This is a genomic window from Sphaerisporangium sp. TRM90804, assembly GCF_029846175.1.
Lineage (GTDB): Bacteria > Actinomycetota > Actinomycetes > Streptosporangiales > Streptosporangiaceae > Sphaerisporangium.
Genome location: NZ_JARWAC010000030.1, coordinates 1 through 197360, shown reverse-complemented (window position 1 = coordinate 197360; position 197360 = coordinate 1). Strand labels below are relative to the sequence as shown.

Below are 197360 nucleotides of genomic sequence, written 5' to 3'. Positions count from 1 at the left end.
TCGCGCCGTTACCAGCGCTTGACCTCCGACCCGCCCGATCCGCTACGATGCGGACCACCCCGTCTCCAGGGCAACCCCTCTAACTTACTCACCGACACTCACTTGCGCAAGTCGAAGTGCGTAGATCTTCGGGGTTCGTCGGCTTCGGCGTCCGCCCGCGCGTCATCCACAAGGAGTGGTGTGCGGGGAAGATCGCCGGGCTGTGCCGACGACAGAAGATTAGCAGGACTTCTGGAGCGCTTGGTCCATCGTGGCCCACGACCAGGTGCGACGTTTCGGCGCGCTGGGCATCGGCAGTACAACAGCGGTACGTCTTACCTGTTCTCAACCGATAGAGGCTGACGTGAGCGAACGAGCGGCACCCCGGGCACTGACCCTCCTGCTCGGCATCGCGGCGGCGGTGGTCGTCCTGGCGGGGATCCGAGCCGTGGGCACGATCGTGGGCACCATCGTGCTCGCGCTCGTGCTGACCATCGCGGTCTCCCCGATCAGGAGCTACCTCACGCGCAGGGGGGCGCCCGGCTGGCTGGTCGTGCTCGTGCCGTTCTCCGTGGTCATCGTGGTGCTTGTCGGGATGGTGGCCATCCTCATCACCGCGGTGGTGCAGCTGGCGGTGATCCTGCCGACCTACTCCGACCGGTTCAACCGGCTCCTCGCCGACGCGCAGAGCTGGGCGGCGGCGCGCGGCATCGCGCCACAGGTGAACAAGGCGCTGCAGTCGCTGGATCCGGGCAAGGCGCTGGAGTTCGCCCAAGGGCTGCTGAGCGGCGTGCTCGGCATCCTGTCCGGCCTGCTGCTGGTCGTCGTGCTTCTGCTGGCGATGAGTCTGGACGCGCCGATCATCACACGCGTCATGTCCCGAGCGTCCGCGGAGCGGCCCGCCATGGTGGAGGCGCTGGGGACGTTCGCCCGCAAGACCCGGCGCTACCTGCTGGTCTCCACTTTCTTCGGGCTGATCTGCGCGGTTTTGGACGTGGTGGCGCTGTACGTGCTGAGCGTTCCGCTTCCGCTGCTGTGGGGGGTGCTCGCGCTGATCACCAACTACATTCCGAACATCGGCTTCGTGGTCGGCCTCGTGCCGCCCGCCCTGCTGGGCCTGCTGACCGGCGGGCTGCGCACGATGGTGCTGGTGATCATCGCCTACATGGTCATCAACGTCGTCGTCCAGTCGTTCATCCAGCCCAAGTTCCTCGGTGACGCCGTGGGGCTGACGACGACGGCCACGTTCGTGTCGCTGATCGTCTGGGCGACCGTGCTCGGCCCGCTGGGCGCCCTCCTAGCGATTCCGCTCACCTTGCTGACCCGCGCCCTGTTCATCGACAGCGACCCGAGCGCCAAGTGGTCGGGGGCGCTGATCTCCGGGGACGTCCCCAAAGAGCGGCCACCCGCGTGAGCCGCGCGGGCCCGTCCCCCGATGCCGGGACGGGCCTGCGCACGGTTGCCTACTGGGCGGTGGCCGCGACCGTCGTCCGAGGTCTCCCGGTCTCGGGGTCCAGCGCGGAGGAGTCGCCGCGCCGGGTCGCCCACGGCAGGGCGGCGACCAGGACGGGCAGCAGGATGATCGAGCTCATGGCCCAGGGTCTGTGCAGCATGGCCCAGTCTTGGGCGGTGTACTGGGTCAGGTAGAGGTACCCGACGGCCGCCCAGGTGCTGGTGCCGATGATCGCCGGCCACGCGAAGCGGGTCGGCCGGGCCACGAGGAAGGGCATGAACCACAGGAGGTACTGCGCGCCCAGACGCGGGGTCACCACCATGAACGCCAGCAGGATCGCGATCGTGAAGTCGATCGGGTCGGCCCGTCGCCAGAAGAACCCCACCAGCAGCAGCGTGCCGTAGATCATCCATTGGCCGTAGCGGGCGAGCTCGGCGTTCAGCGTCCAGTCGCCGCCGACCGCGATCGCCGTCCAGCCCCACTCGCCGATGATCGGACGCACGTCGCCGATGGTCCTGATCACCTCGGGCAGTTCGGCGAGCGACGTTCCCGCGCCGATCGGCAGCGTGACCAGGAAGAAGATGGGCGCGACCCCGGTGGCGAAGAAGCCGTACAGGCGCGAGCGCAGGTCGGGCAGGAACAGGAGCATGCCGGGGACCAGCCAGATCGGCCAGCTCTTGGCGCACAGCGCGAGCCCCATCAGCAGGCCGGCGACGATGGCGTTGCGCACCGGGCGCGACGTCCTGGCGTTCCGCGCCACGACGAAGGCGGCCACGCCGAAGACCAGCGACACCGGCTCGACCTGGCCGTGCACCGACGCGACGAGCAGCGCGAGCGGGTTGCAGGCGTACTGGAAGGCCCGCAGGGAGGCGTCCTTGCCGCCGGCCAGCTTGCCGACCAGCGGGATCAGGATGAGGTCGGAGACCACGGTGACCAGACGGCCGGCGATCTCCCACGGGATGCCCACCCACAGCAGCAGCCCGTAGACGTACGGGATCGTCGGGAGGAAGTGCCAGCCGCCGTTGCTCTCCAGCACCGGATCCTGGCGGGCGATGATGGCCTCGCCCGCCGGTTTGAAGCTGTTCACGAAGTCGACCGGCTGCCAGGTGTCGGCCGCGGACGTCGCCATGATGAGCACCCGGAAACCGATGCCCACCGCGAGCGCGACGGCGAGTGACGGCTTCCAGCCCTTCCACTGCGCGAGGACGGCGAGCACGACACCTGTTACGAGGACGCACCCCGTGAGAATTGCGTAGTCCATGGCGTCCCCTAGCCTGCCGGAAGCCAGGCCAAAGCGACCACTCGGGTACGAAAATTGCCGCTAACTATCCGGAGCCGTTCACATAAAGAAACTCTCCGGCCACGTGAGGTGACGATCGGACGGCGGGCGGGCGTCACGGCAGGGCGTTGAGGTACGCGCGGTGGTTGGCGGAGAACTCCGACCCGTTGTACCGGTCCCAGTTGATCGACCAGGTCATGAGGCCGCGCAAGGCCGGGTAGACCCCGCGCGGCCGGTAGGGACCGCAGTCGGTCCCCTTCGCCAGGCAGTCGAAGGCCTTCTGGACCTCGGCCACCGTGGTGAAACCGTTCCCCGCGTACGGCGCGGCGGGCAGGCCGATGGCGACCTGCTCGGGGCGCAGCGCCGGGAAGACGTCGGCGGTGTTTCCCCGCACGGGGAAGCCGGCGAGCAGCATGTCGGTCATCGCGACGTGGAAGTCCGCGACACCCATGGTGTGGTACTGGCCGTCCAGGCCCATGATCGGCCCGGAGTTGTAGTCCTGCACGTGGAGCAGGGTGAGATCGCCGCGCATGGCGTGGATCACCGGCAGGTACGCCCCCGAGCGCGGGTCGGCGCCGCCGCTGCCCGGGCCGTAGAACTGGAGGCCGAGCTGGACGAAGAACGTCTCCGGCGCCATGGTCAGCACGAACCGCGCGCCGTACCTCGCCTTGAGCGTCTTGAGCGCGGAGACGAGGTTCACGATCACCGGGGTGGTGGGGTTCCTGAAGTCGGTGTCCCCGGCGTTGAGCGCGAGCGAGTGGCCCTCGAAGTCGATGTCCAGGCCGTCGAGACCGTACCGGTCGATGATGGCGGCGACCGAGCTGACGAACCTGTCGCGCGCGGCCGTCGTGGTGAGCTGGACCTGGCCGTTCTGGCCGCCGATGGAGATGAGCACCTTCTTGCCCGCCGCCTGCTTGGCGCGGACGGCGGCGGTGAAGTCGGCCTCGCTCTCGACGTTGGGGCACTCGGCGGCCGGGCAGCGGTTGAACCGGATGTCGCCGGAGGTCACCGAGGTCGGCTCGCCGAAGGCGAGGTTGACGACGTCCCAGGAGTCCGGGACGTCGCTCATGCGCACGTACCCCGACCCGTTGGCGAACGAGGCGTGCAGGTAGCCGACGAGCACGCGCTTCGGCAGGCCGCCCGTGGGCGGCGGCCCGCTCGCCGGGATGCCGGTGACCTCGGCCGACCTCGCCGACTCGCCGGCCGTGTTGGACGCGCTCACCGCGAACCGGTAGGCGGTGCCCGAGGTCAGCCCGGTGGCCGTGTAGCTCGTGCCGGTGGGCGAGCCGATCCTCGTCCCGTCCCGGTAGACGGCGTAGCCGGTCGCGCCCGGGGAGGCAGACCAGCTCAGCGAGACGCTCGACGACGTGGTGCCGGTGACGGCCAGGCCCGACGGCACGGAGGGGATCTGCGTGCCGTCGCCGTCGCCGGCGGGGCCGTCCAGCACGACGTCGTCGGCGTGGTAGGCGCCGGTGCCGTACCAGCCGTTGAGGTAGACCGTGACGGACGTGGTGGCGGCGCCGGTGGTGAAGGACGTGCGCAGCTGCGCCCACGCGGCCCCGGGCGAGCCCCAGGTGCTGACGTCGGTGGTGCCCGTGCCCAGCGCGCCCAGGAAGACGTAGCCGCCGCGCACCCAGGCCGACAGCGTGTACGAGGAGGACGGCCGCACCCGCACCGTCTGGGAGCAGCGCGCGAAGTCGCTGCCCGCGGGGGTGGCCTCCAGCGCGGCGGAGCCCGCGTGGACGGGACTGGTCACCGTCCTCGCGGCGGCGGGGCACGACCAGCCGGTCAGCCCGCTCTCGAACCCGGGGTTGGCGGCGATGTTGGCGGCCAGGGCGGGCGCGGCGGGCAGCACCGCCGCCAGGACGGCCAGGACGGTCGCCGCCGTGACGGCCCTCGCCCAGGACCACAGGGCGGCGGCGCTGGACCGGGGCCGGGGGAAGGGCTGTCTCATGGCATGACTCCAGGCTGCTGGGACGGTGCGTGCGCACCGAGGCGCGCGGTGGTGCGTACGGCCCGCACACCCCGTGGGGGGTCGGCGGTGCGCGGGCCGTACGGCTGGTGGGCCCGGCCCCTGGCGGGGCCGTGGGCCGGGGATCAGCCGGTGTAGGCCTTGAGGATCGAGCTGAACTCGTAGGCCGACTGGGCGATCCCGCTGCAGGTGGGCGACAGCGTGCCGTTCGGGCAGCCGCCGTTGTCGCGTCCGATCGACCAGAAGCCGATGCGCCCGACGTGGTTGGCCTGGGCGTACGCGAGCAGCTTGCGGGCGTGCGCCTGCGTGGTGGTCATGCCGGTGTCGTTCCTGCCGATCATGGGTGTCAGGCCGAGCAGGCGCTTGATCTGCGCGTCGGTCTTGGCCGGCCAGATGGCCTTCATCTGGGCCGCCGTCGCGTTGGCGGCCGCGATCATGGCGTCGCCCCAGTCGCCGGTGTAGCCGAAGTTCATCAGCATCGGGTTGACCAGGACGTTCAGCCCCTTGGCCGCCGCGTCCCGCAGGATCTGCACCGAGTACGGGTCCATGCCGTAGTCCTGGCCCTGCACGCGCATCGTGTAGCTGACGACCGTGCCGCGCTGGTCCTGGAGCTGCTTGAGCGCGGAGTTCACCTTGTTCTGGTCGATGGTGGCCTCGATGTCGACGTCCAGGTGGTTGGTGCCGACGACGTCGAGGATCCTCTTGTATGCGGCCAGCAGCTGAGCCGTGCTGCCGCAGGTGTGCTCCAGGTACGGCCCGGCGGCGCCGCCCGTCGCGACGATCACCTGGCCGCCGCGCGCCTGCAGCGCCCGGATGTCGTTGACGATGCGCGCGTCGTCGATCGGGATCGTCCCGCCCCACGCGGGGTTGCAGCCGGTGCTGTCGCCGAGCGCGAAGGCGAGGGTGTAGTTCCGCACCCCGGTCGCGGTGGCGGCGCCGACCAGCGAGGGCGTGGGCATCGTGATGTCGATGTAGGGGGCGACCAGGATGCCGCCCGGCGGCGGCGGGCTCGTGGTCGGCGTGGGAGTCGGCGTGGGCGTGGGAGTCGGGCTGGGGGTGGTGCCGCCGCAGGGGCCGCCGTTGACGCGGCAGTTCAGCGGGGAGCCGGCGCCGCTGACGACGAAGCCGAAGGACGCCGACGCGCCGGGGGCGAGCGAGCCGTTGTACTCGCGGTTCCTGAAGTCGTAGTGGGCGCCGGACCGGGTGAGCAGGGCGTCCCAGTAGGTGCCCGCAGTGGTGCCCGACGGCAGGTCGAACTCGACGTTCCAGCCGTTCAGCGGGCTGGAGGTGCCGTTGGTGACCGTGTACCTGCCCTCGAAGCCGGACCCCCAGTCGGAGGTCTTGACGAACGTGGCGGTCACCGACGCCGCCTGGGCGCTCATGGGGACCAGGACGGCGGTGAGCAGGCTGGCCAGGGCGGTGAGGACGAGCAGGGGGATGGTGCGTCGCACGGTGGCTCCCATGCCGGGGGGAAGCGGGGAACTGCCGCGTCGGGGAGGAAGACGCGGAGACGGGGCGAGCGGGGCGGCTCGCGCACGAGGATGTCGCGCGGCTCGTAGCGGTTCAGGCGGCTTGGGACGGTTCAGAAACGCGGCGAGCGCGGAGGGGGACGCGCCACTGACGGCTCCGGTGGTCATTTCTTTTAGGAAAGTTTCCTAAGAGTTGTCGCGATCGTAGTCCGGCCCGCGCTCCCCCACAAGACCCAAACTCCGGACTTTTCCCCGAGCCAGGGCCGCCCTGACACGCCGTCCCCCGACCCGGCGGGGAAACCCCCCCTCGCCTTGACGGCGGCCTCGACTCCGCCCGAGCCGGACGGCGCCGCCGGCCCGGACGGCCGCCGCCCGTCCGGGCCGGACGCGGTGGCACGCCCTCGGGCGCAGGCAGGCGGGCGGCGGTGTCCGAGACCGGTGAACGGCGGAAATCGGCGCGCCGAAACCCCATGTATAGGGATATAACGTGATGTGTCGTCAGCTAGATGGAGTTCGGCACCATGTTCTTCGGCATCACCAACATCTGGGCCTATGTCATAGGCGCGTTCCTGATCATCCTTCTGCCCGGCCCCAACTCGCTGTACGTGCTGGCCACCGGAGCCCGGCGGGGCGTGCGCGCGGGCTACCGCGCGGCGGCGGGGGTGTTCCTCGGCGACTCGGTGCTCATGGTGCTCTCCGCGGCGGGCGCGGCGTCGCTGCTGCAGTCGACGCCGCTGCTGTTCACCGTGGTCAAGTACGCGGGCGCGGGCTACCTGGCGTGGATCGGCTTCGGCATGATCCTCGGCGCCTGGAGGTCGTGGCGGGCCGACGGCTCGCGTGAGCCCGTCCCCGAGACGGTGGAGGCGGTGGCCGGGGCCACCTCGGGCGCGAGCGCCGATCCGTTCAGGAAGGCCCTGGTGGTCAGCCTGCTCAACCCGAAGGCCATCCTGTTCTTCATCTCGTTCTTCGTGCAGTTCGTGGACCCCGGCTACGGAACGCCGGCGATCTCGTTCCTGATCCTGGGCGCGATCTGCCAGTTCTTCAGCGTGCTGTACCTGTCGATGCTGATCTTCGCGGGGGTCTCGCTGTCGACCCGGTTCCGGCGCCGGCGCGGGCTGTCGGCCGGGCTCACCTCGGGCGTCGGGGTCGTCTTCCTCGGCTTCGGCGCGAAGCTGGCGACCTCCAGCCTGGGCTGAGGGGCGTCCTACCGGGAACGCCTAGTCCTGGTTGACCTTCAGGGCCACGCTGACCAGCGACAGGAACATCTCGGCGCCGGCGCGGTCGTCGATCTCCACCGTGATCCAGCCCACGTTGTGCCCGGCCGTGACGCGGTGGGAGTCGGCGAGGACCCTGGCCCAGCGGTGGATGACCGGTGCGGTGAGCCGCAGCTCGGCGGTGTGGTCGCCGGGCATACGAATGATCTCCCGGCCCGCGGTGCGGAAACGGATGGCCTTGCGGGTATGACTCACCACGAGGTCGGGCCATCGGGCGAGCTCGACGGCGACATCGGCCACACACCCTGCCGACCGGCCATGGGCGCGCGAGTGCACTGCCATGCCCTCATGCTCGCGGGCCGGCCGCCGTCCGGAAACCCTCTGTTCCCGAACCGTTATCGGATGTTCAACCAGCCGGAAAGCCGGCCGACGCCATGGGGGGCGACACGACCATCGACGGGTGACCATTTAGAACATGTCCCTTAGGTAACGCGTTGGGCACTGTGAGCGGTAATGACGGCACTCGGGTATTACGGGCAAGTTTTGGCGATCCGATCCTGGGGTAGTCGCGAGGGCTCTAGCGTCGGTATTCCGCCGTCACGGGGAGAAGCATGAGCCACCCTTCCTTCACCCTTCCCAAGATCACGGCGCTACTGAGGCAGGCCGTCCCCCGGCTGCTGGAAGGCGTCGTCGCGCCGCTCGCCGTCTTCTACGCCGCGTTCGCCGTCCTCGGCCTGAACGGCGCCCTGATCGCGGTGATGACCTGGGTGTACGGCGGCGTGCTGTGGCGGCTGGTCCTGCGCAGGCCGGTGCCGGGGACGATGGTGCTGGCCGCCATCGCCATCACCGCCCGCGCGGCGCTCGGGTGGTGGACGGGCAGCGCCGTCGTCTACTTCCTGCAGCCGGAGCTCGGCACGATCTGCATCAGCGTGGCCTTCCTCGCCTCGGTGCGGCTGAACCGGCCGCTGGTGCAGCGGCTCACGCTGGACTACATCCACCTGCCCTCCGCCGTACTACGGCACGCCCGGGTACGGCGGTTCTTCGCGCGCATCACGCTGCTGTGGGCGTTCGTGCTGCTGATGAACTCGGCGGTCAGCATCTGGCTGCTGCTGCACCAGTCGATCGGCACCTACCTGCTGGTGCGCACGTCGGTGGTCGCGGCGATCAGCGGGGCGGCGGTCGCCGTCTCGATCTACGCCTTCCGCCGCGTGCTGCGCCGCCTGCACACCGACCCCGCCGTCCCGGCCCCGGCCGCCGGCTGACCGAGCCGGCTCACCCGAGCCGGCCGGGGCCTCACCCGGCGTCCGGATCGACCAGCCCCGCCTCGTAGGCGACGATCGCGGCCAGCACCCGGTTGGGCACGCCCAGGCGGCCGAGCGCCGCGCTCACGTGCGACTTCACCGTCCCTTCCACCAGGTGGAGGCGGCGGGCGATCTGGGCGTTGGACAGCCCCGCCCCGACCAGCCCGAGCACCTCACGCTCGCGGGCGGTGAGCGCGGCGACGCGGGTGCGCGCGGCGGACGCGCGGGCCAGCCGGCCGCCCTCCAGCTCGTTGATCACCCGCCTTGCGACCTGCGGCGACAGGTACGCGCCGCCCTCGGCGGCGGCCCGCACCCCGGCCATCAGCTCGCGCGGGTCGCCCGCCTTGAGCAGGAACCCCTGGGCGCCGCCGGACAGGGCCCGCGCGACGTACTCGTCCTCGCCGAAGGTCGTCAGCATCACCACCGCCGTGTCCGGCAACGCCCGGCGGATCTCGGCCCCGGCCGCGAGCCCGTCGAGCCGGGGCATGCGGATGTCCAGCAGTGCCACGTCGGGCCGGTGCAGCAGGGAGAGCTCCACCGCCTCCCGACCGTCGCCCGCCTCGGCCACCACCTCGATGCCGCCGTCCGCGGACAGGATCGCCCGCACGCCCGCGCGGACCATCGCCTCGTCGTCGGCGAGCAGAACACGGATCCGGGTCATGGCCCCTCCCCCGGGACGGGCGGCACGGGGCCGGTAACGCCGTGGGCCGGCACGCGCGCGGTCGTCACGCGTCCTCGCCGTGGGGCAGCCGGGCGGTGACCGTGAAGCCGCCGCCCACGGGCCCGGCGGAGAGCGTCCCGCCGGCCAGCCGTACCCGTTCGGCCAGCCCCACCAGGCCGTGACCCGCGCGGGAGCGGCCCGCCTGCGGGACGCGGGCCTGCGGCGCGGCGTTCGCGACGGCGACCACGGTGTCCCGCGCCGAGTGCGCGAGCCGTACGTCGACCGGGGCGCCCGGCGCGTGCTTGGCGGCGTTGGTCAGCGACTCCTGGACCACCCGGTAGACCGCGCGGGCGACGACGTCGGGCACCCGCGGCCCGGCGCCCCGCACCTCCAGCCGGACCGTCATGCCCGAGTCGCGCGTGCGCCGCACCAGCTCGTCGACGCTCTCGGTCGAGGACGGCCCGGGCGGCCCCGAGTCGTCACGCAGCACGTCCACGATGCGCCTCAGCCGCTCGGTCGTGACGCCCGCCGCCGCCCGCAGCTCCCCGGCGGCGCCGCGGTGCTCCTCCCCCAAGGTGGGCGCCACCTCCAGCGCGCCCGCGCGAAGCGCGATGAGCGCCAGCTCGTGGCCGAGGGAGTCGTGCATGTCCTGGGCGATGCTCGCCCGCTCCCGCAGCCGCGCCTGCTCGGCGATCATGCGGTGCTCGCGGGCGAGCTGCTCGGCCCGCTGGAAGCGGTAGCGGCCGGCCGTCCAGGGGGCGACGGCCGTGAGGAGGAATCCGCTGAGCAGCGGGATCCAGACGGTGTGCTCGAGGCCGGGGCCGCTCCCCAGCGGCCCGCACGTCGACACGGCGGCCAGGACCACGCCGCCGACCAGGGTGAGGGCGATCAGGCCCGACGCGGGCCCGCCCCTGACCGTCCTGCGGCCGGCCAGGTAGAACAGGACGACGATGGCGAGCGAGTAGGCGTTCAGCGGGCCGACCTTGACCGGCGTCGCCGCGTCCAGCGGCCCCATCACCGTGGTGGCGATGGCGTCCGTCGAGTTCCACGGCCCGACGGGCAGCACAATGAGCGTGGCCGCCAGGGGGTGGGCCCGGGCGAGCAGCACGGCGACGCCGACCAGGGCCATCCCGGCGAGCGTGACCACCGGCGCCAGGCCGGCCGGGACGGGCCCCCACGGCCCGGGGTCGCCGGCGAGGACCACCACGGGCACGCAGAGCGCCGCCCAGAGCAGGAGGTCCACGATCGCCTCGCGCCGGGAGCGTCGCAGAACACCCGTCCATCGGTCCACGTCGGCGACGGTACCGTGCCGCGCGCGTCCCGCGACTCCGCCACAAGTACGGGACGAACCCTGACGAAAGTCAGGGATGGGCGAGCACTTGCGGAGGAGGCGCCGGAAACGACCGGCTTCCTACCGTTGATCACATGTCCGATGCCCTGCTCGACCTGTTGAAAGACGTCATGTCCTCGCCGTGGGTCTACGTGGCCCTGTTCGCGCTGGCCGTGATCGACGGCTTCTTCCCCGTCGTGCCCAGCGAGACGGCGGTCATCACCGCCGGCGTGTTCGCTGCCACCGGAGAGCCTGGCCTGGTGCCGGTCATCCTGGTCGCGGCCCTGGGAGCCTTCGTCGGCGACCACGTGTCCTACTTCATCGGCAAGTCGTCGGTGGGCCGGTTCAGGCGCGGGCGCGGCCGGGGCGCGTTCGACTGGGCGGCCAAGGCACTCGCCGAGCGCGGCGGGCTCGTGCTGGTCATCGCCCGGTACATCCCCGGCGGCCGGACCGCCGTCACGCTGACCATGGGCGGGGTCGGCTACCCGCGGCGCCTGTTCGCCCTCTTCGACGCCCTGGCGGCCGGCACGTGGGCGCTGTACTCGGCGCTCGTCGGTTACCTAGGCGGCCTGGCCTTCGAGCACGACCCCATCAAGGGACTCCTGCTCGGCCTCGGCATCGCCGTGACGATCGCGATCGTCACCGAGGTCGTACGCCACGTCCGCCACCGCCGATCCGCGAAGCCCCCGGCCCCGGCCCCCGACGAGGACGCCCCGGCCCCCCTGCCCATCCCCTGACACCCGCCCGCCGCAGCCGCTCCCGGGAGACCGGCGGGCCAGCCGCCGGAGTACGCTGCGGCCCGCCGGCTCATCCCGCACGGCCCGCACCCCGGGTGCGCGCTCGGCGGCCCGTCGGGAAGGATGGGGGGTCCGCACTGAGGAGAGGACCGAACATGGGCTGCGCACTGGTCACCGGGGCGTCGCGAGGGCTGGGCGCGATCATCGCCGAGCGGCTGGCCACCGACGGCTGGAAGGTCGTCGTCAACTACGCCAACGACACCGCGGGCGCCACGGCCGTCGCCGACCGCATCGGCCAGGGCGCGTACGTGGCGCGCTTCGACGTGACCGACGAGGAAGCCGTGCGCCGGGGCGTCGCCGAGATCCACGAGCACGCCGGCCCGATCGGCGTCGTGGTGAACAACGCCACCGGCCCGCAGCCCCTGATGCCCGTCGAGAAGCAGACCTGGAACGACCACCTCGACCAGCTCCGCTTCTTCGTGAAGGCCCCCCTGCTCCTGCTCCAGGCGGCCCTGCCCGACTTCCGCGCGGCGGGCGGCGGCCGCATCGTGAACGTGGGCAGCGAGGTCGTCGACCTCGGCAACGCCGACTACGGCCACTACGTCTCGGCCAAGGCCGCCATGCACGGCCTCACCCGCTCCTGGGCGCGCGAACTGGGCCCCCTCGGCATCACGGTGAACACCGTCGAGCCCGGCTGGATCCCCGTCGAACGCCACGCGGGCGAGGACGTCTCCGAGTACCGACAGCAAGTCCCCCTCGGCCACATGGGCGTCCCCGCCGACGTCGCCGAGGCCGTAGCCTTCCTCTCCTCCCCGGCCGCCCGCTTCATCACCGGCCAGCGCCTCGCCGTCAACGGCGGCAGGACGATGAGCTAGCCGTACCCGCTGATCGGCGCCGATCCGGCGGACGGGCGATCCGACGGTGTGATCGGTAAAGTGCCAGGGTGCGACGTGTCGGGGTTTGGGTGCTCGTGGTCGTCGGGGGGCTGGCCGGGTGTGGGGCGGAGCCGGCGTTCCGGGACGTGGCGGGGGTGCTGAACGAGGACGGGGCCGCGCTGAGCCGGCTGACGCTGGCGGGCAAGCGGGTGAGCGCCGTCGAGGACCGGGCCGGGTGCCCTGGTGGGAGCAGGCGCGGGCTGTACACGATCACCGGGGACGTGCCCGCGGGGAACGCGTCCTCGGCGGTGGTGTCGGCGCTGGCCACCGAGCTGCACACGATGGGGTACCAGGAGGCCGAGGGGCCCGGTGCGCGGTTCGGGGTGAAGGTGAGCGTGATGAGGAAGGACTCGCTGGACATCACCTTCACCGTCGCGCTGCGGGCCGACCGGCCGAACGTGGAGATCACCGGTCAGACGGGCTGCATGCCCGCGACCTGACCCGCCGCCTTCCCGGCGGCGCGACTTGATCCGCCTTCCCAGGGGCGCGGGGACGCCGATTTGCTTACCGGCGTGGGACCGGTAAGGTTGTGTTCATCGCCGCGGGGTGGAGCAGCTCGGTAGCTCGCTGGGCTCATAACCCAGAGGTCGCAGGTTCAAATCCTGCCCCCGCTACCATGCGGAACGATCAAGAGGCCCGGTGTCCGGAGACGGACACCGGGCCTCTTGCCGTCTCCATGCGCGAACCGGTCGCCTCCTGTGAGGGTGCGGCCGGTCGGTGCGCACGGGGGCCGGGCTAGCCGTGGCGGGGGACGGGGACGCGCATCAGGTCCTCGGCGACGGTGATGCGGCCGGGGAAGTGGCGGCGGGCCTGCTCCTCGAAGGGGGCGGGGTCGCGGTAGCGCTGGGAGAAGTGGGTCAGCACGAGGTGGCGGACGCCGCATCGGGCGGCCACGTGGCCGGCCTCGGCGGCGGTGAGGTGGCCGTGTTCGCGGGCGAGGCCGGCGTCCTCGTCCAGGAAGGTGGATTCGATGACCAGCAGGTCGGCGCCGTCGGCCAGGGTGTACACGGCGTCGCACAGGCGGGTGTCCATGACGAACGCGAACCGCTGGCCCGGGCGCGGGCGGCTGACCTCCTCCACTGTGATCGCGCGGCCGCCGACGCGGACGGCGCCGTCGCGCTGGAGCTCGCCGACGCGCGGGCCGGAGATGCCGAGGGCGCGCAGGCGGTCGGGCAGCATGCGGCGTCCGTCCGCCTCCACCAGCCGGTACCCGTACGCCGGAACGGGGTGGTCGAGCGGGTACGCCTCGATGCGCCCGAAACCGCCCTCGGCGATCACTCCGGCCTCGCGCACCGGCTCGGGCACCAGCGTCGCGGTCTCGTAGAAGGAGCTGGCGTGCCGGAGCCGGGCGAAGTACTCGGCGCCGGCGGCAGGGAAGTGGGCGTGCACCGGGTGCGCCACGCGGTCGAGCGACAGCCGCTGGATCACGCCGGGCAGCCCGAGGCAGTGGTCGCCGTGGAAGTGGGTGACCAGGATGCGGGTGACGTCGCTCGCGGCCACCCCGGCCAGGATCATCTGCCGCTGGGTGCCCTCACCCGGGTCGAACAACAGGCCGGCGCCGTCCCACCGCAGGAGGTACCCGTTGTGGTTGCGGGCGCGTGTCGGCGCCTGGCTGCCCGTGCCCAGGACGACGAGCTCGCGGACGGACACCGGTCACAGGTGGTCGGCGAGGAACCGGGTGGTCTCCTCGACGGCCTGGGTGACGTGCGGCTCGGTGTCGTAGAGGTCGATGTGCCGCCGGGCGTCGAGCCAGGCGATCCTCTTGGGGCCGTCCATGCGCTTGTACGCCTCCTCGGCGCCCTCCGGGGAGCAGAAGCGGTCGGCGAGGCCGTGCACGATCAGGCCGGGCTTGGGCGACAGGAAGTCGGCGCCCATCATGTTGTCCATGGTGACCAGCTCGCGCACCGACGCCCGGGTGACCTCGTTGACCCAGGTCGGCGCGGCCGACCGTTCGGTGCCGTAGTAGGCGAACGGCTCGTCCCCCGGCATCGCGGCCTCGCCGGTCTCGGCCACCGCAGGAAGGTACTCGACGTCGCCGCCGCGGTCCTGCCGCTCCAGCACGTCGGTGAAGGACGAGAGCGCCCCCTCGTACCCGACCGGCGTCATGGCCGACCGCATGGCGTACGGGTTGTTGTAGGCGCCGGCGATGCCCACGAAGACCTTGACCCGGGGGTCGAAGGCGGCGAAGCGCAACGCGTACCCGCCGCCCAGGCAGATGCCGACGGCGCCGACGCGCTCGCGGTCGACCGCGGGCAGGCCGCGCAGGAACGACACGGCGGCCCGCAGGTCGGCCAGCTTGCCCTGGGGATCCTCGTGCCGCCGCGGCTCGCCGCCGGAGGCGCCGAAGTTGCGGTGGTCGAAGGCGAGCGTCACGTACCCGGCGGCGGCCAGCCGCTCGGCGTACAGGCCGGTCACCTGCTCCTTGACCCCGGTGAAGGGCCCGGTGAACACCAGGGCCGGGTGCGGCCCCGGCCCCTGCGGCACTCTGAGGTCACCGGCCAGGGCGATGCCGTCGGCGGTGAACCGGACGTGTTCGATCATGCCGACAGTCAACCCCCTTCCCGTGCCCTCGCGAAACCGGATCGCGGCGTCAGTCCTCGAACCAGCGGGTGAGCCAGTCGGTCACCGCCTGCATGAAGGCGATCTTGTTGGCCTTGCGCACCGTCTCGTGGCCCTCGTCGTCGAACAGCAGGTAGCGGCAGGGGATGCCGCGCCTGGTCGCCGCGGTCACCACCTGCTCGGCCTCGAACACCGGCACGTTGGTGTCCTGGGCGCCGTGCACGACCAGCAGCGGCGCGGTGAGCCGGTCGAAGGAGTGGATGGGCGACAGCGCGCGCAGCAGGTCGCGGTCGGCCACCGGGTCGCCGTACTCGGTGACGGCCGCGGCGGCGATCCACGGCTCGGTGTTGGCGTAGAAGGTGGCGAAGTCGGCCATGCCGCAGACGTCGACCCCGGCCCGGAACAGCTCGGGGTAGGTCACCAGGGCCGCCAGCGTGAGGTAGCCGCCGTACGAGCGCCCCATGCAGGCGACCTTGGCGGGGTCGGCGACCCCGGCGCCCACGGCGTAGGCGACGGAGTCGGCGACGTCGTCGATCGCGTGGAAGCGCAGCGCGTGGTCGTCGGCGTCCAGGAAGGCGCGCCCGAAGCCGGACGAGCCGCGCACGTTGGCCGCCAGGACGCTGATGCCGGCCGCCACGAGCCGCTGGAAGAGCGGGTTGAACGTGGGCCGCTCCTGGCTCTCGGGGCCGCCGTGCAGGTAGATCACGCAAGGGGACGGCGACGGCGCCGCCCGGTACAGCCAGGCGGTGAGCTCCAGGCCGTCCCTGGCCTGGTAGCGCACCAGTTCGGCCACGATCTCGTCGGGCAGCGGATCGTCGCCCGCCACCCGCTGGTACCGCCCGGTGCGCAGGTCGCACAGGAGCACGTACGAGGGCGTGTCGGGCGACTCGGCCGCCATCACGGCCAGCGCGCCGTCCGGCGACAGGCGCACGGAGCTGATCACGGCGGCGGGCGGCGGGGGAAGCTCGCGGGTCTGGCCGCCGGGCAGGTCGATCAGCTGCAGCTCCGAGCGCCCCGCCACGTTCCAGGCCAGCAGGGCCACCCGGCCGTCCAGGCTGACGGTGAACCGGTCGAGCTCGGCGTCCGGCCGCTCGGCGAGCACCGTCGGCGCCCCGCCGACCGGCATGGCGATCAGCGCGCTGCGGTCGCGCCCGGCGTTGGAGCGGACGTAGGCGATCTCGCCGTCCGGAGACAGCGACCCGATGTCGGTGGTGGGCGGCAGCAGCGGCCGTTCCCTGCCGAAGGGGAGGTCGGCCACCGCCATCTCACGCTTGCCGCGCGAGCCGTGGCGCAGCAGCACGCGCCCGTGGTCGCGGCTCACCGCGCTCGGCCACATCAGCGGGCCGGTGGCGATGGTGTCGCGGTTGCCCAGCTCGGCGTCGATCAGCACGGCCTCGGTGGTGCCCGAGGGTGCCAGCTCGGCGACCAGGAGGATGGAGCCCCGGCCGGTCCACCTGACGAACACCGCCGAGCCCTTGGCGGGCAGGTCTTCCGGCCCGGCGAGCAGGCGGCGGTCGGTGCCGTCGGGACGCACCGCCCAGACCTGGGTGTGCTCGCCCCCGCCGGGCGAGATCTGAACGGCCAGCCAGGCGCCGTCCGGCGACCACAGCACGTCGTCGACCGGCTCGGGGCCGGTGTCGATCACCCGGGCGTGGCCGGGCCGGGCCGGTGGCGCGCCGGGAGCGCGCGCGGCCGCGGCCCGCGGTGAGGCGTGCGGGGGCCCGGGCGTCGCCGGCGCCCCGCCCGGCTCGGGCAGGTCCTGGACCCAGACGCGGGGCACGCCGTCGCGGTCGCTGACGAACGCGACGGCACGGCCGTCGGGCGAGAGTGCGGGGAACCGGCAGGTCCACGAGAGGTCGACGGTCAGACTCCTTGCGCTTGCAGCCACAACTCGAGGAGTCCAAGTTGCCACAGCGCGTTGGCCCCGAGGGTGGTCCGGTGGTCGTCGGGCGCGGCGAGCAGCTTCTCCACCATGGCGGGGCGGAACAGGCCACGCGAGCGCGCGGTGGGACCGGTGAGGGCGTCCCGGACCAATTCTAGGAACGGTCCGTGGATGTGCCGGATCGCCGGGACCGGAAAGTACCCCTTCGGACGGTCGATCACCTCGTCGGGGACCAGCCCGCGGGCCGCGTCCTTGAGCACGCCCTTGCCGCCGGAGGCGAGCTTCAGCTCCGGCGGGCACCGGGCGGCCAGCTCGACCAGCTCGTGGTCCAGGAACGGCGTGCGGGCCTCCAGCCCGAAGGCCATCGTCATGTTGTCGACCCGCTTGACCGGGTCGTCGACGAGCATGACGCCGGTGTCCAGGCGCAGCGCGGCGTCCAGCGCGGTGTCCGCTCCGAGCATGCCCATGTGCGCCCGGACGAACGCGCCGCTGACGTCCTCGCCGACCAGGAACTCCGGCTCCAGGAACTCCGACAGATCCTCGTGCGGCCGGTCGAAGAACACCTTCGCGTACGCCTCGGCGGCGTCGTCGCGCGGCACCCCCGCCAGCGGCGGGTACCAGTCGTATCCCGCGAACACCTCGTCGGCGCCCTGGCCCGACTGGACGACCTTGACGTGCTTGGAGACCTCCTGCGACAGCAGGTGGAAGGCCACGCAGTCGTGGCTCACCATGGGTTCGCTCATCGCCGCCACCGCGTCGACCAGGGACGGCAGCAGCCGCTGGTCGTCGACCATGATGCGGTGGTGGTCGGTGCCGAACCGGGCGGCGACCATGTCGGAGTAGGCGAACTCGTCGCCCGACTCCCCGCCGGCCGCGTGGAACCCGACGCTGAACGTCGCCAGATCCCGCTGGCCCTCCTCGGCGAGCAGCGCGACGATCATGGTGGAGTCGAGCCCGCCCGACAGCAGCACGCCGACGGGCACGTCGGCGACCATGCGCCGCCGTACGGCGACACGCAGCGTCTCCCGGACGGCGTCGCGCCATTCGGCGGCGTCCATGCCCACGGCCTCCTGGGCGCGGGAGAAGGCGGGCGTCCAGTAGTGGTCGTCGCTGATCGTGCCGTCGGGTTCGATGGTGCGCACGGTCGCCGGCGGCAGCTTCCGCACCCCGGTCAGGATCGTCCGCGGCGAGGGCACCACCGAGTGGAAGGTCATGTAGTGGTGCAGCGCGACGCGGTCGACGTCGGTCGGCACGCCTCCGCCCGCGAGCAGCGCCGGCAGGGTGGAGGCGAACCGCAGCCGGTGGGCGTCCTGGGTGACGTACAGCGGCTTGATGCCGAGCCGGTCGCGGCCGAGCACGAGCCGGCCGGTGTCCCGCTCGGCGACCGCGAACGCGAACATGCCCTTGAAGCGGTCGACGCACCGCCCGCCCCAGTGGCGGTAGGCCTTCAGCAGCACCTCGGTGTCGGAGGTGGAGAAGAAGCGGTACCCCTCCGCGGCCAGCTCCTCGCGCAGCTCGCGGTAGTTGTACAGGCAGCCGTTGAAGACCCCGGCCAGGCCCGCCTCGGCGTCCACCATCGGCTGGGAGCCACGCTCCGACAGGTCGATGATGCTCAGGCGCCGGTGGCCCAGGGCGACGGGGCCGATCGACCACGTTCCCGTGCCGTCGGGCCCGCGGTCGGTCATGGTCGCCGTCATGCGCACCACGGCCGGGACGTCGGCCGCCTGCCCGTCGAAGCGGATCTCGCCGCTCAGGCCGCACATCAGGCCGTCTCCTTCATCAGCCAGGTGTCCTTGGCGCCGCCGCCCTTGGAGGAGTTCACGATCATGCTGTCGGGCGGCGCGACCCGGGTCAGCGCGGCCCGCGGCACGACGCCCTCTCGTCCCAGGAGGACGAAGGCCCGCAGGTCGATCACGTGCGGCCGCATGCGGTCGCCGTCGAAGGTGGGGTGGGTGGACAGCGCCACGGTCTCCTGCGCCACCCACCGCTCGGGGGCGGCGAGGATCTCCTTGCGCAGCTCCTCCAGCTCCATCGCGGAGGCGTCCTGGCCGATCACCACCCCGTGCCCGCCGAACCCGTCCACGGGCTTGACGACCAGCTCGGTCAGGCGGTCGAGCACGTTCTCGCGGTCGTGCTCGTCACGGCACAGATAGGTGGGCACGTTGGCCAGCAACGGGCGTTCCCCCAGGTAGTAGTCGATGAGCTGGGGCACGTACCGGTACAGGCTCTTGTCGTCGGCGACGCCGTTGCCGGGGGCGTTGGCCAGCGTGAGCGTCCCGCGCTCCATCGCGGCCAGCAGGGCATTCCCGATCGGGGCGGCCAGCAGGTCGTCCTCGTTGATCCTGCGGTACAGCACGTCGACGCGGCGGCCGGCGGCGCGCACGACGCCGTCGTCGACGGTGAGGTCGGCCGGGAGGACGAGCGGCACGCCCATCTCCTCGGCCAGCAGGCTGTGCTCGAAGTAGGCGGGGTCGCCGCGCCCGGAGGTCACCACGGCGAGCGCCGGGTCGTCCACGGGCGAGGCGGCGAGCAGGGTCTCGCGCAGCAGGGCGGCCGTGCCCTCCGGGTCGTGGACGTGCGACCGGTCGAGCTCGGGCACGATGTGGGCGGCGAGCCGCCGGTTGGCGACCGCGTAGCCGATGCCGGAGGGGACGCGAAGGTTGTCCTCCAGCACCATCCAGCGGCCGGCGCCGTCGCGGGCCAGGTCGAGCCCGGCGACCGAGCACCTGACCGACCCCTCGTGCACGCGCAGGCCGGTCGGCCGGAATCCGGTGGACTCCTCCACGACCCAGCCGGGCACCACGCCGTCCCTGATGGCCTCGCGCCTGCCGTAGACGTCGCGCACGAACGCTTCGAGGGCGCGGACGCGCTGCGGCATCCCCTCCTCGATCATCGCCCAGTCGTCGGCCGCGACGAGCCGGGGCACCAGGTCGACGGGCATCCGGCCGTCCTGACCGGTGCCGTGCTCGGGGGTGGCCTCCTGGTCCTCGCCGTCGCCGACGCGGAACGCCATGCCGTTGTCGTCCATGTAGGCGTTCCGCGTGGTCTCGCGCTCACGCAGCTCCACCGCGCCGAGCCGGTCGAGCACCGTGAAGACCGGCTGGTAGGGCTCGCGCACGATGCCCTCGATGACCGCCTCGTCCTTCACGACCTCGTACCCCTTGAGCAGGGTGGTCTCCAGGCCGGGCAGCGGGCCGCCGTACAGCTCGTGCCAGCCGTCCGCGCGGGTCTCGGCCACCAGCATGTCGACGACGTCGACGCACGTGCCGCCGCTCTGCATCAGCTTGCGCTGACGGGCGGCGGAGCTGCCGCGGGCCAGCGCGGCCTCGGTGAGCAGGGTGACCAGCTCCCAGTCGCCGGTCGCCTCCAGCTGGGGGCGCAGGCCCGTCAGCATCCGCCGGATCACCTCGCCCGCCGGCATGGCCGTGCCCTCCACCGGGTCGACGAGCATGCCTTCGAGCCCGGAACGTGCCGAGCGCCAGGTCGCCGCCCGCACCATCTCGGTGCGGGTCTCCTGCATCGGCACACCGGCTTCGAGGTCGTGCAGCTCGCGCAGGACCAGGGCGCGGAAGATGCCGGCCAGCAGCACGACGTCCTCCACCCGCGGGCAGGCGTCGCACATGCGCAGCTCCACCGTCGGCAGGTGCCGGGACGGGCGCACGTCGAAGTAGATCATCCCCGGGTCGCTGATCACCCCGGACCGCACCAGGTCGGCGACCATCTGGTCGTACTCGGCGGCCGAGGAGAACCGGCGCACCGGGCCGGTGGTGGGCCAGCGCTGCCACACCAGCGTGCGGTAGCTGGCGTAGCCGCTGTCGGCGCCGAACCAGTACGGGGAGCTGGCGCTGAGCGCCAGCAGGGGCGGCAGCCAGGGCGCCACGCGGTGGGCGGCCTCGACGGCGAGATCGCGGTCGGACACGTCCACGTGCACCTGGGCGCCGCAGATGAGCTGCTCGCGGGTGAGTAGCTGGTAGTCCTCCAGCATCTGCTCGTAGCGCGCGTCCGGCGAGATCTCCAGCGCCGCCGGGTCGACCAGCGGCACGGTTCCCGCCGCCACGATGCCCAGGCCGAGACCGTCGGCGGCCTCGGTCACCGTGCGGCGCAGCGCCGTCAGGTCGTGACCGAGATCCTCCAGCCTCACGTAGGGGCGGCTGTTGGACTCCACCACCGACCGCTGGAGCTCTTCGGTGAAGCGCTCGTTCGGCAGCCGATTCAGCAGGTTGCCCGCGCGTGGGACGAGATGGCGGGTTTCGAGATCCACGACGTGGAACTCCTCCTCGACGCCGACGGCGACCGACTCCCCGAGACTGGTCATGCCCTCATCCTTAAGCTGGTTCACCGTAAGTGTTGCAAGGGCTTCTGCCCAGGAAACAGGCGGTATGCACGTCACTATGGGGCTCTTCGCGTTGTGAAATGCCGCCCTGGGCAGCGGCGGAGGGCGGACGCCCCGGGCGCGGGGCGCCCGCCTCGCCGTCGGTCAGGAGTCGAAACCGAGCCCCAGGCGGTCCAGCGTGCGCAGCCAGAGGTTGCGACGTCCCTGCTGGGCGTCGGCGCGGGCGATCGACCAGCGGGTGAGCTGGATGACCCCCGAACGCAGCGGCTCGGGCGGGAACGGCACCGGTTTCTCCCGCACCATCCGCAGCTCGGTGCGCTCGGTCGGCTCGCCCGAGAGCAGGTCGAGCATGACGTTGGCCCCGAACCGGGTGGGGCCGACGCCCAGCCCGGTGTAGCCCACCGCGTAGGCGAGCCGGCCGTGGTGCGCCGTGCCGAAGAACGCGCTGAACCTGCTGCACGTGTCGATCACGCCGCCCCACCTGTGCGTGAAGCGCACGTCGGCGAGCTGCGGGAAGGTGGTGAAGAAGTGCTCGGCGAGCTTGGCGAACGTGGCGTCGTTCTGGTCGTACTCCTCCCGCACGATGCCGCCGTTGTAGTAGACGGCGTCGTAGCCGCCCCACAGGATGCGGTTGTCCTCGGTCAGCCGGTAGTAGTGGAACTGGTTGGCGCCGTCGCCGATGCCCTGCCGGTTGCGCCAGCCGACCGCGCCGAGCTGGGCCGCGCTCAGCGGCTCGGTCATCAGCGCGTAGTCGTAGACCGGCACCAGGAAGCTCCTGAGCCGTCCGAGCAGCGGCGGGAACACGCCCGTGCCGAGGGCGACCTTGGCCGCGCGCACGTCGGCGTGCGGGGTGGACAGGTGCAGGGCCGTCCCGTCGTCGCGGATCGAGCGCACCGGGGTGCGCTCGTACACCCGGACGCCCGCCGACAGGCAGGCGTCGCGCAGGCCCCAGGCGAGCCGGGCGGGGTCGATCATCGCGCAGCCGTCGCGGTCCCACACGCCGCCGGCGTAGGTGGGCGAGCCGACCTCGGCGCGCACCTGCCCGGCGTCCAGCAGCCGGACGTCCATGTCCAGCTCGCGTGCGATGTCGGCCTCCCCGGCCATGGCGCCGAGCTGCCAGGGCTCGGTGGCCACGTGCAGCTCGCCGGTGCGCTCGAACCCGCAGTCGATGCCGTGGCGGGCCACGGTCCGCTCGATCTCGTCGAGGTTCTCCCTGCCCATCCGCACCAGGGCGGCGATCTCCCGCGGCCAGCGCGCCAGGCCGTTGCCGAGCCCGTGGGTCAGGCTGGCCCCGCAGAACCCGCCGTTGCGCCCGGACGCGGCCCAGCCGACGCGCCTGCCCTCCAGCAGGACGACGTCGAGCGAGGGGTCGCGTTCCTTGGCGATCAGGGCCGTCCACAGCCCCGAGAAGCCGCCGCCGACCACGACCAGGTCGGCGGTGGTGTGTTCGAAGAGCCGGCGTAACGGCTCGGGATTGTCCGGACTGTCCAACCAGTACGGCTTACGCTCCGCGTCAGCCAGCGCTATCAGCGGATCCACGATTTCCACGTCCTCACGAAACGCGTTGTTGTGCTTTCCGGACGGGGCGCCGCGTCCCCGCCCGGTCATGTCCCCGGGCTCAGGTGCGGCGCCGGGAGGTCACCGTGTTGATCACGGCGATCGCCACGCCGACCGCGAAGATCAGCGTGCCGAGGATGTTGACCTGTGGCGGCACGCCGATGCGGACGGCGCCGTAGATCCACAGGGGGAAGGTGATGGTGGGGCCGCTGGTGAACTGCGTGATGACGAAGTCGTCGATCGACAGCGCGAACGCCAGCAGCGCGCCGGACACGACGCCCGGGAGGATCATCGGGAACGTCACCCGCCAGAAGGTCACCCAGGTCGAGGCGCCGAGGTCGCGCGCGGCCTCCTCGATCGAGGGGTCCAGGCCGACGACGCGCGCCCGCACGGTGACCGCGACGAACGAGACCGCGAACAGCACGTGCGCGATCACGATCGTGTAGTACCCGGTCTGCACCCCCAGGCTGACGAACAGCGACAGCAGCGAGGCGCCCATGACCAGCTCGGGCGAGGAGATGGCGGCGAACATGACCAGGTTGGTGGCGCCCTGGCCGCGGAAACGGTACCGGCCGAGCGCGACGCCCATCAGCGTGCCGAGCACGGTGGTGATCAGCGTGGCGAGCAGGGCGATCGTCACGGAGTTGACCACGGCGAGGGTCAGGTCGGGGTAGTCGCCGAGCCTGCCCCACCACTTGAACGTGAAGCCCTGCCAGCTCACGTTCGACTTGCTCCGGGTGTCGTTGAAGCCGAACGCGATCATCACGGCTATCGGCGCGAAGAGCCAGATCAGCACGAGCCAGGTGTAGCCGTACAGCAGGCGGTCGCCCCAGCGCTTGCGGGGACGGCGCGCCGGGCCGGTGCGCGGTCCGCCGGCCGCCACGGCGGGCAGCGCGGGGCTGAGCGGGCCGCTCATCGCGCCGCCGCCTCAAGCACGTTCTCGGTGCCCAGGGCCCTGGCGTAGACGAAGATGCCGATCAGCATGGCGGCCATGAGCGTGAACGACAGCGCCGCTCCGGCGGGGTAGTCGTTGTTCACCAGGTACTCCGTCTGGATGATGTTGCCGATCATCGTGTTGGCGGGGCCGCCGAGGATGGCCGCGTTGACGTAGTCGGCCGTCATCGGGACGAACGTCATCAGCACGCCCGCGAACACGCCGGGCAGCGACAGCGGAAGCACGACCTTGGTGAACGACGTCAGGCGCGAGGCGTAGAGGTCCTGGGACGCCTCCACGACGCGCGGGTCCACCCGCTCCAGCGCCACGTAGATCGGCAGCACCATGAACGGCAGGTAGTTGTAGGTGAGGCCGCCGACCACCGCGGCCGTCGTCTGCAGCACGTGGAAGTCCTGCGCCAGCAGGCCGGCGCTCTTCAGCGGCTGCAGCAGGATGCCGTCGTCGGCCAGCAGGAACTTCCAGGAGACGGTGCGCAGCACGAACGACACGAAGAACGGCAGCAGCACGAGCAGGAGGTACGTCGACTTGCGCCTGCCGGCCTTGAACGCGATCCAGTACGCCACCGGGTAGGCCAGCGCGATGGTCAGCACCGTGCCCGCCAGCCCGTAGCCCGCCGAGCGCAGGAACTGCGTCCGGTACTCGGTCAGGGCGTCGGCGAAGTTGGCGAACCGGAAGGTCTGGGCGAACCCGTTGACGATGTCGCCCTCCTGGGTGGAGACCGACGCCATGAAGACGAGCGGCACCACCAGGAAGGCGATGAGCCACAGGCCTCCGGGCAGGACCAGGAGGTAGGGCGCGATCCGGCGTCTCATGCCTAACCTTGCGTGATCGGCTGGAAGATGCCCTCGAAGACCTTCTCCTCGGCGGAGGTCAGCGTCTTGTACGACCGCAGCCTGGCCATGTCGGCGTCCGAGGGGTAGATCAGCGGGCTGGCCGCCAGCAGGTCGAGCGCTTCCTTGTCGTCGCCGGAGGCCTTGGCGGCGCGGTCCTTGAGCAGGGCCTGCGTTCCGGGCACCGGGGTGATGTAGTTGATGTACTCGGCGAGGTTGGCCGCGATCTCGGGCTTGTATGAGTAGTCCATCATCGCCAGCGCGTCGACCGGGTTCCGCGCGGTCTTCGGGATGCACATGTTGTCGGTCCAGATCGTGGCCCCCTCCTGGGGGACGACGAACTTCAGGTCCTGGCCCTCGGCGATCTGCTGGTAGACGTCGCCCGACCAGGCCATGCACATCCAGATGTCGCCGCGGACGAGCGCGTCCACGTAGTCGTTCTCGTAGTACTTGCGGACGATTCCGGCGTCACGCTGCTCCTGAAGCTTCTGACCCGCCTTACGCCAGTCCGCCTCGACCGACTTGTCCGGGTCGATGCCGAGCGCGAACAGGCCGAAGTTCGCGATCTCCTGGTTGTCCAGCAGCATGCCGACCTTGCCCTTGTACTTCGGGTTCCACAGCTCCTGGATGCTCGTGACCTCGCCGTCCACGTACTTGGGGTTGTACGCGATGCCGGTCACGCCCGACTGCCAGGGGATCGTGTACACGTTCCCCTTGTCGTAGGAGCGGTTCTTGAACGTGTCCCCCGCGTTGGCGGCGAAGTTCGGCAGCCTGGCGTGGTCCAGCGGCACCAGGTAGCCCAGCGCGACCGCCCGGCCGAGCTGGATGCCGTTGGTCATGACCATCAGGTCGTAGCCGATGTCCTGCCCGGCGGCGAGCTGCGGCTGGATCTTGCCGAACCAGGTGGACATGTCCTGGATGGCCTCCTGGTACTCGACCTGGATGCCGGTCTCCTTGGTGAAGCTCTCCAGGGTGACGTACCGCTTGCCGTCCTTGTCCATGTACAGCGGCCAGTTGGCGAAGCGCAGGGTGCCGTTCTGCTTCTTGTCCGCCCAGTAGCCGGCGACGGCGTCCTTCTGGGGCGGGGCCGCGGCGCCCCGGCCCTGCACGCCGCAGGCGGCCAGGCCCAGGGCCGCGGCTGACAGGCCCGCGACGCGCAGGGCGTCGCGGCGGGTGAGCGGGGTCGCGGCGGAGCCGGAGCGGGTGCGGGCCTGGGTGAGGCCGCGAAGGAACGCGAGATCGCGAGGGGCGGTGGTCATGAAAAGGGTCAACTTCCTATCGCGTACGAGTGCTGCGGCTGCCACGACAGCCAGACGGAGGCACCCCGCTCCGCCGTGATGTCACTGTTGCTGGCGTTCTGCTCGAACACCGTGAACTCCGCGCCGCCGGCCAGGTTCACGGCATAACTGTTGTAGGTGCCGAGGTAGACGACCTCGGCGACCGTCCCGGGCACGGCGCTGACGTCCGCGGCGGGCTCCTCGACGGAGATCCGGATCTTCTCCGGGCGCACGGTCACCTCCACCGCGCCGCCCTGCCGGACGTCGTCCCCGACCGGCACCAGCACCCTTCCCCGCTCGCCGACGCGCAGCAGGGCCGTGCCGCCGTCCACCCGCTCCGCCGTCCCGCTCAGCAGGTTGGAGGTGCCGATGAAGCCCGCGACGAACGTCGTCGCGGGGCGCTCGTAGATCTCCCGGGGACCGGCGAGCTGCTCGACCAGGCCGTCGTTCATGACGGCGATGCGGTCGCTCATGGTGAGCGCCTCGTTCTGGTCGTGGGTCACGTACACGAAGGTGATGCCGACCTCGCGCTGGATGCGCTTGAGCTCCATCTGCATCGCCTGGCGCAGCTTGAGATCCAGCGCGCCGAGGGGCTCGTCCAGCAGCAGGGCGCGCGGGTTGTTGACCAGCGCGCGGGCGAGCGCCACCCGCTGCTGCTGGCCGCCGGACATCTCGCGCGGGCGCCGCTTCTCGCGGCCGGTGAGATCGACGATCTCCAGTATCGCGCCGACCCGGTTCTTGATCTCCTGCGCGGGCACGCGGCGCCGCCGCAGGCCGAAGGCGACGTTCTCCCAGACGCTCATGTGCGGGAACAGCGCGTAGGACTGGAAGACCATGTTGACGTCACGCTTGTTGGGCGGCACGTCCGTGACGTCCTGCCCGTGCAGCCGGACGGTGCCGCGCGACGGATCCTCGAACCCGGCGATCATCCGCATGGTGGTGGTCTTGCCGCACCCGGAGGGCCCCAGCATGGAGAAGAACTCGCCCTCGGCGATCGAGAGGCTGACGCCCTTGACCGCCTGTACGACCTCACCCTGCGCTTGGTACTCCTTGACGACGCCGTCGAGCTCGATGGCGGGCACCTGGGAATCCCCGGAGGCGGCCGCGACGGCCGCCCCCCTGCCCGCCTGGATTTCCGTCATTCCAGGCTATCCCTCTTCTAAGCCGACCGGCATGCGAGGCGACAGCGCCCGTGAGCCGGTCCGGTCATTCGCCGATGTAATGCATGACGTGCTTGACCCTCGTGTAGTCGTGCAGGCCGAACACCGAGAGGTCCTTGCCGTACCCCGAGTGCTTGAAGCCGCCGTGCGGCATCTCCGAGACGAACGGGATGTGGGTGTTGACCCACACGACGCCGAAGTCCAGCCGCCGGGACATGCGCATCGCGCGCCCGTGGTCGGAGGTCCACACCGACGCGGACAGGCCGTACTTCACGTCGTTGGCCTTGGTGAGCGCCTCCGCCTCGTCGGCGAACGTCTGCACCGTGATGACCGGGCCGAACACCTCGGTCTGGATCATCTCGTCTTCCTGCTGGAGCCCGTCGACGACGGTCGGCTCGAACAGGAAGCCGGCGTCGCCGACGCGCCTGCCGCCGGTGACGACCTTCGCGTGGCCGGGGATCCGCTCCAGGAAGCCCTCGACCCGGGCGAGCTGCGTGGCGTTGTTGAGCGGGCCGTAGAAGGCGTCCTCGTCGTCCAGCGCGCCGGTCTTCGTGGCCGCGGCGGCCTCGGCGAGCGCGGCCAGGAACGGCTCGTGGATGCTCTCGTGCACCAGCACCCGGCAGGCCGCGGTGCAGTCCTGCCCGGCGTTGTACAGACCGGCGCCGGCGATCGCCTCGGCGACCCCGGCGATGTCCCTGACGTCGTCGAACACGACGACCGGCGCCTTGCCGCCCAGCTCCAGGTGGACGCGCTTGAGGTCGTCGGCGGCCGACTTGGCCACCTGGACGCCCGCGCCGACCGAACCGGTGATCGCGACCATGGAGGCGGCGGGGTGGCCGACGACCAGCGCGCCGGTCTCCCGGTCGCCCACGACGACGTTGAAGACGCCCGCCGGGAGGATCTCGCCCATGATCTCGGCGAGCTTCACCGTGGAGACCGGGGTGGTGTCGGAGGGCTTGAGCACGACCGTGTTCCCCGCGGCGAGCGCCGGGGCGATCTTCCACACCGCCATCATCAGCGGGTAGTTCCACGGCGTCACCTGGCCCACCACGCCGATGGGCTCGTGCCGGACCACCGAGGTGTGGTCGGCCAGGAACTCCCCGGAGGTGGGGCCCTCCAGCGTGCGTGCGGCGCCGGCGAAGAAGCGGAAGTGGTCGGCCGCCGGGGGGATCTCGTCCTCGGCCATGCGGGCGCGGGGCTTGCCCGTGTTGCGGCACTCGGCCTCGACCAGCTCGCCGGCCCGCGCCTCGATCGCGTCGGCGACCTTCAGCAGGAGGTTCGCGCGCTCGCCCGGCGTCGCGGTCCCCCACGCCTCGAAGGCCGCGCCGGCCGCCGCGTAGGCGGCGTCGACGTCGTCCTGGCCGGAGACCGGCGCCTGGAGGTAGGCCTCACCCGTGCACGGGTCGACCACGTCGGAGAACCGGCCGCTCTTGGCGTCCGCGAGCTCACCGTTGATGAAGTTCTGCAGACGGGTGGTCAACGTTTGCCTCCTTGGGAGGTGGCTGAGTTGTCGCGACTCTGACAGAGTGCGAACGTGACGACAAGGGATTTCGTCGCGAATATATCAAATTGCTACGAAATCGCTTGACAGTACAGGCCTAACTGACAACATGTCGCACCAGGACGGCAACATCGCGGAGACGGCGCCGTAATCAGTCTGCGCTAGCCGACCGGGTGCAAGGGAGGACGCACGGAGATGACGACGCCGCCGAAGGCGCGACGGGAGCCCGCCCGCCCCAAACCCGGCCCGGTGGTGCTGGACGAGATCTCCAAGCAGATCATCGAGGAGCTGCAGGCCGACGGGCGTAAGCCGTACGCCTCCATCGGCAAGGCGGTGGGGTTGTCGGAGGCGGCCGTACGCCAGCGGGTGCAGCGGCTGCTGGACGCCGGGGTCATGCAGATCGTCGCGGTCACCGACCCGCTCACGCTGGGTTTCCCCCGCCAGGCGATGATCGGCATCAAGTGCGAGGGCGACCTGGAGACGGTGGCCGACAAACTGTCGTCCATCGACGAGATCGACTACGTCGTGCTCACGGCCGGCTCGCTGGACATCATGGTCGAGGTGGTCTGCGAGGGCGACCGCCACCTGCTGGAGATCCTCGGCAAGATCCGGGCGATCCCCACCGTCCGGGCGACCGAGACCTTCGTCTACCTGAAGCTGCACAAGCAGACCTACTCCTGGGGCACCCGCTGACGGTCCGGTGTTAGAGGGCCCCCGGGCGCCGCGGCGTCCGTACGAGCGCACCTACTCCCGCGCCACCCGCTGAGCCGCGTCCCGGGCCGCCCCCGCCCCGTTCTGGGACGGGGGTTCCTCGGGGGAGCCGCGGCGTTCGAGCACGTCGGCGATCTCGGCGAGGAACGCGTCCACCTGGGCGACGGCGTAGCCGGTCTTGAAGACCACCGTCGAGAAGGCCGCCCTCCTGACCTGCTCGGCCGTGAGCGGACGGTCGGTGGTGCCGCGCAGCGTGGCCACCACGCGGTCGAGGAAGACGTCCACCTCGTCCTCGTTGTAGCCGGCGCCCAGCCTGCCCGGCCGGAACAGCACGCGCTCCACCCGCGCCGCCTGCGTCTCCAGCCACGCCGCCGTCAGCGCCTCGGCGACCGGCCTCTGGCCGGGCCCGGGCTTCTCCCCCAGCCCCGGCAGGGTGGGGGCGTCGTCGTCCTCCTCGGAACGTTCCGCCTCGCCACCATGCCCGGCCTCCCGCGCCAGCCCGCCCGGCAGGCTCCCGGCAGGCGCGCCCTCGGCCACCGGCGCGGCGTGCAACGCGCCGGCACGCCCCTTCGCCGGAGCCGGATCACCCGCCTCGCCCCGGGCCAGCGTCTCGACGGCCACGACGAAGGCGTCCAGCGCGAAGTCGACCGCCACCTCGTTGTAGCCGCCCAGCTTGACGTTGAAGCGCGCCATGCGGATGTCGTCGGCGGTCACGGGCGCCCCCTCGACGACGCCGCGCCCGAGCGTGGCCTCGATGCGCTGAATCAGCGCGTCCACCTGGCCGGGGTCGTAACCGTTCCGCAACCCGAACACACGTGGAAAGCGGTTCACGCCCTGTCCTCCCGAATCGACACCCCCGCATCGGCTTTCTCTTCTTTCCCATTCTTAGGGCATTACTTTGCGAAATCCAGACGGTTGGGAAGACGGGGGTAAGCTTCTGGATCTATGCGGCTCGCGAACCTCTCCTTCCGCTACGCCAGGAAAGCCCCGTGGGTTCTCCACGAAGTGGGCCTTGAGCTGCCGTCCGGCACGATCGCCGAGGTCAAGGGGCGCAACGGGGCGGGCAAGTCGACGCTGTTGCGGCTGCTCGCCGGCACCGCGCGCCCGACCCGCGGGTCGATCTCCGGCCGGCCCCCGGTCGTCGGCTTCGCGCCCGAGATCTTTCCCGCGCAGCAGCCCTTCACCGTGTCGGCCTACCTGGCGCACGTGACCGCGGTCCGCGGGCTGCCGTCGTCCGTCATCGGAACGTGGGCCGAGCGGCTGGGCATGGAGAACCTGCTTGGAACGCCGCTCGCCGACCTGTCCAAGGGAAGCGCCCACAAGGTCGGCCTCGCCCAGGCGTTGCTCGCCTCCCCCGGCCTGCTGGTCCTGGACGAGCCGTTCTCCGGCCTCGACGAACGCACCCGCGCCGAACTCCCCCTGGCCATGGCGGAACTGGCCGGCGCCGGAGGCATCGTCGTGCTCAGCGACCACCAGAACGGCCTGGCCGGCCACCCCGGCGTCACCCACCTGACCGTGGAGGACGCCGCCGTCCACCACCCCGCGTCCGGCACGACCGGCCACGGGACCACCGCCAAGGCGGTCATCGAGGTGACGGTAGACGCCGGCGAGGCGGAAGCCGTCACACGCAAGCTCCGCGCCGACGGTTACGCGGCGAGGATCCGCCCGGGAACCGCCCCCGCGGATCCCGGCCCCACCCCGACCGGCCCCGCCGCCGACGAACACCACGCGGAGGGCCCCCGATGAGGCCGGCACCCGCCCGCCTCGGAACCGCCGGGCACGCCGCGGAGGCACCCCACGCGGAGGGCGCCCGATGAGGCCGGTACTCGCCCTCGCCCGCTTCAAGACCGCCGGGTACGCCAGGGCGCACCGCATCGTGCAGCCGTTCATCGGGCTGCTGGCCGTCGTGATCGTGCTGTACTCGACCCGGGTGGGCGTGGGCCAGGAGCTGTCGTCGTACGCCGACTCGGCCGTGCTGCTCGTCCCGGTGTTCGCCTGGGCAGCGCGCGGGCTGCTGGACACCGATCCCGACGTGCAGCGGCTCATCGCCATCACCGCCGCCGGGCGCCCCGGCCGCGAGGTGGGCGCGGGTCTGCTCGCAGCCGTCGCCGTCAACGCCGGGCTGGCCGTGCTCGCGCTCGCCGTGCCCCTGGCCATCGGGTTCAGCTCCATGCCCGGCTGGCCCGTCCTGCTGGGCGGCCTGGCCCTCCATCTCCTGTCCCTGCTCACCGGCACCGTGCTCGGCGCGCTGTCCAGCCGGCCGATCCTGCCCGACTCGGCGACCTCCGCCCTCGTCCTGCTGGGCGGCTACGTGACGATGCTGCTGATCAGCCTGGCGCCGATCCCGTGGCTCACCGTCCCGCTGATCGGCTGGATCCGCGCGGCCAACGAGCCGTCCTTCCTCACCGCCGCGCTGCCGTCCCTGACCGCCCCCACCCTCTTCTGGTGCGCCGCGGCCCTCCTGGCCTACACCCGCCTCCGCCGCACCCGCCCCTGACCTCGCGGCCCGGCACCGCGGACCGCCCCAAGCGCGGCCGTCCCCAGCGTCAGCCCGTCTACGGGCACCTCACCACAGGAGCGCCTGTCCGCCGCAGCGCCCACGTCGTCATATTCGATGCCGTCTCGATAATCAAGACCATACTTCTCATAAAATGGACAGGCGACTACGCTCCACCCATGGGACCCACCGGGGAGCTGAGGAAGATGCCCGAGAAGCCGCGCGCCGTCTACACCCACGGCCACCACGAATCGGTACTCCGCTCGCACACCTGGCGCACGGCGGCCAACTCGGCGGCGTACCTGCTCCCGCACCTGCGCCCAGGCATGTCGCTGCTCGACATCGGCTGCGGCCCCGGCACCATCACCGCCGACCTGGCGGAACTGGTCGCCCCCGGGCACGTCACCGCGATCGACACGGCCGAGGGCGTCGTGCTCCAGGCGGGCGAGACGGTGGCCGTCCGAGGGCTCACGAACGTCACCTGCGAGGTCGGCGACGTCTACGAGCCCGACCCCGGGAAGACCTTCGACGTCGTCCACGCGCACCAGGTGCTGCAGCACCTCGGCGACCCCGTCGCCGCGCTGGCCGCGATGCGCCGGGCGTGCGCGCCGGGAGGCCTCGTCGCCGCCCGCGACTCCGACTTCAGCGGCTTCACCTGGTACCCGGAGGTCCCCGCCCTGCGCGACTGGCTCTCGCTGAGCCTGCGCGTGACCCGCGCCAACGGCGGCGAGCCCGACGCCGGCCGCCACCTGCTCTCCTGGGCCCACCAGGCGGGATTCACCGACGTCACCGCCACCGCCTCGGTGTGGTGCTTCGCCACCCCCGCCGACCGCACCTGGTGGAGCGACCTGTGGGCCGACCGCGTCACCTCCTCCTCCCTGGCCACCCAGGCCATCACCTACGGCTACGCCACCCGGTCCGACCTCCACCGCCTCGCCGAAGGCTGGCGCGAATGGGGCGCCTCCCCCGACGGCTGGTTCACCGTCCTGCACGGCGAAATCCTCTGCCGCCCCTGAGCCGAGACAACGCGGCGACCGCTTGAGGCCTGTCCGAGTATTGATCCGGCCCGCTGGGCGTGAGGAAAGTGCTTGCCGTCCGTCGTCCCCCGTTACGATGCAATGGCTTCTGCTCGGGCACCTCTACCCGCGAGGAGACCAGGCACGATGGGGGAATTCGTCGGCATAAACCCGCATGCCGCCCAGCTTCTGCTCTCCGCCATGGACGACACCATGCGGGGCGCGGCGGCATTCAAGCCTCATCTCTCCGCGTCCATAACGGAGGCGGCCGACGACTGGCCGGCGGGCCCGGGAGCCGAGGTGCTCGACCGCGTGCACGCTTTTCTCGCCGGCGCACAACGCGACCTCGACTGGCGCGTTCAGACCATCCAGCGGATGGAGGACACCGCGTCGCGTGATGGCGTGAAAGGGGCGGAGTTCTTCTTTCCCAGCGCCGAGTCGGCGCACGCGGCGGGAGTCGTCGCGGGCGACGCGGTGAAAGCGGCATGGGCCGCCTACCAGGCCGACCCGAGCCCGCCCTCCTGGCAACGGCTGCGATCCGTCCTCGCGGAACGGCGCGGCAAGACCGCCGACACCGAGTACGCGGCCGGGTTACTCGCCCAGCTGGGCGCCGCCGCCTTCACCGGAATCCTCCGCGCCGAAAGCGCTCGCCACCGGAGCGGCCCTTCGGGCCACAGCCCCGACGACGTCGCCAGGATCAGCGACGATCTGGGCCCGCTGGCGGACGCCCTCGCCGCCGCGTCCACCATCGGCAAGGCCCCGCCCGATCTCCGTCCCCGCCTGCTCGCCGGCAGCCCCGTGGAAGACCTGGCCCTGCTGCTGGCCCTGGCCCCACAACCCACCGCGTTCGTGGCGCAGGCCGGGGCCAAGATAGCGAGGGCGAGCAGCCACAAGGGCCCGGACCCCGGCTGGAACACCCACTGGCTCGTCACGGCACTGACCAAGAACCTCGAAGCCACGCAGCTCCTCCTCGCCGACGGCAAGAGCGCCGAACTCCTGCTCCGCCCCGAGGTCGTCAAGGGAAACGGCACCCCCGCCTTCGAGACCCTCCTGGCGAAAGCCCTGGACAACGCCCTGGCAGCGGACGCCGGCGACCCCACGCTTCGCCGCGACGCCTGGATCAACACCATCAAGATCTTCGGCACCCAGTCCACCTGGTCATCCCTGAACCCCTCCATCCCCGACGGCGAAGTCCTCCAGGTCCCCTCCCCCCTGGCCCAGACCCTCGCCAAGCACATCCCCCAGCACTTCACCGACCTCGCCGCCGTGTGGGCCGCGAACAAGTTCGACGTATCCACCTCCCCCGACCGGGCTTGGATGCGACTCGGTTCGGATGAAGCCGTCAATTTCTTTGGAGGCCTTCTTCGGGACCCAGCGACCCTTCCCATCCTGGAGAAGCAGTACAAGGCGTTCGTCAAAGCTCTGCAACTGGGCGAGAGCCACCCATTCGGAAATGCCGTCACCGAAGCCGCGCGAGAACAGGAACGTGGTGTCTTCCTGAAGAAGGCCATGACCACCGGAGGGCTCGCCTCATTGCTCATCGGTGGTATCCATGAGGCCGATCTCACCGCCGAGGAGACTCGAGAGTTCTACTCTCAGCTCGCCATGTTCCCACTGGACATCGCGGCCGGAGCGGTGATCTCCCAGCTGGGCAAGGAACTCGTGGTGGACACCGCGATGGGAAAGGTGTCCGACTTCGTGGCGAAGAACCCCGGCGAGGACTTCCTGGGGAAGCTGTGGGACGGCGCACCGCCGGAGGAAGCCTCCGAGGAGGTGCGAAAGCTCGTCAATGTGCAGTTGGACGCGTTCGAGGCGTCACGGCGGGAGCACGGCCTGCCCGCCTTCAGTGACGGGGACCGGCAGTTCCTGGAGATCACGCTGCAAGGGCTGATGCTGCCGGTGGTGCTGGACGCGCTGGGAAGCCGGGGGGGTTGACGATGCCGGATCCCGCCGAGCTGCGACGCGAGGCCGACGCCAAGGACCGTCTCGCCGCACGGTTCGATCGCCATGCGGAGGCTCTCTCCGCCTTCTTCGAACGGATCCGGCTCGGGTCCCTCGATGAGGGTCCCGCATGGACGGGCCCGGCGGCTCAGCGCTTCGGCCACGAGTGCGCGCAGAGGAAGGCGGAGCTGGGAAGGTTGGCCGACCAATGCCATGAGGCCTCACGAAACCTGCGACTCGCCGCGCATCGACTGCGACAGCAGGCCCAACAGGTGACGACCGGAGCCTAGTCGTCACCTCACGGCAGGCAGTCGGTCTGGCCGAACACCTCGATACCCGGCTCCACCGCCTGGGTGACGACCCTGAACGTGATACCGGGATCCTTTTTCCTCAAGACGTGCACGGTGTGATCCGGCGCGTCGTCGGCGGACAAGGGGGCATCGTTCTCGTACCCGAGGACGCGGAGCTGAGAAGCCAGCGCGAACGCCACGCTTTCCGGTTTCTCTCGCGGGGTGAGAACGTCGCTTTCATTGAAGCGGCCGGTGATTCTGAAGCTACGGCGCGCCGACCCTTCGGAGCAGCCGGTCGGGTCGTTGTCCTTGCCCGCGCTCTTGTCCGCGACGACCGGAGCCCCGATGAACGCAAGCCGGCTCAGCACGGCACCATCTTCGGCCATGACCCGCGCGGCCTCGTCAAGGGTCGGACCGCTGCTGCAAGCGGACGCCGCGAGCAGCAGGAGGGCGCACACAGCGGCACATCGCACCTGGACGACTCTACTGAGAGTAGCCCTGCTCGGCCAGGTAGCGGAGCAGGCGGGCATAGGAGGATCGCTTTGCTGTCGAATTTGTGGATATATGGAGATATGTGCAGTCGGCCGCCATAATTCGAATGGCATTCAAAATGACATTCCACTTTCGCGCCCGCGAGAGGTCGAATAAGTTCTCCAGCGCCGGGGTTCGCTTTCTCAGGCGGGAGAGAGCCATGGATGGTGCCGACGGGCGTGTGGTGATCGTTGTGGTGGTCGCCACGGTTCTGTTTCTTGTGGGGCGGCGGTTTCAGCGGGTGGTGGACACGTGGGCGGGGTGGGGGAAGGCGGTGAAGGCCGCGGCGGATGCTCAGGGGAAGGTTCCCGGGGCCAAGGCGGCCGCGTGGGGGGCGTTCTGGCGCATGCTGGGGGTCGGGGCGGGGGCGTTGCTGCTGCTGGCGTTGATGGCCAACGCCGTTCGCCATATGTGACCCCGCCCGGTCGTGGACTCGTCGGTGCGGGTGGCCTCGGCTTGGTGACCCGGCGCCTGATGTGGCGGTGGCCGGCCTCGCGTCGGCCTGGGTGGGCTGAGTGGGCTGGCGAGGTCAGGAGTCCGGGGTGGCGGCGGCGAGTTGGCCGCAGGCGCCGTCGATCTCTCGGCCGCGGGTGTCGCGGACGGTCACGGGGACGCCGTGGTGCTCCAGGCGGCGGACGAACGCTCGCTCGTCCTCGGGGCGGGAGGCGGTCCACTTCGAGCCGGGGGTGGGGTTGAGCGGGATGAGGTTCACGTGGACGAGGTTGCCCTTGAGCAGGCGGCCGAGGAGATCGGCCCGCCACTCCTGGTCGTTGATGTCCTTGATCAGCGCGTACTCGATGGAGACGCGGCGCTTGGTGCGGGCGACGTAGCTCCACGCGGCGTCCAGCACCTCGGCGACCTTCCAGCGCGTGTTGACCGGCACGAGGGTGTCGCGTAGTTCGTCGTCGGGGGCGTGCAGGGACACCGCCAGCGTCACCGGCAGCCCCTCGTTCGACAGCTTCTCGATCGCCGGGACGAGGCCGACCGTGGAGACGGTGACGCCGCGCGCCGAGATGCCGAGCCCTTCCGGGGCCGGGTCGACGATGCGGCGCACCGCGCCGATCACGGCCTTGTAGTTGGCCAGCGGCTCGCCCATGCCCATGAAGACGATGTTGCTCACCCGCCCGGTGCCGCCGGGGATCTCGTCGCGGGCCAGGGCCCGAGCGCCGGCCACGACCTGCTCGACGATCTCGGCGGTCGACATGTTGCGGGTCAGCCCCGCCTGGCCGGTGGCGCAGAACGGGCAGTTCATGCCGCACCCGGCCTGGGACGACACGCACAGGGTCACCCGGTCGGGGTAGCGCATGAGGACCGACTCGACCAGCGCGCCGTCGAACAGCTTCCACAGCGTCTTGCGGGTGGTGCCGTCGTCACAGGTGATCTCGCGGACCGAGGTCAGCAGGCCGGGCATGAGCCCTTCGACCAGCCGGTCGCGGGAGGCGGCGGGCAGGTCGGTCATGTGCGCCGGGTCGGTGGTCAGCCGCTCGAAGTAGTGCCGGGACAGCTGCTCGGCACGGAACGGCTTCTCTCCCAGCTCGACGACGGCGGCGCGGCGCTCGGCCATCGACAGGTCGGCCAGGTGCCGGGACGGCTTGGCGCGCCGGGGGGCGACGAAAGTGAGCTCGGCGGACATGTCCTTCTCTCAACGTTTTGCCGGAAGCTGCAGTGGACAGCCATTCGGTGTGCTCTGTTAGTGATCCTCGGCCGATCGGGGAGACGTCCACCGGAAAGGCGGGTATGCGTTGGGCAGCACCGACGTCGTCCTCACCGACACCAGCCCCTACGGCAGCCGGGCGGTGACCGTCGAGCAGGACGGGGCGTCGTCGGTAGCTTACCTGCGCGACGGGGGAGGCGGGATCCACGGGGCCGTCTGGCTCGCCAACCACGGACCCGCCCCCTCCTACGCCACCGCCGGGCCGGAGGGCCCGTGGCGGTCTCCCGTGATGCCCGTGGCCCACACCCGCGTCCCGGAGGGCACGGCGCCGATCACGGCCGGCGAGCTGGAGGTGCTGTGGTTCGAGGAGGGCGACGGCGCCGCCCTGTACCGCAACGGTGAGCTGCTGGCGGTGATTCCCGGCTGGTCGGACCTGGAACACGGCATGCCCGGCTACGCCAGGGACGCCGTCGGCGAGTCGCCGCTCGCCTGGTCGCTGCAGGAGGCCCTGGAAGGCCTCGCTCCGAGGATCGCCAAGGCGCGCTCGTACTGGGAGTGGCGCGGCGGCGACAGCGCCTGGCCGTCCTTCCAGCAGTTCGTGATGAGCCACTTGGACGTCAGGGTCGGCGGGGCGGGCAGGTACTGGGACCTCGGCGCCGACCACCTGCCCACGGTGGGCGTCACCGAGCGGCCGAAGGACGGGTACACGGTGCTGTCCACCGTCGGGATGAGCTGTCAGCGGATGCCCACCGTGGAGCAGTACATCGAGCGGCCCGACACCTACGCGCGGGTGGAGCTGGCCGTGGCGACGCGGGGAGAGCCCACCGACGCGGCGCGGCTGTTCCTCTGGCTGGCGCGGTACCCGTGGCGGTCGGTGACCTGGCTGGGCCACGGGCACACGGCCCGCTGGTACGACGAGCCGGCGTCGTTCCCGCTGGGGGCCGGCTACGACGGCGTGCTCATGCTGGACACCGTGCCCGGCTTACCCGACTTATCGGGCTTCGCGTTCAGCGGTGACGAGGTGCGATGGCTGTGGCTCGTGCCGGTCACCGAGCAGGAGCTTCAGCACGTCGCCGAGCACGGGCACCAGCGCCTCACCCTCGCCGGGCGTATCCCCTGACGACGGTCATCGGGCGCGGGGCGCCCTGCCCTGTCAGGTGGGTATGAAGATCGCCAGAAGCAGCCAGACCGGGACGAGCGTGACGAGCAGCGAGTCGAGGCGGTCCATCACCCCGCCGTGGCCCGGCAGCACCGAGCCCATGTCCTTGATGCCGAGGTCGCGCTTGATCACCGACTCGATCAGGTCGCCGACGGTCGCGAACGCGGCCACCACGGCGCCCACGATCGCGCCCTGCCAGTACTGGCCGTCCATCAGCACCCGCACCAGCACCGCGCCGCAGATCACGCACGCCAGCACCGACCCGCTGAAGCCCTCCCAGGTCTTGTTCGGGCTGATGGCCGACATGCGGTGCTTGCCGAACAGGATGCCCGCGAAGTATCCGCCGATGTCGCTGGAGACGGTGACGGCCACGAAGATCAGCACACGGTCGGCGCCGTCGGTCTCGGCCAGCATGAGCGGGACGAACGACGCGAGCACCCCGGTGTACACCACCGTCAGGACGCCGCCGGAGGCGTCCCGCACATACCCGTCGGTGCCGCGGGGCATCCGCCAGATCAGCAGCGTGAGCACGGTCAGCGTGAACGCGCCGAGCAGCCATTCGGGCCCGCCCCAGTAGGCTCCTACGACCATGCCGACGAGGCCGGCCAGCGCCGGGGCCAGCGGCACCCAGATGTCTCGCACGGCGAACGCGCGGACCAGCTCGACGACGCCGACGGCCACGGTGACGAGCAGGACGGCCAGGAAGGCTTCCTTGACCGTGTAGAGCGAGACGATGACCGCCGCGCCCAGGCCGGCGCCGACGGCGATGGCCGCCGGCAGGTTGCGCCCGGTGCGCACGCGCCCCGAACGTGCCCTCTCGGCGCCCCGGGGGATGTCCGTGTCGTCGTGCGACCCGTCGGGGACAACGCCGCCGGCGCCCGCGGGCGGGCCTCCGTCGACTCCCCGGCCTCCGGCCGAGCCCGGACCGTCCGCCGCCGTACCTTCCACTGTGATCCCACTCTCGTACACGCCCACCACGCTCGGCGGCCGCCGTGCCAGTACCGCCGGGCGGCGGGGAGGGAGCACGATGGCCCCGAAACGTGGAGAGGGCGCTCCCCCTCGGCCGACACCGGAGTGGAAGCGCCCGAACCTGACCTGCGACCGCGCTCAGATGTCGAGCAGCTCGGACTCCTTGTGCTTCAGCAGGTCGTCGATCTTGGCGACGTGCTTCTGCGTGAGGTCGTCCAGTTCCTTCTCCGCGCGGCGCACCTCGTCCTCGCCGGCCTCGCCGTCCTTGACGAGCTTGTCCAGCGTCTCCTTGGCGTGCCGGCGGATGTTGCGCACCGAGACCTTGCTGCTCTCGGCCTTGGTCCTGGCGATCTTGATGTACTCCTTGCGGCGCTCCTCCGACAGCTCGGGGAACACCACGCGGATCACGGCGCCGTCGTTGCCGGGGTTGACGCCGAGGTCGCTGTCGCGGATCGCCTTCTCGATGGCGGTCATCGAGCCCTTGTCGTAGGGCTGGATGATGACCATGCGAGCTTCGGGGACGTGGAACGACGCGAGCTGCTGCACGGGCGTCGGGGACCCGTAGTAGTCAACAAGGATCTTGTTGAACATCGAGGGGCCGACCCTGCCGGTGCGGATCGCCGCGAAGTCCTCCTTCGCGACCGCGACCGCCTTGTCCATCTTTTCCTCGGCTTCGAGGAGGGTTTCGTCGATCACAGCGGCTCCCTATTTCCCTGCCGGACTCACCAGCGTGCCGATCTTTTCACCGCGGACCGCCCGCAGAATGTTCCCCTCACCCATCAGGTCGAAGACCACGATGGGCAGGCCGTTGTCCATGCAGAGGCTGATCGCCGTGGAATCCATGACCCTGAGGCCGCGCCGGAGCACCTCGCTGTAGTCGAGCTGGTCGAAGCGGACGGCGTCGGGGTTCTTCCTCGGGTCGGAGTCGTAGACCCCGTCGACCTGGGTGCCCTTCAGCAGCGCCTCCGCCCCGATCTCCAGGGCGCGCTGCGCGGCGCAGGTGTCGGTGGAGAAGAACGGCGAGCCGAGCCCCGCCCCGAAGATGACCACGCGGCCCTTCTCGAGGTGGCGCATGGCGCGCCGGGGGAGGAAGGGCTCGGCGACCTGCTGCATGGTGATGGCGGTCTGGACCCGCGTCTCGATGCCCCGCTTCTCCAGGAAGTCCTGAAGGGCGAGGCAGTTGATGACCGTGCCGAGCATGCCCATGTAGTCGGCACGCGCGCGATCCATGCCGCGCTCGGAAAGCGCGGCCCCCCGGAACATGTTGCCGCCGCCCACGACCACCGCGACCTGCACGCCCTCGCGCACGGCCTCGGCGACGGAGTCGGCCAGCTTGGCGACGACCACGGGGTCGATGCCCAGCGGGTCGGCGCCCGCGAACGCCTCGCCGGACAGCTTCAACATGACGCGCTTCCAGCGGAGCGGCCCGTTGAACGGCCTGTCCGGCCAGGCCGCCGACGTGGCGGATCGTAGGTTCTCCTGCACGGCGGCGGCCTCCCCGGTGTCGGTTGTGAAGCTGGTCAGATCCCTCTTGGGGCCAAGCCTATGCCTGACCGACCTTGTAGCGGACGAAGGCCAGAACCTTCACGCCCGCCTCGGAGGCGAACTTGGCGACGGTCTTCTTGCCGTCCTTGACGAACGTCTGCTCCAGGAGGGTGAAGTCCTTGTACCAGCCGTTGACGCGACCGTCGACGATCTTGGCGATCGCGGCCTCGGGCTTGCCCTCTTCACGGGTCATCTGCTCGAAGACCGTGCGCTCCTTCTCGACCACGTCGGCCGGGACGGCGTTGGGGCTGAGGTACTTGGGGGCCATCGCGGCGGCGTGCTGGGCGATGTCCTTGGCGACCTCGGCGTTGGGGGTGTCGAGCTGCACCAGGACGCCGACCGCCGGGGGAAGCTGCGGGTCGGTCTTGTGCATGTAGGAGGCGACGAAGCCGCCCTCCAGCACCTGGAACCGGCGGACCTCGATCTTCTCGCCGAGCGCGGCGTTGGCCTCGTCGAGGTGCTCCTTGACGGTCTTGCCGTCGAGCTCGGACTCCAGCAGGCTGGGCACGTCGGCCGGGCGCGACGCCAGGACGTGCGCCACGACGCGGGAGGCCAGCTCCTGGAAGATCTCGCCCTTGGCGACGAAGTCGGTCTCGCAGTTGAGCTCCAGCAGGGCGGCCAGCGACTCGCCGTCGTGCTTCACGGCGATCAGGCCGTTGGAGGCGGTGCGCGCTTCCCGCTTGCCGACGTCCTTGGCACCCTTCACGCGCAGGATGTCGACGGCCTTGTCCAGGTCGCCTCCGGCCTCCTCCAGCGCCTTCTTGCAGTCCATCATGCCCGCGGCCGTCAGCTCGCGAAGCCGCTTGACGTCGGCCATGTTCACGGAAGCCATTGTCTTTTCCTCGTTGAGTCGTCGTGGATCGGGTGGGTGCGCCCCCTTTGGCGCACCCACCCGGTAAAAGCCTTGCTAGCCGTACGGACCGGCGCCTGACTCAGGCCTGCCGCTCCTCGGTGGTCTCCGGGGTGGCGTCCTCGGCGGGGGCCTCGGCGGACGCCTGCTCGGCGGCGGGAGCCTCCTCGACGGAAGCCTGCTCGGCCGCGGGGGCCTCCTCGGCGGGGGCCTCGGCCACGGCGGTCTCCTCGGCGGAGGCCTCGGCAGGGGCCTCGTCCGCCTGCGGCGCGGACTCGGCGGCGGCCTCCGGAGCGGTGCCGGCGGCGGTCTCCTCGTCGTTGCGCGCGAGCAGCTCGCGCTCCCACTCGGCCAGCGGCTCGGCCACGGCGCCGGACGGCTTGTCGTCGCCGCGCGCGGCGCCGGCGCGGGTCATCAGACCGTCGGCGACGGCGTCGGCGATGACGCGGGTGAGCAGGCTGACGGCGCGGATGGCGTCGTCGTTGCCCGGGATCGGGTAGTCGACCTCGTCGGGGTCGCAGTTGGTGTCCAGGATGGCGACGACCGGGATGTGAAGCTTGCGAGCCTCGCTGATCCCGATGTGCTCCTTCTTGGTGTCAACGATCCACACCGCGCTGGGCACGCGCGCCATGTCGCGGATGCCGCCGAGGGTGCGCTCCAGCTTGTCCTTCTCACGGCGGCGCATCAGGAGCTCCTTCTTGGTGAGCCCGGAGCCTGCCACGTTGTCGAAGTCGAGCTCCTCGAGCTCCTTCAGACGCTGAAGCCTCTTGTGCACGGTGGAGAAGTTGGTGAGCATGCCGCCCAGCCAGCGCTGGTTGACGTAGGGCATGCCGACGCGCGCGGCCTGCTCGGCGATGGCCTCCTGCGCCTGCTTCTTGGTGCCGATGAACAGGATGGTGCCGCCGTGGGCGACCGTCTCCTTGACGAAGTCGTAGGCGCGGTCGATGAAGGACAGCGACTTCTGCAGGTCGATGATGTAGATGCCGTTGCGCTCGGTGAGGATGAAGCGCTTCATCTTCGGGTTCCAGCGCCGGGTCTGGTGCCCGAAGTGGACACCGCTTTCGAGCATCTGCCGCATGGTGACGACGGGGGCCATGAGTATGGTCCTCCTGGGTAGAGCGCCGCGAGGGCGCGCGTCTCGGTTGTATGCGGAAGCCTGGGGCTCCCGCCCTGACGCCCTGAACCGCCCCATCCGAGTCAACGACCCGGACCGAGAGGGCGGTTCGCCTGTGGGCGTGCGAAGTCGGCCCGCTTGACGAGCCACCAGAAGTGTACCCGGAACCCGGCCACGCCCAGCCCACGCATACAGGGTTCCTTACTTGTCAACCCAAGACGAAGTCAGTTTTCCGCCTCGGGCGGGTTATCCGGGCCGGTTCCGGACCGGCCGACGCCGGGTCCCGCGGGCGGCCGCGGGTAGAGGTAGACGACCCCCTGGACCAAACGGGCGTCCGGGGGCGCCTCCTCGGCGGTGCGGGTCTTGGCCAGGTACGGCACCAGGATCTCCGTCACCCGGCGGCCGAGCTCCTCCAGCTCCTCGGCGTTGGCGCGCAGGAGCATCTGGTTGAGCGTGCTGGCCTGCCGCCACTGCCTGGACTCGCGCACGCTGGCGTCGAAGTACCGCAGCAGCTCCTCGGCGATGCCGTTGACCACGGTTTTGGCCAGGACGTTCTTCGCCTCGGCCACCTCGGGGGTTAGTTCGTCCGGCTCGGCCACGGTGAAGCCGCGGTGGTGCGCCCGCCACAGGCGCTCGCGGCCGTCGCCGCGCGGCGGGGCGTCCTCGACGAACCCGTACTTGGCCAGCATGCGCAGGTGGTAGCTGCAGGCGCTCGGCGAGATGCCGGCGATCTCGGCGCATTCGGTCGCCGTCGCCGGACCCTCGGTCTGCAGGCGCTTGAGGATGGCCAGGCGCGACGGGTGCGCCAGCGCCCGCATGACACGCGGGTCCTCGACCATCTGGTTCCGCTGACTCATAGCAGGAACGGTAACGCCCTCCGTCTGCATTGGCGGCGATGTAGGCGGAATCGCGAAGGGTTGCTTTCACAACTGTGAAGGCTTACTTTCATAATCATGGTTGAGACCATCCCTCTCCGGCGGCAGCCCGACTACCGGCTGCTGTGGTCCGCGCGCGCGGTGTCCGAGACCGGCACCCACGTCACCCGTCTTGCCGTGCCCCTCACGGCGGCGACGCTGCTGGGCGCGACGCCGACCGAGATGGGCCTGCTCACCGGGGCCGCGACCCTGCCGTACCTGCTCTTCGGGCTGCACGCCGGCGCGTACGTCGACCGTCTGGCCCGTCGCCGGCCGATCATGATCGGGTGTGAGCTGGTCGCGGCCGCCGCGGTGGCCGCGGTGCCGCTCGCCTGGTTCGCGGGCCTGCTGTCCACGCCGCTGCTGATCGCCGTCGCGCTGGTCACGGGCACCTGCGCCGTCGTCTACCAGACGGCCTGGTTCCCGCACATCCCCAGCGTCGTCCCCGAGCACCAGCGGACGGCGGCCATCGCCGGCTTCCAGGCGGTGTACTCCACGGCGAGCGTCACCGGACCCGGGCTGGCCGGCATCCTGGTCCAGCTCCTGACCGCTCCGGTGGCCCTGGTGGCGGACGCGGCCTCCTTCCTGGTCTCGGCCCTGTGCCTGCGGTCCATCCGTTCCCCGGAGCCCGCCTCCCGTTCGGGGACGGCCGCCGGATCGCCGCGCCGTAGCCTTCTGCGCGACATCCGCGACGGCGTGCGCGCCGTGACGGGCAACCGGGTGCTGTGGACGCTGATCGGCGCGGGCGTCCTGGTCAACTTCGCCTCGGCCGGACACATGGCGCTGTACGTCCTGTTCGCCGTGCACACGCTGGGGCTGCCCGCGTGGGTGATCGGCCTGCTGACGGCGGCGTACGGCGCCGGGGGGCTCGTCGGCGCGGCCGTCACGCCCCGGCTGGCCCGCCGGTTCTCCGAGAACCGGGTGATCCTCGCCGGGGTGCTGTTCTTCCCGCTCGAGACGGCCGCGCTGGCAGCAGCGCACGGATCCCCCGTGGTGCTGGTGCCGCTGCTGGTGGCCGCGTACCTGGTCAGCGGCATCGCGGTGGTGGCGTTCAGCGTCTGCTACGGGACGGTGCAACTCCGCGAGTCCCCGCCTGAGGCGGTCGGGCGGGTGAACGCCGTCATGACGGTCTCCACCATGGGGGTGATGACGCTCGGTGGCGTCACGGGCGGCGTGCTCGGCGACCTGATCGGCCTGCGCCCCGCCCTGTGGGCCTGTGCCGCCGTCCTCGTCCTCGCCATCGCGCTCGTCTGGCTCTCCCCGCTCCGCCACGCCCCCTCGCACGCCCCCTCAGCAGAGCCGGCCCCGGCACCGCCGGCGAAGCGACCGGCGGAGCCCGGCCCTTCGAGAAGCACCGGCCACCAGGCGGGCGAGCCTTCCTCGACGCGACACCGGTGACCGGCACGCCCCTGTCCCAGGCGCCGCCCATCACCACCAGGCGGGCGGGTGCTCCCCCCGGCGGGGCGGCGGCGACGACCAGAATGGCCGTGCCCCGCCGATCGCGCCGGGAGCCGGGACGTACGCAAGGGTCCCGAACGAGCTGTCCATCCGCTCAAGCGGAACCGGCGCCTCCGGCCCGGCGTCGCGGCCCCGCGGGGAAGGGGTGATGCGGCCGAGGCCGTCGAGCCAGAGGGCGGTGCGGGCCAGGATCGTCTCGGCCTGCCACGCCCCCCCTTCGGCCCGCCGGCGCAGCAGACCGGCGACCGCGCCCAGCGCGGCCAGCCAGCCGGTGGCGTGGTCGAGCGCCTGGACGGGCAGCGGGACGGGCTTGCCGCCATCGCCACCATCGCCGCCCTCGTGCGCGATGCCACAGACCATCTGCACGAGGCTGTCGAAGCCGCGCCGCCCCGCCCACGGGCCCAGCGTGCCGTAGGCGGAGATGTCCACGCGGACGAGGCCCGGTCGCATGGACGCGAGCTGATCGGCGCCGAAGCCCAGCGCCGCCAGCGCGCCGGGCCGGTATGACTGGACGAGCACGTCCGCCCCCGCCACCAGCCGGCGCAGCGCGTCCGCGCCTTCCTGCGTACGAAGGTCCAGCTCGCAGTAGCGCTTGCCGAACGCCGTGCTGATCACCACCCCGGGCACCTCCGGCAGGTGGGCCGCCCCGACCTTGAGGACCTTCGCACCGTGAGCGGCGAGGACACGCGTCGCCACCGGCCCGGCCAGCACCCGGGTGAGATCAAGCACCCGTACCCCGTCCAACGGCCGCGTCCCGGTCACCGGCGCGTGCTCCGGTGGGCCGGGCGCGGCGTGTGCGGCGGGGCCGAGGCGCCTGAGCCCGATGAGGGGCAAGCGTGCGACGGCGCGGCTCTGCGGGTGGTCGTGCCACCGCTCGCGACTCCGCGTCGCGGCCGCGCATCCCCCGGCGTCGGTGACCGCCTGCTCGACGTCGACGGCCGTCCGGCCGGCGCAGGCGGCGGCGACCTGGGCTTCGCCGGAGTCCGGCGGGAGGTTCAGGGCACGCAGTGCGGCGTCGCGGTGGTGGTCGAAGTTGCAGTGCAGCCGTACCCACCCGTCGGATGTCGGGTAATCGCGGGACAGCGGCGCCCACAGGTCGAGGGCCTCGCCGTCGATCGTGAAGTACCGCTCGTCCTTGAAGGCGGCGACGGCCTCGCCGACGTCCACGGTCACCTCCGCGTGACCCTGTTCCCGCCGGTACAGGGAGACGGCCCCGGTCACCGCACCGACGACGGCGGCGGCCGCCGTTCCGATCCTGAACGCGGACGGCAGGGCCCTCTCATCCCCCGTCACGCGGACGGCGGGGAGATCAAGCCCGACCTCCCTGCCCAGCGCCCTGACGACCTCGTCAACCGTCTGAGGTCTCCCGTCGGGCCCCATGAGATCTCCCTCCACGCCGATTCCAGCCGGTCGGACCCGCGGACCTCACTTGTACACAGAACGCCGCTCGGCCCCCCGCTCCCGTGCCGCCGTCCACCAGTCTTCTCCCATGAGCCCTCCGGTGAAGCGCCTGCTGGCCGTGCTGTTCCTCACCCTCGCCACCGCCCCATCCCCCACCCTTACCGCGACCGCGGCCACCTCCCCCGACTCCAGGACGACCAGCAGCCCCCGCCCAGCGGCGAGCGCCCCCGATCAAGAAGGCGGATCCACCCCACCGGCCACAGGCCCGCCCGAAACCCAAGACCACCGACCCAGCACCCCCCAACCGGCCACAAGCCCACCCGGAGCCCAAGGTCACGGACGTGGCTCCCCCCGACCGGCAACGAGCCGGCACGACGGGCGGCGAGACGTGTCCGGTCCCGACCGACCGGCGGCGGGACCGCCCGGTGATCAGGAGGCCGGTGATCAGGAGGCCGGTGATCAGGAGGGTGGGGTCGCGAATCCATCGTGGGAGGGCGGCGAGACCGCTCCTGGCGTCGCCCGGTGGAGCTCGCCGCTTGCCGGCCCCTTGGTGGTCATGCGCCCGTTCGCCCCTCCCCCGCTGCCGTGGCTGGCGGGGCATCGCGGGGTTGATCTCGACGCGCGTCCCCGGCGGCCCGTGCATGCGGCCGGCGCGGGCGTCGTCGTCTACGCCGGCCCGTTCGCCGCCCGGGGCGTCGTCTCGATCGCGCACGCCGACGGTCTGCGAACGACGTACCTGCCGGTGCGCACGACGGTGCGGCGCGGCCAGACCGTGCGGCGCGGCGACATCATCGGCGTCGTCGAGAAGCCCCGCCATACCGACGCCGCCGCGCACTGCCCGGCGACCTGCCTCCACTGGGGCCTCATCGGCCCCGACGGCTACCTGGACCCCCTCCTGCTGCTGGCCCGAGGCCAGGTGCGCCTGCTCCCTCGTTGGCCGCCGACCTGACCGACAGAAGGCACCCCGAAGGACGGTGAGGCGATAGCACCCATGAGGAGACGACGCACGAAAAGCCGCAGGAAGGCCGCGGCACCCCCGCCCTGCGAGGAGGCGATGGATGGGGAACTGTACAGGGCCGGGGGACCCTCACCTGCGAGAACCCGACGCGGGGAGCGGTGTCAAGGCCACCGCACCCCCCACTCGCAAGAAGACGGCGCTTGGGAGGGGTGTCGAGGCCACGGCACCCCACCCGCGAGAACGCAACCTACCTATGGAGAGCCATGTCAAGGCCGTGGCACCCCACCCGCGAGAAGGCGACTCGTGAGGAGCGGTGTCGAGGCCGTCGTACCCCCCACTCGCGAGGAGGGGATGGGTGGGAAGCGTCAGGTGCTTCTTCGCAGGCGCCAGCCGTTGTCGGTGCGTTCGACGTAGCCTGCCGCGGCCAGGGCGCCCAGGTGGCTGAGGGCGGCCATGAGGTCGACGCCCGCCGCCACGGCGATGGTGGCGGGGCCCGCGCCCCGCTTGGCGGGGACGGCTTCCAGGACGCTGCGGGTGTCGGCGGCAAGGGCGTCGCGGGGCAGTACGGGGCCGCGCTGCTCGGGGGCGAGATCGTCGCCCATGGCTCCGACGAGCTCGATCACGTCGCGGGCCGACGTGACGCAGACGGCTTCGGCCCGCCGGATCAGCCGATGGCAGCCGGCGGAGTTCTCCGATGTCACCGGGCCCGGGACGGCGGCCAGGTGGCGGCGCAGCGCGACGGCGTGCGCCGCGGTGTTCAACGCTCCGCTCCGGATGGCCGCCTCGACGACCACGGTTCCCCGGGACAGCGCGGCGATCACCCGGTTGCGGATCAGGAACCGGGGCCGGGTGGGCCGTGCACCGGGCGGGCACTCGCTGACCAGCAGCCCGCGGCTGCGGACGGCCTCGAACAGCATCTGGTTGGCGGCGGGGTACGGGACGTCGGTGCCGCAGGCCAGCACGGCGATGGTCTCCGCATGACCGGCCAGCGTGCCCCGGTGCGCCGCCGCGTCGACGCCGTACGCGCCCCCGGAGATCACGCCCCACCCGGCTTCGCTCAGGCCCGCGCTCAGCTCGGCCGCCACGTGGACGCCGTACGCCGTCGCCGCCCGTGAACCGACGACGGCCACCGAGCGAAGGCAGGAGAACCGCAGATCGGCCCGGCCGTGCAGCCAGAGCGCCAGGGGACGCTCCGGCCCGAGATCGTCGAGCTGCGTCGGCCATTCGAGATCACCCGGCATGACGAGCCGGGCCCCCAGCCGCCGCCCTTCCGAGAGATCCCCCGCCGGGTCTACGGCCGGCAACCGCGCGCGCCAGGTGCCCATGCGCCGATCGAGATCGGCCACTCGCCCCTTTCCTGCCCTCCACCGCTCCACGAACCCGGCGTCGAGCCGTCCATGACGAACCTGATCGAGAACGGAGCGGGCCCCACACGCCGCGACCAGCTCGCCCATGACGCGATCCCCCGCATCGGCCACCCGCATCAACCCGACCCGCGCCAGCCGCTCCTCGTCCTCCTCCCGCCCAACACCGGACGGCTCGCCGACCGGGCCGTCAGGCCGCCTATCGGATACGTCAGCGAAGTGATCATCACCCGGATGTCGACCACCCATCGCCCCCACGGGCGGCTCCGCCGCCGAGCACTCCATGCCGACGGCATCGCCAGACCGCGGCGCACCCGGACGCCCATCACCGGAACAAACCACCGGCCGCCCCTGGGACGAATTCGTGGTGGTGGGGCGGACGTCACCCGGGAGCTGCTCGGCGCAGGGAACCACGGAGGCGTGAAGAGGCGCCTCCGCGGTGACATCAGGCGGTTGCGGGCCCCCCGAGGGGCGATCATCGGACGAGAAGGCCCGTGGCTCGGCGGGAGAATCCGGCGCCGGGACAGGGCGAGCGGGCATCCCATCCCGTTCAGCACAGGAAACCGCCGAGCGGTGGACAGGGTCGCGCGAGGAACGTTCACCGGACGGCAGGGCCGGTGGACCGGCGGGGGGATCTGGGACCGGGACAGGGCGAGCGGGCATCCCGTCCCGTTCGGCGGGGAGAACCGTCGCGGGGTGGAGGGGGGTGTGCGAGGGGCGGTCGTCGGGTGGGAGGGGCGGTGGGCTGGTGGGGGGATTTCGGGGGGCGGGGGTCATTCGGTTCCGGTCCATAGGGCTAGGGCGGCGGTGGTTTCGGGGACCTCGGGGGCGGGCTTGCCGGTCAGGTCGGCCAGGGTCCAGGAGAGTCGAAGAACGCGGTCGAGGCCTCGGGCGCTGAGCTCGCCGGTGTCGAGGCACCGGTAGAGGGGGGACATGGCCGCGGAGGCCGGCCTGAAGGCTCCGTGCAGGGCCGCCGAGGGGACCTCGGCGTTGCAGCGCCAGGGAGTTCCCCGCAGGCGGGCCAGGGTGCGTTCTCGGGCGAGGAGCACGCGCTCGGCCACGACCTCGCTCGGCTCGATGAACTGGCGATCGGCCAGCAGCTCGCGGCGGGTCGAGCGCGTGAGGCCGACCTTGACGTCGACGCGGTCGAGCAGGGGGCCGGAGAGGCGGGCGAGGTAGCGGCGCCGCTGGGTGGGGGTGCACCGGCACGGGCTCTCGGGCGTGGACGCCTGGGCGCACGGGCACGGGTTGGCCGCCAGCACCAGCATGAACCGGGCCGGGAACGTGACGGTGACCGCGGCCCGCGCCACGGTGACCTGGCCTGACTCCAGCGGCTGGCGCAGCGAGTCGAGCACTCGGGCGGGGAACTCGGGCGCCTCGTCGAGGAAGAGCACCCCCCGGTGAGCCAGGGAGACCGCACCCGGGCGGATGACGCTGCTGCCGCCGCCGACGATGGCCGCGACCGTCGCGGTGTGATGGGGGGCCATGAACGGCGGATGGGCGAGCATGGGGCGGTCGGGCGGCAGGGTGCCCGCGACGGAGTGGATGGCCGTGACCTCCAGCGCCTGGTCGCGATCGAGGCGCGGGAGCAGGGTCGGCAGCCGCTCGGCGAGCATGGTCTTGCCGGTGCCCGGCTGCCCCATCATCCAGAGGTTGTGCCCCCCGGCGGCGCAGACCTCCAGGGCACGGCGCGCCACGGCCTGCCCGGCGATGTCGGAGAGATCGGGCGCGGGGCACCCCGGCGGCCCGGCGGGCGGGGCGGGGGGCGGGCTGGTGTCGGCGAGCACGGGCATGCTCGCCTGCCCGCCGCCGCGCAGGGACTCGACCAGCTCCGCCAATGTGAGCACAGGAGTGACCGCGACGCCGGGCACGAGGGCGGCCTCCGCCGCGTTCGCCATCGGGACCACGACGGAACTCGCGCCCGCCTCGGCAGCGGCGACCACCGCGGGCAGGACGCCGCGCACCGGCCGGACCGTGCCGTCGAGCCCCAGCTCACCGAGGTAGATAGGGCTGGAGATCTCCTTACGCGGCACCAGGCCCGCCGCGCCGAGCAGGGCCACGGCGATGGCGAGATCGAAGAGGCTTCCCCGCTTGGGAAGGCTCGCGGGAAAGAGGCTGACGGTGACGCGGGCGTCGGGCCAGGCGTAGCGGCTGTTGACGATCGCGGAGCGGACGCGGTCGCGGGCCTCGCTGAGCGCCGTGTCGAGCATGCCGATCAGGCTGACCCCGGCGATGCCGTGCCCGACATCGGCCTCGACCTCCACGACGTGCCCGCTCACCCCCACCAGCGCCACCGAACGGGTGCGCGCCACCGGCATCTAGGACACCCCCCGGGCGTAGCGGAGGACGAACTCGCCCGCGAAGCGTTCGAGGGCTATGACGTCGATGCGGACCGAGGCGAACCACTCGGGCTGGGTCTTCAGCCAGCGGCTCGCCAGGGCTCGGAGGCGGGTGAACTTGGCGGGGGTCACCGCTTCGAAGGCGGTGCCGTGGGTGCGGCCTGAACGGGTCTTCACCTCGACGATCACCAGGACGGGGCCGTCGCGGGCCAGGATGTCTATCTCGCCCTCGGAGCAGCGCCAGTTGCGCTCCAGGATCTGCAACCCCTCGGCCAGCAGGAAGTCGACGGCGATCTCCTCGCCGTATCTGCCCAGCTCGTGTGCCGTGGCCATGGAACCACCTCCGGCCCACACCTTCGCTCACGAAGCGGGTGCGCCACGGGGCCGAACGACACTCTGGGGATAACTCCGGACCGCGCCTGACCCGCACCCGCCGTGGGCCGGCCCCGTCCCGGTACATCCATCCTGGTCGGTCCCGGTACGGCACCGTGCTGGCCGGTCCCGGTACGGCACCGTGACAGTACGACCATCCCGGTCGCTCCCGGCACGACCGTGCTAGTCGATCCCAGCACGGCACCGTGACAGTACGACCATCCCGGTCGCTCCCGGCACGACGGTGCTAGTCGGTCCCGGCGCGGCGCCGTGCCGGCCGGTCCCGGTACGGCACACCTGCGTGTCGGGCGCGGAACGGCCCGTGACAGTACGACCATCACGGTCGGGCCCGGTACGACCGTGCTGGTAGTCCTGGTACGGCACCGTGCGGTCGGGCCCGGGACGACCGTGCTGGTCAGGCCTGGTACGGCACGGTGCTGGCAGGACCAGTCGGGCCGGGGAATCGGCTTCGTGTCAGCGATGCCGTGCCCGTCCGCGGAAGTGACGTATGGGCACCGGGGTGTGGTGTCCGAATGCCGTGCGTGGCCGCGGGATACGGGTGGCCGGGGACCGCCGAGTCGCCGGGGCGTCCGGGGGGAATCCGGGGTGCGGGCAGATGCCGGGGCCCGGTTTGCGCGCCGGGCATCCGGGGCGTCGCCTGGCGGCGCTTCGGGGGCGTCGTCAGGTCAGCCGGAGAAGCCTTCCTTGGGCATTTCCAGGTCGGGCTTGGCCAGCTCTTCGACGTTGACGTCCTTGAAGGTGACGACGCGGACGTTCTTGACGAACCTCGCCGGGCGGTACATGTCCCACACCCAGGCGTCCTGCATCTTGACGTCGAAGAACACGTCGCCGTTCTCGGCGGTGCGCACGTCGAGGTCGACGGAGTTGGTCAGGTAGAAGCGCCGCTCGGTCTCCACGACGTAGGTGAACAGGCCGACCACATCGCGGTACTCCCGGTAGAGCTGCAACTCCATCTCGGTCTCGTATTTTTCGAGATCCTCCGCGCTCATCCCGGCCCTCCACTTCCCTTCCTCCCCCGGGTGCCGCCCGATCAGGCGACACCGGCCCCCACACCATTCTCGCCTATCGCGGCGCCCGCTTCCGACCGCATCACCGAGTTCACTGTCACAAAGGAGAACCGATGATGCGGGCTGGGGCCGTGGGCGGCGAGTGCCCTCCGGTGCCTCGCCGTGACGTACCCCTTGTGGTCGGCGAAGCCGTACTGGGGGTACCTCTCGTCCAGCGAGGTCATCATGCGGTCGCGGGTGACCTTGGCGACGATCGAGGCCGCGGCGACGCACGCCGAGACCTGGTCGCCCTTCCAGACCGCCAGCGACGGCGCGGGCAGGCCGGGGACGGGGAAGCCGTCGACCAGGACGTAGCCGAGATCGCATTCGAGGCCCGCGACGGCCCGGCGCATCCCGGCGACGTTGCACTTGTGCAGTCCGCGCGTGTCGATGTCCTGAGGTGGGATGACGACCACGTTCACCGCCGCCGCCGTGGCCAGGATGCGGTCGTGCAGGGTCTCCCGCCGGGCGGGGGTGAGCACCTTGGAGTCGGCGATGCCGTCGATCTCGGTGCGCAGGACCACCGCGGCCACCACGAGGGGCCCGGCGCAGGCGCCCCGGCCGGCCTCGTCGACGCCGGCGATCGGTGACAGGCCTCGGCGCGCGAGCGCTCGTTCGTAGCCGTAGAGCCCCGAGTCGCGCCGGACGATGCTGGGACGCGGGCGGTAGAGAACGGTCATGGGGTGAGCGCCGCGGCGACCCGCCGCCGGGAGAGACACCGCGGGGAAGGTCGGGCTTCGGGGCCGGTGTACGGCGGTGCGAGCGCGACCATGGCCACCAGCCTACGCCCCAATCGCGGGGAGGGGTACGTTATCGCACCTTTGAGAACGTCTCTGGGACGGGCAGCGTGGCCATGCGGGACAGCGGCCAGTAGAGCGCGAACGCCCTCCCCACGACGTCGTCGGTGGAGATCGTGCCGAGTGAGCCGTCGTCCCGGTAGGCGCGGGAGTCCTCGGAGGAGGCGCGGTGGTCGCCCATCAGCCACAGCCGCCCCTTCGGCACGGTGACGTCGAACCTCTCCTGCGAGGGGAAGTCCTGCGGATGGAGGTAGGACTCCTCGTCCAGCGGCACCCCGTTGACGGTGACGCGCTTCTGGGCGTCGCAGCACTTCACGCGGTCGCCGCCGACGCCGATGACACGCTTGATCGTGGTGGTGCCGTCCCAGCCCTTGAAGACCACGACCTCGCCGCGGCCGACGTCGCCGGAGAGCTTGTCCACCACCACCCTGTCGTTGATCAGCAGGGTCTGCTCCATGGACTCCGACGGGATGTACACGGAGTCGACCACGAAGAAGTGCACGAGCAGGGCTGCCACGACGCCCACGGAGACCAGCAGCACGGACTCCCGCCAGCCGGACTTCTTCGACGCGCCCGGCTCGCGCGGGCCACCGGGCGCGGCGGCGGTCTGCTCCGGCTCGCCCGGGGCCGCCTCACCCTGGCCGGGCGGGGTCGCGGTGACGTCGCTCCCGGCCTTGTCGCCGGATCCGGTGACGGTCATCGGGGACGGATGCTCGCCTTGAGCACCCGGCGGCGCACGGCCATCAGGGGAAACGCGGCCGCGAAGCCGAGCAGCAGCGGAGCCGCGCCGCCCACCGCGCCCGCGGCCCTCAGCGCGCTCTGCCCGAAGGTGTCGGGGATGGGCAGCGTCGACGCCCGTGAGAACGGCCAGACGATCACGAAGGCCCGCCCGACCACCATCTCGCGCGCGATCGTGCCGCCGCCGGGATCGCCCTGGTGGGAGCGTGAGTCGAGGGACACCGAGCGGTGGTCGCCCATCACCCAGAGGCGGTCCTTCGGGACCTTGATCTCGAAGAACTTCTGCGAGGGCTGGTCGTCGGGGTAGAGGTAGGCGGTCTCGTCGAGCGCCACGCCGTTGACGGTGACGCGGCCCTTGGGGTCGCAGCACTTCACGGTGTCGCCCGGCACGCCGATCACCCGTTTGATGTAGTCCTTCTCGCCGGGGACCACGCCGAAGGCGGTGCCGACCCAGCGGAAGAAGGCGGCGACCGGGTTGGTGGGCTCGGGCACCTCGACCTCGCTGGCCCAGGAGTCGACGCCGGAGAAGACCACGATGTCGCCACGCTCGATGTCACGGGTGTGGTAGACGAGCTTGTTGACCAGCACCCTGTCGTTGACGAGCAGGGTGTCCTCCATCGACTCGGAGGGGATGTAGAACGCCTGAACCACGAAGCTCTTGATGATGAGCGCCAGGACGAGGGCGACCACCACCAGAACAGGTAGCTCGCGCCAGAAGGATCCCTTTTTCTCCTTGCCGTCCTTGGCTGTTGGCTTCGTGTCTTCCGCGACCACGTCTACCTCGTCCTCGACGGGGCGGCGCGGACCGCCGGCCCCCTGGCCATCGCTAGTCATCGCTGTCGAGCCTAGATGATGCCCGCTCCACGGCGGGTCGCCGACTCGTCATCGCATCGAATAAACGGTCGCCGAAGTAGCCCTCCCGGCGGTATTCGGCCAGGCCGGAGCCGCTTTGCGGATCAGCAAAATGGCCCGCATCCCTTTCGGGTGCGGGCCGGGCGCGAGCGCCTACTTGCCGGTGGGAAGCGCGTCGCGCTTCTCGCGGATGCGGGCGGCCTTGCCGCGCAGGTCGCGCATGTAGTAGAGCTTGGCGCGGCGGACGTCGCCGCGGGTCACGAGCTCGATCTTCTCGATGACCGGGCTGTGCACCGGGAAGGTGCGCTCGACGCCGACGCCGTAGCTCACCTTGCGCACGGTGAAGGTCTCGCGGATGCCACCGCCCTGGCGGCGGAGCACGAAGCCCTTGAAGACCTGGATACGGGACCGGTTGCCTTCGACGACGCGGACGTGGACCTCAAGGGTGTCACCCGGGCGGAAGCTCGGGATGTCACTGCGGAGCGAGGTCTTCTCAAGCTCCTGGATCAGCGTGTGCATGACAGCGGTTCCTCATTCGAAGCGAGCGCCCGGAGGTCCGCCCGGCCGCGCCTGAGGCACGGCGACGAGGAAGACACGAGCGCTGGGCTGAATACGTCTCGGAGGCCGGGCCTACCACCCGGGCCAGCCGCGCCGACCATGAAACGTAGTCGGCGGCAGCGACTCAGTTTGCCATATCTTCCGGCCGGAAGCGAAACGAAGCGTCCTGGAGGACCTCGCGGTCGCGCTTGTCAAGGGCCTCCCGGTCGAGTCGCGCGGCGAGTTCTGGCCGGTTGGCGGCCGTACGGCGCAGCGCCTCGTCGCGGCGCCAGCGCGCGATCGCCCCGTGGTTGCCCGAGAGCAGGATCGGCGGCACCTCGTGCCCGCGCCACACCGGGGGCTTGGTGAACACGGGCCCTTCGAGCAGCCCCGCCATGGACCCGGGGGCGAAGGAGTCGTCGGCGACGGACTCGGCGTTGCCGAGCACGCCGGGCAGCAGGCGGGCCACGGCCTCGACGATCACCAGCACCGCCGCCTCTCCCCCGGCCAGCACGTAGTCGCCGATGCCGACCTCGTCGACCCGCAGGCGGGAGCCGTACTCGGCCATGACCCGCGAGTCGATGCCCTCGTAGCGAGCGGGGGCGAACAGCAGCCAGGGCTCCTTGGCGTACTCGATGGCCACCTGCTGGGTGAACGGCCGCCCGCTGGGCGTGGGGACGACCAGCCGGGGCGGGATCTCCGCGCCCACGACGACGGCGTCGATGGCCTCGCCCCACGGCTCGGGTTTCATCACCATGCCGGGACCGCCGCCGTAGGGGGTGTCGTCCACGGTGCGGTGCACGTCGTGGGTCCACTCGCGCAGCTGGTGCACCCGGATGTCGAGCAGCCCGCGCTGCCGCGCCTTGCCAAGCAGCGAGACGTCGAGCGGGGCGAAGTACTCGGGGAAGATCGAGATGATGTCGACGCGCATGCTCACCGCCCTCCCGGGTTCGCGGCCGTGGCGTGCGGCCGGACCCGTGCCGTGGCCTCCGACAGGTCCGTCAGGTTCGTCAGGTCCATCGGGTCCATCAGAGCGTCTCGTCCGGGTCGAGCAGGCCCGGCGGGGGGTCGACGACCAGGCGCTTGGCGTCGAGGTCGACCTCCGGCACCAGGGCCTTCACGAACGGCACCAGCACCTCGCCGGTGGGGCGCCGGACGACCAGCAGGTCCTGGCCGTGGTGCAGGATCTCCACCACCTCGCCGACGGCCTCGCCGCCGACGGTGACCACCGACAGGCCGATGAGCTGGTGGTCGTGGAACTCGTCGGGGTCGTCGGGCGGCGGGATGTCGGCGGAGTCGACGACGAGCAGGGTGCCGCGCAGCTCCTCGGCCTGCTCCCGGCCCGCCACGCCGGCGAAGCGCAGCAGCAGCGCGCTCTTGTGCCAGCGCAGGCTCTCGACGACGAGGGGACCCGTGGCCGGCGGGTCGGTCGCGAGCGACGCCCCGAGGGTGAAACGCGACTCGGGGGCGTCGGTGCGCACCTCGACCGTCACCTCGCCCCGGATGCCGTGCGGGCGGCCGATCCGGCCGACGACAAGCTGCACCTCGCCGTTCCTCCAAGAGTCCGGGGCTCCCGTGGAGCCCGTGAGTTCGATTCGTGCGCCGCCCAGGCGCCGGCCGCGTGGCGGCCGGCCCCGGACGTGGGTCCGCGCCCGCCGGGGCGCGGCGCCTGAGCGCCGGACGTCCCGGGGCCGAGGCGGGGGAAAACCGCGACAGGGGACCGCCCGGCTCGCGGGGGTCCCCTGTGAAGAGGCTTGCGCCTCGCGGTCTTACCGGGCCTCGTTCAGGTCGAGCAGGTCGACCCGCACGTACTTGCCGTCGGCCAGGGCGTTGACGACGGTGCGCAACGCCTTGGCCGTACGGCCGCCACGGCCGATGACCTTGCCGAGGTCTTCGGGATGGACCCGGACCTCCAGGACGCGCCCGGTGCGGATGCGCCGGGGGCGGACCAGAACCTCGTCGGGGTGTTCGACGATGCCCTTGACCAGATGCTCGAGGGCTTCCTCAAGCACCTCAGGCCTCGCCTTCCGGCTTCTCCTCCGCGGCCGGCTCGGCCGGGGTCGCGGCGGTGTCGTCGGTCTTGGCGGGCCTTCTGGCCTTGCGCGGCGTGGTGGCGCCGCCACCGGTGTCGCTGGAGAGCGTCTCCTTGGCGGCGGCCTCGTAGGCGGCGTGGCGGTCGGGCTTGGGCTCGGCCACCAGCATCGCCGGCGGGGCGGGCTCGCCCTTGAACTTTTGCCAGTCGCCGGTCAGCTTGAACAGCTTGAGCACCGGCTCGGTCGGCTGCGCGCCGACACCCAGCCAGTACTGCGCCCGCTCGGAGTTCACCTGGATGAACGACGGGTTCTCCTTGGGGTGGTAAAGACCGATCTCCTCGATCGCACGGCCGTCACGCTTGGTGCGGCTGTCCGCCACCACGATGCGGTACTGCGGGTTGCGGATCATGCCGAGCCGCTTGAGCTTGATCTTGACTGCCACGGGTGTGGTCTCTCCTGGGCTTTCGAAGCTTGGGTGGGCGGGTGTCTCGCCGAGTGGGGCACGACGAAATGACCGCCCCGGGGACAGGCGTAACGCGCGGGGGTTAGAGGGCGCCCGCGGTCACGATGTACCAACATGACATTCTGCCAGATGATCCGGCCTCAGGCCGAATCGACGCGCACGCGCGGCCGCCGACGCGCCCCGGGAGGCGCGCCGCCGCCGCGGCACGAGGTGCCGGGGCGGCGATGCGAGGCGTGCCGCCCCTGGTGAGGCTACTTCTGGCCGGGCAGGCGCAGCTTGGAGGGGTCGAAGCCGGGGGGCAGCTCCAGACCGGGCGGGAGCTTGCCGCCGCCGAGGCCGGCGAGCCCGCCCAGGCCGGGCGGCAGCGCGGGCGCCTCGTCGGAACCGGCCGCGGGGGCGGCCTTGCCGAGCGCGGCCTTGCGCGGGTCGCCGCTGACCCTGCGGCCCTTCTTGGCCTTCTTCTGGGCGGCCTTGCCGCCCTTGCGCCCGCCGGGCATGCCCGGCAGCCCCATGCCTCCGGCCATCTGGCGCATCATCTTCTGCGCGTCGAAGAAGCGGACGACGAGGTTGTTGACCTCGGTGACGGTGACGCCGGAGCCGCGGGCGATGCGGGCGCGCCGCGAGCCGTTGATCATCTTGGGCTCGGCGCGCTCGGCCGGGGTCATCGAGCGGATGATGGCGGCGACGCGGTCGAGATCGCGCTCGTCGACCTGGTTGAGCTGATCGCGCATCTGCCCCATGCCGGGCATCATGCCCAGGAGGTTCTTCAGCGGGCCCATCTTGCGGACCATCATCATCTGCTCGAGGAAGTCGTCGAGCGTGAAGCCGTCGCCCGAGACGAGCTTGCCCGCCATCTTGGCGGCCTCGCCCTCGTCGAACGTGCGCTGCGCCTGCTCGATCAGGGTGAGGATGTCACCCATGTCGAGGATGCGGGACGCCATGCGGTCGGGGTGGAACGCGTCGAAGTCCTCGAGCTTCTCGCCGGTGGACGCGAACATGATCGGGCGGCCGGTGATGTGCCGCACCGACAGGGCCGCGCCGCCTCGGGCGTCGCCGTCGAGCTTGGTGAGCACGACGCCGTCGAAGCCCACGCCGTCCATGAACGCCTGGGCGGTGGTGACGGCGTCCTGGCCGATCATCGCGTCGACCACGAACAGGACCTCGTCGGGGCTGACGGCGTCGCGGATGTCCGCGGCCTGCTTCATCAGCTCCTGGTCGATGCCGAGGCGGCCGGCGGTGTCGATGATGACGATGTCGTGCTGGCGGCGCTTGGCGTGGTCGATCGACCCGCGGGCCACCGCGACGGGGTCGCCGACGCCGTTGCCGGGCTCGGGGGCGTGCACCGCGACCTGCGCGCGCTCGCCGACCACCTGGAGCTGCTGCACGGCGTTGGGCCGCTGGAGGTCGGCGGCGACCAGGAGCGGGGCGTGGCCCTGCTCGCGCAGCCAGCGGGCCAGCTTGCCGGCCAGCGTGGTCTTGCCGGCGCCCTGGAGGCCCGCGAGCATGATGACCGTGGGCGGGGTCTTGGCGAACCGCAGCCGCCGGGTCTCGCCGCCCAGGATCTGCACCAGCTCGTCGTTGACGATCTTGACGACCTGCTGGGCGGGGTTGAGTGCCTGGGAGACCTCCGATCCGCGGGCGCGCTCCCTGACATGGGACACGAAGTCCTTGACGACGGGCAGCGCCACGTCGGCCTCGAGAAGGGCGATGCGGATCTCTCGGCAGGTCGCGTCGATGTCCGCGTCGGAGAGCCTCCCCTTGGACCTGAGGGAGGAGAAGACCGATGTCAGCCGGTCGGAAAGCGTCTCGAACACGTGATTGGCCAGCCTCTGCGCTACGGGTCGTCCGGGGTCTTGCGTGTGCGACTCGACCTCCCAGCCTATCCGCTCCGCGCGCCGCCCACGCGCTTCGAGCGACGGCCCGGCCGATCCGTGCCGCGGGTCTACCGGCCCGGCACGGACACCCGCATCGTCAGCGCGTGCTCCACCAGGGAGATCAGCGTGCCCTTCACCAGGTCACGCTTGCGGGCGTCGGTGCGGACGATCGGGATGTGCGGGGAGATGCTGAGGGCCTCGCGCACCTCCTCCTCGCCGTAGGCGTGCTCGCCCTCCCACCCGTTCAGCCCGATGACGAACGGCAGCTTGGCCTCTTCGAAGTAGTCGATGGCGGGGAAGCAGTCGGCCAGCCGCCGGGTGTCGACCAGCACGACGGCTCCGATGGCGCCGCGCACCAGGTCGTCCCACATGAACCAGAACCTGTGCTGGCCGGGCGTGCCGAACAGGTAGAGGATCAGATCCTGGTCCAGCGACACCCGGCCGAAGTCCATGGCGACCGTCGTCGTCGTCTTTCGCGGTGTCAGACCGAGGTCGTCGATGCCGGCGCTGGCGTCGGTCATGACCGCCTCGGTGGTCAGCGGCACGATCTCCGAGACCGCTCCCACGAACGTCGTCTTCCCGACGCCGAAACCCCCCGCCACGACGATCTTCGTCGACGTGAGCGGGCCACTAGAGCCTGCGAAGTCCACTGAGAACCCTTTCGAGCAAGTTCGAATCCGGCTTACCCGCTTCGAGCTGCGGCTGGTGGAGCTGCACGTACCCCTCGGCCGCCATATCGGATATCAGCACGCGCGCCACTCCCAGCGGAACGTGAAGGAGCGCGGAGATCTCGGCGACGGAGCGCACCTGACGGCAGAGAGTGTTAATCGCCTGATATTCCGGAATCAGCCCGGATACATCTTGATAAGGCGGAATGGTGGAATGCACCAACGTCTCCATGGCCAAGTGCGTCCGCGGCGCCGAGCGGCCGCCGGTGACGGTGAACGGCCGCACCGGCGAGGCGGGCTCCTGTTGGTAGGGCCGTAAGCCGTCCTCCCAGCCCGAGCCGGGGCCGCCCATGGAGGTCACCGCGGCGACGACGCCTGAAGCTCGGCGCGCACGGCCGGGGTCAGCACCTGACCGGCACGCTCGACCATCAGCGTCATCTGGTAGGCCACCAGACCCATGTCGCAGTCGGGCGCGGCCAGCACCGCCAGACACGAACCATCACTGATCGACATGATCAGCAACAGCCCGCGCTGCATCTCCACGACCGTCTGCGTGACGGCGCCGCCCTCGAACACCCGCGAGGCCCCCTGCGTCAGGCTGATCAACCCCGCGGCCACCGCCGCGAGCTGATCGGCCCGGTCCTTGGGGAAACCGTCCGAGTAGGCCAGCGGCAGCCCGTCGGAGGACACCACCACCGTGTGGGCCACGCCGGGCACTCCCCGGACGAAGTCGGTGATGAGCCAGTTGATCCCTCGGGCCGCCTGGCTAAGCTCCCTCACTTGTCCTCCTTGTCACCATGCACGCGCCGCGGGTCGGGGTTGAACGCCACGTCGTCCTCACTGAGCTCGCCGCGCGCGACCGCGCGGCCCTGCCGGATGCCCTGCTGGAAGCTCGACAGCCGGCTGCGCGCCCGGTCGGGCGAGAGCGGGGGCATCGAAGGGACCGGGCTCTGCGCGGCCTGGGAGGCGCCCGCCGATCCGGGCACCAGGTTGGCCTTGGGGACGCGTTTGGGCAGGCCGGCCTGGGTGGTTCCGTCACGCACCGGTTCCTTGACGACCGCCGCGGCCTGCCAGCCGGCGTCCGCGGCGCCCTCCTGCCAGCCGGGTTGCGCCGCCTGCTCGGCCTCCTGCTGGGGGTCGGCGCGCCGGAACCATGCCGACTCGACGGACGCGAAGATCGGCAAATACTCCTCCTCCTGTTCCATGGGAGAGGTGCGCACGGCGGGCAGCGGGCCGGTGGCCGCGTCGCCCTCGGGCGACTCGTACCGCCGGGGCCGCAGCCGCACCGGCAGGTCGTTGCCGGCGCCCGGCCCCACGGGGCCGGACGACGGGCCGCCGAACCTGTGCGGACCGGTCGGCGGGCCCGCGGGCCCGCCGGGGTCGCGAGGGCCGGTGGGCGGGCCGCCGAAGTTGCCCGTGGACGGGCCGCCCGGGCCGGTCGGAGGGCCGCCGTAACCGCCGCCCCCGCCGGGCGGGCCGCCGTAACCGCCGGGAGGACCGCCGTAACCGCCGGGAGGGCCGCCGTAACCGCCAGGACCGGTCGCGGACCCGCCGAAACCTCCCGAGCCCGTAGCCGGACCGCCGAAGGCATCGGTCCCCATCGTGGGGCCGTCGAAGCCGCCGTGGCGACCGCCGCCGGTCGCCGGGCCGCCGTACCCTCCCGGGCCCGTGGCGGGACCGCCGAAACCGCCGCCGGGCGGGCCGCCGAAGCCGCCTCCGGTCGTCGGGCCCATCGGGCCCATGCCGTTCGGCCCCGCGCCGTTGGAGCCGAAGACGCCCGCCTGGCCCGCCGCCGCGAACGCGCCCTGCGCCGCGGGCCGTCCCGACGTCGCCGCCCAGGCGGGGGTGGCCGATCCTTCGAAGGAGGGCTGCCCGGCCGGAGCGGCGCCCGCCCCGGGGTGGGCGGGCATGCCCATGAGCGCCTCGGGCAGCAGCACCATCGCGGTCAGCCCGCCGCCGTCGTGCCGCCGGAGCTGCACGCGGATGCCGTTGCGCAGCGCGAGGCGGCCGACCACGAACAGGCCCATGCGCCGCGAGACCGCGACGTCTACGACCGGCGGGTTGGCCAGGCGCCAGTTGGTCTGGGCGAGCTCCTCGTCGGTCATGCCGATGCCGGCGTCGGTGATGGAGATCATCACCCCGCCGCCGTCGATGCGGTTGGCCGACATCGTGACGCGGGTCTCCCGCGGCGAGAAGGAGATGGCGTTCTCGACCAGCTCGGCCAGCAGGTGGATGACGTCGTTCACCGCCTGGCCCGCGATGGAGACGCCGGCGGGGACGTGCATCGCCACCCGCTCGTAGTTCTCCACCTCCGACAGCGACGCCCGGGTGACGTCCAGCAGCGGCACCGGCTGGCTCCACCGCCGCGCGGGCTCCTGCCCGGCGAGGACCAGCAGGTTCTCACTGTTGCGGCGCATGCGGGTGGCCAGGTGGTCCAGGCGGAACAGGTCGCCGAGCCGGTTGTCGTCCTGCTCGCCCTGCTCCAGGCCGTCGATGAGCGTGATCTGCCGCTCGACGAGCGTCTGCGTCCTGCGCGAGAGGTTGACGAACATGGCGCTGACGTTGCTGCGCAGCTGTGCCTCGTCGCTCGCCAGGCGGATCGCCTCGCGGTGGACCTCGTCGAAGGCCCGGGCGACCTCGCCCACCTCGTCGGTCGAGGTCACGCCGATGGGCCGCACCTCGGGCGGTCCCGCGGCACTCTCGGACTCGCGCAGTTTCTGCACCAGCTCGGGCAGGCGGCGACCGGCGATCTCCAGGGCCTCGCGGCGCAGGCGGCGCAGCGGGGTGACCAGGGACCGCGCCATGACGGTGGTGATGACCAGCACCAGGATGAGCAGCAGGGCCACGACGCCGATGTTGACGGCGGCCTGCCGCTGCTCGTCGCGGGCCAGCTCGGCGGCCCGGTCGACGACGCTGCGCCCGATCTCCCGCTGGACGACCTGCATGCGGTCGAGCCCGTCGCCGGCGGCCTCGAACCAGTAGTCGACGTCGCTGCCGGCCCCTCCGCTGAGGTTGGCGAGCTCGGCGCGCTCCCTGGTCAGGACCAGCACGCGCTCGACGAGCCCGGCCGCGCGGTCGATCAGCGGGCCGGTGACGGTGTCGGAGTAGCGCTGGCGCTCGGCGGGCCCGGCGCGGAACTGGAACACGCCGAGCTCGCTGGCCTGCTGGGCGCGGGCCGTGTTGAACGCGACCAGCTCGGCGTCGCCGAACTGGCGGGAGGTGAGCGCGACCGTCATGAGGCCGCGCTGACGCGACGCCTGCTCGGCCGCCCTGGCGAGGGAGGCCAGCGCCGCGGCGCGGGCGTTGAGCGTCTCGTCCGACCCGCCGCGGGCCGCCTCGTCGGAGAGGATCATGATGTCGTCGATGACGAGGTTGTACTTCTGGAACGACGGCAGCGGCGGGAGCTGTGAGTCGCCGACGGTCTGGCGCAGCCCGCGCAGGGCGGCGAGCCGGTCGAGCACGCGCACCAGCGCCTGGCGGCCGATGTCGCCGAGCGCCGGTTCGACCGTCTCCCTGCGGTCGGCGACGATCTGGGCGGCGGCGTCGACGGCGTTCTGCTGGTCGGTGATGAGGAGCCGGGCCTGGGTGCCGCGGCGGCCGTTGGCGACGTAACGGGCCGCGAGGTCACGCTCCAGGTCGAGCTCGTGGACCAGGTCGGCGAGGTTGATGCCGAACTCCGCCACCGTACGCACGCGTTCGTAGTCCGCGGCGCTCTGGATGGAGGTCGCCACCCGCAGCCCGCCGAGCAGGACGGCGACCAGCGTGGGAACCAGGATGAGCGCGATGAGGCGGGTGCGCACGCGCCAGTTGCGCAGGGCCGTGGACTTCTTCCTCGGTCCGCCCGGGGGAGGCGCCTGCGCGTCCGGCTCGGCGGAAGGTGGGGCTGCGTCCGGCATGGCGCGGCGACCGCTCTCGACTGTTGCTGTCCTCACTGGTCGCAACCTCTCGCGGCTGTTCTGCGTGGGGGGAAGGCGATGTGCTGGTGTGACACATGGGAAGTCAGGGGAGCAATTGGAGCACAAGCCTAGGAGATCGACCAACCACTATCGCTATTTGGAGCGGTCCAGTTCATTATTCGGGTAAACGAACCAGTTCATGGGCCGGGGCTGATGTTCGTCGCCATGGGACCACGCGGAGACTGGCGAAACCCGAAATCGATATTTACAGTGCGTCAATACACACCAAGTCACACCGTTTAACATACCGCACAAACAGGACATATCACGAGTTTTCCTACCATAGACGACTTCGTCATGTATTCGCCGATCTTCCTCCGCTAGGCTTCATGACCGCCTGTCAACTCGTCCCATCAGTCACGGTAGTCACACCTTCCCCCCTGCTACCCAATAAGGACACCTTCCAATGAGACGACTTAGGGGTCGTACCCTCATCGTCGGCACGGCGGCCGTTCTGGCGCTGGCGCTCGCGGCGTGCGGCGGCTCGAACACCGACTCGGCCTCCCCCACCGGCCAGGCGAACGCCGGAGGCCTGGAGAAGACCACGATCACGATCGGTGCCCTCCCCATCCCGGACTCCGCCGGCATCCACATCGCCAAGGCCAAGGGATACTTCGCGCAGGAAGGTCTGGACGTCAAGATCCAGCCGCTGCAGAGCAGCGCCCTCGCCGTCCCCGGCCTGCTGGGCGGCAGCCTGGACATGATCCTCGGCAACTACTTCGCCATCTTGAACGTCCAGGCCAAGAAGGGCGGCGAGTTCCGCTTCCTCGCCGACGCCTTCGAGGCCAAGCCCGACATCTTCCTCCTGGTCGTGCCCAAGGACTCCCCCATCAAGGAGGTCAAGCAGCTCAAGGGCGCCACCATCGCGGTCCCCGCCGTCAACAGCATCGGCGAGCTGGCCACCGGCTACGTGCTGCGCACGGCCGGACTCGACAGGCAGAAGGACGTGACGTTCAAGCCCATGGCCTTCCCCGACATGCCCGCCAACCTGGCCTCGGGCAACGTCGACGCGGCCTGGATCACCGAGCCGTTCGCGACCGCCGTGCAGAAGGCCAACGGCGCCAGGAAGATCGCCGACACCATGACCGGCGCGATGGCCGACTTCCCCATCGCCGGCTGGACCGTCACCAAGAAGTGGGCCGAAGCCAACCCCAAGACCGCCGCCGCGTTCCAGCGCGCGTACATCAAGGGCCAGCAGATCGCCGCCTCCGACCGCAAGGAGGTGGAGAAGGCCCTGCTGTCCTACACCGAGATCAGCGCGGCCGACGCCTCGGTCATCGGCATGGGCGCGTTCCCGACCACCCTCAACGGGACGCGGATCCAGCGCGTCGCCGACCTCATGCAGGAGTTCGGGTACCTGCAGGAGTCGCTGGACGTCACCCCGCTGCTGGTCCCGCTGCCTCAATGAGTGTTCGCCGAGCAGCCCGCGGCGCCGCCGGCGCCGCGGGTCTCATGATCATGGCAGAGCTCGCCGGGAGAACGGGGCTGATCGACCCCGCCCTGCTCCCCCGCATGTCGACGATCCTGGCGGAGGCGGTCCAGCTCCCCTGGGACCCGGAGTTCACCGCCGACCTGCTCGTGACGCTGCGGGTGTGGGCGATGGGCCTGCTCATCGCCGTCCTGCTCGCCGTCCCGCTCGGCCTGATGCTCGGCAACCTTCCCCGGGCGGAGCTGTCGGCCCGCCCCCTGGTGGAGTTCCTCCGCCCGATCCCCTCGATCGCACTGCTTCCCCTCGTCACCCTGTTGGTCCCCTCCGGCGAGGCCGCGAAGATCATCGCGGTCGTCTACGCGGCGTCCTGGCCGCTGCTCATCAACACCATGTACGGCCTGCGCGACGTCGACCCCCTGGCCAAGGAGACGCTGCGCAGCTTCGGCTTCGGCACGCTCGCCATCCTCGGCCGGGTGTCGCTGCCGAGCGCGGCGCCTTTCGTCATGACGGGGATCCGCCTGGCGTCCTCGGTCGCCTTCATCGTCACGGTCAGCGCCGAGCTGCTGGCCGGCGGCGAGGGCGGGCTCGGCGTCTTCATGATCCGCGCGGGCTCGGGCCTGCGCACCGACCTGATCCTGGCCGCGGTGCTGTGGACCGGAGTCCTCGGCCTGGTGGCCAACCTCCTGCTGGTCAACCTGCAGCGCAGGGCCTTCCGGTGGCACGCGGTGCGGGCGGTGGGCGAGCTGTGAGCGCCACGACCGCCCCCGTCAGGCCACGGCGCGAGACCCCCTCGCGGCCCGCGCCGCGCCTGCGCGCGTCCCTGTGGTCGGTGCTGGCCCGGGTGTGGCTCGTTCCACCCGCCATCGCCGCCTGGGAGCTGGCCACCCGCAACGCCGAGTCGGTCTACTTCCCGCCGCCGTCCCAGATCGCGGCGCGCATGTACGAGCTGTGGCTGACCGGGCCCGCGTCCAGCCTGTTCCTGACCGAGCAGGCGCTGGACACCTTCCCGCCGAGCCTGGGGCGGCTGTTCGGCGGGTGGCTGCTGGCCTGCGTCGCCGGCATCGCGCTCGGGGTGGCGGTCGGACGCTCCCGCAGGCTCGCCGACTACGTCGACCCGGTGATCGAGTTCGGCCGGGCCGTGCCGCCGACCGCGCTGATCCCGCTGTTCATCGTGCTTCTGGACCTGGGCAACAAGATGCAGGTGGCCACCATCGCCTACGGCGTGGTCTGGCCCATCCTGATCAACAGCATCGACGGCGCGCGTTACGTCGACCGGATCCACACCGACACCGCGCAGGTGTTCAGGCTGAGCAGGACGCAGCGGCTGTTGCGCATCGTGCTGCCCTCGTCCGCGCCGAAGATCTTCGCCGGGCTGCGCCTCAGCCTCTCGCTCGCCGTCGTCCTGATGGTGGTGTCGGAGCTGGTCGGCAGCAGCGCCGGCATCGGCTACCAGATCATGTACAACCAGCAGACGTTCGACATGTCCGCGATGTGGGGCGCCATCGTCGTCCTCAGCATCCTGGGCTACGTGCTGAACACGTCGTTCCTCGTCGCCGAGAGACACCTGCTTTCTTGGCACCGGGGCGCCCGGCAGACATCCTGAGGCGTCGGCCGAACTGAGGAGAACAGAGGAACACCGTGCTCGATGTCGTCAACCTGCACCACACCTACGGCACCGGCCCGAAGGCCCACCGGGCCCTCGGCGGCATCGACCTGAAGGTCGCCGAAGGGGAGCTGGTGTGCGTCGTGGGCCCCTCCGGCTGCGGCAAGTCCACCCTGCTGCGTTCGATCGCCGGGCTCATCAGGCCCACCGAGGGCCACATCCACGTCGGGGACGTGGCGGTGGCCGACACGCCGGGCGATCTGGCCGTCGTCTTCCAGGACTACAGCCGCTCGCTGTTCCCGTGGATGTCCGTCGTGGACAACGTGGCCCTGCCGCTGCGCCGCCGCGGCATGGACCGCGCGGCGCGGCGGCGAGCGGCGGCGGAGGCGCTGGAGGAGGTCGGCCTGACCGGCGCCGCGGCCAAGTACCCGTGGGAGCTGTCCGGCGGGATGCAGCAGCGGGTGGCCATCGCCCGCGCGCTGGCCTACCGCCCCGCCCTGCTGCTCATGGACGAGCCCTTCGGCTCGGTCGACGCCCAGACCCGTGAGGACCTGGAGGACCTGGTCCTCAAGGTGCGCGAGCACCACCGCATGACCGTCCTGCTGATCACGCACGACATCGACGAGAGCGTCTACGTCGGCGACCGGGTCGTCGTGCTCACCGGGGCGCCGGCCAGGGTCGCGGCCGAGCTTCCGGTCGGGCTGCCCTTCCCCCGCGACCAGATCGCGACGCGGGAGCTGCCGGCCTTCGTCCACCTGCGCGCCGAGGTCGGGCGCCTGGTGCGCGCCAAGGGCCACCCGTCCGACGGCGAGTCCGCCGCCTGACCCGCCTCACTTCCCGGCCCGCGCACGGACCCCGGTTCGTGCGCGGTGCCGCGGTATGCCGATGAATCTGATGACTGGAGGACACATGACCGACCCCGCGAGCGTCATCTGGGACGTGCTCCGCGGCTCCTGGCGGACGGCTGCGATGCGGAGCATGGTGGAGCTGGACTGCGCCGAGCACCTGGCGGACGGCCCGCTCAGCGTCGCCGAGCTGGCCGCTCGGTGCGACGCGCACGCCCCCTCGCTGAGCAGGCTGATGCGCACGCTGGCGTCCGTCGGGCTGGTGGAGACGGTGGGCGAGGACTCCTACGCGCTCACCGAGGCCGGTGCGATGCTGCGCGCCGACGCTCCGCTGTCCCTGCGCAGCGGCGTGCTGTTCAACACCGACCCGCTGCTGGCCCCCGCGCTGGCCCAGCTGACGAAGACGGTGCGGACCGGGCGCTCGGCCTGGGTGGAGGACAACGGCCACCTGTACGACTACATGCCGCACCACCCCGAGCTGGCCCAGCTCTTCAACAACTACATGACCAACCGGGCCGTGCCGATGGCCGAGGGGGTGGCGAGCCGGTACGACTTCGGCTCGATGCGCGAGGTGGTGGACGTGGGCGGCGGTCGCGGCCACATCCTCGCGGCCGTGCTGCGCGCCAACCCGGAGCTGCGCGGCGTGCTGCTGGAGCTGCCGCACGTGCTGGCCGACGCGCGGGAGGCCTTCGCCTCGTGGGGGCTGAGCGACCGCTGCGAGTTCGTGGAGGGCGACTTCTTCGCCTCGGTGCCCGAGGGCGCCGACGCCTACCTGCTGGGCAGCGTCGTGCACAACTGGGACGAGGCCAGCGCGCTGACCATCCTCAGCGTGGTGCGGGCCGCCGTGCCGCGGGAGGGCCGGGTGCTGCTGGTGGAGATGGTGCTGCCCGACGACGACCGGCCGCACTTCGGCAAGGACCTCGACATGCGCATGCTCAGCCTGTTCGGGCAGGGGCGGGAGCGCAGCAGGTCGGAGTACACGGTGCTGCTGGAGAAGGCCGGGCTGACGGTGACGGGCGTGACCCCGCTGCCCTTCAACGCCAGCCTGGTCGAGGCACGACCGGCCTGACCGGTCTCCCGGCGCGTCGCCGCGCCGGCGGCGGTTCCCGGCCGGAGGCTCAGCGGCCTCCCCAGCCGGGGACCGCCACCCGCATCGTCAGGGCGTGCTCCACCAGGGCGATCAGGGTGTTCTTCACCGAGTCGCGCGAGCGGGCGTCGGTGCGCACCAGGGGGATGTGCGGGGCCAGCGTCAGCGCCTCGCGCACCTCCTCGTCGGCGTGGGCGTAGTTGCCGTCCCAGCCGTTGATGCCGACCACGAACGGAAGCTGCGCCTCTTCGAAGTAGTCGATGGCGGGGAAGCAGTCGGCCAGCCGCCGGGTGTCGACCAGCACGACGGCTCCGATGGCGCCGCGCACCAGGTCGTCCCACATGAACCAGAACCTGTGCTGACCCGGCGTGCCGAACAGGTACAGGATCAGATCCTGGTCCAGCGACACCCGGCCGAAGTCCATCGCCACGGTGGTCGTGGTCTTGTGCGGAGTCAGACCCAGGTCGTCGATGCCGGCGCTGGCGTCGGTCATGACCGCTTCGGTGGTCAGCGGCACGATCTCCGAGACCGCTCCCACGAACGTGGTCTTGCCGACGCCGAAGCCTCCAGCGACGACGATCTTCGTCGACGTCAGCGCCGCGCCGCGGCTAGAGCCTGCGAAGTCCACTGAGAACCCTTTCGAGCAGGTTGAGATCCGGCTTCCCGGTATCGAGTTGCGGCTGGTGCACCTGGATCAGCCCCTCGCCGGCCATGTCCGCGATGACGACACGAGCCACGCCCAGAGGCATGCGCAGCAGCGCGGCGATCTCGGCGACCGACCGCACCTGGCGGCACAGCGTGCTGATCGCCTGCTTCTCGGGGGGGAGGGAGGACAGGTCGTGGTGTACCGAGGTGGAGGAGGACACCAGCGCCTCCAGGGCGAGCGAGGTCCGCGGTGCGGTGCGGCCGCCGGTCATGGCGTAGGGGCGCACCAGCGAACTCTGCTCGACCGGCTCCGGCAGCGGCACGGGGGCCGAGCCGGGGAACCGGCGGGGGTCCTCCATCGACGGGTAGGCGGTGCCCCCGCTCAACGGGTCACCGTCGTCTGTCCAGCCACGGCGTGCCACGGCGTCCTCCTCTCATCGGCGTCTCATCGCGGTTGAGACGCCTGGAGTTCGGCGCGTACGGCCGGGGTCAGCACCTGACCGGCACGCTCGACCAACAGGGTCATCTGGTAGGCCACCAGACCCATGTCGCAGTCGGGCGCGGCCAGAACGGCCAGACACGAACCATCACTGATCGACATGATCAACAGCAACCCGCGCTGCATCTCCACGACCGTCTGCGTGACGGCGCCGCCCTCGAACACCCGCGAGGCCCCCTGCGTCAGGCTGATCAACCCCGCGGCCACCGCCGCGAGCTGATCGGCCCGGTCCTTGGGGAAACCCTCTGAGTAGGCCAGCGGCAGCCCGTCGGCGGAGACCACGACGGTGTGAGCGACGCCAGGGACGTTGTTCACGAAGTCGGTGATCAGCCAGTTGACGCCACGAGCGGCCTGGCTCAGCTCCCTCACGAGTCCTCCTTGTTGCTTTCAACGTTCCTGTTGGGGGGTGAAGGGTCGTCGCCCGCCTCGCCGCGGGCCACGGCCCGTCCCTTGCGCACGCCCTGCTGGAAGCTGGCCATGCGACTGCGCACGCGGTCGGGGGAGATGGACGGCTGCGGGGTGAAGGCCGACGGGCCGGGGTCGGCCGACCCGGGGACGAGGTTGGCCTTCGGCACCCGCTTGGGCAGCCCGGAGGAGGTGATGCCGCCGAGGCTGGGGTCGCTGGCGGCGCGCGCCGCCTGCCAGCCGGCGTCGCCCGGCGAGGACCACGACCTGCCCTCGGCGGACCGCTCGTCCACGTCGTCCTGGACGGCCTCGGCCACCGGGGCGGCGACCGCCTGCACGGGCTCGGCCTCGCGGGTGGCGCGGCCGGGGCCGGGCCGGGTGTCCGGGCCGCCGTCAGAGCGGCGGAACCAGTCGGACTCGACGGCCGCGAAGATCGGCAGGAACTCCTCGGACCCGTCGAGCGGTGAGCTGTGGACGGTGGGCAGCGGCCCGGTGTGGTCCATGTCGGCGAGGCCGCCGAACGGGTGCCCGGACCTGGCGGCCGGGCCGGTGGCCGGCCCCGCCGTCCCGGGGCCCGTCATGGGGCCGGCCATGCCGCCCACCGGGCCGGTCATCGGGCCGCCGGACGGGCCCGTCCTCGGACCGGCCTGCGGGCCCGTCATGGGGCCGCCCAGCCCGGCGCCCGCGGCCTGGTTGCCGGTGACGGGGCCTGCGGGACCGCCGTGGGAGGGGACGGCCGGCCATGAGGCGGTGTCCTGGTCGGCGAGCCCGGGCCAGGGGCCCGAGGCGGGCCCGGCGGGGCCGCTCCCGGGCGCGGGGACGTCCGCGGGCCACGGGGTGTCCAGCGGCGGGTTGGGGTTGAAGTAGCGGTCGAACGGATCCTGCTCGGGCTCGTCGCGGTCGAAGGCCCCGCGGCCGGGGCCGCCGCGCTCGGCGGGCGGGCTGTCGAACATGCCCCGGCCGCCGGGGGCGCGCTCGAAGGGATCGCGCGCGCCCGGGCGCTGGTCGAAGGGGTCGTTGCCGGTGGCGGGCCGTTCGAACGGCCCGCGCTCGAAGGGCCCGCGGTTGGACGGGCCCGAGGGCGCCCCGACGCCGGGGGCGTCGGCTCCGAAGACCGGGGCCCGCATGCCGGGCTGCTCGAAGCCTCCGGGCCCGCCGGGGCCGCCGCCGAACATCGCGGAGGTGGCCGCGGCCTGGGACGGCGCGCCGAACTGACCCGCTCCGGCGGCCTCCATGGGCATGCCGGGGTACTGCGGGGCGCCGGAGGTGGCGAGCAGCCCCTCGGGCAGCAGCACCATCGCGGTGAGCCCCCCGGCGTCCTGCTGGCGGAGCTGCACGCGGATGTTGTGGCGCAGCGCGAGGCGGCCGACCACGAACAGGCCCATGCGGCGCGACACCGAGACGTCCACGACGGGCGGGTTGGCCAGGCGCCAGTTGGCCTCGGCCAGTTCGTCGGCGGTCATGCCGATGCCGCTGTCGCTCACCGAGATCATGACGCCGCCGCCGTCGATGCGGTTGCTGGACACCACGACCTTGGTCTCGCGGGGCGAGAAGGAGATGGCGTTCTCCACCAGCTCGGCGACCAGGTGGACGGCGTCGTTCACGGCCTGGCCGATCACCGAGGTGCCGGACTGGACGCGCACGTCGACGCGCTCGTAGCTCTCGACCTCCGACAGGGAGGCGCGGACGATGTCGACGAGCGGCACCGGCTGGCTCCACCGGCGCGAGGGCTCCTGCCCGGCGAGGACCAGCAGGTTCTCGCTGTTGCGGCGCATGCGGGTGGCCAGGTGGTCGAGCTTGAACAGGTTGCCCAGCCGGGACTCGTCCTGCTCGCCCTGCTCCAGGCCGTCGATGAGGCTGAGCTGGCGTTCCACCAGGGTCTGGCTGCGGCGCGAGAGGTTGACGAACATGGCGTTGACGTTGCTCCGCAGGCGGGCCTCGTCGCCCGCCAGCCGGATCGCCTCGCGGTGGACCTCGTCGAACGCCCGGGCGACCTCTCCCATCTCGTCTCGGGAGTTGACGCCGATGGGCACGACCTCGGCCGTCGGGGCGCTGTCGCTGCTCTCACGCAGCCGCTGGACGGTCTCCGGGAGCCGGGAGCCGGCGATCTCCAGCGCCTCGGCTCTCAGGCGGCGCAGCGGGCGGGTCAGCGAGCTGGCGACCACCGCGGTGATGACGAGGACCAGCAGCAGCAGGACCAGGATGAGCGCGCCGGAGATCAGCGCCTGGCGCTGCGCCTCCTCCTGGAGGGTGCGGCTCTGCTGGACGACCGAGGAGACCAGCCGTTCCTCCACCCTGCGCATGCGGTCGGCGACCGCGGTGGTGGAGGAGTACCACAGGCTGGTGTCGTCGCGGCGGAGCGGGTCGAGGTCCTGGATCTCCTTGAACTGGCGGAGCTGGGCCAGGGCGAGCGCGCGCATCCAGTCGGCCTTGTCGACCTGCTGGCCGCGGACGGTCTCGTTGTAGAACTTGACGTCGGCGGGCGTGGCCTCGGCGAGGAAGGTGCTGGTCTCGCTCTCCTGCCGGCTCCAGGAGCCGGGGAAGTCGACGAAGTCGTCGTAGTCGAAGCCGCCGCCCGAGGAGTTGAGCGTGGTGAGGCCGACCGTCATCAGGCCTCGCTGGCGGGAGACCTCCTCCTTGGCGCGGCTGAGCGCGCCCAGGGCGATGCTGTCGCCGAGCAGGCGCTGGTCGTCGCCGGCGGTGCCGAGCTCGGCCTGCATCGACTGCAGGACGGTGATGAGCGCGGAGTACATGCCGAGCGCGGCCCGGGACGGGACGGTGGGGTCGGCGATCCTGGTGCGCAGGCCGGGGAGGCCTTCGAGCCAGCGACGGATCTGCTCGGCCTCCGAGCGCACACGCGCGGTGTGGGAGTCGTCGAGGCTGGAGACGTCGGCGAGGACGGGCTCCCTGGCCTGGTCGACGGCGTCCTGCTGGGCACGGACCCTTTTGAACCGGGCCTGGCGCCGGCCTTCGGCGATGTACCAGGCGGTGAGGTCGCGTTCCTTGTCCACCTCGTGGATGAGGACGTCGATCTTCTCCACCAGCTGCGCCACCTCGGTCAGGCGCCGGTAGGCGTTGGAGGTGGCGACGGCGTCGGTGAGCTGGACGGCACCGAGGATCACGCCCACGATCGTCGGGATGATGATCAGGGCGATGAGGCGGGACCGCACGCGCCAGTTGCGGAGCCTCAGCCAGCTCCCGCTCTTCGGCGTGCGCGGCGTGGAGGGCCCGGACCGCTCCACGCGGCTACCCCGACCTGGATTGCTCCGGGGGTCTTCTGTGCTCACTGATTTTCGCAACCTCTCACCGAGCCTGGCGTACAGGAGGGTACGTCACGCGCGTGGCGCATGAGACGTCAGAGACATCCATCAGGCGAGGGTAATTGGAGCACACCCTCACCGCATCGGCCAACAGCACATTTATCGCAAACAGCCCTACAAGCGGCTTCTGGGGATAAAACACCCCGTATGGGCTGACTTTTATGCGGGACGGAAGCCCTCATGGGGCGCGGGCGCCGCGTGTTTGATCATCAAGTGCCTGGTCACGGAGTACTCCTGCACCGACTCCTGGCTCATGTCCTTGCCGAAGCCGCTGCCCTTCACCCCGCCGTGCGGCGCCTCCGACGCGATCGGCAGGTGATCGTTGACCCAGGTGACGCCCACGTCCAGCCGGTGGGCCACGCGCAGCGCCCTGGCGACGTCACGCGACCACACCGAGGAGGCCAGCCCGTACGGGGTGTCGTTGGCCAGCCGGACGGCCTCGTCCTCGTCCTCGAACGGCAGCACCACCAGCACCGGCCCGAACAGCTCCGAGCGCACCACCTCGCTGTTCTGCGAGGCCCCGGCGACCAGCGTGGGCGGGCAGTAGAAGCCCGGCCCCTCCGGCAGCGCGCCGCCGCACACCACCCGGGCCCCGCGCGCCGCCGCGCGCTCGACGTAGCCGTGCACGCGCGCCCGGTGGCCGGCCGAGATCAGCGGGCCGATGTCGGTCGCCGGGTCGAGCGGGTCGCCCACCCGGACGCCCTCCAGCGCCGCGCGCAACGCCTCCACCGCCTCGTCGTACCGCTCGCGCTGGACGTAGACGCGGGTCGCGGCCGTGCAGTCCTGGCCGGTGTTGTACGTGGCGCCCATGGCGACGCCGGACGCCATCTCGGCCAGGTCGGCGTCGGCGAACACCAGCGCGGGAGCCTTGCCGCCCAGTTCGAGGTGGACGCGCTTGAGCCCGTGCCCGCCGCCGGCCGGGTCGCCGGCGGCGCGCCGCATGACGGCCCGCCCGGTCGCGGTCGACCCGGTCACGCTGATCATGTCGACGCCGGGGTCGCCGACGAGGGCCTCACCCACCTCCGCGTCGCCGGTGACCACGTGGACGAGCCCCCGGGGGAAGCCCGCCTTCTCGATCAGCTCGGCCAGGCGCAGCGTGCTGCCCGGCGTCTGCGGCGCGGGCTTGATGACGACGCCGTTGCCGGCGGCGAGCGCCGGGCCGAGCTTCCATACCCCCATCACCAGCGGGAAGTTCCACGGCGCGATGGACGCCACGACGCCGATCGGCCGGCGCACCAGCACCGAGGTGTACCCGTCGCTGAGCACGCCGGCGCCCGTGCCCTCCAGCGAGCGGGCCGCGCCCGCGAAGAAGCGCAGGTTGTCCACGGCGAACGGCAGCTCGCCGTCGCGCACCACGGCGACGGGCTTGCCGGTCTCGGCGACCTCCCGGCGGGTCAGCTCCTCGGCGTCGTCCTCCACGAGGTCGGCCAGGCGCAGCAGCGCGTTCGCGCGGTCCTTGGGGGTGGCCGACGACCAGTGCCCGAAGGCCTCCCTGGCGTCGAGGACGGCCGCGGCGACGTCGCCCGGCGAGGTGTCGGGCACGGGCTCCAGCGGCTCGCCGGTGGCGGGGTTGACGGGTGTCCGGGTCATCACGCTCTTCTTTCTTCCGCGGCGACGGGATCGTGAGGGTCGCCGCCGCGGTCGTGCGGCCGGTCCTCGCGCCGCCGTGCGGCGGGCGGGGCCCGGGTGGTGAACCGGCGCGAGCCGGCGTGGGCCGGGCTCTAGGCGGAGGCGTCCGCCCCGGGGACGAGGCCCTCGATCAGGTCGGCGGCCTTGCGCAGGCCGTCGCGGCGGCGGATCTCCTCGCCGGCCTCGGCGAGCCGCGCCCGCAGCTCGTGGTCGCCGAGCACCTTGTCGAGCGCCTGGACCAGCTCCTCGTCGGCGAAGGCGTAGGTGGAGAGCCGCACGCCGTAGCCCAGCTCGTGGACGCGCTGGGCGTTGTCGTACTGGTCCCAGAACAGCGGCAGAAGGATCATCGGCTTGCCGAAGTGCAGCGCCTCGGTCGTGGTGTTGTTGCCGCCGTGGGTGATCACCGCGTCCACCAGCGGAATGATCTTCGTCTGCGGCACGAACTCGGCGCCCCACATGTTGTCGGCGAGCTTGATCTCCTCGTGCAGCGGGCCCTTGGAGACGATGTAGCGGTGCGGCGTGGTGGCCAGCACGTCGACCACCCGCTGCATCAGCTCCACGTCGGCCGAGCCGAGCGAGCCGAGGGAGAAGTAGACCAGCGCGCCGTCGCGACCGGCGAGCGAGGCCGGCATCTCGAAGTCCTCGTCGGTCTCGCGGACCGAGGAGTCCAGCCGGTGCCAGGACGGGCCGAGCGGGCGGGCGTCGGTGTAGTCGGCGATCTCGGGGAACACGTAGAGGTTCAGGTCGCCCTCGTGGATGAAGTCCAGGTCGGGCAGCGGCGGCGCGCCCTGCTCGACGACCCACTCGTTGAACGCCGCCCAGACGTCCCGGTGGGTGCGGTCGTACTCGGCGCGGAACGCCTCCCACTCGCCGTCGTCGCCGGCGGGCAGGCCGCCGAACACCGGCGGCACGCCCGGGCCGCGCACCTCCAGCGGGTTGCACGAGACGATGCGCACGAACGGCTTGCCCGCGGTGAGCAGCGCGGGGAAGGTGATGACGTTGTCCTCGACGATGACGTCGGGGTTCACCCGCGCGATGATCTCCTTGAGCTGCGGCTCGCAGTACTTGGTGCCGTCGATCAGCGCGTCCCAGATCGGCTTGGTGACGGTCTCCAGCTGGGCGAAGGTCGACTTGCGGTACTCCGGCGCGGTGTCGCGGATGAAGTCCTTCCAGAACTGGCCGGCGTCCTGCTCCTCCTCGGCCGGCGGCGCGAGGTCGACCAGGTCCTCCTCGAAGCCCATGGCGGTGAGCTTGCCCTTCCACGACGCCTCGGCCGCGAACACGACGCGGTGCCCGCGACGGCGCAGGATGTCGCCCACGCCGACGCAGTTGTTGGTCGGCCCGTAGGCGCTCTCCGGCATGAACAGAATGGTGGCCATCAGCACTCCATCGAATTGAAGAAAGATTCAAATACTGGTGGGTCGGGTAGGTGAGAGACCTGGGATCATATGGCATCCAGCCGACGGGACGCTTTACACTCCGTCTTCAACAACGGGGCACAGGGGAGGCTGGCATGAGCTCGCGCAAGAGCCGGGCGGACCGTCGGGTGGACCTCATCGAGGCCGCCCGGCGGGCGATCCTGCGCCACGGCACCCAGGGGGTCCACCTCAACCACGTCGCCGAGGAGGCGGGGCTGACGTCGGGCGCGGTGCTCTACCACTATCCCGACCTCGGCGAGCTGCTGGTGGAGGCCCACCACGCGGGCATGGAGCAGTTCTACGAGCTGCGGGTCAAGCGTCTGGCGGGGCTGAGCGACCCCGCCGAGAAGCTGGTGGTCACCATCCACTCCGGCCTGCCCGTGGGTCCGGACGACCCGGGGGTGCGGCTGCTGAACGAGCTCGGCGGGGCCGCGGCGCGCAACCGGGTGTACGCGGTGCTGCTGACCACGCTGTTCGACCGGCAGGTGGCGATGTACCAGTCGATCCTGGACACCGGCTCGGCGCTCGGGGTGTTCACCCTGGCCGGCGACTCGCTGCTGATCTCGCGCAACCTCGTCGCGCTGGAGGACGCCTACGGCTACCGCATCACGGCCAGGCACCCGGTGATCGGGCCCGACCAGGCCGCGGAGCTCATCCTCAGCTACGCGAGGACGGTAACCGGCAACACGCTCGGAGCCGCGGGCTGAGCTCATCGGGCGATCAGCACCGCGTCCGCGGCCGACCAGCCCAGCCCGACCCGCGCGCCCGCGTGCACCCTGCTGGGCCCCTGCTCGGCCACCAGCACCGGACGGTCGTGCCCGGCCACGCGCACGGCGATGTGCGACAGGCCCCCGTAGAAGCTGACGTCGGCCACGACGCCGCGCAGGTCTCCGGTGTCGCCCAGGCGCACCGACTCCGGGCGGACGCCGAGCAGCGCCGGGGTGCCCGCCGCGAGCCCGCCCGCGGCGGGCAGCGTCCCCAGGCCGGGCACCGACAGGCCACCGCCCGCCGCGGTGCCCTCGAACAGGTTGTTGGCGCCGATGAAGCCCGCCACGAACGGCGTCGACGGCCGCTCGTACAGGCGCACCGGCGCGTCGACCTGCTGGACCCGGCCCGAGTCGAGCACGGCGATGCGGTCGGCGAGGGACATCGCCTCCTCCTGGTCGTGGGTGACCACGACGAAGGTGATGCCGACCTCGTGCTGCAGGCGCTTGAGCTCCAGCTGCATCTCGGCGCGCACCTTCTTGTCCAGCGCGGACAGCGGCTCGTCGAGCAGCAGCAGGCGCGGCCGCTTGACGATCGCCCTGGCCAGCGCGACCCGCTGGCGCTGCCCCCCGGAGAGCTGGTCGGGACGGCGCCCCGCCTGCGTGGTGAGGCCGACCGTCCCCAGCACCTCCGCCACCCGCGACCGCACCTCGGCGCGGGGCAGGCCCTCGCGCTCCAGCCCGTAGGCGACGTTCCTGGCCACGGTCATGTGCGGGAACAGCGCGTACGACTGGAACATGAGGTTGACCGGCCGCCGGTGCGCCGGGCGGGCGAGCAGGTCGGCCCCGTCGAGCGTGACGGTGCCGGAGTCGGGGGTCTCGAAGCCGGCCAGGATGCGCAGCAGCGTGGTCTTGCCGCAGCCGCTCGGGCCCAGCAGGGCGAAGAACTCCCCCTGGCGGATGTCCAGGGTGACGTCGTCCAGGGCGGTGACGTCACCGAACCTGCGGGACACTCCCTGGATGCCCACCAGCGTCTGGGTGGCGGCGGGGGCCTCGGGTACAGCGGTCATCGGAACGACTCCGTCAGTCGGGTCATGCGCTGGGCGACGATGACCACGGTGAAGCTGACCGCGAGCAGGATCGTGGCCAGCGCGTTGATCTCGGGGGTGACCCCGAAGCGCACCATCGAGTAGATGACGATGGGCAGGGTCGGCTCGGTCGGGGCCGCGGTGAAGAAGGCGATCACGAACTCGTCGATGGACAGCGTGAACGCCAGCAGCGCGCCCGCCACGATGCCGGGCGCCAGCGTCGGCAGCGTGATGCGGGTGAACGTGGCCAGCGGGGTGGCGCCGAGGTCGCGGGAGGCCTCCTCCAGCGAGGTGTCGGCGTGGCTGAGCCGGGTGCGCACGACGGCGGCGACGAACGCCATGCCGAACACCACGTGCGCCATGATCACCGAGTGCAGTCCCAGGGTCATCTGGACGGCCGCGTAGAACACCAGCAGCGCGATCGCCAGCACCAGGTCGGGCAGGACGGCGGGCAGCAGCCCGAAGGCGTCCAGCAGGCGCGACCTGCTGTAGCGGGCCATGCCGACCGCGAGCAGGGTGCCGAGCACGGTGGACAGCACCGTCGAGCCGGCCGCCACGATGAGCGTGTTCACCAGGCCCTGCCTGACCGTGGCGTCACCGGCCAGCTCGCCGTACCACTTCAGGCTCGCGCCCTCGAAGGTGTACGGGGAGTCGCCGGCGTTGAACGACATCACGACCAGCACGACGATCGGCGTGTACAGGAAGACGTAGGTGGCCCAGAAGGGCACGTACAGGAGGCCGGGCCTACGCACGCCGCTCCCCCGTCCCGCCGTAGACCCGCGACGCCCACGCCTGCAGGAAGAGCAGCACGACGAGGGCCGCGATCACCGCCAGCGCCAGGGTGGCGCCGAACGGCCAGTCGCGGGCCTTGAGGAACTGGTCCCTGATCAGGTTGCCCACCATGATCGACCGCCCGCCGCCGAGGATCTCGGGGATGACGAAGTTACCGAGGCAGGGGACGAAGACGAACATGCATCCGGTGAGGACGCCCGGCATGCTGAGCGGCAGCGTCACCGACCAGAACGTCCGCGCGGGGCGCGCGCCCAGGTTGGCCGACGCCTCGCGGAGCTGGGGGTCGAGCCGCTCGATCGCGGCGTACAGCGGCAGCACCATGAGCGGCAGGTAGGAGTAGAGCAGGCCGGTGACGATCGTCCCCTGGTTGTAGAGCAGCTCCAGGGGCTCGTCGATCAGGCCGATGCCGGTGAGCGCCTCGTTGACCAGGCCGGGCCCGCTGAGCAGGATGACCCAGGCGTAGACGCGGATGAGGAAGTTGGTCCAGAAGGGCAGCACGACCGCGACGAGCGCGATCGTCTTCCACCTGCGCGGCAGCCGGGCGATCGCGTACGCGGTCGGGTAGCCGAGCAGGAGGGCGGCCAGCGTGGTGATCGCGGCGGTCTGGATCGATCCCAGGAAGACGTCAAGGTACAGGGGGTCGACCAGGCGGGAGAAGTTCTCGCCGGTCGTCTCGTACACCACGCCGCCGAACCGGCCCCTGCGGAAGATCGTGTAGCTGAGCAGCAGGGCGAGCGGGACGATCAGCAGGACGATCAGGTAGCCGACCCCGGGGCCGAGGAACGCCAGGCGTGCGGCAGCGCGTCCGAGGACGCGCGCCCGGCGCGGCGACCGGCCCGAGAGGGGGCCGGTCGCCGCGCCGGGTCGTGCGATGTCGTGCTCAGTAGTCAACGCCGGCCGTCACTGGGACGCCGAGACTTCGGTCGACAGGCGCGTGTACTTGGTGGAGGCCTCGCCGAGGTCGATGATGGACTCGCCCTTGAGCAGGTCGGCGGGGGTCATCTTCAGCGGCGCGTTCGCTTCGAGCAGGTCGGGCTTGTTCTTGGCGAGCATGTCCATGGCGGCCTTGTTCGGCACCTTGTACAGGATGTTCTCCGACACCCAGCTGTGGATCGCCGGGTCCAGGATGTAGTTGATGAACTCGTGGGCCGCCTCTTTGTTCTTGGACGACTTCATGACGACCATGGTGTCGGCCCAGAGGTCGCTGCCCTCCTGCGGGATGGCGAACTTGATCTTCGGGTTGGTGGTCGGGCACCAGCCGTCCCACGCCTCGACCATTGCGGCCTCGCCCTTGTCGAGCTTCTCGCCGAACGTGGTGTCGTCGTAGGCGAGCAGCGACGTCTTGGCCTTCAGCAGCAGGTCCTTGGCCTCGGCGAGCTGCTTGTCGTCGCTGGTGTTGATGGAGTAGCCGAGGGACTTGAGCGCGGGCAGGGCCAGCCAGCGCTCGGTGGTCATCATCGTGACCTTGCCCTTGAGGTCCGCCGGCGGGTTGAGGATGTCGTTCCAGCTCTTCGGCTCCGACTTCACCATGTCGGTGCGGTAGCAGATGCCGGTGGTCCCCCAGGTGTAGGGCACCGAGAACTTGTTGCCCTTGTCGTAGGAGAGCTGCGACGCCTCGGGGAACAGGTTCGCCAGGTTGGGGATCAGCTCGGGGTGCAGGGGCTCAAGCAGCCCCTGCTCGTTGAGGGCCTGCGCGTACTGGCCGGAGACGAAGGCCACGTCGACGCCGCTGTCGGGCCCGGCCGTGAGCTTGGCCATCGCCATCTCGTTGGTGTCGTGGATCGCCACCTTGACGGGGAAGCCGAACTTCTTCTCCACCTGCTGGGGAAGGTCCTTGGGGCTGTAGCCGTCCCAGATCGTGATCGTGAGACTCTGCTTGCGCAGGTCGGCGTTGGGGTTGAGCTGATCGGCGGCCGCGCTGGGCGCCGCGTCGTCCGCGCTCGTCGTGGCGCCGCCACCACCGCACGCCGCAAGCGCGAGCGCGAGACCGGCGGCCACCGCGGCGGCCGGAAGACGACGGGTGCACCGGGTTCGGGACACTACCGCTACTCCTTAGATTTTGAAGGTTCTGAGGTACGGATGACCGCAGTGCCTGACCTTCGCGTGGCAGACCAAAGCAGGAGTGTTGCAGTACAAATCAACATGAGCAAGACTTTTCCGGACATTGTTAGCTCGCAGTTTGGGTTCCGAGTTGAATTCGAGTTCAACAGCTTCCGACGGCCACGCGTCGTCCGGATCAACGCCGCAGGCAGGCGACGGACGGACGGCGCGCCTGCTCGCGGACCTGTCGCGGGGTTTCGGTCCGTCCGGCGGCTACAGGGTGCTTCAGTTCAACCCGCTGCCGCCCATGGACGCCGCCGCGTCCGAGCGCGCCGTCGAGGCCGACCAGACGAACCGCTCGGTCGTGGTCGGCGAGCGGGTGGTGGTCAAGTGGCTGACCCCGCCCCTCCCGCTCCCGCACCCCGCGCCCGAGATCTTCGCGCACCTCACGGCCGTCGGCTTCACCGCGACCGCCCTGCCCTACGCGGCGCTGTACGCCCCCGGCCCCGGCGGGAGCGAGACGCTGGCCGCCCTGGTGAACGCCTACCTGCCCGGCGCCCAGGACGGCTGGGCCTGGTGCGTGGACGACGCGGCGGCCGGGAGCACGACGTCCGCCGGCGACCTCGGGCGGCTCGCCGCCGGCCTGCACGCGGCGATGGCCACGGCCTCCGACGCCATCCCGCACCCGGTGCGGCGCGAGCGGCGGGCCGCCGAGTGGACCGCGCGCGCCGCACAGGGGCTGGAGGAGGCGCTGGAGGTGACCGGCGGCGAGGACGGCGCCTGGCTGGCCGCGCGCGCCGGCGCGTTGCGGAGGGGCACCGCGACCCTGGCCACCGCAGCGGAGACCCCGCTGATCCGCGCGCACGGAGACCTGCACGTGGGCCAGGTGCTGCGCTGGAGCGGCGGCTACGCCGTCATCGACTTCGACGGCAACCCGACCGTCCCCGACGCCGCGCTCTACCAGCCCGCCGCCCGCGACGTCGCCCAGCTCGCCACCAGCGTGGAGCACGTGGCGCAGGTGGCGATCCGGCGCAGGGGCGCCGCTCCCCCGCTCGCGCTGTCGTGGGCCGGGCGGGCGCGCGAGGCGCTGTTGTCGGCCTACCGCGCGGAGCTGGCCCGGCGCGGCGTGCCCTGGCTGCTCGACGAGTCGCTGCTCGCGGCCTTCGAGGTCGAGCAGCTGTGCCGCGAGCTGATCTACGCAGGCCGGCACCTGCCCCGCTGGCGTTACGCCCCCATGGGCGTCCTGCGCGCCCGCTACGACCCCCCGTCCCCGGGCGGGCCGCCCGCCGGGACCGCACCCGCACCACCCGCTGAGGAGAACACGTGAACCCCGACCTGTTCCTGGCCGACATCGAGGCCAAGCCGGCCGCCCTCTCGGCGCTGGCGGACTCCCTGTCGGCCGGTGACCCGTTCGACGGCCTCCCCGAGGGGATCCGGCGCGTGGTCTTCCTCGGCATGGGCAGCTCCCGTTACGCAGCCGGCGTGGCGGCGCTTCGGCTGCGCGCCGCGGGGGTCGACGCGGTCGCCGAGTACGCCTCCGCCTCGCTCGGCCACCCGCCCGCCGAGGACACGCTCGTCGTGGCCGTCTCGGCGACCGGAGGCAGCCGCGAGACCCTGGACGCGCTGGAGCGGTACGCGGACGGCAAGGCCCGCACGCTGGCGCTGACCAACGTCCCGGGGTCGCCGGTGACGCGGGGCGCCGGCCTGGTCGTGGACATGGCGGCGGGCGAGGAGCGCGGCGGGGTGGCCTGCCGCACGTTCCAGCACACCCTGGCGCTGCTGCTGGCCCTGTCGTCCCGGCTCACCGGGGTGAGCGCGGACGTGCCCGGCCTGCTGCGCCGCGCGGCCGACGCGACGGCCGACCTGCTCGACCGGCGCGACGCCTGGCTGCCCGAGGCGCTGGAGCTGCTCGACGGCCCGCACGGCGTCTACGCCATCGCCCCGGCCGAACGGCTTTCGTCGGCCGAGCAGTCGGCGCTGATGGTCCGCGAGGGCCCGCGCCGCCCGGCCACGGCGTGCGAGACGGGCGACTGGGCGCACGTGGACGTCTACCTGACCAAGACGCTGGACTACCGCGCGATCCTGTTCCCCGGCTCCCGCTACGACGAGCAGGCCATGGACTGGGCGCGCCGGCGGGGGTCGGCGGTGCTCGCGGTGGGCGGCGAGGTCGACGGCGCGAGCGTCCTGCGGTACGCGGGCGACACCGACCCCGACGTGGCCCTGCTCACCGAGCCCCTGGTGGCGGAGCTGCTGGCCGCCGCCTGGTGGGCCGGGGTCAGCCCGAGCGGCGGTAGGACGTCCTGACGCTGAGCACGTACTCCACCAGCGTGATGAGCGTGCCCTTGACGGCGTCCCTGGTGCGCGCGTCGGTGCGGACGATCGGGATGTGGGGCGCCAGCGTCAGCGCCTCACGGACCTCCTGCTCGACGTGCGGGAAGTGCCCGTCCCAGCCGTTGACCGCGACGACGAACGGCAGGCCCGCCTCTTCGAAGTAGTCGATCGCCGGGAAGCAGTCGGCCAGCCGCCGGGTGTCGACCAGCACGACCGCTCCGATGGCGCCGCGCACCAGGTCGTCCCACATGAACCAGAACCTGTGCTGGCCGGGCGTGCCGAACAGGTACAGGATCAGGTCCTGGTCGAGGGAGAGCCGGCCGAAGTCCATGGCGACGGTCGTGGTGGTCTTGTGCGGGGTCAGGCCCAAATCGTCTATGCCGGCGCTGGCGTCGGTCATGACCGCTTCGGTGGTCAGCGGGAGGATCTCCGACACCGCCCCGACGAAGGTGGTCTTGCCGACGCCGAACCCGCCCGCGACGACGATCTTCGTCGACGTGAGCGGGCCACGGCTAGAGCCTGCGAAGTCCACTGAGAACCCTTTCAAGCAGGTTGAGGTCTGGCTGTCCCTGGTCGAGCCGCGGCAGGTGCAGGCGGACCAGACCTTCGTCGGCCATGTCGGCGACCAGCACGCGGGCCACGCCGAGAGGCACGCGCAGGAGCGCGGATATCTCGGCGACCGAATGGACGGAGTGGCAGAGCATCATGATCGCTTCTTGCTCGGGTGTGAGCAAGGTCAAATCATCGCTCATTATCGGGGCCGACGAGACCAGCGTCTCCATGGCGAGGTGGTAGCTCGGCGCGGCGCGGCCCCCGGTGACGGCGTACGGACGGAAGAGGGGCTCGTCCTCGTTCCCGTCACCTCCGAGCATCACCGGATCCTGGAGGTCTGCAACTCGGCGCGCAGGGCGGGCGTGAGCACCTGCCCGGCGCGCTCGACCAGCAAGGTCATCTGGTAGGCCACCAGGCCCATGTCGCAGTCGGGAGAGGCCAGCACCGCCAGGCACGAGCCATCGCTGATGGCCATGACCAGCATGATGCCGTGCTGCATCTCCACGACGGTCTGGGTCACCCCGCCGCCCTCGAAGACGCGGGAGGCGCCCGCCGTGAGGCTCAGCAGCCCGGCCGCGACCGCGGCGAGCTGGTCGGCCCGGTCGGCGGGGAAGCCGTCGGAGTTGGCCAGCCGCAGACCGTCGGCCGAGACCACGACCGCGTGGGCCACGCCGGGCGTCCCACCGACGAACTCGGTGATCAGCCAGTCGAATCTGCGTGCCTCGTGACTCAGGTCGATCACGAGCCCTCCCTCATTGGTGCTGTCAGTCGGTGCGGGGACGGTCGGAATCGGGATCGGGCGCGGACTGCGAGAGGTCGGCCCGGCCGCGCCTGATGCCCTGCTGGAAGCGCGACATGCGGTCGCGGACCAGGTCGGCGGAGACCTGCGGTGGCGGGACGGGCGTCCCCTGCGAGAGCGTGCCGGAGACCGATCCCGGGACAAGATTGGCCTTCGGCGTCCGCTTGGGCAAACCGGCCGAGGTGATCCCCCCCATGGAGGGGTCCTTGACCGCGTCGGCCGCCTGCCAGCCGCTGTCCGCGGTGGAGCCCCAGGATCCCCCGGAACCGTCGGCGGCCTGGGCTTCGGTGTCCGGCGCGGAGCGCGCCGGCGCGGCCTCCCGCGGGGCGGACGCCGGGCCCCCCGGCCCGGCCTGCTCCCGCGCGGAGGGGATCTCCTTGGAGTCGGGACGGCGGAACCACGCCGACTCGACCGAAGCGAAGATCGGCAAGTACTCGTCCCCTCGTTCCAGCGGTGGCTCGGCGGCGCGTGGGCGCCGCTCCGCGGGCCCGGCCGGCGTCCCCGCGCCGGCCCCCGTGGGCCGCGTCGGCGCGCCCGGCGCCGTTCGCCCGGCCTGCCCGGGCGGGCTGCCGAACCGCACCGAGGTCCCGTCCGCCGGCCCGCCCGCGCCCCCGGGCGTCGCGGGCCCGGCCGGACCGGCGGGGCCGTTCGGACCGTTCGGACCGTTCGGGCGGTTCAGCTCGTCCTGGCGGTTCAGCTCGTTGGGGCGGTTCAGCTCGTTCTGCCGGGACGGCTCGTCCTGACGGTTCCGGGCGCCGGGCGTCGCGGGGCCCGACCTGCCGGCGCGCCACGTGTCCGTGTCCTCCTGCGGTCCGGTGCGCGGACCGCCTGACGGTTCTGGTCGCGCGGCGGGCCCGGTGGGCGGGCCGGACGGCCACGGCGCCGGACCGGTCGACGAGCCCGCGGTACGTCCCGGGGACTCACCGGCGGGCGGCCACGGCGTCGGACCCGTGGACGAGCCCGCGGTCCGTCCCCCGGGCTCGGCCGCGGAGGGCCACGGCGTCGGGCCGGTGGACGGGCCGACGGGGCCGAACGCGGAGGCCACCGGCCCGGTCGCGGGCCCGCCCGGGGCCCCGGCCTGCGCGGTGTACGACGGCACGACGGGCTCCTCGCCCGAGCCCCTGGGCCGCGGCAGCGCGGTGGCGGGGCCGGTGCGCGAGGGGTCGGGGTCGCCGAAGGCGGACCTGGGCACGGACGGCCCCGCGCCGGCGGCGGTGAACGGCGCGAAGGACCCGGCCGCGCCGAGCACGGGCCCGGTGCCGTTGGTCGTGGGCCCGCCCGGGCCGGTGGCCGGCTCCGCGCGCAGGTCGCGCTGCGGCAGCGACGGCCCGCGCCCGGCGACGGTCATGAGCTGCGGCGGGAACAGGACCATGGCGATCAGGCCGGCGGCGTCGCCGTGCCGCAGCTGCACCCGGATGTCGTGGCGCAGCGCGAGGCGGCCGACCACGAACAGGCCCATGCGGCGCGACACCGACACGTCCACGACCGGCGGGTCGGCCAGGCGCCGGTTGACGTCGGCGATCTCCTCGGCGGACATGCCGATGCCGGAGTCGCTGACCGCCAGCAGGGCGCCGCCGCCCTCGATCATGCTGCTGGACACCACCACCCGGGCGGTGCTCGGCGAGAAGGTGAGGGCGTTCTCGACCAGCTCGGCGATGAGGTGGACCACGTCGTTGGCGGCGTGCCCGGCGACCGCCGAGCCGCGGTGGACCTTGACGGTCACCCGCTGGTAGTCCTCGACCTCCGACAGCGAGGCCCGGACGACGTCGACCAGCTTGGCGGGCTGGGTGCGCTTGCGCGCGGCCTCGTGCCCGGCCAGGACCAGCAGGTTCTCGCTGTTGCGGCGCATGCGGGTGGCCAGGTGGTCCAGCTTGAACAGGTCGGCGAGGCGGGCGCCGTCCTGCTCGCCGCGCTCCAGGCCGTCGATGAGCGAGATCTGCCGCTCCACCAGCGTCTGGATGCGCCGCGACAGGTTGACGAACATCGCGTTGACGTTGCCGCGGAGCTGCGACTCCTCGGCCGCCAGCCGCAGGGCCTGGCGGTGCACCTCGTCGAAGGCGCTCGCGACCTCGCCGATCTCGTCGTTGCTGCCGACCAGGATCGGCTGGACGTCGGGCGCGGTGACGGCGTTGCCCGACTCGCGCATCCGCCCGACGACCGAGGGCAGGCGGTAGCCGGCGATGTCCAGGGCCTCCGACCGCAGCCTGCGCAGCGGGCGTACCAGGGAGCGGGCGATGAGCACCGTGGTGGCCAGCACCAGCAGGATGAGCGCGAGGATGAGCGCGCCGGCGGTGATGGCGTTGCGCCGTTCCGCCGACTCAAGCGCCGCTCCGCGCGCCAGGACCGACGCGGCCACCCGCTTCTCCACCTGCTGGAACAGCCCGATGGTCGTGGTGCTGTCGTCGAACCACTGCCGGACGGCCGAGCCGCGCCCGCCGCCGTCGCGCACCGGAAGGTTGCGCCCGGCCAGGGCGATGGCCCACGACTTGGTCAGCTCCCCGCGGACGACCCGCTCGCCGCGGACGATCTGCGAGAGGAAGCGCGTGTTGTCGGCCCCGGCCTCGGCGTTGAAGACGTTGGTCTGCGAGCGCTGCCGCGAGCGCGAGGCGATGAAGCTCTCCAGCGTCTCGGGCGTGAAGCGCTCGCCGCGCAGCAGGATGGCGATGAGCATGCCCCGCTGCTGCGACGCCTCCTCCTTGGCGTGGGCGAGGGCGCTGACGGCGCGGGCGTCGCCGAGGAGCTGCGCGTCCTCGATGCCCAGGCCGATCTCGTCGTGCAGCCGCAGCAGCGCGGCGATGACGTCGGTGAACTTGGCGGCCTGACCGCCGTCGCGTACCACGTCCAGGGCGTCCAGCTGGTTGCGCACCTGCTGGGTGTCCTCAAGGGCGCGGACGCCGTACCCCTCGTCGATGCGCCCGAGGTCGGCGCGCACGGCGGCGACGGACGCGTCGACGGTGCGGCGCTGGTCGGCCAGGGCGTTGCGCTGCTGGCGGCTGACCTGGAACCAGATGGTCCTGTCCCGTTCCATGCCGAGCTGCTCGGCCAGGCCGCGCAGGCGGCCGGCGATCTCGTTGGCGGAGGCGTTGCGCTGGTAGGCGTCGAGGCTGTCGATCGAGGACACGACGCGCAGGCCGGCCAGGATCACGCCGACGACCGTGGGCACGAGGATGAGCGCGGTCAGGCGGGCGGGTACCCGCCAGTTGCGCACCGCCAGGCGGGAGACCCCGGCGCGGCCGTGCTGCCCGCTCTGCCCGCCGGGACGCTTGCGCCGGCCCGGGCCGGGTTTCGGCGCGCCGTCCTGAGCGGTGGCCCTGCCTGCGGTTTCGGCCGTCTTCACCGTGCCACCCCCCATGATCCTCCATGCATGGATGACGGCATGGCTGATAACTACTTAAGCGGGGACAATTCGACCACAAGGTCATCGATGTCGCTGCCGGATCGGCGGCGTTCGACGCAATTGTTATGAATCAGCCGGAGCTCCAGGCGCGTCGGCGCAGGTCAGAGGGCCGACAGCCGTAAACGGCGTTCGCGGGACGCCGGGTCAGCGCAGGGCCGCGAGCACGTGCTCGCGCACCTGCGTGCGCTGCTCGGAGTCCGTCAGCGGCCGGCCCGACCGGTCGACCACGTAGAAGACGTCGACCGCCTCGGCGCCGAGAGTCTCCACGCGGGCCGCGCGGACGTCGAGGTTGCACTCGCCGAACGCCCTGCCGATGCGCCACAGCAACCCCGGGCGGTCGTGCGCGCGCACCTCGACGACGGTGGCCGTCTGCGAGGCGTCGTCCACCAGGCTGACCCTCGGCGGGGCCACCGGCACCCTGGCCGGCCGGAGCGATCTGGTGCGCCTGGCCAGCCGCTGCTCGATGTCGAGCCGGCCGGCCAGCACCAGCCGCAGATCGGCCTCCAGCGTGGCCGGGTCGGGCGGCGTGCCGTACTCGGGGACGACGGAGAACTCGATGACCGCGGTCGAGGACGCGGAGGCCGCCGACGCCGAGCGCACCACCATGCGGTGCGCCGCCAGCACGCCCGCGGCCCGCCACAGCAGCCCGGGGCGGTCGGGCGCGACGACGGTCACCGCGCCCCCGTTGACACGCACCGCGCCGCCGCCGTGCCTGGCCAGCGACGCCTGCTGCGGCGACAGGGACGGCGCCGGCGCGGGCGGGGCGCCCGACAGGACCGAACGTGTCCTTCTGACCAGCTCCGAGACCAGCCCGGCCTTCCAGGTGTTCCACGCGGCGGGGCCGGTGGCGTGGCCGTCGGCGACGGCCAGGGCGGCCAGCAGCTCCAGCGCCTCGCGGCTGCCGACGGCCTCGGCCACCCGGGAGATCGTCACGGGGTCGTCCAGGTCGCGCCGGGTGGCGGTCTCGGGCAGCAGCAGGTGGTGGCGGACCACGGTCGCGACGGTCGCCACGTCGGCGGGCGCCAGCCCCATGCGCGCCCCGATGTCGCGGGCGACGACCTCGCCGGTCGTCGAGTGGTCGCCCGGCCAGCCCTTGCCCATGTCGTGCAGCAGGGCGGAGATCAGCAGCAGGTCGGGGCGCGAGACCTCGCGGGTGAACGACGCCGCACCCGCCGCCGTCTCGATGAGGTGGCGGTCGACGGTGAAGCGGTGGACCGGGTTGCGCTGCGGGCGGTGCCGCACCCGCTCCCAGTCGGGGATGAGCCTGACGATGATCCCGGCCTGGTCGAGCTCCTCCCACACCGGGACGGCCGCGCGGCCCGCGCCGAGCAGGCCCACCAGCGCGTCGCGCGCCTCGTCGGGCCAGGGGACGGGCAGCGGAGGGGCCTGCGCCGCGAGCAGCGACACCGTCGCGGGAGCCATCGGCAGCCCGGCCTCGGCCGCGGCGGCCGCCGCCCTCAGCACCAGGACGGGGTCCTGCTTGGGGTTCACGCCGCGCGCGAGCACGACCTCGCCGCCGTGCTCCACCACGCCGTCGGCCAGCGGGCGCCGCCCGCGCGGCGCCGGGCCGGACAGCAGGCGGTCGACGGTGCGCCAGGTGGCGTCGAAGGAGTGGGAGATCGTGCGGCCGGCCTCGGCCAGGCGGCGCATCAGCGCCTCGGCGTCCAGCAGGCCGAGCGCGCCCGCCACGGCGTCCTGCTCCTGCAGGACCAGGCGGTCGGCACCGCGCGCGGTGACCAGGTGCAGCCCGTGCCGCGCGTCGAGCAGGAACTCGTACGCCTCGCGGACGCGCGGGCCGGGCGCGGAGGCGACCCACGCGGCGGCGACCGCCTGCATGGCCTGCACGTCGCGCAGCCCGCCGCGGGAGTCGCGCAGGTCGGGTTCGAGAAGGAAGGCCAGCTCGCCGGAGGTCTCGGCGCGCTTGTCGGCCGCCTCGCGCAGCTCGGCCAGCCTGCGGCGGGAGTCGGCGCGCCAGTCGGCCAGCACCGCCTCGCGGGCTGCCCTGGTGAGCTCGGGGTCGCCGGTGACGTGCCGGGCCTGGATCAGCCCGAGCACCGCCTTCAAATCCTCGCGGGCCACTTTGGCGACCTCGTCTACGGTGCGCACGGAGTGGTCGAGCCCGAGGCCGGAGTCCCAGATGGGGTACCAGATGCGGTCGGCGATGCGGGCCACGTCGTCCTGGCCGTTGTGGATGAGCACGAGGTCGAGGTCGCTGCCGGGGGCGAGCTCGCCCCTGCCCAGGCTGCCGACCGCCACGAGCGACACCCCGGTGCCCGCGTAGGGAGCCCCTCCTCCGGCGGCGAAGGCGGCGCCGGGCCCTCCGTTGGGAGCGCCGGCGCCGCGTTCGTCACCGTTCGCGATGCCGCTCTTGGTCCCCCCGGGCCAGTTCCGGCCTTCCCGTCCGTACGGCTGCGGAACAGCCGTGCGGAAGAGGTCGGCCAGCCAGCGATCGATGTCCGCGGCCCGCTCCTTGCGGGCCGCGGCATATGAGCGAGCGTCGCCTCTCATCATCCGGTTAGAGGGCCTCCGGTCCGCGTTCTCCCGTGCGGACCCTCACGACGGTGTCCACGGGAACCGACCAGACCTTGCCGTCACCGATCTTGCCGGTCTGGGCCGCCTTGACGATGACGTCGATGACGTCCTCGGCGTCCTCCTCCTCGGTGAGCACCTCGACGCGGACCTTGGGCACCAGGTCGACCTGGTACTCGGCGCCGCGGTAGACCTCGGTGTGGCCGCGCTGCCGGCCGTACCCGCTGGTCTCGCTTACGGTCATGCCCTTGACGCCGAACTGCTCCAGCGCCGCCTTGACGTCGTCGAGCTTGAAGGGCTTGATCACCGCTGTGATGAGCCTCATGCGTCTACCTTCTTCACCGCTGTGGGCACGGGGCCGTTGACCGAGGACACGCCCGAGGCGTGGACGGAGCCGAGGTCGTAGCCGGTCTCGGCGTGGGTCGTGATGTCGATGCCGGTGACCTCGTCCTCTTCGGTGACCCTGAAGCCCATGGTCTTGTCGATGATCTTGCCGATGATCCAGGCCATGATGAAGGAGTATGCACCGACCACCACCGGGCCGAGGATCTGGCGGCCGAGCTGGGTGAAGCCGCCGCCGTAGAACAGGCCCTCGGCCTGCGGCTCCAGGAAGGGGTAGGCCGCGAGGAAACCGAGGGAGATGGCGCCGATCGCGCCGCCGACCAGGTGGACGCCGACCACGTCGAGGGAGTCGTCGTAGCCGAGCTTGTACTTCAGGCCCACCGCGTAGGCGCAGACCGCACCGGCGATGAGGCCGATGACCATCGCGGCCCAGGGGTCGACGAAACCACAGGCGGGCGTGATGGCGACCAGACCGGCGACCGCGCCGGAGGCGACGCCGAGGGTGGTGCAGTGCCCGTCGCGGAGCTTCTCGACGAGGATCCACGCGCCGGCCGCGACCGCCGTGGCGATCTGGGTGTTCATGAAGGCGAGGCCGGCGGTGCCGTCGACCGCGAGCTCGGAGCCGGCGTTGAAGCCGAACCAGCCGAACCACAGCAGGCCGACGCCGAGCAGCACCAGCGTGAGGTTGTGCGGCCGCATCGGGTCCTTGCGCCAGCCGGTGCGCCTGCCGAGCACGAAGGCGAGCGCCAGGCCCGCCGCGCCGGCGTTGACGTGCACCACCGTGCCGCCCGCGAAGTCCTCGATGCCGAGCTGGGTCAGCCAGCCGCCGCCCCACACCCAGTGCGCGACCGGGAAGTAGACCAGCGTCGCCCAGACGATCGAGAAGACGACCCAGGCGCCGAACTTGGCCCGGTCGGCGATCGCGCCGCTGATCAGTGCGACGGTGATGATGGCGAAGGTCAGCTGGAAGGCCGAGAAGACGAGGCTGGGCATGCCCGTGCCGTCGTCCTTGGTGGCGGTGTCGACGAGGCTCTGGAGGCCGAGCTGGTCGAGTCCGCCGATGAACTTGTTCAGAAACTCGTTGCCGTTTGTGCCGAACGCGAAGGAATGGCCGTAGAGCGTCCACGCGATCGTCACGGTGATGATGCTGACGAACGACATCATCATCATGTTCAGGACACTCTTGGCCCTGGTCATTCCCCCATAAAAGAATGCGAGGCCTGGCGTCATGAGCAGCACCAGTGCGGTGGCCGCGAGCATCCAGGCTGTAGTGCCGCTATCGATCTTCATTCGATGCGACCCTCCTTACAAATGGCGTGTGGCCGATTTCTCCCGCAGTGGTCGCTCCAGGGCTTCGTTGACCGGCTGCGCACTGACGTTGGGCGAAAGCGTGTTCTTCTGCCGTTTCAGGTCCACACCCGGTGTGTTTCACGTGCGTGAAACTCACGGACGGGATGTTTCGGCCACGTTTCGGAACGCTTGGTAACCCCTATCGGGATGTCCTCATCAGCGGCCCGTCAGGCGTGCGGGAGGGCACGACGACGGCGACCGCCCCGCCACCTGCGATGAGGTGAGGCGGGACGGTCGCCGGGGTGTCGAATCGGTGAAACACGCCGCGCCGGCCGCCGGGGCGGCCCGCGGTGGCGCGGTCAGGCGGCGGCCTGCGCGAGCTTGCGCAGGCGGGCCAGGGCGTCGCGCTCGATGCGCCGGGCGCGGTCGCGGCCGATGCCGTACCGCTCGCCGACCTCGGTCAGCGTGTGCTCGCGCCCGTCGGCCAGGCCGTAACGCCAGCGCAACATCTCGCGCGTCTGGCCCTCCAGCCCGAGCAGCCAGTCCTCCAGGCGCTCGCGGTCGAGGGTGTCCATGGCCTGCTGCTCGGGGTCGGCCCACGTGTCGTCGGCGATCATGTCGCCGAGCTCGGTCTCGTCCTCGTCGCCCACGCCGAGCTGCAGCGACACCGGGTCGGAGGCCCAGCGGCGCAGCTCACGCACCCGCTCGATGGGCAGGTCGAGCACCTTGGCGAGGTCGTCGTCGGTCGGCTCGGTGTCGAACTCGGCCATCATGTCGCGGCGCACCCGCATGAGGCGGGTCATCTGCTCCCCGGCGTGGGTGGGCAGGCGCACCGGCCTGGCCTGCTCGTGGATGGCCCGGCCCACCGACTGGCGGATCCACCAGGTGGCGTAGGTCGAGAACTTGTAGCCCCGCCGGTAGTCGAACTTCTCCACGGCCCTGACCAGGCCCAGGTTCCCCTCCTGGACCAGGTCGATCAGCGGCATCCCCCTGCCGGAGTACTTCCTGGCCACCGCCACGACCAGCCGGAGGTTCGCCTGGATGAACTCGTCCTTCGCCCGCCTGCCGGACACCGCGAGCCGTTCCAGCTCCTCGTCGGCCGCGTCGGCCACCTTCGGTTCCGGCATCCCGGTGTCGAGGAGTTGCTCGGCGAAGAGCCCGCCCTCGATGCGCTTGGCGAGCTCCACCTCCTCCTCTGCGCTGAGAAGCGGCACCCGCCCGATCTCCGCCAGGTAAGTGCCCAGCAGATCCCTGTCGGCGACCTGCTGCTCCTGCGTCCGGATCCCCGTCGGCCTCGCCATGCTTATGGCACCTCGTCTCGCCGCGCCCGCCCTCACGTGCGGGTGGAGCCCGCCATTCCGGGCCCTCTCGGGACCGGTCAGCGTTCTCTCCCCCTCTTTCCCTCACCAACGTTCAGTCCAGGGCAAAGATTCCCTAAAGGGATAGGACCAGAGAATGGTTTCAGCCATCCTCCTCAAGGAGGAGAACCCCGTCCGACGTGCGGAGATGAGCCGGAAATAGGCGGGTAACGACTGAGGCGCATAAGCGGACGCGGGGGGCCGATCAGTTGACGGGACCCTCGGCCGGCCGCACCGTGATCTCGGTGATGTGGGCGTCCGGGCTCGCGGTGACGGCGGCCAGAACGGTGCCCGCCACCGAGGCCGGGACGAGGTACTTCTCGGGCTCGTAGGGGCCGCCCTCGCTCGCGCGCACCTCCCTCTGCATGTCGGTGTCGACGCGGCCGGTGTAGATCGTGGTGACGCGCAGGCCGTTGCCCTGCTCCTCCAGGCGCAGGGCGTCGGCGAGGGCGCGCAGCGCGAACTTGCTCGCCGCGTAGGCGCCCCAGGTGGGGTTGGCGCGCAGCCCCGCACCAGAGTTGATCATGACGACGTGGCCGCGCGCGGCCCTGAGCGCGGGCAGGAGCAGGCGGGTCAGGCCGGCCACCGCGGTGACGTTGACCTCCAGCACCTCGCGCCACACCTGCGGCGTGAGGTCGGCGACCGAGCCGAGCCGCGTCACGCCGGCGCTGTGCACGAGCACGTCGAGCCGCTCGACGCCGGCGACGGCCTCGGCGACGGCGCGTTCGTCGGTGAGCTCGACGGGCCACGGGCGGGCGCCGAGCTCATCGCAGATGTGCAGCAACGTGGTGCTCTCGCGACCGCCGAGCAGGAGGTCGTGTGTCGGCGCGAGGGCCCGGGCGATCGCCGCCCCCACACCCCGAGAGCCTCCGGTGATCAGCGCGATGGGTCGTTCAGCCATGTGATCACCCTAGCGGCGACCCCGTCACCCGCCCGCCACGGCGGCCGCACGGGTCGGGCCCCGCCCTTCGCGACGCCGGACCGCGCCGCCTCGTCCGGTCAGGACGGGAGGAACACGCCCGTCTCGTCGGCCATGCGCTCGTGCTCCTGGATGCGGGCCTTGGTGCGCAGCGGCGTCGCCGCGGCCATGGCCTCCAGCAGGGCCATGGCCAGGGCCAGCGGGGCGGCGTGGGAGTCGAACACCGGGCCGCGCCGCACCGGCGCCGGCAGCACCACGTCACAGGGGAAGGGGACGTCCGCACGGTCGGCGATGGCCGCCGTGCGGAAGCCCAGCTTGGCGGCGTACTGCAGGGCGTGGACCGCCTCCGCCGGGTAGCGCGGCAGGACGACGGCGAGCAGCCACTCCGCGCCGGCCCTGCGGGCGGCGTGCAGGCCGTCGGCCAGCTCCGAGCCGCCGTGGACCAGCGGGCGCACGTCCGGGTGGATGCGCCGGGCGTAGTAGGCGAAGGTCGTCACCGGGCCCGACGCCTCGCGCAGGCCCAGCACGGGTAACGGCTCGCATCCCGCCAGCGCGGTGCCCAGCCCGGCGATCCGCGCGGCCAGCCCGCCGTCGTCCGGCGCGTCCTGCCCCGCGCCGTCCTGCCCCCGCGAGCCGCTGCCGTCGGGGTGCGCGTCGCGGGCGAGGTGGTCGCGGATGACGGTGAGGGAGCGGATCTCGTGGTCGATCGCCGCGCACAGCGGCCCCCCGGACGCCTCCGCCGCGTCGCCGGGCGGGCCGTACGCCGTCCCCCGATCGCGCTCTCCGTCGAGCCGCCCCTGAGGGTGCGCGACCGGGTCGTGCCGCCCCTCGGCCCCGTCCGCGCCCTGCCCCGACGGGGAGCCGTCACGGCCGACCACGAGCGGGCGGAGCGCCTGGCGCAGCTCCGGGTAGCCGGCGAAGCCCAGCGCCATCGCGAACCGGGTGACCGACGGCTGGCTCACCCCGGCGCGCACGGCCAGCTCGACGCTGGACAGGAAGATCGCCTCCGGGAGGTGCTCGTCCACGTACTGCGCGATGCGTTGCTGGACCGGTGACAACCGCTTCCCCTGGAGCAGCCGTTCGAGCCCTTCCGCCACTTCCGCCTCCCGCCCCCGGGTCCGATCCCCCGCGTGCACAACGTCGCGACCGCCGCGCTTCATCCCGCCCGGCAGGGGAATCCGCCCCAGCGAATGATGTCATTCAGGGATAGAGTCCGGTACGTGATGGAATGGCGGGAACGCGACACTACGCGTCTCGCGTTGCTCCGTTCGTGACGGCCCCCACCTCTTCACGCGCCGCGTCCTGGCGTCTGCTGCTGTCCCACGTCCGCCCCCACCGGTGGACCCTGGTCCTCGGAGGAGCGCTCGGGCTGGCGGGCAGCCTCGCCGGCCTGGCCACGCCCCTCCTCGCCAAGAGCGTGATCGACGCGTTCGGCGGCGAGGTGTCGCTGACCGGCCCCGTGCTCACCCTGAGCGTGCTCATCCTGCTCGGCGCCGTCGTCTCCGCCCTGGGCGGGTACGTGCTGGAGCGCACCGCCGAGAGCATCGTGCTGAACGCCCGCCTGCGCCTGGTCAGGCGGATGCTGCGCCTGCGGGTGCCCGACGTCGACCGGCTGCAGCCCGGCGACCTGCAGTCCCGGGTCACCGCAGACACGACGCTGCTGAGCGCCGTGTGCAGCTCCGGCCTCACCGGGGGCGTCACCGGCGTGTTCACGCTCATCGGATGCCTGGCGCTGATGGCGTTCGTGGACGCGGTCCTGCTCGCCACCACCATGGGCGTGCTCGTGACGGTCGCCGTGATCAACTTCGTCATCCTGCCGCGCATCCGCGCCGCGACCAACCAGGCGCAGGTCGCCCTGGGTGAGATGGGCGCGACCCTCGACCGCTCGCTCCAGGCGTTCCGCACGGTGAAGGCGTCCGGCGCCGAGAGGCGCGAGACCGAGGCGGTGGAGCGGGCGGCGGTCACCGCCTGGCGGCGCGGGCTCACCGCGGCCGGATGGAGCGCGGCCGCCGGGACGTCGACGTGGCTGGCCGTGCAGCTCGCGTTCCTCGCGGTGCTGGGCGTGGGCGGCGTGCGGGTGGCGGCCGGCGACCTGCCGGTGTCCTCGCTGATCGCGTTCCTGCTGTACCTCTTCTACCTGATGGGGCCGATCTCCCAGCTCGTCCAGGCGGCCATCCAGCTGCAGGCGGGCCTCGCCGTCATCCCCCGCCTGCGCGAGGTCGAGGACCTGCCCGCGGAACCGTCCGACCCCGCCGACCCGGCGGCCCCGGCCCCGGACGGGACCGCGCCGGTGCCCGCGCCCACCCTGGCCGGCGCCGCGGCGGAGCCGAGCCCCGACGGGACGGCGGCCACCGTCACGCCCGCCTCGGCCGACGCTACGGCACCTGGCACGGCCCCGGCCGTCGCTACCTCGCTCCGCGTGAGCGCCGGGACGTCCCCGGCGTCGATCGGGGACGGGCCGGCGTCGGTGACGCTCACGGACATCGCCTTCCGGTACGGGGACGACCGGCCGCGCGCGCTCGACGGCGTGTCGTTCGAGCTCCGGGCCGGCGGCATGACGGCGCTCGTCGGGCCGTCCGGTGCGGGCAAGTCGACCGTCTTCGCGCTGCTGGAGCGGTTCTACGAGCCCGACGCGGGGGTCATCACCGCCGACGGCCACGACGTGCGCGACCTGCCCCTGGCGGCGTGGCGCTCCTCCCTCGGCTACGTGGAGCAGGACGCGCCCGTGCTGTCGGGCACCCTGCGGGAGAACCTCGTGTTCGGCGCGCCCGACGCCACCGACGCCGAGGTGGCCGAGGTGCTGGGCCGCACTCGGCTGGAGGAGCTGGTGTCGCGGCTGCCCGACGGCCTGGAGACGCCGGTGGGCCACCGCGGGCAGATGCTGTCGGGCGGCGAGCGGCAGCGGGTCGCCATCGCCCGGGCCCTGCTGCGCAGGCCGCGCCTGCTCCTGCTGGACGAGGCGACCTCCCAGCTCGACGCGGTCAACGAGATGCGGCTGCGCGACGTGGTCGCCGAGGTCGCCGGCGTCACGACGGTGCTGGTCATCGCGCACCGCCTGTCCACCGTCACCACCGCCGACCAGATCGTCGTCCTGGACGCCGGCCGCGTGCGCGCCGCCGGGACCCACGCCGAGCTGGTCTCCCAAGACGGCCTGTATCGCGAGCTGGCCGCCACCCAGCTCCTAGCCGCCGGCCGGCAGGGCTAGCCCCGCCGAGCCGGCGGGCCGGCTCCGCCGTCCGCTCGGCCGCTCCGGGAAACCTTCGCCGTCCCTGGAAACGCGGCCAATCCGCTCGTCTCACGGCTCCGTATGGATGGTGAGGATCCCGGCCGGACCTCTCCCACCAGACGACGACCGGTCGCGCATGGCGACCGGGGGCCGAGAGGACCGAACGACATGGAGCTCCGGATCAACCGGCGAGCTTTGACCGCACTGGCGGTCGCGGGGGCGCTGTCCGTCTCATCACTCGCCTTGCTCCGCCCCGACACGGGCACAGCCTCCTCGCACCGGGAGGCGCCGATGATCGCGGGCGACCCGCGTAACGACAACACCGACGTCTACGCGTTCGTCAGCCCCGACAAGCCGGACACCGTCACGCTCATGGCCAACTGGATCCCGTTCGAGGAGCCGGTCGGCGGGCCGAACTTCTACACGTTCGACACCAGGTCGCGGTACAACATCAAGATCGACAACGACGGCAACGCCAAGCCCGACGTCGTCTACCAGTGGACCTTCCGCGACCAGGACAAGCGCGGCACCTCCACCTTCCTGTACAACAACGGCCCCGTCACCTCCCTCGGCGACGAGAACCTGCTGTTCCGCCAGCGCTACACGCTCAAGAAGTACGACGAGAAGAACGGCTGGACCACCCTGGTCAAGAACGGCGTCGTCGCGCCGAGCAACGTCGGCGCCGCCTCGATGCCCGACTACGCCACGCTCCGCGCCCAGTCGCTGGAGAAGCTCCCGCGCGGCGGCCAGGCCTTCGCCGGCCAGGCCGACGAGGCCTTCTTCCTGGACCTGCGGGTGTTCGACCTGCTGTACGGCGGCGACCTGTCGCAGGTCGGCCAGGACACCACCAAGGGCTACAACGTGCACAGCCTCGCGGTGCAGGTGCCCAAGGCGGACCTCGCGCTCAAATCGGACCCCGGGCGGAACCCGGTCGTCGGCGTCTGGGCCACCACCGACAAGTGGAGCCCGAGCGGCTACCGCCAGGTGTCGCGCCTGGGCAACCCGCTGGTCAACGAGGTTGTCGTGCCCGCCGCGCTCAAGGACACCTTCAACTCCCTCAGCCCCGACAAGGACGCCGGAATCCCGGCCGTCGTCAAGCGTGTGACCAACCCCGAGCTGCCCAGGCTGCTCGAGGGCATCTACAAGATCCCCGCGCCCAAGACGCCCCGCGCCGACCTGGTCGAGATCTTCCTCACCGGCATCGCCAAGGCCAACGGCCCCATCAAGGCCGACCTGAACTCGCAGATCCTCAACAAGGACGTCGACGCCAAGTCGTTCCGGCCCTCGGAGATGCTGCGGCTCAACATGGCGATCCCGCCCGCGGCGAGCCCCGACCGGCTCGGCGTGCTCGGGGGCGACCCGCAGGGCTTCCCGAACGGCCGCCGCCTCACCGACGACGTGGTCGACATCTCGCTGCAGGCCGTGGCGGGCGCCGCCCAGACCGGCAAGCTCGTCCAGGCGCTCGCCGCCGGTGACAAGGTCGACGCGAACGACAAGCCGTTCCAGACACGGTTCCCGTACATCCCGCTGCCCAGCGCCGCCGCCGTCAACCAGAACTGACGGCCCCCGGCCCGGCTCCCGCCCCCCCAAGGGCGGGGGCCGCGCCCCGCACCACGGCCGCCAGCCGGACCTGGCGGGCCCCCCACCGGTGCCCGACCTCCCAGGGGCGGGCACCAAGCGCACCACCGCCGTCGACCAGAACCGGCGGGCCCCCACCGCCTCCCGCCCTCCCAAGGGCAGGCACCACGCCCCACGCCACCGCCATGGACCAGAACCGGCGGGCCCCGCCTCGCCAGGGGCGGCAGCCGGCGCCCGCGCCGCTCCGGCGCCACCCCTCGATGTCCGGGAAACCACCAGGAGACGCACCATGTCCGACCCCGCACGCCTTCGCGGCAGCGCACGCAAAGCGGCCGTCATCGCCTCGGGCGCCCTGGGCGTCGCGCTGGCGGTGACGGCGGGCGCCACCCTGCTGACGCCGCCCGCGCCGCGCCCCGCCGCCTCCCTCTCCGGCCCCGCCTCCGCCGTCTCGCACGGGGAGGGGCGCCTCTCGTCGGACCCGTCTCGCTCGGCCAAGGCCCTGCAGGCGCGGCTGAGGCGGCTGCCGAAAGACCATCTGGCCTGGGCATCCCTCGGGACGGCGTACGTCGAACAGGCCAGGATCACCGCCGACCCCTCCTACTACGCCAAGGCCGGCGAGGCCCTCGAACGGGCCGCGAGGCTGGCCCCGGCCGATCCCGCGGTCCTCACCGGCCGGGCCGCGCTCGCCGCCGGGCGTCACGAGTTCGCCGAGGCGGTGCGGCTGGCACGGCTGGCGGTGTCCGCCAACCCGCACGGGGCCGCCGCGTACGGCGTGCTCGCCGACGCGCACACCCAGCTCGGCGACCTGCGCCGGGCGGGGAACGCCGTCCGGCGCATGGTGGAGCTGCGGCCCGGCGTCGCGTCCTTCACCCGCGCCTCCTACGACGCCGAGCTGCGCGGCGACCATGCCGAGGCCGTCAGGATGCTGGAGGCGGCGCTCGGCGACGCCTTCACCGCCGACGACGTCGCCCACTGCCGGTACCGCCTCGGCGAGCTGGCGCTGCGCTCGGGCGACCTCCAAGGCGCGGGCCGCCGGTACGCCGAGGCGCTGGCCTCCTCGCCCGGGTACCTCCCCGCCCTCGCGGGGCAGGCCCGCGTCGCCGCCTTCGACGGCCGCCTCGGCCAGGCCGTCGACGGCTACGCCGCCGTCGTGGCCCGGCTGCCGCTCGCCCAGTACGTCGTGGAGTACGGCGAGGTGCTGGTGAAGCTGGGCCGCGACCCGGGCCCGCAGTGGTCGCTGCTGGCGGCGCAGAAGTCGCTCATGGCCGCCGCCGGCGTCCGCGACGATCTCACGTGGGCGGAGTTCGAGGCCGACCACGGTTCACCGGCCGAGGCCGTACGGCACGCCGAGGCCGAGTACGCGCGCAACCCGAACGCGGTGGCGGCGGACGCCCTGGCCTGGGCCCTGCACAAGGCGGGCGAGTCGCGCCGGGCTCTCGGCCACGCGCGGGAGGCCACCGCGAGCGGATGGCGCAACGCCCTGTTCCTGCACCACCGCGCGGCGATCGAGAAGGCGCTGGGAAGAGACCCCGCCCGCTCGTCGGCCCTCGCCGAACGGTACAACCCGCGCTTCGACCCGTCGCTGCCCGCCCTCGCGAGGATGTCATGATCGCCCTAGCACTGGCCGCCCTGATGGCGGCCCACCCCCTGACCGGCCTCGCCGCCAACCACGCCCCCGCCGTCCCGGCCCACCCGCTGAGCGGCCTGACCGTCAACCACGCCCCCGCCGTCCCGGCCCAGCCACTGAGCAGCCTGACCGTCAACCACGCCCCCGCCGTCCCGGCCCACCCGCTGAGCGGCCTGACCGTCAACCACGGCCCCGCCGTCGTGGCCCATCCGCTGGGCAACTTCACCGTCAACCACTACAACGGCCTGCGGGTGCTGCCGGGCGAGATCCGCAACACGGCGGTCGTCGACTACGCCGAGCTGCCGACCCTCCAGGGAGAGGCCGGCGTCGACACCGACCGGTCCGGCGACGCCTCGCCCGGGGAACGGGCCGCGTACGCCGCCGCCACGTGCGGCGCGCTGGCGCGGGTGCAGCGGCTCGCCGTGGACGGCAGGCCCGTCCCCTGGCGGGTGGACGCCGCCTCCTTCGACCGCGTCCCCGGGCAGGGCGGGCTCAGCACCGGCCGCCTGACGTGCGCGCTGTCGGCTCCGGCGACGGTCTCCTCCACCATCGTGTTCTCTGACGGCTTCCTGCCCGACCGCATCGGCTGGCGCGAGATCACGGCGATCGGCGAGGGGGTGCGGCTGGCGCCGTCCGGCATAGCGGAGCGGAGCGTGAGCCGCGAGCTGCGCTCCTACCCCGACGACCTGCTCGCCGACCCGCTCGACCAGCGCTCGGCGACGTTGCGCGTGGCCGGGGCCGGAGCGGGCGCCACCGCCGAGCGTGCCCCATCCCTGCCCGCCCTGGGCATCGGCGGGCCGATCGGCGAGGCGCTCGGCGCGGTCGACCGCACCTTCACCGGCCTGATCGGAGGCTCCTCGCTCACCGTGCCGCTCGGCCTGCTGGCGGTGCTGCTCGCCGTTGTGCTCGGCGCCGGGCACGCGCTCATCCCCGGGCACGGCAAGACCGTCATGGCCGCCTACCTGGCCGGCCGCCGGGGCCGCCCGCGTGACGCGGTGGTGGTGGGCGCCACCGTCACGGCGACCCACACCGCCGGGGTCCTGGCGGTGGGCCTGCTGATCAGCGCGTTCTCGACGGTGGCGGGAGAGTCGGTCCTCGCCTGGCTGGGCCTGGCCAGCGGCCTGCTCATCGTCCTACTGGGAACCCGCCTCCTGTGGACGGCCATACGCACCCGCCACCGACCCCCCGGCGAAGCCGCCCACGGCCACGGACACGGACACCTGACCGGGAGTCATGAGCCCGGCCACGCGACCTGGGTCCACGGGCACGGCCACGGGATCGGGCGGGGAGATGGACGCGGGAACGGACACGGCCACCTGACCGCGGGCCATGGGCACGGACACGGACACGGGGCTCCGGGCCGGGCGGGGCTGGTCGGGCTCGGGGTGGCCGGTGGCCTGGTGCCGAGCCCGTCGGCGCTGATCGTGCTGCTCGGCGCGGCGGCCCTCGGCCGTACGTGGTTCGGCGTGGCCCTGGTCGCGGCCTACGGGGTCGGCATGGCCGCCACCCTGACCGCGACCGGCCTGCTGCTGGTGAAGCTCGCGGCCCGCCTGGACCGACTCGCCCTCACTCGACGGGGCCTGGCCGCCCGCGTCTCCGGGCTCGCCCCGGTGGGAACCGCCACCATGGTCGTCGTACTCGGCACCGGCCTGGCCGTACGCAGCCTCGCCGGCGCCCTGTGACCGCGGGGTACGCCCTCGGCGGCCACGGCGGCGGGGGTCGTACGACGGCGGCTCCCCGTCATCGGGGAGCCGAGCCGCCGCGACGTGGCTGCCGCCCGAGGGGTGCGCGACGCGGCCGCCGCCCTAGGAGCGCGCGACCGGGCCACCGCTCCAGAAGTGGGCTCAGCGGCGGACCTTGTAGTCGCGGCGGATCTCGTCGGCGGTCTCCATGATCTTGTCCTTGGTCGCCAGCAGCCGGGCCTCGGCCTCCTCGGTGCGCGCCTCGGCGGCCATGGTGCGGTTGCCGGTGGTCGCGCCCAGGCGCTGCTTGGCGCGGGCCTTGAGCATCCGGAACTTCAGTTTGTCGACCAGGCTCATCTCGATCGTTCCTTCCAGGAGCTGATCAGGTTCGCTCCCGCACACTCCCCCGCAGAACGCGAAACATGCTTCATTAGGGATCAACGCAGGTCAGCGCGGCCGTCCGGGCGGGGCCTCGGTGGCGTCCGGGGCAGGGGGGAGCGCCGGCTCATGGCGGGCCTCCTGGGGCGGCTGGAGCGCCGGCTCGTGGCGGGCGTCCGTGGCGCGGCTCCTGCGGCCGGTGTCCGGCTCCGCGTGGACGTCGGCGCGGCGGTTCCTGCGGGTCCGGCGGCCCCTGTCGGGCTCGGCGCGGGCGACGCGCTTGGCGCGCTGGGCGAGGCGCTCGCCGGTGTTCCAGACGGACGGCAGGTCGTGGCGGCCGGAGACGAACTCCTGGACGGCGATCTTGACCCGGATCACCGGGCGGCGCCAGCGGATCTCCCGGTGCAGGGCCCTGGCCATCTTGTCGGGTCGCGGGCGCCGCGCGCCGGGCGCGAAGAGCCAGTGCGCCCACGGCGACCCGGGGCGGGCCAGCCGCACGGCGCCGACGATGAGCAGGAAGGGCGCGAACAGGCCCGCCAGGCCGGTCCAGATCTTGCCCTTCAGCAGGGTGATCACCGCGAGCAGCAGGTTCGCGATCAGCAGGAGCGGCGCCCACCACCCGCTGTCTTGCACGCCGGGGATCTCCCAGCTGAACGGGCGCAGCCCGATGAGCAGCAGCATCGTGACCGCGATGGCCACGAACACGGCGTCGACCGAGGTGCGTCCCTCCTCGGACCAGTAGACGTCCCGTAGGTGCAGCAGCAGCGCGAACTCGTCGAGCACCAGGGCGGCGCCGACGCCGAACACGGCCGCGCTCAGCGCGTACCCGTCGGCGGAGATCCCGTTGACCACCAGCCCGGCGACCCCGCTCATGAGCATGAGCACCACGCCGAAGACCACGTGGTGAATGTGCACGTCGCCGACGTTGACGTTCCTGAACCAGCCGACCTTGGCCCGGATCAGGCGCACGTTCAGGCGCGTGAACAGGAACGTCACGATCAGCGCGACCAGGAAACAGAACAGCGGCAGGCGTCCGCTGTCGATGATCCGCTCTTGGACCCATATACCCACAGGCATCCCCCGCTTCCGATGCTACGGCGCGCCGGGCGTGCACGGCTCAGGCGAGGAACGCGCGCAGCAGCGCGGCGGTGCCCTCCAGGTGCTCGACGACGGCCCGCCTTGCGGCCTCCGGGTCGCCCGAGAGGATCGCCTCGGCCATCGCCTCGTGCTGGGCGGCGGAGTGGTCGATGTTGGGGCCCAGCACCGGGATGGCGTTGAGCAGGTCGGTGACCCGCAGCCGCGCGTCGGCGCTCGCGGTGGCGAGCAGGCTCGACCCGGTCAGCTCGGCGATCGACAGGTGGAAGGCGGTGTCCAGGCGCCGGTAGTCGGCCGGCTCGGCCTGGTTGACGTCGGTGAGGCGGCGTCGCAGGAGGGCGCTCTGCTCGTCGGTCAGCGGTGTGGAGGCCAGCACCTGGGCGGCGCCGCACTCGATCGCCATGCGGAAGGTGAGGGCGTCGGCCAGCTCGCCCGGCCCCATCTCGGCGACGGCCCTGCGCAGGTCGCCGTGGCGCGGCAGCGGCGGTTCGTAGACCACGAACGCCCCGCCGTAACGGCCGCGCCGCACGTCGAGGTACCCGGCGTCCCGCAGGGAGCCGATGGCCTCGCGCAGGGTGACCCGGCTGATGCCGAGCTGGGCGGCCAGTTCGCGCTCGGGCGGGAGCTTGGCGCCGGGGGCGACCACGCCCAGCTTGATGGCCTGCAGGAGCCGCTCCACCGTCTCCTCGAAGGCGTTGCCCGCCCGCACGGGGCGCAGGAGCGCGACGAGCTGCGGCGCGCCCATCGTGTCCTCCCTCTGCCCGCCTCAATGGTGCAAGATTAGTCCTTTCGCCGCCGGAGGGCCCACGGCCGTTGACGGCGGACCGGCGCTGGTGCTTGCATGCCTCCAATGGTCTGTTTCCAGACTTTTAGCGAAGGGAGCGCCGTGCTCACCGTCGACCAACTGCGCGAAGACGTGTCCGCCGGGCGGATCGACACGGTGATCCTGGCGATCGTCGACATGCAGGGCCGCCTGCAGGGCAAGCGCCTGTCCGCCCGGTACTTCCTGGAGGAGGTGCTCGGCCACGCCGCCGAGGGGTGCAACTACCTGCTCGCCGTGGACGTCGACATGAACACCGTCGAGGGTTACGGCATGTCGTCGTGGGAGCGCGGGTACGGCGACTTCGTCATGAAGCCCGATCTGCCGACGCTGCGGCGGGTGCCCTGGCAGGACGGGGCCGCGCTGGTCATGGCGGACGTCCTGTGGGAGGACGGCTCCGACGTCGTGGCCTCGCCGCGCCAGATCCTGCGCGGGCAGATCTCCCGCCTCGCCGAACGCGGCTGGGCGGCGTACGTCGGCACCGAGCTGGAGTTCGTCCTCTACGACACCAGCTACGAGAGCGCCTGGGCGAGCGGCTACCGCGACCTGACCCCGGCCAACCAGTACAACGTCGACTACTCGCTGCTCGGCGGCGCCCGGGTAGAGCCGCTGCTGCGCCGCATCCGCCTGGGCATGGAGGGGGCCGGCATGTACGTCGAGTCGGCCAAGGGCGAGTGCAACCTCGGGCAGCACGAGATCGCCTTCCGGTTCGCCGAGGCTCTCGCCACCTGCGACAACCACTCGATCTACAAGAACGGCGCCAAGGAGATCGCCGCCCAGGAGGGCAGGGCGATCACCTTCATGGCCAAGCCGAACCACCGCGAGGGCAACTCCTGCCACATCCACATCTCGCTGCGCACGGCCGACGGCGAGGGCATGGTGATGGCCGGCGACGGGCCGCGCGGCCTGTCCAAGACCGGGGAGCACTTCATCGCCGGCCAGCTCGCCGCGATGCGGGAGTTCACGCTGCTCTACGCGCCGAACGTCAACTCCTACAAGCGGTACGTCCCCGGCAGCTTCGCCCCGACGGCGGTCAAGTGGGGCGTGGACAACCGCACGTGCTCGCTGCGGCTGGTCGGGCACGGGCCCTCGCTGCGCGTGGAGAACCGGGTGCCGGGCGGCGACGTCAATCCCTACCTCGCGGTCGCCGGGCTGATCGCCGCCGGGCTGCACGGCATCGAGAACGAGCTGCCGCTGGAGGAGCCGTACACCGGCAACGCCTACTCCTCCGGCGCCGGCACCGTGCCGGCCACGCTTCGCGACGCGCTCGCCCTCTGGGAGGGCTCCAAGCTCGCGAAGGCGGCGCTGGGCGAGGAGGTCGTCGAGCACTACGCGAACAACGCGCGGGTCGAGCTGGCCGCCTTCGACGCGGCGGTCACCGACTGGGAGCTGTTGCGCGGATTCGAGCGGATGTGAGCATGAAGATCATCAACCCGGCCACCGAAGAGGTGCTCGCCGACGTCGAGCTCGCCGACGTGGCCGAGACCGACCGCGCGGTTGAGCGGGCGCGCCGGGCGTTCCCCGCCTGGCGCGAGGTCGCCCCCGGCGACCGCGCCCGCCTGCTGCGGCGGTTCGCCGACCTGGTCGAGCGGCACGGCGAGGAGCTGGCCGCCCTGGAGACCGCGAACGCCGGGCACACGGCCGGCAACGCCGCCTGGGAGGCCGGCAACGTCCGCGACGTGCTGCACTACTACGCGGGCGCGCCCGAGCGCGAGCACGGCAGGCAGATCCCGGTGCCGGGCGGGGTGAACCTCACGTTCGCCGAGCCGCTCGGCGTCGTCGGGGTGATCGTGCCGTGGAACTTCCCCATGGTCGTCATGATGTGGGGCGCGGCGCCGGCGCTGGCGGCGGGCAACACCGTCATCGTCAAGCCGGCCGAGTGGACGCCGCTCACCGCCCTGCGGCTCGCCGAGCTGGCGTTGGAGGCGGGGCTGCCCCAAGGGGTGCTCCAGGTGCTGCCCGGCGCCGGGGAGGTCGCGGGGGCGCGGCTGGTCGAGCACCCCGCCGTGCGGAAGATCGTGTTCACCGGGTCCACGGACGTCGGCCGCCTGGTCGCCGCCCGCGCGGCCGCGACGGTCAAGCGGGTCACGCTGGAGCTCGGCGGCAAGAGCGCCAACATCGTCTTCGCCGACGCCGACCTCGAACGGGCGGCGGCCACCGCCCCCTCGGCGGTGTTCGACAACAGCGGCCAGGACTGCTGCGCCCGCTCGCGCATCCTGGTCGAGCGCCCCGTGTACGAGGAGTTCCTCGACCGGCTGCGCGAGGCCGTCGCGGACGTCACCGTGGGCGACCCGCTGGCGCCCGGCACAGACATGGGCCCGCTGATCAGCGCCGAGCACCGCGAGCGGGTGGCGTCCTACGTCACCGGCGTCCCGTACTTCCAGGGCGCGTGCCCGTCCGGCAGGGGCTTCTGGTTCCCGCCGACGGTGCTGACCCACGAGTCGCTCGACGACCGCGCGTTCACCGAGGAGATCTTCGGCCCGGTGGTCGGCGTGGTGCCCTTCTCCGGCGAGGCGGAGGCCGTCGAGATCGCCAACAACACCGAGTACGGCCTGTCGGGCTCCATCTGGACGCGCGACGTGGGCCGCGCGCTGCGCATGGCACGCGCGGTCGAGGCGGGCAACCTGTCGGTCAACTCGCACTCCTCGGTGCGCTACTGGACGCCGTTCGGCGGCGTGAAGCAGTCGGGCCTCGGCCGCGAGCTCGGGCCGGACGCGCTGGCGGCCTTCACCGACACCAAGAACGTCTTCATCGCCCACTGACCGGGCCGGTGCGGCCCGTCACACCGTCCACGAGCACCAGGGGGTTCCTCCGACATGCAACGCCTGCTAGACCGCGTCGCGGTGATCACCGGGGCGGCGGGCGGCATCGGCCTCGCCACCGCCCGCCGCTTCGCCGAGGAGGGCGCGAAGGTCGTGTGCGCCGACCTCGACGAGGAGGGCGGCGCCAAGGCGGCCGAAGAGGTGGGCGGCGTCTTCGTCCGCGCCGACGTCACCAGCGAGGAGGACGTCAGCCGCATGTTCGAGACGGCCTTCGAGACCTACGGCAGCGTCGACATCGCCTTCAACAACGCCGGGATCTCGCCGCCCGAGGACGACTCCATCCTGTCCACCGGCATCGAGGCGTGGCGGCGGGTGCAGGAGGTCAACCTGACCAGCGTGTACCTGTGCTGCAAGCACGCCATCCCGTACATGCGGCGCCAGGGCAAGGGGTCGATCATCAACACCGCGTCGTTCGTGGCGGTGATGGGCTCGGCCACCTCGCAGATCTCCTACACCGCCTCCAAGGGCGGGGTGCTGGCCATGTCGCGCGAGCTGGGCGTCCAGTTCGCCCGGGAGGGCATCCGGGTCAACGCGCTGTGCCCGGGGCCGGTCAACACGCCGCTGCTCCAGGAGCTTTTCGCCAAGGACCCCGAGCGGGCCGCGCGCCGCCTGGTGCACATCCCGGCCGGCCGGTTCGCCGAGGCGTCCGAGATCGCCGCCGCGGTGGCGTTCCTGGCCTCCGACGACGCCAGCTTCATCACCGGCGCGGAGTTCCTGGTGGACGGCGGCATCTCCGGCGCGTACGTCACCCCGGTGTAGACGTGGGCGCCTCGCGGCCGGTCATCGGCATCACCTGCTACGTCGAGCCCGCCTCCTACACGGTGTGGCGGACGCCGGCCGCGCTGCTGCCGTACGCCTACGTGGAGCACGTCGCCCGCGCGGGCGGGCAGCCGGTCATCCTGCCGCCCGCCGGCGCCCCGGCCGAGCTGGCCGGCCGGCTGGACGGCCTGATCATCGCCGGCGGCGGCGACGTCGACCCGGCCAGGTACGGGCACGCCGCGCACGAGCGCACCGGCTTCGTCCGCCCGTTCCGCGACGAGGCGGAGTTCGCCCTGGCCGCCGCCGCGCTGGAGGCCGGGCTGCCGTTCCTGGGCATCTGCCGGGGCATGCAGGTGCTGAACGTGCTGCTCGGCGGCAGCCTGCACCAGCACGTGCCCGACGTGGTCGGCCACTCCGGCCATGCCCCCGCGCCGGGTGAGTTCGGCCACCTGCCCGTGCGGGTGGCGCCCGGGAGCCGGCTGGCAGCCGTGCTGGGCGGCCACACCGCCGAGACGGCGCACTACCACCACCAGGCCGCCGACCGGCTCGGCGCCGGGCTCGCGGTGTGCGCCACCGCCGAGGACGGCACCGTGGAGGCCGTGGAGCTGCCCGGCCTTCCGCTCACGCTGGGCGTGCAGTGGCATCCCGAGACCGGGCGGGACGGCCACCTGTTCGAGGCGCTGGTCGCCGCCGCGACCTCGGGCCGTCCTGTTGGTATGGTGAGCCCAGAACACCGATGATCCCGTGCGGGAGAGCGTCCTGACAGCCGGTCAGGAACCCTGAAGGAGCAAGTCCTCCCCACGAACCTCACAAGGCAAAGGACCGCTCGGGCCAGGTGCTCTCTGGAAAGCAGGCCGCCTCGATGGCGCCTCGCCGAAGGTGAAAGTCCGGTAAAACTCGGGCGAAACTCTCAGGCACCGATGACAGAGGGGGAGGATGCAGTCATCCAACCCTGCCTGAGGTGCGAATCATGTCCAGATCCACACCGCTCCGCGAGGTTCACGAGAGCCTCGGCGCCACGCTCACCGACTTCGCCGGCTGGCTGATGCCGTTGCGCTACGGCAGCGAGTCCGCCGAGCACAACGCGGTGCGCACGGCGGCCGGGCTGTTCGACCTGTCCCACATGGGCGAGATCTTCGTCACCGGGCCCCAGGCGGGCGAGGCGCTCGACTACGCGCTCGTCGGCCACCTGTCCGCGCTGGAGACCGGCCGCGCCCGCTACACGATGATCTGCGCCGCCGACGGCGGGGTGCTGGACGACCTGATCGTCTACCGGCAGGGCGACGACCGGTTCCTCGTCGTGGCCAACGCCTCCAACTACGCGCGCGTGGCGGACGAGCTGGCCGAGCGCGCCGAGGGCTTCGACGCCGAGGTCGACGACCAGTCCGACGCGTACGCGCTGGTCGCGGTCCAGGGGCCGCGCGCCCTGGAGATCCTCAGCACGCTCACCGACGCCGATCTGCCCGCGCTGAAGTACTACGCCGGCGTGCCGGGCACCGTCGCCGGGGCCGAGGCGTTCATCGCCCGCACCGGCTACACCGGCGAGGACGGCTTCGAGCTGTTCGTCGCCGCCGCCGACGCCGTCCCGCTGTGGCAGGAGCTGGCCAAGGCGGGCGACGCCTTCGGCCTGCGCCCCGCGGGCCTGTCGGCCCGCGACACGCTCCGCCTGGAGGCCGGCATGCCGTTGTACGGCAACGAGCTGAACGCGGGCCTCACCCCCTTCGACGCCGGCCTCGGCCGCGTCGTCAAGTTCGGCAAGCCGGGCGACTTCGTCGGTCGCGCGGCGCTCGCGCCGTTGAAGGACGTCCCGCCGCGCCGGCGCCTGATCGGCCTGGTCGCGCGGGGCCGCCGGGTGCCGCGCCACGGATACCCCGTGGTGCTCGGTGACGGCGCCGTCGTCGGAGAGGTCACCAGCGGTGCGCCCTCCCAGTCCGTCGGCAAGCCGATCGCGATGGCCTACGTGGACACCGACGTGTCCGACGGCCTGGCGGTCGACATCCGTGGTAGCCATGAACCGGTCGACGTGGTTGACCTGCCTTTTTACCGGAGGAGCATGTGAGCAGCATTCCCCAGGAGCTCAGCTACACCAAGGAGCACGAGTGGGTGGCCGGTCTCGACGACGGCCTCACCGTGACCGTGGGCATCACGGCGTACGCCGCCGAGTCGCTGGGCGACGTGGTGTTCGTGCAGTTGCCCGAGGTGGGCGCCACCATCGAGGCGGGTGACGCCATCGGCGAGGTCGAGTCGACCAAGTCGGTGAGCGACATCTACGCGCCGGTCACCGGCGAGGTCGTCGAGACCAACGACACCGTCGTGGACGACCCTTCGCTGATCAATTCCGACCCTTACGGCGAGGGCTGGCTGTTCCGCGTCCGCATGGAGGGCGACCCCGAAGACCTGCTCACCGCCGACGAGTACACCACCGTCACCACGGTGGAGTCCTGACCCAGGTTCCACGGCCGAGGCCCTCCGGCGTCCACCCCCCAGCCTCGTAAACGATCGGCCTCTGGGCCCGCCCCGGCCGGGTCACCACCCCTCGTCCCGGCCGGGGCGGGCCTGTCACTGTCCAGACTGTCCCAGAAGGGCGGACGTCCATGGCGATCAGCGTGTTCGACCTGTTCAAGGTCGGCATCGGCCCGTCCAGCTCGCACACCGGCGGGCCGATGGCGGCGGCGCACAAGTTCGCCCGGGGGCTGCGCGACGACGGCCTGCTGGAGAAGACGGCGCGGGTCAAGGTCATCCTGTACGGCTCGCTGGGGCTGACCGGCAAGGGGCACGGCAGCGACAAGGCCGTCCTGCTCGGCCTGTCGGGCGAGAAGCCCGAGCTGGTCGACGTGGACGCCGTCGAGGGCAGGCTGGCGGCGATGCGCGAGAGCGGCACGCTGCGGCTCTTCGCCGAGCGGGAGATCCCGTTCAAGGTCGGGGACGACCTGGTCTTCGAGCGCAAGGTCTCGCTGCCGCACCACCCGAACGGCATGCTCTTCACCGCGCTGTCGGCAGAGGGGGAGCCCCTGCGCGAGAAGGTGTACTACTCGGTGGGCGGCGGGTTCGTCGTGGACGAGAACGCCACCGGCGCCGACCGCATCAAGGCCGACGACACCGAGCTGCCCCACCCCTTCACCACGGCCGCCGAGCTGCTCGCGCGTTGCTCGGAGACCGGTCTGTCGGTCTCCGGCCTCATGCTGCAGAACGAGACCGCGTTCGGCCGCTCAGAGCAGGAGATCAGGTCGGCCCTGCTGGAGCTTTGGGCCGTCATGACCGAGTGCGTCCGGCGCGGCACCGCCAAGGAGGGCATGCTGCCGGGCGGCCTGAAGGTCAAGCGGCGGGCCAACAAGCTGTACCGGCGCCTGCAGAGCGAGAGCACCGAGAAGGACCCGCTCCAGGTCATGGACTGGGTCACCCTGTTCGCCCTGGCCGTGAACGAGGAGAACGCGGCCGGCGGCCGCATCGTCACCGCCCCCACCAACGGCGCGGCGGGCATCATCCCGGCCGTGCTGACGTACTACGAACGCTTCGTGCCGCAGGCCGACGACGACGGCGTCGTCCGCTTCCTGCTCACCGCCGGGGCGATCGGCGTCCTGTTCAAGGAGAACGCCTCCATCTCCGGCGCCGAGGTCGGCTGCCAGGGCGAGGTCGGCTCCGCCTGCTCCATGGCCGCCGCCGGCCTCACCGAGGCCCTGGGCGGCACCCCCGAACAGGTCGAGAACGCCGCCGAGATCGGCATCGAACACAACCTCGGCCTCACCTGCGACCCCATCGGCGGCCTGGTGCAGATCCCCTGCATCGAACGCAACGCGGTGGCCTCCATCAAGGCCATCACCGCCACCCGCATGGCCCTGCGAGGCGACGGCCGCCACTTCGTCTCCCTCGACAAGGCCATCAAGACCATGCGCGACACCGGCCGCGACATGCTCGACAAGTACAAGGAAACCAGCCGAGGCGGCCTGGCCGTCAACGTCATCGAGTGCTGATGTGCCCGGGGCCGGCCGTTCAGTGGCCCTGGAGGTAGAAGTAGGTCTTCTCGAAGTCGCGGGCCGCCAGGGCGTCGGCGCGGATGGCCCAGATCGCGAAGGCGCCGTCGCCCCAGATCATGTCGGCGTCGGTGTCCTCGGCGAGTTGCAGCAGGGTGACCCATTGGCTCGCCTCGGCGAAGAACGTGGGGTCGCCGTACCAGCCGGCACCGGCGTCCTGGGCCGCCTCGGCCTCGACCGGGTTCTGGAAGGCGACGGAGTAGCCGCCCACCTGGTGCAGGGGGCCCGGGAAGGCGTCGTGTCCGTAGTTTGCGATCGACTCGGCGAAGTCGTCGTGGTGCCAGACCGCCTCGTACGTCTCGGGGACGCCGCCGAAGGCCTGCACCAGGACCGGCTGGCACCCTTCCGGCCAGGTCGCCACGGTCGAGGCGGTCAGCGGCAGTTCGGGGTGTTCGTACGGCGCGGGACGCGGGACCACGGCCGTGCCGACCGGCAGGTAGACGACCTCCGCCCTGTCGCCTTCGAGTTCGGTGAAGAACAGCAGCGTGCCGTCGGCGGGTAACGCGATGTCGACCTCGTAGCGGTTCAGGCGGGCGCAGTCGAGTTCGACGGCGAGCGCCATGCCGGGCGGCACCTCCATGGTCGGCGGCAGGACGGCCGTCCCCCCGAGCCGACCGACCGGTTCGTCGCCTTCACTCGCCCGGGAGAGCCGGATCGCCGGGCGGGCCAGCTCGATCAGTCGTTCCGCCGTCTCCGCTGGAAGCTTCTCGCGTACGAACGCCGCGTAGTCTCTCAACCAGATCCGCATATGGAGCATTCTCGGCCACGGGGCGCCACAAATCCCGGCCCCCACCATAGTGAGGGCCGGGATCTCGGCTCACACCCGCTTGATCCCATTCACGAAAGCCGACCACTCGGCGGACGACACGACCAGCGCCGGAACGGCCGGACTCTTGCTGTCGCGAACGGCACGCACCCCGAGGAGGTTCGACGCCACCTCGACACAGTCACCCTGATCGGCGCTGTAAGCGCTCTTACGCCACCGCGCAGCCCGAAGGTCTCGTGTCATCGCAGTTCACCGATCCCTCTGTTCGGGGCTCAGATCTGGCCGCCATCTACGGCGGCCACGAACCTCGACCACTCCGCCGGGGACACTATGAGCGCCGGGAAGGTGGGGCTCTTGCTGTCCCGTACGGCGCGTAGGGCTGGGAGATTTGACGCTACCTCGACGCACTCGCCTTGGGCGGCGCTGAAGCTGCTCTTACGCCACTGTGCGCCTTGTAGGTCTTGTGCCACTTTGGTTCACCGCTTCCTCTATGAGTCGGAGGGACTGGCTGAACGGCACGGCCTCTGCCCGGAGCGCGTCATATAGACGGACCAGCTCTGCGATCAAGCGGCGATCGTCGAAGGTTCGTCCGAAGGGCTGCGCATCCGTGTACGCGGCATAGGGGGACCCGTTCCGCTCGGCGATGATGAAGCCGCCTGCCATCCCACAGTGCGCCCGGATCGTGCTGGGAACAACCTGAATGGTCACCTGGGGATGCCGCGCGACCTCAAGCAGATGCGTCAGTTGTTCCCGCATAACCTCGGCGTCACCGATGACCCGATAGAGCACAGCCTCATCGATGATCACGTTCAGGCTTGGGGGCCGGTCGCGATGCAGGATGGCTTGTCGCTGCATGCGGTTCACCAGCCTTTTCTCCAGCTCCTCCTCGGTGATGCCCGGGATCGTGCCGATGATCTCCCGTGCGTAAGCCTGCGTCTGGAGCAGGCCCGGGACCATCGCGGGCTGCCAGGTTCGTAGACCCGTGGCGTCGTCTTCCTCCTCCAGCCAGGGGCGGAGGTATTCGGGCGCCTTGTTCCACGTCGTGGCGGCGTAGAGGCGCGCCATGGTGCCGTCGAGGCCGAAGACCTGGTCGCAGAGTTCGGCGAAGCGGCGGGACGGGGGGCGCTTGGCGACCTCGACCATGTTGACCATGGAGTCGGAGAATCCCATGCGCTCTGCGAGCTGACGTTGGGTCAGGTGCGCCGCCTGGCGGTGACGGCGCAGCTCGAAGGCGAAGATGGCGCGAGGGGATTCGTGGGGGTCTACCTGTCGGGACAAATCTCACCTACCCAGGTATAAGCGCAATGTATCGGTCGACTAACCGAATTGCTTACGTGAGCTGTGGTCACAGCGTGGGGGAATTGCGCTACCGATCGTAGCCCGCCGTTGACACGCTGGTAAAGCGAAGTTACCAGACGTTATTGTCCAGTCAGCGAAAAGGCGAGGGCATGAGGATAGGAAGCCTGCTGGGCGTCATCGAGCTTGCCGGTCATCCCGCGTCGGTGTCCTCGGCGCGCGAGTATGTGCGGGCGAAACTCGGCGACGACCACCCGGCCCTGGATGACGTGACGCTGCTCGTGTCCGAAGTCGTCACGAACGCCGTGGTCCATTCCGACTCGCGAAATGGCGGAAAGGTGACGTTGGCCCTCGCCGACTGTCATGACGTCATCCACGTCGACGTCGTGGACGCCGGCGGCGACACGGTTCCGCACGTCCGAGGGGATGAGACGGCTGAAAGCGGGCGAGGCCTGCTGCTCGTCGACGCGCTCGCGTACCGCTGGGACGTCTACGAGGACACCGCCGGGCGCACGGTATGGTTTCAGGTCGAATACCGGCGACAAGACGATAAGGGGGGTGTTTCCCTTCCCCGCCAACGGAAGCCGTCCTGAGCTGGTCGAGGACCAAAGGCGCACCATTCGCGAAACACCCCGTCCGAGCCGCCGGAACCGTCCGGTAAAATCCCGACGAAAGCGCGGCACATCCCCGGCAGGGCTCGCCGAGCGGTGCCGGGAGGTAAGGAATGACCTGCTCAGCCCGGGATTCTCCCGCCTTATCCGTGCCGCATCCCTTCATTGTTTGCGCGAGCCCGCCATCCGGAAAGCCGCCGATGCAGGACGCCATCCGTATCACCGCGATCACCCGGCGGTAACGGCTCGGGCACCCTGTGGACAACGGGCATGGCCGGTCTCCGGGGCCGCTTAGCATGAAGGCCCCGTCGTCACCCCGAGGAGGTTCAGGTGCTGCCGGGCACGGCTCCGAGCGCGGCCGGCCCCATGGCCGCCGAGGCCACCGGCGCCCGCACCGCGCCGGTCGGCTCCTTCCTGCGCGCCCACTGGGTGTTCCTGCTCGCGCTGGCCGCCGGAGCGGCCCTGCGGCTGGTGGCCGTGCTCGGTTACCGCCCGGCGCTGTGGTTCTGGGCCGACTCCTTCGCGTACCTCAACGCGGCGCTCGACCCTCAGCCGCTCGACTCGCGGCCGTCGGGCTACTCGCTGTTCCTGTGGCTGCTGCGACCGCTCGAGAGCTTCACGGCCGTGGCCGTCGCGCAGCATCTGCTCGGCCTGGCCATGGCCGTCTGCGTCTACGCGCTGCTGCGGCGCCGCGCCCGGCTGCCCGGCTGGGGGGCCACCCTGGCGGCGGCCCCGGTGCTGCTCGACGTCCACCTGGTGCAGCTCGAACACCTGGTCATGGCCGACCTGCTGTTCACGTTCCTGGTGACGGCGGCGGTCACCGTCCTGCTGTGGCGCGACCGCCCGGCGGTGTGGGCGGCGGCCGGGGCCGGGCTGCTGCTGGCGGCGGCCACGCTCACCCGCACCGTGGGGCTGGCCCTGGTGGTCGTCGTGCTCGTGGGCATGCCGCTGCTGCGCGCGGGGTGGCGGGCGGTGCTGGCCACCGCGCTCGCCGCGGTGGTGGGCATCGGCGGGTACGCCGTGTGGTTCCACAGCGAGCACGGCACCTACGGGCTCGGGCAGAGCAACGTCTGGCTCTGGGCCCGCACCATGAGCTTCGCCGACTGCGCGGAGATCAGGCCGGCCGGCGAGGAGAGAATCCTCTGCCCCACCGACCCCGTCGACCAGCGCGTGGCCCCTCCGTCCTACATCTGGAAGGAGGACTCCCCGATCGCCGAGGTCGAGAAGGACGCCGACCGCGAGCGGCTCGCGGGCGCCTTCGCGCGGCAGGCGATCCTGGCGCAGCCGGTCGACTTCCTGCTCACCGGCGTCGGCGACGCGCTGTGGGCCTTCGAGTGGACGCGCCGGGTCTACCCCGTCGTCGGCCCGCAGAGCGCCTACGTCTTCCCCGCGGCCATCGACCCCTTCACCGACAAGGTCGCCTCCGGCGACCGCACCGCGCCCGAGCTGACCACCGCCTACCAGGGACACAGCGGCGACACCGCGATCGTCGAGCCCTACGCGGGCTGGCTGCGCGGCTACCAGGAGCAGGGCTACGTGCGCGGCCCCCTGCTGGCGTTGATCATGCTGATCGGCCTGGCCGGGGTGGTCGCCCGATGGCGACGTGTGGGCGGCGACGTGCTGCTGCCGTGGGCGGTCGCCGTGACGCTGCTCGTGCTGCCGCCCCTGATCGCCGCCTTCGACCACCGCTACGTCGTCCCGGTGATCCCGGTCGCCTGCCTCGCCGCCGGGCTCGCCTTCGCGAAGCTTCCCCGCGCCACCGGGCGGCGGCGGCGCGTCGGCCAACATTCATGATGCGGATGATCCCGCAGTGATCCGCCGTCACCACAGGGACACGAGGGCTTTCTAGCCTCCGGGGGTTGTCACCACTCGGAGGGACTTATGAGTACCTTTGCCCGCCTTGCCGCCATGGTCGCCGCCGCCGTCGCCACGGTCGCCGCGTCCACCGCCGTGCCGGCCGCCGTCCTGGCCCAGCAGGCCCCCGCCCAGCCGGCGAGCCTGGCGGCACCGGCCGCCGCGACCCACGGGGCCGCCGGGAACGTCCGGATGAACCAGATCCAGTTCATGGGCGCCCACAACGCCTACCACCGCGAGATGCAGGGCGTTGAGCTGGCGGAGTCCCTCAAGATCGACCCTGGTTACCCGACGTGGGGGTTCTACTCGCACGCCTCCATCGCCGACCTGCTCGGCAGGCAGAACGTGCGCGCCCTTGAGTTCGACCTGCTGCCCGACCCGGACGGCGGGCTCTACCAGCACCCGCTCGCCCGCAAGCAGGCCGGGCTGGGCCCGATCGACGACCCCGCGATGGCCGCGCCCGGCATGAAGGTGCTGCACGTCGCCGACCAGGACTACAACTCCACCTGCCGGACGTTCGTCGCGTGCATGCAGCAGGTGCGGACGTGGTCGCGCGCCAACCGCGGGCACGTGCCGATCATCATGCAGCTCGAACTGAAGCAGACCGACGACCGCTGGGAGAAGCTGGGCGGCGCGGTGAGCCCGGCCTGGGACCCGGCCCTGCTGGACGGCATCGACCGCGAGATCCGCTCCGTCTTCGCCGAGTCCGACCTGATCACCGCCGACGACCTGCGGCGGCCCGGCCTGACGCTGGAGCGGTCGATCCTGAAGAACGGCTGGCCGACGCTCGACTGGGCGCGCGGCAAGGTGCTGTTCTTCTTCGACAACGGCGGCCCCGGCGCGATCCGCGACATGTACGTCGCGGGCCGGCCCAACCTCGAAGGCCGCGCGGTCTTCACCCGGGGCAACCCCGGCGACCCGGACGCGGCGATCACCATGGTGAACGACCCGCGGGGCGAGAACGCCGCCGCCATCCGCGACCTCGTCCAGCGCGGGTACATCGTGCGCACGCGGTCGGACGAGCCGCTGAAGACCGTGATCAATGAGGAGTTCAGCCGCGTGGAGATCTCGCTGTCCAGCGGGGCCCAGCTCGTGAGCACCGACTTCCCCACGGTCGGCATGGCCGCCAGGTACGACAGCGACTTCGTCGCCGAGCTCCCCGGCGGACGCGCGGTCCGCTGCAACCCGGTCTCCGCCCCGCGAAGCTGCCACGACGACAAGCTCGAACCCAAGCGCTCCTCCCACTGACCTCCCCCGGCCGCACCCGGCCCCAGGCGCCGCGACAACCCGTCCCGGCGCCTGGGGCCATTCCCACGGGCGGCCCGCACCTCTGTCGCCGCTTGCGGCCAACGTGCCGTCGCCCTCGGAAATGGTGCCTTCGGCGCGCTTCCTCAAGGCGATTCGCCGCCCACGGTGGCGCGGGCGACTGTCCGGTCGCCGAAGGACGAGTGGCAGAGCGATCGGCCAGAGGCACAGCGCACCCGCATGCGCCCGGTGGACCGGCATGGTAGCGATGACCGCCGCCCCGGGCACCCGAAGACGCCACGCCTCACGAGCGCTCGCCGGGCTGGGCGACGTACGACGGCGCCGACTTCACCGCACCACATCCCGCCGACGCGGCGCCGACAATAGGCACATGACAGGCGAAACACCCCCCGGACGGCTGCCCGCGGGGGTGGAGAGCGGAACGAGACGGCTGCCGGCGACCGGAGGAGGGCGGGCCAGGGCGGCTGCCCGCGCGACGGGGCCGGGCGGGCTGAATGAGGGTCGCCCTCAGAAGGCGCGCCGAAGGCACCATTCGGGGGGCGGGGACCGGTTGATCACAGACACCGGTCAGGTGGTGGTGCAGGGCGCGTGGACGGGAGGGTGCTGGGGCGATCTTGACTTCAAGGGATACGGTCACGGAGAGTAACAATGATCACCTCGGGTAGTTGATCACTACTTTCTGTAGTCGCGCGGTTGTCCCTCAGCCGCGCCAGCCGATCCGAGAGAGTCGCGATGAGAGTGCGCCCCGCATCCACCATCCGAATGACCACGAAAGGCCTCACGCGGACGCTGCCCGGGCTGGCGCTGCTCGGCGCCGTGCTCGTGGTGTCCTCGGCCGCACAGGCCGGCACGACCACCCCCCCACGCCCTCCAGTGGAGGTGAAGCCGGCCCCACCGTCCTCAGCCATCCCCGGCCAGTACATCGTCAGGCTCAAGGAAGGCGCGGGCTCGTTCGGGGTCGTCATCCCGCCGGACGTGAAGCCCCTGCACACCTACCAGAAGGTGGTCACCGGGTTCGCCGCCCGGCTGACACCGGCCCAGCTCAACGACCTGCGCTACCATCCGGCGGTCGTCGCGATCGAGCAGGACGCTCTGGCCTACGCCTTCGACCTGCCATCACGCCCGACCGGCCCCGCCCGGGAGGCTCCGCCCACCGCGCCCACCGCCTCCTGGGGCCTCGACCGCATCGACCAGCGCAGGCTACCGCTCAACCGCATGTACAACTCCACGCGCACCGGCGCCGGGGTGACCGCCTACATCATCGACAGCGGCATCGACCGGGCCCACACCCAGTTCACCGGCCGCATCGCTCCCGGCTTCAGCGCCGTCAACGACGGGTACGGCACCAACGACTGCCTGGGCCACGGCACCACGGTCGCCGGCATCGTCGGCGGCACCACCTGGGGGGTGGCGCGCGGCGTCAAGCTCGCCCCGGTCCGCGTGCTCGGCTGCAACGGCTCCGGCGCGTACTCCCAGATCATCGCCGGTTTCGACTGGGTGGCCGCCAACGCCGTCAAGCCGGCCGTCGCCAACGCCTCCCTCGGCGGTCCCAGGTCCGACGCCGCCAACTTCGCCGCCACCGCGCTGGCCGACGCAGGCGTGTTCGTGAGCACGGCCGCCGGCAACAGCACCGTCGACGCGTGCACCATCTCCCCGGCCAGCGCCCCGCGGGTGCTCACCGTCGGGGCCTCCACCATCAACGACACCATCGCCCCGTTCAGCAACCGCGGCCCCTGCGTCGACCTCATCGCGCCCGGCGCGGCCGTCATCTCGGCCAGAAGGGGCGGCGGCAGCACCGTGGGCAGTGGAACCTCCTTCGCGTCTCCCTACGCCGCCGGCGTCGGCGCCCTGTTCAAGCAGGCCTACGGCGACGGAGACACCGCCGCCCTACTCAAACGGATCGTCACCGCGACCACCCCCGACGCGGTGCGGGGGTTGACCAGTTCCACGAGGAACAGGCTCCTGTACACCGCCGGGCTCTGACACCTCGCACGGAAAAGCCCGGATCGTCACCAGCCAAACGTTCGGGGGATACGAGTGAAAGCTGATCTGGGACGGATGGCCAGCCTCGTCCTGGCCATCGGTATGACAACCGTGGTGTGTCAGACGGCGGCGAGCGCGGGCGCGGCCGGTGAACCGCCCGCGGACGACCCCGTCGCGACCTCCGAAGCGCCGGCCGGCTCCGCCGTCACGCCCGAGGTCGCGGGCGGCGACGGGCCCGCACCGGAGAAGGCGCCGGCGCCGGCGCCGGCCCGCGCCCTGGTGCTCGTGGTCGGCCAGGGCCCGATCCTCGTGCCGCCCGCCCGGGCCGCCGTGGTGCAGTGCTCGCCCAAGGGGGGTGGCACCCATCCGCGGCCGGCGCAGGCGTGCGCGCTGCTCAAAGCCGCCGGGGGGGACATCCAGCGGCTCAGGCCGTCTTCGCACGTGGTCTGCCCGGCCATCTACGAGCCCGAGACGGTGTCGTCGGTCGGCGTCTGGGACGATCACTTCGTCCTGTCGGTGCGCACTTTCAGCAACAACTGCGAGCTGCGCAACACGCTGAGGTCGGTGGTGGAGTTCTGACGGCCGGGCCCCGGTGAGCGCCGCCGGTCTAGGCTGCGGGCATGGACGAGCGCCAGCGCTACGATCGTGCCACCGCCGGTCTGGAACCCCCCTTCGCGATCCTCGACCTGGAGGCGATGCGGGCCAACGGGGGCGCGATGGCGCGGCGGGCGCGCGGGAAGCCGATCCGGGTGGCCAGCAAGTCGATCCGGTGCCGTGACGTCCTGCGGCGGGTGCTCGGCATGGCCGGGTTCTCGGGCGTCATGGCGTTCACGCTGCCCGAGGCGCTTTGGCTGGCGGCCGAGGGGGTCACCGACATTCTGGTGGCCTACCCGACCGCCGACGCCACGGCTCTGGCGGCGCTGGCTGCAGACGAGCGAGCGAGCCGCGAGATCACGGTGATGGTCGACTGCCCCGAGCACCTCGACCTGGTGGACGAGGCGGTCGCGGGCGTCGCCTCGCGCCGCGACGTGCGTGTGTGCCTCGACATCGACGCCGGGTTCGTCGCCATGGGAGGCAGGTTCCGTGCCGGCGTGCTGCGCTCCCCCGTCCGCGAGCCCGGGGAGGCGGCGGCGCTCGCCGCCGAGGTCGCCAAGCGTCCGGGGTTCCGGCTGGTCGGGCTGATGGCGTACGAGGCCCAGGTGGCGGGCGTCGGCGACCGGGTAGGCGGGCCGTACGGCCGCGTGCTGCGCGCCGTGCAGGGCCGTTCGATGCGGGAGCTGGCCGCGCGCCGGGGCCGGGTCGTCCAGGCCGTACGGCAGGTGGCCGACCTGGAGTTCGTGAACGGCGGCGGCACCGGCTCGATCGAGAAGACCGTGCGCGAGAAGGCCGTCACCGAGGTCGCCGGCGGGTCGGGCATCTTCCACCCGCGGCTCTTCGACTTCTACCGGGGCTTCACCGGCCGCCCCGCCGCCCTGTTCGCCCTTCCCGTCGTGCGCCGGCCCGCGCCCGGCGTCGTGACCGTGCTGGGCGGCGGCTACCACGCCTCCGGCTCAGCGGGCCCGTCCCGGCTGCCGCAGCCGTACCTGCCGCCCGGCCTGCGGTACGACCCCCGGGAGGGCGCGGGCGAGGTGCAGACCCCGCTGCTCGGCCCCGCCGCGAGCGACCTGCGCATCGGCGACCGCGTGTGGTTCCGCCACGCCAAGGCAGGGGAGCTGTGCGAGCGCTTCGACGTCCTGCACCTGGTCGAGGGCGATCAGGTCGTCGAGACCGTGCCGACCTACCGGGGCGAGGGCCGGACGTTCCTCTGAGGCCCTGACGGCGACGGGTCGAGCACCGCTCTGACCTGGGATCTCACCTGCCCACACGCAAAGGGCGCGGGGGGTGGCAGCAAGGTGCCATCGGCGGGCAGCTTGCTGCCGTCCATTCATCTGGTTCCGAAGCCTCGAAAAGCGGAGAGTTGGTTGTGCGAGAAGAAAACAAAACAACCACCGGAAAGAGGAAAAAGAAATGAACTCCACGACCTCCCTCACCGCCAAGATCTCCGCCGGCTTCGTCTCCGCCGCCGTCTCCCTCACCGCCGCGATCGGCCTCTACGCCGCCACGAGCCAGGCCGCCGAGTACGCCCCAAGCACCCACGTCGTGGCCGGCACCACCTGGGACACCCCCGCCGACAAGGACGGCACCACCTGGGACTCCGCCTCCACCAGCGACGACGACGGCACCACCTGGGACTCCGCCAAGCTGCTCGCCGAGGGCGAGATCCCCGCCGACGACAACGGCACCACCTGGGACTAATCGATACGCGAACAGAGGCAACCGGATAAACGATTCTCCCCCGCCAATACCCGCACAGGAAACAGACCGGACCGCTTCACCGGAAACACGAGAAAACGCGGACGACGAAAGTCCGCGGAGATTTCCCAGGCCAGGCTGAACCACCGGCCCGCTCCACCGGATCCAGGCGTGACCTACACCGCCACCGGGAGCCGCGCCCCAGCCGCAGGCGAGAAGAACCCGCAGCGAACTCTCCCCCGTCTCACGCGTGCCCGCATGAGACGGCGCCCTCGGACCGCCCGGAGACGGCTACCGGCGACGGCGGCGCCAGAGGGCGATGGCCGCTCCGACGAAGACCACCGCGCCCACGCCGATCAGGACCGGCGCCACGGCGCGCGCGGGCTCGGCGTCCCGCGAGGAGTACTCCCCCGGCTCCAGCACGAGAGGCTCGGCGGACCCGGCTGGGGAGGCCACGCCGCCGATCATGTCGCGGGCCGTCGCCACCAGATGTTCGGCGTTGGCCCTCACCTTGGCGACACCACGCTCCGCGACCCGCTTGGGGCTCACGCGGTTGACGATGGCGTCGACGGTGACAGCCAGCTCCGCCCTGGTGCGCGCGATGTTCCGCTCCAGCGCCTCGGGGTCGGTGTCCGCCATGCGCTCCCCTATCTCCTTAATACCGGACGGGCCGCCCCGGCCGGCCCGCCTCCACGTTGCAGCGATCAGTCTGTCAGTTACCGGCACCATCCGGGACGAGGGGCATGCCGGTAAGTTGTCTCCGTGACTGAGACCAAGCTTGAGCCCGGCGACGCCGCCCCCGGATTCACCCTGCTCGACGCCGAAGGACGCGACGTCGACCTCGACGACTTTCGCGGCAAGCGGGTCATCCTCTACTTCTACCCCGCCGCCATGACCCCCGGGTGCACCACGCAGGCCTGCGACTTCCGCGACAGCCTCGCGGGCCTGACGGCCGCCGGGTTCGTCGTGCTGGGTGTGTCCAAGGACTCCCCCGCCAAGCTGGCGAAGTTCGTCGAGCGCGACGCCCTGACGTTCCCGCTGCTGTCCGACGTCGACCTCGCGGTGCACAAGGCGTACGGCGCCTACGGCGAGAAGACGATGTACGGCCGCACCACGGTCGGCGTCCTGCGGTCGACCTTCGTCATCGACGCCGACGGGAAGATCGAGAAGGCGCAGTACAACGTGAAGGCCACCGGCCACGTGGCCCGGCTGCGCAGAGAGCTCGACCTGCCCTGAAGCCCGGCGCGCGGGCCGGTGTACCGGTACGGCACTCGCGCCCGGCTCAACTAAGATGGCGCAAGCCGCCCACGGCTCCGGGGTCGTAGCCCAATGGCAGGAGGCACAGGTTTTAGGTACCTGACAGTGTGGGTTCGAATCCCACCGACCCCACCCCGCGCCGCGGCGGTGATGTTGCCAAGCCGGGCCCAGCTTCCCTAGCGTTGGTGATCGCCACGTGTCCGCCGGCTCCTTGGAGATCAGCATGGGCGTCGCACCGAGCGATGTGGTCACCTCGGCGCCGAGCACCATCGGGGCCGCGAGCGCCTCCGGCGCCGCCGTCGTCTTCCCGCTCGCCCGGCCGCTCGCGGTCGTGCTGGGCGCCGTGGTCTCCGATCCGGCCCAGATCTGGCATGCGGGCGACCGCTACGCCGAGGTCGCCAAGCGCGTCCGCGCGGCCGGCGCCGAGATGGCCGAGGCCGTGGAGCGGCGAGCCGGCTCCGACGACTGGGCCGAGAAGGGCAAGAAGGCGTTCCTTGAGCACCGCGTCCGGCCCTACCAGCAGACGCTGGCGCAGGCGGCGGCGATGTACGACGACCTCGACTCCGCGCTGAAGGGCACCGCCGTGGCCTACAGCATGGCGGGCGTGTCCTCTGCGGCGATCGGGTCGGCGATGCTCGGCTACGTGGCGCCGCTTCTCGCGGCCGCGGTGCTGCCGCCCATCGAGGCCGAGGTGACATACGTGGCGAACACGGCCATGCTGCGGGCCGGCATGGCGATCCGCGTACTCGTCAGCGGCCTCGCCAAGGTCAACGTGGCCATGGCCCAGCTCCTGGCGAGCACGGCCGTGGGGCTGGGCGTGAAGTCCTCGGCGCTCACGGGCCTGGGCATCCTCGGGACGGCCGTCGCCGGCGGCGCGGGCGGCTTCCACATCGGCACCCGCGCCGCCCCGGCGTTCGAGGACGCCGTGCGGCCCGTGCACTGGCCCAAGGAGGTCGAGGGCGGCGCGCCCGCCGGGTTCCGCGCCGCGCCCGCCGCCCAGGCGGACGCCATGAGGAGGATCCACCCCGCGTCGATCAAAGCCCTGGGCGACGACCTCGACGCCGGCGCCGGCAAGACGCTCCAGGGCGCGCACGACTTCGCCGGCGACATCCAGGTCGGGGCGCCGGGCTTCGGCGCCATCGGCGTCCACCTCTTCTTCGCGCACGCCACCATGCGCGACACCGCGACGCGGCAGCTCGCCGCCGGGCGCGACACGCTGGGCAAGTGGCTTCCCGGGCTGCGGACGGCGGCGGGCAACTGGGTCGCCGCCGAGCGGTCGACCACCGAGGCCGTCAACCACGGCCGCTGACATCGGGCGCGCGCCGGGTGGGTAGGTGATGGAAAGGCCTGGAAAATGCGGAAGCCGCCTCCCCGTCACTGGAGGCGGCTCCGCTGCCAGCCCGCTGGGCATGGGGCGTCAGGCGTCGGAGAGGAAGAAGGCCGGAGGACTCCGGGTCGCGTGGCTTCCCCCTCGCCACGCGACCCGTCGTACCCGGTGTCGCGTTCTCCCTTTGTTCACCCGAAGGTGCTCCCTACAGACAACTATCCAGTACGTCCCGTAAGAGGGGTGTAAGGGCTTTTGTCGGTACGACCAGGGTCGTAGAGGGAGATCCGCCTCCAGGGGGAACGGCGGTGAACTGGCCGAACGTAGGGTGGTGTCGTGTTCGGCAGAGTGCGCGCATGGGCGACCCGCTTTCGGCGGCTGGTCGACGTCCTGCTGCTCGGCCCCGTCGTCCTGGTGTGCCTGCTGTCGGCCGAGCGCTACGGCGACCGCTCGGGCGCCGCCCCGCCCGGCGCCCTCGACTTCGACCTGCTCCGTTACATCATGGTGTCGGCCGCGCTGCTCGTGCCGCTGCTGTGGTGGCGGCGCCGCCCGCTGCACACGTTCGCCGTCGTCGCGGGCGTCAGCTTCGTCCAGTGGGCGGCGGACATCCAGATCATCCCGGCCAGCGTGGCGATCCTGTACGCCCTGTACAGCGTGGCCGCGCATCTCTCGCTGCGCTGGGCCGTCGCCGCCGGGGCCGTCACCGAGCTCGGCCTCACCCTGGCGCTGGTCCGCTGGTCGCCCTTCAACGTCCGGGCCCTGGCCTCGGCGTCGGTGTTCGTGATCGTGATCTGGATCGGCGGCATCTACGCCAACACCCGCCGCCGCTACCTCGAAAGCCTGGAGGAACGGGCCGAGCGCGCCGAGCGCGAGCGCGACCAGCAGGCCCGCATCGCGATCGCGGCCGAGCGCGCGCGCATCGCCCGCGAGCTGCACGACGTCGTGGCGCACAACGTCAGCGTCATGGTCGTCCAGGCCGACGGCGCGGGCTACACCATCGACCGCGACCCCGAGCTGGCGCGCGACGCCGTCCAGACCATCTCCAGCACCGGGCGCCAGGCCCTGGCCGAGATGCGCCGTCTGGTGGGCGTGCTGCGCCAGGACGACGGGGCCGAGGAGGGCTACGCCCCGCAACCCGGGGTCGCCGACCTCGACGAGCTGGTGGCGCACACCCGGCAGTCGGGCCTGCCCGTGCGGTTCACGGTCACCGGCCCGCGCCGCCCCCTGCCGGAGGGCGAGCAGCTGGTGATCTACCGCATCGTCCAGGAGGCCCTCACCAACACCCTCAAGCACGGCGGCCCCGCAGCGAGCGCCGAGGTCGAGATCGAGTACGGCACGCGCGAGGTCGCGCTGCGGGTCACCGACGACGGGCGGGGCGCCGCCGCTCCGCACGGCACCGACGGCCACGGGCTGATCGGCATGCGCGAGCGCGTGGCCATGTACGACGGCACGGTGCGGGCCTCCCCCTGCCCGGGAGGGGGGTTCCAGGTGAGCGTGCGACTTCCGGTGAGCAGGGCCGCGTGAGCGTCAGGGTCATGCTGGTCGACGATCAGGAGCTCGTGCGCGCCGGTTTCCGCATGGTCCTCGGCGCCCAGCCCGACATCGAGGTCGTGGCCGAGGCCCCCGACGGCGGCAGGGCGGTCGAGGTGCTGCGCACCGTGCGCGCCGACGTCGTCCTGATGGACGTGCGCATGCCCCTGGTGGACGGCGTGGAGGCCACCCGCCTGATCCAGGCGCTTCCCGACCCGCCCAAGGTGCTCATCCTGACCACGTTCGACATCGACGAGTACGTGTACGCGGCCCTGAAGGCGGGGGCCTCGGGGTTCCTGCTGAAGGACGTGCCGCCCTCCGACCTGGTCAGCGCCATCCACTCGGTGCACGCGGGCGACGCGGTGATGGCCCCGAGCGCCACCCGCAGGCTGCTGCGCCGGTTCGCCGTCCACCTGCCGGGAGCCGACGTCGCCGACGCCGGCGGCCTCGCCCAGCTCACCGCGCGCGAGCGCGAGGTGCTCGTGCTGGTCGGGCGCGGGCTGTCCAACTCCGAGATCGCCGGCCGCCTGACCCTGGCGGAGGCCACCGTCAAGACCCACCTCGGCCGGGTGCTCGCCAAGCTGGGCGTCCGCGACCGGGCGCAGGCCGTCGTGTACGCGTACGAGACCGGCCTGATCACCCCGTTCGGCGGGGGCCCGCGGGAGTAGCCGTCGGCCGAAAGGCTGACCCGGGCGTACCTCAGCGGTCGCACCCGTCACAGCGCGCCCGTCCCAGGGCTGAGCCCAAGCCCGTCCCCAAGGGCCATGAACCGCCGCGACCTCGCCAATAGCGTTGGTGCCACAGCTTTCCGCAGTTCATCGGGCCCATGCCCATCCCCCTTGAGGAGCCGCACGTGACCATCACCGGAAGGGAGGCCGTCGGCCTGACCGCACCGACCGCCGTCGTCGCCACCGGAGTGACGAAGGTGTACGGCGAGGGCGCCGCGGCCGTCCACGCCCTGCGTGGGGTCGACGTCACGTTCGCCACCGGGGCCTTCACGGCGATCATGGGCCCGTCGGGGTCGGGCAAGTCCACACTGATGCACTGCCTGGCCGGGCTGGACACCGTCACCGACGGCCAGGTGCGCGTCGGCGACGTCGAGATCACCGGGCTGGACGACAAGCGGCTCACGATGCTGCGGCGCGAGCGGGTCGGCTTCGTCTTCCAGGCGTTCAACCTGCTGCCGACGCTGACGGCCGAGCAGAACATCCGGCTGCCCCTGGACATCGCGGGCCGCCAGGCCGACCAGGAGCTGTTCGACGTCGTCATCCGCACCCTGGGGCTCGGCGACCGGCTCAAGCACCGGCCCGGCCAGCTCTCCGGCGGGCAGCAGCAGCGTGTCGCGGTGGCGCGGGCCCTCATCAGCAAGCCGCAGGTCATCTTCGCCGACGAGCCGACGGGCAACCTCGACTCCCGCAGCGGCGCCGAGGTGCTGTCCTTCCTGCGCGGCTCGGTGCGCGAGCTGCACCAGACCATCGTCATGGTCACCCACGACCCCGTCGCCGCCTCCTACGCCGACCGCGTGGTGTTCCTGCGCGACGGCCTCCTGGTGTCGGAGCTGACGGGGCCGACCCCCCAGACCGTGCTCGACACCCTCATGCGGCTGGAGGGCTGAGGTGCTGCGGACGACGTTCGCCGGGCTGCTGGCGCACAAGCTCCGGCTCGTGCTGACCTCGCTGGCGATCACGCTGGGCGTGGGCTTCATCGCGGGCACGTTCGTGCTCACCGACACGCTGCAGGCGGGGTTCGACCAGCGCATCGCCGCCTCCGCCGACAAGGTCGACGTGGCCGTCCTGCCCGGCGACAGCCGCGGCGACGGGCCCGCCCGGCTGCTGCCCGCCGACCTGGACGCGGTGCGCCGCGTCCCGGGGGTGGCCGAGGCGCACGGGCTGGTCAGGGGCGAGGCCGCGCTGATCGGCAAGGACGGCAAGGCGGTCGGCGACACCGCGACCGCGGGCGTCTCCGTCGTCACCGGCCGGCTGAACCGCACGCTCGTCACCCGGGGCACGGCGCCCGCCGCCGCCGACCAGGTCGTCGTGGACGACGGCACGGCGCGGCTGCGCGGCTTCGCGCCGGGCGACACCGTGCGGGTGCTCGACCACGACGGCAAGCCGCACACCTTCAAGCTGGTCGGGCTGTTCGACGTCGGCGTCGACCAGGAGCTCGGCTTCTACGGCGCGGTGGGGTTCACCCCCGAGACCGCCCTGGCCATGACCGGGGAGCGTGGGTACGCCGAGATCGACGCCGCGGCGGCGGACGGCGTCGCCCCCGAGACCCTGCGCGGCACGATCGCCTCGGCGGTGGGCGGCGCCACGGCCTTGACCGGCGCGCAGTTCGGCGAGCGCCTGGCCAAGGCGAGCGGCGCCGACCTGCAGATAGTCACGCTAGGGCTGCTGATGTTCGGGCTGGTGGCGATGCTGGTGGCCGCGCTCGTCATCTACAACACGTTCAACATCCTGGTCGCGCAGCGCACCAGGGAGATGGCGCTGCTGCGCTGCATCGGCGCGACGCGGGGGCAGGTGTTCGGCTCGATCCTGCTGGAGTCCGTCGTGGTCGGGCTGCTGTCCTCGGCCCTCGGCCTGCTCACCGGGTTCGGGCTCGGCGCGGGCATGCTGGCGGTGCTCAGGGGGCTCGGGAACGAGCTGCCCGTCGCCGACATGGCCCTCGCGCCGCGCACCGTCGTCGTCGCGGTCGCCGTCGGCCTGCTCGTCACCGTCGTCGCGGCGCTGCTGCCCGCCCGCACCGCGACCCGGGTGGCGCCGATCGCGGCGCTGCGCACCGAGACCGGCGAGACGACGTTCCGCACCGGCGTGCTGCGCGCCGTCTTCGCCGGGCTGTTCCTGCTCGCGGGCGCGGGCGCGACGGTCACCGGGGTCACGATGGACCCCGGCCAGGTGGCGCTGTACATCGTCATGGGCGGCGGGGTGCTGACGTTCTTCGCGGTGCTCATCCTCGGGCCGGTGATCGTCAGGCCGCTGAGCGCCTTCGCCGGCTGGCTGCCCGCGAAGCTGGCCGGCGTCCCAGGCAGGCTCGCCCTGGACAACTCCCGGCGCAACCCCAAGCGGTCGGCCACCACGACCGTCGCGCTGACCGTCGGGGTGACGCTGATGACGCTCATCTCCGTGATCACCGCCACCACCCGGGCCACCTACACCGCACAGCTCGACGAGCAGTTCCCGGTCGACTACATGGTCAGCACGCAGAACTCCGACGCCGAGCGCGCGGGACTGCCCGCGGCGCTCGCCGACGGGCTGCGGGCCCGGCCGGACATCGCGTCCGTGGTCCAGGTCAAGGAGACCGAGGCGAAGGCCGGCGCCGGCAGGCAGATGGTGGGCACCTTCGACGGCCCGTACACGCCGGCGATGAGCGCGGGCTCGGCGGACGCCTTCACGGGCGCCTCCGCGCTGGTCAGCGCGGGCGTCGCCAAGGAGCTGGGGCTGCGGCCCGGCGACACGCTGCCGCTGGACACGCCCGAGGCCGGGAACGTGACGGTCAGGATCGCCGGTGTGCTCGACGCCGGCGGGATGCCGCTGCCGGGCGTCGTCCTGCCCAGCGCCTCGTTCGCCGACTACTTCGGCCGCGTGGACGACAGCCGCCTGCTGGTCAACGCCAAGGACGGCGTCACCTCCGACGTCTCGCGCAGAACGGTCGAAGCGGCCGCCCAGCCCTACCCCACCGTCAAGGTGGTCAGCTCGACCCAGGTGCGGAGCCAGTTCGACGAGACGCTCGACATGATGCTGCTCATCGTCACCGGGCTGCTGGGCCTGGCCATCCTCATCTCGCTGCTCGGCATCGCCAACACCCTCAGCCTGTCGGTGCACGAGCGGGCGCGGGAGTCGGCGCTGCTCAGGTCGCTCGGCCTCACCCGCCCCCAGCTCCGCCGGATGCTGTCGGTGGAGGCGCTGGTGCTGGGGCTCATCGGCGCCCTCGTCGGCACCGCGCTGGGAATCACCTTCGGCTGGGCCGCGACCCACAGCCTGCTCAAGGACATCCTGTTCCGCATCCCCACCACCCAGGTACTGCTCTTCATCGCCCTCTCCGGCCTGGCCGGCGTCCTGGCCGCCGTCCTGCCCGGCATCAAGGCGTCCAGAGCCTCGGTCGTCGCCTCCCTGGCCGGCGACTGACCCCGGCACACTCCCCGCCCCACACTCCCGGCCCTCGGCCGTCACCTCCCTGACCGGCGACTCAGCGGGGGCGATGGCCGGGCCACTGGGCGGCGACGGCCTCAGGGGTGAGCAGGGGACGGATGAGGAGCTCGCCGGTGTGGCGGTCGATCACGACGCAGGCGCCGCCCACCGTGGTGGGCAGCACGCCGGGGTCGTGCGGCTCGGGTGTCCTCGCCCAGGCGACATAGCCGTCCTCGAAGGCGTACAGGCCGACCTCGGTGGCCTCCCCCGGAGGAAGCGGGCCGTTGAAGTACTCCTCGGCCAGCGCGCGAGCCTGCTCGGCCGAGAGCCCCGGGCCGTTCACAGGCGCCGCCCCCTCCGGTCGAGCACCACGCAGAAGACACCGGTGACCGGGCCCGAAGGCGGGTCGACCGAGGTGTGGCCGCGCTGCGCGTCGATCCAGACCACCTCGCCCGCCGCGTTGACGGCGTTCCACGCGTGGCTGCCGCCCGTGGGCCAGCGGGTCACCAGCACCGCCGCCGCCCCGTGCCCGCCCGCGCCCAACCGCTGCGCGATCGTGGCGTAGGCGCGGCGCCCCTGGCCGACGTACTCGAAGCGGTGGCCCAGCCACTGCTCGGCGCGCGCGACGCCGCCCGGCTCGCCCTTCAGCGAGGGCATGCCGATGCGGTTGTACTCCGGCTGCCGCGGCGCGGCCACCACGGGCTCCCCGTGCCAGGTGGACAGCACCGCGAGGGCGCAGTCGAGGGAGTTGGTCGCGCGGAAGGGATCCTCCGCGGGGCCGTCCCCGTTCACGAGGCGCACCCAGATGCCGCGCGGGTCGGGGAAGCGCACCCCGGGGGGCACGGCCTGGCACAGGTCGCGCTGGAGCTGCGGATCGGGCCAGGCGAGCCCGCCCGCGACGCCGTACGGCCGGCAGGAGTCGAGCCGCGCCGGCCGCCCGGGGCCGTCGAACCAGTCGCCCGCGGGGTCGATCCACGCGGGCACCGCCGTCCCTCCCACCTCGGCCGGCCTCCCCACCCCGTGCCCCGCCCGGTGACGCGGCGGGCCGGGCACGACGCCCTCACGCGGTGACCCTGCCAGGACGCCCTCACGCGGTGCCCCTGGCAGGACGCCCTCACGCGGCGGCGGCATCACGCTCTCGTACAACCACGGCATGCCGCTCCCATGCGCCACAGGGGGGCGCGGAGCCCCCTCACGCGACGGCAACGGCACGACGGCCTCGCGCAACGACGGCGGCGGCGCTTCATGAACGCGCGACGGCACGGAACCCTGGCGCGGGGAAGACAGCGCGACACTCTCGTACGCGGGCGACGGCGGCATGCCCACCGGCGAGGACGGCGGCACGGTGGCCTCGTACCCGGACGGCGGCGCGACGTTCCCCGGCGCGAACGGCTGCGGCGCGCTCTCGTGCGGGAGCGCCTGGTGCGCGAAGGGCGGCGGGGCGGCGGCGGGGAGCGGTGTCATCGGAGCGGACGGCGGGTGCGGTGCGGGCTCCGGCGGGCGGGCGGGCGGGGGCGACTCCTCGGCGGCCACCTCGTAGTCGCGCCAGCGGACGCCGTCGGACGTCACCACCGGGTTGTAGGACGCCCCCGCGTGCCTTCCCCCGGACCCCCGCCGCGCCGGATCACGCTGACCGGCTCTGGACATGTCGTTCCCCCGTTTCCCCGGACCATCGGGCCGGGGCCCGATCGTAGGGAGGCCGGGCACATGCGCGCGGAGGAATCGGCGACGAACCTGGGACCACACGCCCGGCCGCCGCCCTCCATGCCCATGCCCGCCCTGGCCCGGAGCCTGACCCCCGGCACCGGCACCTGACTTCGGCCGGCCCGGCCCTGCCCCCCGCTTGAATTCGGCCAGCCCGGCCTCAGCTTCCGTCGCCTGGGCTCGGCCAGCCCTGCCCCCGGCCCGCCACCTGATGAATGACTACGGCCAGCCCGGCCTCGGCCCCCCGCTTGGGTCTCAGCCCGCCCTGGCCCCGGCCCCGCCCCCGCCTGGGTTGGGGCCGCCGTCCTCGGTGTGCGGGCGTGGTTACTCGACCACGACCAGGATGGAGTGCCAGCCGGAGGCGCCGTCGGGGGCGGGCGGGGCGTAGGCGGAGGTCTGGGTGTAGCCGGTGGCGTCGGTGGCCCGCACCTCGATCGTGTGCCGGCCCGGGGTGGCCTGCCAGTCGTCGAGCACCCACTGCCGCCAGGTGTCCGGGCCGGGCACCTCCGCCAGCCGGGCCCGTAGCCACGGCCCCTTGTCGACGCGCACCTCGACCGCGTCCACGCCCCGGTGCTGCGCCCAGGCCACCCCGGCGATGGCCGTGCGCCCGGCCTTGATCGTGGTGCCGCCCCGGGGCAGGTCGATGCGCGACTCGGTCTTGATGGGGCCCTTGGCCGCCCAGCCCCGCGACGTCCAGTACGCCTCGTCCTGGTCGTAGCGGGTCACCTTGATGTCGGTGACCCACTTGGTGGCCGACACGTAGCCGTACAGGCCCGGGACGACCTGGCGGGCGGGGAAGCCGTGCGAGACGGGCAGCGCCTCGCCGTTCATCGCGATGGCGAGCAGCGCGTCGCGGCCGTCCATCACGATGTCCACGGGGGTGCCGCAGGTCCAGCCGTCCGAAGAGGTCGACAGCAGCATGTCGGCGCCCGACCGGATGCCCGCCTCGCGCAGCAGGTCGGCCAGGCGGGCGCCCAGCCAGCGGGCGTTGCCCACGTACGGGCCGCCGACGTCGTTGGAGACGCAGGTCAGCGTGACGTCCGCCTCGGTCAGCGGGCGCCGGAGCAGGTCGGCGAAGGTCAGCTCCACGGGCCGGTCGACCAGGCCGTGGATCTTCAGCGTCCACGTCCGCGGGTCCACCTGGGGGACGACCAGCGCGGTGTCGACGCGGTAGAAGTCGCGGTTGGGCGTCGAGAACGGCGACAGCCCGGTCAGCCGCAGGTCGACGCCCGCCGGGAGCGGCCTGGCCGGCACCGCGGGCTTGGGCAGCGCGACGGCCGCCCGCTCGGTGTCGACGCTCATCCCCTCGGCCAGGCCCCGCCCGGCCAGCCCCGTGGCCCCCGCCACCACGACCCCGGCCACCACGCCCGTCAGCAGCCCGCGCCGGTCGACCTCGTACAGCTCCCGCCCCGACCGCATGACGGCCGGCCTCTCGGCCCCCGCACCGGCCGGCGCGTCCATCGCGGTCGCGCCCTCCGGGGCATCCCTCACCGGCGACGGCCCAGGGGAGGTCCGCACGTCGTCGTGGCCGGCGGCCCGCCAGGCCCGGCGGGTCAGGGCGCGCAGCGTCCACGCCCCCACGGCGGCGCCGAGCAGGGACGGCAGCAGGTCGAGAGGGCCGGAGTCGGGCCTGGTGACGGCCGCGGCCACGCCGAGCAGGCCGAGGGCCATCAGGGCTGCCGTGGCCGCCCGGGGGCGGTCGCGCGCCAGCATGCCCACCCCGGCCGCGACCAGCGCGAGCACCACGACGATGCCGCCGATCAGCACCAGTTTGTCGGATGCGCCGAAGGTGCGGATCGCCCAGTCCTTCACCGCCGCGGGCGTGTAGTCGACCGCCGCGTCGCCGACCACGATCACCGGCGACGCCTTCGGGCTGACGAAGCCCGCCACTAGCTCCCCGACGCCGAGGGCGACCGCGCCCGCGACCAGGCCGACAAGCGCCGCCGCCCACGAGTACCGCCGTGGGCCCGGCTGGTTACCGTTCACACCCCGAACGCTACGCCCGAACGGGACAGCTGTTCCTTACGCCCCGGTTACGGCCGCCGAAGCCCGTCCGGGATCGCCGGGCGCGGAGAGGACGAAGGCACGAGCCAGGCGTGGAGCTGACGCGCCCGCTCAGCGGCCGAGCGGGCCGACCATGGCGGGGACCAGGGCGCGGAAGGCGCGGCCCCGGTGGCTGATGGCGTCCTTCTCGTGCGGGGCCAGCTCGGCGGTCGTGCGGGAACCGCCCTCGGGGACGAACACGGGGTCGTACCCGAAGCCGCCCGTGCCCAGGGGGGCGCGGATCAGCCTGCCGGCGAGCGTGCCCTCGACGACGAGCTCCTCGCCCGAGGGCAGCGCGAGCGCCGCCGCGCAGGCGAAGTGGGCGCCCCTGCGGCCGTCGGGCACGTCGGAGATCTGGGCGAGCAGCAGCCGGAGGTTGGCGTCGTCGTCGCCGTGCGAGCCCGACCAGCGGGCCGAGAACACGCCCGGCATGCCGTTCAGAGCGTCCACGCACAGGCCGGAGTCGTCGGCCACGGCGGGCAGCCCGCTCAGCGACGCGACGGCGTGCGCCTTGAGCAGCGCGTTCTCGGCGAAGGTAAGCCCGGTCTCGGCGATCTCGCCGATCTCGGGAAAGGCCTCCAGGCCGACCAGCTCGGTCTTGTCGTCGGCCTCGGCCAGGATGCGCCGCAGCTCGGCGATCTTGCCGGGGTTTCGGGTCGCCAGCACCACGCGGCTCACGCCAGGGCCTCCCGCTGCATGCGCGTGAGGTCGGCGCAGCCCGCCCCGGCGAGGTCGAGCAGGGCGTCCAGAGCCGCCCGGTCGAACGGAGCGCCCTCGGCCGTGCCCTGGACCTCGACGAACTCGCCCGAGCCGGTCATGACGACGTTCATGTCGGTCTCGGCGGCGACGTCCTCGGTGTAACAGAGGTCGAGCAGGGGCGTGGTGCCCACGACGCCGACGGACACGGCGGCCACCGAGTCGACCAGCGGGTCGCCCGGGCACATCTTGCGCTTGCGCATCCACGCGACGGCGTCGGCCAGGGCGACGTAGGCCCCGGTGATCGCGGCCGTGCGGGTGCCGCCGTCAGCCTGCAGGACGTCGCAGTCGAGCACGATGGAGTTCTCGCCCAGGGCCTTGTAGTCGACGCAGGCCCGCAGCGACCGGCCGATGAGCCGGGAGATCTCGTGGGTGCGCCCGCCGATCTTGCCGCGCACCGACTCGCGGTCGCCGCGGGTCGTGGTGGCGCGGGGCAGCATGGCGTACTCGGCGGTGATCCAGCCGAGGCCGCTCCCCCTGCGCCAGCGCGGCACGCTGTCTTGGACGGAGGCGGCGCACAGCACCTTGGTGCCGCCGAACTCCACCAGAACCGAGCCCTCGGCGTGCGCGAGCCAGTCGCGGGTGATCGTCACGGGCCTGAGCTGGTCGGGACTGCGCCCGTCTTCGCGTGCCATGGGCTTCACCCTAGGTCATACACGGCCCCGCTCCGCGCCAGTTCCAGGCGGCCGCCGAAGCCCCCGGCGGACGCCTCGCCGAGCACCCTGCCGGGGTCGAACCACGGCACCAGGTGCGTCAGCACGAGCGTGCCGGCGCCGGCGCGGGCCGCGTGCTCGGCGGCCTGCCTGCCGGTCATGTGCAGCCCCTCGGGGAGCCCCGGCCGCTCCAGGAAGGACGCCTCGCAGAGCAGGACGTCGACGCCCGCCGCGAGCTTCACCAGCTCGGCGCACTCGCCGGTGTCGGCCGAGTAGGCGACCGACCGGCCGCCGTGGGAGACGCGGAAGCCGTAGGTCTCCACCGGGTGGTTCATCAGCGCCGCCGTCACCTCGAACGGGCCGGCCGTGAACGTGCCGGGGGCCAGCCGCCGGAAGTCGAACGCCGTCTCCAGGCCGGGCTCGTCGGACATGCCGTAGGCGGCCGACAGGCGGCGGGCGGCGCCGTCGGGCGCGTGGACGGGCACCCGCGGCAGCGGGCCGGCCGGGGAGTACGTGCGGACCACGTGGTAGGAGCACAGGTCGAGGCAGTGGTCGGCGTGCAGGTGCGACAGGCAGATGGCGTCGACGTCGTACAGGCCGATGTGCCGCTGCAGGACGCCGAGGGACCCGTTGCCGAAGTCCAGGAGAAGCCGGTAGCCCTCCGCCTCCAGCAGGTAGCACGACGCGGGGCTGTCGGGGCCGGGGAAGCTTCCCGAGCAGCCGACGATCGTCAGTTTCACCGCGGAACTCCTAACTCGGCGCGGTCAGCGCCTCTTCGCCCGGCACGTCTCCCACCAGCGCCCGTTCGACGGTGCCGATCTCGGGGCCGAGGAACCGGCGCCCGAGTGCCGCGAACAGGGTGCCGTCCCCCGTGGCCCGGAACCTGTGGCGCGGCGCGCCCGCGCCGCCGGCCAGGCCGCGGTCGTGGAGGATGCGGAAGACGTCCTTGGCCGTCTCGTCGGCGCTGGACACCAGCGTGACGCCGTTGCCCATCACGTACGAGATGGCGCCCGCGAGCAGCGGGTAGTGGGTGCAGCCGAGGATGAGGGTGTCGCAGCCGGACTCGATGACCGGCTGGAGGTACTCCCTGGCGACCTCGATCAGCTCGTCGCTCATCGTCTCGCCCCGCTCCACGAACTCCACCAGCCGGGGCGCCGCCACCCCGGTGAGGCGGACGTCCGGCGCCGCGGCGAAGGCGTCGTGGTAGGCCATCGACTCGATGGTGGCCCGGGTGGCGATCACGCCCACGCGGCCGTTCCTGGTGGCCCTGACGGCCCTGCGGGTCGCGGGCTGGATGACCTCGACCACCGGGACGTCGTAGCGCTCCCTGGCGTCCCTGAGCACCGCGGCGCTGGCGCTGTTGCAGGCGATCACCAGCATCTTGACGTCGTGCTCGACGAGGTGGTCCATCACCTCCAGGGCGTAGGCGCGGACCTGCGCGATGCGCTTGGGGCCGTACGGCTGGCGCGCGGTGTCGGCCACGTACAGGATGGACTCGTTCGGGAGCTGATCGATGATCGCCCGGGCGACCGTCAGGCCCCCGACCCCGCTGTCGAAGATCCCGATCGAGGGACCCGTATGGCCGTGCTCGTCCATGGACGAGTCGATGACGCTGACCCAAGGCGCGTGGGCCACGCTCCCTATATCCGACATGATTCCCAAGGCTAAAGGGCCGTGGTCAATCGCATGCGGTAAGAATCCTCACATAGGAGTAATCCCCACCGGCGGCCCTAGGGGGCGTACGATCGCGGGCCCACCCCCGCCGGGCGGCCGGGACGCGTCCGCCGGGGCGGTCGCCGACCGGCCTTCCAGGTCGGGAGCGGCTAGCCGCGTCCCAGGCGGGCGAGCTGCCGCGACTGCGCCACGAGCGTGCCCGCCGAGTCCCAGACCTCCACGTCCTCGTCGAACCAGCCGTCCCTGATCGAGCGCCCCTGCCCGATCAGCGTCAGCCAGCCGGGCGCCGGCAGCGCGCGCAGGTGCCAGGTCAGCTCGACCGTCGGGGCCCAGCCGCGGGCGCCCGCCGAGAAGGCCACGGGCGGCAGCGCGTCCACGGCCAGCGCGAGGACGTAGGGGTCGGGGTCCTGCGGCTCGGCCATGCGGAAGTACGCCCGCGACTCCGGCCGCCCGGTCGGCGCGCCGGTGAGCCAGCCGATGGTCGGCGGGTCGAACCGCAGGTCCATCTGGGCGCTGAGCGTCATGTTCGACTCGGGCTTGGGGTCGGGCAGGCTGACGCACTCGCCGAGCGGGGGCATGGCGACGGCCGGCGCCGCCGACCACTCGCCGTCCCCGGGGCGGAGCGTCGCGGTGGTGACGAGCGTGTCGATGTAGGCGGTGCCGTCCTGGACGAGGGTGGCCCGGGTCATCGCCACCGTCCTGCCGGTCTTCAGCTGCTCCAGGCGCACCTGTGCGGGGCCGGGGCGGGGCGCCCGCAGGAACTGGGCGGCGGTCGACACCGGGTGCTCGTACGGCGAGGCGTCGACGACGGCGCGGAGCACGGCGGCGAGCAGGTAACCGCCGTTCAGCGGGCCGCCGATCGCGTACCCGTCGTCCAGGCAGACGTCGTACAGGGTCTCGCCGACCCGGATCGCCTGCGTCGCCTCGTCGAACTTCGTCATCTGATCCCCGCCCCGCTCCGCCGACGATACCGAATGATGTTCTAGGCCAATACTGTACCGACGCCCCGCGCGCCCCCGGCCTTCCCCGGCACGTGAAAGGGCCGCCTCCCGGTGGAGACGGCCCGTTTCCAGGCGTCCGTGCGGCTCCCGGGCCCTCAGGCCCAGAGCTGGCCCTCCAGGCGGTCCTCCGCCTCGTCGATGGTGCCCTCGTAGGCGCCGGTCGACAGGTACTTCCAGCCGCCGTCGGCCACGATGAACGCGATGTCGGCCCGCTCCCCGGCCTTGGCGGCCTTGGCCGCGATGCCCAGGGCGGCGTGCAGGGCGCAGCCGGTGGAGATGCCGGCGAAGATGCCCTCGGTGCCCAGCAGCTCGCGGGTGCGCCTGAGCGCGTCCACCGAGGTGACCGAGAACCGCGTGGTCAGCACGTCGGCGTCGTAGATCTCCGGGATGAAGCCCTCGTCGACGTTGCGCAGGCCGTACACCAGCTCGCCGTACCTGGGCTCTGCGGCGACGATCTGCACGCCGGGCACCCGCTCACGCAGGAATCGCCCGACGCCCATCAGCGTGCCCGTGGTGCCCAGCCCCGCCACGAAGTGCGTGATCGAGGGGAGGTCGGCCAGGATCTCCGGCCCCGTGGACTCGTAGTGCGACCGCCAGTTGGCCGGGTTGCCGTACTGGTAGAGCATCACCCAGGACGGGTTCTGCTCGGCCAGGCGCTTGGCGACCCGCACGGCCTCGTTCGACCCGCCCGCCGCCGGCGAGGAGATGATCTCGGCGCCGTACATGCGCAGGAGCTGCCGGCGCTCCTCGGAGGTGTTCTCCGGCATCACGCAGATCAGCTTGTAGCCCTTGAGCCGCGCCGACATGGCGAGCGAGATGCCGGTGTTGCCGGACGTCGGCTCCAGGATCGTGCAGCCGGGCGACAGCAGGCCGTCCTTCTCCCCCTGCTCGATCATCCACAGGGCGGGGCGGTCTTTCACCGAGCCGGTGGGGTTGCGGTCCTCCAGCTTGGCCCACACCCGCACGTCGGGCGAGGGCGACAAGCGGGGCAGCCCGACCAGCGGGGTGTTGCCCACGGAGTCGATCAGCGAGTCGAAGCGCATGTCAGCGCCTGCCTCCGGCCACCGCGGGCAGCACGGTCACGGTGTCGCCGTCGGACACCGGGGTGTCCAGGCCGCCCAGGAAGCGGACGTCCTCGTCGTTGAGGTAGACGTTCACGAACCGGCGCAGGCCGGCGTCGTCGACGATGCGCTCCTTCAGGCCCGGGTGGCGGCTCTCAAGGTCGCCGAAAAGGTCGGAAAGGGTGGCGCCGTCGGCTTTCACGGCCTTCGCGCCGTCGGTGTAGGTGCGGAGGATGGTCGGAATGCGGACCTCGATGGCCATCGCGTCAGTCTCCTTGGTCGGTTGTCGTCACGGGCACCCAGCGAATGCGAACACGTCGGGCGGGGCGGGGATTCCTGCGTCAGGAACAGTCGTAGACGACGACGAAGGGCGTGTGCGCGAAAAGGTGGTTCTGAACGGGGGACGAATGCCCAGGACGCACCACGGCGCCGCCCATCACAGGGTCAATCGTCAGCATGCTCCCAACTCTACCGCTTCCGCGGGTCGTCCCCGGGGCCGCGCTACCGGGCCGCGACCCCCGCGCCATGGGCGAGACCGCGGTCAGACGATCGTGACCTCCTCCTCGGTCACGACGCCGTCCACGATGCGGAACGAGCGCACCTGCACGGCGTCGGCGTCGGCCGTGGAGACCAGCACGTAGTGGGCGTTCGGCTCCGAGGCGTAGGAGACGTCGGTGCGCGACGGGTACGCCTCGGTGGAGGTGTGCGAGTGGTAGATGACCACCGGCTCCTCGTCGCGGTCGTCCATCTCGCGCCACACGCGAAACTGCTCCATGGAGTCGAACCGGTAGAACGTCGGGGACCGCTCGGCGTTCTCCATCGCGACGAAGCGCTCAGGACGGTCGGAGCCCACCGGACCGGCGATCACCCCGCACGCCTCGTCGGGGTGGTCGGCCCAGGCGTGGGCGATGACGCGGTCGACCAGTTCACGCGAGATCGTCAGCATGCCTGGAAGCTACCAAAGGGCCCGGACCAGCGTGTCCTGAAGGTAGGTCAGCCAGTCGTAGGTGACGTACGCCGGGTAGCGCGGGTCGTCCTCGGCCATCTCGGCGAGCTGGTCGTGCAGCTCCTCGGTGACCTCCAGGCGCACCCCCAGCGCGAGCCGCACGTCGTTCAGCGCCCGCAGCCACGACTCGGCCTGCTCGCCGGTGAGCCGCACCCTGCCCTGCTCGGCGGTCTCCAGCAGCACCTCGGCGTCGGCCCGTTTGCCGTCGCGCAGCGTCGCCTCGGTGTAGCGGCGGAACTCGGTCGCCGCCTCGTCGTCGTCGGCGTACGCGGAGGGGAACAGCCGGGCGAGCACGGGGTCGGACGGCGTCTCGGCCGCGCCGATGCCGAGCGCGCGCTCCAGGGGGTCGTCGCCGGTCTGGCCGCGCTCGACCAGGCCCAGGATCTGGCCCACCAGGGAGCGCAGGATGGACGCCTCGCCGGCGTCGAGGTCGATCGTGACGCCGCCGCGCGAGGACCTGAAGCCCGAGCTCACGCGGAGTCCCGCTGGACGGTGGCCCACAGGCCGTAGGAGTGCAGGATCTGCACGTCGCGTTCCATCTCCTCGCGGGTGCCGTTCGCCACCACGGCCCTGCCCTTGTGGTGCACGTCGAGCATGAGCTTCTCGGCCTTGGCCTTGGGATAACCGAACACCGACTGCAGGACGTACGTGACGTACGACATGAGGTTCACCGGGTCGTTCCACACGATCGCCAGCCACGGGAGGTCGGGGCGGACGTCCGCCGCTGGACGTTCGACCTGTGCTGGAGCGGTACTACCCACATACCCATCCTGCCCTACCGCAGCCGTAGTCTTCGACTTGTGAAAGAGGCCATGAGCAGCGCGTTGCTCACCGATCACTATGAGCTGACGATGCTGCGGGCCGCGCTGGCCGGCGGCGGCGCCCGGCGGCGTGCCGTGTTCGAGGTCTTCGCCCGTCACCTGCCCCAGGGGCGCAGGTACGGGGTGGTGGCCGGCACCGGGCGGGTGCTCGACGCGCTTGAGGCGTTCCGGTTCGGCGACGCCGAGCTGGAGTTCCTGCGTGAGAGCCGCGTCGCCGACGAGCGGACGCTCGAGTACCTCGCCTCCTACCGGTTCGGCGGCGACGTGTACGGCTACCGCGAGGGCGAGTGCTACTTCCCCGGCTCCCCGATCATGGTCGTCGAGGGCACCTTCGCCGACGCCGTGCTGCTGGAGACGGTGATCCTCTCCACGCTCAACCACGACTCCGCGGTCGCCTCGGCCGCGTCCCGCATGGTGCACGCCGCCGGGTCGCGGCCGATCATCGAGATGGGCTCGCGGCGCACCCACGAGATCGCGGCGGTGGCGGCGGCGCGGGCCGCCTATTTGTCGGGGTTCGCCTCCACCTCCAACCTCATGGCCGGGAGCCGCTACGGCGTGCCCACGGCGGGTACCGCCGCGCACGCCTTCACCCTGCTGCACGACTCGGAGTACGAGGCGTTCCAGGCGCAGCTCGACTCCCTGGGCCGCGACACCACGCTGCTGGTGGACACCTACGACGTCGCCAAGGCCGTGCGCACGGCGGTGGAGCTGGCCGGGCCCGAGCTGGGGGCGGTGCGCATCGACTCCGGCGACCTCGGCGCCGCCGCCGGCGAGGTGCGTCAGATGCTGGACGCTCTCGGCGCCACCTCCACCCGCATCGTCGTCACCGGCGACCTCGACGAGTACGCCATCGCGGCCCTGGCCGCCGCCCCGGTCGACGGGTACGGCGTCGGCACCTCCGTGGTCACCGGCTCGGGGGCGCCGACCGCCGCCATGGTCTACAAGCTCGTCGCCCGCGAGGACGCCTCGGGCGCGCTGGCGCCGGTGGCCAAGAAGTCGGTCGGCAAGCCGAGCCGGGGCGGCCGGAAGAACGCCTACCGCGCCCTGGAGTCCGGCACGGCCGTCGCCGAGCTGGTCACCACCGCCCCCGACGCCCCCGCCCCCCGAGGCGCCCGCCCCCTCCTCCACCCCCTGGTCCTCTCCGGCGAGATCGTAGGCCGCGAGCCCCTGTCGGAGGCCCGAGCCCGCCACCGGTCCTCCACCGCCGAACTCCCCCGCCTCTCCCACCACCTCTCCCCCGGCGACCCGGCCATCCCCACCGTCTTCACCTGACCCGCAGCGGGGGTGGCGTGCCGGGACGGCGAGACTCCCCGGCTTCCCAACGGGCCCCACCCGGTTGATCGCCGCACACGACGCCGGCTCCACCGCACCCCCGGCCCGCCGACTCGGCGCCGGCCTCGACCACACGACGGCCTGGCGAACGGTGCCTTCGGCGCGGCCTTCCCAAGAGCGACCCTCACCCAGTCCACCCTCGCCATCACGCAAGCGACCACCCGGGTGCGACGATCATCGGGAGAGGATGCCGGGGCGGCGGGGCGGCTACGGCACACCCGCGATCATCAGGACGGGATGCCGAGACGGCGGGTGCGACGGGGTGGTTGATGGCACACCCGCGATCCTCGTGTGCTGACTGCCCGGGCGGCGTCACGGGGGCGCTGGTGTTCGAGTGGCTGACGGCACTCCCCCGCCCGTCGTGTCGTAACTGTCGGCGCCGCGTCGGCGGGTCGGGGTGCGGTGAATTCGGCGCCGTGTGCGGCGATCGGCCCGGGGCGTCGATCAGGTGGGGGTGGTCGGAGGGGGGCCGATCAGTTCGACTCCGGCGGAGCGGAGGGTGGTGAGGGCGGAGTCGGTGGTGTCCCTCGCCACGGCGGCGGTGAGGTCGAGCAGGACGCGGACCTTCAGGCCGGCGCGGGCGGCGTCCAGGGCGGTGGCGCGGACGCAGTGGTCGGTGGCGATGCCGACCACGTCCACGGTGTCGACCTCGCGGGTGGCGAGCCATTCCGCCAGGGGGGTGCCGTCGGTGGCGGCGCCCTCGAAGCCGCTGTAGGCGGCGCTGTGGCGGCCCTTGCTGAAGACCTCCTCGACGGCGGAGGTGTCCAGCGCGGGGTGGAAGTCGGCGCCGGCGGTGCCGACCACGCAGTGCGGGGGCCAGCTCAGCGCGTAGTCGGGCTGGTCGGAGAAGTGCGCGCCGGGGTCGACGTGATGATCACGAGTGGCCACCACGTGGTCGTAACCGCCGGAGGCGGCGTGCGGGCCGATGGCCGCGGCCACCCGCGCCCCGCCGGCCACGGCGAGGCTGCCGCCCTCGCAGAAGTCGTTCTGCACATCCACGATGACAAGTGCTGTGGTCATGAGAAGACCCTAGAGTCCGCCGCCCCCGGCGGAGAGACGCGGTGCGCCGTCCGGCAAGGGCACGACGGCCGCGGGTATGCCGTCAACCACTCCATCGCACCCACCGCCCCGACACCCGTTTCGGGTGATCGCCGCGCGTGAAGGCGGTTGCTCGCGCCATGGCGAGGGGCGGGTCGGGCGAGGGTCGCCCCTTTAGAAGGCTGCGCCGAAGGCACCATTCGCCCGGCCGTCGTATTCGTTGAGGCCGACGCCGGGGGTGTGCCAACTTGGCCGCCCGTCGCACCCCCCACCGCCCGGCATCCGTTCAGGAGGTCGCCGGACCCTGGAGCGGTCGGGTGCGCGACGGCGAGAGGCGGGCTGGGCGAAAGCCGCCTTTGCGAAGGCTGCGCCGAAGGCGCCATGGGGTTAGCGGTTGCGTTGGGTGGCCCATTTTCTGAGGATTTCTATGCGCTGGCGGATCTGGTCGGCGGAGGCCTGGGCTATGGCGGGGCCGCCGCAGGTGCGGCGGAGCTCGGCGTGGATGACGCCGTGGGGCTGGCCGGTGCGATGGTTCCAGGCGCCCACGAGGCCGTTGAGCTCCTTGCGCAGAGCGGCGATCTCCTCGTGGGGGGCCAGGGCGGGCTCGGGGCGGGGCTCGGCGGGGCCGCGGCGCCTCGCGGCCTGCTGGGAGGCCTGGTGCTTGCGGAGCAGGACGGCCACCTGGTCGGGCTCAAGCAGGCCCGGCAGACCCAGGAAGTCCTCCTCCTCGGGGGAGCCGGGGGCGGCGGCGGTGCCGAACTCGCCGCCGTCGAACAGGACGCGGTCGAAGGTGGCGGACGCCTCGACGGTCTCGAACGGCAGTTCGTCGCCGAGGACGTCGGGGGTGTCCTTCTTCTGCTGGGCGTCCTCGACGAGGAAGTCGTCGAGCCCCTCCTCGGGCAGCTTGCGGTCGAGCACGTGGTCGCGCTCGGCCTCCATCTCGTTCGCCAGGCCCATGAGGGTGGGCACCGACGGCAGGAACACCGAGGCCGTCTCGCCGCGCCTGCGGGCCCGGACGAAACGGCCGACGGCCTGGGCGAAGAACAGCGGGGTGGAGACGCTGGTGGCGTAGACGCCGACGGCCAGGCGCGGGATGTCGACGCCCTCGGACACCATGCGGACGGCGACCAGCCAGCGCTCCTCGGACGCGCTGAACTGCTTGATCTTCGCCGAGGCGCCCGGATCGTCGGACAGCACGACCGTGGCGCCCTCACCCGTGATGGCACGCAGGTGCCGGGCGTACGAGCGGGCGGTCTCGTGGTCGGTCGCGATCACCATGGCTCCGGCGTCGGGGACGCCCCTGCGCACCTCGGTGAGCCGTTTGTCCGCCGCCCGCAGGACCTGGCGGATCCAGTCGCCCTTGGGGTCGAGCGCCGCGCGCCACGCCTGGCCGAGCTGGTCTTTGGTGAGCGGCGTGCCCAGCGTGGCGGTGATCTCGTCGCCCGCGCGGGTGCGCCAGCGCATCTCGCCGGCGTACGCCAGGAAGATGACGGGGCGGACCACGCCGTCGGCCAGCGCCGGGCCGTAGCCGTAGGAGTAGTCGGAGACGCTGCGCCTGACGCCCTCGCCGTCCTCGGCGTAGGCGACGAACGGGATGGGGTTGGTGTCGGACCGGAACGGGGTGCCGGTGAGCGCGAGCCGCCTGGCGGCGGGCTCGAACGCCTCGCGCACGCCGTCGCCCCAGCTCTTGGCGTCGCCGGCGTGGTGGATCTCGTCGAAGATCACCAGTGTTCTGCGGGCCTCGGTGCGCGCCCTGTGCAGCGCCGGGTGCATCGCCACCTGGGCGTAGGTGACGGCGACGCCGGTGTAGTCGCGCGAGGTGGTGCCCTGGCTGTTCTTGAACTCGGGGTCGATGGCGATGCCGACCCTGCCTGCGGCGTCGGCCCACTGGCGCTTGAGGTGCTCGGTGGGCGTGACGACCGTGATCGCCCGCACGACGCCCCGCGACAGCAGCTCGCTGGCGATGCGCAGGGCGTAGGTGGTCTTGCCCGCGCCGGGCGTCGCGACGGTCAGGAAGTCGCGCGGCTCGGCGCGGAAGTAGAGGTCGAGCGCCTCCTGCTGCCACGCGCGCAGCTTGGGCGCGGTTCCCCAGGCGGCGCGGTCGGGGTAGGCGGGGGGCAGATGGGACGCGGCAGACGAGCTCACGCCGACCTCCTCGTCAGTCGCCCTTCGCGGACCCTGGGGGCGCCGCCCCCGCCGGTGGTGGTGTCGTCGCGCTCGTTTCGCTCCCTCACAGTGAAGCCACGATAGTGGGGACCACCGACAGGACGCGCCTCCCCCCGCCGATCCCGGCCGCGCCGCCGGCCCGGCGCCGCCGGACGCGGGGCCCCGCGCCGGACGCCCGCCTCGCCCGCCCGCACAGCCCCGCCACGCCGCCCGATCGGCCCCGCGGGCGGCCGTGATCAGTCGCCGGCCTCGCGGCCCCGCCAGGGGTCATCTGAGGCCGTTGACGACGGCGTCGATGTCGGCCCGGCGGAGGGGATCGTCGGGCTGGGCGTGGCCGACGACCACCACGCTGGCGTCGCCGCTGGTGAGCAGGGCCACGCGCAGATAGGCCGGCTGGTTGACCACGTCGCTGTAGCGGGCCCGCACCGCGCGGGTGTGGCCGGCGTACCTGCCGACGGTGATCGCGCGGTCGTCGAGCACGTCGATCGTGTCGCCGTGCAGCAGCAGCCGCGAGTACAGGTCGGCCAGCTCACGCGTGGCGGCCTTGGGGCCGGAGACCGCCACGGAGTCGCCGGGCCTGGTCATCACGACCGCGGCGGTGCCGAAGCTCGCGACGGAGCTGAACCCGGTGACCGGCGCGACCGTGCCGCGGTGCCACCCGGGCGGCAGCGGGTAGCGGACGCCGGCCAGGCCGTCCTCGACGGTCCGCGGAGTGGTGTCGGGGGCGGTGACGCGGCTCACGACCGAGGAGACCAGGGCGGTGAGCAGCACTGCCACCACCGCGAACGCGGCGAAGACCACCAGAGCCCGCTTCGTCCGGCGCGGCACCCGGACACCCGACGGAGGGGCCGGAGTGCCGTAGAGCCGGGCCGACGGCGGCAACCCCTCGGGGTCGGGGCCGGGCGGCGCGGGGTCGCCGTACGGCCGTCGTTTCGTGCGGTCGTCCACGGCGCCTCCTCCCGGTGACTTGAGTATCGGCACCGAAGGCGCCCATCCGTCAACGAGCACCGGGAAACTTCGGCCGGGAGACCGCGGACACGGACTTCCGAGGCCCGTCCCCGCCTCCCCGGCCGGGGCCCGTGGCCGACCGAGCCCGTGGCACGCCTCAGAGCGGCCCGAGGCACGCCTGCCGCCCAGCGACTCTACGACGGCGCGGCCCGGTGCCCGCGCAGGTATTCCGACCGGGTATCGCGCGCTCCGCGCGGTCTCAGGCGGCGGAGGTGCGGTAGGCCGCCCACATGTCGCGCATGCGGACGGCCTGCCCGGCCGTGAACTCCCACATGCAGCGGTCGTGCGAGTAGTCCATGTAGTTGTGGAAGGGATCCTCGCCGAGCGCCGGGCAGGTGTCCTTGCGCACCGGGCAGCCCTGCGAGGGCGCCGACTCGGGCACGGTGTCGTCGACGAAGTCCCCCGGAGAGGCGCAGCCGTTCTCGAAGGTGTGCAGCAGCCCGAACCAGTGGCCGATCTCGTGCACCCCGGTGAAGCCCTTGGCGAAGTCGCGCAGCGAGCCGCCGGGAAGGCTGCGCCAGTCGATCACGACGCCGTCGAGGCCGGGCTTGTTCTGGTACCAGTGCGGATAGGTGGCATAGCCGAGCACGAGCTGGTCGAGCTGGGCCACATAGAGGTTCAGGGTCTCCGGGCCGCCCTTGCGCAGCCGCTGCTTCATCGCCGCCTCGTTGGACAGCGGCTCGTGGAACCACGCCGAGTTCTCGGTGCGGGTGAAGCCCCGCAGTACGAAGCGGATGCCGGTGTCCACGCCGCCGTACCGCCCGCCGTACGCGGCGTTGAGGGTCTCGACCTGCGAGGCGAGGGCGGTGTCGGGCGGAGCCAGGTGCCCGTCGGTGATGACGTGCACCCAGACCGGCACCGTGACGCTCGCCCGCCGCGCCTCCGCGCCCGGCGAGCGCAGCCGGCGCTCCATCTCGGCGATCATGCGCGCGGCCTCGCCGGCGTCGGGCGCGTACGGCTCGGGCGGCCGGGTGCCCACGTGGGGGTGCCCGGCGTGCCCGCAGGCGTGCGTGCCCGCCTGGACGGGGAGCGGCATGCCGGCCATCGTGAACAGGCACACCAAAGACACGGCCATCGCGCGCCGCACCATGCACTCCCCCGTAACGTCTGGTCGGAGTGCTGACGCTAGCTTCAGCGACGGCGATCAGCCGGGAGCAACACTCAGTTGCCGCCGCCGGGTTCGCCGCCCTGCGGGAGCCCTTCGTAGATCTCCTTGCACTCCGGGCACACCGGGTACTTCTTGGGATCGCGGCTGGGCACCCACACCTTGCCGCACAGGGCACGGACCGGGACGCCCGTCACCATGCTCTCTGTGATCTTGTTCTTGTCGGCGTAGTGCGAGAACCGTTCGTGGTCCCCCTCGTCACCATGCGAGAGGTTCGGCCGCACTTCGCTCTCGGGAAGGATCTTCGTGCTCACGAGAACCGAGTCTACGTGCGCGCGGGCACCCGCACGCGCGTGAACCCGGGAGAAAGGCGACGGCCCGGGAACCGGGGCTGAGCCGGGCCGACCGGCGGCGCTCAGGGACGGGGCGCGGCCCTCAGTTGAGCTTGGGGTCGTCCGGGCAGGTGGCCACGAACGCCAGCTCCCCGGGCTGGCGGCGCAGCACCGACCGCCAGAGGTTCGACGGCCGCGAGTCGAAGGTGTCGCCCGGCTCGGCCTCGACCACGTACCAGGAGCCGTCGCGGATCTCGGTCTCCAACTGCCCGGCCGTCCAGCCGGCGTACCCGGCGAAGATGCGCATCTGGGTGATCTCGCCGGCGAGGATCTCCGGAGGGGCGTCGAGGTCGACGGTGCCGAGCTTGGAGACCGCCGAGGTTCCGGCGTGCAGCCTGCGCCACCCGAGGGGTTCCTGACCGCTGGGCACCGAGGCCAGGGCGAGGGCGCTGTCGGTCTGCACCGGGCCTCCCTCGAACAGGACGCTGGGGCCCGTGACGAGGGGGTCCCAGGAGGGCAGCACCTGCGTCACGCTCACCTCGCTGGGCCTGTTCAGCACGACACCGAGGGTTCCGCCGTCGTCGTCGTGTTCGAGGATCAACACGACGCCGCGCCGGAAATTCGGGTCGTCCAGCAGTGGCGTCGCCACCAGCAGCCCGCCGACGTAGATCGCCTCCGCCATGCATCCATCATGACGCGTGATATGCCCGGCGCGCGCCCGCCCCCGGCCAGTTAAGCCTTTCACCTCATGTTATGTTACTTACAGCCAGCGAGTGGGCACGCTCCGTCATGGAAGATCACATCCTGGAGACCAGCTTGGGAGGAAACTTGCCGACACCGCGCCGCGACAGCAGGGGGTGGGCCGCGTGAGCCGCCTCGTCCTGGTGTTCGTCATGGCGCTGGGCGCCGCGGTCGCGGCCCCGGCGGCCCGAACCTCACACGCCGACGGCACGAGGGCCGGCGACGACACCCCCGGCGGCGGCCGCGTCGACGTCGCGGTCTCGCGCGTCGAATGCCCGTCGGGCAGGGCCGACATCGTCATGACCGCCCCCCGCGACCACGACGCCGTCGAGTACACCATCCGCCGCGGCGACACCGCGGTCAGGGACGGCATCCTGTGGCCGGGCGTCCAGCGCACGATCCCGGTCTACCTGGAGCCGCGCGAGAACGAGCGCCTGGGCGTCAGCATCGAGGGCGAGGGCGTCTCACGCTTCCAGGTCCGCTCCCGCTGCGACACCCGCGAGGTCGCCCACGGCGAGTACCGCGAGGCCGTCTACAGCAGCAGCGAGGGCGACGACGAGCGCGACGAGCGCGCCGTACGCACCCACCACTACAACCCGCTGTGGCGGCACAACCCGCACAACCCGCTGATCCGCGAGGGGCGGCTGCCCTACACCGGCCCGCCCGCCGACTTCTACGGCAAGGTCGCCACCGCCGTCGCCCTGGTGGTCTTCGGCGGCATGCTGTGGTTCATGGCCCTGGTGTGGCCCGGCCGGGTCCCCGCCGCGCCGCCGGGCCGCCGCCCGCCGTACGCCCGCCGCTCCCCGGCCCCGCCGCTCGCCTGAGGGGCCGCCCGAGGCGGGCGGGCCCCTATGCGACCACGCACCCGCGCCCCTGGCCCCGGCTACGCCTCGGTGAGGCCGCGCACCTTGCCGCCCGCCGACTCCCGCACGGCCGCCGCGACCTCGCTCGCGACGTCGGGGTGGAAGACGCTGGGGACGATGTAGTTGGGGCCGAGCTCGTCGTCCGACACCACGGCGGCCAGGGCCTTCGCCGCGGCCAGCAGCATCGTCTCGGTGACCGTGCGCGACTGGGCGTCCAGCAGGCCGCGGAACACGCCGGGGAACGCCAGCACGTTGTTGATCTGGTTGGGGTAGTCGGACCGGCCGGTGGCCACGACCGCCGCGTGCTCCCTGGCGTCGTCGGGCGACACCTCGGGCTCGGGGTTGGCCAGCGCGAACACCACGGCAGAGTCGGCCATGGTGGCGATGTCGTCGCCGGTCAGGATGCCCGGGGCGGAGACGCCGATGAAGACGTCGGCGCCCTTGACCGCGCCGCGAAGGTCGCCGCCGTAGCCCTCGGCGTTGGTGTTCTCGGCGATCCAGCGCAGGGAGTCGTCGAGGTCGTCGCGGCCCTTGTGCACCGCGCCGAGGTAGTCGCACACCACGACGTTGCGCGCGCCGGCCGCCATCAGCAGGCGCAGCACGGCCGTGCCCGCGGCCCCGGCGCCCGCCATGGCGATGCGCACGTCGGGCAGCTCCTTGCCGACCACGCGCAGCGCGTTGGTGAGGGCGGCGAGCACGCAGATCGCGGTGCCGTGCTGGTCGTCGTGGAAGACCGGGATGTCGAGCAGGTCGCGCAGCCGGCGCTCGATCTCGAAGCAGCGCGGCGCCGAGATGTCCTCCAGGTTGATGCCGCCGAAGCCGGGCGCGATGCAGCGGACGATCTCGACGATGGTGTCGGTGTCCTGGGTGTCCAGGCAGATCGGCCAGGCGTCGATGCCCGCGAACCGCTTGAACAGCGCGGCCTTGCCCTCCATGACCGGCAGCGCCGCCGCCGGGCCGATGTTGCCCAGCCCCAGCACCGCCGACCCGTCGGTGACGACCGCCACGGTGTTGCGCTTGATGGTGAGGCGGCGCGCGTCCTCGGGGTTGCGGGCGATGGCCAGCGACACCCGGGCGACCCCCGGGGTGTAGGCCATCGAGAGCTCGTCGCGGTTGCGCAGCGGCACCTTCGACTGCATCTCGATCTTGCCGCCGAGGTGCATGAGGAAGGTGCGGTCGCTCACCTTGTGCAGGGTGACGCCCTCGACGGCGCCGAGGCTGTCGACGATGGCCTGCGCGTGCTCGGTGTCGCGCGCGGCGCAGGTGACGTCGATGCGGAGCGTCTCGTGACCGGCGGTGGTGACGTCCAGGGCGGTCACCACGCCGCCGGCGGTCTCGACCGCGTGGGTGAGCTGGCTGACGGCCTTGCCGCCGGCGGGGACCTCAAGGCGGACGGTTATCGAGTACGACACGCTCGGCACGGTGGCCACGTCAATCCGCTCCTTTGCGGGTGGTTGTGGTCCGCGCTCGCACGGCTGCTCGAAATCGCGCATCCGGCTCGCCAGCGGATATCCGGAAATCCATCGTGCCAGACCGCGCGGAGCGCTTCGGCCCGGAAACGGCGGGGCCCCACCGGCGGTGATGCCGGTGGGGCGGGCGGAGCGCTCGGGTCGGAGGACCGGAATGGCCGGATCGCGACGCCCCGCGGGGGACGCTTCGGATCAGAACAGCGCGCTGGCGAGGTCTCTGCGGGCCTTGGCGACCGCGGGGTCGGCGGGGGGCAGGGCCTCGAAGAGGTTGAGCAGGTGCTTGCGCACGCGGTCGCGGTCGTCGCCCGCGGTGCGACGGACCAGCGTGACGAGCCGGCCGAACGCCTCCTCGACCCTGCCGCTCAGCATCTCGAGATCGGCCGCCTGGGTGTGGGCCTCGACGTCGCGGGGGTCGGCCTCGGCGCGCTGGAGCACGGCGCCGGGGTCGAGGCCCTGGGTGCGTCGGACGAGCCCCACGCCGGCCAGCCCGATCTTGGCGTCGACGTCGGCGGGGGAACGCGCCAGCAGCCGCTCGTACGCCGCCGCGGCGGCGTCGAGGTCGCCGGCCTCGACGGCGTTCTCGGCCGCGAGGAGGTCGGGGTCGGCCTGCGGCTCGGCGGGCCGCTCCTCGCCCTCGGGCGCCTCGCCGGGCGGGCCGAGGTACTGGGCCAGCGCGGTCATGAGCTGGTCGAGCCACTGCCGCACCTGCGCCTCGGGCAGCGCGCCCTGGAACCCGGTGACGGCCTGCCCCTGGAAGACGGCCAGCACGGTGGGGATGCTCTGCACCTGGAGCGCGCCGCTGATCTGCGGGTTGGCGTCCACGTCGACCTTCGCCAGCACCCACCGGCCCGCGGCCTCGCCGGCGAGCTTCTCGAGGATGGGGCTGAGCTGCTTGCAGGGCTCGCACCAGGTGGCCCACAGGTCGAGGATCACCGGCACGCGCATGGAGCGCTCGATGACGTCGGTGGCGAAGGTCGCGTCGGTGACGTCGAGGACCGCCGTGGACGCCGGCGGCGCAGGGTCGCCGCCTTGCGCGGCGCTCTGGGCCGCCGCCTCGCGGCGGGCCTGGGCCTCCAGCGCCTGCTTGCGCGCGCCGAGGTCCACGGCCCCCTGCAACGATGCCGGTCGAGTGAAGTCCGCTGGGCTCATACCCCAATCCTGCCGCATCCGGCGGGTGCGCAGGGTCGCCTCGGCCCCCGGGCCGTCCGCCGCCCGCCGTATGTCACACCTTCATCGCAAATCCAGATGCGGCTGTCGCCGCCGGGGTTCACCCGAAACGATGAGTCAGCATGAGTACAGCTCATATGGAGGTGGGAGTGAAGCGCGTCATCGTCGTCACCGCCGCTGCCGCTCTGGTCGCCGCAACGGTGGCCGGACCGGCACAGGCCGGCGGATCGTCGGCCGAGCCGGCGGCCGCGAGCAGATACGTCGTCCTCTACAAGGAGGGCGCCGCCGCGTCAACAGCCCAGAAGGCGATCGAGGCAGCGGGCGGCACCGTCGAAAAGGTGAACACCGCCGTCGGCCTCGCCACAGTGACCACCTCGAACGCCGGATTCGTCGCGGCGATCAAGGACAACGCCGCCATCCAGGGCGTCGCCAAGGACCGCGTCATCGGCACCGCGCCGAAGGCCAACCGCATCGCGGCCGGCGCCCGCGCGGTCAACGCCGACCGGGCCGTCGAGAAGGAGGGCCGGGGCGGCGGTGCGATCAAGCACGGCCGCACCACCAAGGCCGAGCCGCTGTCGGACCTGCAGTGGGACCTCAAGCAGATCCGCGCCGACAAGGCGCACAAGTACGAGCAGGGCGACTCCAAGGTGCTCGTCGGCATCCTGGACACCGGTGTCGACGGGACGCACCCGGACATCGCGCCGAACTTCAACAAGGCGCTCAGCCGCAACTTCACGGTCGACATCCCCACCGACGCCAACGGCGGCGAGGTCGACGGGCCGTGTGAGGAGGAGCCCGACCAGTCCTGCAACGACGCGAACGACGTCGACGAGAACGACCACGGCACCCACGTGGCGTCCTCCATCGCCTCGCCGATCAACAAGCTGGGCATCGCGGGCGTGGCCCCCAAGGTCTCGATCGTGAACCTGCGCGTCGGCCAGGACTCGGGGTACTTCTTCCTGCAGCCGAGCGTGGACGCGCTCACCTACGCCGGCGACATCGGCGTCGACGTGGTCAACATGAGTTACTACATCGACCCGTGGCTGTTCAACTGCACCGACAACGCCGCCGACTCGCCCGAGGACCGTCTGGAGCAGGCCACGATCATCGCGGCCGCCCAGCGCGCCCTCAACTACGCGCACCGGCGCGGCGTCACGCTGGTCGGCGCCGCCGGCAACCAGGCCACCGACTACACCAAGCCGTACACCGACACCGGCAGCCCCAACTTCCCGAGCGTGCCGGGCGAGGCTCCCCGCACCCGCACCATCGCGCCGAGCTGCGTCTCCATGCCCGGTGAGGCCGAGAACGTGATCTCGGTCTCCGCCACCGGCATCAGCAAGCGCAAGTCGTACTACTCCAGCTACGGCAACGGGTACGTCGACGTGGCGGCCCCCGGCGGCGACACCTACGACACCCCCGGCAACACCCGCGACGTCACCAAGGCGACGCTGTCGGCCTACCCGACGTCCCTCGCGATCGCGCGGGGCGAGCTGGACGCCAACGGCGACCCGACCGTCGACTACCTGGTCAAGGACTGCAAGGGCTCGACCTGCGCCTACTACCAGTACCTCCAGGGCACCTCGATGGCGTCGCCCCGCGCGGCCGGCGTCGCGGCGCTCATCGTCAGCAAGTACGGGATCCGCGACTGGCGCAACGGCGGCAAGACCCTGTCGCCCGCGCTCGTCGAGGCCAGGCTGAAGAGCACGGCCACCAAGACCCCGTGCCCGACTCCCCCGGCCTTCACCTACACCCGCCACCTGCCGGACGGCAGCACGGCCACGGCCACCCACCTGTGTGAGGGGTCCGCGGCGTCCAACGGCTTCTACGGCAAGGGCATCGTCGACGCCCTGCGCGCCGTCGGCCGGTAGTACCACCCTCGCCCCGGAGCCCTCGGGCTCCGGCACCCCCGCGAGCGGAAGGGGCCCGTCCTCGGACGGGCCCCTTTCCCGTTCTCAGCCCTGGCCGGGCTCGTCGTAGGCGGCGAAGTCCCCGGCGGCGACCCTGATGGTGCGCAGCAGCTCGAACATGCGCTCGCGGTCGGTCTCGCCGTACATCTCCATGCAGAAGTCTGCGGCCATGAGGTCGCCGGTCGCCCTGGTGACGACCTCGCGCCCCTTGTCGGTGATCTGGGCGAGCACCCCGCGCCCGTCCTTGGGGTTGCGCATGCGGCGGACCAGCCCGGCACGCTCCAGGCGGTCGACGGTGTTGGTCACGCTCGTGGGGTGCACCATGAGCCGCTCGCCGATGCGCGACAGCGGCAGGGAGCCGGTGCGGCTGAAGGTGAGCAGCACGAGCGCCTCATAGCGCGCGAACGTCAAGTCATGCGGCCTGAGCAGCGTGTCCAGTTGCCCGAGCAGGATCTGGTGCGCTCTCATGATCGATGTGACGGCCGCCATGGCGGAGGACGGCCCGAAGTGGACACGCCACGTTTCGGCGGCGCGCTCGATGGGGTCGAACGGCAGGTTAAGCGGCTTCGGAACACCGATGGACACAACGCTACGCTAGCGCCTGCCACGAGCACTGACGCAGGGTGACCGAGTTCCATCGGTTGCCCAAGAAGCGGGACGCCAAACATCACGCTCCGTTATGGTTGACATGCAAGAGGTGAAGCGCGGCAAAGCCCGGCCCAAAGCATGGGGAAAGCCGCGCCGCCCGGCGCGAGGCGCGGCTACGCGGTCCCGTCGACGGGCGGCGTGGCGGGCCGGGCGCGAGGTGCCAAGGGGCCGGCACCCACAGATCGCGCCGCTCATCCAGGCACGGGGGTTCCTGAATGAAGAGCAACAAGCGAGCACGGGCGGCGTGGCCGGGCATCCGGCCCACGCGGGGCCGTGCTTGAGCAAAGGGGCGTTTCACGCGAGGAGCTGAAGCACAGCGCGCTGGTGGCGGTAGGAATGCTGCTCGCGCTGGGCCTGCTCGCGGCGTGGAGCGTCCTTGTTCCTGGCGTGTCCGCATGGGAGAACGTCATGGTCGCCGTCATCGGCTCGCTGCGGCTGACCGGTCCGGTCGCCGCGGCGTTCGCCGCGTGGGTGGCCGTGCGCGACCGGCGCGCGGCCGCGCACCGCGCGCACGGCGCCTGGCCGACGCTGAGATCGCCGCTGGCGGTGCTCGCCGTGGTGGTCGGGGCCTTCGCGGCCACCGTCACCGTGCTGGCCATGAAGGCCGTCCTCACCGAGCAGGCGGGGCATCTGGCGCCCACCGGGCTCGCCGTGGGAGCGGCCGGGCTGGCGCTCTACGCGATGATCGGGTGGGTCGTCGGCTGGGTGCTGCCCTGGCCGCTCACGCCGCTCCTCGCGGGCGTCGGCGCCTACGGGCTGCTCACCTGGGTGGCGGGGGCGTCGTCGTGGGTGGGCAGGCTCGCGCCCGCCACGTCCGAGCCCTACGACCCGTTCGAGGGGCTGAGCCCGGCCGCCTTCGCCGACCAGACGCTGTGGCTGCTCGGGCTGGCCGCCGCCCTGCTGTTCACCTGGGCGGCCGTGGTCACCCGGCGCGCGGTCGCGCTGGCCGCGGCGATGCTCGCGCTGCTGGCGGCGGGCACGGGCATGGCCCGGCTGATGGGCGCGCCCCCGGCCGTCGCGGCCACCGAGCCGATGGTCTACAGCTGCCAGGAGTGGCCGATCATCGTCTGCGTCCATCCCGGGATGAGCAGCGGGCTCACCGAGCTGGGGGCCGCATTCACCACGATCGCCGCCCGCCTTACCGGCACGCCCGCGGCGTTCTCGCGGGTGGAGCAGCGGCCCCGCGGCGACACCGGCACGGCCGCTCCCGGCGTCGTGCCGATCCACGTCGACGACCTCACCCCGGGGTACGCCGCCAGGGCCGCCGCGGAGTTCGTCGAGCGGCTGGCCAGGCCGTGCGCGCGGGCGCCCGAGAGCGGTTACCGCTCGATCGTGACGGCGTGGCTGCGCGGCGCGCCGCTGCCCAGCGGCCCGCTGCCCGCGCACCAGGGGGCCGCCGCGTGGTTCTCGGCCCTGACCGAGAGCCAGCGCCGCGACTGGCTGCGCATGTTCTACACCGACTTCGCGCTGTGCCGCCTGAAGACGACTCATTTCGGCGGCGGCGCCATGCCGCGGGTCCTGCCGCAGCCGATGTTCCGGCGCCAGGGCCACGCCGCCACCCCGCTCTCGGGCACCGGCGGCCGAGGCGGCCACGGAGCCGCCTGGAACCGCGGAAGCGACGGCACCCGCTGGAGCCGGGAGGGCGGCTGGAGCCGAGAGGCCCGCGAAGGCGGTTGGAGCCGCGGGGGCCGCGAAGGCGCGGGCGGGCAGGGCGGCTACGACCGTCGCGGCGGAGGCGGCGCTCACTACCCTCCGCCGCACTCCCCGGTGCCCGGCTCGCCGTACCCGACCATGCCGCACCCACCCTCCCTCAACACACCGTGACCACCCCGACCGACGAGCCACGCCGTCACCGCTCCGCTCCGCTCACCATTCCTCCTCACTAGACCGGCAGGAGGGGCGGTGAGCCGGGGCGGTGACGGCCATCGCCGAGCCCAGGTGACGAGCCCTGGCCCGGGTCGGTGACGGGGGCCGCTCGCAGGGGCGGTGAACGCGCCGTGACCGCTGCCCCCGACGACGAGCCGCAACCCCTCGCCCCGGCCCGCTCAGCGCGCCGGTGACTGGGCTGGTGACTGGGCGGGCGGCGATCGCCGAGCCGGAGGGCGGGGTCTGGTCTGGGCCAGCGACAGGGGGCGCTCGCCAGGCCGGTGGCGGTCTTCGACGGGGCTTCGGCTGGAAGGCGGGAAGCCGGGAAGGTGAGAAAGGTCTGATCCCGGGAAGGAGAGAGCCGTGAACCGCCAGACGTCGACCCCCCAGACCGCGGTGGCCGCGGAGCCGGTGCCTCACCGGTCCCGTAAAGCCTGGCGCTTTCTGGCGGGCTTGCTCGTGCTGATCGTCCTGCTGCTGGTCGGTGGCAGGCTCGCCTGGTCGTACCTCAACCCCTTCGGCGAGACGACCGTCGACCGCAGCCAGCCCGTGCTGCTCCAGTCGATCCAGAACATGAGCCGGTTCCAGGCCGCCAGCGGCAACTTCCAGGTGATCGTGGACCTGGAGAAGGACGCCGCCGCGCTGCCGGACGCCATCAAGGGCTCACGCACGCTGTTCGTGGGCGCGGGCAGCGTCGACGCCTACGTCGACTTCGCGGCCCTGGGCGACGACGCCATCACCGTCTCCCCCGACCGCACCGAGGTCACCGTCCGGCTGCCGCGCGCGCAGTTGGAGGAGCCGCGCCTGGACAACGCCAAGTCGTACGTCTACGCCCACGAGCGCGGTCTGCTCGACCGGATGCAGGACATGCTGTCGAACTCGCCGCAGAACCAGCAGGAGCTCTACGTGCTGGCCGCGAAGAAGATAGGCGAGGCCGCCCAGTCGAGCGACCTGCGCGCCCGCGCCGACCAGAACACCCGGACCATGCTGATCGGCATGATGAAGTCGCTGGGCTTCGCCAAGGTCACCGTCAAGTTCGCCGACGAACCCTGACCGGCCCACCCTCGCGCGCGGGTGAGCGGTCGTCGACGGCGGGAGAGGCCAAGGGCATGCCCGGCCACCCTCGCCCGCGGGTGAGCGCCACCAGGCGTAGCCGTCCGCGCGCTTGCCGAACAGATCCGGCCGGTGGACGGTCCTTCTGCCGACGCGTTTCACGGCACCCGCGTCGCCGCCCGCGACCCAACCGGCGGCCGTCCCGAATCGCCACCCGCGACCGACCCAAGCGGCGGCGCAGCCTTCTTGAGGGCGACCCTCGACCCGGCGCATCCCCAGGTCGCGCGCACCCGTCCTGAGGCGCCGGCGGCCCAGGGACGGGAGCGGGGCGGGATGACCGGCCTGGGTCATACCTCGCCCCGCATCCGGCCGGTGGACCCGTATGGTGCCGATGACCAGCGTCCCTCGAACAACCCCGGGAACGGTTACCTGCGCGACGGCGAAGGCGAAGCCGCAGGAGGGCCGCCCTTCTGAAGGCGCCGAAGGCACCGTTTCGGGGCGGCGGCCGGTGAGTCGCGAGGGGCACGGGTGAAAGCGGGTCAGCCCACCAGCAGCGTGCCCAGGTGGGCCGCCGCCGTGCCTAAGCCGGTGGGGCCGCCGAGCACGGGCGCGGGGGACGCGCCGTGGGCGGGGACGGGCTCGGGGTCGGGTGGGCGGGTGAGTTCGGACTCGTCGTAGCGGCCGGTTTCGCGGTGCCACAGGAGGACTCCGGCCATCCAGTCGCGTAGTTCCTGGACGTACCCGTCGAGCGTCTGGCGGGCGTCGGCGTCGAGGCCGAGGTCGTCGCACAGGACGGGCAACTCGGTCGCGGCGAGGTGCTCGAACTGGCGCACGCGCGAGGTCATCAGGTCGTTGACGACGCCGACGGCCTGGGCGGCGTCGCATCCGAAGAAGTCCTGCACGACGAGCACGCAGTTGTGCAGCTCGCCTTCGAACTGGATCTCCTTCTGGTAGGAGAAGAGGTCGTTGACCAGGGCCCCGAAGTCGGCGGCGGAGTTCTCCAGGCCGCTGATCGTCCTGGTGCGGTAGACCTCCGGCGCGATGGTGTCGCCGTGGTCGATGCGGCAGAGGTTCATGGTGAGGTCGGAGCCGAAGCTCCTGCGGCGCATCTCGACGTAGTCGACGGGGTCGGGAACGCGGTTCTGCATGTGGTTGGCCAGCTCCCACAGCCAGCTCTCGGTCATCGACTCCACGCCCGCACGGAACCGGCGCCGGGCCTGCATCGTCATGGTGGACGCCGTGCGCACCCACAGGTCGGCCAGGGCGGTCTCCACCGGGTTCGCCGGCGGCGGCGTGGGCGCCAGGTCGAGCGGCATGAACGCCGAGAGGCGCGTGTTGAACACCTTGGCGCCCGCCATGTCGCGGGTGCGCCCGAATACCGCCGGAAAGTAGTCGTCGGCGTAGGTGCCCCAGGTCAGCCAGTCGGTCGCCAGGTCGAGCTCGCGCGCGGGGGCGTCGGGGTTGATGGCCGCGGCGCACACGGCGAAGTCGAACACGCGGAGCTTGCGCTCGCTCCAGACGGCCGAGCCCGGCACGCCGGCGAGGTCGGCGAACATGCCCGTCTCGCGCGCCCACTCGACGGTGTGCCGCCGGGCGGAGCCGAGATGGGGGTTGGCGCGCACCGGGAACGGCATGTAGATCTCGGGTGGCGTCATGGGCCCCACGGGCTGGAACGGCACATGGGTGTAGCTGCCGACCCCGCCGGGCCCTGACAGGCCGGGCCGCAGGTCGACACGCGCCGCGGCCGTGCCCAGCCCCACCGGGCCGAGCGGCGGGTTCCAGGTGGCCGGGAGGTCGCGGGAGCCGCGGTTCATGTAACGGCTGGAGCGCATGTGCCACTCGTGCCCGCCCGACTGCCAATCTTGCAGGCCCTTGACGTAGGCCAGCACGCCCAGGCGCTCCAGCGGGCCGAGGCCGTGCTCCTCGAAGAGCGGCGGCAGCTCGGTCAGGACGGTGTTCTCGAACTGGTGCAGCCGGGAGGTCAGCAGGTCGTTGACGGCGTCGGCCGCGCCCTGCGTGCCGAGGTCGAAGAACCGCTCGAAGACGAGCACGCCGTTGCTCAGCTCGCCCTCCTCGCCGATCTCGCGCTCGTAGGAGAACAGGTCGTTGCGCAGGTGCACGCCGTCGGCGAAGGTGTCCCTGAGCACGCCCATCGGTCGGCTGGCCGCGATGGCGGCGGGCACCTCGGCGCCCACGGCGTGCTCGACGAGGTTGGCCGACCACGGGGCGCCGCCGACCTTGCGCCGCATCTCGATGTACTCCAGTGGGTTGGCGACCCGGCCCTCGTCGATGTTCGACAGCTCCCACAGGGACTCTTCCAGCAGGTGGGCGGTGCTCTGGGCGAACCGGCGCCGCCAGTCGGCCGACATCGCCGGGACCGTGCGAGCCCAGAGGTCGGCCAGGCCACGTTCGACGGGGTTCTCCGGGACCGGCGGCGGGGAGTCGGGCGGGTCGACCGGCATGAAGGCCGACAGCCGGTCGAGGTAGGCCTTGGCGCCCGCGATGTCACGGCCGCGCTTGAACAGCTCCAGGAAGTGGTCGTCGAAGAAGAAGACCCAGACGTACCAGTCGGTGATCAGGTCGAGCTCGGTGGCCGAGGCGTCGGGATGGGTGTAGGCGCACAGCAGGCCGTAGTCCATGGCGTCGAGCCTGGCCTCGTCCCAGATGCCGAGGCCGGGGTCGAGGATGCCCATCTCCCACGCCCAGGCCCGGGTGTGCGCGCGCGCCGTCTCGACGTGGGGGTTGAGCCGCGCGGGATACGGCAGGTAGAAGTCGGGCAGCTCGAACGGCTGCTCCGCCGGCCCCTCCGGGCCCGAGGTGTCCGGGACCTCCCACGGCGTGAACGCGGCGGTGCCGAACTCGTGCCGCGCCCGGGCGTCCCAGGAAACCGATTCCGTCACGACGAACCCCACCCCATCTGGTCGCATGAACCGCCGCGGTGACGACGGCACCCTCGCCACCCAAAGTAATGGTTCGACAACGCTCGGTACAAGTTCGGGAATCGCGACCAGGCCGCCCGGGGTGCGGCGGCCCTCAGAACTCCAGCCGGTAGAAGACCGCCATCCGCCGCAGGACCGGAACGCGCCTGCCGACCCTGGCCAGCGCCCGGTATCCCGCCCCCAGCCTGCCGTAGTCCAGCTCGAAGGCGCTCAGGGTGGTCACGCACCGCAGGCCGGCCGCGGCCGCCTCCAGCTCCGCCGCGTCGTCGATGCCCCAGTACAGCGTCGCCTTCGCCTTGCGCACGATCCGGTTGATCTTCTGCATCCTGATGCCGCGCGTGCTGAAGCCGTCGAAGACGATCTGCCCGGAGGGGAAGTGGCCGACGATGCGGCGCAGGAGGGCCTTCCCCTCCTCCGCCCGCAGGTACATGGTCAGCCCCTCGGCGACGACCAGCACGGGCCGGTCGCCGGGCACCCGGGCGAACCAGGCGGGGTCGGTCACCGAGGAGCCGATCACCTCGTAGCCCTCACGCGGGGGGTACAGCTCGCGCCGCAGCTCGACCACCTCGGGGTAGTCGACGTCGAACCACCTCACGCCCGGCCCGGGGTCGACGCGGTAGACCCGGGTGTCGAGGCCGCAGCCGAGGTGCAGCACGACGGCCTCGGGATGGGCGTCGAGGAACTGCCTGGTCCAGGTGTCCAGGTGCTCGGCGCGGAGCGCCACGGTCACCTGGTCTCCCTGGCGGAGGCCCGTCTCGCGGAAGTCGAAGTCGATCGCGCGCACGGCGTCGCGGGCCATGGTGTCGTTGAGGATGGGGTGCGCCGACTCCGCGTCCAGAGCCCGGCCGTACAGGGTGCCGAGCATCGTGGCCTTCTCGCCGGTGAGCTGTAATCTCGCCATGCCGATCACGGTACGCCCGCCCGCCGTCGCCCCCGTTTCCGGCCACCACCCGAACCTACGACGCCACCTCAGCGGGCGCGGGCCGGCGGGGCTCGGCCGAGAGCATCATCTGACGGGCGACGCCCACCATCCAGATGATCGTGAAGGCGATCACCGTGGGGTTCTTGACGGAGACCAGCGTGGCGGTCGCCGCCTCGCGGGCGTCCTCGGCGAGCAGGTGCTCGACGGCGAGGCCGGGCAGCGTGTCGAAGGCGACGAACGCGAGGCCCAGCACGGCGAACTGCAGGGCGAAGTCGCCCCCTCTGCGCTCGATGAACGCACTCACGCGCTCCCACCGGTCCTGCCGGCCGAGGGACGCCAGCCGCGGGTCGTCCCTCATCGCCAGCTTGAAGACGACGTAGAGGAGCAGAACCCTGCTGACCCCCGTGGCCGCCTCCGCGGTGACGTTGACCGAGGTGGGCAGGTCGTGACTCCAGCGCACGGCGATGAATCGCTGAACGGTGGGAAGCATGGACAGCCCGAAGACGGTACCGAAGCGCCGGAGGTAGAGATTCCCACCCCAGCGTGCTGCGTCGCGGCTGAGCCGCCACCCGGAAAGAATAGCCATACTGATACGCTACTTCAGCGTGATGAAATATTCACCACATCGAAGCAACAGGAGCCGACGATGGATGGCGCCGATCTTGGCTGGGAGCTGAGCACCGCGGTCGTGCTCTTCCACGAGGCGGTCGCGCGGCGGCTCGGGCTGAACGCGGTCGACCACAAGGCCCTGGGGTTCGTCACCAGGAACGGCCCGCTGCCCGCGGGGGCGCTCGCCGCCGAGCTGGGGCTCGGCGCGAGCGCGATCACCGCGCTGGTCGACCGGCTGCAACGGGCCGGCTACGTGCGGCGTGTCCACGACCCCGAGGACCGCCGCCGCGTGCTGATCTCCGCCACCACCGGCCACCTGCCCGACCTGAGCGGCATCTTCGCCGACCTCGGCCGCGAGATGGGCGCGTTCATGGCGAAGTACGACGAGCGCGAGCTGGCCACGATCACCGACTACGTGAACGGCACCATCGAGGTGCTGAAGGCCCAGACCGCCCGCCTGGCGGCCTCCGCCGGCCCCGGCGAGCCGGAGCCGGCGCGCGAGGCGTGAGGTCAGGAGGACGGGACCGTGATCACCAGGGCGTCACCCTGGCCGCCCCCGCCGCACAGGCCCGCCGCGCCCGTGCCGCCGCCGCGGCGGCGCAGCTCGTGGGCCAGGCTCAGCACGATCCTCGCGCCCGAGGCGCCGATCGGGTGGCCGAGCGCGATGCCGCCGCCGTTGACGTTGACCTTGTCGGGCGAGACGCCGAGATCCTTGGTCGACTGGAGCACGACCGCCGCGAACGCCTCGTTGATCTCGATGACGTCGAGGTCGCCGACCGCGAGCCCCTGCTTGCCGAGGGCGTGCAAGATCGCGTTGGAGGGCTGCGACTGCAGCGAGTTGTCCGGCCCCGCCACGTTGCCGTGGGCGCCGATCTCGGCCAGCCAGGGCAGCCCGAGCTCCTCGGCCTTGCTCCGGGACATGACGACGACCGCGCACGCGCCGTCGGAGATCTGGGACGCCGAGCCGGCGGTGATGGTGCCGTCCTTGGCGAAGGCCGGCCGCAGCCGGGCCAGGGTCTCCACGGTGGTGTCGCCGCGCACGCCCTCGTCGGCGGTGATGACGACGGGGTCGCCCTTGCGCTGCGGCAGCGTCACCGGGACGATCTCGTCGTCGAAGTTCCCGTCCTTGGCCGCGGCGGCGGCGAGCTGGTGCGACCGGGCGGAGTAGGCGTCCTGCTCCGCGCGGCGAAGCCCCAGGCGGGTGTTGTGCCGCTCGGTCGACTCGCCCATGGACACCTGGTCGTAGACGTCGGTGAGACCGTCCAGGGCCATCGAGTCGAGGATCTCTCCGCCGCCGAACTTCACGCCCCTGCGCAGGCCGGGCAGCAGGTGCGGGGCGTTGCTCATCGACTCCATGCCGCCCGCGACCACGATGTCGAACTCGCCGGCCCGGATGAGCTGGTCGGCCAGGGCGATGGCGTCCAGCCCCGACAGGCACACCTTGTTGACGGTCAGCGACGGCACGCTCATCGGGATGCCGGCCTTGACCGCGGCCTGGCGCGACGGGATCTGGCCCGCCCCCGCCTGGAGGACCTGGCCCATGATCACGTACTGCACCTGGCCGGGTGCGACGCCGGCGCGCTCCAGCGCCGCCTTGATGGCGATGCCCCCGAGCTCGACGGCGGACAGGCTGGACAGGGAGCCGAGCAGCCTGCCGATGGGTGTGCGCGCCCCCGCCACGATGACGGATCGCGACATGCTGGACGGGGTGGCGGAAGAACTGGACACCGGGGCCTCCATGATGGGGTCTGAGGCGACTTTGCCACCATACCCAGGAGGCTCCACGCGGCCTCGCGGAGGTCTCCCCGGTACCGGCGGGCGTGGCGCCGGATGGATGGAGGGCACGCAATGCTTCTGAGAATCGACCACGTGGGCATCGCCTGCGCCAATCTCGACGAGAAGATCGACTTCTACCGATCGACCTTCGGCGTGACCGTGGTCAGCCTCGAAGTCAATGAGGAGCAAGGGGTGAAAGAGGCCATGCTGCACGTGGCCGACGGCGAGGGAGGCGGTTCCTACATCCAGCTCCTTGAGCCGCTGGGGCCCGACACGCCGGTGGGGAAGTTCCTGGCCAAGCGCGGCGAGGGCGTCCACCACGTCGCCTACGGAGTGCCGGACGTCGCCCAGGCCATCCGCGAGATCGGCGGCCGGGGGGTACGGTTGATCGACAGCGACCCCCGCCACGGGGCAATGGGCACCTCAATCGCGTTTCTTCATCCGAAAGACGTGGGAGGAGTCTTGACAGAGCTGGTGCAGTCGCCTCCGCGCCAGTCCCTAGCAGACGAAACTTAACAATGGCTTATTCGTAACAAGTCGCGCAGAAAGTCGGACGGCACCTCCAATTCGGCAACACCGGAGTACGCTGGCCTACCATCCGGACGTGGATCCCGCCATGGACGGCGAGCCAGCACAGGGACCCAAGGGGTGAGCGCCAGCACGCCCCGGCCGGTCGGTGCCGCGCGCGCGCGACCATCAGCCCGGGTTCCCGCCCCCGGATGTCCGCCCCCCGTCCGGCCCGTGTAGCCGTCTCGACAACCCAGGATCGAGCCTCATGCAGTCCGACATCGACGCCCAGTTGAACAATTTCTTTGAAGACGCCCCCACGCGGGAATTCGACGTGGTTCTCCGTGGCTACGACCGGCACCAGGTGCACGACCACCTGAAGCAGATCGACACCGACCTGCGTCAGTCCCGTGAGCAGCTGGCCGCTCTGCAGCGCGAGCTGTCCGACTCCCAGCGCCAGCTGCAGGAGCAGGAGCGGCCGACCTACTCCGGTCTCGGGGCCCGCATCGAGCAGTTGCTGCGTCTGGCGGAGGAGCAGGCGACCGAGCTCGTCCAGGCCGCCAGGGCCGAGGCGAACGAGATCAAGGCCGCCGCGAAGATCGACGCCGCCGACCTGCGCGCGGCGGCCGAGAACGAGGTCGCCGAGAAGCGGGCCCTGGCGACCCGCGAGGTCGACGAGATGCGCACCTCGGCCGAGCGGGACGCCGAGGAGATCCGCTCGACCGCCAGGCGCGAGGCCGACGAGCTCACCAGCACCACCGAGCGCGAGGTCTCCAAGCTCCGCGCCACCGCCGACCACGAGGTCGCCGAGAAGCGCGCGGACGCCGAGCGCGAGATCGCCAAGCTTCGTACGACCACCGAGCGCGAGGTCGCCCAGCTCCGGGCCTCCACCAAGCGCGAGCGTGACGAGGTGCTGACCACCGCCAAGCGTCAGGCTGACGAGATGCGTGCCCAGGCCCAGCGGGTCCTGGAGGAGTCCGAGGCCAAGCGCGCCCAGGACGAGGCGGAGTTCGAGATCCAGCTCGCCGCCAGGCGCGAGGAGGCCGAGCGCCAGGAGTCCGAGCGCCACGCCACCGCGCAGGCCGCCACGCAGAAGCTCGTCGCCGAGGCCGAGCAGCGCGCCGCGACCGCCGAGCAGCGCGCGACCAAGGCGACGCAGCAGGCCGAGCAGACCCGCCGCGAGGCCGACACCCACGCGAAGCAGCTTCTCGCCAACGCGCGCAAGAACGCCGACCAGCTCGTCGCCGAGGCCAAGTCCAGCGCCGAGTCGATCGTCTCCGACGCCAAGTCCGAGGCCGAGCGCAACCGTACGCTCGCCCAGCGGCAGGTCGACGAGCTGACCCGCCAGCGCGACAGCATCACCAGCCACCTCGCCCAGCTCCGCCAGCTCCTCGGCGGCGCCGCCCTTCCGGGCATGGACGACGCTCCGGCCGTGGCGGCCAGCCCGCCGAAGCCGGCGCTCGCGCCGACCCCGGTCGTGCACGAGAAGCCCGCTCCGGCCCCCGCGCCGGCGCCCGCTCCGCAGCGGGCCTCGCAGGCCGAGAACGACTCCGAGTGGTGGCAGGAGTAGGCACGACACGCCAAGGGCGTCAGGGACGGAACGGGGAGAGCCTGGCGACCGCCGAGGTCGCCAGGCTCTTCCGTGTCGTGCCCTGCCTTTCCCGCCGCCCCCTTGGAGCGAGCAGCGGCCGTGCCCGATTCCCGCGCGAGGTCACGCTGCCCCGCCAGGCGCAGATCCAGGCCCGCGCCCGGCCGGGGCCCGGCGCGCTCAGGTGGCGGTGAGGCCGCCGTCGACGAACAGCACCTGGCCGGTGACGAACGCCGACGCCTGGCTGGCGAGGAAGACCGCCGGGGGCGCCATCTCCTCGGAGGTGCCCCACCGGCCCATCGGCACGTTGGCGATGGTCGCCCGGCTGGCGTTCTCGTCCTCCCACAGCGGGCGGTTCAGCTCGGTGGCGGTCCACCCGGGGCACAGCGCGTTGACCCGCACCCCGGCCGAGGCCCACTCCAGCGCCAGCGACTTGGTCAGCGCGACCACGCCGGCCTTGGCCACCGCGTACGGGGCGATGAACGGCGCGCCCAGGGCGGCCACGGACGCCACGTTGATCACCGAGCCCGACCCGCGCTCCAGCAGGTGCGGCGCGACGGCGTGGCACACGGCCATCGTGGAGTCGAGGTTGAGCCTCATCAGCTTGTCCCAGCCGGACAGCCGCAGGTCCTTGAACGGGACGATGAAGTTGGAGCCGCCGGCGTTGTTCACCACGATGTCCAGGTGCCCCAGGGACTCGATGGCCCGCTGGACGAGGCCGGGGGCGGCGTCCCTGTCGGTGAGGTCGCACGGCAGGGCGTACGCCCGGCGCCCGAACGCCTCGACCTCCTTGGCCACCTCGGCCAGGGTGTCCTGTGACCGCGCGACCAGCGCGACGTCGGCGCCCGCCTCGGCGAAGGCGATCGCGATGGCCCGCCCGATGCCTCGTGACGCGCCGGTCACCAGCGCGGTCCTGCCGGAAAGATCGAACGCCCGCACGGCGGCCCTCCTGACTCGAAACCGAATAAGGTTCTATGAGATCGCGGTCCAGCGTACATGTCCCGGCACGCCGCGCGGCGGGGAGTCTCAGGCCTCGGTGGGCAGCGGGTGGGCCGACGGGTTGACGCGCTTGACCACCTCGTCCAGCACGATGCGCACATACGGCTCGCCCACCCACAGGTGCTTGGCGTTGTCCACGCCCACCACCTCCGCCTGCGGCACCCTGGCGAACCGCCGCCGCGCCTCCTCGGGCCTGAGGTAGTCGTCGAACTCCGGCACCAGCGCGACCAGCGGCCGCCCGAACTCGGCCCAGGCGTCGAGGTCGGCGTCGGTGGCCCGGCTCAGCGGGGGCGACAGCAGGATCGCGCCGTGGACGAGCGGGTCGTGCCCCCACTTCAGCGCCAGCTCGGTGCCGAACGACCAGCCGAGCAGCCACGGGTTCGGCAGGTCGTGGAACTCGGCGTACTCCAGCGCCGCCGCCACGTCGAACCGCTCGCCCTCGCCGTCGGCGAAGGACCCCTCGGACCGCCCGCGCGCCGACGCGGTGCCACGGGTGTTGAAGCGGAGCACGGCGACGCCGGCCAGGGCGGGCAGCCGGTTGGCCGCCTTGCGCAGCACGTGGCTGTCCATCATGCCCTCGGCCGTGGGCAGCGGGTGCAGGCAGATCAGCGTGGCGGCCGGGGCGCCCTCGGGCGGCAGCGCCAGCTCGCCGACCAGCGTCAGCCCGTCGGAGGTGTGCAGCTCGATGTCTTCGCGTACGGCGGGCAGTACCGTCGACGAGCGGATCTCCAACGATGGCTCCTTCGTGGCGGGCCGCCCCGTCCGGGCGGCTCGGTGGGTGACGGGCTCGGGGCGGCGTGTCCGGCTTCCCGCGCGCGGGCGCCGGGTTCCGGGATGGTCTCAGTAGCGTGAGCGGCCGGGGCCGCGGTGGATGCGCTTGCGCCAGCACGCGGTGTGCCAGTGGCGGCGCTCCTCCTCGCCTCCGGTCCAGTTCGGCCAGGTCACCAGGTGCGGCAACCCCGCACGGATCTCCTGGTCGCAGCCGGGACAGCGGTAGATCTTGCCGGTGGCCGCGCCGGAGACGGCGCGGATCTTCCACTCGCCGTCGGGCCAGTCCTCCACCCGCTCCATCCCGCGCAGCACGCCGTCCAGCGGGGGCGGGGCACCGCCGGGACCTCCCCGGCCGCGCGAACCCGTGCGGCGGGGGTCATCCGTGCGGCGGGCGCGGCGCGGGCTCATGACCGGACAAACGTAGACATGGCAGTGGTTTCTTCCGGCCGTCACCGGGACCTGACGCTCGTCACACCGGCGGTCACCAGGCGGTCGAGCAGCGGGGCCGGCGCGAAGGACGGTTCGCGGTACTCGTCGTACAGGGCGCGCAGCCCGTCGCGCGCGTTGCGCAGGCCGATGGCGTCGAGCGTCTCCAGCGGCCCTGCCGGGTAGCCGCAGCCGAGCCGCATCGCCGCGTCGATGTCCTCGGCCGAGGCGTACCCCGAGTCGTACATGCGCACCGCGTCGTTGATGTACGGCAGGAGCAGGGCGTCCACCACGAACCCGGCGCGGTCGGCGCACGCCACGGGGGTCAGCCCGAGCCCGCGGACCAGGCGGCGTGCGGCCTCGGCGGTGCCGGGCGAGGTGAGCGCCGTCGACACGACCTCGGCCACCTCCTCGCCCACCAGGTGCAGCCCGACCAGGCGCTCGGGGTGCGGCAGCCCCGCCGCGTGCTGGACGACGGGCGCCGGTGACAGCGCGACCACCAGGCCGGCGTCGCGCGGGCCGGCGGTCGCGACGCCCGCGTCCGCCAGCCGGGCGGCGAACGCCTCCGCGCCCTCCCCCAGCACGCCGACCGTCCCGGCGAACGGCTCGCCGCCGGGCGCCGTGCCCGGGGTGTCACGCCCGGCGCCGTCGTAGGCGTGGAAGCCGCGGCCGCTCTTGCGCCCCAGCAGCCCTGCGGCGGCCAGCTCGCGCAGGATGGGCGCGGGGGCGTGCACGCGGTCGCGGGTCTCCTGGAAGAGCACCTCGCAGATCTCGCGCGAGGTGTCCAGGCCGATCAGGTCGAGCAGGGCGAAGGGGCCCATGGGCAGGCCGGCGCCCGCCCGCATCGCGGCGTCGATGTCGTCCCGCGAGGCCACCCCGCGCTCCAGCAGCGCCGCGGCGTGGTTGAGATACCCGAGCAGCAGGCGGTTGACCACGAAACCGGCCCTGTCGCCCACGCGCACCGGCGTCTTGCCGAGGCGGCGCGCCAGCGCCGCGACGTCCTCGGCCACGCCGTCCTCGGTGACCACCGTGCCCACCACCTCGACCAGCCGCATCACCGGCGCCGGGTTGAAGAAGTGCATTCCGACGACGCGCCCCGGGCGGCCCGTCGTGGCGGCGATCGCGGTGACCGGCAGGGAGGAGGTGTTGGTCGCGAGCACCGTCTCGGGCTTGCAGAGGCGGTCGAGCTCGGTGAACAGGGCGCGCTTGAGGCCCATGACCTCGGGGATCGCCTCGACGACCAGGTCGGCCTCGTGCAGGTCCTCCAGCGAGCCGGCGAAGGTGACGCGGCCGATGATCTCGTCACGCTCGGCCTCGGTCAGCCTGCCCCGGCTCACCGCCCTGCCGGTGGACCTCTGAACGTGGCCGCGGCCGCGTTCGAGCGCGGCGGGGTCGGCCTCGACCCCGATCACCGCCAGCCCCGCGCGGGCGAAGACCTCGGCGATGCCCGCCCCCATCGTGCCCAGCCCGACGACTCCGACGGTCTCGTACGCGGCCACACCGACCTCCCTGCTGAAAAGTGCCGGCCCAGTCTCCCAGAGTCCTCGCGGTCGCCAGGACGGGCCCACCCGCGCGACGACGGCCCACGCGAAGGGCGCGGACGGTAGGGTTGGCCGTCATGCGACTGGTCATCGCGCGATGCAGCGTCGATTACGTGGGCCGGCTGACGGCACACCTTCCCATGGCACCCCGTCTGGTCCTCATGAAGGCCGACGGTTCGGTGTCGATCCACGCTGACGACCGGGCGTTCAAGCCGTTGAACTGGATGAATCCTCCGTGCAAGGTGCGTGAGGAGGAGGGCGTCTGGACGGTGACGCACGGCAAGACCGGCGAGAAGCTCATCCTCACGATCGAGGAGATCCTGCACGACTCCTCGCACGAGCTGGGCGTCGACCCCGGGCTGCAGAAGGACGGCGTCGAGGCGCACCTGCAGGAGTTGCTGGCCCAGCACATCGGCACGCTGGGGGACGGCTGGTCGCTGATCCGCAGGGAGTTCCCCACGGCCATCGGGCCGGTGGACATCCTGTGCCGCGACCACCTGGGCGGCACCGTCGCCGTGGAGATCAAGCGGCGCGGTGACATCGACGGCGTCGAACAGCTCACGCGCTACCTGGAGCTGCTGAACCGCGACACCCTGCTGGCGCCGGTGAAGGGCATCTTCGCCGCGCAGGAGATCCGGCCGCAGGCTCGCGTGCTCGCCGCCGACCGCGGCATCCACTGCGTGACGCTCGACTACGACACCCTGCGCGGCATCGAGCGCACCGACACGCTCTTCTGAGGCGGCCCGGCGGGGTGCCCTGCTGACACGGCTTCGCCGGATCCATGTTCGCCTGAGCGGGATCATGGGGGATTTCGCCGGGTCGGCGTCCGCGGTTCTCGTGATCGCCATCCATGTGCCATGTGGGGCCAGCAACGTGCTGGCCGTCACCGCGAGCTTTGGAGCACACATGGACAACCTTCCCCCTTCTTCCTGGCTCGGCCGCCGGCGGCTGTTGCAGGCGGCGATCGCGGCCCCCGCGGCGGCCGCCGTGACCACCGCCGGGCTGGTCGCCGCGCCCGCGCATGCCCAGCAGGCGAGCGGCACGTCAAACGGTCCGGGCCGTTTCGACCCCGCCAGCCCGCGTTTCGCCATTGCCGTGCTCCCGGACACGCAGTACCTGTTCGACGAGGACAGCTCCGATCCCGAACCGCTGCGCGAGACGTTCCGCTACCTCGGCCGGGAACGCGGAGCGGGCAACGTCGCCTTCATGACCCACCTCGGCGACGTCACCGAGCACGGCAGCGAGCACGAGATCAAGCTCGCGGGGCAGGCGTTCCGCGGCATCGACGGAAAGGTGCCCTACAGCGTCCTGGCGGGCAACCACGACGTCTCCGGCACCGACCAGCGCGGCGACACCGCCTACCTGCGCGCCTTCGGCCCGCACCGCTTCGCGGGGACGCCCACGTTCGGCGGCGCCTCCCCCGACGGGTACAACAGCTACCACGTCATCGAGGCCGCCGGCCGCCGCTGGCTAGTCCTCGCGCTCGACTGGAGGCTCTCGGCCGCGGGGCTCCGGTGGGCGCAGGGCGTGGTCGACGCCAACCGCACCCTCCCCGTCATCCTGACCACGCACGAGCTCGCCTACGCCGACGACGCCGGCCAGGCGTACCTGTCGTCGTACGGCCAGAGCCTGTGGGACGGGTTCATCCGCCGCAACGACCAGATCTTCCTCACCCTCAACGGGCACTACTGGCCGCCCGGCCGCGCGGTGATGAGGAACGACGCCGGCAACGACGTCCACGTCCACATCACGAACTACCAGGACCGTTACTACGGCGGGGCCGCGATGATCCGGCTCTACACGTTCGATCTGGCCCGCAAGGTGATCGACGTCGAGACGTTCTCGCCCTGGCTGCTCGCGCGCGACCCCGCGAAGCGCTCCCCGCTGGAGGCCGAGACGCTGGAGCTCACCGGGCCCGCCGACCGGTTCAGCATCGACATCGACTTCGACCGGCGCTTCCACGGCTTCGCACCGGTCGTCCCCCCGGCGCCCCGCCCGCCCGGGGCCGTGATGCCGAAGGGGACGGTCGCTTACTGGCGCTTCGACGAGGCCGGCATCCAGGGCGCGGGGAGCGACGGCGGCGTGGTCGCCGAGGGCGCCGTCGCGCGTGACCTCAGCGGCCATGGCAACGATCTGACCGTGCAGCGCCTGCACTCCAGCTCCGCCGAAGTGCTGACCTGGTCGAGCGAGCATCACGCGGGGCAGCCGGCGCACGCCAGCCTGCGCTTCGACGGGGGCAAGAGCCCCGACCGGGGCGCGGTGCTCAGGACATCGGCGAACGCGCCGTTGAACGGCATGAAGTTCGAGTCCGGCTACACCATCGAGGCGTTCGTCAGGTTCCCCGAGCCCTTCGAGGGCGACCACGCGTGGATGGGCATCCTGAGCTGGGAGGGGCGCAGCGGCGACGCCGGCAAGTCGAGCGGATGGTCGCCCGACGAGCCCACCTGCAGCCTGAACCTGTCGCCCGAGCGGTTCCTGCAGTACGTGGTCTACCCGACCGACCGGGACGCCGACCCGACCTCCTGGAGCCACGCCCTTCCCGTCGGGCGCTGGATGCACGTCGCGGTGGTCAACGACGGACGGCAGACGGTGATCTACATCGACGGCTCCCGGATCGCCCGTAACCCCGCCCAGCGGTCGAAGGGCATCTCCACGCTCGGCAAGCCCTTCGCGATCGGGGGAACCCAGTTCGCGGAGCGGTACGGCCAGGGCTTCTACGGCCATGTGGGGGACGTGCGCATCGTCTCGCGCGCGCTGCGGCCTCGCGAGTTCATGGTGCCGTACGCCTGAAAGTAACCATGTCAGTACGCAGTGAATTATGTCGGGATGAGGCGCAACAAACCGTGTCTGCCGTGCGTCTAGATCATGAACACGGGGATTCACTCGGGGCGCTCCAACCGACGCGCGAGCGGACAGGCCAGTAACTGCTTCCTGTCCGCTCGCGTACGCATCTCGGCGCCACACGACAGAGGACACTGCGAGAGGGCGGGCGGTGGCTTCACGGGCAGAGGGGTCTTCGTCGTGCTGACGAGAGGGCGCAGGATCGTCATACGGGGGGCGCTGGGGTTCCTGGCGCTGATCAACCGCATCAGGGCGCTCAGAGCGCCCGCGCCCGACACCTCGACGGTCCGCATCCTGCTGCTGCACGCGTACGGGATGGGCGGAACGATCCGGACGTCGATCAACCTGGCCGGGCACCTGGCGCGGACGCGAGACGTGGAGATCATCAGCCTGGTCCGCACGGCCGAGGAGCCCTTCTTCACGATCCCGCCGGGCGTGCGCGTGACGTTCCTGGACGACAGGACCGTTCCCCGGGGGCGGGTCGCCCAGTACCTGGCGCGGCGGCCGAGCCGGCTGGTGCCCCCGGAGGAGAAGGCGTACGGCACCATGAACCTGCTCACCGACCTGCGGCTGGTGCTCCGGTTACGCAGGATGCGGAGCGGCGTGGTGATCGGCACGCGGCCCGGCATCAACCTCATCCTGACCCTGTTCGCGCCGCCCGGGGTGCTCACCGTCGGCCAGGAGCACGTGACCTACGACTCCCACGCCCCCGAGTTGCAGGCCGCCATCAAGCGGCGCTACGGCAGGTTCGACGCGTTCGCCACGCTCACCGAGGCCGACCTGAAGCACTACCGCAAGGCGCTGAAGGCCCGGCCGCCCAAGCGCCTGGTGCGCATCCCCAACGCCGTCCCCCACCTGGCCGGGGACGTCTCCTCGCTGGAGGAGAAGGTGGTGATCGGCATCGGCAGGTTCGCGCGGGCCAAGGGCTTCGACCGCCTGGTCAACGCGTGGAAGACGGTCGCGGCCGCCCATCCCGACTGGGTGCTGCGCATCTACGGGGCGGGCCTGCCCGAGCGTGAGGAGCGCCTGCGCACCCGCATCGACGACGCCGGGCTCGCGGGCAGCGTCCAGCTGATGGGCAGCTCTCCGGAGATCGGGGTCGAGCTCTCCAAGTCGTCGATCTACGCCGTCAGCTCCCGCTACGAGGGCTTCGGCATGACCATCCTGGAGGCGATGAGCAAGGGCGTGCCGGTCGTGAGCTTCGACTGCCCGCACGGCCCCCGGGAGATCATCTCCCACGAGCACGACGGCCTGCTCGTCCGCTCTGAGAAGGCCGCCGCGCTCGGCGCCGCAATCTCCCGGGTCATCGACGACGAGGCCCTGCGCCGCGAGATGGGCGCCAACGCCCTGCGCACCGCGTCCGCCTACAGGATGGACGTCATCGGCCCCCGCTGGGAGGCGCTGCTGGCCGACCTGGAGACCCCCGGCGACGCCGAGCCCGAGCCGGCCGTCGCCGGCTGACGCGTGCGGCGGGCCGTCCACCTGGACGGCCCGCGGTGTCCTTCGAACGGTGGACTCCCGGGTCGGTCCATCGGTGGTGCCGCCGCCCGCCGCCCCCGCCCGATGCTTGACCCATGACGCGGACTGCGGTGAAGGTGCGGGGGCTCGCCAAACGGTACGGCGAGGTGCGCGCGGTGGACGACATGGACCTGGACATCCAGGCGGGTGAGATCTTCGCCATCCTGGGCCCCAACGGCGCGGGGAAGTCGACCGCCGTCGAGATCCTGGAGGGGTACCGCGACCGGGACGCGGGCGAGGTGAGCGTGCTCGGCGTCGACCCGCGGCACGCCACCCGCCGGTGGCGCGCCCGGGTGGGCGTCGTCCCGCAGACGGCGGGCGACGCGGCCGAGCTGACGGTCCGCGAGACCCTGCGGCACTTCGCGGGCTACTACCCGAACCCGGCCGACCCCGAGGAGGTGCTCGACCGGGTTCAGCTCGCCGACAGGGCCGACACGCGCATCCGGCGGCTCTCCGGCGGCCAGCGGCGGCGGGTCGACGTGGCCCTCGGCGTGATCGGCAACCCCGAGCTGCTCTTCCTCGACGAGCCGACGACGGGCCTGGACCCCGAGGCGCGCCGGCGACTGTGGCGCCTGATCGAGGACCTGGCGCGCGACGGCACGACCATCGTGCTGACGACGCACTACCTGGACGAGGCGGAGGCGCTCGCCGGACGGGTGGCGGTGCTGGCCGGGGGCCGGATCGTCGCCGAGGGCGCCCCGGCGACGCTCGGCGGGCGCGCCACCGCCCAGGCGCGGGTGACCTGGCTGGAGGACGGCCGGCGCGAGCACGTGGACACCGGCACGCCTACCACGACGGTCCAGCGGCTCGCCCGCCGGTTCGGCGGCGAGGTGCCCGAGCTGTCGGTGACCCGCCCGTCTCTGGAGGACGTCTACCTGCGCCTCATCGGCTCCGGGGCGGAACCGACGACGGCCGGGAGCGTCCGGTGAGCGGCGCCCCCGCCGCGCCCCCGGCACGCGCCGCGGCGCCGTTGCCCTCGATCGCGGCCACCGGCTGGTCGAGAGGGCTGCTCGAGACCAAGACGTTCTTCCGCGAGAGGGACGCGGTGGTCTTCACGTTCGCCTTCCCGATCGTGCTGCAGGTGGTCTTCGGCTCGATCTTCCGGGGCGCCGTGCCGGGCACCGAGATCAGCTTCGCCCAGCTCTACACCGCCGGGCTGATCGGCGCGGCCGTCATGGGCGCGAGCTTCCAGAACCTCGGAATCGGCATCGCGGTCGACCGGGACGACGGCACGCTGCGGCGCCTGGCCGGCACGCCGCTGCCGCACGGGGCGTACTTCACGGGCAAGGTGCTCAACGTCCTGCTGGTGGCACTGCTCGACGTGGTGATCCTGCTGGCGCTCGGCGTCCTCATGTATGACCTGAAGCTGCCGGACGAGCTGTTCCGCTGGGCCACGTTCGCGTGGGTCTTCGTGCTGGGGATCACCGGATCGGCCCTGCTCGGCATCGCGGCGAGCGGCCTGCCGCGGTCGGCCAAGAGCGCGTCCGCGGTGATCAGCCTGCCATTCGTCGTCCTGCAGTTCATCTCGGGGGTGTTCGTCCCGTTCACCCAGCTTCCTGAGTGGCTGATCACGATCGCGTCGGTCTTCCCGCTGAAGTGGATGTGCCAGGGATTCAGGTCGGTCTTCCTGGGCGACGCGGGGGCCGCCCTGGAGCTGACCGGGTCCTACGAACTGGACCGCGCGGCCCTGGTGCTGGGAGCGTGGGTCGCCGGAGGTCTGATCCTGTGCCTGACGACGTTTCGCTGGAAGGGCCGCCGCGACGGATGACGTCGTGGTCGGTCCTGCGGCCCCCGCCCGAGACGGCCGGGGCCGCGGCCGGCTCCCTGGCCGCCCGTCACGACGCGGCGGGCGCCGCGGAGACGACGGCGCGCAACGCCTGGGAGTTCGTCTGGGGATGGCGGATCCTGTTCCTGCTCGCCTTCGCCGTCGCCGTCATGCTCGTGGCCTCCGCCTCGGACGTCACCTCGGGGATGAAGGCCATCGCGATCTCGCTGCTGAGCGTCTGCGCGGGCGCCTACCTGCTGCTCGGGCGGCGGGCGATCACCTCGCCCCGCGAGCGCACCGGGTCGGCGACCGCGTACGTGGCGGTGGTGATGGTCACCTTCACCCAGGTGACGGCCGTCGTCCCCGAGGCCGCCTTCGCCCTGTTCGCGCTGTGCCCGCAGGTCTTCATGATGCTGCGCGCCCGCCGGGCGGTGGTCGCCGTGCTGGCGCTGCACCTGGCGCCGGGGGTCCGGTTCCTGGCCGTGCCGGGCCTCGGCGCCGACGCCGTGGTGGGCTTCCTGGTGACCAGCTCGGCGGGCCTCACCTTCTCGATCGTCTTCGGGCTGTGGACCTCGCGGATCATCGACCAGAGCGCGGAGCGTGCCGCGCTCATCGGCGAGCTGGAGGCCAGCAGGGAGAAGATCGAGCGGCTCTCGCGCGAGCGGGGCGCGATGGCCGAGCGCGAGCGGCTGGCGGGAGAGATCCACGACACGCTCGCCCAGGGGTTCACCAGCATCATCATGCTCATCCAGGCCGCCGAGGCGCAGGCCGACCCCGCGCGCCACCTCGGGCTCGCCGTGCGGACGGCCAGGGAGAACCTCGCCGAGACCCGCGGCCTGATCGCCGCGCTGAGCCCCGCGTCTCTCGACGGCTCCACGCTGGAAGAGGCGCTCGGCAGGATCGCCGCCCGGCTGGAGGAGGAGCTCGGCGTGCCGGTGCCGTTCGGGGTGGACGGCGCCTCGCGCCCGCTCCCCCCGGCCACCGAGGTCGTGCTGATCCGTGCCGCGCAGGAGGGGCTGGCCAACGTGCGCAAGCACGCCGCGGCGTCGGCGGCGGGGGTGTCGCTGGAGTACGGCGAACGGGAGGTCGTGCTGCGCGTGCATGACGACGGGGCCGGCTTCGACCACCTCGCCGGCCGCGGCGACGGCCTCGCCGCGGGCCCCGGTGGCGGCGGCCCGGGCCCGGCGGGGTACGGTCTGCGCGCCATGCGCAACCGGGTGGAGATGGCCGGCGGCACCGTCGAGGTGGACTCGGCGCCCGGGCGCGGCACGCGGCTCACCGTCCGCCTTCCCCACGAGGAGCGTCACCTGTCGTGATACGCGTGCTGATCGTCGATGACCACCCCGTGGTCCGCGAGGGTCTTCGCGGCATGCTGGAGGCCGATCCGGGGCTGGCCGTCGCCGGGGAGGCCGGTTCGGGCGACGAGGCCGTCGCCCGGGCGCGGGAGCTGGCACCGGACGTTATCCTCATGGACCTGCGCATGCCCGGCGGCGACGGGGTCGGCGCGATCACGCGCATCCTGGCAGACCGCCCCGAGAGCCGGGTCGTGGTGCTGACCACCTACGAGACCGACCAGGACATCGTGCGCGCGGTCGAGGCGGGGGCCGCCGGATACCTGCTGAAGGACACCTCGCGGGCCGACCTGGTGGCGGCCGTCTTCGCGGCGGTGCGCGGGGAGACCGTGCTGTCGCCCTCGGTGGCCACCAAGCTCGTCAGCCGCATGCGCGCGCCGGCGGCCGAGTCGCTGTCCAGGCGGGAGACCGAGGTGCTCGCGCTGGTCGCGCGGGGCCTGACCAACGCCGAGGTGGGCCGGGAGCTGTTCATCAGCGAGACGACGGTGAAGACCCATCTGCTGCGGGTCTTCGGCAAGCTCGGCGTCTCCGACCGCACGGCCGCGGTGACCACGGCGCTGCGCCGCGGCCTGCTCTGATCGGGCGCCGCGTAACGGACGCGCATCGGCCGGACGAGCGTGGTCGCGTTCGCGGCGATCGTCATAAGGTGGGCGTCACATGTTCGACGCTCTCCGGAGGAGCCACGATGTCAACGGCCACCGACCAGCGCACGTTCGACTCCGTGAACCCGGCCACCGGGGCGCTCGTCGGCACCCACCCGCTGCACGACGCGGCGGCGGTCGACGCCGCGGTGCGCGGCGCGGGCGAGGCCGCGCGCTGGTGGGCCGGTCTCGGCTTCGAGGGACGCAGGCGGCGGCTGTTCGACTTCAAGGCCGTGCTCACCCGCGACCTGCGCCGCGTGGCGCGGAAGATCCACGAGGAGACGGGCAAGCCCGAGGGCGACGCCGTCCTGGAGACCGCGCTCGCCGTCGTGCAGCTCGACTGGGCGGCGCGCAACGCCCGCAAGGTCCTCGGCCCGCGGCGGGTCGGCACGGGCCTCGTGGGCATGAACCTCGCGGCGACGCTGGAGTACCTGCCCCTGGGCGTGGTCGGGGTGATCGGGCCCTGGAACTACCCGGTGTTCACCCCCATGGGCTCGATCGCCTACGCGCTGGCCGCCGGGAACGCGGTGGTGTTCAAGCCGAGCGAGCTGACGCCCGGCACGGGGGTGCTGCTGGCCGAGCTGTTCGCGCGCAGCGTTCCGGAGCATCCGGTGCTGCAGGTGGTCACCGGGCTCGGCGAGACGGGCGCGGCGCTGGCCGCCCACCCCGGCGTCGGCAAGATCTCCTTCACCGGCTCGACCGCCACCGCCAAGCGGGTCATGGCGGCCTGCGCGGCCAACCTCACGCCCATGGTCGCCGAGTGCGGCGGCAAGGACGCCCTCATCGTCGACGCGGACGCCGACCTGCCCGCCGCGGCCGACGCGGCGCTGTGGGGCGCGATGTCGAACGCGGGCCAGACCTGCGTGGGCGTCGAGCGGGTCTACGTCGTCGAGACGGTGCACGACGCCTTCCTCGACGAGCTGACCCGGCGCGCGAAGGCCGTGCGCGGCGGCGAGCACTACGGCCCGATGACCCTGCCCGCGCAGACCGAGGTGGTCCGCGGGCACGTGGAGGACGCCCTGGCCAGGGGCGGGGAGGCCGCGGTCGGCGGCGCCGCGTCGGTCCGGCCGCCGTTCGTGGACCCGGTGGTCCTCACCGGCGTCCCCGAGGAGTCGAGCGCCGTCCAGGAGGAGACGTTCGGGCCGACCGTCACGGTCAACAAGGTGGCGAGCCTGGAGGAGGCGCTGGAGAGGGCCAACGCCGTCGCCTACGGCCTGGGCGGCACCGTGTTCTCCGGGAACACCCGGCGCGCCATGGAGATCGCGCGCCGCATGCTCAGCGGCATGACCGCCGTCAACGGCATCCTGTCGTTCGTCGCGGTGCCCGCCCTGCCCTTCGGGGGCGTCGGCGGCTCGGGCTTCGGGCGCGTGCACGGCGCGGACGGCCTGCGCGAGTTCGCCCGCCCCAAGGCGATCGCGCGGCAGCGGTTCCCCCTGCCGGGCATGACCCTCAGCTCGTTCGAGCGCACCCCCGCCGACCTGGACAGGCTCGTGAAGTTGATCACCTTCCTGCACGGCCGCCGAAAAGGATAGTTGTCCTGACACTTTCCGAAAAACGATCTTGCGTCCATAATGATGGGTTCCTGAAAAGCCTGCAGGACGCGAGGTGTGTGGCATTGGCGACGGGACGCGACTACCGGGGAATGACCGCGGAGCAGCGATTAGCCGACCGAAGGCAGCGGCTGCTGACCGCGGCGTACACGCTGTTCGCCGTCGCGGGGTTCACCTCCACGACGATCGAACGGCTGTGCGCGGCGGCGCGCATCTCCAACCGGGCGTTCTATGAATGTTTCTCCGGCCGCGAGGACCTGATGCGGGCGGTGTACGACCGGTGCGTCGAGGAGACGATGCTCGCGGTCTCCAAGGCGATCGGCCAGGCGCCGCCCGATGCCGACAGCCGCATCAAGGCGGGCATCAGCGAGTACATCGCGTTCGTCACCCGCGACACCCGGCGGGCGCGCATCATGCACCTGGAGGTGCGCAGGTCCGGCGACATCCTCACCGCCCACCGGCAGCGCGCCGTGTCCGGCTTCACCGACATCATCGAGGACACCCTCGGCGAGCTGGAGGGCGCCCTGCCCGGCAGGACCCACCTGATGGCTCTCGGCATGGTCGGCGCCATCCAGGAACTGCTGATCGAATGGGTGCTGGCGGAGAACCCCCCGCCCCTGGAACACCTCACCGAGACCGCCGTGCACATCTTCCGGCGGTCTTTCGGCTCCGAGCCGGCCTATCCCGGCTCGAAGGGCTCCACGAGCCTCTGAAAGCCCTCTGGCCGGGCCCGTGACGGGATCCGCGGCCGAGGGTGAAGGGCCATCGCGGCGACACCCGCGCACCTTCGCCGTGGGCGGACACGCCGCACCCGTGCAGCGAGGCCGGCCCGGCGGGACGGAGCGAGCCGCCCTCCCGACGGCCCGCCCCGATATGGACGACGTCCGGCGACCCCCGTCGCGTGCCGGATGCCGCGATCAGGCCGCCGCGGCCGCGTGCGGCTCGACCCGGATCACCCGGTGCAGCCGGGTCACCGCGAGCAGCCGCATGACCCTCGGCGGCACCCCCCTGAGCACGAGGCGGCGTTCCGCGCGTAGCGCGCGGCGATGCGTGCCGACCAGCACCCCGAGCCCGGCGGCGTCGATCAGCTCCAGCTCCGAGAGGTCGACGACGAGGTCACCGTCGCCGGCGTCGACCGCTTCGTGCAGGAGCGGCCGCAGCTGCGCGACCGTCCCCCCGTCCAGACGGGCTCCGACGTCGACCACCTGGCTTCCGGGAATCGTCCGGCCTCGCATGCCGCCTCCTCCTGTCCGGCGGCCGGATGGGCCGCAAGGGTCTCCCTGCCCGGTGACCCCCCGGTCGTAACGGCCATGGCACAAAGCCGCCACCGGACCGACCGGTCGCGGCGGTGGGCGACCGGGGGCGCCCGCCCTCGATCACCCGGCGGTTACGCTGGCCGCATGACCCGCGCTGACGACGACAAACCGGTGGTGTTGTCCACCATCTACACCCGCACCGGAGACGACGGCACCACGGCGCTCGGCGACATGAGCCGCACGCGCAAGACCGACCCGCGGCTCGCCGCCTACGCCGACGTGGAGGAGGCCAACGCCGCCATCGGGGTCGCCCTGTCGATGGGAGGGCTCGCGCCCGAGCTGGTGGAGGTGCTCGGCAGGGTGCAGAACGAGCTGTTCGACGTCGGGGCCGACCTGTGCTCCCCGGTGACCGAGAACCCCGAGTTCCCGCCGCTGCGGGTGCTGGAGAGCTACGTGCGGTGGCTGGAGGAGCAGTGCGACCGCTTCAACGCCGAGCTGCGTCCCCTTCGAAGCTTCATCCTGCCGGGCGGAGACCCCGGCACGGCCCTGCTGCACGTCGCCCGCACCGTCGTCCGGCGCGCCGAGCGCACCACGTGGTCGGCGCTGGAGGCCCACGACGACGTCAACCCGCTCACCGCGACCTACCTCAACCGCCTGAGCGACCTGCTGTTCATCCTCTGCCGGACGGCCGCCGGCGGCCGGGAGATCCTCTGGAAGCCCGGAGGCACCCGCTGACGCGGCCGGGCTATGCGGCGTCCAGGTGGGCGCTCGGCGGGGCCGACTCGACCCAGGCCAGGAAGCCGGTGAGGGCGTCCTCGCTCATGGCGAGGGAGACGCCGGCGCAGTCGACCGTCCAGTAGCCCTTCGGGCCTTCCTCGCCCTTCAGGGGGCGGCGCATGGAAACGATGAGGCCGCGCCTCGCGATCGCGTGGCGCGGCCTCAACCGCAGTCCGAGAAAGGGGATCCAGTGGAGCTCTCCCCCGGCGTACCGGGCTACTCCGCTCCGCCAGCCCCGGCTCTCGGTGCGGATGCTGCATATGACGTTGCCGCGGGCCCGGGCCAGCATGAGCCCGCGGAGTGCCAGCAGGACGACGATCGCCGCAACGCCCAAAAGCAAGTCCAGCGCCGCCATCGTCGCCCCACCCTCACATTCGTGTGCCTGCTGTCAGACCTCTTGGCCGGCCGCACGCAGCCGGGCCCTCGCGCGCTTGGCCTCGGCCTGGGCCTCGGAGTCGTCGCCGTCGGCCTCGACCGAGGAGAGCGCCCGCTGCAGCGCGTCGCGCGCCGCGGCGACGTCGACCTCCGAGCCGAGCTCGGCGGATTCGGCGAGCACGGACACGTCGTTGTCGGCGACCGAGATGAACCCGCCGTGTACGGCGGCGACGATGTCGTCTCCATCGCCACGCTTGACGCGGAGGACACCGCCCTCCACGAGCACACCGAGCACGGGGGCGTGGTTCGGCATAATACCGATCTCGCCGTCCACGGTCTTGGCAATCACCATGTCGGCCTCGCCGGACCAGATCTCACGTTCCGGCGAGACAACGCCGATGCGGAGCTTTGCCATCACACACCTTCCTCGGACGCCGGTACGGCGGGGCCGTACCGGCGTCCCGTCGTCAGCGCGCCAGATCCTTGGCCTTGGCGATGGCCTGGTCGATGCCGCCGACCATGAAGAACGCCTGCTCGGGCAGGTGGTCGTACTCGCCCTCGCACAGCCCCTTGAAGGAGTGGATGGTCTCCTCGACGTCCACGAACTCACCCGGCTGGCCGGTGAACGCCTCGGCGGCGTACATCGGGTGGGACAGGAAGCGCTCGATGCGGCGGGCCCGCTGAACGACGACCTTGTCCTCCTCCGAGAGCTCGTCGATGCCGAGGATGGCGATGATGTCCTGCAGCTCGCGGTACTTCTGCAGGATCCGCTTGGTCTCCTGGGCCACCCGGTAGTGCTCCTCGCCCACGATGGTGGGGTCGAGGATGCGGGAGGTGGAGTCCAGCGGGTCGACCGCCGGGTAGATGCCCTTCTCCGAGATCGGCCGCGACAGAACGGTCTGCGCGTCGAGGTGCGCGAACGCGTTGTGCGGGGCCGGGTCGGTGATGTCGTCCGCGGGCACGTAGATCGCCTGCATGGAGGTGATCGAGTGGCCGCGGGTCGAGGTGATGCGCTCCTGGAGCACACCCATCTCGTCGGCCAGGGTCGGCTGGTAACCCACCGCGGACGGCATGCGGCCGAGCAGGGTGGAGACCTCGGAACCGGCCTGGGTGAAGCGGAAGATGTTGTCGATGAACAGCAGCACGTCCTGCTTCTCGACGTCGCGGAAGTACTCCGCCATCGTCAGCGCCGACAGCGCCACGCGCAGGCGGGTGCCCGGCGGCTCGTCCATCTGGCCGAACACCAGGGCGGTGTCCTTGAGGACGTCCGCCTCCGCCATCTCCAGCCACAGGTCGTTGCCCTCACGGGTACGCTCCCCGACGCCGGCGAACACCGACGTACCGGAGAACTTCAGCGCGACCCGGCGGATCATCTCCTGGATGAGGACGGTCTTGCCCACGCCCGCGCCGCCGAACAGGCCGATCTTGCCGCCCTTGACGTACGGGGTGAGCAGGTCGATGACCTTGATGCCGGTGGGCAGCATCTCGGTGCGCGACTCAAGCTGGTCGAACGGCGGCGAGGGACGGTGGATGCCCCAGCGCTCGGAGATGTTCAGCGAGGCCGTGGTGGTGTCCAGCGCCTCGCCGAGGGTGTTCCACACGTGGCCCTTGACGACGTCGCCGACCGGAACCTGGATGGGGTTGCCGGTGTCGGTGACGACGGCCCCGCGGACGAGGCCGTCGGTGGGCTGCATGGAGATGGCGCGCACCAGGTTGTCCCCCAGGTGCTGGGCGACCTCCATGGTGAGCAGCTTGGTCTCCTCGCCGAGGGTGACCTCGACGGTGAGGGCGTTGTAGATCTCGGGCATGGCCTCGACGGGGAACTCCACGTCGACGACGGGCCCCGTGACACGGGCCACGCGACCAACGGCGGTCGCGACGGTCTCAACAGTCATTGTGGTCAATCACTCTTTCCCCGCTGAGGCGTCGGCCAGCGCGTTCGCGCCACCGACGATCTCGCTGATTTCCTGGGTGATCTCGGCCTGGCGAGCCTGGTTCATCTGCTGGGTGAACGTGCGGATGAGCTCGTTGGCGTTGTCGGTCGCCGACTTCATCGCCCGGCGTCGCGAGGCGTGCTCCGAGGCGGCCGACTGCAGCAGCGCGTTGTAGATCCGGGACTCGATGTAGCGCGGCAGGAGCTGGTTCAGCACCTCACCGGCGGTCGGCTCGAACTCGTAGTACGGCAGCGGGCCACCGGGCGGCTGCTCGGTGGTCTCCTCGACCTCGAGCGGCAGAACCCGCTTGACCTGCACCTGCTGGGTCAGCATCGAGACGAACTCGGTGTACACGACGTGGATCTCGTCGATGCCGTTGTCGTCGGAGAACGACCCGACCAGCGCGTCGCCGATCTCCTTGGCGTGGGCGTAGAGCGGGTTGTCGGAGAAGCCCGACCACTCGCCGCTCATCTCCCTGCCGCGGAACCGGTGCCAGCCGATGCCCTTGCGGCCCACGACGAACGGCCTGACCTCCAGGCCGCGACCGCGCAGGTGACCGCCCAGCGCCTCGGCCTCGCGCAGCACGTTCGCGTTGAAGCCGCCGGCGAAGCCGCGGTCGCTGGTGACGATCAGCACGCCGGCGCTGGCGGGCCGCTCCTTGGCGACCGTGAGCAGGTGGTCGACGTCGGAGGAGTTGCTGAGGACGGCCGACACCGCGCGAGTGATCTCGCGCTCGTACGGCACGGCGGCCTCCATGCGCTGCTGCGCCTTGATGATGCGCGAGGAGGCGATCAGTTCCTGGGCGCGAGTGATCTTCGCCGTGGACTTGACCGACCTGATGCGCCTGCGCAGCAGCCGGAGCTGGGCACCCATCGGCTACTTCTTCTCGGTCTTGCGGACGTGCCTGACGACCTTCTCCTGGCCGACCTCGGCGGCCTCCAGGGGCTCGACCGGCTCGTCGTTCACGAGCAGCTCGCCGGAGGACGTCTGGAAGCCCTTCTTGAACTCCGAGATCGCCTCCTTGAGCGCCGTGACGGTGTCGTCGGACAGTTCCCTGGTCTCGCGGATCGCGTCGAGCACACCCTTGTACTGGCTGGACAGGTGGTCGAGGAACTCGGTCTCGAAGCGCGAGATGTCCTCCAGGGGCACCTCGTCCAGCTCGCCGCTGGTGCCGGCCCACACCGACACGACTTCCTTCTCCACCGGGAACGGCGTGTACTGCGGCTGCTTGAGCAGTTCGACCAGCCGGGCGCCGCGCTCGAGCTGGGCGCGGGAGGCCGCGTCCAGGTCGGAGGCGAAGGCCGCGAAGGCCTCCAGGTCGCGGTACTGCGACAGCGACAGGCGCAGCGTGCCGGCGACCTTGCGCATCGCCTTGACCTGCGCGGAGCCGCCGACTCGGGAGACCGAGACACCGACGTTGATCGCCGGGCGGACGCCGGCGTTGAACAGGTCGGTCTCCAGGAAGCACTGGCCGTCGGTGATGGAGATGACGTTGGTCGGGATGAACGCCGAGACGTCGTTGCCCTTGGTCTCGATGATGGGAAGACCCGTCATCGAGCCGGCGCCCATCTCGTCCGAGAGCTTGGCGCAGCGCTCCAGCAGGCGGGAGTGCAAGTAGAAGACGTCGCCCGGGAAGGCCTCACGGCCCGGCGGGCGGCGCAGCAGCAGGGACACGGCGCGGTAGGCGTCGGCCTGCTTGGTCAGGTCGTCGAAGACGATGAGGACGTGCTTGCCCTGGTACATCCAGTGCTGGCCGATGGCCGAACCGGTGTAGGGCGCGATGTACTTGTAGCCGGCGGGGTCGGACGCCGGGGCCGCGACGATGGTGGTGTACTCCATCGCGCCGGCCTCCTCCAGGCGGGCCCGCACCTGGGCGATGGTCGAGCCCTTCTGGCCGATCGCCACGTAGACGCAGCGGACCTGCTTGGCGGGGTCGCCGCTGGCCCAGTTCTCGCGCTGGTTGAGGATCGTGTCCACGGCGATCGCGGTCTTGCCGGTGCCGCGGTCGCCGATGATCAGCTGGCGCTGGCCGCGGCCGATCGGCGTCATGGCGTCGATCGCCTTGAGGCCGGTCTGCAGCGGCTCCTTCACCGGCTGCCGCTGGACGACCGAGGGCGCCTGCACTTCGAGGGGACGGCGCCCCTCGGCCTCGATCGCGCCCTTGCCGTCGAGCGGGTTGCCCAGGGGGTCGACCACGCGGCCGAGGAAGGCGTCGCCGACCGGCGCCGACAGGACCTCGCCCGTGCGGCGGACCGACTGGCCCTCCTCGACTCCGCTGAAGTCGCCCAGGACCACGGCGCCGATCTCCCTGGTGTCCAGGTTCAGCGCCAGGCCCCGCGTGCCGTCCTCGAACTCAAGCAGCTCGTTCGCCATCGCCGAGGGAAGGCCGGAGATGTGGGCGATGCCGTCGCCGGCGTCGACGACCGTCCCGATCTCCTCGCGCGCCGCGCCTTCTGGCTCGTACGCCTGGACGAAGCGCTCAAGAGCGTCCCGGATCTCGTCCGGCCGGATCGTCAGCTCCGCCATCTCTCTTCAGTCTCCCTAATCATCGGCCGCCCTGACTTCTAGCCGGCCAACCGGCGGCGGACTTCTTCGATACGTCCTGCGATCGTGGTGTCGATCATCTCGTCTCCCAGACGGATCGAGAATCCACCGACCACCCGCGGGTCCACCTCGGTGTTCAGGTGAACGTCGCGTCCATACGTGGTGCGCAGCCAGGCGGCGAGACGCCGCTTCTGCGCGTCGCTCAGAGGGACGGCGCTGCGAACCACGGCGACAAGCTGCTGCCGCTGCTCCGCGACGAGGTGGATGTACTCGTCCAGCCCCGTCTCCAAGTTACGTCCTCGCGGGTTCTGCACGAGCCTCGTGACCAACGCGAGCGTCACGGGCTTCACCCGCTCGCCCAGCAGGTCGGCCAGCAGCGCCGCCTTGGCCTCCGGGGGCGCGGCCTGGTCGACCAGCGCCAGGCGCAGGCCGGGGTTGGCCTCGACGATGCGGCCGAACCGGAACAGCTCGTCCTCGACGTCGTCGAGCCAGCCGTGGGATTCGGCGTCGGCCGCCGCGGCGACGACGCTGAGTCGCTCCAGCGCGTCGGCGAGGTCGCCGGGCCGCGACCACTTGGCGGACACGGCCGCGACGACCGTCTCCAGCGCCGCGTCGGCGATCTTGCCGCCCAGCAGGGACCGGACGACGGCCTCCTTCTGCTCCGCGGGACGCGCGGGGTCGGCGAAGTTGCGCCGAAGCCCGGGCTCGCCGTCGAGCAGGACGGCGACCGCGTGCAGGTCCGCTGCCAGACGACCGAGGTCGGCCGAGGCCGCCACGGCGTTGAAGCGCTCGGTGACGGCGGCGAACGAGGTGCGGCTCAGGCCCCTCATCAGCGCACCGCCGCCCCGTCCGCCGACTCCAGCTCGTCGAGGAAGCGGTCGACGACGCGGCTCTGGCGGGTCTCGTCGTCGAGCGACTCGCCGACGATGCGGCCGGCCAGCTCGGTCGCCAGGCGGCCGAGCTCCCCGCGAAGCTGGCTGAACGCCTGCTGGCGGTCGGCCTCGATCTGCGCGTGGGCGGCCTGGACGAGGCGCCGGGCCTCGGCCTGGGCCTCCTCGCGAAGCTCGGCCTTGATCTGCGCGGCCTGCTCGCGCGCCTCTTCGCGCATGCGGGCGGCCTCGTGCCGGGCCTCGGCCAGCTTCGCCTTGTACTCCTCAAGGGTCTTCTGGGCCTGGACCTGGGCGTCCTCGGCCTTCTTGATGCCGCCCTCGATCGCCTCGGTCCGCTCCTCCAGAGTCTTCTGGATGCGCGGGACGAGGATCCTGCCCACGAACACCACGACGACCAGGAAGGCGAAGCTGCCGACGACCAGTTCGTAGGTGTGCGGAATGAGGGGGTTCTCCCCCTCCGCCGCGAGCAACGTGGTTGTCAGTGTCATTGGTGCAGCCCTTCCGTCAGGGGCGGTCGACTAGATCGCCTGGAAGATGAACGGCGCGACGAGACCCAGCAGGGCCAGGGCCTCGGTGAGGACGAAGCCGAGCAGCATGTTCTGGCGGATCAGGCCGTACGCCTCGGGCTGGCGGGCGATGGCCTGCACACCCTGGCCGAAGATGATGCCGACGCCGATGCCGGGGCCGATGGCGGCAAGGCCGTAACCGATGGCGGTGACGTTGCCGGAGACCTCAGCGAGAACGCTCATTGCGGTGATCCTTTACTGGTCGGCCGGTGGCAGGTCCACCGGTCATTACACAAGGGGTGGGAATCAGTGATCGGGGTGCAGCGACGCGCCGATGTACATCGCGGCCAGCAGCGTGAACAGGAACGCCTGAAGGTACTGGATGAAGATCTCGAAGCCGGTCATCAGGATCGCCATGACCACACCGAGCACGCCGATGGGCGCGCCGAGCGGGGTCAGGTTCTCGAACAGGAACCAGAAGCCCACGGCGCTGAAGAAGGCGAGGATCATGTGGCCCGCGAACATGTTCGCGAAGAGTCGGACGGCGTGGGTGAACGGCGCCGTGACGAAGTTCTGCAGCAGCTCCAGCGGGACCAGGATGATGTAGACCGGCTTGGGCAGCCCCGAGGGGAACAGGTTCTTGATGTAGCCGCCGAAGCCCTGGTGCTTGATGCCGAGGTAGAGCTTGATGACGTAGATGGCCAGTGCCAGCACGACGGGGAAAGCGATGTGCGACGCGATCGGGAACTGGATCCCCGGGATCACGCCCATGAGGTTCCAGGCGAACACCAGGAAGAAGATCGGCACGAGCAGCGGCATCCAGCGCTCGGCGTCCTTGCCCAGGAACGGGCGGGCCACCTGGTCGCGGACGAACAGGTAGCCGAGCTCGCCGATGTTCTGCATGCCGCGGGGCACGAGCTTCGGCTTGGCGAACGCGCTCCACCCGAGCGCGACCACGAGGAGCGCGCCGACCATGGCGAACAGCACGGGCTTGGTCGCCCACTCGGGCGCACCCGGCCACAGCGGGGGGAAGTTGAAGATCGATGGCCCTGGGGCCACGAAATCTCCGTCGGCGAGGACCGTCAGCGCGCTCACGCGGCGTTCCCTCCAAGATGGTGGATCAACAGAAGACGACTGCGGGAAGTGGTCGGCGTCGCGCTCAGCGGCCGTACTTCACATAGACCACGTAGACGGCGAGCACGGCCCCGAAGACGATGCCTATGGGGAAGAACGCCTCCACGCCGAGCCAACGGCCCAGCAACCAGCCGATGCCACCGTAGGCGAGCATCCCGGCGACCAGATAGCTCGGAATGGACCAGGCGGCATTGGCGAAGTCGCGGCCGTCTTCCTCGGGCTTGCGCTGCTCGCTCATCGCGGGCACGACGATAGCAGGCGGGCATGGGACTAGTCATATCGGGCCCCGCCCGTGCAGCCGGAGAAATCCTACGCGCATCAGCCGCCACCCTGACCGGGGACCTTGGCGCCGGGGTCGACGTACAGCATCTTGAGCTTGAGGAAGGCGCGCACCTCGCCGATCGTCCAGGCGATGGTGCACACCACGACGCTCCAGCCGAACGCGCGGGGGGAGAAGGCGGTGGCGTCCCTGAAGACGCTCAGCAGCACCATCAGCAGGATCACCTTGACGAGGTAACCGAGCACGGCGGCGAGCATCATCATCTGCGGCGAGACGCGGCCCGCCCAGGTGACGGCCACCAGGCCGGCCGTGAAGAACCCCGCGACCACCGCGACGCCGATCGCGGCACCGAGCGCGCCCGTGCCGCCGCCCAGGATCGCGGCCACGATGACGGCGACCAGCCCGACCACGAGGGTGGGTATGGCGGCACCTTTCAGTGCGCGAACGTCGTTGCCCTGCATCGGCGCTCCAAGGAACAGTTGTCAAGCGAGCGATTGCTACCTTACGAGGCCAGTGTTACCTGGCCACCGCTAGTGAAAGGTATCACAAGCTATGGGGAAGGTGCCTTTACCTGGGCTTTCGTGCGGGTGAACGCCGAGGTCAGGGCGTTGTCGCGCGTGCGCGGGCCGCGGCGGCCGCCGCCTCCTGGACGGTGGGGGCCTGGTCGGCGGGTTCGGGTTCGAGGCCGGGTTCAGGTTCGGGCGCCGGGCCGCGCCGGGCCGCGTGCGCGCCCCCGCCGCGGCCGGAGCGCCACAGCGGCAGCGCCATCATCACCAGCACGACCAGCGCGAGCAGCACCGTGAGCGGGAAGAACACCAGCGGCACACCGCCGACCGACATCACCACGACGGTCGAGGCGAACAGGAACGTCCACGCGTACATGAACAGGACGGTGCGCCGGGAGGAGTGGCCGATCTGCAGCAGGCGGTGGTGCAGGTGCCCGCGGTCGGGCGCGAACGGCGACATGCCGTGGGAGGTGCGCCGCACGACGGCGAGGATGAGGTCCATCAGCGGCAGCACCATCACGGCCACCGGCAGCAGCACCGGGAGCACGACCGGGAAGCGGTTGATCTCGGTGATGCCGGAGTAGTCGACCCGGCCGGTGACGGTGATCACCGACGAGGCCAGCACCAGCCCGATCAGCATCGCGCCGGTGTCGCCCATGAAGATCTTGGCGGGGTTGAAGTTGTGCGGCAGGAAGCCCAGGCACATGCCGATCAGGATCGCCGCGATGATCGCGGGCACCGTGAGGCGGGTGGGCTCGTGGTCGGTGGTGACGAAGGAGTTCTGCGACAGCGCCAGCGAGTACGCGAACGTGGCCATCGCCGCGATGGCCACGATCCCCGCGGCCAGGCCGTCCAGGCCGTCGACGAAGTTCACCGCGTTGATGACCACCACCACGACCAGGATGGTGATGACCGTGCTGAGGGTGTCGTCCAGGCTGACGGTCTGCCCGTTGGGCTGCGGGATCCACAGGATGGTCAGCTTGAAGGCCACCAGGATGCCCGCCGCGGCGATCTGCCCGCCGAGCTTGACGAAGGCGTCCATGCCCAGCCAGTCGTCGAGGAAGCCGGTCACCACGACGACCCCGCCGGCCAGGGCCAGGGCCACGGCGGTGCGGCCGTCGCCGATCTCGGGGGCGGCGAGCGTCTCGCCGATGTGCGGCAGCCTGCTGGCGACGAACAGCCCCGCGAGCAGGCCGGCGTACATGGCCAGGCCGCCGAGGCGGGGGGTGCGGACGGTGTGCACATCCCTGTCGCGGATCTCCGGCGCCGCGCCGATGCGGATCGCGAACACCCTGACCAGCGGCACCAGCAGGTAGGTGATCGCCGCTGCCACCAGCGCTATGAGGACGTATTCGCGCACGAATCCAGTTTCCCGTATTGCCCGGTCTGATGTGACCGGAAAAGTCCACAGAACGACACATTAACCACGCGGATACGCCGGATGACCGCTCGTGAGCTGGGCGACCCGCTCGGCCACCGACCGTACAGCACCGGGGTCGCGGACGGCCTGGGCCAGCATGCCGGCGATCTCCTTCATCTCGGTGACGCCCATGCCCTGCGTGGTGACGCACGGGGTGCCGACCCTGATGCCGGAGGTCACCGTCGGCGGCTCGGGGTCGTAGGGGATGGTGTTGCGGTTCAGGGTGATGCCGGCGGCGGCGCAGCGCTGCTCGGCCACCGCGCCGGTGACCCCGACGTCGCGGAGGTCGATCAGCGCCAGGTGCGTCTCGGTGCCGCCGGACACCGGGCGCATGTCCTCGGCGGCCAGCCCGTCGGCGAGGGCCCGCGCGTTGGCGACGACCCGCTCGGCGTAGGCGCGGAAGGCGGGGCGCAGCGCCTCGCCGAACGCGACCGCCTTGGCCGCGATCGCGTGCATCAGCGGACCGCCCTGGACGAACGGGAACACCGCGCGGTCGACCTTGCTCGCCAGCTCGGCCGTGCACAGGATGCCGCCGCCCCTCGGCCCGCGCAGGGCCTTGTGCGTCGTGAAGGTCACCACGTCGGCGTACGGCACCGGCGATGGCGCCGCTCCCCCGGCCACCAGGCCGATCGTGTGCGCGACGTCGGCGAGCAGCCACGCCCCCACCTCGTCGGCGATGCCGCGGAACACCGCGAAGTCGATGGACCTGGGGTAGGCGGTCGCGCCGCAGATGATCATCTTGGGCCGGTGGCGGATCGCCAGCTCGCGCACCTCGTCGTAGTCGATCAGCTCGGTGTCGCGCCGCACGCCGTACGCGACGACGTCGAACCACCGCCCGGAGAAGTTCACCCGGGAGCCGTGGGTCAGGTGGCCGCCGTGCGGCAGCGCCATCGCCAGCACGGTGTCGCCGGGCTTGAGCAGGGCGGCGTACGCGGCGAGGTTGGCCGAGGCGCCCGAGTGCGGCTGGACGTTGGCGTGGTCGGCCCCGAACAGCTCCTTAGCCCGGTCGACGGCGAGCCGCTCGGCGCGGTCGACGACCTCGCACCCGCCGTAGTAGCGCCTGCCCGGGTAGCCCTCGGCGTACTTGTTGGTCAGCGTCGACCCCAGGGCCGCGATGACCGCCGGTGAGGCGAGGTTCTCGCTGGCGATGAGCTGCAGACCGCCGCGCAGCCGCTCCAACTCGTCGACCAACACCTGGGCGATCTCCGGATCTTCCCGCTGAAGCTGGGAGAAGTCGGGCCCATAGAAGCCAGCGTCTCCGTGGTCGCGCCCTTCAGCGTCCATGGTCGCCCACCACTCCTCCCACGCACGAGACCCGCACGGCAAGGAAACCGATGGTCCCACTGTATGCCCCGGTCAGGGGCTCGCGCGGCACTCCTTGACCGACGACCGCACGATGCCCGCCCGCCGTGCGCCCGGGCCGTCCCGGGTCACGGCTTTGGTCATCCCGCTTCGCGACCGCCCCGGATCGCCGCCGGGGGACGGTCGTGGCGGGCGGCGGGATCGGCGGTCAGCGGCGGCGGAGGGTGACGATGGACTCGGAGTCGCCGTTTCTGACCGCGATCAGCAGCCAGAGCCGCGACGTGCCCGGGATGCGCGCGATCGCGGCACGGGTCACCTCACCAAGGGAGGTCGGCACCTCGCGCGTCCAGGTCCGGCCGTCCCAGTGATGGATCACGACCCGCTCCGGGGACACCGCGTCCCAGCCCGCGACCCACACGTCGTCGGGGGCGAACGCGGTCACGCTCCGCAGTTCCCCCGCCCCGCCCGGGAGTGCCACGCGCCGCCAGGAGACGCCGTTCCACCGCAGGACGAGAGCCTGTGGACCGGCCTCACCCACCGCCCACACGTCGGACGGGTTGTTCTGCCAGATGGCGTTGAGCCTGCCGTCTGGCACGCCGGGCACGTCTGGCACGCCGGGCACGGTCGCCCGCGTGAACTCGCCGTTCCACCCATGCCAGATCGCCGGCCGCTCGTCCCACGTCCCGGCGATCCAGGTGTGGCCCGCGCCCGCGTCCACGGCGGTCAGGTCGGCCTTGTCCTCCCGCAGGTCGAGCACCTTGGTGAAGCGGGCGCCGTCCCACCGCGACGCTTCAGACGCGGAGACGAGGACCGCCCGGCCGCCGTCCACGGCGACGTCCCTCCCGCCGGAGGGCGGTGTGTGACGTCGCCAGGCGCGCCCGTCCCAGTGAAGGGCGATGACCTTTCCGTCGAATCCGCCCCCCACCGCCCAGACGTCGCGGGGCCCGTCGGAGTCCACCCCTTCCAGGCTTCCGAACTGTCCGGCGGGCAGTGCGCGCCAGCGAGATCCGTCCCAGCCTCGCAGCGTCGCCTTCCGGCCGTCCTCCCAGCCGGTGTAACCCACCGCCCAGGCCGCGTCCGGAGCCGCGGCGGTCACGTCCGACAGCCCTCGCTCCCACTGGTCGTCGCCGGGGAGCCCGGGAACGATCTCCCACCGATTTGACGGCGCCGTCTCCCACGCCGGCCCCGCCGACTCGGGGACGGCCTCGGGCCCGACGGCCGAGGAGACCGGCGCAGGCCCAGCCGTCCCGCCCGGCGCGGTATCCGGCGCGGCCCGCGCGGAACAGCCCAGCGTGACCAGACAGGCCAGCACGACAGGCAGCCGTGCTCTCCCCGGCCTCCCCACGTGACGAGCGTCCGCTCCCGGTGACCTCACCCCGGCCCCCCAGGCCCTCGCCCCATCGCGATCTCGCCTCGGAACGCGAGCCATCCGGGTCGCGGCCGTTGGTGAGCGCTCAGCTGTAGGCGTGCGGGGCGGTGGCGGCGGCGGGAATCCACCGGGGCGTGTCGGCGGCCTCGTCGCTGATCGCGGTGAGGACGGCCTGGCGGTACATGCCCAGGCGGGTGCGCCACTCGGTCATGTCCTGGACGTAGCGTTCGGCGACCGGGGCGTCCCACACGTCGCGGCTGCGGGCCATCTGGTACGCCTTGTCCAGCGAGCCGGTGAGGCCTTCCAGCAAGGGCTGGGCCTGCTGCCACAGGTCGACGAGCTTCTGGTACTCGGGGTTGAACCGCCAGGTCGTCGACTGGCCGTCGGGGCTGAACGGGTCGGCGGGCGACGACGCGGGCGGCGTCTCCCCCGGTTGGAGCGGCTGCGGTGCCGGCGGGTCGGCGTACATGCTGAAGCGCCCCTCCTCTACGAACCGGCCGGCGGCGTGCGCCCCGGCGTCGCGTCGTCATCATCCTGCGCGAAGAGGGCTCTGCCCTCTGGATCGTCGTCGGTGTACAGGGCTCGGCCCTCCGGGGCGTACACGCCGGGTGCGCTGCCCTGCATGCCGGCCCCGCCGGCCTGCACACCCGCGCCGGCCGGCGCCGGAGTCTCGCCGTTGCGCACACCGGGCTCACCGGCGCTGTGCGGGCCGTATCCGGCGCGGTCGTCCGAGACCATGTGCAGGCCTACCTGCGTGTCGACACCGGGCTGTACGACGCCCTGAGGGGTCGCCAGCGCCTGTTCAGAGGCTTGCCCGCCCCCGTCGGGAGCCAGCGGAGCCGATGGGCGCGCCGATCCGGACGGCTCACCCGGCTCGATCCGGCCCACCGGGCCGTCGGGCTTCGGGTTCCCCGGCTCGGCGCCTTCCGGCGGCACGACGACCGGCTGCTCCATCGGGGGGATCTTGTCCATGTTCTGCATGAGCCAGCGCAGATGCTCCTCGCTGGGCGGCTTCATGGTCACCTCGACCACCCGGACGCCGTCCACCTCGATCACCCGCATGCGCTCCTGCGTGGTGTCGATGTCATGGGGATTGTCGGCCCTGGGAGTGTCGAGCTGATCATCAGGCACATCCTGCGACGTCTCACCCCCCGGAGGCGCCGCCTCCGGGGCCCCACCGCTCGGAGGCGCCGTCTCCCGCGACGAGTCCCCTTCAGGATCCCCCTCCGCAGGCGGAGCATTCCCCTCCGGCGGAGCGTTGGCCTCCGGAGGAGCATTCGCCTCGGGCGGGGCGCCGGCCTCCGGCGGTTCGTTCGCCTCGGGTGGCGCGCTGGACTCCGGCGGGGCATTCGCCTCGGGCGGCGCGGTGGACTCCGGCGGGGCGGTGGCCTCGGGCACGCTCTGCCCGTCGAGGTCGCCGGCGCCGCCGTCGGGCACGGGCTGGGCGTCAGCCTCCGGAGGGGCATTCCCCTCCGGCGGAGCGTTGGCCTCCGGAGGAGCATTCGCCTCGGGCGGGGCGGTGGCCTCGGGCACGCTCTGCCCGTCGAGGTCGCCGGCGCCGCCGTCGGGCACGGGCTGGGCGGGGACGGCCTCCCCTGTGGGCGCGGGGTCGATCGGCGGGACTACCAGGGGTGCGTCATCGGCTTCCGGGAGCGGATCGGCGGTGTCCCCGGGAGGCGTGGGCTCGGGAATCTCCCCACGGGGAGCGGGCTCGGCGGTGTCGGCTCGCGGCGCGGGCTCCGACGTGTCGGCCCAGGGATCGGGCCCGGAACCATCGCCCCGGGGAGCCGGCTCGGAGTACTCGACCCTCGGCGGGTCGCCCCGGTCTGGCTCGACCCTTGGAGCATCGTTCCGATCAGGCTCGGCCTTCGGATGGTCGGGCCGCTCCGCCCAGGGAGCGTCGCCGTCAGGTTCGCCACCCCGAGGCGGCTCAACCTTGTGCGGCCTGTCCTCGGAATCCTGAGGCGCCTCGTAGTTGTGATCCTTCTCAGGCGGAGCCGACTTGTCGCCCTTGGGGGCGTCGTCCTTGTCCTGCTTGTCGCCCTTGGGGGCGTCGTCCTTGTCCTGCTTGTCGCCCTTGGGGGCGTCGTCCTTGTCCTGCTTGTCGCCCT

The 197360-nt window shown here is 72.1% G+C and carries 183 protein-coding genes, 2 tRNA genes, 1 pseudogene and 1 riboswitch; of the genes and pseudogenes, 67 read left to right on the top strand and 119 right to left on the bottom strand.

Features of this window, described 5'->3' with window-relative positions; all coding sequences use genetic code 11:
* Positions 1–343 precede the first annotated feature (343 nt).
* Entirely contained in the window at positions 344–1393 is a 1050-nt protein-coding gene (locus PYR91_RS32375) for an AI-2E family transporter (RefSeq protein WP_279786056.1), read from the top strand.
* A 49-nt stretch (positions 1394–1442) separates the two neighbouring features.
* On the opposite strand, the gene PYR91_RS32370 is transcribed toward PYR91_RS32375, so the two are convergent.
* From PYR91_RS32370 to PYR91_RS32360, 3 genes are all read right to left on the bottom strand, one after another.
* Complete coding sequence (locus PYR91_RS32370) at positions 1443–2693, bottom strand: hypothetical protein (protein WP_279786055.1); 1251 nt, start codon at positions 2691–2693, stop codon at positions 1443–1445.
* 133 nt (positions 2694–2826) lie between these two features.
* Entirely contained in the window at positions 2827–4665 is a 1839-nt protein-coding gene (locus tag PYR91_RS32365; protein ID WP_279786053.1) for a glycosyl hydrolase family 18 protein, read from the bottom strand.
* Positions 4666–4808: 143 nt separating this feature from the next.
* Positions 4809–6134: a cellulose binding domain-containing protein gene (locus PYR91_RS32360; RefSeq protein ID WP_279786051.1), complete on the bottom strand. Its 1326-nt coding sequence runs from the start codon at positions 6132–6134 to the stop codon at positions 4809–4811.
* A gap of 524 nt (positions 6135–6658) precedes the next feature.
* Between PYR91_RS32360 and leuE the strand changes: the two genes are divergently transcribed.
* Positions 6659–7348 carry a leucine efflux protein LeuE gene (gene leuE / locus PYR91_RS32355; RefSeq protein WP_279786049.1) on the top strand — a complete coding sequence of 230 codons (690 nt, stop codon included), beginning with the start codon at positions 6659–6661 and terminating at the stop codon, positions 7346–7348.
* Positions 7349–7369: 21 nt separating this feature from the next.
* Here the strand turns inward: leuE and PYR91_RS32350 are convergent, their stop codons facing one another.
* The gene (locus PYR91_RS32350; RefSeq protein WP_279786047.1) at positions 7370–7708 is read right to left on the bottom strand and encodes a luciferase family protein; all 339 of its coding nucleotides are present in this window, start codon (positions 7706–7708) and stop codon (positions 7370–7372) included.
* A 269-nt stretch (positions 7709–7977) separates the two neighbouring features.
* Here PYR91_RS32350 and PYR91_RS32345 point away from each other — a divergent pair, with 269 nt between their 5' ends.
* Positions 7978–8628, top strand: a complete 651-nt coding sequence (locus PYR91_RS32345) for a VC0807 family protein (protein ID WP_279786046.1) — start codon at positions 7978–7980, stop codon at positions 8626–8628.
* A 31-nt stretch (positions 8629–8659) separates the two neighbouring features.
* Here the strand turns inward: PYR91_RS32345 and PYR91_RS32340 are convergent, their stop codons facing one another.
* Together PYR91_RS32340 and PYR91_RS32335 are read right to left on the bottom strand one after the other, a co-directional pair.
* A complete protein-coding gene (locus tag PYR91_RS32340) occupies positions 8660–9328 on the bottom strand; it encodes a response regulator transcription factor (protein WP_279786045.1) in 669 nt (222 codons plus the stop codon).
* Positions 9329–9392: 64 nt separating this feature from the next.
* Positions 9393–10619, bottom strand: a complete 1227-nt coding sequence (locus PYR91_RS32335) for a histidine kinase (protein WP_279786043.1) — start codon at positions 10617–10619, stop codon at positions 9393–9395.
* A 134-nt stretch (positions 10620–10753) separates the two neighbouring features.
* Between PYR91_RS32335 and PYR91_RS32330 the strand changes: the two genes are divergently transcribed.
* The 4 genes from PYR91_RS32330 to PYR91_RS32315 all read left to right on the top strand — a co-directional run bounded on the left by PYR91_RS32330 (position 10754) and on the right by PYR91_RS32315 (position 12947).
* Positions 10754–11395: a DedA family protein gene (locus tag PYR91_RS32330; RefSeq protein ID WP_279786041.1), complete on the top strand. Its 642-nt coding sequence runs from the start codon at positions 10754–10756 to the stop codon at positions 11393–11395.
* Between the two features lie 155 nt (positions 11396–11550).
* The gene (locus PYR91_RS32325) at positions 11551–12270 is read left to right on the top strand and encodes an SDR family oxidoreductase (RefSeq protein WP_279786039.1); all 720 of its coding nucleotides are present in this window, start codon (positions 11551–11553) and stop codon (positions 12268–12270) included.
* A 68-nt stretch (positions 12271–12338) separates the two neighbouring features.
* Positions 12339–12770, top strand: a complete 432-nt coding sequence (locus PYR91_RS32320) for a hypothetical protein (protein WP_279786038.1) — start codon at positions 12339–12341, stop codon at positions 12768–12770.
* A gap of 100 nt (positions 12771–12870) precedes the next feature.
* Positions 12871–12947, top strand: a tRNA-Met gene (locus PYR91_RS32315).
* Positions 12948–13065: 118 nt separating this feature from the next.
* On the opposite strand, the gene PYR91_RS32310 is transcribed toward PYR91_RS32315, so the two are convergent.
* From PYR91_RS32310 to PYR91_RS32260, 11 genes are all read right to left on the bottom strand, one after another.
* Positions 13066–13980 (bottom strand): ribonuclease Z, encoded by a 915-nt coding sequence (locus tag PYR91_RS32310; RefSeq protein ID WP_279786037.1) that lies wholly within the window; start codon positions 13978–13980, stop codon positions 13066–13068.
* Positions 13981–13983: 3 nt separating this feature from the next.
* Positions 13984–14871, bottom strand: coding sequence for an alpha/beta hydrolase (locus tag PYR91_RS32305; protein WP_279786035.1), 888 nt, complete (start codon positions 14869–14871; stop codon positions 13984–13986).
* 49 nt (positions 14872–14920) lie between these two features.
* Positions 14921–16777, bottom strand: a complete 1857-nt coding sequence (locus PYR91_RS32300; protein WP_279786033.1) for a prolyl oligopeptidase family serine peptidase — start codon at positions 16775–16777, stop codon at positions 14921–14923.
* Positions 16753–18534 carry an N-acetylglutaminylglutamine amidotransferase gene (locus tag PYR91_RS32295; RefSeq protein WP_279786031.1) on the bottom strand — a complete coding sequence of 594 codons (1782 nt, stop codon included), beginning with the start codon at positions 18532–18534 and terminating at the stop codon, positions 16753–16755. Before PYR91_RS32295 ends, PYR91_RS32300 begins: the two co-directional genes overlap by 25 nt.
* Positions 18534–21086: a carboxylate--amine ligase/circularly permuted type 2 ATP-grasp protein gene (locus PYR91_RS32290; RefSeq protein WP_279786029.1), complete on the bottom strand. Its 2553-nt coding sequence runs from the start codon at positions 21084–21086 to the stop codon at positions 18534–18536. Before PYR91_RS32290 ends, PYR91_RS32295 begins: the two co-directional genes overlap by 1 nt.
* 162 nt (positions 21087–21248) lie before the next feature.
* The gene (locus PYR91_RS32285; RefSeq protein ID WP_279786027.1) at positions 21249–22643 is read right to left on the bottom strand and encodes an FAD-dependent oxidoreductase; all 1395 of its coding nucleotides are present in this window, start codon (positions 22641–22643) and stop codon (positions 21249–21251) included.
* Between the two features lie 79 nt (positions 22644–22722).
* On the bottom strand, positions 22723–23577 hold the full coding sequence (locus tag PYR91_RS32280; RefSeq protein ID WP_279786026.1) for an ABC transporter permease: 855 nt from the start codon (positions 23575–23577) through the stop codon (positions 22723–22725).
* Positions 23574–24428 (bottom strand): ABC transporter permease, encoded by an 855-nt coding sequence (locus tag PYR91_RS32275; RefSeq protein WP_279786024.1) that lies wholly within the window; start codon positions 24426–24428, stop codon positions 23574–23576. Before PYR91_RS32275 ends, PYR91_RS32280 begins: the two co-directional genes overlap by 4 nt.
* A 2-nt stretch (positions 24429–24430) precedes the next feature.
* On the bottom strand, positions 24431–25705 hold the full coding sequence (locus PYR91_RS32270; RefSeq protein WP_279786022.1) for a spermidine/putrescine ABC transporter substrate-binding protein: 1275 nt from the start codon (positions 25703–25705) through the stop codon (positions 24431–24433).
* 8 nt (positions 25706–25713) lie between these two features.
* Positions 25714–26865, bottom strand: coding sequence for an ABC transporter ATP-binding protein (locus tag PYR91_RS32265; protein ID WP_279786020.1), 1152 nt, complete (start codon positions 26863–26865; stop codon positions 25714–25716).
* Positions 26866–26929: 64 nt separating this feature from the next.
* Positions 26930–28363 carry an aminobutyraldehyde dehydrogenase gene (locus PYR91_RS32260; RefSeq protein WP_279786018.1) on the bottom strand — a complete coding sequence of 478 codons (1434 nt, stop codon included), beginning with the start codon at positions 28361–28363 and terminating at the stop codon, positions 26930–26932.
* A 216-nt stretch (positions 28364–28579) separates the two neighbouring features.
* On the opposite strand from PYR91_RS32260, the gene PYR91_RS32255 reads away from it, so the two are divergent.
* The gene (locus PYR91_RS32255) at positions 28580–29077 is read left to right on the top strand and encodes an Lrp/AsnC family transcriptional regulator (protein ID WP_279786016.1); all 498 of its coding nucleotides are present in this window, start codon (positions 28580–28582) and stop codon (positions 29075–29077) included.
* 51 nt (positions 29078–29128) lie between these two features.
* Here PYR91_RS32255 and PYR91_RS32250 read toward each other — a convergent pair whose 3' ends face one another.
* Positions 29129–29926: a DivIVA domain-containing protein gene (locus tag PYR91_RS32250; RefSeq protein WP_279786015.1), complete on the bottom strand. Its 798-nt coding sequence runs from the start codon at positions 29924–29926 to the stop codon at positions 29129–29131.
* A gap of 114 nt (positions 29927–30040) precedes the next feature.
* Here PYR91_RS32250 and PYR91_RS32245 point away from each other — a divergent pair, with 114 nt between their 5' ends.
* The 4 genes from PYR91_RS32245 to PYR91_RS32230 all read left to right on the top strand — a co-directional run bounded on the left by PYR91_RS32245 (position 30041) and on the right by PYR91_RS32230 (position 34543).
* The gene (locus PYR91_RS32245) at positions 30041–30841 is read left to right on the top strand and encodes an ATP-binding cassette domain-containing protein (protein WP_279786014.1); all 801 of its coding nucleotides are present in this window, start codon (positions 30041–30043) and stop codon (positions 30839–30841) included.
* A 67-nt stretch (positions 30842–30908) separates the two neighbouring features.
* Entirely contained in the window at positions 30909–31592 is a 684-nt protein-coding gene (locus PYR91_RS32240) for a hypothetical protein (RefSeq protein ID WP_279786012.1), read from the top strand.
* Positions 31593–31771: 179 nt separating this feature from the next.
* Complete coding sequence (locus PYR91_RS32235; protein ID WP_279786011.1) at positions 31772–32608, top strand: methyltransferase domain-containing protein; 837 nt, start codon at positions 31772–31774, stop codon at positions 32606–32608.
* Positions 32609–32755: 147 nt separating this feature from the next.
* Positions 32756–34543, top strand: coding sequence for a hypothetical protein (locus tag PYR91_RS32230; RefSeq protein ID WP_279786009.1), 1788 nt, complete (start codon positions 32756–32758; stop codon positions 34541–34543).
* A gap of 304 nt (positions 34544–34847) precedes the next feature.
* Here the strand turns inward: PYR91_RS32230 and PYR91_RS32225 are convergent, their stop codons facing one another.
* Positions 34848–35297 (bottom strand): hypothetical protein, encoded by a 450-nt coding sequence (locus PYR91_RS32225; protein WP_279786007.1) that lies wholly within the window; start codon positions 35295–35297, stop codon positions 34848–34850.
* A gap of 233 nt (positions 35298–35530) precedes the next feature.
* Between PYR91_RS32225 and PYR91_RS32220 the strand changes: the two genes are divergently transcribed.
* Positions 35531–35785, top strand: a complete 255-nt coding sequence (locus PYR91_RS32220) for a hypothetical protein (protein ID WP_279786005.1) — start codon at positions 35531–35533, stop codon at positions 35783–35785.
* Between the two features lie 114 nt (positions 35786–35899).
* Here PYR91_RS32220 and rlmN read toward each other — a convergent pair whose 3' ends face one another.
* Positions 35900–37003: a 23S rRNA (adenine(2503)-C(2))-methyltransferase RlmN gene (rlmN, locus tag PYR91_RS32215; RefSeq protein WP_279786004.1), complete on the bottom strand. Its 1104-nt coding sequence runs from the start codon at positions 37001–37003 to the stop codon at positions 35900–35902.
* Positions 37004–37112: 109 nt separating this feature from the next.
* Between rlmN and PYR91_RS32210 the strand changes: the two genes are divergently transcribed.
* Entirely contained in the window at positions 37113–38144 is a 1032-nt protein-coding gene (locus tag PYR91_RS32210) for a suppressor of fused domain protein (protein WP_279786002.1), read from the top strand.
* Between the two features lie 33 nt (positions 38145–38177).
* Here the strand turns inward: PYR91_RS32210 and PYR91_RS32205 are convergent, their stop codons facing one another.
* From PYR91_RS32205 to PYR91_RS32180, 6 genes are all read right to left on the bottom strand, one after another.
* The gene (locus tag PYR91_RS32205; RefSeq protein ID WP_279786000.1) at positions 38178–38981 is read right to left on the bottom strand and encodes a phosphatidate cytidylyltransferase; all 804 of its coding nucleotides are present in this window, start codon (positions 38979–38981) and stop codon (positions 38178–38180) included.
* A gap of 309 nt (positions 38982–39290) precedes the next feature.
* Positions 39291–39848: a ribosome recycling factor gene (gene frr, locus PYR91_RS32200; protein WP_279785998.1), complete on the bottom strand. Its 558-nt coding sequence runs from the start codon at positions 39846–39848 to the stop codon at positions 39291–39293.
* A 9-nt stretch (positions 39849–39857) separates the two neighbouring features.
* Positions 39858–40556: a UMP kinase gene (pyrH, locus tag PYR91_RS32195; RefSeq protein WP_279785996.1), complete on the bottom strand. Its 699-nt coding sequence runs from the start codon at positions 40554–40556 to the stop codon at positions 39858–39860.
* Between the two features lie 139 nt (positions 40557–40695).
* Entirely contained in the window at positions 40696–41529 is an 834-nt protein-coding gene (gene tsf / locus PYR91_RS32190; protein ID WP_279785994.1) for a translation elongation factor Ts, read from the bottom strand.
* Between the two features lie 100 nt (positions 41530–41629).
* Positions 41630–42643, bottom strand: a complete 1014-nt coding sequence (gene rpsB / locus PYR91_RS32185) for a 30S ribosomal protein S2 (RefSeq protein ID WP_279785992.1) — start codon at positions 42641–42643, stop codon at positions 41630–41632.
* Positions 42644–42885: 242 nt separating this feature from the next.
* Positions 42886–43518 (bottom strand): transcriptional regulator, encoded by a 633-nt coding sequence (locus PYR91_RS32180; RefSeq protein WP_279785991.1) that lies wholly within the window; start codon positions 43516–43518, stop codon positions 42886–42888.
* Between the two features lie 96 nt (positions 43519–43614).
* On the opposite strand from PYR91_RS32180, the gene PYR91_RS32175 reads away from it, so the two are divergent.
* Positions 43615–44973 (top strand): MFS transporter, encoded by a 1359-nt coding sequence (locus PYR91_RS32175; protein ID WP_279785989.1) that lies wholly within the window; start codon positions 43615–43617, stop codon positions 44971–44973.
* 30 nt (positions 44974–45003) lie between these two features.
* Here PYR91_RS32175 and PYR91_RS32170 read toward each other — a convergent pair whose 3' ends face one another.
* Entirely contained in the window at positions 45004–46413 is a 1410-nt protein-coding gene (locus PYR91_RS32170; protein ID WP_279785987.1) for a CoA transferase, read from the bottom strand.
* Between the two features lie 577 nt (positions 46414–46990).
* Here PYR91_RS32170 and PYR91_RS32165 point away from each other — a divergent pair.
* Entirely contained in the window at positions 46991–47383 is a 393-nt protein-coding gene (locus PYR91_RS32165) for a M23 family metallopeptidase (protein WP_279785985.1), read from the top strand.
* A gap of 374 nt (positions 47384–47757) precedes the next feature.
* Here PYR91_RS32165 and dprA read toward each other — a convergent pair whose 3' ends face one another.
* The 17 genes from dprA to PYR91_RS32080 form a co-directional block, all read right to left on the bottom strand.
* Entirely contained in the window at positions 47758–48738 is a 981-nt protein-coding gene (gene dprA, locus PYR91_RS32160) for a DNA-processing protein DprA (protein ID WP_347943821.1), read from the bottom strand.
* Between the two features lie 791 nt (positions 48739–49529).
* Positions 49530–51074, bottom strand: coding sequence for a YifB family Mg chelatase-like AAA ATPase (locus PYR91_RS32155; protein WP_279785982.1), 1545 nt, complete (start codon positions 51072–51074; stop codon positions 49530–49532).
* Complete coding sequence (locus PYR91_RS32150) at positions 51075–51428, bottom strand: YraN family protein (protein ID WP_279785980.1); 354 nt, start codon at positions 51426–51428, stop codon at positions 51075–51077. It abuts the gene before it with no gap.
* Between the two features lie 725 nt (positions 51429–52153).
* Positions 52154–52477, bottom strand: a complete 324-nt coding sequence (locus tag PYR91_RS32145; RefSeq protein WP_067184127.1) for a DUF2469 domain-containing protein — start codon at positions 52475–52477, stop codon at positions 52154–52156.
* Between the two features lie 41 nt (positions 52478–52518).
* Positions 52519–53214: a ribonuclease HII gene (locus tag PYR91_RS32140; protein ID WP_279785973.1), complete on the bottom strand. Its 696-nt coding sequence runs from the start codon at positions 53212–53214 to the stop codon at positions 52519–52521.
* A gap of 130 nt (positions 53215–53344) precedes the next feature.
* On the bottom strand, positions 53345–54031 hold the full coding sequence (gene lepB, locus PYR91_RS32135) for a signal peptidase I (RefSeq protein ID WP_279785971.1): 687 nt from the start codon (positions 54029–54031) through the stop codon (positions 53345–53347).
* A complete protein-coding gene (gene lepB, locus PYR91_RS32130) occupies positions 54028–54903 on the bottom strand; it encodes a signal peptidase I (RefSeq protein WP_279785969.1) in 876 nt (291 codons plus the stop codon). Before lepB (PYR91_RS32130) ends, lepB (PYR91_RS32135) begins: the two co-directional genes overlap by 4 nt.
* 171 nt (positions 54904–55074) lie before the next feature.
* Entirely contained in the window at positions 55075–55440 is a 366-nt protein-coding gene (gene rplS / locus PYR91_RS32125) for a 50S ribosomal protein L19 (RefSeq protein WP_279785967.1), read from the bottom strand.
* Positions 55441–55603: 163 nt separating this feature from the next.
* Entirely contained in the window at positions 55604–56389 is a 786-nt protein-coding gene (trmD, locus tag PYR91_RS32120) for a tRNA (guanosine(37)-N1)-methyltransferase TrmD (protein WP_279785965.1), read from the bottom strand.
* A gap of 97 nt (positions 56390–56486) precedes the next feature.
* Positions 56487–57002 carry a ribosome maturation factor RimM gene (rimM, locus tag PYR91_RS32115; RefSeq protein ID WP_279785962.1) on the bottom strand — a complete coding sequence of 172 codons (516 nt, stop codon included), beginning with the start codon at positions 57000–57002 and terminating at the stop codon, positions 56487–56489.
* 225 nt (positions 57003–57227) lie between these two features.
* Positions 57228–57470 (bottom strand): RNA-binding protein, encoded by a 243-nt coding sequence (locus PYR91_RS32110; protein ID WP_279785961.1) that lies wholly within the window; start codon positions 57468–57470, stop codon positions 57228–57230.
* Position 57471: 1 nt separating this feature from the next.
* Positions 57472–57933 carry a 30S ribosomal protein S16 gene (rpsP, locus tag PYR91_RS32105; protein ID WP_279785959.1) on the bottom strand — a complete coding sequence of 154 codons (462 nt, stop codon included), beginning with the start codon at positions 57931–57933 and terminating at the stop codon, positions 57472–57474.
* 272 nt (positions 57934–58205) lie between these two features.
* Positions 58206–59768, bottom strand: a complete 1563-nt coding sequence (gene ffh / locus PYR91_RS32100) for a signal recognition particle protein (RefSeq protein ID WP_279785957.1) — start codon at positions 59766–59768, stop codon at positions 58206–58208.
* A 128-nt stretch (positions 59769–59896) separates the two neighbouring features.
* Positions 59897–60478 carry an ATP/GTP-binding protein gene (locus tag PYR91_RS32095; protein ID WP_279785955.1) on the bottom strand — a complete coding sequence of 194 codons (582 nt, stop codon included), beginning with the start codon at positions 60476–60478 and terminating at the stop codon, positions 59897–59899.
* Positions 60459–60848, bottom strand: a complete 390-nt coding sequence (locus tag PYR91_RS32090) for a DUF742 domain-containing protein (protein ID WP_279786066.1) — start codon at positions 60846–60848, stop codon at positions 60459–60461. Before PYR91_RS32090 ends, PYR91_RS32095 begins: the two co-directional genes overlap by 20 nt.
* Before the next feature lie 5 nt (positions 60849–60853).
* Positions 60854–61276: a roadblock/LC7 domain-containing protein gene (locus PYR91_RS32085; RefSeq protein ID WP_279785953.1), complete on the bottom strand. Its 423-nt coding sequence runs from the start codon at positions 61274–61276 to the stop codon at positions 60854–60856.
* Entirely contained in the window at positions 61273–64428 is a 3156-nt protein-coding gene (locus PYR91_RS32080; RefSeq protein WP_279785951.1) for a nitrate- and nitrite sensing domain-containing protein, read from the bottom strand. Before PYR91_RS32080 ends, PYR91_RS32085 begins: the two co-directional genes overlap by 4 nt.
* 430 nt (positions 64429–64858) lie before the next feature.
* On the opposite strand from PYR91_RS32080, the gene PYR91_RS32075 reads away from it, so the two are divergent.
* From PYR91_RS32075 to PYR91_RS32055, 5 genes are all read left to right on the top strand, one after another.
* Positions 64859–65860: an ABC transporter substrate-binding protein gene (locus tag PYR91_RS32075; protein WP_279785949.1), complete on the top strand. Its 1002-nt coding sequence runs from the start codon at positions 64859–64861 to the stop codon at positions 65858–65860.
* Complete coding sequence (locus PYR91_RS32070) at positions 65857–66630, top strand: ABC transporter permease subunit (protein ID WP_279785947.1); 774 nt, start codon at positions 65857–65859, stop codon at positions 66628–66630. Before PYR91_RS32075 ends, PYR91_RS32070 begins: the two co-directional genes overlap by 4 nt.
* A complete protein-coding gene (locus tag PYR91_RS32065; RefSeq protein ID WP_279785945.1) occupies positions 66627–67484 on the top strand; it encodes an ABC transporter permease in 858 nt (285 codons plus the stop codon). Before PYR91_RS32070 ends, PYR91_RS32065 begins: the two co-directional genes overlap by 4 nt.
* Positions 67485–67519: 35 nt before the next feature.
* Complete coding sequence (locus PYR91_RS32060) at positions 67520–68308, top strand: ABC transporter ATP-binding protein (protein WP_279785943.1); 789 nt, start codon at positions 67520–67522, stop codon at positions 68306–68308.
* Between the two features lie 85 nt (positions 68309–68393).
* Positions 68394–69398 (top strand): methyltransferase, encoded by a 1005-nt coding sequence (locus tag PYR91_RS32055; protein ID WP_279785941.1) that lies wholly within the window; start codon positions 68394–68396, stop codon positions 69396–69398.
* 49 nt (positions 69399–69447) lie between these two features.
* Here the strand turns inward: PYR91_RS32055 and PYR91_RS32050 are convergent, their stop codons facing one another.
* The 6 genes from PYR91_RS32050 to PYR91_RS32025 all read right to left on the bottom strand — a co-directional run bounded on the left by PYR91_RS32050 (position 69448) and on the right by PYR91_RS32025 (position 77293).
* Positions 69448–70044, bottom strand: coding sequence for an ATP/GTP-binding protein (locus PYR91_RS32050; RefSeq protein ID WP_279785939.1), 597 nt, complete (start codon positions 70042–70044; stop codon positions 69448–69450).
* On the bottom strand, positions 70025–70333 hold the full coding sequence (locus tag PYR91_RS32045; RefSeq protein ID WP_279786065.1) for a DUF742 domain-containing protein: 309 nt from the start codon (positions 70331–70333) through the stop codon (positions 70025–70027). Before PYR91_RS32045 ends, PYR91_RS32050 begins: the two co-directional genes overlap by 20 nt.
* A gap of 173 nt (positions 70334–70506) precedes the next feature.
* Positions 70507–70920, bottom strand: coding sequence for a roadblock/LC7 domain-containing protein (locus PYR91_RS32040; RefSeq protein WP_347943838.1), 414 nt, complete (start codon positions 70918–70920; stop codon positions 70507–70509).
* A 5-nt stretch (positions 70921–70925) separates the two neighbouring features.
* Positions 70926–74207, bottom strand: coding sequence for a nitrate- and nitrite sensing domain-containing protein (locus PYR91_RS32035; RefSeq protein WP_279785935.1), 3282 nt, complete (start codon positions 74205–74207; stop codon positions 70926–70928).
* 237 nt (positions 74208–74444) lie between these two features.
* The gene (locus tag PYR91_RS32030) at positions 74445–75875 is read right to left on the bottom strand and encodes an aminobutyraldehyde dehydrogenase (RefSeq protein ID WP_279785933.1); all 1431 of its coding nucleotides are present in this window, start codon (positions 75873–75875) and stop codon (positions 74445–74447) included.
* Positions 75876–76006: 131 nt separating this feature from the next.
* Positions 76007–77293 carry a glycosyltransferase gene (locus tag PYR91_RS32025; RefSeq protein WP_279785931.1) on the bottom strand — a complete coding sequence of 429 codons (1287 nt, stop codon included), beginning with the start codon at positions 77291–77293 and terminating at the stop codon, positions 76007–76009.
* A gap of 134 nt (positions 77294–77427) precedes the next feature.
* Here PYR91_RS32025 and PYR91_RS32020 point away from each other — a divergent pair, with 134 nt between their 5' ends.
* Entirely contained in the window at positions 77428–78039 is a 612-nt protein-coding gene (locus PYR91_RS32020; RefSeq protein ID WP_279785929.1) for a TetR/AcrR family transcriptional regulator, read from the top strand.
* A 2-nt stretch (positions 78040–78041) separates the two neighbouring features.
* Here the strand turns inward: PYR91_RS32020 and PYR91_RS32015 are convergent, their stop codons facing one another.
* From PYR91_RS32015 to PYR91_RS32000, 4 genes are read right to left on the bottom strand one after another with little or no spacing between them, the layout of a single operon-like run.
* Complete coding sequence (locus PYR91_RS32015) at positions 78042–79106, bottom strand: ABC transporter ATP-binding protein (RefSeq protein WP_279785927.1); 1065 nt, start codon at positions 79104–79106, stop codon at positions 78042–78044.
* Positions 79103–79876: an ABC transporter permease gene (locus PYR91_RS32010; protein WP_279785925.1), complete on the bottom strand. Its 774-nt coding sequence runs from the start codon at positions 79874–79876 to the stop codon at positions 79103–79105. The genes PYR91_RS32015 and PYR91_RS32010 overlap by 4 nt, the downstream gene beginning before the upstream one ends.
* Positions 79869–80807 carry an ABC transporter permease gene (locus tag PYR91_RS32005; RefSeq protein WP_279785923.1) on the bottom strand — a complete coding sequence of 313 codons (939 nt, stop codon included), beginning with the start codon at positions 80805–80807 and terminating at the stop codon, positions 79869–79871. The genes PYR91_RS32010 and PYR91_RS32005 overlap by 8 nt, the downstream gene beginning before the upstream one ends.
* Positions 80808–80816: 9 nt before the next feature.
* Positions 80817–81956 (bottom strand): spermidine/putrescine ABC transporter substrate-binding protein, encoded by a 1140-nt coding sequence (locus PYR91_RS32000; protein WP_279785921.1) that lies wholly within the window; start codon positions 81954–81956, stop codon positions 80817–80819.
* Between the two features lie 280 nt (positions 81957–82236).
* Here PYR91_RS32000 and PYR91_RS31995 point away from each other — a divergent pair, with 280 nt between their 5' ends.
* Both PYR91_RS31995 and PYR91_RS31990 read left to right on the top strand, forming a co-directional pair.
* Entirely contained in the window at positions 82237–83283 is a 1047-nt protein-coding gene (locus PYR91_RS31995; protein ID WP_279785919.1) for a hypothetical protein, read from the top strand.
* Entirely contained in the window at positions 83280–84260 is a 981-nt protein-coding gene (locus PYR91_RS31990) for an SIS domain-containing protein (protein ID WP_279785917.1), read from the top strand. Before PYR91_RS31995 ends, PYR91_RS31990 begins: the two co-directional genes overlap by 4 nt.
* Here the strand turns inward: PYR91_RS31990 and PYR91_RS31985 are convergent.
* The 10 genes from PYR91_RS31985 to PYR91_RS31940 form a co-directional block, all read right to left on the bottom strand.
* Positions 84232–84819 carry an ATP/GTP-binding protein gene (locus tag PYR91_RS31985; RefSeq protein ID WP_279785916.1) on the bottom strand — a complete coding sequence of 196 codons (588 nt, stop codon included), beginning with the start codon at positions 84817–84819 and terminating at the stop codon, positions 84232–84234. The two genes, PYR91_RS31990 and PYR91_RS31985, sit on opposite strands and share 29 nt — an antisense overlap.
* A complete protein-coding gene (locus PYR91_RS31980; protein ID WP_279785914.1) occupies positions 84800–85159 on the bottom strand; it encodes a DUF742 domain-containing protein in 360 nt (119 codons plus the stop codon). The genes PYR91_RS31985 and PYR91_RS31980 overlap by 20 nt, the downstream gene beginning before the upstream one ends.
* Entirely contained in the window at positions 85159–85572 is a 414-nt protein-coding gene (locus PYR91_RS31975; protein ID WP_347943836.1) for a roadblock/LC7 domain-containing protein, read from the bottom strand. The genes PYR91_RS31980 and PYR91_RS31975 overlap by 1 nt, the downstream gene beginning before the upstream one ends.
* Positions 85573–85603: 31 nt before the next feature.
* Positions 85604–88975: a nitrate- and nitrite sensing domain-containing protein gene (locus tag PYR91_RS31970; protein ID WP_279785910.1), complete on the bottom strand. Its 3372-nt coding sequence runs from the start codon at positions 88973–88975 to the stop codon at positions 85604–85606.
* 204 nt (positions 88976–89179) lie between these two features.
* Positions 89180–91543, bottom strand: a complete 2364-nt coding sequence (locus tag PYR91_RS31965) for a [protein-PII] uridylyltransferase (protein ID WP_279785908.1) — start codon at positions 91541–91543, stop codon at positions 89180–89182.
* A gap of 7 nt (positions 91544–91550) precedes the next feature.
* Positions 91551–91889, bottom strand: a complete 339-nt coding sequence (locus PYR91_RS31960) for a P-II family nitrogen regulator (RefSeq protein WP_279785906.1) — start codon at positions 91887–91889, stop codon at positions 91551–91553.
* Positions 91886–93196: an ammonium transporter gene (locus PYR91_RS31955; protein WP_279785904.1), complete on the bottom strand. Its 1311-nt coding sequence runs from the start codon at positions 93194–93196 to the stop codon at positions 91886–91888. The genes PYR91_RS31960 and PYR91_RS31955 overlap by 4 nt, the downstream gene beginning before the upstream one ends.
* Positions 93197–93555: 359 nt before the next feature.
* Positions 93556–94497, bottom strand: a complete 942-nt coding sequence (locus tag PYR91_RS31950) for a sigma-70 family RNA polymerase sigma factor (RefSeq protein ID WP_279785902.1) — start codon at positions 94495–94497, stop codon at positions 93556–93558.
* 262 nt (positions 94498–94759) lie between these two features.
* On the bottom strand, positions 94760–95455 hold the full coding sequence (locus PYR91_RS31945; protein WP_279785900.1) for an SDR family oxidoreductase: 696 nt from the start codon (positions 95453–95455) through the stop codon (positions 94760–94762).
* A gap of 98 nt (positions 95456–95553) precedes the next feature.
* Entirely contained in the window at positions 95554–96570 is a 1017-nt protein-coding gene (locus PYR91_RS31940) for a MurR/RpiR family transcriptional regulator (RefSeq protein ID WP_279785898.1), read from the bottom strand.
* A 173-nt stretch (positions 96571–96743) separates the two neighbouring features.
* Between PYR91_RS31940 and PYR91_RS31935 the strand changes: the two genes are divergently transcribed.
* The 4 genes from PYR91_RS31935 (at position 96744) to PYR91_RS31920 (ending at position 103586) form a co-directional block, all read left to right on the top strand.
* Positions 96744–98678, top strand: coding sequence for an ABC transporter ATP-binding protein (locus tag PYR91_RS31935; protein ID WP_279785896.1), 1935 nt, complete (start codon positions 96744–96746; stop codon positions 98676–98678).
* A gap of 189 nt (positions 98679–98867) precedes the next feature.
* The gene (locus PYR91_RS31930) at positions 98868–100259 is read left to right on the top strand and encodes a DUF4331 domain-containing protein (protein ID WP_279785894.1); all 1392 of its coding nucleotides are present in this window, start codon (positions 98868–98870) and stop codon (positions 100257–100259) included.
* 307 nt (positions 100260–100566) lie between these two features.
* Positions 100567–101886 (top strand): hypothetical protein, encoded by a 1320-nt coding sequence (locus PYR91_RS31925; RefSeq protein ID WP_279785892.1) that lies wholly within the window; start codon positions 100567–100569, stop codon positions 101884–101886.
* Positions 101883–103586, top strand: coding sequence for a High-affinity nickel-transporter (locus PYR91_RS31920; protein ID WP_279785890.1), 1704 nt, complete (start codon positions 101883–101885; stop codon positions 103584–103586). Before PYR91_RS31925 ends, PYR91_RS31920 begins: the two co-directional genes overlap by 4 nt.
* A gap of 162 nt (positions 103587–103748) precedes the next feature.
* Here the strand turns inward: PYR91_RS31920 and PYR91_RS31915 are convergent, their stop codons facing one another.
* The 3 genes from PYR91_RS31915 to PYR91_RS31905 form a co-directional block, all read right to left on the bottom strand.
* Positions 103749–103943 (bottom strand): hypothetical protein, encoded by a 195-nt coding sequence (locus PYR91_RS31915; RefSeq protein ID WP_279785889.1) that lies wholly within the window; start codon positions 103941–103943, stop codon positions 103749–103751.
* Positions 103944–104033: 90 nt separating this feature from the next.
* Positions 104034–105041 carry a hypothetical protein gene (locus tag PYR91_RS31910; protein ID WP_279785887.1) on the bottom strand — a complete coding sequence of 336 codons (1008 nt, stop codon included), beginning with the start codon at positions 105039–105041 and terminating at the stop codon, positions 104034–104036.
* 40 nt (positions 105042–105081) lie between these two features.
* A complete protein-coding gene (locus PYR91_RS31905; protein ID WP_279785886.1) occupies positions 105082–105804 on the bottom strand; it encodes an FCD domain-containing protein in 723 nt (240 codons plus the stop codon).
* Between the two features lie 105 nt (positions 105805–105909).
* On the opposite strand from PYR91_RS31905, the gene PYR91_RS31900 reads away from it, so the two are divergent.
* The 7 genes from PYR91_RS31900 to PYR91_RS31870 all read left to right on the top strand — a co-directional run bounded on the left by PYR91_RS31900 (position 105910) and on the right by PYR91_RS31870 (position 113431).
* Positions 105910–107295, top strand: a complete 1386-nt coding sequence (locus tag PYR91_RS31900) for a glutamine synthetase family protein (RefSeq protein WP_279785885.1) — start codon at positions 105910–105912, stop codon at positions 107293–107295.
* 2 nt (positions 107296–107297) lie between these two features.
* On the top strand, positions 107298–108641 hold the full coding sequence (locus tag PYR91_RS31895; RefSeq protein ID WP_279785884.1) for an aldehyde dehydrogenase family protein: 1344 nt from the start codon (positions 107298–107300) through the stop codon (positions 108639–108641).
* Between the two features lie 54 nt (positions 108642–108695).
* Entirely contained in the window at positions 108696–109460 is a 765-nt protein-coding gene (locus tag PYR91_RS31890; protein WP_279785882.1) for a 3-oxoacyl-ACP reductase, read from the top strand.
* Between the two features lie 2 nt (positions 109461–109462).
* Positions 109463–110200 (top strand): gamma-glutamyl-gamma-aminobutyrate hydrolase family protein, encoded by a 738-nt coding sequence (locus tag PYR91_RS31885; protein ID WP_279785880.1) that lies wholly within the window; start codon positions 109463–109465, stop codon positions 110198–110200.
* Positions 110201–110292: 92 nt separating this feature from the next.
* Positions 110293–110397, top strand: a riboswitch (glycine riboswitch).
* Positions 110398–110430: 33 nt separating this feature from the next.
* Complete coding sequence (gene gcvT / locus PYR91_RS31880; protein WP_279785878.1) at positions 110431–111519, top strand: glycine cleavage system aminomethyltransferase GcvT; 1089 nt, start codon at positions 110431–110433, stop codon at positions 111517–111519.
* Positions 111516–111905 (top strand): glycine cleavage system protein GcvH, encoded by a 390-nt coding sequence (gcvH, locus tag PYR91_RS31875; RefSeq protein WP_279785876.1) that lies wholly within the window; start codon positions 111516–111518, stop codon positions 111903–111905. The genes gcvT and gcvH overlap by 4 nt, the downstream gene beginning before the upstream one ends.
* A gap of 149 nt (positions 111906–112054) precedes the next feature.
* Entirely contained in the window at positions 112055–113431 is a 1377-nt protein-coding gene (locus PYR91_RS31870; protein WP_279785875.1) for an L-serine ammonia-lyase, read from the top strand.
* Between the two features lie 19 nt (positions 113432–113450).
* Here the strand turns inward: PYR91_RS31870 and PYR91_RS31865 are convergent, their stop codons facing one another.
* The 4 genes from PYR91_RS31865 to PYR91_RS31850 form a co-directional block, all read right to left on the bottom strand.
* Positions 113451–114239, bottom strand: a complete 789-nt coding sequence (locus PYR91_RS31865) for a DUF1963 domain-containing protein (RefSeq protein ID WP_279785873.1) — start codon at positions 114237–114239, stop codon at positions 113451–113453.
* 69 nt (positions 114240–114308) lie between these two features.
* Positions 114309–114500, bottom strand: coding sequence for a DUF397 domain-containing protein (locus tag PYR91_RS31860; protein ID WP_279785872.1), 192 nt, complete (start codon positions 114498–114500; stop codon positions 114309–114311).
* Positions 114501–114529: 29 nt separating this feature from the next.
* Positions 114530–114727, bottom strand: a complete 198-nt coding sequence (locus PYR91_RS31855) for a DUF397 domain-containing protein (protein WP_279785870.1) — start codon at positions 114725–114727, stop codon at positions 114530–114532.
* Positions 114693–115535 carry a helix-turn-helix transcriptional regulator gene (locus PYR91_RS31850; protein ID WP_279785869.1) on the bottom strand — a complete coding sequence of 281 codons (843 nt, stop codon included), beginning with the start codon at positions 115533–115535 and terminating at the stop codon, positions 114693–114695. The genes PYR91_RS31855 and PYR91_RS31850 overlap by 35 nt, the downstream gene beginning before the upstream one ends.
* A 170-nt stretch (positions 115536–115705) precedes the next feature.
* Between PYR91_RS31850 and PYR91_RS31845 the strand changes: the two genes are divergently transcribed.
* The 7 genes from PYR91_RS31845 to PYR91_RS31815 all read left to right on the top strand — a co-directional run bounded on the left by PYR91_RS31845 (position 115706) and on the right by PYR91_RS31815 (position 123562).
* Positions 115706–116146 carry an ATP-binding protein gene (locus tag PYR91_RS31845; RefSeq protein WP_279785867.1) on the top strand — a complete coding sequence of 147 codons (441 nt, stop codon included), beginning with the start codon at positions 115706–115708 and terminating at the stop codon, positions 116144–116146.
* A gap of 348 nt (positions 116147–116494) precedes the next feature.
* Positions 116495–117958, top strand: a complete 1464-nt coding sequence (locus PYR91_RS31840) for a hypothetical protein (RefSeq protein ID WP_279785866.1) — start codon at positions 116495–116497, stop codon at positions 117956–117958.
* A gap of 87 nt (positions 117959–118045) precedes the next feature.
* A complete protein-coding gene (locus PYR91_RS31835; RefSeq protein WP_279785865.1) occupies positions 118046–119266 on the top strand; it encodes a phosphatidylinositol-specific phospholipase C1-like protein in 1221 nt (406 codons plus the stop codon).
* A 780-nt stretch (positions 119267–120046) separates the two neighbouring features.
* Entirely contained in the window at positions 120047–121267 is a 1221-nt protein-coding gene (locus tag PYR91_RS31830) for a S8 family peptidase (protein WP_279785864.1), read from the top strand.
* Positions 121268–121342: 75 nt separating this feature from the next.
* On the top strand, positions 121343–121846 hold the full coding sequence (locus PYR91_RS31825) for an SSI family serine proteinase inhibitor (protein WP_279785862.1): 504 nt from the start codon (positions 121343–121345) through the stop codon (positions 121844–121846).
* A 41-nt stretch (positions 121847–121887) separates the two neighbouring features.
* Entirely contained in the window at positions 121888–123075 is a 1188-nt protein-coding gene (locus tag PYR91_RS31820; RefSeq protein WP_279785861.1) for an amino acid deaminase/aldolase, read from the top strand.
* A 199-nt stretch (positions 123076–123274) separates the two neighbouring features.
* Positions 123275–123562 carry a hypothetical protein gene (locus tag PYR91_RS31815; protein ID WP_279781188.1) on the top strand — a complete coding sequence of 96 codons (288 nt, stop codon included), beginning with the start codon at positions 123275–123277 and terminating at the stop codon, positions 123560–123562.
* A 288-nt stretch (positions 123563–123850) separates the two neighbouring features.
* Here the strand turns inward: PYR91_RS31815 and PYR91_RS31810 are convergent, their stop codons facing one another.
* Positions 123851–124198: a DUF3618 domain-containing protein gene (locus tag PYR91_RS31810; RefSeq protein WP_279785860.1), complete on the bottom strand. Its 348-nt coding sequence runs from the start codon at positions 124196–124198 to the stop codon at positions 123851–123853.
* A gap of 123 nt (positions 124199–124321) precedes the next feature.
* Here PYR91_RS31810 and bcp point away from each other — a divergent pair, with 123 nt between their 5' ends.
* The 7 genes from bcp (at position 124322) to PYR91_RS31775 (ending at position 131794) form a co-directional block, all read left to right on the top strand.
* Positions 124322–124795 carry a thioredoxin-dependent thiol peroxidase gene (gene bcp / locus PYR91_RS31805; RefSeq protein ID WP_279785859.1) on the top strand — a complete coding sequence of 158 codons (474 nt, stop codon included), beginning with the start codon at positions 124322–124324 and terminating at the stop codon, positions 124793–124795.
* 79 nt (positions 124796–124874) lie between these two features.
* Positions 124875–124948, top strand: a tRNA-Leu gene (locus tag PYR91_RS31800).
* 91 nt (positions 124949–125039) lie between these two features.
* Positions 125040–126125: a hypothetical protein gene (locus PYR91_RS31795; protein ID WP_279785858.1), complete on the top strand. Its 1086-nt coding sequence runs from the start codon at positions 125040–125042 to the stop codon at positions 126123–126125.
* Positions 126126–126476: 351 nt separating this feature from the next.
* Positions 126477–127664 (top strand): histidine kinase, encoded by a 1188-nt coding sequence (locus PYR91_RS31790; protein WP_279785857.1) that lies wholly within the window; start codon positions 126477–126479, stop codon positions 127662–127664.
* Positions 127665–127675: 11 nt separating this feature from the next.
* Complete coding sequence (locus PYR91_RS31785; RefSeq protein WP_279786063.1) at positions 127676–128338, top strand: response regulator transcription factor; 663 nt, start codon at positions 127676–127678, stop codon at positions 128336–128338.
* Between the two features lie 185 nt (positions 128339–128523).
* Positions 128524–129285 (top strand): ABC transporter ATP-binding protein, encoded by a 762-nt coding sequence (locus tag PYR91_RS31780; protein ID WP_279785856.1) that lies wholly within the window; start codon positions 128524–128526, stop codon positions 129283–129285.
* A gap of 1 nt (position 129286) precedes the next feature.
* Entirely contained in the window at positions 129287–131794 is a 2508-nt protein-coding gene (locus PYR91_RS31775; protein WP_279785855.1) for an ABC transporter permease, read from the top strand.
* A gap of 61 nt (positions 131795–131855) precedes the next feature.
* On the opposite strand, the gene PYR91_RS31770 is transcribed toward PYR91_RS31775, so the two are convergent.
* The 13 genes from PYR91_RS31770 to clpS form a co-directional block, all read right to left on the bottom strand.
* Positions 131856–132140 carry a hypothetical protein gene (locus PYR91_RS31770; RefSeq protein ID WP_279785854.1) on the bottom strand — a complete coding sequence of 95 codons (285 nt, stop codon included), beginning with the start codon at positions 132138–132140 and terminating at the stop codon, positions 131856–131858.
* The gene (locus PYR91_RS31765; protein WP_279785853.1) at positions 132137–133366 is read right to left on the bottom strand and encodes a toxin glutamine deamidase domain-containing protein; all 1230 of its coding nucleotides are present in this window, start codon (positions 133364–133366) and stop codon (positions 132137–132139) included. Before PYR91_RS31765 ends, PYR91_RS31770 begins: the two co-directional genes overlap by 4 nt.
* Positions 133367–133825: 459 nt before the next feature.
* The gene (locus PYR91_RS31760; RefSeq protein ID WP_279785852.1) at positions 133826–135487 is read right to left on the bottom strand and encodes a molybdopterin-dependent oxidoreductase; all 1662 of its coding nucleotides are present in this window, start codon (positions 135485–135487) and stop codon (positions 133826–133828) included.
* A gap of 129 nt (positions 135488–135616) precedes the next feature.
* Positions 135617–136222 (bottom strand): RdgB/HAM1 family non-canonical purine NTP pyrophosphatase, encoded by a 606-nt coding sequence (gene rdgB, locus PYR91_RS31755; RefSeq protein WP_279785851.1) that lies wholly within the window; start codon positions 136220–136222, stop codon positions 135617–135619.
* Positions 136219–136935 (bottom strand): ribonuclease PH, encoded by a 717-nt coding sequence (gene rph, locus PYR91_RS31750; protein WP_279785850.1) that lies wholly within the window; start codon positions 136933–136935, stop codon positions 136219–136221. Before rph ends, rdgB begins: the two co-directional genes overlap by 4 nt.
* 5 nt (positions 136936–136940) lie before the next feature.
* On the bottom strand, positions 136941–137693 hold the full coding sequence (locus PYR91_RS31745) for an MBL fold metallo-hydrolase (RefSeq protein ID WP_279785849.1): 753 nt from the start codon (positions 137691–137693) through the stop codon (positions 136941–136943).
* 10 nt (positions 137694–137703) lie between these two features.
* Positions 137704–138549 (bottom strand): glutamate racemase, encoded by an 846-nt coding sequence (gene murI, locus PYR91_RS31740; protein WP_279786061.1) that lies wholly within the window; start codon positions 138547–138549, stop codon positions 137704–137706.
* 227 nt (positions 138550–138776) lie between these two features.
* Complete coding sequence (locus PYR91_RS31735; RefSeq protein ID WP_279785848.1) at positions 138777–139568, bottom strand: thioesterase family protein; 792 nt, start codon at positions 139566–139568, stop codon at positions 138777–138779.
* Positions 139569–139723: 155 nt separating this feature from the next.
* The gene (locus PYR91_RS31730) at positions 139724–140671 is read right to left on the bottom strand and encodes a cysteine synthase (protein WP_279785847.1); all 948 of its coding nucleotides are present in this window, start codon (positions 140669–140671) and stop codon (positions 139724–139726) included.
* A 1-nt stretch (position 140672) separates the two neighbouring features.
* On the bottom strand, positions 140673–140951 hold the full coding sequence (locus tag PYR91_RS31725) for a MoaD/ThiS family protein (RefSeq protein WP_279785846.1): 279 nt from the start codon (positions 140949–140951) through the stop codon (positions 140673–140675).
* A gap of 279 nt (positions 140952–141230) precedes the next feature.
* A complete protein-coding gene (locus PYR91_RS31720; RefSeq protein WP_279785845.1) occupies positions 141231–141635 on the bottom strand; it encodes a M67 family metallopeptidase in 405 nt (134 codons plus the stop codon).
* Between the two features lie 9 nt (positions 141636–141644).
* Complete coding sequence (locus PYR91_RS31715) at positions 141645–142169, bottom strand: DUF2017 domain-containing protein (RefSeq protein WP_279785844.1); 525 nt, start codon at positions 142167–142169, stop codon at positions 141645–141647.
* Positions 142166–142456, bottom strand: a complete 291-nt coding sequence (gene clpS, locus PYR91_RS31710; RefSeq protein WP_279785843.1) for an ATP-dependent Clp protease adapter ClpS — start codon at positions 142454–142456, stop codon at positions 142166–142168. Before clpS ends, PYR91_RS31715 begins: the two co-directional genes overlap by 4 nt.
* Before the next feature lie 39 nt (positions 142457–142495).
* Here clpS and PYR91_RS31705 point away from each other — a divergent pair, with 39 nt between their 5' ends.
* Positions 142496–143788, top strand: coding sequence for a nicotinate phosphoribosyltransferase (locus PYR91_RS31705; RefSeq protein WP_279785842.1), 1293 nt, complete (start codon positions 142496–142498; stop codon positions 143786–143788).
* Between the two features lie 504 nt (positions 143789–144292).
* Here the strand turns inward: PYR91_RS31705 and PYR91_RS31700 are convergent.
* The 6 genes from PYR91_RS31700 to PYR91_RS31675 all read right to left on the bottom strand — a co-directional run bounded on the left by PYR91_RS31700 (position 144293) and on the right by PYR91_RS31675 (position 150179).
* The gene (locus PYR91_RS31700; protein ID WP_279785841.1) at positions 144293–144868 is read right to left on the bottom strand and encodes an isochorismatase family protein; all 576 of its coding nucleotides are present in this window, start codon (positions 144866–144868) and stop codon (positions 144293–144295) included.
* Between the two features lie 405 nt (positions 144869–145273).
* Positions 145274–147031, bottom strand: a complete 1758-nt coding sequence (locus PYR91_RS31695; RefSeq protein WP_279785840.1) for a DEAD/DEAH box helicase — start codon at positions 147029–147031, stop codon at positions 145274–145276.
* Positions 147032–147319: 288 nt separating this feature from the next.
* Positions 147320–148000, bottom strand: coding sequence for a hypothetical protein (locus PYR91_RS31690; protein WP_279785839.1), 681 nt, complete (start codon positions 147998–148000; stop codon positions 147320–147322).
* Positions 148001–148259: 259 nt separating this feature from the next.
* Complete coding sequence (locus PYR91_RS31685) at positions 148260–149135, bottom strand: zinc metalloprotease (RefSeq protein ID WP_279785838.1); 876 nt, start codon at positions 149133–149135, stop codon at positions 148260–148262.
* A gap of 86 nt (positions 149136–149221) precedes the next feature.
* Positions 149222–149479: a DUF3039 domain-containing protein gene (locus PYR91_RS31680; RefSeq protein ID WP_279785837.1), complete on the bottom strand. Its 258-nt coding sequence runs from the start codon at positions 149477–149479 to the stop codon at positions 149222–149224.
* A 121-nt stretch (positions 149480–149600) separates the two neighbouring features.
* The gene (locus PYR91_RS31675; RefSeq protein ID WP_279785835.1) at positions 149601–150179 is read right to left on the bottom strand and encodes a YqgE/AlgH family protein; all 579 of its coding nucleotides are present in this window, start codon (positions 150177–150179) and stop codon (positions 149601–149603) included.
* Between the two features lie 184 nt (positions 150180–150363).
* On the opposite strand from PYR91_RS31675, the gene PYR91_RS31670 reads away from it, so the two are divergent.
* The gene (locus PYR91_RS31670) at positions 150364–151062 is read left to right on the top strand and encodes a hypothetical protein (RefSeq protein WP_279785834.1); all 699 of its coding nucleotides are present in this window, start codon (positions 150364–150366) and stop codon (positions 151060–151062) included.
* A 59-nt stretch (positions 151063–151121) separates the two neighbouring features.
* Here the strand turns inward: PYR91_RS31670 and PYR91_RS31665 are convergent, their stop codons facing one another.
* Both PYR91_RS31665 and PYR91_RS31660 read right to left on the bottom strand, forming a co-directional pair.
* Positions 151122–152531: an NAD-dependent malic enzyme gene (locus PYR91_RS31665; RefSeq protein ID WP_279785833.1), complete on the bottom strand. Its 1410-nt coding sequence runs from the start codon at positions 152529–152531 to the stop codon at positions 151122–151124.
* 231 nt (positions 152532–152762) lie between these two features.
* Positions 152763–153719: a tetratricopeptide repeat protein gene (locus tag PYR91_RS31660; RefSeq protein ID WP_279785831.1), complete on the bottom strand. Its 957-nt coding sequence runs from the start codon at positions 153717–153719 to the stop codon at positions 152763–152765.
* Between the two features lie 140 nt (positions 153720–153859).
* On the opposite strand from PYR91_RS31660, the gene PYR91_RS31655 reads away from it, so the two are divergent.
* A complete protein-coding gene (locus tag PYR91_RS31655) occupies positions 153860–155605 on the top strand; it encodes a S8 family serine peptidase (protein ID WP_279785830.1) in 1746 nt (581 codons plus the stop codon).
* Between the two features lie 84 nt (positions 155606–155689).
* Here the strand turns inward: PYR91_RS31655 and PYR91_RS31650 are convergent, their stop codons facing one another.
* Entirely contained in the window at positions 155690–156223 is a 534-nt protein-coding gene (locus PYR91_RS31650; protein ID WP_279786059.1) for a MarR family transcriptional regulator, read from the bottom strand.
* A 342-nt stretch (positions 156224–156565) separates the two neighbouring features.
* On the opposite strand from PYR91_RS31650, the gene PYR91_RS31645 reads away from it, so the two are divergent.
* Both PYR91_RS31645 and PYR91_RS31640 read left to right on the top strand, forming a co-directional pair.
* Positions 156566–158116 (top strand): hypothetical protein, encoded by a 1551-nt coding sequence (locus PYR91_RS31645; RefSeq protein ID WP_279785829.1) that lies wholly within the window; start codon positions 156566–156568, stop codon positions 158114–158116.
* Between the two features lie 405 nt (positions 158117–158521).
* Positions 158522–159211: a DUF4230 domain-containing protein gene (locus PYR91_RS31640; RefSeq protein ID WP_279785827.1), complete on the top strand. Its 690-nt coding sequence runs from the start codon at positions 158522–158524 to the stop codon at positions 159209–159211.
* 539 nt (positions 159212–159750) lie between these two features.
* Here the strand turns inward: PYR91_RS31640 and PYR91_RS31635 are convergent.
* The 3 genes from PYR91_RS31635 to PYR91_RS31625 all read right to left on the bottom strand — a co-directional run bounded on the left by PYR91_RS31635 (position 159751) and on the right by PYR91_RS31625 (position 163562).
* Positions 159751–162111, bottom strand: a complete 2361-nt coding sequence (locus tag PYR91_RS31635) for a family 2 encapsulin nanocompartment cargo protein terpene cyclase (protein WP_279785825.1) — start codon at positions 162109–162111, stop codon at positions 159751–159753.
* Positions 162112–162244: 133 nt separating this feature from the next.
* Entirely contained in the window at positions 162245–163051 is an 807-nt protein-coding gene (locus PYR91_RS31630; RefSeq protein WP_279785823.1) for a class I SAM-dependent methyltransferase, read from the bottom strand.
* A 55-nt stretch (positions 163052–163106) separates the two neighbouring features.
* On the bottom strand, positions 163107–163562 hold the full coding sequence (locus PYR91_RS31625) for a hypothetical protein (protein ID WP_279785821.1): 456 nt from the start codon (positions 163560–163562) through the stop codon (positions 163107–163109).
* Between the two features lie 156 nt (positions 163563–163718).
* On the opposite strand from PYR91_RS31625, the gene PYR91_RS31620 reads away from it, so the two are divergent.
* Complete coding sequence (locus PYR91_RS31620) at positions 163719–164189, top strand: MarR family transcriptional regulator (RefSeq protein ID WP_279785819.1); 471 nt, start codon at positions 163719–163721, stop codon at positions 164187–164189.
* A gap of 2 nt (positions 164190–164191) precedes the next feature.
* Here PYR91_RS31620 and PYR91_RS31615 read toward each other — a convergent pair whose 3' ends face one another.
* On the bottom strand, positions 164192–165379 hold the full coding sequence (locus PYR91_RS31615) for an acetyl-CoA C-acetyltransferase (protein ID WP_279786058.1): 1188 nt from the start codon (positions 165377–165379) through the stop codon (positions 164192–164194).
* Positions 165380–165529: 150 nt separating this feature from the next.
* On the opposite strand from PYR91_RS31615, the gene mce reads away from it, so the two are divergent.
* Together mce and PYR91_RS31605 are read left to right on the top strand one after the other, a co-directional pair.
* Entirely contained in the window at positions 165530–165973 is a 444-nt protein-coding gene (gene mce, locus PYR91_RS31610) for a methylmalonyl-CoA epimerase (protein WP_279785817.1), read from the top strand.
* A gap of 259 nt (positions 165974–166232) precedes the next feature.
* On the top strand, positions 166233–167534 hold the full coding sequence (locus PYR91_RS31605; protein WP_279785816.1) for a DivIVA domain-containing protein: 1302 nt from the start codon (positions 166233–166235) through the stop codon (positions 167532–167534).
* 198 nt (positions 167535–167732) lie between these two features.
* On the opposite strand, the gene PYR91_RS31600 is transcribed toward PYR91_RS31605, so the two are convergent.
* The 4 genes from PYR91_RS31600 to PYR91_RS31585 form a co-directional block, all read right to left on the bottom strand.
* The gene (locus PYR91_RS31600) at positions 167733–168491 is read right to left on the bottom strand and encodes an SDR family NAD(P)-dependent oxidoreductase (RefSeq protein ID WP_279785814.1); all 759 of its coding nucleotides are present in this window, start codon (positions 168489–168491) and stop codon (positions 167733–167735) included.
* 87 nt (positions 168492–168578) lie between these two features.
* Positions 168579–169283, bottom strand: a complete 705-nt coding sequence (locus PYR91_RS31595) for an alpha/beta fold hydrolase (RefSeq protein ID WP_279785813.1) — start codon at positions 169281–169283, stop codon at positions 168579–168581.
* 108 nt (positions 169284–169391) lie between these two features.
* Complete coding sequence (locus PYR91_RS31590) at positions 169392–169730, bottom strand: ATP/GTP-binding protein (protein WP_279785812.1); 339 nt, start codon at positions 169728–169730, stop codon at positions 169392–169394.
* Positions 169731–169771: 41 nt separating this feature from the next.
* The gene (locus PYR91_RS31585) at positions 169772–171247 is read right to left on the bottom strand and encodes a 3-hydroxybutyryl-CoA dehydrogenase (RefSeq protein ID WP_279785810.1); all 1476 of its coding nucleotides are present in this window, start codon (positions 171245–171247) and stop codon (positions 169772–169774) included.
* A gap of 119 nt (positions 171248–171366) precedes the next feature.
* Between PYR91_RS31585 and nucS the strand changes: the two genes are divergently transcribed.
* The 9 genes from nucS to PYR91_RS31540 all read left to right on the top strand — a co-directional run bounded on the left by nucS (position 171367) and on the right by PYR91_RS31540 (position 181669).
* The gene (nucS, locus tag PYR91_RS31580) at positions 171367–172026 is read left to right on the top strand and encodes an endonuclease NucS (protein WP_279785809.1); all 660 of its coding nucleotides are present in this window, start codon (positions 171367–171369) and stop codon (positions 172024–172026) included.
* Positions 172027–172195: 169 nt separating this feature from the next.
* Positions 172196–174079, top strand: a complete 1884-nt coding sequence (locus tag PYR91_RS31575; RefSeq protein ID WP_279785808.1) for a LamG-like jellyroll fold domain-containing protein — start codon at positions 172196–172198, stop codon at positions 174077–174079.
* Between the two features lie 231 nt (positions 174080–174310).
* A complete protein-coding gene (locus PYR91_RS31570) occupies positions 174311–175591 on the top strand; it encodes a glycosyltransferase family 4 protein (protein ID WP_279785806.1) in 1281 nt (426 codons plus the stop codon).
* Between the two features lie 113 nt (positions 175592–175704).
* A complete protein-coding gene (locus PYR91_RS31565; RefSeq protein WP_279785805.1) occupies positions 175705–176577 on the top strand; it encodes an ABC transporter ATP-binding protein in 873 nt (290 codons plus the stop codon).
* Positions 176574–177416 (top strand): ABC transporter permease, encoded by an 843-nt coding sequence (locus tag PYR91_RS31560; protein WP_279785803.1) that lies wholly within the window; start codon positions 176574–176576, stop codon positions 177414–177416. Before PYR91_RS31565 ends, PYR91_RS31560 begins: the two co-directional genes overlap by 4 nt.
* Positions 177374–178729: a sensor histidine kinase gene (locus tag PYR91_RS31555; RefSeq protein WP_279785801.1), complete on the top strand. Its 1356-nt coding sequence runs from the start codon at positions 177374–177376 to the stop codon at positions 178727–178729. Before PYR91_RS31560 ends, PYR91_RS31555 begins: the two co-directional genes overlap by 43 nt.
* A complete protein-coding gene (locus tag PYR91_RS31550) occupies positions 178726–179343 on the top strand; it encodes a response regulator transcription factor (RefSeq protein WP_279785799.1) in 618 nt (205 codons plus the stop codon). The genes PYR91_RS31555 and PYR91_RS31550 overlap by 4 nt, the downstream gene beginning before the upstream one ends.
* A 107-nt stretch (positions 179344–179450) precedes the next feature.
* Positions 179451–180938, top strand: a complete 1488-nt coding sequence (locus PYR91_RS31545; protein WP_279785798.1) for an aldehyde dehydrogenase family protein — start codon at positions 179451–179453, stop codon at positions 180936–180938.
* 83 nt (positions 180939–181021) lie between these two features.
* The gene (locus tag PYR91_RS31540; protein ID WP_279785796.1) at positions 181022–181669 is read left to right on the top strand and encodes a TetR/AcrR family transcriptional regulator; all 648 of its coding nucleotides are present in this window, start codon (positions 181022–181024) and stop codon (positions 181667–181669) included.
* Positions 181670–181873: 204 nt separating this feature from the next.
* On the opposite strand, the gene PYR91_RS31535 is transcribed toward PYR91_RS31540, so the two are convergent.
* Positions 181874–182191: an STAS domain-containing protein gene (locus PYR91_RS31535; RefSeq protein WP_279785794.1), complete on the bottom strand. Its 318-nt coding sequence runs from the start codon at positions 182189–182191 to the stop codon at positions 181874–181876.
* 165 nt (positions 182192–182356) lie between these two features.
* On the opposite strand from PYR91_RS31535, the gene PYR91_RS31530 reads away from it, so the two are divergent.
* Complete coding sequence (locus PYR91_RS31530) at positions 182357–182947, top strand: cob(I)yrinic acid a,c-diamide adenosyltransferase (RefSeq protein WP_279785793.1); 591 nt, start codon at positions 182357–182359, stop codon at positions 182945–182947.
* A 10-nt stretch (positions 182948–182957) separates the two neighbouring features.
* On the opposite strand, the gene PYR91_RS31525 is transcribed toward PYR91_RS31530, so the two are convergent.
* The 16 genes and pseudogenes from PYR91_RS31525 to PYR91_RS31450 all read right to left on the bottom strand — a co-directional run.
* Positions 182958–183344, bottom strand: coding sequence for a DUF2550 domain-containing protein (locus PYR91_RS31525; RefSeq protein ID WP_279785791.1), 387 nt, complete (start codon positions 183342–183344; stop codon positions 182958–182960).
* A 33-nt stretch (positions 183345–183377) separates the two neighbouring features.
* Positions 183378–183779, bottom strand: a complete 402-nt coding sequence (locus PYR91_RS31520; RefSeq protein ID WP_279785790.1) for a F0F1 ATP synthase subunit epsilon — start codon at positions 183777–183779, stop codon at positions 183378–183380.
* 52 nt (positions 183780–183831) lie between these two features.
* Positions 183832–185259 (bottom strand): F0F1 ATP synthase subunit beta, encoded by a 1428-nt coding sequence (atpD, locus tag PYR91_RS31515; protein WP_279785788.1) that lies wholly within the window; start codon positions 185257–185259, stop codon positions 183832–183834.
* A gap of 9 nt (positions 185260–185268) precedes the next feature.
* Positions 185269–186171 carry a F0F1 ATP synthase subunit gamma gene (locus tag PYR91_RS31510; protein ID WP_279785787.1) on the bottom strand — a complete coding sequence of 301 codons (903 nt, stop codon included), beginning with the start codon at positions 186169–186171 and terminating at the stop codon, positions 185269–185271.
* A 3-nt stretch (positions 186172–186174) separates the two neighbouring features.
* Positions 186175–187824: a F0F1 ATP synthase subunit alpha gene (gene atpA / locus PYR91_RS31505; RefSeq protein ID WP_279785785.1), complete on the bottom strand. Its 1650-nt coding sequence runs from the start codon at positions 187822–187824 to the stop codon at positions 186175–186177.
* Positions 187825–187862: 38 nt separating this feature from the next.
* Positions 187863–188672 carry a F0F1 ATP synthase subunit delta gene (locus PYR91_RS31500; protein WP_279785784.1) on the bottom strand — a complete coding sequence of 270 codons (810 nt, stop codon included), beginning with the start codon at positions 188670–188672 and terminating at the stop codon, positions 187863–187865.
* Positions 188672–189220: a F0F1 ATP synthase subunit B gene (locus tag PYR91_RS31495; RefSeq protein ID WP_279785783.1), complete on the bottom strand. Its 549-nt coding sequence runs from the start codon at positions 189218–189220 to the stop codon at positions 188672–188674. Before PYR91_RS31495 ends, PYR91_RS31500 begins: the two co-directional genes overlap by 1 nt.
* A gap of 30 nt (positions 189221–189250) precedes the next feature.
* The gene (atpE, locus tag PYR91_RS31490; RefSeq protein ID WP_113701053.1) at positions 189251–189481 is read right to left on the bottom strand and encodes an ATP synthase F0 subunit C; all 231 of its coding nucleotides are present in this window, start codon (positions 189479–189481) and stop codon (positions 189251–189253) included.
* Between the two features lie 63 nt (positions 189482–189544).
* Complete coding sequence (atpB, locus tag PYR91_RS31485) at positions 189545–190333, bottom strand: F0F1 ATP synthase subunit A (RefSeq protein ID WP_279785780.1); 789 nt, start codon at positions 190331–190333, stop codon at positions 189545–189547.
* A gap of 64 nt (positions 190334–190397) precedes the next feature.
* Positions 190398–190610 carry a hypothetical protein gene (locus PYR91_RS31480; protein ID WP_279785779.1) on the bottom strand — a complete coding sequence of 71 codons (213 nt, stop codon included), beginning with the start codon at positions 190608–190610 and terminating at the stop codon, positions 190398–190400.
* Positions 190611–190690: 80 nt separating this feature from the next.
* Entirely contained in the window at positions 190691–191113 is a 423-nt protein-coding gene (locus tag PYR91_RS31475; protein ID WP_279785777.1) for a hypothetical protein, read from the bottom strand.
* Between the two features lie 139 nt (positions 191114–191252).
* Positions 191253–192518, bottom strand: coding sequence for an MraY family glycosyltransferase (locus PYR91_RS31470; RefSeq protein WP_279785774.1), 1266 nt, complete (start codon positions 192516–192518; stop codon positions 191253–191255).
* A 60-nt stretch (positions 192519–192578) separates the two neighbouring features.
* Positions 192579–193862, bottom strand: a complete 1284-nt coding sequence (gene glyA / locus PYR91_RS31465; protein ID WP_279785772.1) for a serine hydroxymethyltransferase — start codon at positions 193860–193862, stop codon at positions 192579–192581.
* A gap of 226 nt (positions 193863–194088) precedes the next feature.
* The gene (locus tag PYR91_RS31460; protein ID WP_279785770.1) at positions 194089–195192 is read right to left on the bottom strand and encodes a hypothetical protein; all 1104 of its coding nucleotides are present in this window, start codon (positions 195190–195192) and stop codon (positions 194089–194091) included.
* A 142-nt stretch (positions 195193–195334) separates the two neighbouring features.
* Positions 195335–195718 carry a hypothetical protein gene (locus tag PYR91_RS31455; RefSeq protein WP_279785768.1) on the bottom strand — a complete coding sequence of 128 codons (384 nt, stop codon included), beginning with the start codon at positions 195716–195718 and terminating at the stop codon, positions 195335–195337.
* A gap of 17 nt (positions 195719–195735) precedes the next feature.
* Positions 195736–197360 (bottom strand): annotated as a pseudogene (locus PYR91_RS31450) (hypothetical protein); the annotation flags it as partial.

Bases quoted from the DNA above. Each gene is read 5' to 3' on its own strand.
- PYR91_RS31620 (WP_279785819.1), top strand. From the start codon at position 163,719: ATGGATGGCGCCGATCTTGGCTGGGAGCTGAGCACCGCGGTCGTGCTC.
- PYR91_RS31815 (WP_279781188.1), top strand. From the start codon at position 123,275: ATGAACTCCACGACCTCCCTCACCGCCAAGATCTCCGCCGGCTTCGTC.
- PYR91_RS32015 (WP_279785927.1), bottom strand. From the start codon at position 79,106: ATGACCGCTGTACCCGAGGCCCCCGCCGCCACCCAGACGCTGGTGGGC.
- PYR91_RS31575 (WP_279785808.1), top strand. From the start codon at position 172,196: ATGGACAACCTTCCCCCTTCTTCCTGGCTCGGCCGCCGGCGGCTGTTG.
- PYR91_RS32030 (WP_279785933.1), bottom strand. From the start codon at position 75,875: ATGACCCGGACACCCGTCAACCCCGCCACCGGCGAGCCGCTGGAGCCC.
- PYR91_RS31605 (WP_279785816.1), top strand. From the start codon at position 166,233: ATGCAGTCCGACATCGACGCCCAGTTGAACAATTTCTTTGAAGACGCC.
- lepB (WP_279785969.1), bottom strand. From the start codon at position 54,903: ATGACTAGCGATGGCCAGGGGGCCGGCGGTCCGCGCCGCCCCGTCGAG.
- PYR91_RS32370 (WP_279786055.1), bottom strand. From the start codon at position 2,693: ATGGACTACGCAATTCTCACGGGGTGCGTCCTCGTAACAGGTGTCGTG.
- PYR91_RS31475 (WP_279785777.1), bottom strand. From the start codon at position 191,113: ATGCAGGGCAACGACGTTCGCGCACTGAAAGGTGCCGCCATACCCACC.
- gcvT (WP_279785878.1), top strand. From the start codon at position 110,431: ATGTCCAGATCCACACCGCTCCGCGAGGTTCACGAGAGCCTCGGCGCC.
- PYR91_RS31890 (WP_279785882.1), top strand. From the start codon at position 108,696: ATGCAACGCCTGCTAGACCGCGTCGCGGTGATCACCGGGGCGGCGGGC.
- PYR91_RS31860 (WP_279785872.1), bottom strand. From the start codon at position 114,500: ATGACACGAGACCTTCGGGCTGCGCGGTGGCGTAAGAGCGCTTACAGC.
- PYR91_RS31950 (WP_279785902.1), bottom strand. From the start codon at position 94,497: ATGGCGAGGCCGACGGGGATCCGGACGCAGGAGCAGCAGGTCGCCGAC.
- rlmN (WP_279786004.1), bottom strand. From the start codon at position 37,003: ATGTCCGCCGAGCTCACTTTCGTCGCCCCCCGGCGCGCCAAGCCGTCC.
- PYR91_RS32045 (WP_279786065.1), bottom strand. From the start codon at position 70,333: ATGACCGGCGGCCGCACCGCACCGCGGACCTCGCTCGCCCTGGAGGCG.
- PYR91_RS32165 (WP_279785985.1), top strand. From the start codon at position 46,991: ATGCGCCCGTTCGCCCCTCCCCCGCTGCCGTGGCTGGCGGGGCATCGC.
- atpD (WP_279785788.1), bottom strand. From the start codon at position 185,259: ATGACTGTTGAGACCGTCGCGACCGCCGTTGGTCGCGTGGCCCGTGTC.
- PYR91_RS31955 (WP_279785904.1), bottom strand. From the start codon at position 93,196: ATGAAGATCGATAGCGGCACTACAGCCTGGATGCTCGCGGCCACCGCA.
- PYR91_RS31845 (WP_279785867.1), top strand. From the start codon at position 115,706: ATGAGGATAGGAAGCCTGCTGGGCGTCATCGAGCTTGCCGGTCATCCC.
- PYR91_RS31590 (WP_279785812.1), bottom strand. From the start codon at position 169,730: ATGAGCCCGCGCCGCGCCCGCCGCACGGATGACCCCCGCCGCACGGGT.
- nucS (WP_279785809.1), top strand. From the start codon at position 171,367: ATGCGACTGGTCATCGCGCGATGCAGCGTCGATTACGTGGGCCGGCTG.
- PYR91_RS32240 (WP_279786012.1), top strand. From the start codon at position 30,909: ATGAGGCCGGTACTCGCCCTCGCCCGCTTCAAGACCGCCGGGTACGCC.
- PYR91_RS32150 (WP_279785980.1), bottom strand. From the start codon at position 51,428: ATGGCCACGGCACACGAGCTGGGCAGATACGGCGAGGAGATCGCCGTC.
- PYR91_RS32170 (WP_279785987.1), bottom strand. From the start codon at position 46,413: ATGGGGCCCGACGGGAGACCTCAGACGGTTGACGAGGTCGTCAGGGCG.
- PYR91_RS31655 (WP_279785830.1), top strand. From the start codon at position 153,860: ATGAGTACAGCTCATATGGAGGTGGGAGTGAAGCGCGTCATCGTCGTC.
- PYR91_RS32290 (WP_279786029.1), bottom strand. From the start codon at position 21,086: ATGACCAGTCTCGGGGAGTCGGTCGCCGTCGGCGTCGAGGAGGAGTTC.
- PYR91_RS32265 (WP_279786020.1), bottom strand. From the start codon at position 26,865: ATGACGGAAATCCAGGCGGGCAGGGGGGCGGCCGTCGCGGCCGCCTCC.
- PYR91_RS31915 (WP_279785889.1), bottom strand. From the start codon at position 103,943: ATGAGCCTGGTCGACAAACTGAAGTTCCGGATGCTCAAGGCCCGCGCC.
- PYR91_RS32090 (WP_279786066.1), bottom strand. From the start codon at position 60,848: ATGGGCGGCCCCGGCTCGGGCTGGGAGGACGGCTTACGGCCCTACCAA.
- PYR91_RS31910 (WP_279785887.1), bottom strand. From the start codon at position 105,041: ATGCCTGTGGGTATATGGGTCCAAGAGCGGATCATCGACAGCGGACGC.
- PYR91_RS31520 (WP_279785790.1), bottom strand. From the start codon at position 183,779: ATGGCAAAGCTCCGCATCGGCGTTGTCTCGCCGGAACGTGAGATCTGG.
- PYR91_RS32330 (WP_279786041.1), top strand. From the start codon at position 10,754: ATGTCCGATGCCCTGCTCGACCTGTTGAAAGACGTCATGTCCTCGCCG.
- PYR91_RS32270 (WP_279786022.1), bottom strand. From the start codon at position 25,705: ATGACCACCGCCCCTCGCGATCTCGCGTTCCTTCGCGGCCTCACCCAG.
- PYR91_RS32255 (WP_279786016.1), top strand. From the start codon at position 28,580: ATGACGACGCCGCCGAAGGCGCGACGGGAGCCCGCCCGCCCCAAACCC.
- PYR91_RS32365 (WP_279786053.1), bottom strand. From the start codon at position 4,665: ATGAGACAGCCCTTCCCCCGGCCCCGGTCCAGCGCCGCCGCCCTGTGG.
- rplS (WP_279785967.1), bottom strand. From the start codon at position 55,440: ATGCACACGCTGATCCAGGAGCTTGAGAAGACCTCGCTCCGCAGTGAC.
- PYR91_RS31730 (WP_279785847.1), bottom strand. From the start codon at position 140,671: ATGCGCTTCGACTCGCTGATCGACTCCGTGGGCAACACCCCGCTGGTC.
- PYR91_RS32345 (WP_279786046.1), top strand. From the start codon at position 7,978: ATGAGCCACCCTTCCTTCACCCTTCCCAAGATCACGGCGCTACTGAGG.
- glyA (WP_279785772.1), bottom strand. From the start codon at position 193,862: ATGGACGCTGAAGGGCGCGACCACGGAGACGCTGGCTTCTATGGGCCC.
- PYR91_RS31500 (WP_279785784.1), bottom strand. From the start codon at position 188,672: ATGAGGGGCCTGAGCCGCACCTCGTTCGCCGCCGTCACCGAGCGCTTC.
- PYR91_RS31525 (WP_279785791.1), bottom strand. From the start codon at position 183,344: ATGGCGGCGCTGGACTTGCTTTTGGGCGTTGCGGCGATCGTCGTCCTG.
- PYR91_RS31615 (WP_279786058.1), bottom strand. From the start codon at position 165,379: ATGTCGCGATCCGTCATCGTGGCGGGGGCGCGCACACCCATCGGCAGG.
- PYR91_RS31965 (WP_279785908.1), bottom strand. From the start codon at position 91,543: ATGAGAGGCGACGCTCGCTCATATGCCGCGGCCCGCAAGGAGCGGGCC.
- PYR91_RS31660 (WP_279785831.1), bottom strand. From the start codon at position 153,719: ATGAGCCCAGCGGACTTCACTCGACCGGCATCGTTGCAGGGGGCCGTG.
- PYR91_RS32075 (WP_279785949.1), top strand. From the start codon at position 64,859: ATGAGACGACTTAGGGGTCGTACCCTCATCGTCGGCACGGCGGCCGTT.
- PYR91_RS32180 (WP_279785991.1), bottom strand. From the start codon at position 43,518: ATGAGTCAGCGGAACCAGATGGTCGAGGACCCGCGTGTCATGCGGGCG.
- PYR91_RS31510 (WP_279785787.1), bottom strand. From the start codon at position 186,171: ATGGGTGCCCAGCTCCGGCTGCTGCGCAGGCGCATCAGGTCGGTCAAG.
- PYR91_RS31920 (WP_279785890.1), top strand. From the start codon at position 101,883: ATGATCGCCCTAGCACTGGCCGCCCTGATGGCGGCCCACCCCCTGACC.
- PYR91_RS31825 (WP_279785862.1), top strand. From the start codon at position 121,343: ATGGCCAGCCTCGTCCTGGCCATCGGTATGACAACCGTGGTGTGTCAG.
- tsf (WP_279785994.1), bottom strand. From the start codon at position 41,529: ATGGCTTCCGTGAACATGGCCGACGTCAAGCGGCTTCGCGAGCTGACG.
- PYR91_RS31545 (WP_279785798.1), top strand. From the start codon at position 179,451: ATGTCAACGGCCACCGACCAGCGCACGTTCGACTCCGTGAACCCGGCC.
- PYR91_RS32145 (WP_067184127.1), bottom strand. From the start codon at position 52,477: ATGAGCGCGGAGGATCTCGAAAAATACGAGACCGAGATGGAGTTGCAG.
- atpE (WP_113701053.1), bottom strand. From the start codon at position 189,481: ATGAGCGTTCTCGCTGAGGTCTCCGGCAACGTCACCGCCATCGGTTAC.
- PYR91_RS31630 (WP_279785823.1), bottom strand. From the start codon at position 163,051: ATGGCGAGATTACAGCTCACCGGCGAGAAGGCCACGATGCTCGGCACC.
- PYR91_RS31480 (WP_279785779.1), bottom strand. From the start codon at position 190,610: ATGAGCGAGCAGCGCAAGCCCGAGGAAGACGGCCGCGACTTCGCCAAT.
- PYR91_RS32220 (WP_279786005.1), top strand. From the start codon at position 35,531: ATGGATGGTGCCGACGGGCGTGTGGTGATCGTTGTGGTGGTCGCCACG.
- PYR91_RS31725 (WP_279785846.1), bottom strand. From the start codon at position 140,951: ATGGCCATCGAGGTCCGCATTCCGACCATCCTCCGCACCTACACCGAC.
- PYR91_RS31905 (WP_279785886.1), bottom strand. From the start codon at position 105,804: ATGGGCGCGCCGCAGCTCGTCGCGCTCCTGCGCCCCGTGCGGGCGGGC.
- trmD (WP_279785965.1), bottom strand. From the start codon at position 56,389: ATGCGCGTCGACATCATCTCGATCTTCCCCGAGTACTTCGCCCCGCTC.
- PYR91_RS31820 (WP_279785861.1), top strand. From the start codon at position 121,888: ATGGACGAGCGCCAGCGCTACGATCGTGCCACCGCCGGTCTGGAACCC.
- PYR91_RS31900 (WP_279785885.1), top strand. From the start codon at position 105,910: ATGGTCTGTTTCCAGACTTTTAGCGAAGGGAGCGCCGTGCTCACCGTC.
- PYR91_RS31685 (WP_279785838.1), bottom strand. From the start codon at position 149,135: ATGGCCGTGTCTTTGGTGTGCCTGTTCACGATGGCCGGCATGCCGCTC.
- PYR91_RS32155 (WP_279785982.1), bottom strand. From the start codon at position 51,074: ATGCCGGTGGCGCGCACCCGTTCGGTGGCGCTGGTGGGGGTGAGCGGG.
- PYR91_RS31700 (WP_279785841.1), bottom strand. From the start codon at position 144,868: ATGACCACAGCACTTGTCATCGTGGATGTGCAGAACGACTTCTGCGAG.
- PYR91_RS32230 (WP_279786009.1), top strand. From the start codon at position 32,756: ATGGGGGAATTCGTCGGCATAAACCCGCATGCCGCCCAGCTTCTGCTC.
- PYR91_RS31980 (WP_279785914.1), bottom strand. From the start codon at position 85,159: ATGCTCGGAGGTGACGGGAACGAGGACGAGCCCCTCTTCCGTCCGTAC.
- PYR91_RS32140 (WP_279785973.1), bottom strand. From the start codon at position 53,214: ATGACCGTTCTCTACCGCCCGCGTCCCAGCATCGTCCGGCGCGACTCG.
- PYR91_RS32305 (WP_279786035.1), bottom strand. From the start codon at position 14,871: ATGATCGAACACGTCCGGTTCACCGCCGACGGCATCGCCCTGGCCGGT.
- leuE (WP_279786049.1), top strand. From the start codon at position 6,659: ATGGAGTTCGGCACCATGTTCTTCGGCATCACCAACATCTGGGCCTAT.
- PYR91_RS31960 (WP_279785906.1), bottom strand. From the start codon at position 91,889: ATGAGGCTCATCACAGCGGTGATCAAGCCCTTCAAGCTCGACGACGTC.
- PYR91_RS31530 (WP_279785793.1), top strand. From the start codon at position 182,357: ATGACCCGCGCTGACGACGACAAACCGGTGGTGTTGTCCACCATCTAC.
- PYR91_RS31830 (WP_279785864.1), top strand. From the start codon at position 120,047: ATGACCACGAAAGGCCTCACGCGGACGCTGCCCGGGCTGGCGCTGCTC.
- PYR91_RS32025 (WP_279785931.1), bottom strand. From the start codon at position 77,293: ATGGCCACCATTCTGTTCATGCCGGAGAGCGCCTACGGGCCGACCAAC.
- PYR91_RS31455 (WP_279785768.1), bottom strand. From the start codon at position 195,718: ATGTACGCCGACCCGCCGGCACCGCAGCCGCTCCAACCGGGGGAGACG.
- PYR91_RS31945 (WP_279785900.1), bottom strand. From the start codon at position 95,455: ATGGCTGAACGACCCATCGCGCTGATCACCGGAGGCTCTCGGGGTGTG.
- PYR91_RS32175 (WP_279785989.1), top strand. From the start codon at position 43,615: ATGGTTGAGACCATCCCTCTCCGGCGGCAGCCCGACTACCGGCTGCTG.
- PYR91_RS31930 (WP_279785894.1), top strand. From the start codon at position 98,868: ATGGAGCTCCGGATCAACCGGCGAGCTTTGACCGCACTGGCGGTCGCG.
- PYR91_RS31495 (WP_279785783.1), bottom strand. From the start codon at position 189,220: ATGACACTGACAACCACGTTGCTCGCGGCGGAGGGGGAGAACCCCCTC.
- PYR91_RS32055 (WP_279785941.1), top strand. From the start codon at position 68,394: ATGACCGACCCCGCGAGCGTCATCTGGGACGTGCTCCGCGGCTCCTGG.
- PYR91_RS31870 (WP_279785875.1), top strand. From the start codon at position 112,055: ATGGCGATCAGCGTGTTCGACCTGTTCAAGGTCGGCATCGGCCCGTCC.
- PYR91_RS31925 (WP_279785892.1), top strand. From the start codon at position 100,567: ATGTCCGACCCCGCACGCCTTCGCGGCAGCGCACGCAAAGCGGCCGTC.
- rph (WP_279785850.1), bottom strand. From the start codon at position 136,935: ATGGCACGCGAAGACGGGCGCAGTCCCGACCAGCTCAGGCCCGTGACG.
- PYR91_RS31785 (WP_279786063.1), top strand. From the start codon at position 127,676: ATGCTGGTCGACGATCAGGAGCTCGTGCGCGCCGGTTTCCGCATGGTC.
- PYR91_RS31735 (WP_279785848.1), bottom strand. From the start codon at position 139,568: ATGACGAAGTTCGACGAGGCGACGCAGGCGATCCGGGTCGGCGAGACC.
- rpsB (WP_279785992.1), bottom strand. From the start codon at position 42,643: ATGGCCCCCGTCGTCACCATGCGGCAGATGCTCGAAAGCGGTGTCCAC.
- PYR91_RS32235 (WP_279786011.1), top strand. From the start codon at position 31,772: ATGGGACCCACCGGGGAGCTGAGGAAGATGCCCGAGAAGCCGCGCGCC.
- PYR91_RS31865 (WP_279785873.1), bottom strand. From the start codon at position 114,239: ATGCGGATCTGGTTGAGAGACTACGCGGCGTTCGTACGCGAGAAGCTT.
- PYR91_RS32295 (WP_279786031.1), bottom strand. From the start codon at position 18,534: ATGTGCGGCCTGAGCGGCGAGATCCGCTTCGACGGGCAGGCGGCCGAC.
- PYR91_RS31810 (WP_279785860.1), bottom strand. From the start codon at position 124,198: ATGGCGGACACCGACCCCGAGGCGCTGGAGCGGAACATCGCGCGCACC.
- PYR91_RS31675 (WP_279785835.1), bottom strand. From the start codon at position 150,179: ATGGCGGAGGCGATCTACGTCGGCGGGCTGCTGGTGGCGACGCCACTG.
- PYR91_RS31720 (WP_279785845.1), bottom strand. From the start codon at position 141,635: ATGCTGACGATCTCGCGTGAACTGGTCGACCGCGTCATCGCCCACGCC.
- PYR91_RS31895 (WP_279785884.1), top strand. From the start codon at position 107,298: ATGAAGATCATCAACCCGGCCACCGAAGAGGTGCTCGCCGACGTCGAG.
- mce (WP_279785817.1), top strand. From the start codon at position 165,530: ATGCTTCTGAGAATCGACCACGTGGGCATCGCCTGCGCCAATCTCGAC.
- PYR91_RS32020 (WP_279785929.1), top strand. From the start codon at position 77,428: ATGAGCTCGCGCAAGAGCCGGGCGGACCGTCGGGTGGACCTCATCGAG.
- PYR91_RS32350 (WP_279786047.1), bottom strand. From the start codon at position 7,708: ATGGCAGTGCACTCGCGCGCCCATGGCCGGTCGGCAGGGTGTGTGGCC.
- PYR91_RS32275 (WP_279786024.1), bottom strand. From the start codon at position 24,428: ATGAGACGCCGGATCGCGCCCTACCTCCTGGTCCTGCCCGGAGGCCTG.
- PYR91_RS32245 (WP_279786014.1), top strand. From the start codon at position 30,041: ATGCGGCTCGCGAACCTCTCCTTCCGCTACGCCAGGAAAGCCCCGTGG.
- PYR91_RS32280 (WP_279786026.1), bottom strand. From the start codon at position 23,577: ATGAGCGGCCCGCTCAGCCCCGCGCTGCCCGCCGTGGCGGCCGGCGGA.
- pyrH (WP_279785996.1), bottom strand. From the start codon at position 40,556: ATGTTGAAGCTGTCCGGCGAGGCGTTCGCGGGCGCCGACCCGCTGGGC.
- PYR91_RS31565 (WP_279785805.1), top strand. From the start codon at position 175,705: ATGACGCGGACTGCGGTGAAGGTGCGGGGGCTCGCCAAACGGTACGGC.
- PYR91_RS31835 (WP_279785865.1), top strand. From the start codon at position 118,046: ATGAGTACCTTTGCCCGCCTTGCCGCCATGGTCGCCGCCGCCGTCGCC.
- PYR91_RS32325 (WP_279786039.1), top strand. From the start codon at position 11,551: ATGGGCTGCGCACTGGTCACCGGGGCGTCGCGAGGGCTGGGCGCGATC.
- PYR91_RS31535 (WP_279785794.1), bottom strand. From the start codon at position 182,191: ATGCGAGGCCGGACGATTCCCGGAAGCCAGGTGGTCGACGTCGGAGCC.
- lepB (WP_279785971.1), bottom strand. From the start codon at position 54,031: ATGACCGTCACCGGATCCGGCGACAAGGCCGGGAGCGACGTCACCGCG.
- PYR91_RS31625 (WP_279785821.1), bottom strand. From the start codon at position 163,562: ATGCTTCCCACCGTTCAGCGATTCATCGCCGTGCGCTGGAGTCACGAC.
- PYR91_RS32070 (WP_279785947.1), top strand. From the start codon at position 65,857: ATGAGTGTTCGCCGAGCAGCCCGCGGCGCCGCCGGCGCCGCGGGTCTC.
- murI (WP_279786061.1), bottom strand. From the start codon at position 138,549: ATGGACGAGCACGGCCATACGGGTCCCTCGATCGGGATCTTCGACAGC.
- PYR91_RS31795 (WP_279785858.1), top strand. From the start codon at position 125,040: ATGGGCGTCGCACCGAGCGATGTGGTCACCTCGGCGCCGAGCACCATC.
- atpA (WP_279785785.1), bottom strand. From the start codon at position 187,824: ATGGCGGAGCTGACGATCCGGCCGGACGAGATCCGGGACGCTCTTGAG.
- PYR91_RS32340 (WP_279786045.1), bottom strand. From the start codon at position 9,328: ATGACCCGGATCCGTGTTCTGCTCGCCGACGACGAGGCGATGGTCCGC.